We start from the raw sequence: 225,765 nt of genomic DNA, 5'->3' as shown, positions 1-225,765 counted from the left end.
CACGCGGGGCGGCAGCACCGCCAGGTTCGGGAAGCCCGTCCCCGCGGTCGGCGGGGCGATCACTTCACTGGTCACGAGGTGTCCTCTCATCGGATGGGCTGGGGTTGGTCAGGACGTCGGCCGGGTCAGCACCGCGGCGGACTGGAAGCCGCCGAAGCCGCTGCCGACGCTCAGCACGACGTCCATGGGGTGTTCGCGGGCGTGCACCGGGACGTAGTCGAGGTCGCACTCGGGGTCCGGGGTGCTCAGGTTGGCGGTCGGCGGGACCACCTGGTGCTCCAGCGCCAGCGCGCAGGCGGCGAGCTCGATCGAGCCGATGGCGCCGAGGGAGTGGCCGACCATGGACTTGATGGAGCTCACCGGCACCGTGCGGGCGTGCTCGCCCAGACTCCGTTTGAACGCCGCGGTTTCGTGCCGGTCGTTCTGCTTGGTGCCCGACCCGTGCGCGTTGATGTAGTCCACTTCGGACGGATCGAGCCGGGCCTGCTCGAGCGCCCGGTCGATCGCTTCCCCCATCTCCCGGCCGTCCGGCCGGAGCCCGGTCATGTGGAAGGCGTTGCTGCGCGCCGCGTACCCGGCGAACTCGGCGTAGATGTGCGCGCCGCGGGCCCGCGCGGCGGACAGCTCTTCGAGGAGCAGGATGGCCGCGCCCTCACCGATGACGAACCCGTCCCGCTCGCGGTCGAACGGCCGGGACGCGTGCCGGGGGTCGGCGTTGTTCGCCGACGTCGCCCGGATCGCGTCGAAGCACGCGACGGTGATCGGCGAGATCGGCGCGTCGGTGGCGCCGGCCAGGACCACGTCGGCCGAACCCTCCCGGATCAGCGCCGCGCCGTGGGCGACGGCGTCGATGCCGGACGTGCAGCCGGTGGAGATGACCGCCGCGGGCCCTTCGGCGTTCGCCGCCCAGGCGACCTCGGTGGCCAGCGTGCTGGGCACCATGAAGCTGTACAGGTGCGGCACGACGTAGTCCTCGTCGACCTCCCAGTTCTTGCCGTGGTCGCTGAGCACCACGTACTCCCGCTCCAGCGCGGTCGTCGCGCCGACGGCACTGCCGACGCTGACGCCGATGCGCTCGGGCGGGATCGCCCCGAAGTCGAGGCCGCTGTCGGCGATCGCCTCCCGGGTGCTCGTGACGACGAACTGGGCGGCCCGGTCCATCCGGCGGACCTCGCGTTCACTCAGCCCGTTCGCCACGGGGGAGAAGTCGACCTGCGCCGAGATCTGCGACCGGAAGCCGCTGGGGTCGAACAGGGTGATGCGGTCGGTGGCGGTTCGCCCGTTCGAAAGCAGGTCCCAGAACTCCTTCTTCCGGATCCCGCCCGGGGCGACGACACCGATGCCGGTGACGGCGACCCGGCGGCCCTGTGCTGGCGGTGCCATGAAGCTTCCTCTCCGAGAACGGTGGTCCTAGGACTCGCCGAACTCGTCGGCGCGGTATTCGGACACGACCTGGTAGATCGCGAACGGCTTGGCGCGGGTGCCGTCCTGGTGGTCCCGCAGCGGGGCGGTCGATGCGCGGTGTTCCGGGCCGCGCTCCCAGGTGTCGAACTCCTCGAGGCTGGCCCACTCGCTGAGCACCGCCAGCTCCGCCGGGTCGTGCGGCGAACGCAGCAGCTCGTTTCCGAGCAGGCCCGGTGTCCCGGCCAGGCTCTCACTGATCCGGTGGTACGCCTGCTCGATCGGCACGCTGTCGGCACCGCGCAGGTAGAGCAGCACGCGCACCCGGCTCATCGGGACGCGCCGGCGGCCTGCAGCGCGTGGACCACCGTCGTCGTCTCCATCGAGCCGCCCGTGCGGAACGGGTGCAGCTTCACCCGGTGCTCCAGGTGGTCGGCGCTGCGTTCGAACTCGCGGAACTCCGGCTCGCTCGTCCAGTCGCTGATGACGAAGTACACCGGCGCGCCGTCCTGCGTGCTGCGCAGCAGCCACTGGCCGAGGTTGGCGGGGTGCCCGGTGATCACGTCGGCGATGTCGAGCCAGGTCTTCTCGAACTCCGGCTCGACCCCCTCCTTGATCTCGAACCGGAGGATCACCCGGAAAGTCTCCCGCGCATCCATCACATGCCCCCGTCGACGGTGATGACCGCGCCGTTGACGAACCCGGCCGCGTCGCTCGCCAGGAAGGCGACGACCGCGCCGACGTCGGCCGGGTCGCCGAGCCGGCCCAGCGGGATCCGCTTGCGGTAGCCCTCCAGGCGCTCTTCGACGGCCGCGCGTTCGTGGTCGGTGGCCCGCTCGGCCATTTCGGTCGCGATGATCCCCGGTGCGACCAGGTTGACGCGCACGCCCTGCGCGCCCAGTTCCTTCGCCAGCGACTTCGTGAGGCCGGTGAGCCCGGCCTTCGCGGCCGTGTAGTGGGCGCGAAGCGGAACGCCGATCTCGGCGACCTTCGAGCCGATGTTGATGATGGTGGAGCCCGGCCGCAGGTGCGTCATCGCCCGCTGCGCCAGCAGGTACGCGGCGGTCAGGTTGGTGTCGAGCACCCGGTTCCAGTCCGCGACCTCGAGCTTGACGAACGGGATGTGGCTGATCGCGCCCGCGTTGTGCACGAGGACGTCGAGCCCGCCGAGGCGCTCGCCGCACACCTCGATCAGCCGGTCGATCTCGGTTTCCTGCGCGATGTCGGCCTGCACCACGTGGTGGCGTCCGTCCCGTTCGGACAGTTCGGCTTCGAGGGCCTTCGCCGCGTCGGTGTCGCTGTGGTAGCAGGTGACGACGTCGGCGCCGCCGTCCGCCATGGCGAGTACCACGCCGCGGCCGATGCCGCGGGTCCCGCCGGTGACGAGAACTCGTTTCCTGGCAAGGGAAATTGCCATGGTCTTCCTCCCTGGGTGATTCGGGTGGGTGAGCCGGGTGGGTCAGTCGGTGGCCGCTTCGACCTTGTCCTTGATCAGCTTCAGCTGGCCGGCGGAGTTGGTGTTCAGCCGGTCCGTCATGCCCGCGTCGTCCAGCGGCGCACCCGGCTTCATCTCGAAGTCCTGGACCCATCGCATGCGGACGCTGCCGCCGAGATCTTCGTACTCCCAGAACAGGGACATGTACTTGAAGACACCGGTGTCGACCCGCTGCGCGCGCACGGTCCGGGTGACCGGGTCGGGGGTCCGCTCGGACACCCAGCTCCAGGTCTTGCCGTTCTCGTCCGGGTGCAGTGAAAGCCGGAACCGCACGGTGTCGCCGCGCTGCTCCAGGATGACGGCTTCGGCATACTCGCTGAACAGTTGCGGCCAGCCGGCGACGTCGTTGGTCATCCGCCACACCCGGTCGAACGGTGCGTCGATCACGATCTCGTTGTCGGTGTGCCCGGCCACGCCTAGACCACCTCCACGAGGTTGCTGTTGACGTAGGCGACCAGGTCGTCGGGACGCAGGAGCAGGGTCGCGGAGTCCTCGGGAAAGGAGATCCCCAGTTCCTGCTTGACGCGCGCCTGGATCTCCAGCATCGCCAGCGAGTCGAAGCCGAGGTCGGTGAACTCGGTGGCGCCGATGTCCCCGCCGAGGTCGACCCCGTCGTCGGCGACGCCCGTGGCGTCCATGATCCGTCTCAGACTGTCCAAAGTGAACACTGCCTGTCTCCCTTCTCGGTCAATCGGTTCCGCACTGGCGTACGACCATCGCGGAGTTGAAGCCGCCGTGGCCGCGGGCGAGCACCAGCGCGATCCGCACCCGCGCCTCCCGCGGTTCGTCCAGCACCAGGTCGAGGTGGTAGTCGGCGCCCGGCCGGCGGACGCCGACGGTCGGCGGGACCACGGAGTCCCGGATCGCCAGCAACGCGAACGCGACGTCGAGCGCCGCGCCGCCCGCGAGGAGCCGGCCGGTCATCGTCTTGGGCGCGGTCACCGGAACGCCTTCCGGCCCGAAGACCGCGGCGATCGCGGCGGCCTCGTCGCGGTCGAGCGCCGGAGTCCCCGCGGCGTCCGCGAAGACGACGTCGACCTCGCCGGGGGTCACCCCCGCGTCCTCCAGCGCCGCCAGCGCCGCGCGGCGGAGACCGGGCGGCCGCGGCGAACCCGGTGGGGGGTCGAAGGTCGCGGCGTACCCGGCGATCTCGCCGTAGTGGTGCGGCGCGCCCCGGTCCACCGCGGCCGCGTGGTCCTCGACGACGGCGATGGCCCCGCCTTCGCCGACGACGTGCCCGCACGCGTCGGCGTCGAACGGCAGGTACGCGCGGTCGGGGTCGGCGCGCGTCGACATCCGCCCCGTGGCGGTCTGCGCGACCAGCCCGTAGGGGCACAGCGAGGCGTCGGTGCCGCCGGTGACGATCACCGGCGTGCCCGCCCGGAGCAGGCGCCGGGCCTGGCCGATGGCGTCGAGCCCGCCGGCCTGCTCGGTGGCGACCACCCCGCACGGACCGCGCATACCGTGCCGGATCGAGACCTGGCCGGTGGTGGCGGCGTAGAACCACGCGATGGACTGGTACGCCCCGACGAACTCGGGGCCCTTCTCCCACAGGCGCTGAATCTCCCGCTGGCCGAACTCGTTCCCGCCGGACGAGCTCGCGGTGACCACCGCCATCTCGTACTCGCCGAGCGCCGCGGGGTCGACGGCCGCGTCGGCGAGCGCGTTCTCGGCGCAGACCAGGCCGTGCTGGGTCCACTTGTCGGTCTGCACGATCAGGCCGCGCGGAACGCGGTCGACGGCGTGGAAGCCGGCCAGCTCCCCGGCCACCGTGACCGAGTACCGGGACGCGTCGAACCCGGAGATCGGCCGGATGCCGGTCTTCCCGGCCAGAGTGGCGGCCCAGCACTCCTCGACGCCCATCCCGTTGGGCGCGAGGACGCCGAGGCCGGTCACCACGGCGGTGGTCACCGGCGCTCCGCGGCCGCCGACGCGACCGGCCCGCCGACGTCCATGCCGGCTTCGGCGGGGTTGGCCGGCGCTTCGGTGTCCACGTGCCCGAGTTCGGGCCGCGGGGCGAGCGGGCACAGGTGGAACACCGCGAACGCGGGTTCGGCGCCGCGGTTCTCCAGCCGGTGGCGCACGTCCTTGGGCACCAGGACGGCCTCGTCCGCGCCCAGTTCGACCGGCTCGTCGTCCAGCGTCAGCACGAGCGCGCCGCGGACGACGTAGAGGTACTCCTCGGAGTACGGGTGGTAGTGCTCCGTCACGGACTCACCCGGCAGCAGCGTGACGCCGCCCATGAACCCGGTGGTCGACCGCACCGTCTTCGGGCTGAGCAGGACCCGCAGGTCACCGCCCCGCCGCCGGTTGGCGGGCACGTCGCCGAGAGCGATCTTCTGCGTCACGTGGCACTCCAGCTGTAGAAGGTCTCGGCCATGGCGTCCTTCGGTTCGCGCCAGCCGGGGTCGTACGGGCTGATGAACTCCGCGAGCCGCTCGTTGATGTCCTTGTAGAGCGGGTGGGACCGGGCCTTGTACAGGTCCCCGGTGATGTCCTCGTCGGCTTCGACGAGGTGGAAGTAGAGCCCGTGGAAGCGGAAGAGGGTCCGGCGGCTCACGCCGATCAGGTGCGGCAGCTCGGACGCGTCCGAATCGGCGAAGATCCGGGCGACGTCCGCGCTGTCGTCCGCACCCATGCGGGCCACGATCAGTGTTCTCTGCACGCGCACCTCCGAAGGTGGTCTCGTTGTCGGACAGGGGTTTCAGACGCGCGCGGGCAGGATTTCGCCCACGGGGGAGTCGTGCATCGCCAGCTGGGACAGGCAGCGCATCGCGAGCCGGCCGACGATGTCCGGGTAGGACTCTTCGGTCGGCCGCAGTGTCCCGCCGGACAGCGCGGCCAGCAGCCGGGTTTCGTGCGCGAAGGCCGTCGCGTCCCGGGCCACCACGCGGGCGACGTCCCGCAGTTCGCCGGTGTGCTGCCACAGTCGCACGACGGACTCGCCATTGCGGTACCAGCGTTCGGCGAGCAGCGCCGGACCGTCCGGGTGCCCGGACTCCGCCCAGATCGGCACCCGGCTCTCCGGCGCGAAGTCCGCGTGGGCGGGACCCGGGTGCCGGAACCGCATCACCGTGATGCGCGCGAGCCGGTCCGGCGTCGTCGACCCGCCGCAGTCGGCCATCAGGCTGTTTTCGAAGTACCGGAGGAAACCCTGCTCGGTCTGGGTGTCCCGCGGCTCGGCGAGGAACGGGCCGAGCCGCTGCTCGGCGAACTTCACCGTGGTCTGCCGGGACATGTGCCGGGCGACGTCGTCGAGTTCGCCCTGGTACTGGATGATCCGGACCATGCTGTCGTCCCCGATGAACAACCCGGTGGCGGGGATCAGGCCGACCTCGTTCCCGTCCGCGTCGTAGACGACCGGCGAGCCGGTCCGCTTGAACCCCGTGGCCGAGAATATCTCGGCGATCTCGGCCTCGGTGTCCGGGCGGATGTTGTAACTGATGGCGGCAAACGACACTTTCCTACCTTTCTGCTCGGTGCACCCGGTCAGCTCAGATTCCGCGTGATGCCGGCCCACACGCTCAGCTCGACGTCGGTCAGCGGCGCGGGCTCCGGCGGGAAACCGGGTGCCGGTTCGCCCGGCGGTTCGGCCGGGGCGGGCAGGACGACGTACATGTTGAAGGCGGCGCCCACCGAGCCCAGTGCCGCCAGGGCGTACCGGCCGAGCGCGCGCAGGCGGCGGCGCGACTGTCCACTATGGGCGAAGCGGCGGTCCGGCATCCGGCCCTCACCTTCCTTTCTGTCCGGCTCGTGCGGCACCCTCAGCCAACCTCGGACCGCTGCGCACGACCACGTGCTTGTGCCTGCAGGAATGCCGGAATTTCCCCGGCTCGGGCGAGGACGACGGCCGCGTCCTTCTCTCCGTCGCCCCGTTCGGTCACCGCGGCGAACCGCCGCGCGGCGTGCGTCAGCAGGTCGGCGTCGAGGCCGTGGTCCCGCGCGGTCTGCTCGGCGAGGCGGAGGTCCTTGGCCATCAGGTCGGTCCGGAACGCCGCCGGCACCAGCCGGTCGTCGCGCACCAGCGCGGCTCGGAAGCTCAGCACCGGCGAGCTGAAACCGCTGCCCGCGATCGCCTCGAGGAGCCGATCGCGGTCGACCCCGCCCGCGGCGCCGATGTCGAGCGCCTCGGCCAGGCCGGCCAGCTGCACGCCGAGCAATGCGTTGAACGCCAGCTTCGCGCTCGCGCCCGACCCGGTGCCGCCGATGTGCCAGGTGTGCTTGCCGATCGCGCCGAGCAGGTCCGCAACCTTGGCGACGTCGGATTCGTCGCCAGCGGCGAGCACGCGCACCTCGCCGGATCTCGCCTGGAGCGGGTTGCCGATCAGGCAGGCCTCCACCCGGGACACCCCGGCTTCGGCGAGCCGTGCCGCGCATTCGCGGGAGAAGTCCGGTGAGACGGTGGAGGCGTCGACGACCACCGTGCCCGGCTTGAGGCCGTGCACGGCGCCGTCGTCGCCGAACAGCACCTCGTCCACGGCCTCCGGCCCGCTGAGGCTGACCAGGACCGTGCCGGCGTCGCCGACGGCGGCCGCGGGCGTCGCCGCGAACCGCGCGCCGCGGGCGGTCAGCGGGCTCGCCTTCGCCTCGGTCCGGTTGAACACCGAGACCGGCCGGCCCGCGTCGAGCAGCCGGTGGGCGAGCCCCGACCCCATCGCGCCGAGACCCAGGCACGCGATCGTGGTGTCCGGTCCGGTCATGACGGCTCCTTGTCGAGAGAGGTGATCCAGGTGGCGTTGAGGGTCCCCAGTGCGGCGACGCTGGCCGCGCCGGTGAACACGGTCTTGCCGTGCCCGCGGAGGGTGACCGACAGGGGCCCGGCGTCGGTGTCGACGACCGTCGTGCCCCAGGCACCCTCCGACCGCTGGAGGGCCGCCGCGGCGGCGCACACGGCCGTGCCGCACGAGCGCATCTCGCCCGTGCCCGGTTCGTACACGCGGGTGCGCAGACGGCCGTCGGCCAGCACGTTGGCCCAGGTGATGTCGAGGTCGGCGCCGGCGAAACCGGCGTCGGCCAGCACGGGCTCGGCCGACAGGTCGAGCGTCTCGACCGGCGTCGTCACGAAGCACACGAGGTGCAGGTTGCCGAGCGAGATGACGCTGCCCGGGTACTCACGGCCACCCAGCCGGACCGACGACGAGCCGAGGAACTCCGGCGGCAGCAGCTCGATCGACGTCGTGCCGCTGTCGTCGATGACGGTCCGCTTCGCGCCGACCTTGGTCCCGATCCACACTTCGCCCGGCGCGATCAGGCCGGCGTCGAGCAGGTAGCGCGCGATCAGCCCGAGCCCCGGCCCGCACATGGGCGCGACCGTGCCGTCCGGGTTGCGGCAGTCCATGAACCACTCGGCGTCGCCGGCCAGTCCCGGATCGGCGAACTCGGTGCGCACCAGGCGGAGCACGCCATCGCCGCCGAGGCCGCGGTACCGGTCGCACAGGCCGCGCACGGCGTTCCCGGTCAGCCGGACGTCGTCGTCGGGATCGATCAGCAGCACGAAGTCGTTGCCGCCGCAGAAGCCCTTCGCGTACCGCGGCCCCCGGTCAACCGCCGGCGGGGACACGGCGCTCCTCGGCGGACGCACGGGCCTCGAGGAAGTCCGTGAGGTCGAACAGCCGCAGCGCGTTTCCGGCGAGGATGTCCTGGGCCTCGGCTTCGCCGATCGGGAGGTCGCGCACGGCCTGGACCTTGTCCTCGAACTTGACCGGGATCGGGGGCGCGTCGGTGCCGAAGACGATGTGCCGGGCCCCGAGCAGGCGCAGGTTCGCCTCGTGCAAGCTGGGGTGGTCGAAGGTGGTGTCGACGTACAGGCGGCGCGCCAGCTCGCTGGGGCGCAGCGACGACGCGGTCCGGTGCAGCTCCGGCACCGGCGCGCCCGCGGCGTCGTCCTCGCCGCGGTTCTGGGTCGTCCGGTCGTCCCAGTGCCGCGGCCGGACCGCCCAGTCGATGCGGTCGGCGAACAGGCTGAAGGCGCCGCCGGAGTTCGCCGAGATGAAGTTGAGCGACGGGTGGCGTTCCAGCCGGCCGGACAGCACGAGGGCGGCGAGCCCGAGAGTCGCGTCGCACGGTCGGCCGAAGATCTCCAGCAGCCCGTAGTTCGCGATGTCCCGGCAGCTCGCGGGCATCGGGCCGGCGTGCAGCAGGATCGGCACGCCGGCCTCTTCGGCCATGGCGAAGAAGTCGTCGGCGCGCGAGGAGTCGAGGTACTCGGCGTCCGCGCTGAAGTTCGCGATGAGCCCGACGAAACCGGGTTCACGCAGGGTTTCCGCCGCGGCGGCGACGCTCTTCTCGTCGCCGAACACGTCGCAGTAGACGTAGGCGCGCAGGTTCCGCCACCACTTCTGAACGGTCTCGCCGAGCCAGTCGTGCAGCGCGCGCAGCTGGTCGAACGGCTGCTGGTAGCCGAACGGCTGCCGGTACCCGGCGAACCGGTCCGCGGGCGCCATGGTCCGCGCGCCGCTCGGGCTGCCGACGATGGTCAGCTCGATGCCGGCGGCCGCCTTGGCCTCGACCATGCCTTCCACGTCGACCAGGCTGCGGGGCATCGGGGCGCGCTCGGCCGCTTCCGCCGAGATGATGTGCCCGTGGACGTCGATGATCATCGCGCGATCGCTCCCGTCGGTTCCTGAGCGGGCTTGCGGAAGTACAGGCAGCGCATCGCGGTGTCCGCGAAGAACGTCCGGAACCCCTCGGGGGTGCTGAGGTCGGCGGGCTTCTCGAGGTACTGCTGCAGCGCGCGGTCGATCTCCGCGTGCGTCGACTCCATGGACTTCTGGCGCAGCAGTTCGGGCAGCGGGCCTTCGAACTCCATCACGCGCACGACGAGGTTGTCGCGCACGAAAACGGCGGTCGCCAGCATGCGGCCGACCACGTTTCCGGTTTCGTCGGCTATTTCGAGCGAGTCCGGCGGGGGATAGCGGAGGAGCAAGTTCTCGACTTCGCTCCTGCATTCCCGGCGAAACGTCCAGGCTATCGCCGCAACCTGCGTCATCTGATCACCTCTTGGAGTTCCCGCGAGTTCTCGCAGCGGATCGGATCCGTGCCCCACTCAGGCAAGGATGGGCACGGCGCATCCGGCTGGCCAGGCAATCAGGGCAACTGCCGCCGAAACTGCCGATCGGCGCCACTACTTCCGCCAGAACCACATGGCCGGGCTCTCCACCTGGTGTTTAGCTTTGGCGCGTGACGGCATCGAAAGACGAGGCGAGCACTGCCGACGACTTTCGTCGAGCGGCAGTCGGGCAAATGGCGAACGACGGCGTGCATCGCACCTTGCACGAATTGTGGGAGCACGCGGTGCGGCGGCACCGGCACCGCACCGCGCTGATCGCCGGCGGCGAAGTCCTTTCCTACGACGAGGTGAACACCCGGGCGAACCGGCTGGCGCGGCTTCTGGCCGACCACGGTGCGGGACCCGAACGCGTGGTGGCGCTGGCGATGCCGCGGTCGGCGGCGATGGTGACGAGTGTGCTGGCCGTGGCGAAGGCCGGGGCGGCCTTCCTGCCCGCTGACGTCGCGTACCCGGCCGAGCGGGTCGCGCACATGCTGGCCGACGCCGCGCCGGTGGTGGTGTGCACGACGCGCGCCGGAGCCGGGGTACTGCCCGAGACCGGTGTGCCGGTGGTGGTCCTCGACAACGAGGGCCCGGCCGAAGCGCTGGAGAAGCGCGCCGGCACGGACCTGACCGACGGCGAGCGCACCGGCGGGGTCTCCGCGGCGAATCTGGCCTACGTCATCTACACCTCCGGCTCGACGGGCCGGCCCAAGGGGGTCGCGGTGACCCACGCCGGGTTGGCCGGGCTGGCGAGCGCGAAGGTCGCGGCGATGCGGGTCACCGAGGACAGCCGGGTCCTGCAGTTCGCGTCCCCGAGCTTCGACGCGTTCCTGACCGAGCTGCTGGCGGCGCTCACGGCCGGGGCCGCGCTGGTCGTGCCGTCGGCGCCGACGCTGGCCGGCGAGGTGCTCAAGGCGGTGCTGCTGGACGGGCGCGTCACGCACGCGGTCCTGCCGCCGACCGCGGTCGCGACGCTGGCGCCGGAGGACTTCCCCGAGCTGCGGACGCTCGTCGTCGCCGGGGAGGCGTGCCCTCCGGACCTCGTCGTGCGGTGGGCGCCGCACCTGCGGCTGCTCAACGCCTACGGGCCGACCGAGGGCACGGTATGCGCGACCATGACCGGGCCGCTCTCGCCGGGCGAGCCGGTGACCATCGGCACCCCGATCGCCGGGGTCTCGGTGTACGTCCTCGACGGCGAGCTGCGGCCGGTGCCGGCCGGCGAGATCGGCGAGCTATACCTCAGCGGCGCGGGGCTGGCGCGGGGCTACCTCGGCCGGCCGGCGCTGACCGCCGAGCGGTTCGTCGCCGACCCGTTCTCGACGGCGGGCGCTCGCATGTACCGCACCGGCGACCTCGGCTCGCGCCGCGCGGACGGTGCCATCGTGTTCCACGGCCGCGTCGACGACCAGGTCAAGCTCCGCGGGTTCCGCATCGAGCTCGGCGAGGTCGAAGCGGTGCTCACCCGGCACCCCGCGGTGGCCCAGGCCGCCGCGGTGGTCCGGGACGACGAGGCCGGCGGCCGGCAGCTGGTCGTGCACGTGGTCCCGGCGAACGGGAGCGCGCCCGCACCGGACGAGCTGCGCGCGCACGCGATGAAGTACCTGCCCGACCACATGATCCCGGCCGCCTACCCGGCGCTGGCGGCGATGCCGCTGTCGCCGAACGGGAAGGTCGACCGGACCGCGCTCCTCGAGCGGGAAGTCCGGCCGCGCTCGAGCGGCCGGCCGCCGGAGACCTCCGCCGAGAAGGCGATCTACTCGATCTTCCGCGAGCTGTTCGAGGGCGCGCCGATCGACGTCGGCAGCAACTTCTTCGAACTCGGCGGGACAAGCATCCTCGCCATCGACGTGATCCTGCGCGCGCAGGAGGCCGGCCTGGAGCTCTCGCCGCGCAGCGTCATCGACAACCCGACCATCGAAGCGCTGGCCGCCGCCGCCCGGAGGGAAGCATGACGATTCGACCGATCGCCGACCCCGGCGCCCTCGAAGACCTCGACCTGGCCTCGCCGACGCTGCACGCCGAGTACGAACTGGGCGAGGTGTGGCGGCACCTGCGCGCCCACCGCCCGGTCCACTGGCAGCCGCCGCGCGGGGCGCAACGCGGGTTCTGGGTGATCACCCGGTACGCCGACGTCAACCAGGTGTACCAGGACAAGGCGCACTTCGGGACCGAGAACGGCAACGCGCTGGCCACGCTGCTGCACGGCGGGGACTCGGCGTCGGGGTCGATGCTGGCGGTGACCGACGGCGAGCGCCACGACAAGGTCCGCGGCGTGCTGAAGAAGGGCTTTTCCAAGCGGATGCTCGACCTCATCGGGCATTCGCTGCAGGAGACCGTGGACGGCCTGCTGCGAAGCGCCCTCGAAAAGGGGGAGTGCGACGCGGCCCGGGACGTGTCGTCCAACGTCCCGCTCGGGGCGATCTGCGACCTGCTGGAGATCCCCGACGACGACCGCAAGTACCTGCTCGACCTGACCGCGCACGCGTGGAGCTCGGACTACGCCGACGAGCCGCCCGAGGAGAGCTGGGTCGCCAAGAACGAGATCCTGCTGTACTTCAGCCGGCTGGCCAAGGCCCGCCGTGGCGCGACCGGCGACGACATGGTCACGCTGCTCGCCAACTGCCACATCGACGGGATGCCGCTCAACCAGGCCGAACTCATGGCGAACTGCTACGGCCTGATGATCGGCGGCGACGAGACCGGCCGGCACGCGATCACCGGCACGATCCTGGCCCTGATCGAAAACCCCGGCCAGTGGCGGGCGCTCAAGAACGGCGACGTCGACCTGGCCACCGCGACCGAGGAAGCCCTGCGCTGGACGGTGCCGTCCCTGCACGGCGGCCGGACGGCGACCGCGGACGTCGTGGTCGGCGGCCGGGAGATCAAGGCCGGGGACGTGGTCAGCGTGTGGATCTCGTCGGCCAACCGCGACGGAACCGTGTTCGCCGACCCGGACCGGTTCGACCTCGCCCGGACCCCGAACCACCACTTCACCTTCGCGTACGGGTCGCACTACTGCCTCGGGCACTACCTGGGGCGGATGGAGGTCCGCGCGGTGCTCGACGGGCTACGCCGGCTGGTGTCCGAAGTGGAGCAGACCGGCGAAGAGAAGTGGATCTACTCCAGCATCCTGCACGGGATGAGCTCCCTGCCGGTCAAGTTCACCGCATGAGCGAGCTTGCGAGCGAATCATTCAACACTGCGCCGGCCGCTCAGGCCGCGCCGAGCGTCAGCGAGGTGTGCGCATGAGCGCTCCGGAGTGCGCCGGGGCCGCCGCGGCGGTGGCCGTCGTCACCGGCGCGGCGCGCGGCATCGGCGCTGTCACCGCGGAACTGCTCGCGGCCCGCGGTGTTTCGGTCGTCGCCGTCGACCGCGACGAGGGCGAGCTCGCCGCCACGGTGGCCGCGCTCGGCGGCACCGGCACGGGCATCGGCTGCGACGTCACCTCGGCCGATCAGGTGACGAGCATGGTGCGCCGGGTGGTGGGGGAGTTCGGGCACGTCGACGTCCTGGTGAACTGCGCCGGCGTCACCCGCGACCGGCTGCTGCTCACGATGACCGACGACGAGTGGGACGCCGCGGTCGACGTCAACCTCGGCGGCACGATCCGCTGCTCGCGCGTCGTCGGCGAGCACATGAAGCGGCGGCGCTCCGGGCACATCGTCAACTTCAGCTCCGTCGCCGCCGACGGCAACGCGGGCCAGGCGAACTACGCGACCGCGAAGGCCGCCATCACCGGCTTCACCCGGGCGCTCGCCGCGGAGTTCGGCCCGTTCGGCGTCACCGTCAACGCCGTCGCGCCGGGCTTCGTCGCGACGGCGATGGTGGACGACCTGGCCGACCGCCTCGACGTCGACCGGCAGGCGTTTCTCGACCGGGTGGGGGCGGCGACCGCGCTGGGCCGCGTCGCCTCGGCCACGGACATCGCCGGCGTCGTGGCGTTCCTCGCCGGCCCGCGGTCGGGCTACGTCACCGGGCAGACCGTCTACGCGACGGGCGGTGACCGGTGATCGCCGGGCTCGGGTAGCCGGCCGGCGACGTGGTCGCGCAGCCGGTCGAGCAGGTCGACCAGCGTGGCGCGTTCGGCGTCGCTGAGGATGCCGAACGTCAGCTCCGCGTGGGCGTCGTGCAACGCCTTGATCTCGCCCAGGTGCTCGTGGCCCTTGGCGGTGATCTCGAGCCGGGTCGAGCGGCGGTCGCCCGGATCGTCACACCGCTTGAGCAGGCCTTCGTCCTCCAGACCGTCCACAAGGGACGTGATCGACCTGCCGGTGACGCCGAGCCGGTCCTTGAGCTCCCCCATCCGCGGGGCACCGGCCTCGTCGACGGCGAGCATCAGCAACACCCGCGATGTGGACCAGCCCCGCTGCTGGTAGGGCTGCCCGGCGAACCGCCGCAGCGCGTGCGTGGTGCGCATGAGCGCGTCACCCAGCTGTGCCCCGGTCGGCGGGGCCGCCGGTGGTTTGTCGCTTGACACCCTCCGAGCATACCGGTAATCCTGACAAGCGCAAATAACTCAGTCCGGATTGAAACTAATTTCAGGAGTGCGTGCATGGAAGCAACGGGGACGAGCACGGGCCCGCCGGGGACCGTCCCTCCGGTGAAGAAGAAGATGTGGTTCAGCCGCAACTACAAGTTGCAGATGGCCGGCGCGATCATCTCGGCACTGGGCACGTCCGCCGCGCCGGTCGCGATGGCGTTCGCGATCCTCGACACGGGCGGCTCGGGCACCGCGGTCGGCCTGGTGTCCGCGGCGGGCACGGTGCCCGCGGTGCTGTTCTTCGTGATCGGCGGGGTGGTGGCCGACCGGCTGCCGCGCCACCTGGTCATCGTCGCCACGAACGTGCTCAGCACGGTCGCGCAGGGGCTGTTCGCGCTGGTGGTGTTCCTGGACTCGATCAAGCTCTGGGAGCTGATCGCCTTCTCGGCCGCGAACGGGCTCGCGATGGCCTTCCGCATGCCGGCCACCGAAGGCCTGCTGATGCGCAGCGTCGACCGGGAGAACGCCAGCAAGGCGTTCGCCATCTTCCGGACCGGCCTCAACGGCGCCCAGGTCGCCGGGGCCGCGCTCGGCGGTGTGCTGGTGGCCGCCGTCGGTCCCGGCTGGGTGCTCGCGATCGACGCGGCCACGTTCGCCTTGACGTCGTTGCTCGCCTTCGCGATGCAGGCCGAGGGGAAGCTGCGCAAGCGGGAAGGCATGATCACCGAGCTGCGCGAAGGCTGGACGGAGTTCTCCAACCGGAAGTGGCTGTGGAGCGTGACCGTGCAGTTCGGCGTGGTCAACGCTCTCGGTGTCGGGGCGTTCACCGTGCTCGGCGCGGTGGCCTCCGATCGTCAGCTCAACGGCGCGAGCGACTGGGGTTTCATCCTTTCGTGCGACGCGGTCGGCATGATCCTCGGCGGGTTGCTGATGGTGCGGCTGCGGCCGCAGCGGCTGCTCGTCTCCGGCGTCAGCGGCGCCGTGCTGCTCGCGTTGCCGCTGGCGGCGTTCGCGGCCGGCGCGCCGCTGCTGGTGATCTGCGCGGCCTCGCTGCTCGGCGGTGTCGGTGTGGAGATCTTCACCGTCAACTGGATGACCACGCTGCGGCAGGAGATCCCGCACGAGAAGTTCTCGCGCATCGCCGCGTACGAGGCGCTCTGCTCGTTCGGGCTCACCCCGCTGGGTGCGGCCGCCGCGGGCCCGGCCGCGGACCGGCTCGGTCTCGGCCGGACGCTGTGGTTCGCGAGCGGGGCCATCGTCGTCACCACCGCCATGGTCCTCGCCTCGGCCGAGGTGCGGAAGATCAAGCGCGCCCCGGACGACGGAACCCGTGGGCCCGGCGGGCCGTTCGGTGGTCCCGGTGGTCCGGGCGGGCCTGGCGGTCCGGGTGGACCCGGCGGTCCTGGTGGGCCGCCCGGGCCCCGCTGACCGCCGCGCCGCCCGGTGCCGATCCCCGCGGCACCGGGCAGCGCGCGGTTCCGGCTCGAGAGCATTCCGGTGCACCAGTCGCAACCCGGATAGCTTTACTTTCGTCTATCCGGATTGCGTGTAGCCTGGGCGCGTGTCGAGCGAAAAGACGCCGGGGTCTTCCCGGCCGGAGGGGCCGCCGACCGGGGCGCAGCTGGCCGATGCGTTGATGCGCACCACGCACGCGCTGCGGCGGTTCGCCGGGCAGCCCTACCAGCAGCGGGGCTGGTCCACATCGCGGGTGTTGCTGATGCTCGCCGTCGACGAGGCCGGCGCCCCGCGGATGGGGGAGCTCAAGGACCGGCTCGGCGTCACCGGCAGGTCGATCACGTCCCTTGTGGACGGTCTGGAGGACGAAGGCCTGCTCAAGCGGTGTGACGATCCGGGCGACCGCCGCTCGACCCGGCTCGAGATCACCGCCAAGGGCCACGAGCACCTGGGCGAGATCAAGGCGTTGCACGACGCCCACGCGGAGCTGACGTTCGGCATCCTCAGCGACGCCGAACGCGCCACGCTGGTCGACCTGCTCGACCGGCTGCGCGACCACGTCGCCGGCCGGCTACCCGAACCCGACCGGTGAAAACCGACAATTCCCGACCGGCAGAAAACCCGCGTTAATCACCATTCCTGTTGCTCGCGAGAATGATTTGTGCTCATGATGTCGACATGGTTGATTCGATCGCGATCACGGCCGATCTTTCCGATCCGGAATTCCTGCAAAACCCTTATCCCGTCCTGGCCCGGCTCCGGCGCGAAGCCCCGGTCGCGCGCGTCCGGACCGCGTTCGGGTTCGACGCCTGGCTGCTGACGGAGTACGAACTCGTCCGCGAGTCGCTCGCCGACCCGCGGCTGGTCCGCAACGTGCCGGGCGAGGTGGACCCGATCAGGCAGGGGACCCCGGGCGGCGGGGCCGCGGTGGCCGGCCGCGACTTCGTCCCGCCCAGCGTCCTCGACACCGTCGACCCGCCGGAGCACACGCGGTTGCGCGCGCTCGTCCAGCCGGCCTTCACCGGCCATCGGATCGACGGGCTCGTCGGCCGGATCGAGACCGTGGTCGCGTCCCTGATCGACGAGCTCGCCGAGACGCCGGAGTGGGACGTCATCCCGCGGATCGCTTACCGCCTGCCCTTGGCGGTGATCGGGGACCTGCTCGGCGCGCCGCGGGGCGCCGACCTCGAACTGATGCGGATCACCGGGGGCTTGCTCGCGGAGGACACCGACGAGGACAGCTTCATGGCCCACCGCGTCGCATTGCACTCGCTGCGCGACTACCTGGTCGCGCTCATCGACGAGAAGCGCCGGCAGCCCGGTCCGGACCTGACCAGCACCCTCGCCGAAGCCGTGCCGTCGTCGGACGAGGTGGCCGGGTACGAACTGGTTTCGCTGCTGGTCAACATCGTCGTCGCCGGCTACGTGACCACGGGCAACATGATCGGCAGCGGGGTGGCCGCCCTGCTGACGCACCCCGACCAGCTCGCCCTGCTCCGCGAAGACCGCGGGCACATTCCTTCGACGGTCGAGGAGTTCGGGCGCATCGAGGCGCCGTTCACCTCCGTGCTGGCCTTCGCCGCGGAGGACCTGACCTACGGCGAGGTCGCGATCAATCGCGGTGACGCGGTGATCGCCTCGCTGACCGCGGCGAACCGCGATCCCGCGCGGTTCGCCGACCCCGACCGGTTCGACATCACGCGCACCGACCACGGGCAGCTCGCCTACAGCCGCGGCATCCACCGCTGCCTCGGCAGCCACCTCGCGCGCGTCGAACTCGCGGTCTTCCTCAAGCTGCTCCTCGACCGCTTCCCGGTGCTGGAGCTGGCCTGCGCCCCGGAAGACCTGCGGTGGCGGGCCATCGGCGAGATCCGCGGGCTGCGAGCCGTGCCCGTCCGCACGGCCTGAGCGGGCTACGCCTCCCGGGCGTGGATCGGCGGCCGGGCTCGCAGGCCGGTCCAGTTCCGCTCGACGTAGCCGAGTGCGGACTGCCGGTCGGCCGGCCCGGCCGCGATCCGCCAGCCGGCCGGCACTTCGGCGAAGGCCGGCCACAACGAGTGCTGGTTCGCCTCGTCGACCAGGACCAGGTAGCGACCGTCCTGGTCTTCGAACGGGTTGGTTCCCACGAAGTTCCCTCCACACCAGAGATGTTCCCGGCCGGACCGGCCGGGCGCGGCTACGCGTCGACCAGGCCCTCGTCCGCCACCGCGAGGGCGTTGGCCCGGCGCACCGCGACGCGGTCGACCTTTCCCGCGGTGCTGACCGGGAACCGGCGCCAGCGCACGAACCTGACCGGCGCGTGCGTCGGCGTCATGTGCCGGGACACGTGGTCCCGCAACGCGTCGAAGCCCGGTGGGCTGTCCGCGGCCAGCACCACCCCGGCGTGCAGTTCCTCCACGAGGTCCGCGCGGCGGTGGCCGTACACGCACGCGTCGACGACCCCGGGGTGGCCCACGAGCACCTTCTCGACCTCCGTCGGCGCGATCTTGGTGTCGTGCACCTTGACCACGTCGTTCATCCGGCCGAACAACCGCAGATAGCCGGCGTCGTCGAAACTGCCGTAGTCCCCGGTGCGCACCCAGCCGTCGCGCAGCACCGCCTCCGTCAGCTCCGGATCGGCGGCGTAGCCCCGCATGCCGTACGGGCTGCGCACGGTCACCTCGCCGACCTCGCCCACCGGTGTCTCCCGGCCGGTTTCCGGATCGCGGATGACGACGTCGATGTCGGGCCGCGGCCGGCCGACGGTCGTCCGCAGCGCGGGATCGCCGTGGCCGTCGGCGGGCAGCATGGCGATCGGGCCGGCCTCCGTCGTCCCGTACGCGTAGTGCAGCACGCCCGGGAAGACGGCGAGCGCCTGCTCGACGCGGTCCGGCGACGCCGGGCAGCCGCCGTAGAGCAGTCCACGCAGGGATGACAGGTCGGCCGAGCGCACGGCGGGGTGGGCCGCCAGCTCGTAGAGGAGCGGCACGCCGATGAACGTGTCGGTGATCCGGTGCTTTTCGATGTCCCGCAGGAACTGTTCCGGCTCGAACCGTTCGCGCAACAGCACGCTGCCGCCGGAGGCCATCGCCACGTCGGCCAGGACGCCGCCGGTGTGGCTGGCCGCGCTCACCACGAGGAAGTGCTTCGGTTCGTCCGCGCCGGCGAGCACGAGGTCGTTCCACGCGGCGAAGGGCTTGTACACGCCTTTGGGGCGGCCCGTGCTGCCGCTGGTGTAGATCACCGTCGAGCACTCGGGAGCCCGGGGCTCGAACTCCGTCCGGTAGCGGCCGAGCGGCCGGCCGTCCACCGTCACCGTGTCGCGGATCGGCCGGCCCACCCCGCACAGGTGCGGCTGGTCCGGCAGCAGCGCGGCGATCTTCCCGACCCGCTCGGCGTTCGCGTCGTCGAAGACCACGAACGACGCGCCGGTCTCCCGGATCATCCGGGCCCGGGCCGCGACCGAGAGCTCGTGCGTTACCGTCCCGTGGTTGGCGCCGCTGATGTGCACGACGACGGCGCCGAGCAGGTGCGTGGCGTAGCGCGCCACCAGCATCCACGGGCTGTTCACCGCGGTCAGGATCGCGACCGTGTCCCCGGGACCGGCACCCGCTTCGCGCAGCGCCGACGCGACCCGCAGGACCGCGTAGCGCACTTCGGCGGCGGTGAACGTCTCGTCGCGCCAGCGGAGGACCGGCCGGTAGCTGTCCGCGGCCAGTTCGCCCAGGACGCGTTCGACGTAGTGCCCGGGGATCGCCGGCTCAGTGCCTGACATGGCTGTCCCACTTCCCGTTGGAGGTCTGGAGCTGTGGCCGGTCGAGGCCCCGGGGCGAGAGCGACCGGCCCGCGACGTAGGTGCCCTGGCCGGTGATCGCGCTCGCCCGGTCGTCGACCAGGAATTCCGCCACGTGCGCGACGCCCGCCGAGTAGGGCTCGGCGCCGTCGCCGGCCGGGCTCAGGCGCGGGCGGGGGTTCGTGGCGCAGGCCAGCGGCGCGATGTAGTTCGCGGTGATGCCGAACGCCGCCAGCTCGACCGCGAGGGTCCGGGTGAACCCGATCAGGCCGGACAGCACGGTCTGCGCGTCGCGCCACTCGTCGTCCCCGGTGCCGGTGGCCACGCCGACGTTGATGACCCGGCCCCACTTCCGGCGGGCCATGTGCGCTGTGGTGGCCCGGCAGCAGACGAACAGCGAGCGCAGCCGGCGCCGGACCGTGCCGATGTGGTGCTCGAGTGACGGCGACCGATCGGCTCGGACGCCGAGCGGGACGCCGGTGACGAGGACGGCCGGCCTGCCGAGTCCGGACCCGACCGCGCGTACCGCGGTCTCGAACGAAGTGCTGTCGGCGCAGTCGGCTTCGAGGGCGACGCACCGCCGGCCGGCCCGCGCGATCTGCCGGGCGGTCTCGTCGAACCCGGTGTGGTCGGTGTCGATCAGCGCGACGTCGAACCCGCCGCGGGCGAGCCGGACCGCGACCGCCGGGCCGACGTCGGCGTGCGCGCCCGCGATGACGGCGACCCGGGTCACCGGGCACCCGGCTGCTGCAAGTTGCGTCGCATGGCGATTCTTCCCGATCGTTCGAATGCCGAACCGTGCTTTCCGGCCAAGGCTAAGCAACGCGCGACGAATCGGACCATGTGATTCCGGTGGAAAGAAAGAGCCCCGCCACCGGCAGTTTCCCGGCAGATGCCCCGATCCACTGGCCGGGAAAGTCCGGCGGTCCGCATCCTGGTGAAAGTGGTGTTCGAAAAAACCGGCCGCGCCGAACAGAGGAGTCCACCGTTGCGAATACTGTTCACCACCCTGTCCGGCGTCGGCCACCTGTTCCCGATGGTGCCGCTGGCGCGGGCGTTGCGGGAGGCGGGGCACACCGTGCTCGTCGCCAGTGACGACGAGTTCGCCCCGGCGGTGCGGGGAGCGGGTCTGCCGGCCACCGCCGTGCTGCCCCCGAGTGACCTGTCCACGCTGCTGAAACCGCCGACGGGCGTCACCTTCGGCCGGTTCGACCCGCGACGGGCGGCCGAGGGCAGCGGACGGCGGTGCGGCGAGGCGGCCGTCCGGGCGCTGCCGGCCGTCCGGCGGCTGGTGACGGAGTGGCGCCCGGATCTGGTGATCTCCGAGCCCATGGAGCTGGCCGGCCCGGCCGCCGCCACCGAATCCGGCGTGCCCTGGATGCGGCACCACTGGGGGCTGTTCCCGCCGGAAGGCATCCTGGCCGCCGCGACCGCGTCGATGACGGCCGCCGGGCTGCCACCGCTGGCCGAGCCCGTGCGGACGCTCGACATCTGCCCGGCCGGCCTGCAGTTCCCGGCGGAGGTGCCGGTGACCCCGATGCGGTACGTCCCGTACCACCGGCCGGCCGACGTACCCGCCTGGTTGACCGGTGGCGCGCCCGCCCGGCCCCGGGTGTGCCTGACCATGGGTACTCTGCTGCCCCAGCGGGATCCCGAGGCCGCACCGCTGTGGCGGCGGCTGCTGGACGAGTTCCTCGGGCTCGGCCACGAGGTGGTCATCGCCATCGACCCGAAGCACCGGTCGGTGCTGGGCGAGTTGCCCGACGGCGTGCGGGCGGACTGGGTGCCGCTGGCCGTCCTGCTGCCGACGTGCACGGCGATCGTGCACCACGGGGGGATGGGGAGCTCGTTGACGGCCGCGACGTGCGGCGTGCCCCAGCTGATCATCCCGCACTTCGGCGACCAGTTCCGCAACGCCGGCCGGCTCACCGAAGCCGGCGCGGGCATCAGCCTGCCCCGGACCACGGAGGACCCGGCGGAGATCGCCGCGGCCGCCGCCGGGGTCGTCGGCGCAGACGACCTCAGGGAGGTTTCGCGGCGGTTGGCGGCGGAGAACGCGCTCCGGCCCAGCCCGGCCGAGGTGGCCGCACAGCTGGCCGAGCCCGCGACGACGCCGACGGCGTGAACCGAGCTGCCGGGCGGCGGGTGCGGGAATCCTTCACCCGCCGCCCGGCAGCGCCGTTCACCGGGGGAGTGCGGGATCGCCGGCCGGAACGTACCGATCGAGCAATGTGGACAGATACCCCGGCCCGAAGCCGAACGTGTCCACTTCGGGCACCAGCCGCCGCAAGCGGTCCAGGCTGACTACCGGGGCGCTCGCCGGCCGGTGCACCACCCGCTTGACGGCCGTCGTGCCGAGCCGGGTCTCGATGCCGGCGATGACGCGCTCGACCGGGACCGGCACCCCGGACGCCACGTTCACCACGGTGTCGCGCACCCGGGCACCCAGCAGACCGTCCAGCGCGGCGAGGACGTGGCGGACGTCCACCAGGTCCCGGGAGACACCGCGGCGCACGAGCACCGAACCGGACCGGACCTGGGCGATCAACGCCGGCAGCAACTGGTGCTCGCGTTGACCCGAGCCGACGAGGTTGCTCAGCCGCAAGGTCAGCCAGCCGGCTCCGCTGGCCGCCAGCACCGTTTCCAGCGCCAGCTTGTGGCGGCCGTACGCCGAAGTGGGGAACACCGGCCCGGTCTCGGTGCCCGGTGACGGCGTCCCGTACAGCACCGGCGACGCCGTCGAAAAGAACACCACCAGCCGGCCGCGGTCCCGGCACTCGAGCGCGACGCGGTACAGCAGCTCGGCTTCGCGGTCGAATTCGGCCGCCGAGTCCACGATCGTGCTCGACACGCCGGCCGCGATCGCCGTCACGCCGGGGTGCCGGTCGCCGAAGTGCGCGCGCAGGTGCGCGGCCAGGAAACCGCCGCCGATCACCTGCATCGCGGCCGGGCGCTCATATCAGCGCCCGCAGCGCCGCGACCAGCGTCCGGGCCTGGACGTTGAGGTAGTGGCGGTGCTGCAGCAACACGGTCAGCTGGCTCAGCGTCAGCCACTGGAACTGGCCGTCCGGCCGGACCGAGAACCCGTCGTCGACCTCGAGGATCACGTACCGGCTCCGGGCGTCGTGGAACCGGCCGCCCTCTTCGGAAAGCTCGACGTCGAACCAGGTCCGCTCCGGGCGCCGGGCACGCACCAGGTCCACGTAAGGCGGCCGGCTGCCGGGCGGCAGGTGCCGGTAGTTCTCCGGGACGCACTGCACCGTGGGCGCCAGCTCGACGACGTCCAGGTACCCGGGCTCGACCCGGGCGTTGATCAGGGCGTGCATCACCCCGTCGAACCGCTTGACCAGCAGCGCGACGATGCCGACGCCGTGCGGCTCGAGCAGCGGCTGCTGCCACGAGTCGACCTCCCGGCAGCCGGCCCGCACGTCCACGGCCACGACGCTGAAGAACCGGCCCGACTCGTGGGCGATGGCGGAGTCCGTCCGGTGCCAGCGCTCGATCTCGCGCAGCGGCACCGGTTCGGTGACCAGCTCGTGCTCGGTGTGCATCCGGGTGATCCAGCTGAGCACCTCCGCCGTGGTGTGCAGGCTGCCCGAGCCGCCGTCCGCCGAGCGGGCGATCGCCGGGCGCGTCGCCCCGCCCCGGTCGGCCGCCGCCGGCAGGCAGGACAGGACCGTCCGGGCGTCCATGTTGACCACGTTGTCCAGGTGCAGCAGCCGGTGCAGCTGCCCCAAGGTGAGCCAGCGGAAGTCGTCACCGGCTTCGACCTCGGGTCCGACCTCCACGACCATGTTCCGGTTGCGCTTGCGGTAGAACCAGGCGCCCTGCTCGGACTGCAGGACGTCGGCGATGACCTGCCGCGGGTCGGCCGGGGCGAAGTGTTCCAGGTGGGGCACCACCCGGCCGCCGTGCACCCGGGTGTAGTTGCTGCGGGTCGCCTGGACCGTCGGCGCGAGCTGCAGCCCGTTCGGGTTGCCCGGCTCCGCCTTGGCCTGCATCAGGCAGTGGAGCACGCCGTCGATCTCGCGGACGGCGATGCCCAGGATGCCGATCTCGGGCTGGTGGATGATCGGCTGGGACCATTCGCGCACCGGCCCGAAGTCGCTGCGCACCCGCAGGCCCTCGACCGAGAAGAACCGGCCGCTGGCGTGCGCGAGGTTGCCGGTGTCCGGGTCGAAACCCCAGCTGCCCAGCTCGGCGAAGGGGATCCGCCGCACCTCTTGGACGTGGTGCGGCCGGCGGCTTTCCAGCCACGCCAGCACTTCCCGGTGGGTCAGCACGCCGTCGACCGTCGCGGCGGACTCGGCGATGCGCTCGGGCAGCGAAGCGTCGGTGTGGCGCAGCAGCCCGGTGGACGTGGCCGTCGGCATTCGGATCCTCCGTTACGTCAGCAGGACCGGCAGTGCGGCGAGCCCGCGGAACGCGGGGATCTCGACCCCGAGCCACGGCACCTGCGCGGCGGGCACGGCGAGCCGGGTCCCCGGGAAGCGCGTGAACAGCGTCGACAGCGCGATCTGCGCTTCCATCCGGGCCAGTGGCGCGCCGAGACAGTAGTGCGCCCCATGGCCGAAGCCGAGGTGACCGCTGTTGGCGCGGCCGAAGTCGACCGTGTCGGGATCGGGGAAGCGGGCCGGGTCCCGGTTGGCCGCGGCGATCGCGATCTGCACGAGCGCGCCCTGGGGGATGACCTCGTCACCGATGCGGATCTCTTCGGTGGCGTACCGGAAGGTCGCGTTCTCGGCCGGCCCGTCGAAGCGCAGCAGCTCTTCGACCGCGTGCGCCATCAGCGCCGGCCGCGCCCGCAGCTCGGCCAGCCGGTCCGGGCGCTGCAGCAGGTGGAAGATCGAGTTGCCGATCAGGTTGCCGGTGGTTTCGTGGCCGGCGAACAGCAGCAGCCACGCCGACGACACGAGCTCGCGCTCGTCGAGCCGGTCGTCGTCGCGGGCGCTCACCAGCGAGCCGATCAGGTCGTCGCCCCGCTCGACGCGCTTGCGGGCGATGAGGTCCACCAGGAACTCGTGCAGCCGGCCTTCGGCCTCCTGCTGGGCAGTGGTGGACTCCTCGTCGAACCCCGTGTGCGCCACCGTCGCCGACCACCGCTGCACGTCCGCCCGGTCCGCTTCCGGCACCCCCAGCAGCTCGCAGATCACCGTGATCGGCAGGGGGAAGCTGAACGCGTCCATGAGGTCGACCGGTTCCCCCAGGGGGATGCCGTCGAGCAGCTCGTCGGTGATCGCCTGCACCCGCGGCCGGAGCGCTTCGACCCGGCGCGGGGTGAAAGCCAGGTTGACCAGCCGGCGCAGCCGGGTGTGCTTGGCCCCGTCGGAGTTGATCATGTTGTCGTCGAGGTGCACCGAGCTGTCGCCGAAGATGGCGACGTAGGCGTCCCACGCGCCGTACATGTCCTTGCTGAGCCGGGGATCGGCGAGCGCGGCCCGGGCGTCTTCGTAGCGGGTGATCACGTAGGTCGGGAACCCGTGGGGCGCCGTCACCGGGCACGCCGCGGCCGACTGGCGCAACCGGGCGTAGGTCGGGTACGGGTCCCGGCGGAAGTCCGCCGTGAACATCTCCGAAACGGGGCTGCTGCCCGCGATCTCCGTCATCCGAGGGCTCCCTTCGCGTCGAACCTGACCGGCAGCTCGTAGACCGAGCGCAGCAGCAATCCCGGACGCCAGCGCAGCTCGGCGGGCTCGACGGCCAGCCGCAGGCCGGGCAGCCGCCGCACTACGGCCGAAAGCCCCGCGGTGCTCACCATCTGGCCCACCTTCTGGCCGAGGCAGTTGTGCGTGCCGATGCCGAACGCGATGTTGAGCTCGCCCTGCCGAGTCACGTCGAGCCGTTCGGGCTCGTCGTAGTGCCGGGGATCCCGGTGCGCGGCGGTGATCACCGGGCACACGACCGCGCCCTTCGGGATCACGGCGTCGCCGTAGTGCAGGTCCTTGGCGGCGAACCGGAACGTCGCCGTCTGGGTCCCGCTGTCGTAGCGCAGCAGCTCGTTGACGGCGTTGTCCATCAGCTCCGGCCGGGTCCGCAGCAGCTCCAGCTGGTCCGGGTGGGTGAGCAGCGAGTGCAGCGCGGTCCCCAGGAAGGCGGTGACCGAGTCGACGCCGGACAGCACCATCGTGACCACCATGGCCAGCAGTTCCTGCTCGGTCATCTCCTCGCGGTCGTGGGCCCGGACGAGATCGCTGATCACGTCGTCGTCCAGCCGCGCGCGGCGCAACCGGATCACTTCGAGCACGAGGTCGCGGATCTCGTGCTTGATGCGGTCGAAGTCCTCCGAGTGGTGCTGGTAGCTGGGGCTGGTCAGGTTGCGGCCGAGCTCCCGCAGCCGGGCCCAGTCGGCCGGCGGCAGCACGTGCACCCCGACCAGCTCGCCGATGATCCCGTCGGCCAGCGGCGAGGCGTACCCCTCGATCAGTTCCGCTTCGCCGTCGGCGGCGAACTTGTCGATCAGCTCGTCGGCGAGCCGTTCCGCGGGCTCCTGCAGCGAGCGCGCCTGCCGCGGGGTCATGTTCTTCGCGATCACGCGGCGCAGCCGGGTGTGCTCGGGCGGGTCGAGCATGGACAGGTTGCGGTGGAACGGTTTCAGCTCCGGGTCCATCAGCTGGTGCGCCGCGAGCGAGCCCTCGGTGACCGAGCTGCGGTCCTTGACCAGGTCGGGATCGATCAGCGCCGCGCGCACGTCGTCGTAGCGCGTGAGGAACCAGAGCCGGTTCAGGCCACCCGGGTAGAACCGCTGGGAAACCCCGTCCTCCTCCCGCATGTGCTCGTAGGTGGCGTGCGGGCAGGCCACGAACTCGGGACTGAAGAGCTCGGGCACCGCGTCCTGCTGGGTCATCGGCGTTCCTCGTCGGTGAAGGTGACGGGCAGTTCGCGGACGGCGCGCAGCAGGATGCCGGGCCGCCAGTCGAGGGTGTCGGCAGGCGCGGCGAGCGCCAGGCCGGGGAGCCGGCGCAGGACGGTCTCGAGCGTGATCCGCGTCAGCATCCGGCCGAGTTCCGCGCCGAGGCAGTTGTGGATGCCGTGCCCGAGCGCGACGTGGTGCTTGGCGTCCCGCGTGATGTCCAGCCGATCGGGGTCGGGGAACCGCTCGGGGTCGCGGTTGGCCGCGGCCAGGGTCAGCGCGACGACCGCGCCGCGGGGGATCACCGTGCCGCCGAGCTCGACGTCTTCGCTGGTGAACCGGAACGACGCGGTCTGCATGGCGCCGTCGAACCGCAGCAGCTCCTCGACCGCGTTGTCCATCAGCTCGGGGCGGGACCGCAGCAGCTCCAGCTGACCGGGGTCGAGCAGCAGCGCGAGCAGAGCGTTGCCGAGGAAGGCGGCTGTCGTGTCCATGCCGCCGAGCACGAGGGTGACCACCAGGCCGAAGAGCTGGTCGGCGGACAGCTCGCCGCGATCGGCGGCCGCGATCAACGCGCTGAACACGTCGGGCCCCGGGTTCTCGCGGCGCCGCGCGATCAAGACCTCGACCATCGCCTTGATCTCGAACTTGATTTCGTCGTAGTCGACGGTCGTCGCGCTGTTGTCCGGGGTGGTCAGCCGGTTGCCGAGCACCCGCAGCCGGTTCCAGTCGAAACCGGGCCAGTCGTCCTCGGGCCGGGAGCCGAGCATGCCGCCGATGATGTGGTAGCACAGCGGAACGGCGAGGTCGCCGACGAGCTCCGCTTTCCCGTCCGGCCGGAACCCGGCGACGAGCTGGTCGGCGTAGGCCGCCGCCTTGTCGGCCATCGCCCGGATGCGGCGCGGGGTGAACTCCTTGGCCACCAGCCGGCGCAACGTGGTGTGCTCCGGCGGGTCCAGCATGATCAGCGTCCGGTGGAACGCGGCCAGGTCGGGATTTCCCCGCCCTTTCGCCAGCCCGCCCGTCGACACCGATTCGCGGCTCTTGCGGAAGCGTGGGTCGCGGAACGCCGCGCGGACGTCTTCGTAGCGGGAGACGAACCACACCTGCATACGCTCGCCGGCGTACCGCTTGCACACCACCGGTTCTTTTTCACGGAGTGCCTGGTATGTAGGGTACGGATTTGCGGTGAACTCTTCGCTGAACAATGCGGGAGCGTCTGTTTTCGGCATGGTCACCTCGAGTGGCCTGACTGGGAAAGAAACTCGAACTCGACGTCACCGACGACCTTATTGGCTCACCACGGGCCGGACACCTGAGAGAACGGCAGCAGTGTTCCGGCGGTTTCGGTGCACGTTCCGTCGGCGCTCCTCCGGCCCGCCCAACGGTGCCGCGGGCCGCTCGGGCGAACTTGGATAAAACGGACTTAGGCGACATCAGTGCCTTGACAACATGTAAGACGCGTTGATAGACAAACTCATATCTTCCGAACGAGACCCTCCGAGGGTGCGCCATATGGAGATCGACAGTCGGCCGCGGTCATCCGCCGCCGCCCAGCTGTGTTCGCGCCACCCGGAGCCGCTCGGTGAGTGGGACGGGTCTCCGGATTCCCCTTCCTGTGCCGCCGGGTTCCGGCTCGCGGTCGACCGCGAGCTGCGCGGCCGTTCGCCGACGTCCGCTTGATCCTTGCTCTCGGGCCCGTCCGGGCACCCTCGACGCCGAGGTGCGGTGACCAGAATTCCACGACTTGATCTCCGGGCAGGGAGATCGAGGGTACTGTGGTACAAGTCAAAACTGGGGGTTGGTAGCTGGGGTGAAGTTCAGCGCGAACTGAATTGATCGGATAGTGCACTCCGTCGGGTGGCGGGGTGTGTGCAATCGGTGATCGCGGGCCGGGGGAGTTGTCGGGCGACGACTGGGGGCGCGTGGTTGCCGATCAAGGGTACTCGCTGTTCGGTCGGCTATTTCGCGATGGGACCGGCGGGAAATTCTATGGGGGTCTTGTGTTCGAATCAAACGAATCATTCAGAGTTGAATTGCGGAGATTGCGCATCAAATCCGGCGTGACGCAGGAAGAATTGGCGGAAGCGTCGGGTATCAGCGTGCGGGCGATCAGCGACCTCGAGCGGGGCCGGACCCGCCGTCCGCAACGCAAGACGGTGGAGCTGCTGGCCAGCGGGATGTGCCTGGACGAGCACGACACGGCTCGGCTCGTCCAGGTCGCCCGGAAGTCCACGTTGCAGGTGTCGCTGCCGCACGCCGTGGCCGGCGCGGTCCGATGCGGCCACGACAAGACCCGTTTCGAGCCGGCGGAACCGGGCCGGATCTGCGAGCTGCCGCCGCGGCTGCCGGGACCGCACACCACACTGCCGGACTACCCGGTGCTCGACGACTTCCTGCAGTCCGTGGCCGCGGCCGAGACGTTGGCCCCCGCCAACGGCAACACCGCGTTCATCGTCGGGTCGCCGGGGGTGGGCAAGACGACGGCCGCGGTGCACGCGGCCTACAAGTGGCGGCACCTGTTCCCGGACGGTCAGCTCTTCATCGACCTCTGTCCCGATGGCCAGTCGGCGATGCGGCCGCTCGACGTCGTGCGGCGGTTGTCCCGCTCGGTCGGCGCGCCAGTGGTGGAGGGCGCCGACCTCGAATCAGCCGCCGCCGCGCTGCGCAGCTTCCTGGCCAGCCGCCGGCTGCTCATCGTTCTCGACGACGTGGTCAGCGAAGCCCAAGTTCGTGCGGTGCTGCCGGGCGTCAGCGCAAGCGCGGTGCTCGCGGTGTGCCGGCGCAGGTTCCCGGCGCAGGCGGGCATGCCAACGGTCTCGGTCGAGCCGCTGTCGGTCGGCCTGTCCGTGGCCCTGCTGGCGGCGGCGCTCGGCGAGCAGCGGATAAGGGACGAGTACGACGCGGCGATCGGGCTGGCCACCCTGTGCGGCGGGCTCCCGCTCGCGCTGCAGTGGGTGAGCGGCCGGCTGCTGCGGAATCCACATTGGACACTGCACCGGATGTTCACGGCGCTGATCAACCCGCAGACGAGGAAGGAGCTGATCGGTTCCTGCCGGATGGACCACAGCGGCCGGTTCTACACCCTGTACGAAGAGCTGTCCCCGGACACGCAGCGCGCGTTGTCCGCGCTGTCGCACATCCACGCCGACGAGTTCACCTTGGACATGGCGGCCACGGTGCTCGGCACCTCGGTCGACGACGCCGAGCGGATGATCGAGCACCTCATGGAGTGGCAGATCATCTCGGTCTACTACGACTCGGCACGTGCGGCCGCGTTCCGGATAAACCCGTTCGTCCGCACGTTCGCGGTGAGCGTGTCGGAGGCGAGCGACCCGCTGGCCGACCTCGAGAACGTCCGTCAGCGGGCGACGACAGTCCTGGGCATCCAGGTGTGACCGCCGGCCGATGACGTCGGACCGCACGGCGGGGGACCACCGTGCGGTCCGGCGTGTCCGGGCCGGGGCTGCTCCGGACTGGTGGCCGCCGTGTTCGATGGTCATGCGGTGATCCTTTCCGGGATGCGAAGCTGCTATTATCCTCTCCGGCTGCCCTGACACCGGGCAGCCAGGCGAAGGCGATCCAGCGCACCGGGCCGGGCCGGCTGCGGCTGGAGAAGAACGGGCTCGTCCAGGTGACGAAACGACCGTCCGGGGTGGGCCCGCCGCGCAAGCTCTACGCGCTCGACGACGCGCTCTTCAAGGTCGGGCCGATCGACGGCCGTCTTCCTCAACCGGGGTGGCAGTACCGCGCCGCTGGCCCCACATCGGGGTCTGGCTATTCGGGGTGGTTCAGTACCTTGTCGGCGAATGTCTCGATGATGTCGGCGAGGAGTTTCGGGGCTTTCAGGTCCGCGCCGTGGTCGCGTTTGTGCATCACGACCTTGTCGGCCTGAGGCATCACGTGCTCGATGGCGTCGAGCCGTTCGGTGAGTCGCGCTGGGCTGCGGTCGCCGCCGAGCAGCAGGGTGGGAACGGTGACCTGAGCGTAGGTGTCGAGGCGGACACCGAGCCGGTCCAGTGCTTCGAGGTCGTCGATCTGGGCGGGCACGAGTTCGCGGTAGTGCGGAACGAGTGAGCTGAGGGTGCCGGCCAGCCGGGCTTGCCACGGTGGCAGGCCGACGGTGTCCCGCATGAAGATCGTCAGGGCGGTGCCGGGTTTGCCGGCGGCGATCGCGGCGCGCGCTCTGGTGGTGACCTCGCCGTTCTCGCCGGCCAGCGGCCGGCTGGTCACCGCGGCGGGTTCGAAGATCACCGCGCCGGCGAACGAGCGCGCGGATGCCGCGAGGGCTTCGAGGGCGACTACGCCGCCGGAGGAGTGGCCGTAGACGATCAGCGGCTCGCCGACCGACGCGGCGACCGCGAGAACGTCGTCGACCTCGTCGGCGATCGAGCACGGCCCGCTGGTCTTGAGGTCCATCCGGTACTGCCGGCGGTGTAGGCGTACGACTCGGAACCGGGTGGCGAGGAGGCCGGCGAGGTTCTTGGTTCTGGTCCCGTCGTCCAGCCCGGGACCGATGATCAGCACGGCCGGTCCTCGTCCTTCGTCATACACGCGGACATCGGTTCCGTCGGCCGAGGTGATGGTGTCCATGTCGTCTCCCCTTCACGCTGCCTTAGCAGTGCTAAGGATGGCTTTAGCGCTGCTAAGGTGTCAACCGATGTGCGCGACCAAACGGCCCGGCGTGACCCGGCACACGATGATCGAGACGGCGTTGCGGCTGCTGGACGAGGTCGGGCTGGACGGGTTGACGGTGCGCCGGCTCGCCGCCGAACTCGGTGTCCAGTCACCCGCGCTGTACTGGCACATCCGCAGCAAGCAGCAGCTGCTCGACGGCATGGCCGAGGCGATCATCGTGGCCGCCGGGATGGGCCCACCCCGTGACGGCGAATCGTGGCAGGACTGGCTCGCCCGCCGGGCCCGCGCCTACCGCCGGTCCCTGCTCACCCACCGCGACGGCGCGCGCATCGTCGCCGGTGCCGCCTGGCTCAGCCCGGCGACCATCCAGATGTTCAACGACGAGCTGTCCGCCCTGGTCGACCGCGGCTTCACCCCGGTCCTCGCGTTGCGCGCCATCGCCACCATCTCCCAGTACGTCAACGGATTCGTCCTCCTGGAACAGGCCAAGCCCCGCGAACCCACCGAAAACCCGGCGGACCAGCTCGCCATGCTGGCCGGTCTGCTCGACGGGGGCGCGTCGGCCCCGTTGCTGGTAGCGATCCGCGAAGGCGGCACCACCACTGGCGATGACGCGTTCGAACACGGCCTTCGCACGCTGATCGAGGGCACAGACGCGACGCTCACCGGTGTCCGGAGTAGCTGAGACCTTGTCACGGGGTGGGTGCGCCGGCCGGGCGCAAATCGGACGGTCTTGGCGACTGCGAGTGCAGCAGGCCGTCAATCGGGGAGTCGTGTCTTGAGCACCACACCTGAGTTCGCGGTTCCGGACGTCGTCGACAGCCCCGTGACGTCGAAGCCACCGTCCGGGCGGGCGGTGCGGTGGCTGCTGGAACACCGGGTCGCGCCGCGGCGGCACCGCCCCGGTCGTCCACGTCGGCGGCTGACCGGCGAAACCTCCGTGAATCCGCGGTGAATCCCACTGCGCGCATCCTCCTCCTGAACGTGGCCGTCGGGGTCACGGTGAGGAAGGGAGGCGCATGGACAGCGCTGCATCCGCGATCGCGGTGACCGGGCTGCGCAAGTCGTTCGGTGACCAGGTCGTGCTCGACGGCATCGACCTCGAGGTCGCGGCGGGGACGACGTTCGCGCTGCTGGGGCCCAACGGGGCAGGCAAGACCACCGCGGTGCGGATCCTCTCCACGCTGATCCGCCCGGACGGCGGGCAGATCCGGATCGCCGGGCACGACCTGGCCACGGAACCCGACGCGGTGCGGTCCGCGATCGGGGTCACCGGCCAGTTCTCCGCCGTGGACGACCTGCTGACCGGCGAGGAGAACCTGGTCCTGATGGCGGATCTGCTCCACCTGGACCGGGCCGGAGGACGGCGGCGGGTCGCCGAGCTGCTCGACCGCTTCGAACTCACCGACGCGGCCGCGAAGCTCGCGTCGACCTACTCCGGCGGCATGCGCCGCCGGCTGGATCTGGCGATGACGCTGGTGGGGGAACCGCGCGTGATCTTCCTCGACGAGCCGACGACCGGGCTCGACCCGCGCAGCCGGCACGTGATGTGGCAGACCGTCCGGGACCTGGTGGCCGGTGGCGTCACGATCTTCCTCACCACGCAGTACCTGGAGGAGGCCGACGAGCTGGCCGACCGGATCGCGGTCCTCGACCGCGGCGAGATCGTGGCGGAAGGGACCGCGAAGGACCTGAAGCGCAGTGTGCCCGGCGGTCACGTGCGCCTGCAGTTCCGCGACCTCGCCGAGCTCGACGCGGCCGCGCGTGCGTTCGGCGAAGGACGGCGAGACGACGAAGCCTTCACTCTCCAAGTCCCGGGCGACGGCGGTGTCCGTGCGCTGCGGGTCGTGCTGGACCGCCTGGAAGGCGCCGGGATCGACGCCGGCGAGCTGTCAGTGCATACGCCTGATCTCGACGACGTGTTCTTCGCCCTCACCGGCCACTCGACCACCGCGAAGGAGACGGCGCGATGAGCGACGCGACGACCATGGTGCGGCGTAACTTCCGGCACACGCTGCGCAATCCGAGTGCGGTGATCATGACGATCGCGCTGCCGGTGGTGCTCCTCCTGCTGTTCGTCGGGGTGTTCGGCGGCGCGCTGACTATGGGCCTCGGTCCGGCGTCGCGGGGACGCGACTACATCGACTACCTCGTCGCCGGGATCCTGCTGATGACCGTCGGCTACGGGGCCTCGACCACGGCGATGGCGGTCAACCGGGACATGACCGCCGGCATCATCGCCCGGTTCCGCACGATGGCGATCTCACGCGCGTCGGTGTTGACCGGGCACGTCGTCGGCTCGACCGTCCGAACCCTGGTGAGTGCCGTGCTGGTGGTCGGGGTCGCCCTGCTGCTGGGATTCCGGCCGGCCGGTGACCCGCTCCGGTGGCTCGGCGCCTTCGGGCTCCTCGCCCTGCTCACGCTCGCCCTCACCTGGCTCGGCGTCGCGGTCGGGCTGGCTGCCAAGACGGCCGAGGGCACCGCGCCGTTCACCTTCGTGACGCAGTTGCTGCCGTTCCTCAGCAGCGCGTTCGTGTCGCCGGAAGCCATGTCCGGCGCTGTCCGCTGGTTCGCGGCGCACGAGCCGTTCACCCCGATCATCGACGCGCTGCGCGGGCTGTTGCTGGGTACTCCGGTCGCCGGGCACGGGGTGGTCGCCGTGGGCTGGTGCGTCGGCCTCGCGGTGGCCGGTTACCTCTGGGCTCGGGCGCTGTTCAGGCGGGATCCGAGCTGATCCCGGGCCCGCAGTGCGGCGGACGCCGCGGTGCGGAGTTCGTCGTGGCTCAAGCCGGCGTACGCCGAGACTGCTTCGGCGTACGCCGAGGGGTCGGCTTGGGCCGCGACGTCTCGCAGCCGCGTGACCGACATGGCCGGCTGGAACGACCGCTGCACCCCGAACCGCTCCGCCAGCGCGATCAGGCGCACCCCCGTCGCCGTGGCGCCACGGTCCAGGTCGGTCACGGCCAGGGCCACCAGGAGTGACCCACAGGCGGGAAACTCCACAACAGGCGCGGAAGTGACCATTGTGGACAGTAGGCCCGGCAGGGCCGCGACGAGACCGGTGACGAGGTCCAACCGGCCGTGCCGGGCGTGGGTGACCACGGCGACGGACTGGACCTCCCACTGCCACAGCCCGGTGGCGGAGGTGGTCCGCAGGTGGTCGGCGGCCTCCCGCCACAGGCGCAGCCCGTCGTCGACGTCGCCGCGGCTGAGCAGGATCTCGGCGCGGGAGCAGACGTCGAACATCGGCACCGCGAGCGTGTCGTCGTCCTCGCCGGCTCCCGGCTGCAGGCCCCGCTCGGCCTCGTCGAACGCGCCGCGTTGCAGGTTCGCCAGCACCTTCGCCCAGCGGCCCCGGGTGGAGGTGGCGCGTGCGCCGAGGTCTTCGAGGAGCGACAGCGCCACGTCGATGTGCCGCAGAGCTTCGTCGCCCGGCTCGACCTGCAGGCACAACTCGTCGACGCGAGAATGGGCGAGAGCCACGGGGAGCGGCATGCCGTCGATCTCGAGCCGGGCGAGCATCCGGCGGGCTTCCCGCAACGCGCCTTCGAGGTCGTTGACGCTTTCCCTGGCATAGCTGGCGATGTAGCTCGCCATGCCCGCGAGCAGCGGCTGCTCGCTGTCGCACAGTCGTCGCAACGCTTGACCGTCCGGGGCACCCAGGGCCGTCTGGATGGCGCGGACGGGATCGTCCGGCGGCGCCGGCGGCAATCGGCGCACGGTGACCAGCGTGCGCCGCGCCGCCGGCGTGCGCAGGAGGAGGCTGATGAGCGCGCCCAGCACCGTCGCGGTCCGGGTGGCTTCGACGAAAGCGGGAGCCGGACGGTAGTGCGACAGCACCCAGGCGGTGTCCTCGGCCAGCTCGGCGAGGCGGGTGAAGTTGGACTCGGTGACCCACAGGCTGCCCAGGACGGCCGCGGTCGCGGCGACGACCGCGCCGTCGCCGCGGTCGAGCCCGTGGTGCAGGGCCAGCACGAGGTTGTCCTCTTCGACCCGGATCCGCTCGACCGCCCGGACGAGATCGGGGCTGACGACCGCATCGTGGTGCACCGCGCCGAACTCCCGCGCCCAGGCGAGGAAATCACCGATGACGCGGCCGGTCTCGCCGTCGGCCTCTTCACGGCGCGCCGTGCTGAACTCGCGCACCGTCTCCAGCATCCGGAACCGCGTGCCCACCGGGCCGTCCACGGCCTTCACCAGCGACTGGTCGACCAGCTGCTCGAGCACGGTTTCGTCCCCGAGCACGTGGCGGGCGGCGGCGGCAGTGAAGCCGCCGGGGAACACCGACAGGGCGCGCATCGCGGCCTGGCCCGTGTCGTCGAGCAGATGCCAGCTCCCGTCGATGACGCGGTGCAGCGTCTGGTGGCGGTCGGGGGCGTCCCGCGCGGCGCCGCGCAGCAAGGCGAACCGGTCTTCGAGCCGGGCGGCGATTTCGCCGACGGACATGACCCGGACGCGGGCCGCGGCCAGTTCCACGGCGAGTGGCAGGCCGTCCAGCCGTGCGCAGAGCTCGCGGACGGCGTCCGGGGACAGTTCGGCGGCGGGCCGGGCCGCGCGGGCACGCTGGGTGAACAGCTCGGCGGCTGTGGGGAGATCCAGCTCGGGCAAGGCATAGACCGTTTCGGACGACAGGCCGAGCGGGGCCCGGCTCGTGGTCAGCACCCGCAGTTCGCCGTTCCCCGACACCAGGCCGTGGACCAGCTCCGCCGCGCCGCGGACGACGTGCTCGCAGTTGTCGAGCACCAGCAGGACGGGGCCGGCTTCGAGGGCTTCGACCGCCCCGGCGCGCACTGCGGCGGCACTCGCGCCGAACTCGGCCGCGACGGCCCCGGCGACGTCACCGTCCGCGAGGAGCCCGGCCAGCTCGACGAAGTGCACGACCCGTTGCTCGGCCTGCCGGCTCACGGCGTGCGCGAGCCGGGTCTTCCCCAAGCCGCCGGGGCCGACGATCGACACGACCCGCGACGTGCGCAGCAAAGCGCCCACAGCGGCGATGTCCCGGGTCCGGCCCAGCAGAGCGTTCGGTTCGTGGCGGACGCCGTGCCGCTGTACCGGGGTGTCGCGGAGGAGAAGTTCGCGATGCAGCTGCCGCAGGGCGGGCCCCGGGTCGCTGCCCAGTTCGTCGCGCAGCGACCGCCGGTAGTCCTCGTACCGGGCCAGTGCCGCGGGCGGGCCCGCGGTCGCGGCTTCGCAGCGCAGCAGTTCCAGCAGGACTTCCTCGTCCCGGGGCCGGTCCAGCGCCAGCTCGCCGAGCGAGACGGTGGCCTCCGCGTGCCGGCCCAGTCTGGCCAGGGCGAGCGCGCGGGAGCGGGTCAGGGCGTGGTACGTCGTGGCCCGGGTGGCCCGCAGGGCGGACAGCGGATCGTCGAGGAGGCTGTCCGCGGCGCCGCCGTACAGCGCCAGTCCGGCTTCGGCGTGTTCGAGGGCCGCCGCGTGGTCACCCGCACGCGCGTACCGCTCGCTTGACGCCGCTCGGAGCAGCACGGCGGAGCTGTCGACCTGCTCTTCGCCGAGGGTGAGCCGGTAGCCGGTGGGGGTGGTGGCGATGACGTCCCGGCCCAGCCGCGTGCGGGTCCGGGACACCAGGGTCTGCAGGGCCTTGGCCGGATGCTCGGGCAGCTCGTCCCGCCACAGATCGGCCACCAGCCGGTCCGCGCTGCGCCCCGCGCGCAGGTCCCCGGCGAGCAGGGCCAGCAGCGAGCCCGGCCGGGAACCGGTGATCTCCCGGCCGCGGAAGGCGACCCGGGACAGCAGGGTCAGCTCGACGGTCACGACCCTCAGGTTAACCGCGCCCTGTGGGCCGGCCCATGAGGCCGGACGGCTGTGATCCGGATCATCGTTGAGGTTGACCTCGGGTCAGGGTGCACGCTCGGCGCAGCGGCACGACGCCGCCCGGATTCCAGCTTCGAAGGAGCGAACCACCATGTCCGTCACCCTTTCCGATCAGGACAAAAGCACCACCACCGCCGAAGATAGGCCGGAGCTGCGGAAGGCGCTCGAGGAGATCGTCGATTCCGGGTTCGTCGGGGTGTCGGTGCGCGTGCACGACGAGCGGGGCGAGTGGGCCGGGAGTGCCGGGGCGGCCGAGCTGGGCGGGGCCGCGAAGCCGCCGGTGAACGGGCACGTCCGGATCGGCAGCAACACCAAGACCTTCACCGCGGCCCTGGTGCTGCAGCTGGTGGCCGAGGGCAAGGTCGGGCTGGACACCGCGGTGGCCGGCTACCTGCCCGGGTTCGGGCTCGACGAGCGGATCACCGTGCGGATGTTGTTGCGGCACACCAGCGGGGTGTTCAACTTCAGCGGCGAGGTCCTCGACGACGGGACGATCGCGCTCGGGATCCCCGTGCCTTACAGCACCACGGGCCGGGAGTGGCTGGACAACCGGTTCAAGGCCTACCGGCCGCAGGAGCTGGTGAAGCTGGCGCTGTCCCGGCCGGGGCGGTTCGAGCCGGGGACGGGCTGGAGCTATTCCAACACCAACTACGTCCTGGCGCGGCTGCTGGTCGAGGAGGTCACCGGCCGCTCGCTGGCCGAGGAGATGCGGCGGCGGATCCTGGGGCCGCTCGGGCTGTCGGGCACCGTGGTGCCGGACGCCTCGCCGGAGATCCCCGAGCCGCACGCCCACGCCTACTACCGGTACACCGACGCCGGCGAGCCGAAGACGGTCGACGTCACCCGGCAGAACCCGTCGTGGATCTCGACCGGCGGCGACATGATCTCCACGACCCGAGATCTCCACACCTTCATCTCGTCGCTGCTGGGCGGCAAGCTCCTGCCTGCCTCGCTGCTGGCCGAGATGTGCGCCCCGCACCCGACGGGCATCCCGGACATGGACTACGGACTGGGAGTGTTCGTGGTGAAAACGGACACCGGTGTCACCGTCATCTCCCACAACGGCGCCGCCGTGGGCCATGCGGCGCTGATGTACAGCACGCCCGACGGCAGCAAGACCCTGACCGCCGCGCTGAACTGCGTCGACGACGCCGACCTGTCCATCGCGACAGCCTTCCGGAACGCCCAGCGACGGCTCGTCAACGAGGTGTTCTGAGCACCAGGCAAGCTGAGCGGATGGGGAACGGAGTCACGATCGGGCAGGCGGCGGTCTTCGTCGGTGTCACGGTGAAGACGGTGCGGCACTACCACAAGCTCGGCCTGGTCGAGGAGCCGGAACGCGACAGTTCCGGCTACCGGCGGTACGGATCGGCCGAGTTGCTGCGGCTGGTGCAGGTCCGGACGCTGGCCGCCGCCGGGGTTCCGCTGGCCGAGGTCAGGCCGCTGCTCGACGCCGACGCCGCGGGGTTCGCCGCCGCGCTCGCCGACGTGGAGCGGCAGCTCACCGGACGGATCGAGGAGTTGGTCGCCCGGCGGGACACGCTGCACCGGCTCGCCGACGGCGACCGGGCGTTGCTGCCCGACCGGGCGGTGGCGCTGCTGGAGCGGATGCCCGGCCTCGGGTTTCCCGCGGCGGAGGTGGCGGCCACCAGAGAGGGCTGGGTCCTGGCCAGAGCGCTGGTTCCCGAAGGTTTCGACGACTACCTCACCCATTTCGAGCGGGCCCTCGAAGATCCCCGGCTCGTCGCCTTGGGCAGGCGCGTGGCCGAAGCCGCCGCCTGGGAACCGGATGACCCCCGCATCGCGGAGCTCGCCAGCGCCGCGGCCGAGCACTACCTCGCTAACCCCGCGTTGCTGAAGACGGTGACCGGCCTGCAAGCCCGCACCGAGGCCGCGACCCGGTACACGTTGATCGCTCGCCACGGCGAAGAGCGGACACCGGCCGCGGCGCGGCTGGCCGTGCTTTTCGAGGCGAACCTCCGCGCCGCCGGCGTCCCCGTCCCCAGACCGGACGCCGGCCGGTGAGATCAACGCTCGCGCCGCCGCGAGCCGGCGGCCGGCACACGGCGGCACCCAGTGAGTTGCCCACGCTCAGGAGCGGCGTTGCGGGGTGATGCCGCGGCGGGTGTCGCCGGGCAGCGGCCGGACGCGCTGGAGGTCGCGGCGGCTGGTGGAGTGCAGCTGCCAGGGCACGCTGGTAACCATGACGCCGGGTTCGAACAGCAACCGCCCCTTGAGCCGCAGGGAGCTTTGGTTGTGCAGGATGTTCTCCCACCAGCGGCCGACGACGTACTCGGGGATGTAGACGCAGACGACGTCGCGCGGGCTGGCGCGGCTCAGGTTCTTGACGTACGCGACGACCGGGCGCGGGATCTCGCGGTAGGGGGACTCGAGCACCTTGAGCGGGATCTTCATGTCCCGTTGCTCCCACTGCCGCTGGAGGTCCCGGGTGTCGGCGTCGTCGACGTTCACGGTGATCGCGGTGAGCGTGTCGGGCCGGGCGGCGCGGGCGAAGGCGATCGCGCGTTGGCTGGGTTTGTGCAAAGTGGACACCAGCACGATGGCGTGGACGCGGCTGGGCAGCAGCTCGCTCTCGTCGTCGGGCTGGAGCTCTCCGCGGACCTGGCTGTAGTGGCGGTGGATCGCGCGCATCATCACCCACAGCACGGGAATCGCGATGACGACCAGGTAGGCGCCATGCGTGAACTTCGTGATCATGACGACGACGAGGACGATCGCGGTGAGCGTCGCGCCGAGGGCGTTGATCACCCGGGAGCGCTGGATCGCGAAGCGCTCCTTGGCGTCGGTGGTGCCGGCGAGTGCGCGGTTCCAGTGCCTCACCATGCCCGCCTGGCAGAGGGTGAAGGAGGTGAAGACACCGAGGATGTAGAGCTGGATGAGCCGGGTCGTCGAGCCGTCGAAGGCGAAGATCAGGACCGCGGCGACCAGCGCGAGGGCGATGATGCCATTGGAGAACGCGAGCCGGTCGCCGCGGGTGTGCAGCTGGCGGGGCAGGAAGCGGTCCTGGGCGAGGATCGAGGCCAGCAGCGGGAACCCGTTGAACGCGGTGTTGGCGGCGAGGATCAGGATCAGCGCGGTGGTGGCCTGCAGGAAGTAGAACATGATCGTGTGGTCGCCGCCGAAGATGGCGGCGGCGATCTGGCTGATCACGGTTCGCTGGGGGTCGCTGTCGCAGTTTCCCTGGAAGCCGATGAGGTCGCAGGTGTTCTCGGCGATCCGGACCTTGGTGATCATCGCGAGTGCGGTGATGCCGCCGAACATGACGACGGCGATGATGCCCATGGCGGTCATCGTGCGTGCGGCGTTGGCGCTCTTGGGTTTGCGGAACGCGGGGACGCCGTTGGAGATGGCCTCGACACCGGTGAGCGCGGTGCAGCCGGAGGAGAACGAACGCAACAGCAGGAAGACCAATGCCAGGCCGGTCAGCCCGACCTGTTCGGGCCGGACCTCGTAGCCCGCGCTCTCGGCGACCGGGGCGTGGCCGGCGATCAGCTGCCCGAACCCGATCACGATCATCAGCATGACTCCGCCGATGAACAGGTACGTCGGGATGGCGAACGTCCGGCCGGATTCGCGGATGCCGCGCAGGTTCATCGCCGTCAGCAGCACGATGAAGCCGATGTCCATGGCGATGCGGTGGTCGTTGAGCGAGGGGACGGCGGAGATGATGTTGTCGACGCCGGAGGCGACCGAGACCGCGACGGTCATGATGTAGTCGACCATCAGCGCCCCGGCCACCACGAGTCCGGCGGAGCTGCCCAGGTTCTTCGACGCCACCTCGTAGGACCCGCCGCCGCTGGGGTAGGCCTTCACGACCTGCCGGTAGGACACCACCACGACGGTCAGCAGCACGGCCACCGCGAGCCCGATCCACGGCGCCAGCGTCAGGTAGGCGAGGCCGCCGATGCTGAGGATGAGCAGGATCTCCTGGGTCGCGTAGGCCACTGAGGACAGTGGGTCGCTGGCGAAGATCGGCAGGGCGAGCCACTTGGGCAGCAGGGTCTCGCCGAGGGTGTCGCTCCGGAACGGCCGTCCGAGTACCAGCCGTTTGAGCCTTGACGTGGGTGCTGGCACGTACCGCAGCGTGCCTTGCCGTCTTGACGGGTGGCGTAGGGAAAACGTCAAGATCCGGCAGGTGACGTAGGGATTTCGTCAAGGACGCACGCGGCCAGGAATTCGTGACGGTATGTCCGATTTGGATGTTCGGATCGCGATCTACGAGTCCTGTCTGGACGATCGTAGGGGTCGTTCCGACGCTGTCGGTCGAGGAAGTTCCCCGGGACGGCGCTGTCCCGGGCTCCCGCTACGTGCCGGGCGTGGGGAACAGGCCCTGTGCCGCGTGGATGCAGTCGAGGATGTCGTGGGCGAGCTGATCGGCCGGCCGCTGTGTCGCGGCCGGCGTCAGCCGGAGATCGAGGACGTGCCCGTCAAGGCTCACCACGACGGCGATCGCGCCGTCGTGGCTGCTGTGGCTGACGCGGACGTTTCCGGCGGTTTGGCGCGGAACGCTGTCGTTGGTACGGATGTCGGGGTCGGCGGCCAAGGGGATCTCCCGGGTGTGGCGTCCGGCTCGGGTGCCGGATCCGTGCTCGGTCAAGGGTGGCCCTGGCGCGGCGGTCGATGCCAGTTGTTCACGACGGCGATTCCTACTTGTGACCATGTCCGCTGTGGATGCCGTCGCCGTGCGCTCGCCTCAAGGCCTTGTCAGGCGACCGCCGTCAGGGACCTACGGCAGGCACTCTTCCTCGAGCCGGGTCGCCATTCGGGCGTGACACCGTGTCAGCGCCGTGACCGTCCGGTGTCAGGGTGGCAGACGATCGTGGTCGGCGTGATCAGTTCAGCGACCGCGGAGGTTTCGCAAATGACCAGGGGTACCAAGAACGCCAACGCCCGGATGCCGCGGGTCTCCCGGCGAGCGGCGGTCACAGCACTGGCCGCTTCCCTGCTGGCCGGGATGGCCGTGCCCGGAGTGGCCGCTGCCGGGCAGGGGCGTCCGGAGTTGCAGGAGGCCATCCAGGAGATCGTCGATTCCGGTTTCACCGGGGTGCAGCTGCGCGTGCACGATCAGCGGGGTGACTGGGCCGGCAGCGCCGGGGTGCGCAAGCTGGGCGAGGCCGCGAAGCCGCCGGCGAACGGGCAGTTCCGGGCGGGCAGCTCCACCAAGACCTTCACCGCGACCGTGGTGTTGCAGCTGGTGGCCGAGGGCAAGGTCGAGCTGGACGCCCCGGCGGCCCGCTACCTGCCCCAGCTCGGGCTGGACCGGCGGATCACGGTGCGGATGCTGCTGCAGCACACCAGCGGGGTGTTCAACTACACCGGCGAGTACTACCCCGACGGGACGGTCAAGCCGGGAATCCCGTGGTCGGGCAAGGAATGGGTGGACAACCGGTTCCACACCTACCGGCCGGAAGAGCTGGTGGCGTTCGCGCTGGCCCAGCAGCCGCGGTTCGAGCCGGGAACGGACTGGAGCTATGCCAACACCAACTACGTGCTGGCCAGGCTGCTGATCGAGAAGGTCACCGGCCGTTCATACGGCGACGAGGTCCAGCGGCGGATCGTGCGGCCGCTCGGGCTGCGGGGCACCGTGATGCCGGGCACCTCGACGGAGATCCCCGGGCCGCATGCCCACGGCTACTACCGGTTCGAGGACGCCGGGCAGCCGAAGACGGTCGACGTCACCCGGCAGAACCCGTCCTGGATCTCCAGTGCCGGCGAGATGATCTCGACGACCAGAGATCTCGACACGTTCATTTCCGCGCTGCTCGGCGGGAAGCTCCTGCCGGCCCCGCTGCTGGCCGAGATGCTCAAGCCGCACCCGACCCCCGACCCGGCGAGCGACTACGGCCTCGGGCTGTTCGAGCTGCACGCGGACGCGAACTGCGGCGGCACCATGCTGATCAACCACAACGGCCACGTCCAGGGCTACGCGACCCTGATGTACAGCACGCCCGACGGCAGCAAGACCCTGACGGCCTCGCTGACCTTCGTGGAAGACGGCGCACCAGCGCAGGCTGCGGCATACCAGAAGGCGGTGCAGAAGCTCACCAGGCTGCAGTTCTGCGACGGCCAAGCCGGCGTGGCCGACCGGTAAAGCCAGGCCGTCTGGCACCGACGACGAGCTTGGAGCTGATGTGCACCCGAACTGCCGCATTACCGCTGATTTCGTCAGCGACCGTTCGTCACGTCGCGGATGAGCCGCCGGGTGTCGCCCCTCAATGGACCAGTCCAAATCGGAACTTTCGGGGCAAGCCGGTTCCGTATACTGACTTTGTGATCCGCGTGCCTATGAACAACGCTGGGAGACACCGACATGGTTGACCGCCAAGGGCGCTCAGAGTTGCATTACACTGCGCTTGAAGGTGCCGCTGACCAGGCTCGTGCGCTCCTGGCGACAGGGCGGGACCCGAACCTCCGGGACCGTGACGGCTTCGTTCCGCTACATCTGGCAGCGCAGCAGGGGAACCTGGCGGTCGCCGAGGTGTTGCTCGAGGCCGGAGCAATCGTCGATGCGGTCAACAAATACGGGAACACGCCGCTGTTTGTGGCGGTCTACAATTCAGTGGGGCAAGGTGATGTCATTCAACTACTTCGTCGACACGGAGCTGATCCGTGCAAGATCAATCGCTCGGGGCAGACGCCTGTCGGACTCGCTCGACTCATTGCGAATTATGACGTCAAGCAGTTCTTCGATGACGTGGAATAGGTTCTGATTCGCAGACTTGGGCTCAAGCCTCCGGTTTCGGTGGTTTCGAGCACACCAACCTGGCGAACCGCCAGGACCGCGCTCCCGCGGTCCTGGCGGTTCGCCTGGGGCGGGTCAGGACGCTTCGCTGGTGAGCCGGCGTGGGTTGTCGCCGGCGGCGAGGAGCAGGGCTGCGGCGGTGCCGGGACCGCCGCCGTAGCGCTGCCGACCTCGGCTCAGGCGTTGACGTACGCGAGCACGGCCAGCACCCGCCGGTGACCGCTGTCGGTGGTGGGCAGGCCGAGCTTGCGGAAGATGTTGCCGATGTGCTTGGTCACCGCCCGTTCGGTGACCACCAGGTCCTTGGCGATCGAAAGGTTGTCGTAACCCTGCGCCATGAGGTGCAGCACCTCCTGCTCCCGGGCGGTGAGGCTGTCCAGCGGGTCGCGCTTGTTCATCAACTGGGCCACCACTTCGGGGTCGAGCGCGGTGCCCCCGGCCGCGACGCGCTCGAGCGCGTCCAGGAACTCCTCGACCCGGCCGACCCGGTCCTTGAGCAGGTACCCCGTCCCGGCCGCGCCGGTCGCCAGCAATTCCTTCGCGTAGGCCTGCTCCACGTACTGGGACAGCACCAGCACCGGCAGCCCGGGAAGGTGATCGCGCGCCGCGATCGCCGCGCGCAGGCCTTCGTCGCGGAAGGTCGGGGGCATCCGGACGTCGAGGACCGCGATGTCCGGGCGGTGCGCCAGCAGCGTCGGCAGGATCTCCGGGCCGCTGGCCGCGATCCCCACGATCTCGTGCCCCGCGCTCTTGACCAGCAGCGAGATCCCCTCCCGCAGGAGTGCGTTGTCCTCGGCGAGAACTATGCGCATGGCAGCATTACCTCGATCGTCGTTCCCACGTTCACCGGACTGTCGATCCGGGCGGTTCCGTCCAGCGCCGCGACCCGGCGCCGGATGCCGGACAACCCGCTCCCGCCCTCGGCATCGGCGCCGCCCTGGCCGTCGTCGCGGACCGTGACGCGCAGGCTGTGCCCGTCGCCGTCGAGGATCACTTCGGCGTGTGCGGCCGTGCTGTGCTTCGTGACGTTGGTCAGCGACTCGGCGACGACGAAGTATGCCGCCGCCTCGATCGCCGCCGGTGGCCGGGGCAGGTCGTCGGGCACGCGGACGGTCACCGGGATGCGCTGCCCGCCGGCCAGTGCGTGGACGGCGCCGCTCAGCCCCCGGTCGGCGAGGATCGGCGGGTAGATGCCGCGGATGATTTCGCGAAGGGTGCCCAGTGAGTCCTCGATCCCGGTCCTGGCGTCCCTGAGCAACGCCGTCGCCGGGCGTTCCGGTTCGGCGCCCAGGGTGCGTTCGGCGAGACCGATCCGCACCGCGACGGCGACCAGTTGCGCCTGGATCCCGTCGTGCAGGTCACGCTCGATGCGGCGCAGCTCGGCGCCGTGCGATTCCAGCGCCTCGGCCCTGGTCCGGGTGAGGGTCTCGACCTGCTGGGCCAGCAGCTCGGCGTCGCCGGGCCCGAGAAGCGACCGCGCGAGCCGGAGCTGGCCGCGCGCGATCAGCGGCACCAGCCAGTACACCGCGGCGGCGTAGGTGGCCGCCTGCACCAGCGGCAGCGTGAGCGCCTCCGGCCACGTTCCGATCTGGATGAGCATGCCGGTGAAGCTGTCCGGCGGGAACCACCACCAGTACACGGGAAGCAGCGCGCTGGACACGATCGCGGGCCACAACGCGATCCCGGTCAGGCCGAGGAACGTGCCCGCGAGACCGTGGACGACCAGCCAGAGCAGGTCGCGCCAGGTGGCCGGGTCCCGGACCGCCCGCGATCGGCCGCCGACCTCGGCATGGGCGGCCTCCGGCAGCCGGCACCCGAGGTGACGGCCGGCCCGCCGGCGTTCGAGCCCGGCCAGCGCGCGTACCGGCTTGGCCGCCGCCGGGACGAACGGCAGCAGCAACACCAGCAGCGGCACGACGACCACGCCTACCAGCGCGGGCAGCGCGGTCTGCAGTCCGGACGCCAGCACCGCGGTCGCACCGGCGCTGCGCCTGATCGCTGTCCTCATCGCCGCTCCCCGGGGCCTGCGGTGCAGTGGCCGCACTCTACTGAACCCCCGATGAGGGTGTAGCTGGCTACACCCCCGATCCGGGATCCCAGCCCCGTGTGCCGCGCCCCGCCCGCTCATAGCGTCTGGAGCACCGGATCCCACGGGAAGGAACAGACCATGACAGCGGTCGCGAACGGGCTCGAGTACGCGGTGCGGATGGAGTCGGTGGCGAAGACCTACGGCAAGGGCGAGGCCGCGGTGCCCGCGCTCAAGGACGTGACCCTCGGCCTGCGGCGGGGGAGCTTCACGGCGATCATGGGCCCGTCCGGGTCGGGCAAGAGCACTTTCCTGCACTGCGCCGCCGGTCTGGACCGGCCCACGTCGGGCCGCATCATGCTGGGCGACACCGAGCTGACCGGGCGCCGCGAGTCCGAGCTGACCGCGTTGCGGCGGGAGCGGATCGGCTTCGTCTTCCAGTCCTACAACCTCCTGGACGCGCTCACGGTCGAGCAGAACATCGTGCTCCCGCTGCGCCTGGGCAACCAGCGGTTCGACCCGGCGTTCCTCGCCGAGGTCGTCCGGTCGGTCGAGCTGGACGTCCCCCTCGACCGCCGTCCGAGCAAGCTTTCCGGTGGTCAGCAGCAGCGCGTCGCGATCGCCCGTGCCCTGGTCACCCGGCCCGAGGTGGTGTTCCTCGACGAGCCGACGGGCGCGCTGGACACCCGCACCGCGCGGCAGGTGCTCGGCACCCTGCGCCAGACGGTGGACCGGTGGGGCCAGACGGCGCTGATGGTGACGCACGACCCGGTCGCGGCCTCGTACGCGGACACCGTGGTGTTCCTCGCCGACGGCCGGATCGTCGGGGAGCTGACCGCCGCGACCCCGGAGCGGATCGCCCAGCGCATGACGCACCTGGGGGAGTGGTGATGAGCATGTTCGCCTTGGCCTGGCAGACGATCCGCGCGCGCCGGACGGCGTTCGCCGCCGCGTTCGTCGCGGTGTTCGCCGGGTCCGCCCTGATCACCGCGAGCGGCGTCCTGCTCGAATCCGGGCTGCGCTCCGGAATCCCGCCGCAGCGCTACGCCGCCGCCGCGGTGGTCGTCACCGCGGAGCAGACACTGTCCACAGGGGACGAACCCGACCAGCGGTTCGCCGAGCGCGTTCCGCTGCCCGTCGCCCGCGCCGCCGACATCGCCCGGGTGCCCGGAGTCGCCGCGGTCGTGCCCGATGTGAGCGTGCGGGCCGGTCTGCGTGGTGCCGCGGGCTCGGTCCCGCTCGTCGCCCACGGGTGGTCGTCGACCCGGCTCGGCGCGGGCACGCTCACCGGCGGCCGGGCCCCGCGGGGACCCGACGAAGTGGTGCTCGACGCGGGCCGCGTCGGTGCCGTGGTCGACGTGACGGTCGGCGGGGTCGCGTCGTCGTACCGGGTGGTCGGCACCGTCGCGGCCGGGCAGCCGTCGGCGTTCTTCACCGACGAGCAGGCCCGCGTCGTCGCCGGCCGGCCGGACCTGGTCGACGCCGTCGCGGTGCTGGCCGAGCCCGGTGCCGACGCCGCGGACCTCGCCCGGCGGATCGGCGCGGCCGTGCCGGGGGTGGCCACGGCCACCGGCGACGACCGGGCCGCGGCCGAGTTCCTCGACGTCGGCGCGGCGCGTTCGTTCCTGACGGTCGTCGCGGCCTCGTTCGGCGGGACGATGTTCATGGTCGTCCTGCTGGTGGTCGCCAGCACTCTCGGCCTGGCCATCCAGCAGCGCCGTCGCGAGTTCGCGCTCCTGCGGGCGATCGCGGCGGCCCCGGGGCACCTCTACCGGTTGATCGGCATCGAATCCGCGCTGGTGTCCGCGGTGGCGGCTGTGCTCGGCGTGGGACCCGGGGTCGCCCTGAGCCTGTGGCTGCACGGCGTGTTCGTCCGCTTCGGCTCGATCCCCGAGGGCTTCGGGTTCGTGATCGGCCCGCTTCCGATCGTCGCCGCGGTCGTGGGGTCCGTGTTGTCCGCGGTCGCGGCCGGCCTGATCGCCGCCCGCCGCGCGGCGCGGATCAGCCCGGTCGACGCGCTGGGCGAAGCCGCCGTCGAACCGCCCGAGCTCGGCCGCGGCCGGGTGCTCACGGGCTGGGTGCTCGCGATCGCCGGCACCGTGGCGGGCATCGCGCTCCCGCTGGTGATCAGCGGAACGGCGGGGGCGGCCGGCGCCGCGTCGTCGGCGCTGCTGCTGGTCGTCGCCATCGCGTTGCTCGGCCCGCGGCTGCTCACCGCGACCGCGTCGGTGCTCGGCGCGCTCGGGCTGCGCCACGGGTCCGCCGGGTTCCTCGCCGGGGCCAACACCCGGGCCCGCTCCCGGCGGCTCGGTGCCGCCACCACCCCGCTGATCATGGGGGTGACGCTGGCGGCGGTCCAGATCTTCACCGTGACGACGACCGCCGCGGCGGCGCGGCACCAGACCGAGACCGGGCTGCTCGCCGACCACGTGCTCGTGGCCGACGGCGGCATCGCCCCCGCCGTGGCCGGCGCCGTCCGGCGCGCGCCGGGGGTGGACGCGGCGGTTCCCGTGGTGCGGACGCAGGTTCTGGTCACTTCGCCGACGTTCGGTGAGCCGATGACCGAGGCGTACTCCGCGCAGGGCGTCACACCGGACGGTCTCCCTCGTGTCCTGAACCTCGACGTGCGCCGGGGGAGCCTGGACGGTCTCACAGGAGACGCTGTCGCCGTGAGCGAGAACGCGGCCGGCGTGTTCGGGGTGGACCTCGGCGAGACGGTCACGATGCGGCTCGGCGACGGCACTCCCCACCACGCCCGCGTCGTCGCGATCTACGGCAGCGGCCTCGGGTTCGGCGACCTGACGTTGCCGCACGACGCCGTCGCCGGGCACACCACGAGCGGGCTCGACGACGAGATCCTGGTCGCGGGTGCGCCAGGAGCCGATTTCCTGCGGGCGTACCCGGAACTCCGCGTCACCGACCGGAAATCGTTCGCGACGGCGCGGAACGACGCCGCGGGCGCGCAGTCCACGGTCAACCTGCTGCTCAACCTCGTGCTGATCGCCTTCATCGCGATCGCGGTGGTGAACATCCTGGTCCTGGCCACCGCGGCCCGGATCCGCGAGTTCGCGCTGCTGCGGCTGGTCGGGGCGAAACCCCGCCAGGTCCGCGCCATGACGCGGCGCGAAGCGGCCGTCGTCGTCGTGGCCGCGGTCGTGCTCGGCTCGCTGGCCGCGCTGCCCCCACTGGTCGGGATCAGCCTCAGCCTGACCGGAGCCGCCATTCCCGCTGTGCCGCCGTTGATCTACCTCGGCATCGTCGCGGCCGCCGCCCTCCTCGGCTGGGGCGCCATCGCCATTCCCACCCGGTTCGCCCTGCGCCCGGCCGCCGTCGCGGCCATGCGCGTCGGCGAATGACCGTCCACACCAGACAATCGAGAAAGGATCGTCGTGGCAGTTCCGCAGAAAACCACGCCGCACAGCGGTATCCGAGGCCTGATCGCCCGGTCTCCGCTCGTCAGCTTCTTCACCCTCGCGTTCGCGCTCAGCTGGATCGCGTGGACCCCGTACGTGCTGGGCAAGACCGGCCTCGGCGTGGAGCCGGACTTCGACTTCCCGAAGATCCTGGGCACGACCCAGCTGCTCGGCGTGCTGCCCGGCGCCTACCTCGGTCCGATCCTGGCGGCGTTCATCGTCACAGCGGCCGCCCAGGGCCGGCCGGGCCTGCGGCGCTGGGCCGGCCGGTTGCTGAAGTGGAACGTGAACTGGCGCTGGTACGCCGGCTCGATCCTCGGCGTGCCGGCGGCGCTCGTCGTGACCGGGCTGGCCCTCAACGGCGGCGACATCCACCTCCCGGGCGCGATGCTGTTCGTGGCTCTGGTCCCCGGGCTGGTGCTCCAGATGGTGACCACGGGCCTCGCGGAAGAGCCCGGCTGGCGCGACTTCGCCCTGCCCCACCTGCAGCCCAGGTTCGGACCGCTGCGCGGCACGCTGATCCTGGGGCCGCTGTGGGGCCTGTGGCACGTGCCGCTGTTCTTCTCGGAGTGGGGCCACTGGCCGGACGTAACGGTCTGGACCATCGTCGAGTTCATCGCCACGACGACCCTCTTCAGCATCCTGATGACGTGGGTGTTCAACCGCAGCGGCGAAAGCCTGCCGATCGCGATGCTGGTGCACACCAGCGTCAACAACTTCATGTCGATCGCGTGGGCGGAACTCTTCCCCGGCACGGACGTCGACGACATCGCGGCGACGTTCCTCGTCGCGTCGGGCTTGGCCGCCGCGGTGGTCGTCATCGCCACCCGCGGCCGGCTCGGGTACCGGAGTCCCGAAGTACCGGCGTCCGCCCAGGCATCGCCGGTCCGGTAGCCCTTGGCCGTGTGAAGAAGCCCTGGCCGGGTCCGGCCGGGGCTTCTCACTTTCGTGAGTCGCCGATCAGCTCGAGGAGCAGCGCGTTCTGGGCGAGGTAGTGCTGATCGGCGAAGTGCTCGGCGAACGCCGAGTAGACCACGAAGCAGGGGTCGGAAACGGTGTTCCGGCCGTGTCCGCCGCCGGACGTCGGCTGGACGACGACACCGACTTTCAGCTGCTGAGCGGTAACTCTCTCACCCGTTGTCGGTCTAGTGCTCGTGATGTCCGTGAGGAGGCTGAGAGGTCGGGAGAGTCGAGCGCAGCGGCCGCGCGAGTGCCTCAACGATGGAGGCGGCCAGCCGCAGTGTCGGCAGCTGCCGCAGTTCCGCCTCGAAGTCGGGATCGACCTGGACGCAGCCGCAGTCCAGGTACTCTTCGACGCTGAAGCATCGGCTGGCCAGGTCCGATGTGAAGTCCGGCGGCGCGAGCCGGGCCAAGAGGCGGATCATCGGCGCGGTGACCGCGGCCGGCCGGGCCCGGAGGTCGTCCGCCATCAACCGTGCCACGAGATCGGTCGACTCGTCCGGATCGGCAGCCGAGACCTCGTGGCGCTCGCACGCGGCGGCTACCAGCGGTTCTGTGTCCCACCCGGTCGCCTGGCGGCTCAAACCTGCCAGCTCGGCGATCTCCGGATCCTCATTGCCTTCCAGCAGCATGCTGACCGCGACGTCCGGCCAGTCGCTCGGCTCGAGGCAACCGCAGTGTTCGGCCGCCCTCGCTACCGAAAGCGCGATTCGCCACGAGGCATCGTCCATGGATCGACTCTAGCGCGAAGACGCTCCGCCCCGTCAGCCGGCGGCCGAAAACAGATCAAGACGACCGAGAACACGCTGAGCGCGGCATAGACAGATACCAGCCATCGATAATTCTGCCCGGGACCCTCACCGTGATCGTCAACCGGCTCTCCTAGTTCTGTCGTTTGTGGACTTCGTCATCCAAGAATATTTCCGAACGCGCTGCTGTCCTCGGGGTCATCAGCCGTCATCTGAGCTCCGGTCTGCGCGTAGTCGAACAAGTCCTCCAGTGTAACCAAGCCCTTCCGATGTCGCCGGGAAAGTCAGCAGCTTCGCGTACCCGTGCTGTCCGTCTCGGCACCTGCGCGTACTGGTCGAGCACCTGCCCCCGACCTCGGCGTTCCACCGCACGGTTCACGGGCACGCGTGGACCGACGTCGAATACCTCCTCGCGATCGTCGCCGACCGCCTCGGCGAGAACACCTTCGTCACCGGGCGCGGATCAGGGTTAAAAGGTCTTCGCCGTCCGAGCCCGCTGACCCGCACGGGTGAACAGGACAAGGGCCGCATCGGCGACCGCGGAGAAGCCGACGTCGAAGACGTGATCGCCTGCCTCGACAAGTACAAGCCGTGCGTGACCCACTAGGAAGATTCCGAATCCTGGGCGCCCCGGACTTGAAACGGGAAGTATTCCATTTACGCTACCGATCAATCAGTGCCGATTTATTTGCACGCCCTAGTCTGCCGAGCGCCATAAGTGGCTTGAGATTTCGTAAACTCACCTCCGTAAGGCGAGGACAATTGTTGGGTCAGCCCAGAACACGAAAAAGATGTGTAATCCAGATACGATTGAGCGGATCGCACGGCCTGCGCGTTCCAGTCGACCGACAGGCTATCGACCGCTTGTGTAGCAATGTTCTTCGGGAACCCCGCGCCGTACTGTGATGACAGTTGCCCGATCAGGCCGGCACGGGAGAACCCCGCGAAATCCAGATACGACTGGGCGGAACTTCGGGCTTGCTCAACTTGCGGCGGGTACTGCGATGTCGCCACTGGTGTTGTCTCCAGTGACGGTACCACCGGTGTCGTTGTTAACGGTGTCGTTGTTGGCGGTGCGCTCGCAACGGTAGTGGACAACAGTGGGATGGATTGACTTGTGGTTGTCATAGCGCCTGTCGAAGAAGAGCCGAACGTCTCCTCGAAACTTTCGGCCCAGGCCGCCTGAAAAGCGATAGTAGCGGTAATGCCGCCCACGGCCAGCACAAAGCTAATCAATGCCATGGCCTTGTGAGTACCGAACAGCGCCACAAAAGCGAACACGGATCCGATAGCTCCGGCGAAAAAACCTGCGTTATTCAGGAATGGCACAGGACTAAGGCACAAAGCCACAAGACCGAGAACCAAGGCCGTGACGGCGACACCCTTGAGCTTAGATTTCTTGACTGGCGGTCCGACAGGCGCGGACGGGTAGTGCTGGGACGGAGGATGATAATTCATTCTAATTTCCCTTCATTTGCGAACGCCTACCGCGTTCGCTTAGTGCACGCTCTGGACTCGAACCGGATAGTATGCCATTCGCACTACCGCACTAAGGCTTGACTCCCATCGAGACCAGCACGTCGCTGCCGGGCCGTTTCCACGGAAGTCGGTGCCATGGTTCTCGCCGCCTCACTCGTAGCTACAGCCACTGGGGTCACCCTTGGCGTTGGCGCAACGCGCGTCGCACTTGTGCGCCAATTTCGGCTCATTATCCATCAATTTACGTGGTTCAATGACAACAATACCACCTTGGCGGAGGTCTAGTGCGGTGCAGTGCGACCTCAATAATTGAGTACGGTCAACCGCATCCAAGTAGGCATCTGAGTGGGTTCAAGCGCCCGCAGTCAAATTTGGGTTTGTTCAAAAGTGGCCCTGACCAGGCGAAACTCCTAGAGTTTCAGTTGGGAGACCGGGTACCTAAGTGGGGGTTGAACGCGCCTGCGGCCATCTCAGAGGCCATTACGGTATGGTCGAGAGTTTCGGGCTTGGAGGTTTAGTGTCCAAATACCCGAACCGCGTTCGCCTTTGGGGAACACGAGTTGGCGATGGCCATGGCCTGATCCAGGTCGCAGTGCAACCGGTCATCGGGTGCGTTGTCGTCGAACGACCTGAAGAAGAACCCTTTCTGCATGCGGTGCCAGACATCGAGGATCAGCCGCAGCGGGAAGTCCCGGCCGGGCGGGACGTTTTCGGCATCGGGGTTGATGATGTGCACGCGCCCGCGCACTGTCATCGCGCGGTTGCGCGGCAGCGATCCTCGTATGAGCGCCGAGGTTTGCGGCGGCTACCCCGCGCGACGGTGACCCGCCGGCCGGTCAGGTGGGTGACGCCGTCCCCGGCCTCGACTCTCGCCAGCCCGGCCCTTGGGCTTCGACGCCACAGGGGGACAGGAACTGGCGTGGCAAACCCTGCTTGCGCACTGCTCCGACTACGTCGAAGGCCATGGAAACCTGACGGTACCGCAAAAAATACCGCAACCCGCGCATCGGATACCGCGTCGGCCACCAGCTGAGCAACCACCGAGCGCTCCTCGCCGATGGTTCATGCCCCGACCGGGTCGTCGACCCTGACGCGCTGGGCATGGTGTGCGCGAGCACCGATGGTGGAAGGTCTACTCGCCGGCGCTCGCCCGACTCCCGTCGACCCACGGCCCGAAGACGACGCCGCCCGCCGCTGGGTATCTTCCCCAGCCTCCCACCACCGACGAACGGAGTGATCTTCCGCAACTCCAGCTCGTCGGCAGGACAGGACGTAGCGCGTGATCAGCGGCAAGAGAGTGCGTTTCCACGACCTGCGGCGGGCCACGCGTGGCTGGCGGGCGTGGCGGCCCCTCAATCCGTTACGGGATGTCCGGTCAGGACGCGGCCAGTTGCTGGTTCAGCACGTCGAATCCGGCGTCGAGGCGGATCACCTGGCCGCTCACCGAGCCGAAGCCGGCGTCGGCAAGCAGCGAGACCGCGGCGCCGATGTCCGCCGGCTCGAGGATTCGGCCGTGCACCGACCGTTGCGCGAAGGATGCGCGCCTGTCGGCGTCGAACACGTCGGCTGTGGCATCGGTGTTCACCGCGCCGAGCGCGATGGTGTTGACGGTGACACCGTACTGCCCGGCCTCCGCGGCGACGTGCCGGCTGAACGTGTTCAGCGCGGCCTTGGCGGTCGAGTGCGCGGCGATGATGCCGACCATGTCGGCGACGGTGCTGGAGATGTAGATGATCCGTCCGGCACGCTGCTCGCGCATGATGGGAAGGACCCGCTGGGTCAGGTGGTAGGAACCGGCGAGTTCGCCGACCACCTTGCCGGCAAACGCGTCCCACGGCAGCGACGCGAGCGGCTCGAACGGCGGTTGGACCGTATTCGCGTTGCACACCAGGACATCCACGCGCCCGTGCTCGGCGCGTACCCGGTCGACCAGTGCGGCTACCTGCGTGTCGTCGCAGACGTCGGCCTGTTCGGCCGCGGCGCTGCCGCCCGCCGCCTCGATGTCGGCGACCACCTGCTTGGCCGCGTCGGCACTGCGATGGTAGTTCACGATCACGTGGTGCCCGCGCTGTGCCAGGCTCCGCGCGATCGCCGCCCCGATACCGCGACTTGCTCCGCTGACCAGTGCCACTGTGCTCGTCATCAGTTCCTCCTCGTGCGCCTTGGAGGCCTGACGCTAACCGGGGGGCTTACCTGAGGTAAGGGCTTACTTTTGCGTAAGCTCCAAACATGGGCGAAAATGTCGAGGCCAAACTGCTTCCCCGTAACAGGCACAGTGATCTGTTCCACAGCGAATGCCCGGGCCGGGCCGTCTTCGACCGCATCACCGGCCGCTGGGCGCCGCTGGTACTGGTCAAACTGGCCGAAGGTCCGTTGCGGTTCTACGAGCTGCGTGACCAGATCGGGGGGATCAGCGAGAAGGTGCTGTCGGAGAAGCTGCGCTTGCTCACCCGTGATGGACTGATCGAGCGCACGGTCGAGCCGGCCACCCCGCCGCGGGTCAGTTACGCGCTCACGGACATGGGCCACAGCGTCGCCAAACCGCTGCGCCAGCTCATGCGCTGGGTAGCCGACCACGGCAACGCCATCCTGACCGCCCGCGACGACCAGAACTGACGTCAGACTCGCGACCAGCACCTCCGCACAACGACTCGTCACCTCCGTGGCCGGCCGCTCGCCGGTCTCCCGCGGTGCTCCCGCAGCAGCGTCGCCGCGTGCCAGAGCCTGGCCACCGCCTCCTCGGGCACGTCGAGCGCCCGCAGCCCGTGCGAGCATAATGTCGTGGTGAGCTGGGTGAGCTTTGCGGAAGCGTGCACGAGGGCGCGGGAGCTGTGCGTCGAGCATCTGGGCGAGCATGTCGGGACGCAGGTCGCGGCACTGGCGAAACCCGGGTTCGGGCTGCGTCCGGTGAAGCCGGGCATCACCGCGGCCGGCCTCGGCAGGTGGGGCGGTCCGGCGTTGCTGAATCCCGGCACGCCGTGGCCCGAGTACGACGGCGTTCCGCTCAGCCTGTTCGCCGTCCTGGACGTCGATGCGCTCGGCTCCTGGCTCGGTGACGAACGCCCACCCGACGGGCTGCTGAACATCTTCTCCTTCGACCCGGACATCCAGCGCGGATACGTGCTCGAGGGCGCGCCTCTCCGGGACATCGATGACCCGCGATTCTGCCGGATCATCCCGGCGGACCCGGCACTGGCGATCGAGGAGTCAGCACCCGCACCGGCATCGATCCACGCCCCGGAACCGTTCTACGCGGTACCCGTCGTGACATTGCCTTCGATGCGCGGAGTCTCCTATGACCCGGTCCTCGACACGGTGGACTACGGCGGAGAGACCGAAGACTCCATCTACTATCGGTCGATGCCGGGCTGGCTGGCTTCGGACCGCCTCGGCGATCCCTGGCTCGAGTTCTGTGAGCGGGAGCAGGGCCTGTACAAGTACGAGGACGTCTTCTTCTCGCCCGACCAGGCGTTCGGCTGGCCGAACCTGGAGAACAGCTTCCCGCAGCTGAAGGAGCCGTACCGCCACATCATCACCATCGGGCACCACGACCTCGGTGATGGCGGCTACGTGCACTTCATCCTGCCGCCGAAGGCGTTCCGCGACGGGGACTACGAGCAGGCAGTCGCCTTGTTCGAAGGTTTCTAGCCACTTGCGGTTGTTCCCGACCTCTTGAATTCTGTGCGAGAGCGGGAACAACCGGTGTCAGCGGAGCCGGTAAGCGTGAATGATGCTCTGGGTCGTGGTGTTCCCGTCGGCATCGGCGGCTTTTGCACGCAGGGAGACAGATCCGGTCGCCGGGTGGCTGAGCTCGGCGTTGTACCGGCCGTCCTGCCCGCTCACCTTCGCGGGCCGCCAGTTGACGCCACCGTCGTAGGACGCTTCGACCTGCAGGCCGGTGATCGCGGCGGGACCGTCCTGCCGGGACACGGTGACCGGGATGGTGAAGGTGCCGCCGCCCGGCGCGCTGTTGGCCAGATCCACCGCCGGGGTGTACCGCACCTCCAGCAGCGGCAGCGCTCGGCTCGGTCCCTGGGCGTATCCGCTGCGGAAGGTCCATTCGGCGGAGACCTTGGTGGACAACGGCGCCCAGGGTTCGTCGCGTTCCGCCTCAGTGGTCAGCCGGTAACCGGCGTCCTCGGTAGGCACCACGAACACCGCGCGCCCGGGAGTCGCCTGACCACCGAAAAGCCGGCCTTCGCGGTAGAGCGTGGTGCTGCCGCGGTCACCCGGCGCGTCCAAGTCCGCGGTTGCGGTGTGCCCGGCACCGTCAGAGAACAACGGGATGCTGATGTCGATCTCCTGCGTGGTGCGTGCGGCCCAGGGAGTGTCGGCCGGATAGGCGCGCTTGCCGCGGAAGCCGGGGCCGGTGACCGCACCGTTCCACGCCAGCCGGTAGCTTTTGCCCGCCGCGAAGATCTCCTCGCCGCGCAGGTCACCGCCGACGCTCGAAGTTTGGCTCACCAGTGTGTTGAGGAAGGCCCAGGTGCCCGGCGTGTAGTACTCCTGGCGTTCCGCTCGCACGAGCCCCGGTGTTCCATAGCCCAGCCGGGACGTTCCCAGGCTTACCCCTGCCACCCGGTGGATCGCGTGCATCTGGGGCGGGGACTCCGCCGAATAGCCGTGGAAAGCCATGGTCACCGCCGCGAGCTCGGACTTGCGCACCGAGTGCTCGAGTTGTGCCGGGACCCGCCCGGTGGCCGGAAAGGACAGTTCATAGGCGTCCCGGATTTCCGGGTGGGCGATCACGGCCGCGGTGCCGGCACCGGTCCGGGCCAACGCGGCGAACCGCTCGGCGTTCGCGCCGGTGATCTGGACGGTCGGCAGTACCAGTGCCTGGGCGGCCTTGGAGCCGGTCAGTTCGCTGGAGGGTTTCGCCGCGGCCGCGATTCGGCTGCCCGGCTGCCGCGCAAGCTCCGTGCCTTGGCGCACCGCGTCGGCAGGGGGCAGCCAGGCGGCCACCATCGCGCCACCGTGTTCGCGCACGGTGGCGACCCGTTCGGCCAGCGTCTCCGGGGTGGTGTCCCAGGGCAGTTCGAGTACCACCAGCCGGTCGCGCACCTCGACTCCGGCCAAGTCTTCCTGGCGACCCGCGCCGCCGAACGCCAGCGCGGGCGTCCGTGACCCCACCGGCAGGGGCGCCCCGATCGCCGCGGTGGGGACCGGGAAGCGATTCGGCTGTTCGCCGAACAGTTCCAGCCGCGGTTGTTCCAGGCGGTGGCTGGCGCCGAAATAGAAGGCGGCCGACGAGGTGCCCGGCACGGTGCCGGCGAACATCTCGTGGAAGCGCTGGTCGAACGGGAACAACATGGACTGCGTCTGGTCGGCGCCCAGGCGCACTCCCATCTCGACCAGCGAACTGCCTCCGGTCACCTCGGGCTGGTCGACGTTCGCGGTGACCTTCGCGGTCTGGCGGGTGTCCAGGGTGACGGTGGTGTCGCGCGTCAGGTTGAGCTCCGGGTGGGCCATCGCGGCCATCGAGGGGTCCAGCCCAGGGCGCGGTGTGATCAGGCTGCCCACGAGCGCGTAACGGTCAGCGGGAAGCCGCAGGGTGCTCCCCGCGGGTACGTCGCGTGCACGGCCGCCACCGCTGAGGCTGATCACGTCGAACGTCGCGCGAGAGTTCGCGGTCGCCACGGCGCCGTTGCGGTCGATCATGCGCAGCGTCAGCTGGTAGACCGGTGCCGCCACCGCCTGTACGCCCGATACCGCCAGCAGCCCCGATACCAGCGCCGTACTCAGTAGAGCAGTTCGCCGGAAATACGTGCTTGCCCGGTTCATCAATCAACTGCCTCTCGCTCGATGGACCATGTATCTCGTATTCGCTCGCGGGCTGATACGAGTTCACGCAGTCTCGGCTACCGGCGGACCGTCGAGAGCCAGATGACGTCCGCTATTCGGCACGACCGGACGTTGGCGTCAGTCGTCGCCCATGACGTCCAGGAGCAGGTCGCCCGGTAACGCGAGCAGCCGGCGAAGAAGCAGTCGGTCGAGTTCGATGGCGTGTTCGGTCGCTTGAGATGCCGCCAGGCAGAACCAGTCGGCCACATACCCCTGGTCGGTCAGTCGCCATAAGGCGTCAGCCTTCGGCTCGAGCCGGTCGAGAAGCCAGTGAAGATGATCGGCGACCTCGCCGTTGGGCGGCAGCTCGGACGACAGCAGCCACAGTGATCCCCGGCGGATGGCACTCGAACGGCGTGCGACCCGTTCTCCGGCTTCGAATGTCTGCGATGGCTGTAGATCGAGGAGCCGAGTCACAGTCGCGGCGCTTCCGCCGTGATCGCCGGCGAGCCGAAACGTCGCACCTGTCCGCACCCCGGCATCATGGCGCGACAGGCCACTCCACCGCGAGGCAAATACGCATGAGCCGATCACGCCGTCTTCGGCGCGAGCGTCCTGACGAACGACCGATCAGCGGCAGAAGCGGATATGCAGTTGCCGAACGCCACCGCCGCTTGGATCCTCTGCGGATGAGTTGCTCTTCGGTCCACATCCGGTACGGCACGACAGCCGACGCGGAAGCTGTGTGCGATCTCGCGGGTCAGCTGGCGCAGTCGTTCACGTTCTCGAAAGCCCGGTTCCACGACAGCTACGCAGCAGTGCTGTCGACCGATGACGCCTGTCTCCTGGTCGCTGCCGACAGCGATGGCGTACTCGGCTATCTGCTGGGATTCAATCACCGTACGTTCTACGCGAATGGTCCGGTGGCCTGGGTTGAGGAGATCCTGGTACGCGCACAGGCGCGGGGCCGCGGCATCGGCCGAGCTCTGATGCAGGCGTCGGAACGTTGGGCGGCACAGCGGAACTGCGCCCTTTCCGCCCTGGCTACCCGACGCGCGGCGCCGTTCTACCTGGCTTTGGGGTATGAGGAATCGGCGACCTACCTTCGCAAGGTGCTACCGACGCGAGAACTGCCCTGACCGTTCGGCTTCGACCAACGGCATCGCGTCGGCTGCCACGCGTTCGAACCGGAGTGGGACCGATGCCGACCAGGCTCGCCGCCCCTCCTGCGCAGCAACCAACCCATCCCGGAAACGCGACTCGATCGCTTCTGCCGATGCGCGCTCGTCGGCAATAGCGGACGTTCGATCGCCGATGCCGAGATGCCGGGCAAGAGCCTTCAGCCAGGACGGAGAAGTGTGTGTTGCGTGTCGAGTCCTTCCGGGGTGAAGCTGATGCCGGTGATGGCCTCACCCAGCGCGAGCAGCCACGGAGCGGCGTCGCCCGCTGGTGCTGGGAGCGACGTGGTGTAGGGAACCAGTGGCGCGGGGACGTCGCCGTGGCCCGGCCGGACCACGGCGACGTCGTGGCCAGTTTGGGCAAAGTAGGCCAGCTTGTTGCCGCGCGTCTCCCAGCCGACGTTGACCACCGTCGTGAGCGGCCGAAGGGCGTCGACGATCTCGTGCGCGAACGGGCTCCGGTTGAACCCGATCGCGATCGTCCAGTCGCCCTCGCGCCGCAGCGCGACCTGTGGTGTGTCGGTGAGAGACACCGGTCCTGCACCGAACGCGATGCCGCCGAACGCCGCCGCGACGGTGTCGAGCGGGACACTTCGCGCGTAGGTGATGGAGGCCGCGAGGCCCAGCCAGTGATCGGTGATCCACGCGTGGCGTTCCAGCGGGCCGCCGGCACCGGCACTCGCGCCATCCGCGCCGGACGGTGGCGGTGGACTTCCCAGTAGGGCTAGAAAACCGGCGAGCATCGGCGCTGGATCCAGTCGGTCCAGTTGCTTGGCGAGTTTCGCCGCGTCGATCGTCTTGAATGCCGCGGTAAGCGGGTTCGGCGCGGTCCGCAGCGCGCGCACGGCGTCCAGGGCGAGGAGCCGGAGGCGGTCGGCACCTGGTGCGTAGCCGCCGTAGCCGCTCGCGCCCGCCTCGTAGCGGGCCATCCGGGTCAGCTCGTCGAACTCGATTCCGCCGTCGGGTACCCCGGTCAGCCCGGCCGAGGCGACCACTTCGTCGACGGCGGCATGGGCGACTGTCAGCAGCGCCTCGTCCTCGGCGCGAAGCAGGGCGGCGGCGAGCACCGGGTGCTGGTACTCCAGCGACTCATACCCCGGCGTCACCGGGTGCATGTCCTCGAGGTGTTCCGCGATCGGCGCGACGAGGACCTCGCCGGACAGCCAGTCTTCGGTGAACGGCTGCCCGGTCAGCCGGGAGGCAAGGAGGAGCAGGCCAGTCCGCCAATGACCCGCCTCCCAGTCGATCTCCGCGACCAGCGGCGCGAGGCAATCGGGCTCTTCGCCTTCCTTCGATGAGTCGGCGCTGGCTTCGAACGCCGTCTTGATGCGGCCGTCGACGGCGTAGCTGAACCTGGTCAGTGCCTCGATGTTCCAGAAGGCGCTCACCGTCTCGCCCAGCCGCGACACCCGGCGCAGGACCTCGGGCCGCGAGCCCTGGAAGCCGTTGGCTTCGATCGCGACGACGTACTCGCCCTGGCGGCACACGGCGACCGCGTACGCCTCGTCGAGGTCGTCCCCTGCCTCCGCGAACGAGATGGTCCGGGCCTTACCCGCCATGCCGCCGAAGCCGCGGACCACGGCGTCCACATCCGTCGTCTTCACCATGGTCACACAGGCGGCTTCACCCAGTGGGCTCGTCGACAGCCAGTCGAAATCATCCTCGGTCACCACTCCTTTGTAGCGGCCTGGATGCGGAGTTGCGAGGCGGCAAGCTTCCGCGCGGCACGTCCCGTGCCGCGCGGATGTCCTCCACTCGGCACGGCCGCCCGCTCCGCGGCATGACAGTGCGTTCGTCGGTGCTCGAAGATCGGCGGAAAGAGGGGTGGATGGCATATTCGGTCTCCGGACGCGCTCAGGACGGTTAGCATCTGCCTAATGTTCTGGAAACGAGGCCGTCGGGGTGACGTCGGATCAGGCACGGAGCGCCTGCCGGATCTGGAGTTCCTCGCCCTGGTGCGGGCGAGCCTCGAGGCGTGCGCACCCGGCGTGACACGTGGCGCCGAGCTCAAAGGCAGTTCGCTGATCAGCCCCCACGGCTGGGCGGTGGGCGTGACACCCCCGCAGCATGGCGGCAAGCACCACTACGACCTCGTCGCGCTACCCGACATCACCATCCAACCCGACGTGCCGTGCTTCTTCGACTGCGCCATGGCCTTGTCCGGCGATCCCAGGCACGCGGCCGACGCGTGGACGCAGACGGCGGGCGCGTGCCTGCTGGAGCTACTCGATCGACGCGGGCGTTTCGCCGAACACGTCGGACCCGGCCAAGGCCGTGGAGTTCCGGGCTGGCACACGATCACCTCCGGCGCGGTTGCTTTCGGTCTCGACGCCGACGAGAACCAGCGCCTGCAGATCACGCTGCTGGAGGCGAACGTGCTGTCCAGTGTCGCCGCCACGTTCACCGCCGACCTGGAATCACCGTTCTTCAACGGCGTGAAGGTCTTCTACGGCGGGCAGTCCGGGGCGATGCAGGCCGAGATCCGGATCAACGGAGAACGACACGCCGCCGCGTCAGCCGCCATGGCGGCGCTGAACCTGCCTGAGCCGGCCACGTTCACCGCTGCCCGCTACTACGCGGTGCTGCTTCCGGTGCCGGCCGGCGGCGGGGGACCGGACTACCCGGCCACGTCCCTCGAACTCTAGGCGTGGCGGATCACGACCACGTCACCTCGTCTCGCTGGGATCGAGGCCTTGGTCGATGAGTTCGCTGATTACGCGTTGATGGATCTTCAGCCGGTGAATGGTACGTACGTACTTCGTCCACCTCGGCGGGAACCCGAATCGCCGGGGGCAGCACGGTGGAGCGATGATCGGCTTGTTCGCCGAAATCGGGCGGCTTGCCCCTGGCCTGGGCGACGGTTGTGGTCGAGGCCGTGATGTGCAGCGGTGCCCGCAACCCCGCTCGTGTCGCCTCCGCGCTCGGCCGGCCGGTCCTGGCCACTCCCGGCCCGGTCAAGTCCGCGCAGTCGCCAGGCTGTCATCAGCTGATCCAGGGCGGCACAGCACCTTGACATCCTGCGTATCGTTAGTCGTTAGTATCGAGTAACGATACGCGCCATGACTGGGGGAAGCATGACAGAAAAGCCTTGGTGGACCTGGAGCAGCTTGGACAACCGCGTCCTCGAAGCGGCCCTGGGCCTGGCCCTGCTGCTGGTGGGTCTGTTCGGCGTCGTTTTGCCGATCCTGGGCGTGACAGGGCCGCTGTCGCCGATCCGCAGCCGTGAAGTCGAACTGGACGACCTCCCGCAGGGGCCCGACATCGCGTCGGCGGGCAGCGTGACGCTTCGCGGCACCCGCACCGCGGAGCTCGCCTTCGCCCATCCCGACCTCACCGAGCGTCTGCTGCTAGTGCTGCCGGACGTCGTCCGAGCTTCGCTGGCGCTGCTGATCCTCGAGCTCCTGCGCCGGATGGCGCGCACCCTCCGCGACGGCGAGATTTTCGCCGCTCGGAACACCCGGCGGCTGACCATCGTCGCGCTGGCCGTCCTGGTCATGGGCGCCGTGGTTCCCGTGCTGGACGCCATCACCACCCGCCTCCTGGTCAGCGGGGCGGACCTGGGTCGCAGCATTCCGTTCAGCTACACGATCTCCGGTCCCTGGCTGCTGCTGGCCCTCCTGGTCGCCGCCGCGGCGGAGGCCTTCCGGCAGGGTGCACGCCTGCGCGCGGACACCGAAGGGCTCGTCTGATGCCACCCGAGGAGCCGCATCAGATCCGTGCGCACCTGGATCGACTCCTGGCCGAACGGGGCATGACCCTGGCCGAGCTCGCACAACGCGTCGGCGTCACGGTCGTGAACCTGTCCATCCTCAAGAACGACCGGGCCAAGGCGATCCGCTTCGGCACGCTGAGCGCCATCTGCCGCGAGCTGGATTGTCAGCCCGGCGACATCCTCACCTTCGACGGTCCCTAATGAGACCGGCGGCTCCCACGAGCCGAACCGGTGAAAATCGAGGCAGCAGGGAAAGGGACGCTGTAGAGCTGTGCGTCAACTCGGCCCGGCGTGGGGGGCGTGGGTGATCAAGGACGGGGTTTCCGTGACCTGGACGAGTTCGCCCGGATGCACTGCCGTGGTTGTACCGTTGATCCGCGAGTGGGACTCGGCGCCCGGGCCCGTTGTCGTGAACGCGGTTCCCGAGTGGGTCCAGCGGATCACCCTCAGCCGGTCGGACTCGTCGAGGAAGGCGCACTGCCAGACGGTGGCGGGCAGTCCCGCGGCGAGCCCCTGCCCACAGCCTCGCAAGCGGGAACCGGCCAGCCAGCGTTGAAGTGTCTCGACAGCGAGGGCGGCGCCGGTCGGCGGGCTTCCTTCGGCCTGCAGCACCAGGGGAAGCTTGCTGGAACCCCGTTGTAGAAGTACATCCGCCGCAGGTTGAACTCCCTGCCGTAGAGGCCGGCGAGATAGAACCGGATCGCGTAGTCGGTGGAGCGCGCCGGGGTCAACGGCTACCGCAGCGGGATGTCGTAGACGGTGCCCGTGTTCCACAGCGGCGGGTGAACGCCGGCCGCGGGCATCGTCGCGTCGATCTCGCGCAGCAGCGGCACCAGCGTTTCCGGCGGGTCGGCCGCGTTCCGCTGGTACAGCTTCACGCCCGCGGCGTCACAGTGCTGGTAACCGCCGAGTTCGGCGAACCGCCGCAGGATTTCCCGTGCTTGCGGTTGCCAGAGCTGTCCCATCGAGGGACAGACGAGCGTGGCGTCCGGATCGCTCGAGCGCACGATCTTCGCCGCCCGCCCGGTCATCTCCACCAGCTTCTCGACCGACCCCGAGTAGTACATGTGATGCGTGGCCTGCACCCACAGCTCGTAGGCGTGGAGCCTGCCCCGGTACCGGGACGCGAGGGCCTGGACGAAGCGATCCCAGTCGGCGAGGTCCTCGGGCGCACCGGTTCGCGAACCGTCGGTGTAGGCGCCCTTCGGCGAGCCCGGTGCCGCCCACCAGGGTGTGCCACCCAGGACGAACAGCGTGGGCAATCCGGCTTTCTCCGCGCCGTCCACCAACCGGTCCAACGTGGTCCAGTCGAACCGGTCGCGAGCCGGCTGCAGGTTCGCCCAGCGGGTCTGGCTGTCCCAAAAGCGCACACTGCCCACCCGGAACGCCGGCATGGTGCCGGTGGCGCTGTTCATGGTCACGCCGAACAGCTCCGGTGACACCGGAACCGGCTGCGCCTGCCAGGCCGGCGCGGTGATCTCCGGGACATCCGTTCCGGCACCCGTTCCGGCCGGGGTGGCGGATGCCGCGACGAAAACCATGAGCAGCACGACCGCGACCGCCACCAGCCGCGTTCGTGGGTGACCGGGTTCCCGCGCGCGGACCGCGGGGGCCGCCGGTTGTCACCCCGCGCGACGCGCTGATCGACAGCCGGCGGGCTGGGCCGCCCGGCAGTTCGGCGAAGCGGTGCGGCGTGCCGGGCAGAGGAAGACCGACAAAGAGCACCGCCCCATGTGGCGCCCGTTCGCCGGATGCGCGACCGGGCCGAACCCTCGCGGCCAGTGGCATGAGGTGACGATGTCTGGTCGTCCACCACGTCCGCCGGCGGCGTCAGGCGTCCAGGGCCTTCAGTAAGTCCCGTAACGCTTCCTGCTGGTCAGCCCGCAGTGAACCCAGGGGGGAGTGATCCCCCAGTAGCTTCAACGCCCGTTCCCGGCGTTGGCGCCCTTCGGCGGTGAGGACGATCTCCTTGGCCCGGCGGTCCGTCGGGTGCGGATGGCGGTTGAGCAGGCCGCGCTCCTCAAGGCGGTCCAGCACGAACGTCGCGTTCGACGCTTCGCACGCCATCCGCGCGGCCAGCTCGCGCGCGGTGATCGGCTCCGACAACTCGCGCAGCGCCACCACCTGGCTCGGGGTGAGGCCCAATTCGTCCGCCACCCGGCGGACATGGCCGTCGAGCGTGCGCGCGAGCCCGTGGACCAGCTTGCACACGTCCCGATCGATGTCCTCGCTCGCCATGTCCCCGACTCTAGCGCGCACGGTTCGAACTGTGATAGTTCTAGTTAGAATAATGCTAACTCGAACTATCTGGGGGTTCGCGTGCTCATCTTTTCCCTGCTGCTCGTCGTGTTCAGCCTCACGACCGGCGAGTTCGTGGTGTCGGGGATCCTTCCCGACGTCGCCACCGGGCTGTCGGTGCCGCTCTCGGCCGCCGGGCTGCTCACGACCGCTTACGCCGTCGGCATGATCGTCGGCGGTCCGGTGGTCACGCTGCTGACCGCGCGGCTTCCTCGCAAGCCGCTGATCACCGGGCTGGTCGCCACGGCCGTGCTGGCGAACGCGGCGTCGGCGGTCGCCCCCGGCTTCGTCGTCCTGCTGGTGACGCGGGCGCTCGCCGGGCTCGTGGTCGCGACGTTCTTCGCGCTCGCGCTCGCCACCGCGGTGTCGGAGGCACGGCCGGGCAAGCAGGGCTCCGCTGTGGCCACGGTGGCGCTGGGACTGAACCTCGGCATCGTCCTGGGCGCCCCGCTCGGCACGTTCGTCGGGCAGCACCTCGGCTGGCGGGCCACGTTCTGGTCGGTCGCGGCCGCCGCCGCGGTGGCGCTGCTGATGGTGCTCCGGTTCGTCCCCGACCGTCCGTCGGCGACGACCGGTCCGGTGACCGGCGAACTGCGGGTCTTCACCGATCGGCGGGTGCAGCTGGCGATCGCGCTCACCGCCGTCGGCAACGTCGGCGTCCTCACGGTCTTCACCTACCTCGCCCCGCTGCTGACCGAGGTCGGCGGCTTCCCGTCGGACGCCGTCCCGGTGCTCCTGCTCGGCTACGGCGCCGGGGCGGTCCTCGGGAACGCCGTGGGCGGGCGGCTGGCGGACCGGGCACTGCTGCCGTCGCTGGCCGGACTGCTCGCCGCGCTGGCCGTCGTGCTGGGCGTGGCCTGGCTGGGCGGCGGTAACCCGGTCGCGACGGTGGTGACGACGGTCCTGCTGGGCGCGCTGGCCTTCGCGATCGTCCCCGGCATGCAAACCCGGGTGATCACCGCCGCGGGGTCCGCGCCGACGCTGGCCGTGGCGGTCAACGCATCCGGCTACCAGCTGGCCGCCGCGTTCGCCGGCTGGCTGGGTGGCCGGCTCGTCGACGGCGGAGCCGGGCTCCGCTCGATCTACCTCGTCGCCGCGGTCCTCACCGTCGCCGGGCTGGGGATCGCCCTGTACTCGCTGCGCCAGGACCGCCGGGTGCCGGCGTGACGATCGCCGTTCGCAGCGTCGCCGCCGCCATCAGGTGCTCGCCCAAAGCTGTGAATGGCCCATTGAGGGACATAGAGTCCCTCAATGTGCCATTCACGGCCTTCCGTTGACCGCCGGAACCGGGGCGAGGCAGGTGTCGGTGCTCAGCTGGTCCGGGAACCGGGGACCGTTCAGGCCAGGCCTGTCAGCCGCTGGTAGGCCTGGCCCAGCGGCCCGGCCGCGAAGATCGCCACGAGCGCCCCGGCGATCATGAACGGCCCGAACGGCAGCGCCGTCTTGCGGCCGCCTTTCCCGGAAGCGAGCATCACGACCCCGGCCACCGAGCCGAGCAGGAAGCCGCCGAACGCGCCGAGCGGCACCGCCGACCAGGACAGGTACCCGAGCACCCCGCCCAGGATGCCCGCGAGCCGGACGTCGCCGAAGCCCATGCCAGCCGGGTACGTCAGCGCCAGGACCAGGTAGAACGTGAACAGCGCGGCCCCGCCGATGCCGGCGCGGGCCAGCGACCACCAGTCGTCGCGCCACCAGGCCGACGCCGTCAGCAGGAGCGCGAGCACCGGGTACGACGGCAGCACGATCGCGTTCGGCAGGCGCCGGACGTCGAGGTCGATCAGGGCCAGCGCGATCCCGATCGCGCCGAAGTACAGGTAGGCGGGCAGGTCGGGCGGGCCGAGCCGCAGGGCCAGCAGCGCGAAGAGCGCGGCGGTGCCCAGCTCGACCAGCGGGTAGCGGACGCTGATCCGGCGGCCGCAGCCCGCGCATCGGCCCCGCAGGACCAGCCAGCCGAAGACGGGAACGTTGTGCCGGGCGCGGATCCCCCGGCCGCAGTCCGGGCAGCGCGACGGCGGGCGGACCACCGACTCACCCCGCGGCACCCGGTGGATCACGACGTTGAGGAAGGACCCGACCAGCAGGCCGAGCATCGCCGACGCCACGACCAGCATCGGGCTCCACCTCCGGGCGCTTGGGGACGCCGCAGATCTTGCCCGAGGGGCGCCCCGGCCGCGACCGCACAAGCACGGACGACACGCGTACGCGGCCGTCCATCGCGCTACGCGGTCCCGGCCGGGACCGCGCGGGCTTAGAGTCTGAGGACGACAGATGTGTCAGGGAGCCGCCGATGACCGCCGCAACGGGGCCGCCGATCGTCACTGGGGTGGACGGGTCGGCCGAGTCGCTCGACGCTGTCCGGTGGGCCGCGCGGACCGCGCGTCTGCGGGACGCGCCTTTGGAGATCGTGCACGCTCTCGACGTCCCGGCGCTGCTCGCGGGCGGGGTCGTGCCGCCGCCGGACGAGCTGGTCGAGGCGCTGCGCGCCCGGGGGCTCCGGGCGCTGCGGACCGCGCGTGAGCTGGCCGCCGCGCAGGGCGTGCCCGGCGCGGTCACCCGGCTCGACTCCGACCGCGCCGCCCAGACGCTGATCGAGGCGTCGAGAACCGCCGCGCTGCTCGTCGTCGGATCGACCGGGCACGGCAGGCTGACCAGCCTGCTCGCCGGGTCGGTCGCCTCGGCCGTCGGCACCCACGCCCGCTGCGACACCGTCGTCGTCCGCGGGGACAGCTGGGACGAACCCGAAGCGGCCGGCCGCCCGATCGTCGCCGGGGTCGACGGCAGCGAAGCCGGCACGCGGGTCCTGGCGACCGCCCTCGCCGAAGCCGGCGCCCGCCGCGCGCCCCTGGTCGTGCTGCACGCCTGGTCCGACAGCCCGCCACCGCACCGGGACCCGCGGTGCGTCACCGAGGCCGGCCGCCGGCTGCTCGAGGAGCAGGTCCTCGCCCACGACACCGGCGACGTCGTCGTCGAGCAGGTCGTGGTCCAGGCCCACCCCCGGCGCGAACTCGTCGAGCGCAGCGCCGCGGCGCAGCTGGTCGTGCTCGGCGACCGCGGCCGCGGCGGTTTCCCCGGCCTGCTGCTCGGCTCCACCGGTCAGGCACTCCTGCACCACGCCGCCTGCCCGGTCCACCTCGTGCGCACCACCTCCTGAAGACGGGAAAGCCGGACCCGCACGACGCCGGTGCGGCGGAACCGGTTCCAGTCCTCGGACCACGCCTCAAGGGAACCAGAACCTGACACCCCAAGATCATTTCAAAGCCGCCAACCTGTTCCGTTGAGTGGCTAAACCAGGCTCGCACCATCTTCATTCCTGGCACCGCCAGAGCGGTAGGCAGGTTTCCCCCTGGCTGATCCCAGAGCAGCATTAAGGCCCTGAATTTGATGCCGCCCGGCTTGGCGATGCATCGTCCATAGTTCGCCTTCCAGGCTCATGCCTGCCGCCTCTTGCGACGGCTTTTCCGTAGGCGTTCATCAGCATGGCTCATTCGCCACGGCAGCTCGTAATGGTTTGACACCAGTGCATGCATGCCGATGTCGATGAGCCTATCTGCATCTCCGTAACAGCAAAGAAAATTGTCAGCGTCTGTTTTCCGCATCAGAACCTCTCGATCATGGTCAAGGCACAACAACGCGTTGGCCGAGTCTGTCAATGTGCAACGGAGTTTACATTTGCTATCGCGAAATGGGATTTCTGGTATAGTAGCGCGAGATTGCACTCGTGGTGCGGGCACCGCCCGCCGCTGGAGTTATGGCAGGACTCCTGGCGCGACATGCCCGAGTGGCCTCAGGCAGCGTGAGACGCAGGGCCAGGTCTCCACGAAAGCCGGGGCGGCCCAGGAGTCGAGGCGCGCGGCATGCAGGTGGTGCGGGACACCGGACCGAATGTCGAACGCGCGCTTACTTCCGGTGCGCTGTGCTGCCCGAAGTGTCGCGGTGCGCTTCGGCCGTGGGGGATGGCAAGGGAGCGCGTCATTCGCGTCGGCGACGGCTGTCACGTGCGGGTGCGTCCTCGTCGTGCTCGCTGCGCGGCCTGCCGTACCACCCATGTGCTGCTGCCCGACTGGCTGCTGTTCCGCCGGGCCTACGCGGCGCGGGTGATCTGGCGGGCACTGGTGGCACACGCCACCGGCGTGGGATACCGCCGGATAGCCCAGCGGTTGCGGATGCCGGAGACGACCGTGCGTGACTGGCTGCGTGCCTGCGCACGCATGGAACCGCAGCGCGTCGTGCGGCTCGCCGGTGCCGGACACACCGCTTCATCGGCGGTGCTCGCCCTGGAACGATCAACTCGCCCGCCCGCCCCGTGGCAGGTCGCCGTTCGCCGCACCCAGGGCCGGCTGCTCGTCAACACGAGTCCGCCCCACGACGCCCACGGAAACGCTCCGGATCGGCCGCCCTGATCCCGTACTGGCCTCTAGGGCCGAGTTTCGGCCTCAGTCCGCCCGGCCACTCGCCGGCGGACGACAACCGGAAGGACGGCAAGCGCAAAATGAACGTGGAAAAGGTCGGCATCACCGGCATCGGCGCGGTCACGGCCTACGGATGGGGTCGCGAGTCGCTGTGGGACGGACTCGTCTCGGGCAAACCGGCCGCCGCACTCACCGACGGCTACGGGCTGACCGTGGACGAGCCCGGTTGGGTGGCCCTGGTGCCCGACGGCGGCGACGAGGCGGACGGCCCCAGCCGGTTCACCCGCGCGGTGCGGGCGACCGCGCGGGAGGCCATCGCCGACGCCGTAGATCGTGGCTGGCAGCAAGGCAGGCGGGTGGGCCTGCTGCACGCGATGGTGCTTGGCGACGTGAACCTGTGGCGAGACTTCTATCGCACGGCCCACGACCACACGTCGAGGCGGGAGTACCTCGCGCTCATGCCGTCGACCGTAATGGCGGCTTTGATGCGGGAGAACGGTTTTCACGGTCCGGCCATGACAGTGTCGGCGATGTGCGCATCGGGGAACGCCGGGTTGATCACCGCGAAGTCCTGGCTCGACGCCGGCATCGTGGATGATGTGCTCCTCGTGGTCACCGACTTGTCCGTGACAAGGGAGAACATCCGGAACTTCGTGCACCTCGGCGTCGTGATCACCGACGCCGAGCCGTTGGACGCCTGCCGCCCGTTCCAGGAGGGCAGTCGCGGCTTCATCATGGGTGAGGCGTCGGTGGCCTTCGTCCTGTCCCGCTCGGCGCCGGAGCCCTATGCGCTGGTGCTCGGCGGTGCGATGACCCATGACGCCTACCACGCCATCTCCATCGATCCGAAGGCGACCGAGGTGCACCGCTGTTTCCGGGAGGCGCTGACCGACGCGCAAGTGTCGGCGTCGGACGTTCGGTATCTCAACGCACATGGGCCGGGAACCCGGCAGTGCGACACGACAGAGGCGCGGATGCTGGAAACACACCTGCCCGCCACCGCGCAGGTCTACTCCGTCAAGCCGCTCACCGGCCACTGCCAGGCCGCCGCGGCGGCGGTCGAGGTGGCGGTCGCCGCCCTGGGCTACGACCGGGGTCTCGTCCCCGCGCCGCCGACCGTGGCGCCGGGTCATCCGCAGCTGCTGAACGGTCACACTCCGATCAGCGGTGGGCTGACGCTCAAGTCGTCATTGGGTATGGGTGGCCACAACGCCGTCGTGATTCTCGCGCCGGGACAGAGCGGCCCACCGGCGTGACGCCTGCCCGCCCGGACGTCAAGGCATAGTGGCGTCAGCCGGCGGGGGAGCGACGATGCGATTCCGCCCCATGTCCTTCGCCTCGTACAGCCGGGCGTCCGCCTGACGGATCAGTTCGTCCATGGAATCACCCGGCCCAAGCGCACAACCTCCGCTGACCGTGATGGCAAGGTGGTGGCCGGCGACGATCATCGGTGGGGCGGAAATGGCCCTGCGGATTCTTTCGGCGACCGGCCTTGCGTGGTCGATGTCGGTGCCCGGCAGAATCACGAGAAATTCCTCGCCGCCCCACCTGCACACGGTGTCTTCACGGCGAACCTGCGCGCTGAGGCGGTGAGCGAATTCGCGGAGGACCAGATCGCCGACGACGTGTCCATAAGTGTCATTGACGCGTTTGAAGTGGTCGATGTCGAACAGGATCACCGTGAGCGGTTCTTTGTGACGCCGCGCGGCGCTGCGGAGTTTTTCCAGTTGTTCTTCCAGATGCCGGCGATTGGGTAGTCCGGTGAGCGTGTCGGTGCTGCTCACCTGCTCCAACTCCGTGTTGCGTTTCTGTAGCTGATCCTGGAGGTTCTTGACGTGCGTCGCGGAGGCGACGCGGGCGAGGAGTTCGGCGGTCTCGAACGGCTTCTTGAGGTAGTCGTGAGCGCCGCCGCGCAGTCCGGCGACGACATCGGCCAGACTGGTGCGTCCGGTGAGGAAAACTACTGGTATTTCCTTCAGCCGCTGGTCGCTCTTGAGCACGGCCAGGACTTCGTGTCCGTTGAGCCCGCCCATCTCGATATCGAGCAGCACGACATCGGGCGGGTTCTGCTGGCACTGTTCGACGGCCGCGGTCCCGTCGCAGGCCTCTGTCACGCGATAGCCCTCCTCTTCGAGAGCGGCGCGGACCACGGCACGAATGACCAACGAGTCATCCGCGACCAGCACCGTGGCACCCGGCCCGGTCACAGTTGTGCCGCCAGCGTGTCCGGATCAGTCACCATCATGATTTGACCACCCGTGTCGATGGTTCCGGAAATCAATTGTTGCTCCTGACCGTGCGGGGCGAGGCGGATGTCGGCGTCGTCGATCCAGTGCAGGCCGGTCACCGCGTCGACGAGCAGCCCGAATTTCTTTCCCCCGGCTTCCACGACGAGGATTTTGGTGCCACTGGAGCCGAGCGGCGAGATGACGGTCAGCGGCGGGTCGCCGGCGACGATCCCGGCGACATTCGTTCGCGTCGAGGGCAGGTCGACCATGCCGGAGACATCCCGCACCGCGCGAGTGGCTTCGACCGGAATGCAGTACGCGGCGCCGGCATTTCGGAAACACACCACGGTTGTCATAGCGTGCGCACCTCACTTCTTGGCATCGAGAAAGCGTAGTAGCTCGTGGGGCGCGTACCCGTCCATCGCGTGTTCGAGATCGGTGGGATCGGCGTGGACCATGGCGCGCCTGGCCGCACCGTAGGCGCGTCGGGCTGACGGCTGATCACCGGCCGCGTCGAGGGCGAGTCCGAGATTCAGGTGGGCCATGGCGTCGTCCGGGGCCAGATAGGTCCATCTGCGGAAGGCGACGACGGCCGAGTCACCGTCGCCCGCGGCCACCGCCGCCTGGCCGGTCTTGGCCGCGAGCGTCGCCTGGGCCGCGTCGTCGCGGTCAGGCGTCAACTTGGCGTCTGAGCGGACCGGCGGCTGCTCCCGGTCGGCGGCGGGCCGTTGCGGGCGCTTTTGGCCGGCGCCACGCGAGACGGGGCTGTCGCCGGCCCCGCGTACCGGGCGCCTGCTCGACCCCGATGTGAGGCGAACTGGTCGGGGGACAGCGGTTATCGCGGGACGGACTCTGTGCACGAAGCTCTCGCCGACCTTGACGGCATCGAAACGGTCGGTGACCTGCCAGATGGTCTCGGCCGAACTGACGAACAGCGCCGCGCCCGGTGGCAACGCGTCAGCCAGCCGGTCGAGGAACTCACGGGAGTGTTGCGGCGAGAAGTAGATGAGTACGTTACGACAGAAGACCACCTGACAGCCACGGGCCGCCGCGGGGATGGCATGAACGAGATTGTGCCGGAACACGGTGACCCGGTCCTGGATCGGCTTGTTGATCTCCCATTGGTCGCCGGTTCTGGTCAGATGACGCTTGAGCCGATCGGCGGACAGCCCGGTCAGCTCCCGAGCGGTGTACTGCGCGGCCGTGGTGCGCCGCAGGGCGGCAGTCGACAGGTCGGTGGCGATCACCGCCCCATCGACATGGTGTTCGTCCAGGAGCATGGCCAAGCTGAAGGCTTCCTGGCCGTTGGAGCAGGCCGCGCTCCAGATCCGCACCGGAGGCCGCAGCGTGGGCAGGATTTCCCTGGCGAGGATCTCGAAGTGCTCCGGGTGCCTGAAGAAGGACGTCTCCTGGACCGTGACCCGGTCGACCATGCTCTGCAACGCGTTGTCGTCCACTCTCAGGATGTCGAGGAAGGCGGCGCCATCGATCCCACGGGCGGCCATCTCCTCGTGGACGCCTCGCGACAGGCGATCAGAGACGCTGGACTCGGGCCGCAGGCCGATCCGCAGGCCGAGTAGTTCGGCAACGCGGTCGACGTCGGGTTCGATCGCGCGGTTTCCCGTCATGGCGCCACCTTGCGTACGGCACGCTGGACCGCCGCGGCCACCAGGTCCAGCGACAGCAGTTCGATCACCGCGCCGAGGCGCTGGGCGGCTTGCGGCATCCCGAAGACCGCGCTGGAGGCTTCGTCCTGAGCGATGGTGCGCCCGCCGCGGCGGCGGATGGCCAGCAGCCCCCGGGCGCCGTCCTCTCCCATGCCCGTGAGCAGGACTCCCACACCGACCGGTCCGGCGTTCGCGGCGACCGAGAACAGCAGTTCGTCGGCGGAGGGCCGGTGAGTGCTCGGCGGTTGCTCGGTGAGTTCGAGACGCCGATCCGCGCCGAGGCGCAGATGCAGGCCGCCGGGGGAGAAGTAGACATGACCGGGACGCGCGAGCTGACCGTGCGCGGCCGTCTCCACCGGCAGCGCCGAGATTCGGGACATCCACTCCACGAGCCTGCCGGTGAACTCGGGGTGCAGATGCTGGACGACGAGGACCGGGGCGGGCAGCCCGTCGAGATCGGGTAGGAGGGTGGCCAGCGCCCCGGGGCCGCCGGCGGAAGCGGCGATGGCGACCACCGGTTGCCGATTCGCGTGTGGCGCGCGACCGCTGTCGGCCACGGGAAGCGGTTTTCTCTGCGGATGCCGAATCACTCGCACCCGGCCGATCTGGCGAACGACCCGCCGCAACTCGGCCCCCGACTCGGGCGTCCACGGGGCCGAGGCGGGCAGGACGTCCAACGCGCCGGCGACGAGCGCGGCCACCACGTCGGGGGAGTGGCGGTGGTCGGTTCCCCGGACCAGGACCAGGATCGGGGTCGGCGTGTTGGCCATGATCTGCTCGATCACGTGGTGTCCGTTGTCGTCGTCGACGTGCAGGTCGAGGACCACGACATCTGGGCGGGCATCGGCGACCTGCCTGATCGCCACGGTCGCCGTGGCGGCTCGGCCCACGATGGCGATATCGCCGTCATGCCGGAGCACCGAGGCGAGTTGCGGGCCTTCCGGGACGGCGTTCTCGACGAGGAAGGCGCGGATCACCGCGCCGTTCTCGGTCACGGCCCCACCCCGAGCAGGCGGTTCACCGCGGTCACCAGGTTGCTCTGGTCGAAGCCGCTCTTGAGGAGGTAACCGTCGGCGCCGACGTCAAGCCCGCGCTGACGGTCGGCGTCGCTGGAGCGGGAGCTGAGGATCAGCACCGGAATGTTGGCCAGGGACGGTTTCGCCCTGATCGCCTCGGTCAGGGCGAAACCGTCCATGTTGGGCATTTCGATGTCGGTGAGCACCAGGTCACTCGAATGTTCGGCCAGGCTCGACAGGGCCTGGACGCCATCGGTCGCCACCCGGACGTCGAACCCCGCTCGTTCCAGGATGCTGCGCTGGAGTTCGCGGACGGTGAGGGCGTCGTCGACGACGAGGATCCGCTGGCGCAGCGTGTCGGCATGATTGGTGGGCGCGGGCCGTGCGTCGACGCGGCCGGCGGCACGGGCGCGTTGAATCAGCCCGGGTGGGTCCAGCACGATCAGCACCGATCCGTCCGGCTCCACGCTGGCGCCCGCGACGGCGGGAACGTGCGGCACCAGCCTGCCGAGTCCTTTGAGGACGACATCACGCTGACCCACCAGCCGGTCCACCTGGAAGCCGTGCCGGCGGCTCGCGTCCGCGAGCACGACGATGGGGCCCGCGGCCGGTTCCCCGGGCGAGTTGGCCAAAATGTCGGCCAGGGCCGACACCGGAACGGACCTGCGGTCGACCCACACCGCGGGCCGGCCCTCCGCGTGGAGTTCACCCGACGCGCCACGATTCTGCGACGAGACCACACGATGGAACGGGAGCGCGAAGCGCTGACCGCTCACCTCGACCAGCAGGCACCGCAACACGGCCAGCGTGATCGGCACGATGATCCTGATCTCGGTGCCACCACCGGGTTCCGACCGGACCTCGACCCGGCCACGGGCCGCCTCGACGTTGGCGCGCACGACATCGAGGCCGACCCCCCGGCCGGAAACATCGGTGACGAAGGACGCGGTGGACAGGCCTGACCGGAAAATCAGTTGATACAGGTCGTCGGGTTCCATCCCCTCGGTGTCGATGCCGTGGCGGGCGGCAGTCCGTCGCACACGGTCCAGGTCGATGCCGAGGCCGTCGTCGGTGACGGCGATGATCACCTCGGAGCCGAGCTGCATGGCGTGCAGCCGAATGGTGCCCTGGGCCGGCTTGCCGGCCGCCGCGCGTTCGGCGGGAGGTTCGATCCCGTGGTCGACGGCGTTTCGCACCACATGCAGCAGGGCATCGGAGAGCTCATGCAGGACTCCGCGATCCAGTTCCGTGTCGACGCCGCGCACCTCCCAGCGAACGTCTTTGCTCTCGGCGCGGGCCAAGTCCCTGACCGCCCGGTGCAACTGGTCGGTGATCGTGGCCACGGGCACCATCCGGGTCCGCATCGCCCGGTCCTGGAGATCGTTCAGGGACCGGGAAAGCTTGTCGAACTCGGCAACCGAGGCCGGATCCACGTTGAACCGGTTCTGGAGCATGCGCCCGACCCGCAGGTGCGCCGACGCCGATTCGCCGACCAGGCGGATCAGCTCGTCCAGTCGCTCCATCGACACCATGACCACGTCGCCGGTCCGCTGGACGCGGTCCTGCCCACTGTCCGCGGAATGTTGCCGGACCGGCCGAACGTCTCTAACGGGGGCGTGCGCGGACGCCCCGGCCCCGCCGTCGGCCCCGGCCGCGGTGGCGGCCGCGGACGGCCCGGCCCCCGCCCCGGCCCCGGCCTCGGCCCCGCCGTCGCCGTCGCCAGGAATCAGCGCGCGCAACCGGTCGGTCCCGGTGAGCAGGGCGTCGATCACATCGGGTGTCGTGGCCCGCTGCCCGGCCCGCGCGTCGCCCAGCAGATCTTCCAGGTCATGGGCGAGCCGGCTTACCTCGTCGAGCCCGGCCACCGCCGAGGAACCCTTGATGGTGTGCAGCTCCCGAAAGACGGAGTCGATCAACTCCTGGTCGCCGTTCGCCTGTTCGAGTTCGAGCAGCAACTTGTCCAAGTGAGCCAGGCGGCCCTCGGCTTCCTGCACGAACAACGTCCGCACCTGGTGGATGCTCAGCGCGGCCATCAGGGCGTCGCCACCGGCCGGCGGACAACCCGGACATCCGGCTCGCCGATTCGTTCCACCGCGAGCAGGACAGTCGGGTCGAGCAGCACGACCACCCGTTGATCGACCCGGTACATACCGACGGTGCCGTACAGATCCGATGGTCCGATCGGCGAGTCGAGCTCGGCGCGTTGCGGGAAGTCGGTGGCGGCCAGCCCGGCGGGACCCAGTGGGCAGCGTAGGACGGCGGTGAACGCGGCCGCGCCGACGCGGCCGACACCCAGCAGCGCGGCCGTGTCGAGCAGTGGGACGATCTCACCTCGCAGGTTGAACAGGCCAAGGACCAGCGCCGGCGCGGTCACCAGCGGGGTCACCGATGGCGTGACCATCACCTCGCCCACCCAGCCGACCGGCAACGCGTACAGGTCGTCGCCGACCGGAAGAAGGACGGTCTGCACGCCGATCACCGGCTTCCGCGTCCGGTGGCGGCCGCGGCGGCTTCCAGCGTTCCGGCCAGTTCGACCAGGTCAACCGCGGCCGAGGCGACCTGCGAGGCGGTGGCGGAAACCTGGCGGCTGGCGTCGGTCAGCTGTCCCATCGTCTCGACCACCTGAGCGGTGGCGCCGCGCTGCTGCTGGGCGGTCATCCGCACCTGACCGTGCGCGTCGGTGATCGCTTCCAGCAAGGAGACACCCTGCTGCATCTGCTTCGCCCCCTTCTCCATCGCCATCACCGTGGCGTTGGTCTCCCCTTGCACCGCGGTGACGATCGAGGCGATGTCACTGGCGGACGACTTGGAACGCTCGGCGAGTCGCCGGACCTCCTCGGCGACCACCGCGAAGCCGAGGCCGTGCTCGCCCGCCCGGGCGGCTTCGATCGCCGCGTTGAGGGCGAGCATGTTGGTCTGATCGGCGATGTCGTTGATCAGCACCAGCAAGCTGTCGATGTCGTTGACCCGTTCCGCCAACGTGATCGTGTGTTCACTGGACCGCATGATGTCGGCCTCGGCGCGCTCCATGTTGTCCCGGGTGTCGGCCGTCTGGCGAGCGACCTGGTCGACGGTGTCGGCGATCGTGGCCGATGCCTTGGCCAGCTCCTGGGAGGTCACGGTGGCCTGCGTGATCGCCGAGCTCTGCTCGATGGTGGTGCTCGCCAGTTCCTCCGAGGACGCCGACAACTCCGCGGCGGCCGAGTTCACCTCGACACCCGCGGTCGAGACCCGGTCAACGAGCTGTCGGCAGGTGCTGACGGTGGCGTTGAAGGACTCACCGAGGGTCACCAGTTCGCTGGAACCTCCCGGCTCGACCTGAGCCGTCAAGTCGCCGGCGGCCGCCCTGCGCGCTACGGCGGTCAGTCGCTGGATCGGCCGGGTGGTCCGCCAGGCCAGCCCGATGGCGACAGCCACGGCGAGAATGCCGCCGATGATGCCGATCAGGATCGCCAGGGTTCGTTGAACGGCGATGGGAGCCAGCACTTCGCTGGTGTCGATATGGTTGAAGATCGTCCAGTTCAGCCTATCGACGATGGCATAGCCTCCGAGCACCGGACGCCCCTGGAACTCGGTGAACTCGGTGGTGCCTGCCGTGCCGGTGCCGCTCGCCGGAAGAGCCGCGTTGTCCACCGTGGTTTGCAGAGCGCCGGCGGCGAGCAGACCCGCGTCGTCGGCGACTCGGCGCATCGATGTGGTGTCGAAGATCAGCCGTCGCTGCGCGTCGACGACGGTGATTCCCTCGGAGCCCGCCTCATCGGGGTCGACCAGCACGGTCGCCAGCGACTCGACTTGGAGGTCGCCGACCACCACTCCCTGGACACGTCCGTCCGCACCGATGATCGGTTGGGCGACTATCCACTGGAGTTGATCACCCTGCCGTAGCGGCGAGGTCACCACGGGCTGCCCGGATGCGGCGGAACGCAGCCAGTCCTGGCCGGTGCCGTCGATGCTGGCCCCGGCCTTGTTGGAGGCCAGTACCTTGCCGGTCAGATCGGTGGCCTCAAGCAGCGAGTAGCTGGTGTCGGCCTTGCCGAGCCGGGTCAGCAACCCAGCCAAGGCAGGGCTGTCGAGCTGATCAGCGAGCGCGTTGGCGGCGGTCGCGACGTTCGTCTCGCGGTCGGACACCCATAGGGTCAACCGCTGCGTTGCCGCCCGCGCCACATGTTCGACATGATCTTCGCTTGCCGCGGTGAGGCTCGATGACGCCTGCGCGGTCAACACCACGGCCAGGGTGATCATCAACGGCAGCGAGGTCACCAGGATCGCCGCCACGAGGCGGACGGCGAACCGGCGCGGTAGCGAGGCCAAGCGAGCCCTCAATTTACTCGCCATTCGAGTACCGGCCCTTCATATCCGATGGATCACCCTTATACAGAGCGGGTGTGATCGACACCATCTGATAGTTTCGCCGAACGATCACCCGATCAGGCTGCCCAACCCGTCGCACCTGTCCACCGAATTCCCGGCGTGGGACCACTAGAGTGGTGCGGGCAACAGGTCCTCGGCGGCGACCGCGTGGCCGAAGTAATAGCCCTGGACCTGGTCGCATCCCAGGTCACGAAGGATATCGAACTGCGTCGCGGTCTCCACGCCCTCGGCGATCACGGTGAGGTCGACGCCGTGCGCCATGGCGATGATGCTGGCCACGATCGCCCGCGCCTCACTGGATTCCTCGAGTTCGCTGACAAAGGACTGGTCGATCTTCAACGCGTCGACGGGCAGCTTGCGGATCTGGGCGAGGGACGAATAGCCGGTGCCGAAGTCGTCGATGGCCAGGTGCACACCGAGCACGCGCAGGTCGTTCAGTATCAGGTGCGCGCTCGCCGGGTCTCGCATCAGCGCGGTTTCGGTGATCTCCAGTCGCAGTCGTTCGGCCGGCAGTCCGGTGGCGTGCAACGCCTCGTCCACCAAGGCGACCAGTTGGGGGTCCTCCAGTTGACGTACCGAGAGGTTCACCGCGAGATCGATGTCCAGGTTGTGCCGCGCGCACCACGCGGTGATCTCCTCGGTCGACCTTCGCAGGGTGAACTCGCCGATCAGATTGATCAGATCGCTCTCCTCGGCCAGCGGGATGAAATCCGACGGCGGAATGTTCCCGCGCTGCGAATCGGACCATCGCAACAACGCCTCCACTCCGACCAGCCGCCGTTTCCGGATGTCGACGACGGGTTGGTAGGCCATCCGGAGATGACCATTGCTCACGGCGTCACGCAGGTCCTGTTCCATGCGGACTTGTTGCTGGATCCGCTTCCGCAACTCGACATCGAAGAACTCGTACCGGCCGCGTCCCTGTGTCTTCGCCCGGTACATCGCGATATCCGCGTCCCGCAACAGGTCGTCCGCGCTCCGTTCGTCATGCGGGCCGGCCACGACGATTCCGATGCTCGCGTCGATGTGCAGCTGACGACCTTCGAAGGTGATGGGGTTGGCCAGCGAGCCACGCAGGTGACCGGCAATCGCTCGCAACGCGGTCATATCGGCGACGCCGGCCACCACCACCGCGAACTCGTCGCCGCCGATCCGGCCGACGAGATCGCCCTCGCGCACCTCGCCGCACAGTCGCTTCCCGACGATCCGCAGTACCGCGTCGCCGAAACGGTGCCCGAGCGAATCATTGATCACCTTGAACTTGTCCAGGTCGATGAACAGGACCGCGGTGCCCCCCGTACGTTCAGACGTCCGAATGGTGGTCGCGAGTCGTTCCAGGACCAGCGCCCTGTTGGCCAGCCCGGTCAGCGCGTCGTGGGTCGCGTCGTAACGGAGGCGATCATCGACGGCCCGTTGCTCGGAGATGTCGCTGAACGAGACGACCACCGCGTGCGGCGGGACCGTGTCGCTGTTGAGTGGCCGCGTGCTCAGCGAGATCCACATGTTTTCGCCATCGGGCCGGGGCACGCGGAACACATGTCCGTTCAGCCGGGCGCCGGTGTTCCGGCTGATCGCGGCCGGGTGGTCCGACACCGGTACGACGACGCCCGCCTCGTCATACAGCGGATACGCCGGCGTCGACAAAGCCATAAGTCGTTCCGCATTGACCCCCACGATGCGGCAGGCGGCCGGGTTCACGGATTCGACCACCCCGGTGGGCCCGAGAACAATGACGCCCTCCTCCAATGAGGCGACCACATTGCTGAAGCGCTGTTGAGCGAGGCGTCGTTCGGTTTCATCCGCGCACACGAGCACATACCCGTCGCCCATCTCGGCCACGGAGGCTCGGACGTTCACCGTCACCCCGTCGGGCCGGCGATGGGTGCTGTCGATCAGACCACCCGCTCGGATCACCGCGCGCGGGTCGAGCTCGGTGCCCAGTATCTCACCGGCCGGCCGGCCGATGGCATCGGCGGCCAGGCGGGCATAGACGGCCTCGGCAGCCGGATTCCAACTGGTCACGAGGCCGGAACGGTCGATCGCGATGATCGCGTCGCTGACGTGTGTGACCAGCGCGGCCTGATAGCGCAGGCTCGCCTCGGCCGCCTTCTGCACGGTCAGGTCACGGAGGATCACCTGGAACGCGGGCCGCCCCTCCCACATCGTCCGCACCGAGACCGTCTCGACGACGATTTTCGTGCCGTCGGCCCGCACCAGACTCGCCTCCGCCGGTTCGGATGTCGCGCCCTGCGTCGTGAGCCCCGCGATGCGCCGCAGCATTTCCGGAACAGAGTCCGCATCCACGAATTCGCTGATCGAGCGCTTGAGCATCTCCGCGCTGGAATTCAGGCCGAGGAGGCGCCCGCTCGCCGCATTGGCATACACGACCATGCCGGCTTCGTGAACCGCGATGCCGTCCGGGCTGAGTTCGCTGAGCAGCCGGTAACGATCGGCGAGATCGGCCAGTGCCATGGTGGCCTCGTGCTGCTCGGTCACGTCGGTGGCGATACCGAGCACACCACCTGCGCCGCGGTCGGCGAATCTGCGCGCGCGGAACTGAATCCATCGGATCGCGCCGTCCGCTGATTCGATTTGCTGTTCGAGTTCGAAGTTCTGCCACAAGGGCGCGGTCCGCGCGGAATGACTCAGTGGTTCGACCAGCTCGGCCAGTTGGGCGCGGATCTCGGTGTCAGCCGCGCCGGGCATGCCGAGGACGTCGTCAAGGCCACGCCGCCAGGTCAGCGCGTCGTCGGAGAAGTCGACGCGCCACAATGCCGCGGACTCGGCGGACAACGCCAGCTCGACGACAAGCTCGAGTTCGAGCTTTCCGCCCGTGGTGGATGTGTCCGGATCCTGGAGGTCGGTACGCAATATCGTGTCCGATCGGGTGCGTTCCATGCCGCGTCCTAAGTGATGAACGGCAGCAGTCGAGCACGGTTGAGGAAAACGGGTCGTTGATTCGAGTAACAGTTCTCGCGCCCGCGGTATGACCGGACCGGTTGACGCGGATCATGCCCGGTGATCGCCAGTCTGCTGCGGAGATCACCACTGGCCGCGATGCGCGCGAAGTAGGCCGCGCGCCGACGCGCCACGACAGGACTGTTCTGGTCGCCGCCCGGGGACACGAGGTCGGGATCGAGCTGGGCGTTGATGCCGTCTCGGAGCAGGGCCATCGCCTGCGCGAGCAGCTGGGACACCCGGGATTCGGTCACCCCCAGCTCGGCGGCGACCTCCACCATCGGACGCTCCTGGAGGACGTGCCGAACCACCACCATCCTCGGTCGTGGCGACAGCGCTTCGACCGCGTCACGGAGATAGCCGATCCGCTCCCGGTACAACATGACGCCTTCGGGCCCGAGTCGTCGATCGGCGAGCACGTCGATCAGGGCGTGTGATGCGGGGCCCTGCAGGCTCAGCACCTGCGCCGCGTCCGTCTCCTGGAGCGCGGTGTCGAGGTCCTTGACCGTCATCACCAGTGCTTCGGCGAGTTCGGCCGAGGTAGGCGTGCGGGCGAGCGCCGTGGTCAGGTCCCGGCGGACGGCAGCCATCTTGCGGGCCCGGCTTCGCGTCGAACGGGGTGCCCAGTCGAGGCCGCGCAACTCGTCGAGCAGCGCCCACCGGATCCGGGCGCCGGCGAATCCGGCGAAGGAATTGATCCGTTCCGGGTGATAGGCCTGAGCGGAGATCACCAGCGCGGTCAGCCCGGCAGCGGTCAGGTCGTCCCGATCGACGTGTGGGGGCAGTTTGCCGGACAGTTGGCGCACGTGGACGGCGACAAGAGAGAGGTGCGTACGGACCAATTCGTCCACATCGGTGTCGACCACGGCTACCACCTTTCACATGACCCTGGACCATGGTCCGGACTCTTTTTGCCATGATCTCAACATTGTTGATCTCACGTAACCCCAAGAGGGTCTGACCTGGTCCACGCGGCCAATGCAGGTGACTTACATACTAGCCGATCCCGGGCCCGCCGGGTTGTACGCAGCGTTCCAATTACCCAGGTCGAACATACTCTGGGTAGAAAGATCTCGGCATCGCGACTTGTGAGCAGCATTCGTGTGGTGATAAATCAACCCATCCGCCCCCGGTAAGCAACGCACAGGCGAAAACCGTGGGCGTGGATCAACGGAGCGAATTGTGAGGTGACGTCGCGGGCCGTTCATGATCGCCGCGGCGCTCGTGGCGATCTTGGCGGCCGGGTCGCTCGGCCAGGCCTACTGGTGACCGCTCAGGCCTGGCCTGAACGGTCACCGGTTCCCGGACCAGCTGAGCACCGACACCTGTCTCGCCCCGGCGACCGGGTTCGTCGGGTCACCGTCCACATAGGCCACCCGGGCCCGGGCGGCCGCGGCTCCGCCGGGCTCGCACGTCGTCGCGCCAGGGCAGACGTAGGCGGCCAGGTACACCCCGAAAACGAACCCCGGCGCGTAGTCGGGAACCTCGATCACCGCGCCGGTGAACGTCACGCTGCCGGTTTCCTTGATCCACAACGACCGGGCGACCACGCCGAAGCGGAAGATCGGCTCGGTGGCGTTGTTCAGCGTGATGTCCACGACGGCCTTGGGCGCGTACGTCGTGCCCTGCACGTAGAACCGGTTGCCCGAGTTGTTCACCGCCGTCAGCAGCGCGCACGCGGCACTGGCCGTATACAGCAGCTGGGTGCAGCCGCTCTCGGCACGCAGGGCGGGCGGGGTGTAGATGAGTTCGAGCTGCAACGCGTCGATCATTTCCGTGCCCTTGTGTTTCACCGCCGCCGTGTAACTCAGCTGCGCGCCGGTGAAGGTGCCGTCGTACACCTGCTGCCTGAGCGCGGGAGTGACGACGACGTCGACCAGGTCGGTGTGCGGGAGCGTGTCCGGGTACGACGGCACAGTGACCGCGCCGGCCGGCGCGAGCTGCACCGAGAGGTTGTCCTGGATGGTTCCGGCGGTGTTGCCGTGCACCACGCGGACCCGGGCGGACTGGAGGATCGAGCCCACCGGGATCGCCGCGGGCGAGGCGTAGCCGGTCGTGGTCACGGTGGCGCTCTGGGTGCCGCCGAGGCTGTTGATCCAGGTGGCGAGGTTTCCGTCCACAGCGGACAGGCTGCCCGCCGGGGCGGTGGTGAAGGTGCCGGACGGCGTGCCGGACGGCGTGAGCGTGGCGGTCACCGGCGATTCGGCCCCCGACGTCAGGCCGTAGACCGCGACCGGCGGGCGGGTGGCGCTGTAGGTGCCGCAGATCTCCGCCTGCCCGGCCTTGACCGCGAGCCGGCTGTCGCCGCCGAAGACGAACTGGACCCCGACCGCATTCGCGTCTTCGATGGGGTTGTCGCACGCACCCGGGATCTTCGCCGGCACCGACGGCGTGGCCACGATCCGCCCGGTGTCGTCCACCGGCGTGCCCGCGACCAGATAGCCGTTGTCGATGGTCCAGACATCCTCGCCACCGAGCAGTGACAGCGGCCGGACCGCCGCGGCGTTGTGGAAGTCGAAGTAGTACGCGCCGGGCTTGAACCAGAACGTGCTGTCCTTGCACTTGCTGCTGCTCGACATCATCGCCGACAGCCCGACCGCGTCGTCGTAGTACCCGGGCTGGAAGGTCACCAGCGAGCCGGCCTTGGTGCACGGGGGCAGCTTTTGGAGCGGCGGCACGGACGTCAGTGCCGGCGCGTACCCGGGGTCGGCGCCGAGGCTCGACCCGGCGTAGCTGCACGAAGGCGGCGGTGTGCTCCGGATCGTGCCGGAGCAACCGCTGCGCGCATAGACCGCCGTGTTGGTGTCGAGCGACCCGTTGACCACGTTGATGTTCGAGTTCGAGTAGACGGTGCCGTGGATCTTGAACGACGAACCGGTCGGCTGCTGGATGTTGAGCCCGTCCTCGCCGCCGGTGCCGAGGGTGAGGATCGCGTTGCCCGGCCGGTTGCACTGGCTCAGCGACGGGCACTGGATCAGCACCTTCGCCGGATCGGCGATGCACGACACGGCCGCCGCGCCGCCTCCGGAGTCCGGTAGGTGCAGCGTGTCGGACGTGCCGAAGCAGGGCTCGCCGGCCGTGCCCTTGAACGTGCTCGTACGGATCTGGTTGACCGCGGCCTGCAACGCGCCGTCGGCGGCGTAGGCCGACGCCGCCTGGCCGCGCAGGTTCACCGTGGTGCGGACGCTGGTGTCGGCGAACGACAGCAGCGCGCTGAGGCCCACCGCGACCACGGTGACCAGGAGGAGCACCAGCGTCAGCGCGGCCCCGGTGTCGTCGCCCTTCGGCCGGCGGATCATGTCTGCCTCCGTTGCCCGAACAGGGTGATGAGATAGGGGTCGGCGTGGACCGTGACCGCCGTGAAGATGAGCTTCACCCACAGCGGCAAGGCCGCGTCGGCGCAGGTGCTGGCGCAGGTGACCGCTGGAGTCCCCGGCTTGACGTTGTGGGCGACGATCGTGTCGGACACCGGCGTCGCGGAACCCAGGCAGCGTAGGCGATGCAGCTCGGTCCCGGCCGGGTTGGGGTAGTAGGCGATGATCGCCGTGCGCCGGGTCGCGTCCGGGGTGGTGGTGGTGTCCCAGTCGTCGGACAGCAGCCGCACCACCGCATCCGGCGTCGCGGCCGTCCCGCAGACCTGGCCACCCGCGTTGTACGCCGCGCCGACCTGGATCGACGGCGAGTACGGGACGGTGCCGTTCGCGATCTGGCCGGAGTAGTCTCGCAGGCCGGTCATGGCGACGTCCTGGGCGAAGTACGCGGCGCTGATCTGCGCGTCATGCGACACCTCGAACCGGTCGGAGGTCGTCGTGGTGGTCTGGGTCGCGCCGATGATCACATCGGACAGCGGCACCGTGATCACACCAAGGATCACGATCGCCAGCAGCAGTTCGATCAGCGTGAAGCCGTCGTCGGACCGGCGGCTCAGCACAACGCCTCCCCGAGCCCGCAGCGCTTGCGCACCACGACGACGAGCTTCTCGCTCGCGCGCCCGTCACGGCTGGCGACCTGGACGGTGAGCTGCTGCAACCCGCTGTCGGCGCCGCAGGTCGCCGACCACGCGGTGCCGGTCCAGTACTTCACCGAGGTCACCGAGGGGACGAACGGCTTCGGGTCCGGCTCCGGCACGGTGAACCCGGCCGGAGCGGCGTACTTCGCGGGCGCGGCGCACGGGAAGTAGCCGCCCGCCATGACCTGGTTCTCGATCGCCTCGGCGTAGTCGTGGAGGTAGGCGCCGGCCGTGGCCTGTTTGCGGTGGATGTCGGAGACCAGGATGGTGGTGACCAGTTCGCCCATGACAGCCGGGATCAGGATCCCCATGATCGTTATCGTGATCAGCAGTTCGATCAACGTCTCGCCGCGCTCGTTCGCCGATCCGGGATTCCGGCCGATCATCAGATGTCCACCTGGTTGAAGATTCCGTACATCGCCGACACCAGTGCCACCGCGACGAAGCCGACCACGATGCCCATGATGATGATCACCACCGGCTCGAACAACGCCGTCAACTTCTTGATCTTGTAGTCCAGCTCGCCCTCGTAGTAGGCGGCGGTGACCTCCAGCTGGGTGTCCAGGGTTCCGGTTTCCTCGCCGACGCGCATCATCTGCACCGCGGTGTTGGGGAACAGCCCGGTCGCCCCCAGCGGTCCGGCCAGGCCCTGGCCTTCCAGCATCGCCTCGCGTGTCCGCCACAGGGCGTACATGAACACCCGGTTGCGCAACGAATCGGTGGCCACCCGCAATGCTTCCGGCAGCGGCACGCCGGCCCCCACCATCGACGACAGGATCCGGCAGAAGCGCTCGACCATGGCGAATCGCACGGTGGAGCCGAGCACGGGGGTGCGGAGCACGAGCCGGTCGCGGAGGTGACGGCCGAGTTCGAAGCGCAGACCGGCCGCGACGACAACCACGATGGTGGCCAGCCCGATGCCCAGTGCCCACCACCACTGGGTGAGGAAATCGGTGGCGGCGAGGAGCATGCGCGTCGGCAGCGGCAGTTCGGCGTTGAGGCTGGCGAAGAAGACCTTGAACTTGGGCAGGACATACGCCGCGAGCACGGTGATGGTGACCAGCGACATCAACGCGATCACCATGGGGTAGATCAACGCGCTCTTGATCTTCCGGCGGGCCTCCAGATCGCGTTCGAGGTATTTCGCCAGCTGGGTGAGCACGATGTCCAGCTCACCGGTGAGTTCGGCGGATCGAAGGATTCCGCGGTAGAACTCGGGGAAGATCTTCGGGTGCCGGTTGAAACAGTCGGACAGTTTCTCGCCTCCCCGGAGCCCGTCTTCGACCTGCTCCATCATCCGCCGCACCGAGGAGTTGGTTGCCTCCGCGCCGAGGCTGTGCACCGCGTCGAGCAGGGGCAGGCCGGCCCGGATGAACGCGCCGAGCTGGCGAGACAGGTGCATGACCGCCACTCGTTTGACCCGCGGTGCGAACAGCTCCGATTTCAGAAAGCTCTTTTTCTCGGTGACTCGGATGTCACGCAGCTGGCGCTCGAACAACGCCATTTCGGCCGCGTTGCGGTCGGTCGCCTTCGCCACCCCACGCGTCAGTTCGCCGTCCAGGTCGGTCGCGGTGTAGGCATACCGGGTCATCGATTTCCTCCAGCAAGGTAGATGGCTCGCAGCACCTCGGCCGGATTGGTCACCCCGGTGGCGACGAGTCGGGCGGCCTCCTCCTGCAGAGTCTGCATGCCCTCGTTCCGCGCGACCTTGCGGATTTCGTCGTGCGAGGCGCGATTGAGGACCATCTCGCGGATCCCGTCGGTCACCGGCATCATCTCGTAGACCCCGATCCGGTCGAGGTATCCGGTGTGCGCGCAGAAGTTGCACCCCGCGCCGCGGGTGAAACCCTCCTCCGGCACCTGTCCGCCGATCGCGTCCAGCAGAGCCCTTTCCTCCAGCGCGGGCTCATACGGTTCACGGCAGTTCTCGCACACCCGGCGCACCAGCCGTTGGGACAGCACCGCGGTCACCGACGAAGCGATCAGGAACGGCTCGATGCCCATGTCCAGCAGGCGGTGCAGCGCCGAGGGAGCGTCCGTGGCGTGCAGGGACGAGAGCACGAAATGTCCGGTGAGCGCCGACTGCACCGCGATCCGCGCGGTCTCCACGTCCCGCACCTCACCGACCAGAATGATGTCCGGGTCCTGCCGCAGGATGGATTTCAGGCCGCCGGCGAAAGTGATACCGGCCTGCTCGTTGATCTGGATCTGGTTGATGAACGGGAAGATGTACTCGACCGGGTCCTCGATGGTCATGATGTTGCGGTCGGGGCTGTTGATCTCGGTGAGTGACCCGTACAGCGTCGTTGTCTTACCGCTGCCGGTCGGCCCGGCGCAGATGACCATGCCGTACGGCGAGCGCAAGATGGCGGCGTACCGCTCGCTCATGTCCCCCTGCATGCCGAGCTGCGCCAGGTCGAACAGCGGACGGCTCTTGTCGAGCAACCGCAGCACGACCTTTTCGCCACCGACGACCGCGACGGTGGAGACCCGGATGTCCACCGCGCGGGCTTCGATTTCCATACTGATCTGACCGTCCTGCGGCCGGCGCCGCTCGACGATGTTCATCCCGGCGAGGATCTTGACTCGGCTGACCACCGCCGACGCCATGGAGCCAGGCAGGTCCAGGACGGTGTGCAGGGCGCCGTCGATGCGGTAGCGCACCCGCACGCGGTCCTTCTGGGGTTCGATGTGCACGTCGGAGGCGCGATCCCGCAGGGCCTGAGTGATGATGAGCTGCACGACCCGCACGACCGGCGCGTCCTCGTTCGCCACCACGGTTTCGAACTCGGCCGCCGCCTTGCGCAGCACATCGCGCGCTTCGAACGCCTCGACCTGCGAACTGACCGCGGTGAGGGCTCGATAGCTGTTGCCGATCGCGGCCGCGATGTCCGTCTGCGACGCGATCTTGATCGTCAGGGGCCGGCCGATGAACCCCTCCAGCAGCCTCAGCGTCGCCTCGGACGGGGAGGCGACGGCGACCGCCACCCGCTCGCCTTCCAGTCCCAGTGGGACCGCGATCAACGCCCGCGCGGTCTCCTCGCTGAGCAGTTCGGTGACCACCGGGTCCGGCGTGACGTCACGGAGATCGACGAATTCCAGTGAATGCTGCTTGGCCACCATCCGGGCGAGGTCGCGTTCGCTCAGCGTACCCAACTCGACCAGCAGTGAGCCCACCCGTTTGCCAACGCGCTCCGACTGTTCCAGAGCCGTGACGACCTGGTCCTTGGTGGCCAGCCCGGCGTCGATGAGCATTTCGCCGAGCCGGCTGCCGCCGGGCGCGAACGTCATGTCCGTCGGCTTGGCCACCCGTTCGACGTCCGCGGCGGGCACTGCCGGCGGCGGCGTCGAATCCGCCGAGCGGCCACGCTTCCGTCCCTTCACGACGTCACACCTGCGCGCCGCAGTTGTCGCGCCTCGATGTCCTTGGGAAACAGGCTGCGCGCAACGGCGTCCTCATAGGTGATCTGACCAGCTTGCACGAGTGCGGACAGCGACTGTTCCAGGACGATCATGCCCTCTCGTTGACCGGTGACCACGCAGTTGCGCAACTGGTTGGTCTTGCCTTCCTTGATCAGGTTGCGAATCGCGGTGTTGGCCACCAGCACCTCGTAGGCGGCGACCAGGCCGCCGCCGATCCGCGGTATCAGCCGCTGGTACACGATGCCGGTGAGCGCTGCCGCGAGCTGCACCCGGACCTGTGCCTGTTGCTCGGCGGGAAACACGTCGATCATCCTGGCCAGGGACTGCGCGGTGTCGTTGGTGTGGAGGGTGGCGAAGACCAGGTGACCGGTCTCGGCGATGGTCAGTGCGAACCGGATGGAATCCAGGTCGCGCATTTCACCGACCAGCAGCACATCCGGGTCCTCGCGCAGCGCGGCGCGCAGGGCGTCGGCGAAGGATGCCGTGTCCGAGCCGACCTCACGCTGGTTGACCGCGGAGCGCTTGTGGTCGTGGACGTACTCGATGGGGTCCTCGATGGTGATGACGTGACAGGCCCGATCGATGTTGATCTGGTTGATCACGGCGGCCAGCGTGGTCGATTTGCCGGATCCGGTCGGCCCGGTCACCAGAACGAGTCCCTGATGCTGGCGGGCGAACACGTGCAGTGCCGGTGGGAGACCGAGTTCCTCCATTGTGGGCACCTCGCGGGGAATCATCCGCAGTGCCACGGCGGTCTCGCCGCGCTGGCTGAACGCATTGCCACGGATCCTGGCGTGCTCGCGCCAGGCGAAGGAGAAGTCGTACTCGTGGACGGCCTTCCACGTGGCTGCCTGCTCGCCGGTGAGCAGTTCGGCCAGCAGTCCGGCGATGGCCTCGCCGGTGAGAACCGGGCGGCCGGGCACCGGGTTGAGCTGGCCGTGCACCCTGATCTGGGGGAACATTCCGGCGGTCAGCAGGAGATCCGTGCCACGGGCCTGCCACAACAGATCGAGCAGTCCGTCGATGTCGCTCCCGACAGCTGGACCGTGCATGGAAGAACCTCCGGAAACTTCCTGTGCGGATGGCTCACGGGCTGGATGGCTCGGACTCGCGCCCGGCCACCCTCCCCGGACTGCCTGATCAGCAAGTACCCGTCACAACACCTGTAGTCGCGTTAATGGCGATGCCGTCCGTAGCCGGCGGCGCCGACTTCAGGTAGTTGTCAGTAACCAGCGTCGCAACAGTCGGCCAGGTGCTGTACTTGGCATAGTAGGCCGAGGCCGCGATATCGACACCTTTCACGTCCGCGTTGCATGCGGCTGTCTTGGCGTCGCTGCTGAATTTGGCGACTCCGAACACGACGATTCCGGCCAGGACGCCGAGGACGACGATGACGATCAAGAGCTCGATCAGGGTGAAGCCGTGTTCCCTGCGCCGAGCCGCACGGAGTTGCTGATACATGGAATTCCCTTCAGAAGGGCGTTCGAACATCTTGTCTAGATATCCGCAGCCACTCGAAGGCTGCTGCTACACGCAGGGGCACGTCGAGGCGAAATCGCCACACCAAGCACGACTTCGAGCGTCCTGTTCCCGATTTTCGGGAGAGGTGAACTCGCTGTATTCAACAGTGTAGGGCGGATGTCCGCCCCCGGCGCTTTTCGTACTCGATGGTGGCCGCCCCGGGATCGGTCACGAAGTCGTCGCGTCGGGCGGATCGCGCCTGGTCGCGCACCTGAACCGATTGGAATGGTAATCAAGGAAAAATCGCGACGACCGTGTTTCGTGTCAGTTCGCGAATGAAACCGAGCACGACCTGGCCACTTTCTCGATCGTGACGATCATCGTCGAAGGGGTAAGTTCACCCCATCGGGTGACATAGCCGTCGCCGAGCAGGCACCGGCCTCGATGATCGAGGGTCAGGACACGCACTCCGGAGGAGGTCGCGTTCCTCGCCCTCGGCGAGGGTGCTCGCCGGTGGCTGGTCGAAGCCGCTGCGACCGGGGTGACCTCGATCCTGGACCACTTGACCTCCTCCGGGCCGCCGAGTGACGCGGTGATGGCGGATAAGGCCCACTCCGCGCAACCGGGCACCAGCGGCCGTGCACCACCAGCAACGTGAGCTGTGCCGGGTCTGAGGTCTTACCTGGGAAGCAGCGCGCCGGCTCGCTTCACGGTGCGGATGACCGGGGCTGTCTCGAGTGAGTGGATGGCGTCCAGCGAGGCGATCCGCTCGCTCAGGTAGCGCGCGAGGTCTACGGCGTCGCGGCAGTTGATGGCCGCGAGCAGGTTCGTCGGTCCGGTGGTCTGGGCCACGAGGGACACCTCGGGGTGGCCCGCCATAGCGGAGGCCACGGCAGTGAGCTCGGAGGGCCGTACGGAGATCCACAGGCGTGCCTCGGCGGCGAAGCCGAGCGCGGCGGGCGGGATGTCGACGAGGAACGTGAGCACCCCGGCTCGGCGTAGCGCGGTGAGCCGCCGCCGTACCGTCGATTCGGACCATCCGGTCGCGGCGGCGAGTTCCGCGTGGCTTGCCCGTCCGTCGCGCGACAGCAGGTCGAACAGCGGACGGTCTTCAGGTCCCAGCGACGCCTCGGCGTCTTCGATGGGTGGCGCGGTGAGCAGGGCCGCCTGGTCGGGCGTGAGCTGGGCGGGGCCGGCCCAGTTGTTGGGCAGTGCGTAGTGCCCGAGCAGCAGATGGGCGGAGACGGCGGTGACGCGGCTGGTTCTCGGGAGCTTGTGCAGCAGCAGGGCTTCGCTGTCCTCTGTGGTGGGTGTCTGTGTGCTGCACGAGATTTCGGTGCCGCCGGAAAGCAGGTAGACGTAGGAGGTGTCCGGGCGGGCGGCAAGGGCTTTGGCGATGCCGGTTGCCGAGTCCGGTGTGCACTGCAGCCGGATGGTCCAGGCGCGGTAGCCGAGGCGGGTCCCGTTGAGGCTGCCGATCACGCGGAGGATGCCGGCAGTACGCAGCCTGCGGTAGCGGCGAGCGATGGTGTTCTCGGAGACGCCGAGGGCTTCGCCGATGAGGCGGAACGGGGCTCGTCCGTCGATCTGCAGGGCGTGCACCAGACCGCGATCGACGTCATCCAGGATGACAGTATCCGTCTTCATGATGAATAGTGTGCCAGTATCCGCCGTGAAAGGCTGGCTTGCTGGCGGTCTCGCGGGTTGGATCACGAGGGTGAGGGGCGTCCGACAAGCTTTGCGAAGGAAGCCTCATGCGTAAATGGTGGCCGCTGGTGGCGGTCTGTCTCGGTACCTTCATGTTCCTGCTTGACACCACGGTGTTGTCCGTGGCCTTGCCCGACATCGGCGAGGGGCTGCCGGCGTCGCTGCCGGAGCTGCAGTGGGTGGTCAACATCTACACGCTGGTCCTGGCGGTGCTGATGCTGACGATGGGGTCGTTGGTGGACCGGTTCGGGGCGTGCGCGGTGTACGTGGCCGGCCTGGTGGTTTTCGGCGTCGCCTCGCTGGCCTGTGGCCTGGCTCCTGGCGTGGGTGTGTTGATCGCCGCCCGTGGGGTGCAGGGGATCGGTGGCGCGGCGATCGCCGTGACCACGTTCGCTTTGATCGGCTCGGTGTATCGCGGTCCCGACATGGGCCGGGCGATGGGTGTCTTCGGTGCGGTGACCGGTTTGGCCGCCGCCGCGGGACCGATGCTCGGTGGGGTGCTCACCCAGTATCTGAGCTGGCGAGCGGTCTTCTTCGTCAACATCCCGTTCGTCGTCGTCACCATCGCCCTGTCTCTTCACGTCCTGACGGCAGGTCGGCGGCCCGCTGTGGCGCGTATCGATCTTCCGGGTGTCATCGCGTTCGCCTTGTGCGGCGGCTCGCTGACCTATGCGCTGACACGGGCCGGGGACGAGGGTTGGACCGCGCCCGGGGTGTTGGCTCCGCTGGTGGTGGCCGCGCTCGCCCTTGTCGTGTTCGTCCGCGTCGAACTGCGCACCGCGGCACCGCTGCTGGATGTGCGGCTGTTCTCCCGGGGGGCCTTCGCGGCGGTGATGTCGTGCGTGATCGCCTCGACGGCGGCCTTCGCGGCGCTGGTCTATACCTCGGTGTGGCTGCAGTCGGGGCTGGGTCTGGGGCCGGCCCGTGCCGGGCTGGCACTCATGCCGCTCGCTCTGGCATCCTTCGCCACTTCGCTCATCACCGGGCGGACGCTGCACGGAAAGTCTCCTCGCGCGATTCTGACCACTGGGTTGCTGCTGAGCGGGATCGGCTGCGCGTTGCAGGCGGGACTGGACGCGGGTTCCTCTGCCGGGTCTGTTGCGGTGGGGCTGGCCATCACCGGTGTCGGGGTGGGGCTGATGGGCCCGACGATGGGAGCCGCGGTCTTCGCGGCCCTTCCGCCGGAGCGCGGAGGCATGGCCGCTGGGGCCATGACTACCTTTCGGCAGCTCGGACAGACGCTCGGGGTCGCCATCTTCGGGGTGTTGTTCCAGCACGGCGGCGCTTCTCCGGTGGACGGGCTGAACCGGGTCCTGATCGCCGCTACGGCGGTCGGGATCGTCGGTGCCGTGCTCGCCTACGCCTTCGTGCCGAAACCGGCTGCGAGGCAAACCTCCTCACCTGCCCGTCGGAGCGTCACTGGCTCCCGCTGACGCTCCGACCGGCACGACCAGGCCGGGTCGCTGACGAGCCGGTGCGGGCGGAGAGCCGCCGATGAGCAGAGGCGGTGCTCGGCGCCTCTGCCCGCGCTGCCCTGTTCAAGAGCCGGCACCGTGCTGCGGCCCGGTGAGCCGGCTCAGCCGGACCGTGACGTCCAGGCCGCCGGCCGCGCGGGTCACGACGGTCACCTCGTCGTGATGGGCGGCGGCGATCGCGCGCACGATGGACAGACCGAGGCCGGCGCCACTGTCGGTGTGGGTGCGGACGCCGTTGCCGCGGACGAAGGGTTCCAGCAGCTCTTCCGCCTCCTCCGCGCGGATCGGTGGGCCCGAGTTGGTGACGCGGAGGAACGCCCGGCCGGCGTCGGTGCCCGTGGTCACCGTGATGTGGCCGCCGGCGTGGTTGTACGTGGTGGCGTTGTCCACCAAGTTGCCGGCCATCCGTTCCAGGAGGACCGGTTCGCCGCTGACCGGCGCCGGCCGCAGGTCGGTGTGCAGTGTGACGTCCTCGCGGGTGACGGCGGCGAGGCTCTCCCCGGCGACCTCGGCGAGGTTCGTCGGACGCTGCTCGCGGGGGTGGCTGCGGGCCAGCGCCAGCAGCCCGTCCAGCGTCCGCCTGCTGTGTTCGACCGCGGTTCTGACGTCGCGGGCCATGGTCAGCAGCTCGGCCCGGCTCGGTTCGCCGTCGAGGGTCATGTCGATCGCGGTGCGCATGGTGGTCAGCGGGGTCCGCAGCTCGTGCGCGGCGTTGGCGGTGAACATTCGCTGGCTGTCCAGTACGCGGTCGCGTTCGGTGACGCCGCGCTGGATGCGGTCCAGCATCCCGTTGATGGTGCCGGCCAGCGCGGCCAGCTCGTCCGCCGGGGTGGTCACCGGTACCCGTTCGGTCAGGTTCTCCGCCGAAAGCCGTTGCGCGGTGGCGGAAATCGCGCGGATCGGCATCAGGAGACCGGCCGGTGAACACGTGCCCGGCGGCGCTTGGGCCGGCGCGCTGACGAACCGGCCGCCGCGAGCACGGACAGCAGGACGAGCGCGCCGGCCGGGCCGAGGGTCGTCCACGGCGCCAGCTCCAGGTAGGGCTGGTTCTCCGCGAGGAGGCGGCCCCATTCCGGGGTGGGCGGTTGCTCGCCCAGCCCGAGGAACCCGAGGGAGGCGAGCACCAGGATCGTGGTGGGCAGCCGCAGGGCGGCGTTGCGGGCGACGGCGGGCAGCACCGCGGGCAGCAGGTGGTGGCGCAACAGGTGGACTGGGCCGGCGCCGAACGAGATCGACGCTTGCAGGTAGCCGGTCGCCCGTTCCTGTTCGAGCAGCGCCGCGGTTTGGGCGGCGTAGGGAGTCCAGCCGACCAGGCACACCGCGAACGCGGCGCCCCACACCGACGGTCCGGTCACCGCGGTCGTCAGCAGTCCGGCCAGCACGGCGGGCACGGCTGACAGCACTTCGGTCAGCCCGGCGCCGGCCGCGCCGGCCATGCCGAGCAGCATCCCGATGACGACGCAGGCCACCGTCACGGCGAGCGCCACGCCCGTCGTGCGCAGTGCCCCGTGTCCGAGGCGGGCCAGCATGTCCCGGCCGAGTGCGTCCGTACCGAGCGGGTGCGCTGCCGAGGGGGAGAGCAGGCGGGCCGCGGTGTCCACGTGCGACGGATCGCGCAGCAGCCCGGCGACGCAGACGGCGAGCAGAAGGGCCGCGCAGCCACCGAGCGCCCAGCCGGTCGCGCGACGGCGGCCGAGCGCCGGTGGGGGCGGGGCGGCCAGACCGCCGTCGCGCAGGGCGGGGCCGAGCAGCAGGTGGCGAAGCGCCTTGACGAGCAGGCCGGCGGCGACGCCGAGCAGGGCCAGCAGCAGGGTCGCGGTCTGCAGCGGCGGGAGGTCCTGGGCCAGGGCGGAATCCAGGGCGAGCCGGCCGAGCCCCGGGATGTCGAAGACCTTTTCCACCGCGACCGCTCCGCCGACCAGGCCGACCACACTGGGCATCAGCTGGGGGAGCACCCCGGCCAGCGTGCGGCGCAGCACGGGCCGGACGAGGCGGCCCGGCGGAAACCCGCCGGCGTGCCAGGTCCTGACCCACGGCTCGCCGAAGGTGGCGGGCAGGGCGTGGTCGAGCAGGCCGCCGATCACCGCTCCGGTCGGGACGCCGAGGGCGAGCGCGGGCAGCACCATGGACATCGGGCCGGTCCAGCCGCCGGGCGGGAACCAGCCCAGCCACACGCCGAAGACGGTGGCGAGCAGCGAGGCGAGCAGGAACTTGGGCAGCGCGGCGAGCGACGCGGCCACCGCGCCGGTGCCGCGGTCGCGCAGCCGCCGCCGGGAGCCGAGGGACAGCGTGCGGGCACTGATCAGCGCGGCCACCGCGATCGTGACCACGAGCGTGGCGAACATCAGCGTGACCGAGACGCCCAGGGCGCTCGTGACCTGGGGCAGGACCGGCGCGCCCGACACCCAGGACGTGCCCGCGTCCCCGCGCGGCAGCCCGCCGAGCCAGCGCCCGAGCTGGATGAACGGCCCCTGGTCCAGACCCAGTTGCTCCCGCACCGCGGCCAGCTGGTCGGCGGTCGGGGCCTGGTCGGCGGATCGGGCTCGCAAGACCGTCAGCGCGGGATCGGTACCGGACAGCCACGGCAGGAAGGCGACGGCTGCCAGCATCGCGCTGCCGGCGGCGACGCGGCCCGCGCCCGCGCGCCACGGAGAGGCGTCCGCCACTACCCGAGATGGGTGTCGAGGGTGATCAGCGAGCGCTCACGCGGATCGAGGACCACTCCTTCGACGTTGGTGCCGATGCCCTGCACGACCTTCTCGTGGACCAGCGGAACCACGGCGTCGGTGCGCAGGATCTCCGCTTCGGCCTGCATGATCTTCTGCTGCCGGAGCCCGGTGTCGCCTTCCTCGGCGGCCGCCGCGACGGCCCGGTCGACCCCGGCGTCCTTCAGGCCGGCGATGTTGTAGGCGCCGTTGGTCGTGTAGTCGCTGGCGAGGTACGCGACCGCGTCACCGGTGTCGAGCAGCGTCACCCGCGACAGGATCAGGGCGTCGTACCTGCCCGCGAGGAGGTCGGCCTCCATCTGCGTGTACTCGCGAACGTCCTGCTGCACGGTGAAGCCGGCCCGCTCCAGCTGCTGCTGCACGACGGTCGCGGCCTCGGGGAGCTCGGCGCGGTTGGTGTAGGCGGCCAGGCGCAGCGTCCGGCCCTGCGTCTTCGACCGGGTTTCCGCGACCGTCGCGGCCTGCGCCCGCCCGCTCACCTCGACCCGCCGACTGGCGGCCCAGGGGATGGCCGGCCCGAACAGGCCGTGGGCGGCGTCGGCGTAGCCGCCGAAGACCGAGCCGGCGAGGGCCGAGCTGTCGACGGCACCGCGGGCGGCGGCCCGCAACGCCGGGTCGGTGAAGATTCCGGCGGAGGTGTTGAGGATCAGGCTGTCCGCCCGGACTGAGGACACCTCGTGCCGGGTGGCCGGGTCGAGCAGGGGCGCCTGGGCGGTCGGGATCCATTCGGCGATGTCGGCCTCGTGGGCGCGCAGGGCGTTGGTGCGGGCGGTGCCGTCGGCGATCCACGTCACGTCGATACCGGTGGCCTTCGCCTTGCCGCCCCAGTAGCCGTCGAAGCGGTCCAGGGTCGCCTGCGTCTTGCCGGTGAGCTTGGTGATCTTGAAGGGGCCGGTTCCGGTACCGAGGGGGCTGACGGTCCCGGCGGCGGTGTACGCCTTCGCGGAGAAGATCCCCAGTGCGGGGCTGGCGAGCCGGAGCGGGAGCACCGGGTCGGCGGTCTTCGTCCGGATCGTCACGGTGCCGGCGTCGTCCGCCTTCGCGGTCAGCGTCACGTCGCTGAGCACGCGGGGCTTGGGCTTGGCCGCACCGGCGTGGTCGAGCGCGTTGACCACCGACGCGGCGGTGAAGTCGGTGCCGTCGTGGAACTTCGCCTGGCGCAGCCGGAAGACCCAGGTGGTGGCGTCCTGGCGAGTCCAGGACGTGGCCAGCGCGGGCGCGGCGGCTCCGTCGCGGTCCAGCGCGGTGAGTCCCTCGGCCACGCACAGCTTGCCCAGCGCGGTGGCGTCGTTGCTGTACGGGGACAGGGCCTGCGCCGGCGGCACCGCCAGCGCGACGCGCAGCCGGCCGCCCGCGGTGTCCGAGGCGCCGGCGCCGGCGCCGGCGCCGGAGAAACAGCCTCCCAGCAAGGGGACAAGGGCAAGCGCCACGAGAAGTCGAGGGGTCGAACGCACGGTCAGTCCTGTCCTGCGGAAAGTGTCGTCCCCGGTCGGCTCAGGCGCGTGCGGGGCAGGGCCAGGTCAGCATATGAGGCAAGGCTAGCCATACTCACCCAAGGTGATTGAGGTCGCAACGATGGGTGGTCCAGGAACCCGCGCTACTCCGAGCGCGCCGCCGTGTCTTCGGCGACCGCGTAGTCGCCGAGCGCCGGTTCGAGCAGGTCGAAGGCTCGGGCCGCGTCTTTCGCGGCGGTCTCGGCGATCTCGCCGTTGGCGTGTCCGGCCAGGGTCAGGTCCTGGATGCGTTGGAACAGGACGCGGTGCACGGCGCCGAGCAGCCCGGCGACGGTGCGGACGGTGATGTCGTCCGGCCGCGCGCCGACAGCGTCGGCGAGGGCTTCGGCCAGTGCCTGTTCGCGCCGGTCGTGCAAGCCGCGCAGGCAGGTCGACAGGGTGGGGCTGTCGGTGATCATGCGGGAGAACTCCGGGCCGGAGAAGCCCGCGACCGGGTCCTCCGCCGCGACAGCGGCCTCGAAGACACGGCGAAGCGCGGCGAGCGCGGACTCGCCGGCCTGGCGGGAGGTCACGGCGCGAGCCAGGGTGGCGGCGAACTCGTCCTGGTGATCGAGGGCCATGTCCTCCTTGCGTGCGAAGTAGTTGGTCACCGTCTTCTTCGCGACGCGGGCGGCCGCGGCGATCTCGGCGATGGTGGTGTTCTCGAAGCCTTGCTCGATGAACAGCCGGGTCGCGTGGTCGGAGATCAACTGCCGCGTCTCTTGCTTCTTGCTCTCCCGCAGACCCAGCGGGGCACCCGTCCTGGCATCCATGAGACGAATATTACCACCGTAGTAAAAGTATGTTGACAGTACCCGGTGCTCCGGCTAATCTTACGTCCGTCGTAAAGTTACCCCGAAGGGAACCACTGGATGCGCAACCGCCACCTCGGCAAGTCCCAGCCGGCTTCGGACCCGGTGCGGCGCCGCCGCGACGAATGGCGCCAGGCACAGCACCGTGTCGTGCGGTCCCCGGCGCCGAACCCCCGCCGCGCCATCCCACGGCGCGGCGCCCGCTGACGATCATCCCCACCCCCTGGAAGGAACCCCCTTGCGAATCACGGCCTCCACCATCTCGCTCACCGTCGACGACGTCGCCGCCTCCCACGCCTTCTTCACCGAGCACCTCGGCTACCAGGAACAGGCCGCCGGCGACGGATTCGCCTCCCTCACCCGAGGCGTCGACAACGCTGCCGTCGACATCGTCCTGCTCCGGCGAGGCATCGAGGTCCTGCCGCCCAACCAACGCGACCAGCGTGCGGCCGGCCTGATCCTCGCCTTCACCGTCACCGGCCTGGAAGCCGAGGAGACGCGACTGCGCGCCGAGGGCGTCGAGATCACGATGCCGCTGCGCGAAGAGCCATGGGGCGAACGCCTTTTCCAGGTCACCGACCCCAGCGGCGTCGTCGTCCAGTTCGTCGAGTGGGCCACACCGGACGGCATGAATAGACCGTGAATGTCGCATTGAGGGACTTCAAGTCCCTCAATGCGACATTCACGGACGATTGCCGGGACTGCCCGCGTGGCTCCGGACTTGCGGCTCACCACGCGACGGCGAGCCTGAGCGGCGGCCCCACCGGCTCAGCCTGTTCAAGCGATACGGAGACTGGCCCGAAGCACGGTCAACTCCGGGTCCACAGGGACCGCATCTGCCGGATGAACTGGTCGCGATCGCCTGCGGTGACCGCGGCGATCCGGCTCGGATAGGTGTCGAGCACCGCCCGCATCCCCGTCATGTCCAGCATGCGCTCGAAGGAAGAGTTCCGGCAAAGTCGCTTTCCGCCGCATCCGGGCGGCGACACCAAGAAACCCCTCGCAGCCACCCCTCCCCAAGAGACTTTGCCGGGCCCCGGGCGGCCGACGAGGGGCGTGCCGGACCGATCACCTCGGCGTCAACCAAGAGGACCGGCCGCGACCGGAATGACGCCCGAGGTCGGAGATCACCGAAATGGGTGACGCGCCGGTGTCCGGAGTCCAGCAGGGCGCGGTCCTCGAACCTGCCGAGCAGCCCGGACCCGACCGAGTCCTCGATGCGCACCAGGTCACCCGGCCACCGGCGACCGGCCACGCCGACCAAGTTTGGGTCCATGGCGGACACCACCCCGAACGCAAGCGTTTCCTTCCACCCGAGTTACACGGTTCGTTTCGTTTGACAGAACCCCTCGATTTGTGGCTTACCCGTTGACCTGATCGAGGTCGAATTCACCCGGTTGTCGGGGGTGACGGTTACTGCGTCTGCGTGCCAGGGTGGTATCTCCTGTCCACAGGAGTGAACGGGACGGAAAACCGAGCGCGAGATATCGGCTTGGCCCGGGGGAGGGCAGAGACAGTGCCGCACAGAACGCAGCCCGCTCGTGCGTTGGTTGCCGACTTACCGGAAACGCTGGCCAGGATCGCCGAGGACCGCGACTGGACCGCGCTCGAAGCCCTGTGCGACCAGCATTACATCCTCGCCGTGGACGGCGACCTCGCCGGCCGTCTGCTATTCGTGCTCAGCCAGGTTCCGGACGAGGAACTGCGCGCCCGCCCACGCCTGATGATCTCGTGGATCAGCGCTTACCACGCGATGAGCCAACCCGTTGCGAGTGAACTCAGACCATATCTGCGCCATTACACCGAATTCGGCACCCGCCTGGCGGCGACGATGGACATCGCGGGCGAGACGTCGGTGGCGACCCTCGTCACGGTCGGCACCGCGGCGATGATCGGGTTGCGGATGCGAGGCGCGAGCGCCGAGGCCGAGGAACTGGGCGAGCGCCTCACGCTCCGCGCGGCGCAGCTCAGCTCGCTGCCCGGCGCCGACGAGGAACCGCGCCCCGGGTGGCTCGCCATGCAGCGAGGTCTGACGCGTTCGCTGATGGACGACTTCCCGGCGGCGGTGGGGTGGTACCGCCAGGCGTACGAGCGTGCGACGGTCGAGCCGGAAACGGTGGCCACCGCCCTCAATGCCGCCGCGAATCTCGCCATGATCTTCGCGCATCTCGGTCACGGCGTCCTCGCCCACCAGTGGCTTGAACGGATGCGTGGCTTCGAGTCACCGTCCGAGCGGGTCCGGTTCCTGCTCACCGTGGGCGGAACGATCGCGCAGGGCTGGGACGCGCTGGACCGCTACGACGAGGCGAGCCTCGCCGACCGGCTGGAGGTCACCGGGGACGGCACCAGGCAACTGGAGGTCTGGCCCTTCGTGGCGGCGTTGACGTTCGCACACGGGTTGTACCTCGGCGACCCGGCGGCGTCGCTGGCCCACCTGGGCACGCTCCCGCTCGGTCACGCCCCCGAACTCGTCGGGCAGGGCACCGCCTTCCGGGTGATCCGACGTGCCCACGTCGAGCTGCTGATCGCCACCGGCCAGGCCACCCGCGCCTTGAGGTTGATCAAGGAGACGGACCCGCAGGGGTCGTGGCTGGCGCTGCCGGCCGCCCGGATCCGCCTGCTCAACGGCGAGTACGAGGCCGTCCGCGCGATGGCCTCGCGCACGTCCTGGCACGAAACCACATCGCGTCGGGACGCCCGGCAGATGCTGCTGCTCAAGGCGATCGCCGCACTGCGCATGGGTGACGAGGACGAGGCACGCCGGTCGCTCGTGCCGGTCCACCGCGTGCGCACGCCGGGTGAAGTGCTCTCGCTCGCCTCGTTGTCACCGGCCGATCGCGACGAGGTGATCCGGCTGGGCGGCCTTTCCCTGACCGACGAGGCGGCCCAGCGTCTGGCCCGGGCACGGCCGGTGTTCCCGGAACGCGTCGAACTGGTGGAGCTGACCAACCGCGAGCAAGTGGTCCTGACCGAACTGGACGCCGGCCTGACCATCGGGGAGGTCGCGCGCAAGCTCGTCGTGTCCGTCAACACCGTGCGCACACAGGTGAAAAGCGCTTACCGCAAGCTCGGCGCGTCCAGCCGCGAGGGCGCGCTGATGCGGGCTCACGAGCTCGGCCTCCTCTAGCGGAAGAGTGTCGCGCCGAGCGGGTGTCGTTCGTCGAACCCGGGGAGTACCAGGAAGCTCGCGCCGGCGGTGGTGGTGGTGAAGGACAGCAGTGCGTCGCCGTTGTCCATGCGGGTGAGGGTGTTGGTGAACGTCCGGATGTCGTTCTGGAAGCTGATGAACAGCAAGCCGGGTGCGGGTTCGTCGATGGTGTAGGAACGGCGCAGCATGAGGCCGACGCCGACCGCGGTGGAGTGCGCCCGGCGAAGGTGGGCGTCGGCCGGGACGAGGTAGCGCCCGTCCGGCGTTTTGGCGCCGAGGTCCGGGTCGGAGGCGATGGTGCCGCCGGAGAGCGGTGTGCCGGTGTCCCGGCGTCGCCCGAAGACCGCTTCCTGTGCGGCTACGGGCAGTGCGGCGAACCGCGGCAGGTCGAGTTCCATGCGCCGGAGCACGGCGATGGTGCCGCCGGCGACCGGCGCCGGCCCGGTCAGCCACAGGTCCCGTTGCTGTTGGGCGGTCGTGTGCGGGCCGACGATGCCGTCGATGAAGCCGAACACGTTCCGCGGCGCGGTCAGGCCCTCGTTCACCGGATTGGTCGAACCACGGCGTCCGGACTGCCGCCAGCGCTCACGCAGCCGGTCGCCTGCCTGACCCAGCAGCGCCGCGGCGACGATCGGCGGGACGACCGCGTCGCCCGCGCAGATCTGCACCATCAGGTCCCCGCCACGTGCTCGCGGGTCGATCCGCTCGCGGGAGAACTGCGGGAGATCCGCCGTGCCGGGCAACGAAGGGTCAGCCCTGCGCACGAGTCGCGGGCCGACCCCGATCGTCACGGTGAGATCGCCCGGTGGCAGGCCCAGCAGCCGGGCGTCGGTGCCTGCGGCGAGCGTGCGGACGGCCTCGCCGAGTTCGGCCAGCAGGGGGCCGACGGCCGCGCCGTCATCGACGTCGGCCACCACGACCAGCAGATTGGGCTGGGCTTCGCGGGGGAGCGTGATGCCGGCCTGATGCGGACCCGTCGGCGACACCGCCGCGGAGGCCGCGGGGGCATCGCGCCCCGGCTGGGCGGAACCCGGTTCGCACCCGGCGGTGAGGCCGGCGACCAGCATGGTGGCGCCGGCACCGAGAAAAGCGCGGCGTGACGGTTTGTCTTCGATTCGGCCCACGGTGTGAAGAGTGCCAGATTCCCCCTACCGACGGCGAATCCCGTGGTCGTGCCAGAATGGGATTCATGCTTCGTTTCAGTTTTGCCGTGATCGTGGCGGTGCCGGTGTTCGCACTGGCCGGTTGCGGCGCTGACGACGACGGATCAGGCAAGGGCAGTCGACCGGCCGGCGAACACGTGACGATCCGGGTGCCGGCCGACGCCCCGACGATCTCCGATGCGGTGTCCCTCGCCCGATCCGGTGATCTCGTGTTGGTCGCGCCGGGCGTCTACCACGAGTCGGTCAAGGTCGGAACGGCTCAGGTCACCCTTCGCGGCGAGTCACGGGACGCGGTCGTCATCGACGGTCAGTTGCAGCGCCCGAACGGCGTTGTCGTCACCGCGCCCGGGGTGGCCGTGGAGAACCTGACCGTGCGGAACAACACGCAGAACGGGGTCCTGGTCACCGGTTCGGCGGCGGCGGCAGGCGGAACTCCGGGGCAGGGCGGCTACGACACCGGCGACGAGCCGGTCACCTTCCTGAAGTCGTTCCTGGTCTCCCACGTGACCGCCACCCGCAACGGGCTGTACGGCATCTACGCGTTCTCCGCCCAGGACGGCGCCATCGAACACTCGTACGCGTCCGGTTCGGCCGACTCCGGGATCTACGTCGGACAATGCAAGCCCTGTCGCATCGTGGTGCGGGACAACATCGCCGAACTCAACGCGGTCGGCTATGAAGGCACCAACGCCAGCGGGGACGTGTACGTGGTCGGCAACCGCTTCGCCGGCAACCGGGTCGGGCTCACCACCAACTCCGACCACCAGGAGAAGCTGCTACCGCAGCAGGGTTCCCACGTCGTCGGCAACCTGATCGCGGCCAACCAGCAGGCCTCGACGCCGGAACAGGCGGACGGCGGGTGGGGCGTCGGCATCGGCATCGACGGCGGCAGTGACAACCAGGTCGTCCGCAACCGGGTCGACGGCAACGTCAACGCCGGGCTGGTGATCACCGCGACCGCCGACGTGCCGCCGAACGGCAACCAGATCGTGGACAACACCTTCACCGCCAACGGCGTCGACGTCGGCTGGACGTTCCCGACCGCCACCCGAGGACGCGGAAACTGCTTGCGGGGCAACGAACTCGCGACGACGGCACCCGCCCAGCTCGCGACGACCGCGTCCTGCCGGGTCGCCGGCCAGCCGTCCGGGCCGTCCGGCGCCTGGCCGAACCCGAAGCCACCTCGCGGTATCCCGTTCACCGAGGTGGCCCCGGCCGCCCCGCAGCCGCAGTTCCCGGACGCCACCGCCGGCCCCACCGCTGTTCCGGCCGTTCCCGCGCTGCCGGACATCGAGAAGGTCCCGCTGCCGCCGGCGTCACTGCTGGCCGATGGCGCGCTGGTGCGGACATCTTGAGCGATGGCTACCCCGTCGGGGTGACTCCGGGTGCCGGCTGGACCGGAACGTACGTCCGGGTGGCGTCGAAATCGACGACCACCGGCTGGGGCTCGGAAGCCACGTCGGCCTGGACCCGGTGCATGGTGCCGTCCGAGCCGACCCAGTAGCGGGTGTTTCCCGCGGTGCCGGGCTTGCCGCGGGCGGCCGGTCCGGACAGGACGTCCACTGGATGGCCGTCCACCTGGTCCTGACCGACCCAGGCGGCGCCGTTCTGCGGCAGCAGTTCGGCGTTGTCCGGCCGGTCGCTGCCGAGGCTGAGCGCGATGAGCAACGAACTGTCCAGCGAACTGCCGGACGTTCGCAGCGGACGGCGCTGCCAATCGGATCCGGGCGGCGACGCGGGTGGCTCCGTGGGGGTATTCGCCATCGGGTGGACGAACACGGTGGCGGTGTTCCACTGGATCAGCCCGTCGCTCGACGTGTCGCGCCCGGTGCCGCGCACCACGCCGTAACCGAGCTTGGCTCGGTAATCGATGGATCCGGTGATGACCAGCCCGCCGGCGGTGGTCGGCACGGTGATCGTCACCGCGCGGCCTCCCGCCTCGTAGTTGCGGAACCGCGCGATCGCCAGCCGGTTCGCCTCTTCCGAGGTCAACGCACGCGGCCCAGCGGGCTCCGCACGGGTGTCGACGATCAGGAACGTGGCCGGCCCGGCCACCGCGGCAACCGCGATGCCGATGACGACCGCCACCCAGCGCGGCGGTAAGCGTCGGCGCCGCGGAAGGCGTTGCTGGGTTCGCATACTCGGCACGAGGCAGGACGTTAACAGCCTTGCCGATTCACCCCCTGATTCACCCGATCATTCGGCACATGGGGGACGCCGTTCTGGTTGTCTGTGACGGTTCACGACGACTTTCGCAGGGGGATGACGATGAGCCGGAGAACCCGGACGCACAGGGGTCGACTGGCTCGGGTGGGGCTGGCCGGTCTGTTGCTGGCGAGCAGCGGCATCACCGGGGCGGTCGCCGGCACGGCCGCCGCGTCGACGACGGACGGCACGCTGACGGTCCAGGTGTTACGGGACTTCTTCGGCACCGGCGTGATCAACACGGTGATGGACGTGCCGCAGCAGGGCATGCACGTCGACGTCTCCGACCCGGAAGGCCGCCACGTCACCGGCACCACGGATGCCACCGGGAAGGTCGTGGTGCCACCGTCCCCCGCGCTGACCGGCGGCCACTACCGCGTCGACGTCACTGTCCCGGCGCCGTACGGCGCTTATCTGCGGGCGGCGCCGGCCTCGACGGCGACCAATCATTTCGACAGTTTCACCACGTTCGTGGACGTGTCGGGCGGCAAGGACGACTCGGTGATCACCGGGGTCTGGAACCCCGCCCACTACACGCTGCCGGATTCGCGGTATTTCGTGCCGGTCCACAATGGTGCTCGTGGGGAGGACACCCGGGCGTTGGTGGCATTCGGGGTGGACACCCGCGGTACGTGTCCCGACGGGGTCGCGTGCCCGACCACGCTCGCCACCCAGGCCCAGGTGGGCACGACGTTCGGGCTGGCCTACGACAAGAACCGGAGCCGGCTGTTCCAAAGTGCCTTCGCCCGGCGGCACACCCTGTACGGGCCGGCGGGTGGGAACGCGATCTACACCGTCCCGGTCGACGGCGGCGGCGCGCCCACCCTGTTCGCGAAGGTGCCGGACGCCGCGGTGACGCCGCACGACACCGGCAACATGCTCAAGGATGGCGGTTTCACCGACGCGCCCGGCAAGGAGAGCATCGGCGGCCTCGCGCTGTCGGAGGACGGCTCCACGCTGTACGCGATGGACCTGTCGACCCGGTCCCTGGTCAGTTTCGACGCCACCGGGACCACCGCCTCGGCGCCCGCGGACACGGTGCCGGTCCCGGACCCGGGCTGCGCGGCATCCACCGACTGGCGGCCGTTCGCCGTCACGGCACACGACAGCACCCTGTACGTCGGTGGTGTGTGCAGCGCGGAGAGCACCCAGAACCGCGCGGACCTGAAGGCTGTCGTCTACGCCTACGACGGCACGCTGTTCACCACGGTGCTGACCCAGCCGCTGACCGCCGAGCGCGGTGAAGTCCTCACCAGCGCGTCCAAACCTCCCCAGACCAACCACTGGAACCCGTGGGACACCGCACTGTCGAGCTGGGACAAGCACGCCGTGAACGGCAGCGGTGCGTTGATCGATCCGCAGCCGCACCTGGCCAGCCTGGCCTTCGCGCGTGACGGGTCGATGATCCTCGGCTTCCGCGACCGGTTCATGGACGCGGTGGGCTGGGGTTCGCTGGACCCGCGGCCCGGCAACGACACCACCCAGAACGGCTTCTCCGGTGGAGACATCTCCATGGCCTGCGTCAACCCGGCCGGTGGGTACTCGTGGGAAGGCACCGGGGACTGCCCCGGCCACGCGGGCGTCAACGACGGCGAGCAGAGCGGTGGCGTGGTTGAGTACTTCCCGGGCGACTACTTCGCCCCGGGCGGCCCCGCGGCGCTTGGGCCGCACCAGGAAGCCGCGCAAGGGGCGGTCGCCTACATCCCGCAGCAGCAATGGGTCGTGAGCACGCAGATGGACCCGACCATCCACGTCGCCACCGGCGGGACCGGTTATTACGACATCACGACCGGGGTGGGACCTGGTAACAATGCATCGGCCAACGCGTACGAGTTCGTCGGCCGAAACCCGAACAACGGGTTCGGCAAGTCCGGCGGGCTCGGGGCCATCGCGTACCAGGCGGCGAACGCGCCGATCCAGATCGGCAACCTGGTGTGGTTCGACGGCGACCACAACGGCGTCCAGAACCCGGCGGACGTGCGGCTGCCCGGTGCGACGATCAACCTGGTGGACTCCACCGGCAAGCAGGTCGCCACGACCAAGACCGATGCGGCAGGCGAGTACTACTTCGGCGGTGTCGGCGCCGCCTACGAGCTGACGCCGGGCGCGGAATACACGGTGCAGTTCAACGTCTGCACCGCGAACACCAGCAAGGTGACGAGCCGGCCACCGGCCACCGAGCTGCGGTTCACGCTCCCACTGACCGGCGACGACCGGGTGCACGACTCCAACGTGGTCCCGCCGACCACCGGGCAGCTGTGCAACGGATACGCGCCCGTGACGGCCCCGGCCAACCCCGGAGAAGTCGATCACACGATCGACGCGGGCGTGTACATCCCCAAGGCGCCGCCGACCACGACACCGCCGACGACCGAACCGCCGGCGAGCACGGCACCGACCACGACGGTCCCAACCGGCAAACCCGGAGGTTCACTGGCCTTCACCGGTGTGTCCGGCCTGCCGTGGTTGTTGCTCCTCGGCCTCCTGGCCCTCGGCGCGGGTGTGACACTCACGTTCGTGGGCCGGAAGCGCCGCGCCAAGCGGAACTGAAACAGGTCTGCCCGCCCGCGATGCCGAGATTGCGCGGGCGGGCAGACCGCGTGCCCCGCCAGCCGACAAGGGACTATTCACGCCAGCCCGATCGCCTCGTTCAGCTTGGCTCGGGAGAGCGTGCTGCCGCTGCTGAGCATGCGGCCTCGCTCCCTGGCGGGAGCGGGGCCGCCGGTCACGCGGCTAGTGTCGCGCGTCCGAGGTGCGTTGACAGGGGCCCTGGCTTGCGCCCCAATGTGGCGTTGGTTGCGTCTGACGCACCGAACGCCACATTGGGGCGCTCGGCCCGAACGTCAAACAACTTGCGACGCGCGCCACTAGTTGACGTACACCGAGTAGCCGATGCCACCCGACCTGGTGCCGTCGGCCGTGTTGCCCCGCACCGCCGCCGTCCAGCCGGTAGTCATACGCCACGACGTTCGGCATGCCCGGCGTGAACCCCGGTCCAGCCGGGGCGCGTAGAACGCAAACGTGGCGCCGACGGGCCCGAGGCCCACGATCAGCACGTCGGCATCAAAGGGTGTCGGTCACCGGAACGCCGCCTGGCCGGTCAGCGCCTGCCCGATCACGAGGGTGTGCATCTCCACCGTGCCCTCGTAGGTGAGGATCGACTCGAGGTTGTTGGCGTGCCGGATGACCGGGTACTCCAGCGAGATGCCGTTCGCGCCCAGGACGGTGCGGGCGGTGCGGCAGATCTCCAGCGCGGCACGGGTGTTGTTGAGCTTGCCGTAACTGACCTGCTCTGGGCGCAGACCCCGGTCGTCCTTGGTGCGGCCCAGGTGGAAGGCGAGCAGCGTGCCCTTGGCCAGCTCCAAGGCCATGTCGGTGAGTTTGGCCTGGGTCAGCTGGAAGGAGCTGATCGGCCGGCCGAACTGGACCCGGTCGCCCGCGTAGGCCAGGGCGGCCCGGAAGGACGACCGTGCGGCACCCATGGCGCCCCACGCGATGCCGTAGCGCGCCTCGTTGAGGCAGGACAGCGGCCCGCGCAGGCCACGTACCTCCGGCAGCACGGCGGATCCGGGCAGCCGTACGGAGTCCAGGACCAGCTCGCTGGTGACGGACGCCCGCAGCGACATCTTGTGCTTGATGGCGGGAGCGGAGAAGCCGGGGGTGTCGGTGGGGACGACGAAGCCGCGGACGCCGTCGTCCGTACGGGCCCAGACCACGGCCACGTCGGCGACCGACCCGTTGGTGATCCACATCTTGCGGCCGTCGAGGACCCAGTCGTCGCCGTCGCGGCGGGCGGCGGTGCGCATGCTGCCCGGGTCGGAGCCGGAGTCGGGCTCGGTGAGGCCGAAGCAGCCGATGGCGGTGCCGGCCGCGAGGCGGGGCAGCCACTCCTGCTTCTGTTCCTCGGAGCCGAAGGCGTGGATCGCGTACATGGCCAGAGAGCCCTGCACCGAGACCAGGGAGCGCAGTCCGGAGTCGGTCGCCTCCAGCTCCAGGCAGGCCAGGCCGTAGTCGACCGCGCTCATGCCCGCGCAGCCGTAGCCTTCCAGGTGCATACCCAGCAGGCCGAGTTCGCCGAGTTCCTTGGTGAGGCCGCGGATGTCCTCGATCTCCCCCTGCTCGAACCACTCGGCGATGTGCGGTTCGACGCGGCGGTCGCAGAAGGTGCGGACGGCGTCGCGCACGGCCCGCTCGTCGGGGGTCAGCAGGCTGTCGATTTCGACGAGGTCGAGCGGGGCGGCCGGGCGCGGGGCGTGCAGGGCGTGCATCTGTGCTCCAAACAGAGGTTGAGGGGAAAGGGGGCCGTCGGCCGGGGAGTTGCCGACGGCCCCGGCTCACGAGGTGGCCGTGGGGCTGATGATGAAGTTGCTGAAGCCGCCGTTGCGCACGGCGATCCCGCTGATGGCCTCGTTGACCTGCTCCAGGGGGTACACGTGGTGCTCCAGCGGGCTCAGGTCCAGTAGGCCGGCGCCCGCCATGTCGGCCATGGTCTGGCCCTCGGCGGAGGTGAACCACGCCGAGCCCATCAGCCGCAGCTGCTGGTCCATCATCCGGTGGATGTCGATCGGCAGATCACCGGCGACGGCGCCGATGTTGACGGCGATGCCGCCGCGTGCCATCGCCCGCATGCCCGCGCGAAACGTCTCGTGCGGGGCGCCGGGGCCGAGGGCGTCGATGTAGATGTCGGCGCCGTAGCCGCCGGTCTCCTCGCGGACCCAGTCGTCGAGCGGGCCGTCGTCCAGGGAGTGCAGGTTCAGCCGGCCGCCCGCCAGCTTGCCGACCTGGTCGAGCAGGGCCTTGTCCCGGCCGGTGCCGTACACGTGGGTGAGTCCCATGGCGGGGGCGAGGAGCGCGGCGGCGATGCCCAGGGTGCCGCTGATGCCGTTGATCAGGATGGTCTTGCCCGGACCGGCTCCGGCCTTGCGCAGCGCCGAGTACATGGTGCCGATGTAGCCGAAGCGGGCGGCGGCCTCGAAGGACAGGTTGCCGGGCAGTTTCACCAGGCTGTAGGCCGGGGCGACCATGTACTCGGCGAGCCCGCCCTGGTAGCGGTCGAGCAGGTCGATCGCGGTCGGGGAGAAGCCGAAGTATCCGGCGAACGCGTAGCTGGCGCAGTTGATCGAGTCGCCGCCCCGGCAGGAGCGGCAAGATCCGCAGGAGCGGCCCGGGTTGACGTAGACCCGGTCGCCCGGCTTGAAGGCCTGGACGCCGTCGCCGACCGCCTCGACGACGCCCGCCGGGTCGAGACCGAAGATCGCCGGCAGGGTCGGCAGGGGGCTGTGCGGGAACCAGGTGGTCCACATGTTCAGGATGTTGGCGAGGTTCGGGACGATGTTGACGGCGTGGACGGCCACGCGGACGTCACCGGGGCCGGGCTCGGGAACGGGCAGTTCCTCGAGCTTCATCGGCTCGCCGACGGCGTGCATCCGCGCGGCTCGCATGGTCGCACTCATGGGCTCTCCTGGGGTGTGGGTGAGGGAGCGGTCGCCGGTGACACCGGCGGGGCGTGGGAGGGGGAGTGGGGAGGGGCAGCGGAGTCAGGCGTCGAGCAGCGTGGTGAGCCGCTGCCGCTGGAGCTTGCCGGTCGCTCCACGGGGCAGCGCCGGGACCAGGCACAGGCGCCGTGGCCACTTGTGCTTGGACAGCCGGCCGTCGAGATGGGCGCGGATGTCGGCCAGGGTCGGCTCGCCGGCGTCCGAGACGACGAAGGCCGTCACGAGCTCGCCCCAGACCGGATCGGGGGTCCCGGACACGGCGACCTCGACGACGCCCGGGAAGTCGGCCAGCGCGTTCTCGACCTCGGCGGGATCGATGTTCTCGCCACCGGTGATGATGGTGTCCTTGACGCGGCCCACGACCTCGAGTCGTCCGCCGTCGTCGAGGCGTCCGCGGTCTCCGGTGCGGAACCAGCCCTCGGGATCGGTCGTGGGCCGTGCCCCGGCGGCCGTCCAGTAGGACGAGGCGACCGACGGGCCGCGCACCCAGATCTCGCCCACCGTGCCGGCCCGGGCGGGCGATCCGGACCGGTCCACGACCAGCAGCTCGACATGCGGCACGGGATCTCCGGCCGCGGCGGCCGAGTCGAGCGCGGAGTACGTCACCCCGGCGCAGGTCTCGGTCAGGCCGTAGGAGTCGACGACCGCGATGCCCCGCTCGGTCAGGCGTGCCCTGGTTGCGGTCGGGGCTGGTGCTCCGCCGGAGAGGATCCACCGCAGTCCGTCCAGGTCGCCGCTCGGGAAGCGGGGATGGCGGGCCAGCAGGGCCGCCATCGCGGGTACGGCGAAGGCGCACGTCACCCGGTGGTCGCGGACCAGGTCGATGAACAGGTCCGGGTCGAACCTCGGCGCCAGGACCACCGTCCCGCGACGGGCCCAGGTGTACTGCGGCAGCCCGCCCAGCACGGCGACGTGGGCCAGCGGCGTGGAGACGAGAGCGACGTCGTCCGGGCCGACGGGCAGCCGGCTCAGCCCGTTGACCATGCTCCATCGCAGGTTGTCATGGGTGAGCGCGACACCCTTGGGGCGCCCGGAGGTCCCCGAGGTGAAGGCGATGATCGCCACGTCGGATCCGGCCGGAGGGGGCGGTCCCTCGGCGATCGGAGCGGCGGGCTCGTCGACGGGGTGCAGGGCGTCCCAGGTGAGCTCGTCCGCCGCGAACCCCGCCTCGGCGACCACCGCACGCGGCGCTGTCTCCTCGCGGATGACGGCGAGTTCCGCGCCGGTCAGCTGGGGATGGACGGGGACGAGGACCGCCCCCATCCGCGTCACCGCGAACATGGTGATGAGGGCCTCGGGCCGGGTCGCTCCCTGCATCACCACACGATCGCCCCTGCGTATCCCGAACGCGTCGAGGCGGGCGACCGTACGCCGGATGGCCAGATTCAGCTCGGCATAGGTCCAGGAACGGTCCGTGAAGACCAGGGCGGGCCGGGAGCCGGCCTCGGCCGCGCTCGCCACGAGATGGGCACCGAACCAGGAGTTCATCCGCGCACCCCCGCGGCGCGTCGGGCACGGGTCAGCGCGCCCAGCGTCGATCCCGTGAGGTCGGCGGCGCACACCGGCGCGTCCTGCTCCAGCAGCCGCCGGGCGGCCAGGTGTTCCGCAGGCCAGTTCAGCGTCTCCACGGCCACCAGCCGGTCGTCGCGGAAGGCGTACGCCGCCAGCCGTTCCGGGGAGCCGCCGGTCGCCAGGTACACGTCGTCGCTGCTCACTCGCAGTCCGGCGATCTGGAGTTTGATGTCTCCCTGGTCGCTCCAGAACCAGGGCAGGCTCGCGTAGGGCACTCCGGGAGAACCGGCTATCCGGCGGCCGACCAGCGTCCCCTGATCAGTGGCGTTCGGCACGGACTCCAGCCGGACCAGCCCGTCCGCGTACGGGTTGGGGTGGCGGGCGCAGTCGCCCACAGCGAAGACCCGGGGGTCGGTGATCGAGCGGAGCTGTTCGTCCACGATCACACCGTCGTCCACGGCCAGACCGGCGTCCCGCGCCAGCTCGTCCCTGGGGGCGGCGCCGATGCCGTAGACGACGAGGTCGGCGGGCAGTACGCCCCGGTCCGTGACGACCCGCCGCACGCGTTCCGTGCCCTCGATCGCCCGCACAGCCGTGCCCGTGAGGATCCGGACGCCGACGCGTTCGTGTCGCTCCCGCAGGTGCTCCTCCACCTGCGAGGAGACGGCCCGGCTCAGCAGCCGGCCGGCCAGCTCGACCACCGTCACCCGCCCCCCGCGCGCCCTGGCGACCTGGGCCAGTTCCAGCCCGATGAACCCGCCGCCGATGACGACCACCTCGCGGGCGGTCGCCAGCGCCCCGCCGATCGCGAGGGCGTCGTCGAGGGAGCGGAGCGCGTGGACGCCGTCCAGCTCGGCGCCGGGGACGGGCAGCGGCCGGTTGTGTGCGCCGGTCGCCAGCACGAGGTGCTCGTAGGGGACACGTGCGCCCGAGGCGGTGGTCACCGTGCGAGCGGCGGTGTCCACGGCGATGACGTCGTCACCGAGCCGCACGTCGATGTTTCGCTCGCGGTAGAAGGACTCCGGCACCAGCTCGACCCGGACCGGATCCGTGTGCGCCTTCTTCGACAACGGCGGCCGCTGGTACGGCAGATGGGGCTCCGCCGCGAACACGGTGACCGGGCCGTCGTAGCCGGAGGCGCGCAGGGTCGACACGACGCTGAATCCGGCCTGTCCGCCCCCGACGACGACCACGCCCGCGGTGCTGGGGCTGCTCATACCTGCCCCTCGGGCACGTGGACGACCAGTCCGTCGAGTGCGTCGGAGAGCTGGATCTGGCAGCTGAGCCGGCTGGTGGGCCGGCGTTCGGCGGCGGTGAAGTCGAGCATCTCGTCCTCGACATCGTTCGGCGGTCCCACCAGGTCGGTGTGCCGGGGGTCGACGTAGACGTGGCAGGTGGCGCAGGAGGCGTTGCCGCCGCACTCGGCGACGATGCCCGCGACGCCGTTGGCGACGGCGGCCTGCATGAGGACCGTCCCCGACTCGGCGGTGACCTTGCGTTCGGTCCCGTCGGGCGACTGGAAGATGACGGTGGGCATGGAGTCCTCCTGGTGGGGACGGGTCAGGCGGCTTGCCAGGTGACGTGCAGCGAGGTGAGTCCCCGGAACACCCAGCCGTCCAGGTGGTCCGCCGGGTCATCGGTGAGGCGGAGTGCCTTGAGACGGTTGAAGACGAGGGGCCATGCGAGCGCGCTGACCTCGTGGCGCGCGACCCACGCGCCCATGCAGAAGTGCGGGCCGCCGCCGAAGGCGAGGTGCGGGCGGTGCGGGCGGTCGATGTCGAACTCCGCGGCCCGCTCGAAGACCGACTCGTCCCGGTTCCCCGAGGCGATCACCAGGGCCACGCGGCTCCCCGCGGGCAGCTTGACGCCGGCGATCTCGTAGTCCCGGGTGAGCTGGCGCGGATACATGCCGATCGGCGAGACCCAGCGGGCGGTCTCCTCGAACACGCGCTTCCACAGCGTCGGTTCGTCGATGACCCGGTTCAGTACGCCGGGGTGGCGCAGCAGCGCCCAGGCGCCCACGCCGAACACGTCACGCGGCTCGTTGACGCCTCCGCCGATGATGACCTTGACGTTGTTCTGGATCTCGCTGAGGGCCACCGGCTCGGGCGCGTGGACCATGGACGAGATCACCGAGCCGTCGGGCTCGCGCCGGACCGTCTCGGCGATCTCGGCCACGGCTTCCTCGATGGCCCGGGTGGCGCGCGCGGCGCGCAGCCAGATGTCGGGGTCGTCGGCGTAGTTGCTGTTGCCGGCCATCATGGCCCGCGACCAGCCGGCGATGTCGTCGGCCGTGGCGTTGCGCAGGCCGAGGACGCAGGCCAGGTTGGCCGCCGCGAGCGGCTCCGCGAAGTCGGCGATCAGGTCGGCCTCGCCGCGGGCGGCGATCCGGTCGAGCAGCCGGTGCGCGGTGCTCTCGAAGGTCCCGGCCCACAGGTCGCGGACCTGGCGGGGCCGGGTGGGCGGCTCGGCTCCGCCGCGCAGCCTCCGGTGGTCCGGGTCGTCCTCGCGGAGCATGTTCTTCCCGACCGTGCGCAGCAGCAGCGAGCCCTCCTCGCGCGAGCTGAACACCTCGGCCAGCTTCTCGGCGTGGACGATGTCGTCGTACCGGGTGAGCAGGTGCCGCCCCACCGACGGCACCCAGGCCAGGGGAGCGGTCCGGCGCAGCCGGGCGTAAGCGGGGTACGGGTCCCGGCGCAGCTCGTCGAGGTCGAGGTCGACGACGGGCGCGCCGGGGGCGGCGGTGGTGAGGGCACTCATGACGTGGTGTCCGCGCCGATCAGGACGAAGAACACGGTGGCGGGCTCGGTCCCGGGGTTGCGCCAGGCATGGCGGGTGCCGTTCTGGACGCAGAGGTCACCGGGCCTGAGGACCGTCGTCTCCCCGCCGTCGAGGTCGAGGACGATCTCTCCGCTGAGGACGACGCCGTAGTCCACCGTCGGAGTGGTGTGCATCCCCGGGCTGTCCGGCTCGAAGAGCTCGGTGAGACCCGGAGTGCCCTCCAGCTGCTCGGCCGCCGCGGCGGCGGGGTCCCAGGACGGATCGGCGAAGACACTGTCCGGCGGGAAGGTGACGGTCAGGGCGATCGTCTCGCCGGGGGCCGGCACATAGGACTTCAGGTTCTCCGTCGGGTCGGCCGACGGGGCGGCGGGAGCCGTCGTGTTCCACACCAGGGAGCGGGCGAAGCCGGGGGTGTGGGTGTACTGACGCGAGACGGGCGGCTCTCCGTCGCTGACGATCAGGGGCTTGCCACTGGCATCGACACCGGTGACGACACGACGGACCATGATTCTCTCCTTCGAGAAACATACCGGGAAGCACTAAAGACGTTAGAGGGGTGACAGTAAGAGCCCTGACGAATTTTCGGGGGTCGTGACCCGGCGGCCTGAGTCCGCGCGGGTCGGTGTGTGGGGATTCGTGAGTGAGTGGCCGGTGTGTGCCGGTCAGTCTGCGGCCGGAGTGTCCTGGTTGACCAGGGTTCGCAGCAGGTGAACCAGCTCGCTCAGCTGGTCGTCGCGCAGGATCGCCGTCCAGGCCCGCTCGCGCAGGGTCTGCGCCTCGATGGCTTTGCGCAGCGTCTCGCGGCCCTCCTCGGTCAGCTCCACGAACAGCTGACGCCGGTCGGACTCGACCCGCTCCCGGGAGACCAGGCCCCGGCTCTCCAGGGTCGTCAGAGCGCTGGAGATGCTGGCCCGGGTGGACCCCGAGAACCGGCCGATGTCCTGCTGGCCGAGCGGGCCGTACACCCACAGGGCGTTCAGGATCCGAAAGCCCGCCCAGGTCAGGCCGAGCGGCCGGTGGACGTGCTTCTCGAAGTCCTTGGTCAGCCGGGCCTCGAGGCGGGTGAGGTCGGTGACCATCTCGATCGCGTCGAGGTCACGGGGCTCGGTCGTGCCCAGCTCACGATGGTGGTGGCGCAGCAGCTCCGAGAACTCCCGGGTCCGGCTGGACCGGGCGGCCCCCGTCTCGCGCACGGTGTCGGTCACGATCTCCCGCCCTTCCCTCTGCCTAGCCCGCCACGACCGGATTGACCATAGTGCCCACGCCCGTGACCTCGGTGCGCAGAACCTTGCCCTCGGTCAGGTACAGCCGCGGGGTGCGGCGCACGCCGCAGCCGGCCGGGGTGCCGGTGAAGATCAGGTCACCGGGCTCGAACGTCACGCGCTTCGACAGCCACGCGATCAGCTCGGGCACCGGGAAGATCAGGTCCGAGGTGCGGCCCCGCTGCACCTCCAGGTCGTCGACCCAGCCCGTGACCTCGATGTCGTCCGGGTCCGCGAACTCGTCGAGGGTGACCAGGTAGGGGCCGATCGGGCTGAAGGTGTCGTACGACTTCGGCAGCGTGAACTGGTTGATCGGCTTGCGCCACTGCTCCTTGCGGTCGCTGATGTCCTGACCTGCGGTGACACCCGCCACGTACGACCAGGCGCCGGCCTCCGGGATGTTCTTGCCGGTACGGCCCATCACGACGACCAGCTCGGCCTCGAAGTCCACCTTGTCGTACTGCGGCTCCACCACGATGGAGTCGTACGGGCCGACCACCGACGAGGCGAACTTGGCGAACACCGACGGCTCGTCCGGGACCGGGAGATTGGACTCCTCGGCGTGCGCGCGGTAGTTCAGGGCCACGCCGATCGCCTTGTAGGGCTTGGCGACCCGGCCCAGGTCACGGGCCTCGAACGGCTTCCAGTCCTCCTCCGCGGCCCGCTCGGCGATGGCGCGCAGCTCGTCGTGGAGCGAGAGGTCGGAGAGCACCTCCAGGCGGGCCTCGATCGCTCCCTTGCCGGCGGTGGCGAGGTCGAGGGCGCGGTCCTCGCGGACGACGACGGGACGGCCGGCGAGGTTGGCGAGCTTCATGCGGCTGCTTCCTTCTGGTCGACGGGCTGAGGGAGGGGCAGAGCGGCCTCGCCGTCCACCTGGACGCCGAGGGTGTTGATGACGGTGGCGATGGTCAGGTACTGGCCGACGGTGTAGAGGACGTCGATGATCTGCTCGACGCGAAGGTGTGCCTCCAGGCGGCACCACAGCTCGTCGTCGACGCTCTGCCGGTCAAGCAGCGAGTCGGTGGCGCCGAGCAACACCTGGTCGAATTCGCCCAGCCCGTCCCAAGTGCCGGTCGCGGCGGCCAGGATCGTCTCGTCGGCAAGCCCCGCACTGCGGGCGATGCGGACGTGCTGGTCCCACTCGTATCCCGCCTGTGCCCGGGCGGCGATCCGCAGGATCATCAGCTCGCGGGACTTCAGTGGCAGGGTGTTCTTGCCCAGCACGTGGTTGCCGAAGACGAGGAAACGGCGCAGCGCGTCCTCGTGGTGGGCCAGCGTCGCCCAGATCGTGTAGATGCGACCGTCCTGGTCGCGGTACGGCGCCAGCGACGCCAGGGTCTTCTCCTGCAGATCGGCCTCGTCCACGGGCCGGATGCGGGCTTTCTCGGGCACTGGGTCCTCCTCGGCTCGATGACCGCAACGTATTCGTCAGAGCCTTGACCGTCAAGGGTATAACAAATATTGTCCCCGCCATGACGATCCAGAGCCTTGGCTACGTGGGCATCGGCGCGCCCGACCCGGCAGCATGGGCGGAGTACGCCCGCACAGTGATAGGTCTCGTGGTCGAGCCCGAGGCCTCCGCGGGGCCGGTGCGCTACCGGCTGCGCATGGATCAGCACCCCTTCCGCATGTGGCTGACCGAGGCTCCGCAGGGCGGGGTGACGGTCATCGGCTGGGAGGTCCGTGACCCGGCGTCGATCGACGAGATGACGGTTCGCCTGAAGGAGGCCGGCGTCGACGTGTCCGTCGGCACCGACGAGGAGTGCCAGGACCGCCAGGTGGCCCGCATGGTGCACTTCTCCGGCCCACTCGGCATCCGCACCGAGCTGTTCAGCGGCCGCCGCCTCGCTCCCAGCCAGTTCGTCTCACCGCTGGGCGTGGAGTTCGTGACCGGGGAGCAGGGCCTTGGGCACGTGGTGATGAAGACGCCGCGCGTGCAGGAGGCGGTGGACTTCTACTGCGAGGTCCTGGGATTCCGGCTCACGGACACCGCCGACTACCCCTGGGGCACCTTCTACTTCCTGGGCTGCAACCCCCGCCACCACAGCATCGCCTTCATCCGCTCGTACAAGAACGAGGGCACCCACCACATCCTGTGTGAGGTGACCAGCCCCGATGAGGTCGGCCGCGCCCTGGACCGGACACGCGAGCACGACGTGGAGCTCATGGCCACGCTCGGCAAGCACGCCAACGACGGGATGTTCTCCTTCTACATGACCTCGCCGGCCGGTTTCGGCATCGAGATCGGCGCGGGCGGCGTGCAGGTCGACGAGGGCACCTGGGTCAGCCGGGTCTACACCGCCGACATCTGGGGCCATCACCCGGCTTCGTGACCCCGGCGTCGCCGCTCGCCCCTGCTCGACGAATCCCTCCGACGAAAGCGGTCTGTCCGCCATGCTCCAGAGCTATCTGCAGAACACCTGGATCAGTCCCACGGCCACGGCGGCGTCGGCGGCCGAGGTGCGCGACGCGGTCACCGGTGACCTGGTCTGCCACGTCTCCTCCGAAGGTCTCGACCTGGCCGGGGCGTTCACCCACGCTCGGCGCGTCGGCGGCCCGGCCCTGCGCGCCCTCACTTTCCACCAGCGAGCCGATCTCCTGGACGCGATGGCCGCGGTCGTCCGCGCCCGCCGCGAGGAGCTGTATGTCCTGTCGGCCCGCGCCGGAGCCACTCTCAACGACGCCCGGTACGACGTCGACGGCGGCATCCGCGTCCTGCGCGACTACGCTGCCCGGGCCCGCGCCGAGCTGCCCGACACCCCCTTCCTCGTCGAGGGACCGGCCGAACGCCTCGCGCGCGGCGAGGACTTCCTGGGCGTCCACCTGTGCACCCCCTCGCCGGGCCTGATGCTCCAGGTGAACGCCTTCAACTTCGCCGTCTGGGCCCCGCTGGAGAAGCTGGCGCAGGCCGTGGTGGCCGGTATGCCGAGTGTGGTGAAACCGGCCACCCCCACTGCCTACCTCACTGCCCGGCTGGTGCGGATCGCCGCCGAAGCCGGAGTCCTTCCGCCCGGAGCGCTGCAGATGGTCGTGGGTTCGGTCCGCCCGGCCCTCGACCTGCTCGAAGAGCAGGACGTACTCTCCTTCACCGGCTCGGCCGCCACCGCCGCGACGCTGCGCACGCACCCCAACGTCGTGGCCCGGTCGGTCCGCTTCAACGCGGAGGCCGACTCCGTCAACGCCATCGTCCTCGCACCGGACGTCCGGCCCGGATCACCGCTGTTCGACGCGTTCGTCCGCGAAGTCGTGACCGAGATGACGGTCAAGGCGGGCCAGAAGTGCACGGCCATCCGCCGCGTCCTCGTCCCACGGGAGCACGAATCCGCCGCCCATGAGGCGATCTCGGCCGAACTGGCGGGCGTGACCATCGGCAACCCCACGGCGGAGGGCGTCCGGATGGGCGCCGTCGTCAGCCTCGCGCAGCGGGACGACGTACGGCGGGCGGTGCGCCGGATCGCCGAGTCCGGCCGCTTCGTCCACGGCGACCCCGACGAGGTACGGGTGATCGACGCGGACGCCGAGCGGGGTGCCTTCCTGGACGCCCTGCTCATCTCGGCGGACCCGGACGCCGCCGCGCCCCACGAGGTCGAGCCGTTCGGCCCGGCGGCGACCGTGCTGGCGTACCGCGACACCGGCCACGCCACGGATCTGCTGGCCCGCGGCCGGGGCAGCCTCGTGGCTTCCGTGGTCGGCGACGATCTCGCCTGGACGACCGCGTTCGTGCGGAAGGCGGCACCCTGGCACGGGCGACTGCACCTGCTGGACTCGACGAACGTGACCCAGACGACCGGCCACGGATCACCGCTGGCCGCCCTGCGGCACGGCGGCCCCGGGCGGGCGGGCGGGGGCTCGGAGATGGCCGGAACCCGCGGCGTCGTAGACCTCATGCAGCGCACCGCGATCCAAGCCTCACCACGGTGGCTCGCCTCACTGCCCCGGGAACCGCCGCCCGCGGCGTCCGACTCCGCCTGACGCCATGGCGACTTCGGTGGGGGTGCGGCGCAAGCTACTGTCCAAAAAGGACGAGAGCTGGCCGCGCTCGCGCCGCTCGGGCGACGCTGTCGTGGGAGCGGCGGGGCATGCCGGTCAACAAGGGACCTTACACCGTCTACAACGCCGGAAAGACCCTCCTGCCGTACTCGGCGAGCTTCTGCCAGACGCCCGACTACAAGCTCGGCATGCTGACCTGGACCGGTGGCGACCCGATGCTGACCAGCTCATGGACGAAGAAGTCCACGCCCATCTTCCAGCGCAGTGACGCCAACGGCGTTTACGGACCGGGCCACGCCTCCTTCGTCAGGTCACCCGGCAACACCGAAACCTGGGTCGTCTACCGCGCGAACTCCTCGGCCGGCCAGGGCTGTGGCACCACCCGCACGACGCGGGCCCAGAAGATCGGCTGGAACTCCGACGGCTCGCCCAACCTCGGCGTCCCGGTCCGGACCGGGACCTCGATCGCGGGTCCCTCCGGCGACTCGTAACGCCTCTTCGAGAGCGCAACTTCGTCCGTTCGAAGGTGCACGGCCGGGTGGTCCGCGCGTTAGGATCCGCCTCCATGATCGAGGACGACGTACCAGCCGATCCGGTCGCCTCGCGCCGCCCGGCCTACCTGAAGGACCTGGCCGAGGGCGTGGACCGGTTCTTCGAGCCTCGCCGCGCCAACTGTCCGTGGTGTGACTCCGGCGCACTTCGTGGCCGGTTGCGCACGACCGATTTGCTGCAGCACAAGCCGGGCCGGTTCCTGCTCGACGAATGCCGGGACTGCGGGCACGTCTTCCAGAACCCGCGGCTGAACCCGGCCGGGCTCGAGTTCTACTACCGGGACTGCTACGACGGGCTCGGCGAAAAGAACATGACCGGGATGTTCGAAAGCAACCGGGCGGGCTATCGCTCCCGGGCCGAGCTGGTCCGGGACATCGGCGCATCGGGTGAGTGGCTCGACGTCGGCATGGGACACGGGCACTTCTGCAAGGAAGCCGCCGAGGTGTTGCCCGATGTCAAGTTCGACGGTCTCGATCTCGGCGACGCGGTGGAGCTGGCGCGTCGGGAGGGCCGGATCCGCGCCGGCTATCGCGGCTTGTTCGTGGACTTGGCCGAGGAGCTCGCCGGGCGCTACGACGTGGTCAGCATGTACCACTACCTGGAACACACCGCGGAACCCCAGCGAGAGCTGGCGGCCGCGATGACGGTGCTGCGGCCCGGCGGGCTGCTGGCGATCGAGCTGCCCGATCCGGAATGTCGCTGGGCGAAGCTGCTCGGCCGGTGGTGGATGCCCTGGCTGCAGCCCCAGCATCTGAACCTGATGCCGATCGGCAACCTCCGTGCGGAGCTGGCGGGCCGCGGGTTCACGGTGGTCGCCGAGCAACGTGCCGAGCCGCATTCCGCGATCGACGTGCTGGCCGCGTCGATCATGGCGGTCAACGCCCTGACCATCGCCGGGGAGGATCTTCCGTGGCGGGACGCCCCGCCGACGCGGTGGCGGCGGGTCCTGCGCAAGGTGACATTCATCGTGTGCGTGCCGTTGTTCGTCCTGGCGTCGGTGGTGGACCGGATCAGCGCACCGTTCGGCCGGCGGCGCGGGTGGTCCAACGCGTATCGGGTGGTGGCCCGCCGGGATGCCGAACAGCCCGCCGAAGCGTGAAGCCACGAACCCGGCCACTTTTTGCTGGGAGAGCTCTCGCCTGGCGAGGAAACTCCTCGCCAGGCGAGCCGGCTCAGGCCGGGTTGTCCAGTGTCAATGCCGTGCAGCGGACACCGCCGCCGCCTTTGCGGAGCTCTCTGGTTTCCAGTTCCACCACCGTCAAGCCCGTGGCTCTCAGGTCCGCGGCCAGCCGGGGTGCGCCGCTGGTCATCGTGACTGTGCGGCCGTCGCTGATCAGGTTCAAGGCGAATGCCGCCGCCTCGGCCGGGGTCACCTCGATCAGGTCCATGCCGAGTCCGCGCAGCCTGCGCAGGCTCGCGGTGTCGAGCGCCTCCGGGTTGTAGGCCAGCATTCGGCCCGGGTGGATCACCGCCACCGCCAGGTCGAGGTCGTACCAGCGGGGGCTCGTCGTGCGCAGGCTGACGATCTCGCAGTTCAGGTGCCGCGCGAGGGTCCGGAACGCCCGCGCGTCGGTGCGCTGCCCGTGCGCCGCGAGCAGCAGGTCACCGCAGGCCAGGGCATCACCCTGGCCGCTGAACGCGTAGCGCGTCTCCGCGACCTCGAACCCGTGGGATTCCAGCCAGGTCCGGTGGTGGGGCGTTTCCGCGGCTCGTTCCGGTGGGAGCGTGGCGAGCACGGCACGATCGCCGCGGACGACAGCCGCGTTGGCCGTGTACGTCATGTCGGGGCACGCGGGATCCGCGTCGAGGAACTCCACCTTGCGGCCGGCCGCGAGGTGCGCCGCGATGATGTCTTCGTGTTCCGCGACCGCGGCTTCGACGTCGGGCTGGACGCCGACGTGCATATAGGGGTTGATTTCGTAGTCGATCCGGAAGTACCTCGCGGAACACATCAGCAGCCGGCGGTGGGAAACGGCTGATTCGCCGGCGGTGAACGGGGCCGCGATGGAGACGGTGCTGGTCATGGTCGCTCGTTTCGTCGGGTGGGCGGTACGGGTGGCGGGGGCGCCCGAAGGTGGAGGCGCCCGGCCGGGTTTCGGCTGTACCGCCGATCCGCCGCGCCCGGACGTTCGGCAGTGGACGTCCGGGGGGCCGGCGAAACGAGCGAGCGCGGTCAGCCCAGGCCGCGCAGGCGGAACAGCTCGATCGTCATGAGGTAGCCCGGCTGCGAGCGGGCCTCGTCGATCCGCTGGGCAACGGTCGTGGCCGACGGGACCGGACGCATCGCCGTGACCACGGCGCGCATCAATTTGGTGATCATTCCTACTCCGTTTCATCATTTCCCCGGCCGGTGTCCGGGTATCGGGCCGGGAGTCATCAGGGTGCCCGGGAGCGTGGCCACGCGTCTGGCCAGATCCGGACAGCTTCGCTGTCCTGGCAGGAACGACGGGAAGGGACACGGATCGTTCCCCTTTCAGCGGTTGGCGTTCAGGAACCCGATGACGACGGCGCCCCACCAGCAGAACTGCGAGATCGCGGTCGCGAGGCCGCCGCGGACGAGCAGCCGGGCGGGAACGGGTTCTTCGACGAAAGCCATCTGCTTGCCCAGCAGCACGACGTGCACGCCGTTGACGGTGAGAACGAGCACGAGGCCGAGTTTCACCACCGTGGCGGGCGAACCGAGGTCCGGTTCGAGCAGCGCGCCGCTGCCGACCAGCCCGGTCAACCCGGCCCAGACCGGCAGGTGCAGCCGCGACGTGCTGCGGACGGCCTCGGCGAACGTCGTCCGTCGCAGTACCCACAGTGCGAAGAAGTAGTCGGCGACCAGGACCGCGCCGAGACCGAGAACCAGGGACGCGAGGTGCGCGAACAGCGCGACGGCGTGCCACGCCGGGCTCGGGTGCAGCCGCGCCGACAACCAGATCGCGGCGATGAGGAGCATGATCGAAGCAGCCATGGCGAGATAGCCGGAGTAGCGTGGGAAACCGTTCGGCTTGGTCACCACGAGCGACGGGACGCCCGGCCGCGGGCGGTCCGGGAGCCGTACGGGGATGCCGTTGTCGAGCATGTCCTGTCCTTCCAGAGAAAGGCCGCGAAGCGGGTTCGCCGGCAAACGGCTCGGGCGAAGGTCCGGTCGAGGTGTGTGAGAAACCCATCCGGGTGCTCTGCTGATTACAGGTCATGGCGGACTTGGCTGGGAGTATTGCCCGGAAAGGACAATCAATCGCCGTCCGGGACAGCGCGCCAGGAGACGCGGATCCAGCGGAGAACGACCGCGGGGATGGCGGACACCCGGAAGGCGGACGCGGGGAGATTGCGGCCGCGCCAAAAGGGGCGACGCCGGAACTGCGGCCAAGGGGAACGCGGCGGGACGGAACAGCTGCGACAGAGCCGACGTCGTCCGGCCGTGAGATCCCGGCAGGGGCCGGGTGTGCGCCCCGTGGCGGGGCGCGAAGGTGCGTCCCGGGACGGCGGCACCGTTGCCGGCCCATCCCGGTATGGCGTCAGGCGGACACGGGCCCGGCCATCGCGGAGAAGTCGTGTCCGTGGGGCTCGATGGCGCTGAGCACGAAGTCGCGCACGGGTGGCGGGAGCCCATGGCCGTCGAGGTACGGGTCGGCGTGGGTGAGCAGGCCGGCGTCGGCGATCTCTTCGGCCAGTTCGTCCTGGCCGGCCGGCAGGAAACCCGGAGTGCCCGCCGGTGTCCGGGCGATCTCCCGCAGCAGTTCCCTGGCCGGCAGGCTGAGCGTGTTGTAGGCGGACTCCAGGGACTGCCGCAGGGACAGGTCGCCGAGGCACAGCCAGTCCACGGTGTTGCCGTTGAGCCGCCACTCTTCGACGACTCGCCGCAGGGTCAGGCGGGGCCGCGAGACGATCTTGCGGAGCGCGAGGTCGAGGGCGAGGGGCAGGTCACCGCACATCTCGGCGAGTCGGGCACTGTCCCGGTCGGCGGAGCCGGCGAGGTGGGGGAGTGCCGCGGTGATCATCGCGATCGAGTCGCCGCGCGAAAGCGGCGCCAGCCGCAGCCGGCTGACGTCCCGCAGGCCCAGCAGCCGCTTGCGGCTGACCAGCAGGGTCGTGCTCGTGGTGGTCTCGGCGAGCAAGGGGCGCACCTGCTGTTCGTCCTGGACGTTGTCCAGCAGGACCAGGAGCCGTCGTTCGGCCAGCAGTGTGCGGTACAGGCCGGCGCGGTGGCCGAAGGTGCCGGACAGCTGGTCGTCGTCGACGCCGAGCGCGCGCAGGAAGCCGTCGAGGATGGCGCCGGCTTCGGGCGTGGGCGGTGCTCCGCCGCCGTGGCGGAGACCGCCGAGGTCGGCGTAGAGCTGCCCGTCCGTCGTCTCGGCCGCGATCGAATGGGCGTAGTGCAACGCGAGGTCGCTCTTGCCGACCCCGGCCGGGCCGCTGATCACCCGGGGCGTGTCGCCGGGCGACCGCAGCCACGCCAGCTCGGCCGTCCGCCCCGTGAACCCCCTCGGCCGCTGCGGCAGCTGCGCCGGATACGGCGGCGCGCCCCCGCGCCGCTGGAACAACGACGGCCTTCTTCTGCGTTCCCCCGAAGGAGGCTGCGGATAGCCGCTCGTGGCGGCGTGCCACTGTTGCCGCCAGGCTTCGTGGTCGCCGCCGCACGCGGCGACGAACGCGAGGGTCACCTGCAGCGACGGCATCCGGTTGCCGCTCGCGGCGCTGGAGAGCACCGACGACGAGAACATGGCCGACCGGGCCATTTCCCGGTAGGTGGGGTTTCCGGCCCGCGCGCGCAGCTCGCGCAATTCGCGAGCGAACTGGGTGGCGGTGCCGCCGGACGCGTTGACTGGTTTTTCCGGTCTTCCCATCTGAATCACTCCCCTCAATCACTCACCTCACCTACTCAGCGTCGCGGATGGGGGCCGCATTCTCTTCCGCTGCATGGCGGTGCTGCTAGCCCGTTCGTGCACTTTCCTCACGCTTTGTCGATCAATGGCTGGTGGTTTCTTACGTCGTCCCGGTGAATTGAGGGAATGCTCGACGGCCGCCCGCGCGAGGCGGGCGGCCGCTGTTGGTATGGGGATCAGACGGTGGCGGCGCGGGGCCGGGGAGCCGTCATGCCGAGCAGGGCACACAGCGCCGCCACCAGGCCCAATCCGCCGCACAGCCACCAAACCCCGTTGCCCAGCGCGATCCACGTGGCGACGCCGAACAGCGGGCCGAGTGCCATCCCCAGGCCGAAAGTCGCCTGGTGGGCACTGATGTAGCGCGCCTTGACGGCCGAGGGGAAGGTCGAGGGGTAGGCGAACATCGTCGGCCCGTTGATCATGATCCCGAAGACGAACACCACCGTGCACGCGACCAGCGCGACGGCCGAGCCGCCGCTGATGCCGAAGCCGGCGACCCCGAGGCCCATCAGGACGGTCCCGGCCGTGGCGGCGACGTGGCCCGGCCAGCGGGTGACGTAGGAGGTGATCTTCAGCTCGCACAGGATGAGCACGGCCGACGCGGTCACGAGCACGACGCTGTAGAGGCCGGTCGAATGGCCTTCGGCACTGATCTTGAGCGGCAGCGCGACGGTGTACTGGACGTAGACGATCGACCCGATCAGCACCGAGGCCAGGAAGAACCAGAACCGCCCGTCGCGCAGCAGCGTCGAGTACGCGGCGCGGGTGCCGCTCCGGGACGGCGCCGCCGTGGTCGTCTCGCGCTCGACCCGCAGGTCGGGCAGCAACCGGATCGCCAAGCCCGCGTAGAGCAGGGCGGTGGCCGCGTCGAACCACAGCAGGAGGTTCCAGTCGACGAGGATCAGCCCCGCGGCGATCAGCGGGCTGAGTGCCGCGCCGAGGTTCAGGGCGATCCGCATCATCGAAAAGCCCATGACACGGTCGTCGTCGGACATCAGCTCGCTCAACAGGACGGCCGCCGCGGGCCGGTAGCTCTGGGTCGCGAGGCCGGCCAGCAGCAGCGCGACGCTCAGCGGGACGAGCAGCCCGGGGCGGCCGAACAGCGGGACGACGGCCAGGATCGCGGCCGATCCGACCATCGCGGTGACGATGGTGGCCCGCGGGCCGATGCGGTGGACCAGTTCCCCGCCGGCCAGGCCGCCGAGGATCGATCCGATGCTGTAGGCGGCGAGGACCACGCCCGCCTGTCCGGCGGAGAAGCCGCGGAAGACCAGATACAGCACCATGAACGTCTGGACGAACGCGCCGAGCTGGTTGACCAGCACACCACCGAGCAGGTAGCGGACGGGTGTCGGGGTCCGGCGCAGGACGGCCAGCACGCCGGCGGGTTTTACGGTGATCGGGGTCACGGCCGAGCCTCCAGGTGGCTTGCGAATGGGGAACGCCGCACTGTGATTCGAGTGCCGGCTTCTTCATTGCAGCGGTCTGGCCGGTTGACCGGCAGAGTTGTCCCCGCCGGAAAACCAATTCGCGTGATTCGGACCGCGTCACCATTCGGAGAGTGACGAGGTTGTCGCGGAATTCGCCTTGCCCGCGCCCGGCCGGACGCAGCGGTTGCTGCATCCGGCCGGTTTCCGCGAATCAGAGACCGACGACCAGCTCGTGGTCGATTTCGACGAACTCGGTGATCAGATCGGCGAACTGACCGGCGATCAGCTTCTGGTAGGCGGCCGAGCCGGTGTGGGCGTCGTAGGCGGCCTGGTCGGCGAAGTGCTCGACGAACAGCAGGTAGTCCGGCTTGGCGGGGTCGCGGTACACGCGGAAGGACACAGTGCCGTCCTCCTGCCCGGGACCGAGCGGCGCGAACTCGTGCACGAGCTGCTCGGCCTCGGCCTGCTTGCCCGGCTTGAGGGGGATCGGGAACACCTTCGCCAGCATGGGAACGCCTCTCTGTAGTGCGGTGCGCGTGCGGCGCGCCGCCGGTCGGGGACCACTCTGCCGGGGGACGGCGACGGAGTCCGGTCAGATCCGGACACGATCGAGCTACCCGCTTACGGTGGCGTGCGACATGTCCGGATGTGGCTGGCGCCGGCCGCGCCTGATCGCCTACACCTGGACCATGACGACTTTTTCGGCCGTGATCACGACGGGCATCTACTGCCGTCCCGGGTGCGGGGCGAAGCCGCTCGCCGAGAACGTGCGGACCTTCGAGCTGGCCGCCGAGGCGGAAGCGGCCGGGTTCCGGGCGTGTCTGCGCTGCCGCCCGTACCGGATCGCCGGCCCGGTCGGCGCCGACGCGCCGGAGCTCGTCTGCCGGGCGGTGCAGCTGATCATCGCCGGGGCGCTGGACACCGGGACCGAAGCGGCACTCGGCGCGCGGCTGGCGGTGTCCCCGCGGCACCTGCGCCGGCTCTTCCACGACCACCTCGGTGTGACGCCGGACCAGCTCGCCCGCTCCCGGCGTGCGCACTTCGCACGCCGCTTGCTCGACGACTCCGACCTGACCGTCGCCGACGTGGCGTTCGCCTCCGGGTTCGGCAGCCTCCGCCAGTTCAACCGGGACATGAAGCTGGTCTTCCGCGCGTCGCCGGTCGAGCTGCGCAGTCGCCGCCGCCGGGCCGACCGGCTCGCCGCGGACGGCGGGCTGATGATGCGGCTGCCGTTCGCGCCGCCCCTGCACTGGGACGCGCTGAGCTCGTACCTGGCCGAGCGCGCGGTGCCGGGCGTGGAATCGGTGCTCGACGGCGTCTACCGGCGCACGGTCAGCCTCGACGGCGAGGCCGGCGTCCTGGAGGTGCGACTCGGGGGCGGCGACCACCTCCTGCTGACCGCGCACATGCCGTTCTGGGAGGGCCTCATCCACGTCGTCGACCGGGTCGGCAGGATGTTCGGCGTCGACGCCGACACCGCGCCGGCCGAGGCCGCGCTCGCCGGTGACCGGGTGCTGGGACCGCTGCTGCGCGCGCGGCCGGGGGTGCGGGTGCCCGGCGCCTGGGGCGCCTTCGAGATCGCGGTCGAAGCCGTGCTGAGCCAGCACAGCGTCCGGGCGCGGGTCCGGCGGCAGCTGGCCGCGCTGGTCGTGGCGGCGGGCCGGCCGGTCCCCGGCCTCGAGCACGGGCTGACTCACCTCTTCCCCTCGGCCGACACCCTGGCGCGGACGGACCTGGTGGCCGCCGGGCTGCCGGCGTCCACCGCTGCGACGCTGCGCGGGTTCGCCGCCGCGGTGGCCGAGGACGAGACTCTGCTCGATGCCGGCTCGAACCTGGCCGACTTCACGGCCGCGCTGACCGCGATACCCGGCATCGGAGGGAGCGCCGCCCAGCAGATCGCGCTGCGGCTGGGCCACGCGGACGCCTTCCCCGGCGCCGACCGGACGATCTGCACGACGCTGCTCGCGAACGACGTGCTCGAGGACAGCGTCCAGCTGGCGGACGCATGGCACCCGTGGCGCGCCTTCGCCGCGTCCCACCTGATCGCCGCCGGCGTACCCGCGCTGGTGGCCTGACCGATACCCGAAGTAACGAAGAAACAAGGAGAATGTCCATGGACAGCGCCCAGCGAGGGCTCGCCGAAAACCTGCGTGCCCTGCACGACGACCGCACGCTGGTGCTGCCGAACGCCTGGGACGCCGCCAGCGCCGCCCTCATCGCGCAGGCCGGCGCCCCGGCGATCGCCACCACCAGCGGCGGGGTCGCCTGGTCCGCGGGACGGCCCGACGGGCACGGCCTGACGCGCGAGGAGATGGCCGGGCTCGTCGCCCGGATCGTGCGGGTGGTCGACGTCCCCGTGACCGCCGACATCGAGGGCGGCTACGGGCCGGCTCCCGAGGACGTCGCGGCGACCGTCCGCGCGATCGTCGAGGCCGGTGCCGTCGGGATCAACCTGGAGGACTCGACGGCCCCCGGCGGGCCCCTGTTCGACATCCCGGCGCAGGCCGAGCGGGTCCGCGCGGCCCGCGAAGCGGCGACGGCGACCGGGCTGCCCGAGCTGTGGATCAACATCCGCACCGACGTCTACCTGTTCGGCATCGGCGAAGCCGCGGGCCGGTTCGACGAGGTCCTGTCCCGGGCCGGCGCCTACGCGGAGGCGGGCGCGGACAGCGTCTTCGTGCCGGGCCTGGTCGACCTGGAGACGCTCGCCACCTTGGTCAAGGAGAGCCCGCTGCCGGTCAACGTGATGGTGTGGCCGGGCGCCCCGACCGTCGCCGAACTGGAAGCGATCGGCGTCCGCCGCGTCAGCGTCGGCACGGCGATCGCCCAGTCCGCCTACGCCGTCGCCCGGCGCGCCGCGACGGAGCTGCTCGAACACGGCACCTACGGCGCGCTGGAGGGCGGGCTCGACTTCGGTGCCGTCAACAGCGCCGTGACCGGCTGAGCCGCACGCAGTACCCGAAAACGAACAGGCCGCGACGAGACCTCTGGTCCGTCGCGGCCTGTTCGCTTTCCGGGTGCTGTCTACTTCATTTTCCGCGCTGTTGATTTTCCTTGATGGTCAACGGTTTCCATCAATTAAAACGCGGGCTTGAATCACTTCCACGCGGTCGGACCGACTCCGCGATCCACGAGTAGACCCCGAGGAAGTGATGTGATGACCGTTGTCGAGCCGTTGCCCGTGCACTCGCCCGGCACCGCCGCGGACATTCTCGCACGAGCCCAGGCGCTCGCTCCAGTGCTCCGCGACCGCGCCGAAGAGATCGAGCGGACCCGGCGGCTGCCCGCGGACGTGGTCGAGTTGCTGCGGGGAACCGGTGTCTTCCGGATGGGCTTCGCCCGTGACCGCGGCGGGCCCGAACTCACCTCGGCCGAACAGACCGAGGTGATCGAAGCCCTCTCCTACGGCGACGCCGGCGCCGGGTGGTGCGCCATGATCGGTTCGGACACCGGGCTCTACGCGTCGTTCCTGGATCCCGCCGTCGCCGACGAGATGTTCCCCAGCCTGGACATGGCGACCGCCGGGCTGCTGTTCCCCAACGGCCGGGCGGAGATCGTTCCCGGCGGCTACCGGCTCACCGGTCGCTGGCAGTTCGGCAGCGGAGTCACGCACGCCGACTGGGTGGTCTCCGGCGCCTTCCTCTACCGCGACGGCGAACCCGAGCCCGGCGCCGACGGGTCACCACACGACTCGATCCTGCTCATGGTGCCGAAGGCCGACGTCGACGTCATCGACACCTGGCACACCACCGGCCTGGCGGGCAGCGGCAGCTGCGACTACACGATCACCGACGTGTTCGTGCCCGCCGAACACACGCTGACCTTCGGCCGCGTCCGGGGCGGGGCGGGCCCGCTGGCCCAGCCCGAGGTGCACATGCGGAACATGCCGGGCGTCGCGCTCGGCGTCGCCCGCGCCGCGCTCGACCACGCCACGGACACCGCCGTCGCCGCCGGGCGGGAGAACGACTACCGCACGCAGACCACCCTGGCCGACTGCGAAGGCGACTTCGCCGCCGCCCGGGAGGGCGTCTACGGAGCACTGCGCCGCCAGCACGAAGTCCTCGCCGCGGGCGGCACGCTCGACGACCTCACCCCGCGCGAGCGGGCCGCGCTGCCGCTGTCCCGGCGGCACGCGTTCCGGACCGCCCGCTCGATCGTCACCCGCCTCTACGACCTGGTGCAGACCACCGCGATCTACCGGCCCTCGCCGCTGGACCGCTGGCTGCGCGACACCACCACGATGTGCCAGCACATCGTGGCGCAGGACCGGATCCTGCAGACCGCCGGTGCCCACCTGCTCGGCGGCCGGCCCGCGTTCCCGCTCGCACTGGGGATCACCTCCAGCCGGCGCTGATCCACCTCGGACCCATCTCCCACCGAAGGAAGACACCCATGAGAAAGCTCCGGGCCGCCGTGTGCGCGGCCGCCGTGCTGGCCGTGACGCTCAGCGCGTGCAGCACCCCCGGCGGCACCACCGCCCAGCCGTCCCCCGACGGCGCCGCCGCGCCCGCCGCGGCGAACATCGACCGTGACGCGGTGGTCAGCTACAGCGAAACCGAACCGTCGAACCCGCTCGTGCCGGGCAACACCACCGAGGTCGGCGGGATCAGCGTGCTGGGCACGCTGTTCCGCGGGCTGATCGAGTACGACGCCAAGACGGCCGCCCCGCGCAACGCCGTCGCCGAATCGGTCACCACCGCCGATTCGAAGGTCTGGACCGTCAAGCTCAAGCCGGGCTGGACGTTCCACGACGGCACGCCGGTCACCGCGAAGAGCTTCGTCGACGCGTGGAACTACACGGCGTATTCCCCCAACCTGATGGCCGGCGCCAGCTACTTCTCGCACGTCGAGGGCTTCGCCCAGGTCAACAACGCGACCGCGGACGGCAAGCAGCCGGCGAGCCTGCCCGCGGCGAAGGAGCTGCCGGGCCTCAAGCTGGTCGACGACAAGACGTTCACCGTGACTCTCGACGCGCCGTTCTCCGAGTTCGGCGTCCAGCTCGGCTACGCGGCCTTCTTCCCGCTGCCGGCGAGCTTCTTCGCCGACCGCAAGGCTTTCGAGGCGCACCCCGTCGGCAACGGGCCGTTCCGGTTCGCGTCCTACACCGCCGGCAAGGACCTGCTCGTCAAGCGTTTCGACGGCTTCGCCGGCGAGCAGAAGCCGAACATCGGCGGCGTCGACTTCCGCTTCTACACCGACCTCGACCAGGCCTACGCCGACGTCCTCGCGAACAAGCTCGACTTCCTGTCGTTCACGCCGTGGACCTCGACCCAGGGCGGCAAGATCAAGAAGGACCTGCCCGAGGACCGGCGCAAGGCCTACACCTACCTCGGCTACCAGGCGATCGCGTTCCCACTGTTCGACAAGCGCTACGCCAGTCCCCAGTTCCGCCAGGCGATCTCCATGGCGATCGACCGGAAGGCGCTGATCCAGCGGGTCTTCAACGGTGGCCGCACGCCGGCCGACGGCCTGGTCGCCCCGAACGTCCAGGGCCACCTCGACAACCAGTGCGGCGAGCTGTGCACCTACCAGCCGCAGAAGGCCAAGCAGCTGTTCGACGCGTCCGGGTTCCAGGGCGACATCGAGCTGACGTCCAACATCGACTCCGGGAACCAGGAGTGGATGGAGGTCATCTGCAAGCAGATCCAGGCCTCGGTGGGCCGCACCTGCAAGTTCACCCCGCAGACCACGCTCGGCGACTTCCGCAAGCAGCTCAACAACCGGACCGTCACGGGCATCTACCGCTCGGCGTGGGTCGCGGACTACCCGTCGATCGAGAACTTCCTCAACCCGCTGTTCCGCACCGGTGCGGCCTCGAACGTCGGGCAGTACTCGAACCCGAAGGTCGACGAACTGCTCAAGCAGGCCGACGCCGCACCTTCGCAGAAGCAGGGCCAGTCGCTCTACCAGCAGGCGGAAAAGCTCGTCCTGCAGGACATGCCGACCATCCCGATCTGGTGGCAGTCCGGCACCGCGGCCTGGGCGACCCGGCTGCACAACGTCCAGCCCACCCAGTTCCGCGAGCTCGACCTGTTCAGCGTGACCGTCAGCAAGTAGCTCCCCGTGCGGCGCGCCGCGATCCGGCGCGCCGCACCCCGAGAAGAGAAAGCGGAGAACGACATGACCGTCCACGAGGTGGATGTCCTGATGATCGGGGCCGGCCCGGCGAACCTCGCGCTGGCCGTGGCCCTCGAGGAGTGCGGCCGGTCCGGGTTGGCCCGCAGCGCCATGATCCTGGAGCAGCACGAGGACGTGAAGTGGCAGCGCAACCTGATGCTGCCGTGGGCGCGCAGCCAGGTGTCCTACGTCAAGGACCTGGTGACCCTGCGCAACCCGCGCAGCCGGTTCTCGTTCCTCAACTTCATGCACGAGCGTGGTGAGCTCGACGAGTTCGTCAACCTCGGGACCTTCAACCCGTACCGCTGGCAGGTTTCGGCGTATCTGCAGTGGGTGGCCGACTCGCTGGAGGACGTCCGGGTGCGCTACAACGCCCGCGCCGAGCGGGTGCTGCCGATCCACTCCGAGTCGGGCGAGGTGCTCGGCTTCACCGTCCCCCTGTCCGACGGCGACACGATCCTGTGCCGCGACCTGGTCGTCGGTGGCGGCCGGGACGCCCACGTGCCGGAAGTGTTCCGCGGGCTGCCGGCCGAGCGGGTGGTGCACAGCACCGAGTACAGCACCCGCGTCGACGGTGCCGCCGCGCTGGCTCGCCCGGACAAGCCCCTGCGGCCGGTCGTGGTCGGCGGCGCGCAGAGCGCGGCGGAGATGTTCATGGCCCTGCACCAGCACGCGCCGGGCTCGTCCCCGACGATGCTGATCCGCGCGATCGCGCTCAAGGACTACCAGACCAGCAAGTTCGTCAACGAGCTGTTCTACCCGTCGTTCGTGGACGAGTTCTACACCATGGCCGACGACGTCCGCGAGAAGGTCCTGGCGGAGATGCACCTGACCAACTACGCCGGGCTCGCCGCGCCGTTCCTCGAAGAGCTCTACACGATGATCTACCGGCAGAAGATGCTCGGCGAGCCGGTCTCCACGATCCGCGGCCTCACCGAGGTCGTCGGCGCCCGGACGGAGGCTCTGCGCGACGGCGGCGAGGAGGTCGTCCTCGACGTCCGTGACCTCAAGCGCGGCGGGGTCGAGCAGCTGCGCTGCGACGCGGTCTTCCTGGGCACCGGGTTCGACTCGCGGATGCCGTCGATGGTCCGTGGCCTGGCCGACGCGATCGGCCTGGACGGGATCACCGTCAACCGGCAGTACCGCGTCGACCTCGGTGAGGGCGCCTCCGGCGCGCTGTACCTGCAGGGTGTCAACGAGGCCACGCACGGCATCTCCGATTCGCTGATCAGCGTGCTCGCCCAGCGGTCGGCCGAAATCGCCGGCGACATCGTCGACCGCCGCGGGACGGCCGCCGGCCGGGACGACCAGCGGACCTCCGGCAAGTCCGTGGTGGTGGCGGCATGATCGACGTCCACCGGCTCGACCGCGATCACCTGGAGCGCGCGTACGGGCTCGACTCGCAGCGCCTGCTGCCCTGGCCGGAGCTCAACGCGCCGTTCGAAGGCGCCTGGTGCGTCCTCCGTCCCCACACCACGTCCACCCCGCACGCCCACCACGAATACGAGATCTTCATCGCCGTGGCCGGCGCCGCCACCGTGATCGTCGACGGCGAGCCGCGCCCGTTCGCCGCCGGCGACGTCGTCCGGCTGCCGCCCGGCTCGACGCACTGCGTCACCAACGACGGCGACGAGGACTTCGAGTACTACGGCGTCTGGTGGGACCCCGAGATGTCGGCCCAGTTCACGGCCCGGCACGAAGCGAGTCTGTCATGAGCAACCGCACCGTGATCATCGCCCCGGCCCCCACGGCGAACGGGGACCTGCACCTCGGGCACATCGCCGGCCCGTTCCTGGCCGCCGACGTGCACACCCGCTTCGCCCGGGCGCAAGGCCGGGAAGTGCTGCTGGGGACCGGGTTCCAGGACACCTCGACGTTCGTGGTCACGACCGCGCACCGCCGCGGCGTCACCCCGGAGCACCTGGTCGCCACGTCGGCCGCGCAGATCGAAGCCAGCCTCGCCGCGATGGGCATCGGCATCGACGGCTACACCGGCGACGACGACCGGTTCACCAAGTGGGTCGTCGACTTCGTCGGCAGGCTGTACTCGGCGGGCAAGCTGGAACTGCGCACGATGAAGTTCCCGTACTCCGAGCGGACGGGACAGTTCCTCTTGGACGGCTTCGCCTCCGGCGGCTGCCCCGAATGCCTCGCCGAAGGCTGCGCGGGACTCTGCGAGAGCTGCGGGCAGCTGGTGGCGGCGGGGGAGCTGCTCGGCGTCCGGTCCACTTTGGACCCCGAGGACCCGGTGGTGCTGCGCGAAGCCGACGTGCTGGTGCTGCCGGTCGAGCGCTACCGTTCGCAACTGCGTGCGCACTTCGAGAGGCACGCGAGTGGCCTGCGGCCGCACATGGCGCAGGCGATGGCGCAGATGCTGGCGCGGCCGCTGCCGGACTTCCCGGTGACCTACCCGATCTCGTGGGGCATCAAGGTGCCCTTCCCGGAGGTCGCGGGGCAGACCGTCAACCCCAACGCCGAGCCGATGGCGTGGAGCATGCACTGCTCGGCGTTGTCCGCCGAGACGCGGCGGCGCGCGGAAGGGACCGAGGACGCCCTCTGGCTCGCCGGGGCCGGTTCGGAGATCGTGTACTTCCTCGGGTTCGACAACATCTACCCGTTCGCGATCGCCGGCCCGGCGATGCTGCTGGCGTTCGACGGCCACTACGAGCTGCCGACGCGGTACCTCACCAACGAGTTCTACGAGCTGGACAACCGGAAGTTCTCCACCAGCCGCGGGCACGTGGTGTGGAGCCGGGAGCTGGCCGCGGAAGTCCCGCGCGACCTGATCCGGTTCCACCTGGCCGCGACCAGCCCCGAGCACCAGCGGACCAGTTTCAGCCGGGACGCGCTGGCACGGGTCACATCCGCGCGGCTCGTCGAGCCGTGGAACCGGGTCGCCGACCAGGTGAACCGGTGGGTCGGGCTGGGTCCGCTGCCGGTGTCGGAACGTTCACGGCGCGGCGCGGCCCGGATGGCCGAGCGGTTCGCCGCGTCGTACGAGCTGCCCGGGTTCAGCCTGAACCGGGCGGCGGAGACGATCACCGACCAGCTGGCCCGGCTCGAGCGCCGAGAGGTGACCGGGGCCGACGCCGGGGACTTCTGCTTCGAGGTCGACCGGCTGCTGCGCGGTGCCGCGCCGATCCTGATCGACCTGGCGGCGCAGGTCCTCGGCGACGACGCCGGAGCCGACGCGACGTCGTTCACGCCGGCCACGCTGCCCCGCCTGCACTCGGCGGAGGCCGGGCAATGAGCGCCGGGACCCGGCAGGGCGGCCTGCGTGTCGTGGTGGTCGGTGGCGGCATCACCGGACTGCTCGCCGCGATCCGGTGTGTGCAGGCCGGGCACCACGTGGTGCTGCTCGAACGCGGTCCGGTGCCGCACCCGGGCGCCACGTCGTTCGACCAGCACCGGGCACTGCGGGCCCTCGTCGTCGGTGACCAGGCGGCCACGCGCCGGGCGGCCGAGCTGGACCGCCGGTGGCGCGAACTGGACGCGCTGCTGTGCGACCACCTGCCGGGTGCCGGCCTCTACCGGCGGAGCGGGGTTCTGCAGGCCCTGCCAACCGGGCGGGTACCCGAGGCCGTGGCCACGGCCTCGGCCGCCGGCGTGCCGCTGCGGATCGTGCACCCGTCCGCCTATCCGCTCGTCGGGTTCCCCCGGGGCAGCGGCGCGGTGCTCGAACCGCACGCCGGGACGCTGCTCGCCGACCGGGTGCTGAACGCGGCGGCCCGCTGGCTGCGGCACCACCCCGGCGCCGAGCTGCGGCCCGGCCGGGAGGCCGTCGGCGTGGACCCGGACCGCGGCCGGGTCCGGCTGGCCGACGGCACGGCCGAGACCGGCGACGTCGTGCTCGTCGCCGCCGGGCCGTGGACGGGCGCGCTGGTCGACCGGCCGGTGGTGCTGCACCGCCAGACGATGGTGTACCTGCGGCCGCCCGCCGCGCTCGCCCACGCGTGGGCAGCGACGCCCACGGCGGGCGGGCTCGGCGCCGACGGGCGAGCGTGGCTGCTGCCTTCCGTGGCGGGCACCCTGCTCAAGATCAGCACGGACGCCGTGCGGCGCGAAGTGACCACCTTGTCCGGCCCCGACGACGACGCCGGCTGGGCCGCACGCGTGCTCGCGGCCGGCGTCGTGTCCGATGTGGACGGATACGACGTCGTGCGGGTGAAGCACTGCCACTACGCCACCGCGGACGGCGACGGCACCGGCTTCGTCCGCGTCGGACCCACCGTGTGGGCCCGGCCGGCCGGCGGCGGCGACGGCTTCCGCACGGCGCCGCCGGCCGCGGACGCGGTCGTCGCCGAGCTCTCCGGCCAGGCCGTCGCCGTCGCCTGACCTCCCTGACCCCACCATCCGACCGGAGGACTTTCCCGAAATGACCTCGACCGAACCGGGTGCCCTGCTCGTCATCGGCAGCGGCCTCAAGCTCTACCGCGAATACCTCGTCCGCGCCGTGGCCGACCGGGCCCGCGAAGCGGGACTGCGGCTCGTGCTGATCAACAACCTCAAGCCGACCTGGCAGCACGAGTACTTCGACGACATCACCGTGGTCAACGTCTTCGACCACGCCCTGCTCGCCGAAACCGCTCGTGAGCTGGCGAGTCAGTACACCGTCACCGGGGTGCTGTGCTGGGACGAGCCGCTGGTCATGCCGGCGGCCGAGCTGGCGGCCGAGTTCGGCGTGCCGGGCCTGAGCATTCCCGGCGTGCACGGCTGCCGCGACAAGCACAGCTGCCGGGTCCGGCTCACCGAAGCCGGTCTGCCGCAGCCCGGCTTCCACCTGGCCGCGGACCTCGCCGACGCACGCACGGCCGCGGCCCGCATCGGCTACCCGGTGATCGTCAAACCCCGCGCCCTCGGCGCCAGCATGGGCGTTTCCCTGGCACGGGACGAGAAGGAGCTCGAAGCCGCCTACCGCGTCGCCCACGAGGCCAGCCTCGTCGGCGACGAGCCCTACCGCGGCGGCGCGATCATCGAAGGCTTCGCCGACGGTCCCGAGATCAGCATCGACGGCGCCGTCCACAAGGGCGAGTACCTGCCGATGTTCGTCGCCCGCAAGAGCACCGGCCTGCCGCCGTTCTTCGAGGAGACCGGTCATCTCGTCGACGCCGCCGACCCGCTGCTGGCCGACGAAGAGCTGCTGAGCGTGTTGACCAGGGCCCACCGGGTGCTCGGCATCGAGAACGGGATCACCCACACCGAGGTCCGGCTGACCGCACACGGCCCGGTGATCATCGAAGTCAACGGCAGGCTCGGCGGGGACCTCATCCCCTTCCTCGGCAAGACCGCGACCGGGATCGACCCCGGCAGCGTGCTGTTCGACGTCGCCACCGGGCACCGCCCGGACGTCGCCCCGACCCGGTCCGGTGTCGCCGGCATCCGGTTCGGCTACCCGGACCACGACTGTGTCGTGCACTCGGTCGACGTGCCGTGGGACGCCCCGGGACTGATCACCGCGTCTCCCATGGTCACGCCGGGGACCACGCTGCGGCTGCCGCCCGGCGGGTACATCGCCCGCCACTCCTTCGTCGTGTGCAAGGCGCCGGACGCCGAGACCTGCCTGAGCCGGCTGGCGCACGCGGCCTCGCTGGTCGAGGTGGCCGCCGAAGAGGTCGAGCCGCCGCCCGCCGGCACCACCCTGGCCATGCCGGCCGGACTCCTGGACGTGGACGAATGAGCATCCACTACGACGGCCGCCGGTTCCGCGCGCTGGGCGGCGGCGACGACACGTACGCGGAGTACCACCAGCGGGGAAACCTCGTGTGGGCCGAGTTCGAGGGCGGGCACGTCCGGCGCGGCACCGTGACCGGCACCTGCGACGCCGCGGGCGTCCTGCGGCTGGCCTACACGATGGTGCTCGGCAGTGGCGAGGTGATCGCCGGGCACAGCACCAACACCCCGCAGTGGCACGGCGGCACCCTCGTGCTGCGCGAGGTCTGGGAACGCTACGGGGACCACGCCGCCACCGGCGTCTCCTACCTCGAAGAGATCCCCGCCGTCGAACTCACGGGAGTGGCGCGATGACCGCGTGGGGAGGGCTGCGCGGCCTGGTGGACGGCGACCTCCGGCTCAACGGCGACCCCGGCTTCACCGAAGCCACGGCGCCGGTGAACCGGCGGTTCGCCGGCACCCGCCCCGCGGCGGTGCTCTCGGCCGCCCACGCGGGTGACGTCGCCCGCGCCGTCGAGTGGGCCAGGGCGGAGTCGGTGCCCCTGGTGGCCCGCGGCGGCGGGCACAGCTACGCCGGTCATTCGGCGGGCACGGGCCTGGTGCTCGACCTGCGGCGGCTGTCCGGGATCCGCGTCGACCGTGACAGCGGGCGGGTCACCGTCGGCGGCGGGACGCCGATGAAGGCGCTCTATACGGCGTTGCGGCCGTGGGACCTGACCTTCCCGCTCGGCAACTCCGACACCGTCGGCATCGGCGGCCTGACCCTCGGCGGCGGCGTCACGACGATCTCCCGCGCGCACGGCCTGACGTGCGACGCGCTCGTCTCGACCGACGTCGTGCTTGCCGACGGGCGGGTCGTCACGGCCTCGGCGACGGAGCACCCCGACCTGTTCTGGGCCTGCCGGGGTGGCGGGGGCGGCAACTTCGGCGTCAACACCAGCTTCACCTTCCAGGCGCGGCCGGCCCCGGCCGGGTCGACGTGCCTCGTGCTCTGGTCGTGGCCGCACGCGGTCGAGGTGCTGGCCACGATGCAGGAGATCATGCTGACGGCGCCGGAGGAGTTCTCCGCCCGGATCGGCATCGCCCGCTCGGCCGGTGCGGACGGCGTGGTCTCCGTGGTGGGGCGCCACCTCGGCCCGGCCGAGGAGCTGCGCGAGCTGCTGGCCCCGGTCTTCGCCGTCGCGGCACCCGACCGCGCCGACATCGAGGACCGGGACTTCTGGGCGGCCGCCCGGTATCTGCACCACTCCAGCGAGGGCGGGGCGTTCGCGGTCCGCACCCGGTGCGCGCCGCACGCGATCGACGGCACCGGACTGGCGGCGCTCGTCCGGGCCGTCGACAAGTGGCCGGGCAGCGGCAATCCCGACGGCGCCGGGGCCGCGCTGTTCGCCTGGGGCGGGGCGATCGGCCGCGTTCCGGTGGCGGACACCGCGTTCCCGCACCGGGACACCCGGTTCCTGCTCAGCCTCGACACGGCGTGGGCCGAGGACGATCCGCCCGCGGTCGTCCGGGCGAACCTCGACTGGCTGCACGCCCTGCACGCCGAAACGGGGGAGTTCGCACCGGACGCGTCCTACGTCAACTTCACCGATCCCGATCTCGACGACTGGCGTGGCGCCTACTACGGTCCGAACGCCACCCGGCTCGCCGAAGTCAAGCGCCGGTACGACGCTGACCGGTTCTTCCGTTTCGCCCAATCCGTGTGATCACCCGGGAGCACCCTCATGTCACCCGACCTGCGCGGCGCGATGCGCACCTTCGCCACCGGGGTGTGCGTCGCCACCACGTATCGCGACACCCCTGACGGCCGCCGGCACGACGCGGTGACCGTCAACTCGCTGGGTTCGATCTCCCTCGACCCACCGCTCGTTTCGCTGGCGTTCCGGAAGGAGTCGGCGTTCCTCGCGGACCTCCTGGCGACCGGCCGCTGGGTGGTGTCGATCCTGCCGGCGGGCGCGCGCGAGCTCGCCCGCCGGCTCGCCGGACCGCGCGCCGCGCGCGTCTCCGAAATTGCTCTCCTGGAAGCGAAACCCGGAGAGCGGACCGGGGCGCTCGTGCTCGACGGCGCGAGCTGGCTGGAGTGCGCCCTTGCTGACCGGTTCGACCTCGGCGACCACACGCTGGTCGTCGGAGAAGTCCTGGCCACCGGGCACGACCGGCACGCCCCGGCGCTGGTCTTCGTGCACGGCGGCTACCACACGGTCACCGATCCGCGGCACGTTTCCGGGCCGGGGCAGTGGGGAGAAGCGCTCTAGCCCGCTGTTCGCGGGTCGGGCATGCTCGGCCGGTGAACGAAGACGCAATGCGCTGGAGCGGCCAGCGCACGGATCGGGTCGACGCCGGGACACTGCCGGGCCTGGCTCGCCTGACCGGATTCGTGAGAAGTGTCCGGACACCGGAATTCCGGGACGTGACCTTCCATGAGGTCCTCGCGAAGAGCGCCTTGAACCACGTGCCGGCGGACGCCCGCATGCTGCCCGGCGAGTACACGATCAACCCGTACCGCGGCTGCACGCATGCGTGTCAGTACTGCTTCGCCCGCAACACCCACACCCGGCTCGGCCTGAACATCGCCGGCGACTTCGACAACGAGATCATCGTCAAGACGAACATCGTCGAGGTGCTGCGCGCCGAACTCGCGCGCAAGCGGAAACTGCCGCCGCGCGTGGCATTCGGCACGAACACCGACGTCTACCAGCGCGCGGAGGGCCGGTACGCGCTGATGCCCGGGATCATCGACGCGCTGGCGGGCCACCGCGTCCCGTTCTCGATCCTGACGAAGGGCACGATGATCCGCCGCGATCTGGCGAGCCTGGTGAAGGCGAGCCGGGCGACGACGGTGCACCTGGGACTGTCGATCTCGATCCTGGACGAGGAGCTCCAGCAGTCGGTGGAATTCGGCACGGCGACCACGACCGCGCGCCTCGCCACGGTCCGGGCGATCCGCGACGCGGGGCTCGACTGCACGGTGTTCCTGTCCCCGATCCTCCCGCGGCTGACGGATTCGCCTGCACAGCTGGAAAAACTGGTCGCGGCGGTGGCCACGGCCGGGGCGACGAGCGTGCTGTACCACCCGCTGTATCTGTCGAGCGGGGTGAAGGACGTCTTCTTCGCCTGGCTGCGCCGGGCGCACCCGGAGCTGGTCGCGGACTACACGACGCTGTATTCGTCGGGCTCGGAGACGTTGCGTCCCTACCGCCACGAGGTCGGGGCCCGGATCCGCCCCCTGATCGCGAAGTACGGCTTCCCGGATCCGGACGAGACGATCGAGGACAAGTTCGCCCTCAACGGCCGGCGGGGGCAGCCGCCGGAGGAACCCGCCCAGCCGATGCTCTTCTGAGTTGCCGGCTCAGTGCGAGCCGAGGCGATGGGGGCTCACGGCCAGGTCGTCGAGCCGGACGTCGTAGGAGGACGGGGCCGGGTTGGGCTGGTAGAGCTGCCAGCCCAGCTTGAGGGTCGTGAAGTCGGGGAAGAGAAAGTCGCCCGGGGCTCCGCCGTGTTGCTTCGTCGAGACGGTGAGGGCGGTCTGTTCGACGCCGTCCAGGTACACCGTGACCCGGTTGTCGGTCGCGTCGAGGTGGAACTCGACGCAGCGCCACTTCCCGGCGACGGCGGGGGCGGAGGTCTGCCAGGCGGTCCAGTCGCCGGTGGGGCCCAGGTCCGATCCCACGCCGAAGAAGTTCGCGCCGGAGCTGGGCACGTACTGGCCGCCGAGCGGGCGGACCAGGGTCGGGGAGCCGGAACCGGAGGCTTCGGCGATGGTCCAGTGGGCCCAGTCCGGGGCGGTGGGGAATTCCGCCACCCGGAGGCGCGCGCGAACCCAGAAACTGTTGCCGGAAGCGGCCGGCGCCGGGATCACGAGGAAGGCGCGGCCGTTGCCGGCGGTGCGGATGTGCAGTTCCCGGCCGTGTCCGGTCCTGCTCGGTTCGATGGCCAGGGTGCCGCCGGCGGCGTCGGTGGTCCAGCCGTGGCCTTGGGTGACCGGGCCGACGGGCAGGCGATCGAAGTTCTCCCGGAACACGGTGTTGTCGTGCCCGGCTGCCGTGGCAGGTGACGCCGCAAGGGCAATCGCGGCGGCGAACGCGGTCACTGCGGATCTTCTCAAGCGAATCACGCCTCTCGTGGTGGGGCGACTCCCCGGCCCCCGTCCGGTGTTCATCGCCGGGGACGAGTGACGACGATCTTGCCGAACCGTTGCCGGCGACGCAAGGACGGTCGGTGGAAAGCGCTACCCGATAACGCGTGGGCGCACTTTCCTTTCGATTTATGAAGAGGTTCGCGGTAGCGCTCCCTTCTCCGGGAATTGATCTGGATGTCGTCGGTGGTGTCCGACCTTCCGACGATCGGACCCTTGACACCGCGTGGCGTGGTTCCCCTACACTATCGACGGCGTGTTAGCGCTAACAATTTCTCCGTGCCCGGCACTCGACGATGAGGTGGGTGGACGATGATCAGTCGACGCGGACTGATGGCGGGCACGGCGGCCGCCGCGGTCGCCGGCGTGCTCGGCAGCGCAGCCTCGGCGCGCGCCCAGGCTGCCGCCGGTGGCTACGTGATGGCGTACTTCACCGAGTCGCCGTCCATGACGGGCGCCGACTACGGGCTGCACCTGGCGGTCAGCGCGGACGGCCTCGACTGGATGCCGCTCAACCAGAACAACCCGGTGGTGACGCCGACGGCCGGCACCGGCGGGCTGCGTGACCCCTTCGTGCTGCGCAAGCAGGACGGCCGATTCGTCGTGCTCGCGACCGATCTCAAGGGCACCGACTGGTCGCTGCAGAACCAGTACGTCCACGTCTGGGATTCGGCGGACCTGCGCGGGTTCACCGGCTACCGCCGGGTCAAGCTGCACTCGATGGCCACGCACAGCTGGGCGCCCGAGGCGTTCTGGGACCCTTCGCGCAACCAGTACGCGATCATCTACTCGGCGGCGTACGGCGGCCACGACGTCATCATGGTCAACTACACGACCGACTTCGCGACGGTCAGCGCGCCGCAGGTGTTCTTCGACCCCGGCCACGCGACGATCGACGGGACGATGGCCGTCATCGGCGGCGTCAACTACCTGTACGTCAAGAACAACACGAACAGCACCCTGGTCGGCCAGCGCTCCGGCTCCCTCGCCCCCGGCGGTTTCACCACCTACAAGACCGGGATCTCACCGGGACGGGGCGTCGAGGCGCCGCAGATCGTCCCGGCGCCGTCGGGGAGCCGCTGGTACCTGTGGGGCGACACCTGGAGCCCCAACGGCCGGTTCTTCTGCTGGCAAACCACCGACGTGGCCGCCGGGAACTGGACGCTGCTGAGCGACCGCGCCTACACCCAGCCGTTGAACTCCAAGCACCCCGGCATCACGCCGATCACGGCCGCGGAGCGGTCCGCCCTGGTCGACCGGTGGGGTGCCCCGGCGTGGCGGCGGCTGAAGTCCTACAACTTCCCGGACCGCTACGTCCGGCACGCGGACTCCGTGGGCCGCATCGACGCCTATCCGTTCGACCCGTACCAGGACCAGCTCTGGAAACTGGTGCCCGGCTTGGCCGACTCGGCCGGCGTGTCGTTCGAGTCCGTCAACTACCCCGGCCGGTACCTGCGGCACAGCAACTACGAAATGCGCCTCGCGGCCGACGACGGCTCGGCGACGTTCAAGGCGAACGCCACCTTCCACCAGACGCCGGGTCTCGCCGACTCGAGCTGGTCTTCGTTCCGCTCGCACAACTTCCCGGACCGCTACCTCCGGCACTACGCCTATGTGCTGCGGATCGATCCCCTGGGCAGCACATCCTCCACTGTGGACAAGCAGGACGCGACTTTCCGAGTCGGCTACTGACACCGGTTGAGAAGGAGCCGTCATGCTACGACGACGTGGCACGGTTTTGTCCCTGCTCGTGCTTGTCACTCTGCTGCTCGGCGCGCCCGGTGCGCACGCCGCGCCGGTGACGGTGACCAACGGGAGCCAGTTCGCCGACCCGGCCGGCGCCCTCGTGCACGCCCACGGCGGGGGAATGCTCAAGGTGGGGGCGTACTACTACTGGTTCGGCGAGAACCGCAACGCCGACGACACCTTCCGGGCCGTCTCGGTCTACCGCTCGACCGACCTGAAGACGTGGGAGTTCCGCAACGACGTGCTGACGCAGTCGTCGGCGGCGGAGCTGGGCCGGGCGAAGATCGAGCGGCCGAAGGTGATCTACAGCAGCTCGACCGGGCAGTACGTGATGTGGATGCACAAGGAAAACGGTGACGACTACGCCGAAGCGCGCGCGGCCGTGGCCACCTCGTCCACGGTCGACGGCGGCTACACCTACCGCGGCAGCTTCCGTCCGCTCGGCGCACACATGTCGCGTGACATCACGCTGTTCAAGGACGACGACGGAACCGCGTACATGGCCTCTGCGGCCCGCGAGAACGCCGATCTGAACGTGTACCGGCTCACCGCCGACTACACCGGCGTCGCCGCGCTGGTGCGGACGCTGTGGCCCGGCTCGTACCGCGAGGCGCCGGCGATGTTCAAGCGGAACGGCGTCTACTTCCTGCTCACCTCGGGTGCCACGGGCTGGCAGCCGAACCAGCAGAAGTACGCGACGGCGTCCAGCGTCACGGGCACGTGGAGCGGGTTGACGAATGTCGGGGACGCCACCGGCTACGGCAGCCAGACCGCGTACGTGCTCCCGGTGCAGGGCTCGCAGGCGACCTCGTACCTGTACCTGGGTGATCGATGGGCCGGGGCCTGGCAGCGGCCCGTCAACGAGTCGCGGTACGTCTGGCTGCCGCTGAGTTTCCCGAGCGCCACCACGATGTCGATGAGCTGGTCCCCGCAGGTGAACATCGACACGGCCACCGGCGTGGTCACGGGTGCGGGCACCGGGAGCGCGTACGAGTCCTTGGTGGCGCGCCACAGCGGCAAGTGTGCCGACATCCCGGGTTCGTCCCGGGGCGACGGCGTGCAGCTGACCCAGTACACGTGCAACGGCGGCTGGAACCAGCAGTGGAGCGTGCTCGACCTCGGCAACGGCTACGCCAACCTGATCGCGCGGCACAGCGGGAAGTGCCTCGGCATCGCGGGCGGCTCGACGGCGGACGGCGCGGCGGCGGCGCAGGAGACGTGCGCTTCGGGCACCAACCAGCAGTGGCAGGCCCAGGCCGTCAGCGGCGGGTACGTCCGGTGGGTGGCCCGCCACAGCGGTAAGTGCCTGGACGTCGTCTCCGCGTCGACGGCCGACGGCGCGGCGGTCAAACAGTACCCGTGCACGAGCGTGACGAATCAGCAATGGCAGCGGCGGGCGGCCTGATCAGGGCTCCTTTCGGCAGTGCGCGCGCCTGGGAGTAACCGGACATTGGGGGTAATCTGGCCGACGAGGATGATCGAACCGGGGGGACTTCCGATGCGTTCTTGGCAGGTGGGCACGTCGGCTGTCCGGCCGATTAGGGGCTGACATCGCCGTCCGGGCGCGGGAGGCTGGACCGATGAGGGGTATGCGGGTCTTCGTCACGCTGCTGTCGGTTCTGCTCCTGATCGCGCCTCCGGCGGTGGCCGGTGAGCGCGGTGTCGTCGTTCGTTCGGATCGGCCGGAGTTCTGGCGCGGCCAGGTGCTGCTGAAGGATCCGCGGACCCGGGACGTCCCGGAATGCCGGCAGAACGGCTGCGACCGGGCCGAGGTCGAGGTCCGCCTGCCCGCCCGGCTGCGGAACACCCCGGGCGGGGTCGAGCTGGCGATCCGGACGGTCGGGGCAACCCCGGACGACAGTCTGGGATTCGCCGTCTACCGCGGAAACCGCCGGGTCGCGCTCGCCGACGCGCAGCTGGGCGCGGCCCGTTCGGTGTGGCTGCCGAAGACGGACGCGCGCTACACCGTCTACGTCTTCGCCAATCCGTACGTGCCCGAGACCGCCTCGCCGTCCGTCCGCTATGAAGGGCTTGCCGAGAACGAGACCGTCGAGCGGCGCGGTTCCCAGGAACTCGTGCCGGATCTCGAGGCCCTACCGCAGCGCTTGGTCACTTTCGACACTCCGCCGCCGTTCGGCGGCGACATCGCCGCGCCGGGGGCGTCGTGCTTCCGCAGCGAGGTCGAGGACCAGGGCGCGAAGCGCTGCCTGCGGTTCGGACAGGCCATGGCCAACGTCGGTGACGGCCCGGTCGAGGTCCGGTTCTCGATGCCCACGGGCCAGCGACCGCCCGAGGTGGTCGGTTCGCAGCGCATCCACCGCGCCGACGGGACCTTCACCGACATTCCCTCGGTGGGTGTCATGCACTACCACCCGATCCACCAGCATTACCACTTCGAGGACTTCTCGGTGTCCCAGCTGTGGGCGGCGGACGCCACCGGGGCGCCGACCGGGAGCGGCCCGGCCGCGTCCGGAAAGAAGAACGGATTCTGCATGGCCGACTCCGAGATCGAGTGGTGGGGCAGGAAGGGCGACGCCCCGCAGAGTTTCCCCGCACCGCGCTGCCTCTACCCCGAACCGGCTTCCCCGCCGGGGATCGACGCGTTCAAGAGTGGCATTTCGCGCGGCTGGTCGGACGAGTACTGGTGGGCGCTGCCCGACCAGATGATCGACGTCAGCTCCCTGACCGACGGCACCTACGTGCTGGTGACGAGGGTCGATCCGGCGAACAAGCTCCGCGAGCTCGACGAGAGCAACAACTGCGTCCGGATCCCGGTCACCCTGACCGGGCTCGCGACCGCGACGCCGAAGGCGGAACTCGGCGCCCAGGCGTCGCGCTGCTGACCGGTTGGTCCACTGTGGACCGGGCTGCTCCTGTCACGCTCCGAGTCGCTCGGCGCTCTCGCCGATCTCCTGGCTGGCCGCCCACGACGCCAACAGGGCCAGACCGTCCGCGGTCGCCGTGCCGGCGGGTGCGGTGTAGACGGTCAGGTGCAGGCCGGGTTCGGCGGGCAGCTCCATCGACTCGACGTCCAGGTCGAGCCGGCCCACTACCGGATGGTGCATCCGCTTGCGTCCGGACCGGTGGAGCCGGACGTCCTGAGACGCCCACCGCTGCCGGAACAGTTCACTGCGTGTCGACAACTCACCGACCAGGGCGATCAGCTCCTCGTCGTGCGGATTGCGGCCCGCCTCCATGCGTAGCTTCGCGGCCGCGTCGCAGGCGATTCGGTCGTAGTCGACGAAGAACGTCCTTGCCGATTCGGGATCCAGATATACGAAGCGCGCGGTGTTCGCCGGTCGTCGCGTCTCGGCCAGCACCGGTGAAAACAGTGCGCGGGCGAGTTGATTCGTGGCCAGCACGTCATAACGGCCGTTGCAAACCCACGCCGGCGCATCGGTGATGGCGTCGAGCACCTGCTGAAGCGCCGGACGCACCGTCACGGCGGGTCGCCGGCGGCGTGGCGCCCTGGACTGCCGCGCAAGGTGGAACAGGTGATCGCGCTCGGCCTCGTCAAGGTGCAAGGCGGAGGCCAACGCGTCGAGCACCCCGTCGGAGGTGCCGGCGAGGCTGCCGCGCTCCATCCGCACGTAGTAGTCGACCGATACCCCTGCCAGCAGAGCTACCTCTTCGCGACGCAGACCCTTGACCCGGCGGTTGCCGCCGTAGGCGGGCAGTCCGGCCCGCTCGGGCGCGATCCGCGCGCGACGCGAGCTCAGGAATTCCTTGATCTCGGTGCGCAGATCGATCATGGCCACTCCTTCACTGTAGGCCCTGTCCGCAGGCGGAGGGAGGTTCTGCGGGTACCCCCCGACGCCTAGGTACCTGTTGCGGTCGTGGCGATGCCGCCGTCGATCGGGATGATGGTGCCCGTGAGGTAGGACCCGGCCCGGCCGGCGAGGAACACGGCGATACCTGCCATGTCGTCGTCGCGGCCGAGCCGGCGCAGAGGGGCCTTCGCCGCGATCGTGTCGCCGATGGCATCGAGCGTGGCCGCCATCATCTGCGACGGGAACGGTCCTGGGGCCACCGCGTTCACCGTGACGTGCTGTGGGCCCAGTTCCCTGGCGAGAACTCTGGTGAGTTGATGGAGTGCCGCTTTGCTGCCGGCGTACGAGTAGTTGGGCGCCTCGGCGACGTGGATGGCGGCGATACTGCCGATGTTGATGATCCGCGCGGGATCATCGGCGGTGCCCGCCCCGCGAAGTGCGGGGAGCAGCGCCTGCACCAGCCAGAACGGCGACTTGAGGTTGAGGTCGATCACTGCGTCCCAGGCCTCGTCCGGGAACGTCTCCAGCGGCTCGCGCCACATCGCTCCCGCGTTGTTGACGAGGATGTCCAGGCGTTCCGAGTCGGCTTTGACAAGATCAGCGAGGCGCTGACATTCGTCATGCCTGGACAGGTCGGCGGGGATTGCTCGAACGTCGCCGAATTCGGACAGTAGACGCTGTGCCTCCGCGCACGTGTCCGCGTTGCGTGAGCTGATGACGACGCGGGCGCCCGCCTGCAGAAGGCCGCGCGCTATCATCATCCCAATGCCCCTGGTGCCGCCAGTGACAAGTGCGTACTTCCCCCTCAGATCGAAAAGGTCTGCGTGCGTGGTGAACTGGTTGTCCGCCATGGGTCTTCGTTCCTTATGTCGTGGAAGCATGTGTGGCCGGGAGCCGACTCGAAAATAGGTTGGCAGGCGCCTTGGACATCTGGGAGACCCTGGTGATCCGGGTACTGTGAGAGCCCCTTTCGACCCGGCATCGTCGTCGTGAATCGACGTGTGAGAAGGCCGCCGACGTACTGGTCGATCTCCGGCGCCACCTGGCGTGGCTTGGCCCGTGAGCCGGGTAGGTTCCCTCGAGAAGCTGGTCACGCGGGCGTAGCTTCTGAGCATGAGGATCGGCGAGTTGTCCCGGCGCACCGGCGTGAGTCCGCGCTCCCTGCGGTACTACGAGGCGCAGGGCCTGTTGACCAGCACCCGCTCCAACGCCGGGCAGCGGCACTACTCCGACGCCGAGGTCGAGCGTGTGTCGCTCATCCGGCAGCTGTTCGAGGCGGGGCTGTCCAGCCGGGTGATCGCGATGGTGTTGCCGTGCGTCGAGACTCCCGGCGACCAGGGCGTCGTCGAGTTCGCGTTCGCGACGATGAAGCGCGAGCGCGACCGGATCGACGCGGAGATCGCGCACCTGACCGAGACCCGCGACGCGCTCGACGTGCTGCTCGACGCCAACAGCCGGCACCGGGCGCAGCTGGCCTGAGGGTGTGACCCGCGCCTCAGCCGGTTGCCCCTGACACCGGTGTCAGCGGTCAGCATGACCGCAGGGCCCGGAACGACCGGGCCGGTCACCGGAAGGCGCGGAAAATGGGACAGGCATGGGGTTTCGGCAGGCACGGCGGGCCCGAAGTGCAGGAGTTCTTCGACCGCCTCGATCCCGTTCCCGGTCGCGGTGAGGTGCTGATCCGGGTCGACGTCGCCGGGGTGAATCCCCTGGATCACCTTCTGCGCTCGGGTCTGGTCCCCGGGCTCGACGGCGGCCGGCCGTTCCCGCGAGTGCTGGGCATGGAAGCGGCTGGAACCGTTCTCGCGCGGGGGGAGGACGTCGACGGGATCGAGGTGGGGGATGCGGTCTTCGGCTTCGCGCTCACCGGCGGCGGCACCTACGCCGAGACGACGGTGCTGTCCGCGCCGAACACCGCGCGCATCCCGGCGGGACTGTCCGCGACCGTGGCGGCGACGCTGCCGGTGGCCGGGACGACCGCGGTGGACGCGCTCGACCAGCTGGGCCTGCGGGCCGGTGCCACGATCCTGGTGAACGGCGTCGGGGGAGGGGTCGGCCTCGCGGTCGCCCGGCTGGCCGCGGCGCGCGAGCTGCGCGTGGTCGGCACCGGCAGCGCCGCCAAACGTGAGCCGGCCGAGACCGTGGGGGTCCGATTCGTCGACTACACCGCCGGGGACGTCGTCAGCGCGGCTCGTGAGCTGGTTCCCGGCGGCTTCGACGGGATCGTCGACCTGGTCGGCGGCCCCTCGCTGCGGACGGTCGCCCCGCTGGCGCGGGACCCCCGCGACGTCATCGCCGTGGGCGATCAGTCCGTCTCCGACATCGGCGGCCGTTTCGTCGAGCGCCGCATCGACCGCGAGAATCTGGAGCGCGCCGCCCAGCTGGCGCTCGACGGAGTCCTCGCACCGTCGATCACGGCGGTCCACCCGTTGTCCGACGCCCCGGCCGCTCTCGCCACCGTCGAGAGCGGTCACACCTCGGGCAAGGTCGTCATCAAGGTGACCTGAGCTGCTCGAGGGGTGAGTGGCCGACGAGAACCGCGGCGGGGGGCAAAACGGCGGTAGGACGGGTCTGCTGCGGCCTGCGGCCGGCCCCAGCTCACGGTCACCGTGCTCACCACGCTGGGGCCGATGCTCGGGGGCATCTCATCCATCGCCGGGGTCTACGCTGGTCAGCGGATCTCCGGGGTGCTCGGGCTCGTTCGACTCTTGACCTGGGTGCCCGGATTGTTACAGGCTGTGTGATGTTGACGCGAAAAATGTTAAGAGGCGCATGACCGAGGACCACGGCACCCGTCGCGGGCCGGACTGGCGGCGGAAGGCAGTCGCCGACCACGTGCTGTCCGCCGGCTCGGTGAGCGCCGCCGAACTGGCGGAGCAGTTCCGCGTCAGCCTCATGACCATCCACCGCGATCTCGACGAGCTCGAACGCCAGGGGATCGTGCGCAAGTACCGCGGCGGGGTCACCGCGCAGCCGTCCGGGGTCTTCGAGAGCAACGTCGCCTACCGCATGAAGTCCATGCAGCACGCCAAGGACGCCATCGCCGAGCGGGCCGCCGCGCTGGTCGAGCCCGGGATGGCGGTCATGCTCGACGACTCCACGACCGCGCTGGCGCTCGCGCGCCGCCTGGTCGGGATCACGCCGCTCACCGTCGTCACCAACTTCCTCGAGGCCATGAACCTGCTGGCCCGCGAGCGCGACATCCGCCTCATGGCCCTCGGCGGCGACTACGACCCCCTCCACGACTCCTTCCTCGGCGTGTCCTGCGTCGACGCGATCGAGTCGTTCCGGGTGGACCTCTGCTTCGTCTCCACCTCCGCCGTCTCCGCCGGGTTCGCCTACCACCAGGAGCAGCACATCGTCTCGGTCAAGCGGGCCATGCTCGCCGCGGCCAGCCGAAACATCCTGCTCATCGACCACACCAAGCTCGGCCGGGTCGCGCTGCACCGGGTCGCGCCGCTGGAGGCGTTCGAGCGGGTCGTCGTCGACGACGGCGCGGACGCGGAGGCGCTTCGTGAGCTGGACGAGCACAAGGTCGCCTACGAGGTCGCCACCACTTCTTGACACGTTTCAATCCCGCTCTCTACGCTCCACGTAACACTCATTGGTGTTAACTTCACATCTCATCGTTGACATGTGATCGGAGCGGCATGACCGACGACCTCACCGCGACGCGGGCCCCGTACGGCCTGTCCTGGCGCGGGGTTCCTCGGCAGCTCGCTCACCGCGCCCGTGCTCGACCAGCACGGCCACCCTGAACTCGCGCACGCCCGGCCGCGCAGGACCGCCGCCGTCGTGGCTGTACCCGTTGCGGCGCAACGCGACCACGATCTGGGAGCGTCGAGACGGCGACACGGAGGAAGACGGCCTCCGGGTAGCGGCCATGAACTCGTTCACCCACCACGTGCCCGGCTCGGCCGGCGAGTGGTCGTACCGGGGTGCCCGCCGGCGTCCGGGTCATTCACGTCGAGCCCGGCACGCTCGTCTGCCGGCTCACTTCGGGACTTCCCTTTCACCGCGGCAGCGTCACCACCCCAGGAGAAAACCATGACAATCGACAACCTGAGCCGGCGCGGATTCCTCGTGCTCACCGGCGGCGTGGCCGCCATGGCGGCGCTCACCGCGTGCGGCGGGTCGGGCAGTGGTGACGACCCCCTGCGGCTCGTCGGCGTCGCCGACCAGCAGAAGGCGCTCGACGAGCTCACCAAGGCCTACGGCAAGGTGAAGTTCAGCACCTCCTACGCGCCCACCGACCAGGTGCAGACGTCGGTGCGCACGCAGCTCGGCGCCGGCAACGCGCCCGACATCCACGTCGTGTTCCCGGGCAACGGCAGCGCGATGAGCATGGCGCAGATCGCCAAGGCCAACCTGCTCGCCGACCTGTCGGACCAGGAGTGGACGAAGAAGATCCCGGACAACTTCAAGCCCGCGTTCCAAAGCGACGGCAAGACCTACTTCTACTCCGCCGGCGCGAGCGTGATCGGCGCGATCTACAACAAGAAGGTCTTCACCGACGCGGGTGTCACCGCGATGCCCACCACCTGGCCGGAGTTCCTCACGGTCTGCGAAAAGATCAAGCAGTCGGGCAAGATCCCGATCGCGCTCGGCGCGCAGACCCCGTGGATCACGCAGCTGATCACCTACGCGCTCGTGCCGTCCACCGTGTATGCCAAGGACCCGGACTTCGACAAGAAGATGGCCGGCGGCCAGGCCAGCTTCGCCGGCTCCGGATGGGCCGACGCCTTCGAGATGTACCTGGACCTGCAGAAGCGCGGTTACTTCAACGCCAACCCGAACGGCACGACGTTCGAGCAGCAGACGTCCATGGTCGCGACCGGTGAAGCCGGCATGGCGATCCAGGTGTCGGCCGTGCTGCCGGACTTCCGCAAGGCCGCCAAGAACGCCGACGACCTGTCGATGTTCCCGGTACCCGGCGGGGACACCGCCGACGGCGGGTGGATCCCGGCCGGCATCGTCGTGGGACTCGGTGTCAGCGCGCGCGGCAAGAAACAGGACCAGGCCAAGGCGTTCATCGAGTTCCTCGGCGAGCAGAAGAACATCAACGCGTGGGCCGAGGCGGTCGCCTGCGTGCCGCTGGTGCAGGACTCGAGCTCCAAGATCGATCCGGCGCTCGACTCGTTCCTGCCCTTCCTGAAGAACGACAAGGCGGTGCCGTTCATGGACCAGGCGTGGCCGAACGCCGAGGTGCAGCCCGCGCACTTCGCGGCCGTGCAGGAGCTCCTCGGGGGCAAGACCACGGTTCCCGAGGCGCTCAAGAAGCTCGACGACACCTACCGGAAGGGCTGACCGGGTGAGCGGGAGGACACGCCGGTTCATGATGCCACCCTGGTGGTTCGCGGTACCCGCGCTGCTCGTCTACGCGGTGGTCGTGCTCTACCCGACCGGCACCGGCGTCGTCTACGCGTTCACCGACTGGACCGGGATCGGCGACTGGTCGTTCGTCGGGTTCGACAACTTCACCAAGCTGTGGGACGACGACGCGGCGAGAGGCTCGGTCGTCAACACGCTGCTGCTGACGATCGCGATCGTGGTGGTGCAGAACGGGATCGGGCTGTTGCTCGCGCTCGGGGTGCACACTCACATCAAGTCGCGGGCACTGCTGCGCGTGATCTTCTTCGCGCCCGCGGTCGTCAGCCCGGTAATGGTCGCGTTCCTGTGGAAGTACGTGTACAACCCGAAACCCGGCGAGGGGCTGAACGGGTTGCTCGGCGCGATCGGCCTCGGGAGCTGGCGGCAGGACTGGCTCGGCGACCCGGATCTCGCGCTGTGGTCGGTGGCGTTCATGGTCGTGTGGCAGTTCGCCGGCTATTCGATGGTGATCTTCCTGGCCGGTCTGGCGTCCGTGCCGGACAACCTGCACGAGGCCGCGATGATCGACGGCGCGGGGCGCTGGCAGCGGTTCCGCCACGTGACGTGGCCGCTGCTCGCCCCGGCCGTGACCGTCAACGTGATGCTCTCGACCATCGGCGGGTTGAAGCTGTTCGACCAGGTGTACGCGGCGACGAACGGCGGGCCGGGCTACGCGAGCGAGACGCTGTCGACCGTGCTGTACAAGCAGGCGTTCGTGTTCGGCAACTACGGGTACTCCACGGCGATCGCGCTCGTGCTGGCGCTGTTCGTGTCGGCGATCTCACTGGTGCAAGTGCAGATGCTGCGGGGAAGGGAGGTGACGGCCGGATGAGTTTCCGTTATGGACTCCGGACGTTCGCGCTGGAGTTGTTGATGATCGCCGTCGCGCTTGCTTTCCTGTTCCCCGTGTACGCGTTGGTGACGTTGTCCCTCAAGGACCCGCGGCAGATCGCGGCGTCACCGCTGTCGCCGCCGACGTCACCGACGTTCGGCAACTTCGGCGACGCCTGGGACCGCGCGTCGTTCGGTTCCGCCCTGCTGAACAGCACGGTGATCACCGTCACCAGCGTGGTGCTCCTGATCGCCGTGGGATCGTTCGCGGCGTACTTCATCGCCCGCCGCCGGACCGGACTCGGCTACGGCATGTACGTGCTGTTCCTGCTCGGCATCGTGCTGCCGTTCCAGCTCGGCATGATCCCGCTGTTCAAACTGGTCGACGAGGCCGGTTTGCTGGGCACGTACCAGGGGATGGTCATCTTCTACACCGGCATCCAGCTGCCGTTCACGATCTTCCTCTACACCGGGTTCATCCGGGCCCTGCCGAGCGACTACGCGGACGCCGCGCTGATCGACGGCGCCGGCCATCTGAGAGCGTTCACGCAGGTCGTTTTCCCTTTGCTGCGGCCGATCACCGGCACGGTGCTGATCCTCAACGCGGTGTTCATCTGGAACGACTTCTTCACCCCGCTGCTGTACCTGGGCGGGTCGGCGAAGGAGACGATCCCGGTGCGCATCTTCTCGTTCGTCGGCCAGTACGTCTCCGAGTACGGCCTCGTGTTCGCCGGTCTGGTGCTGGCGGCGCTGCCGATCCTGGCGATCTTCCTGGTGCTGCAGAAGTACGTGATCAAAGGTTTCTCCAGTGGCCTGAAGGGGTGACGATCGATGGCAGTCGGACGGCGCGAGGTGCTGTTGTCCGGCGCCGCGGTGGGAATCGCCGCCGCGGCGACCGGGTTCTCGGCGAGCAGCGGCTGGGCGGACCCGCGGTTCTAGTTCGTCGGCACGTCCATCTCGACCAAAAAGGACGGTGAGGACCTCGACCAGGGCGGCAAGGACCTCCTCGACGCCAACCCGCACATCAAGTTCACCAGCTACCAGCGCGGCTACGTCCGGTGCACGGTCGACGAACAGGTGTGCCGCGCGGACTTCCGCGTCCTGCCGTACGTGACCCGGCCCGGCGCGCCGGTCTCGACCCGGGACAGTTTCGTGACGGAGAACGGAAACCCCGGACTGCAACCCGCCTAGCCCGTGCACAGCGAGGCACGAATCCCACCACTGGAGGTTGTCTTGACCACACCTATGTCCCGTCGCCGGGCGTTGGGGCTCGGCGGCGCCGGGGCGGCGGCGGTGCTGCTGGGCACCGGCGCCTGGAACGCCGCCGGCGCGTTCGCCGCGCCCAAGGCCGGCGGCCTGTTCACGCTCGGCGTCGCGTCCGGTGACCCGGCGCCGGACGGGGTCGTCCTGTGGACGCGGCTCGCCGCCGACCCGTTCGCAGTGGACGGCAAGGGCGGCATGCCGGCCACCCCGGTGCGGGTGGAGTACGAGCTCGCCCTGGACGAGCGGTTCCGGCAGGTGGTGCGGCGCGGTTCGGTGGTCGCCACCCCGGAACTGGGCCACTCGGTGCACCCGGAGATCCACGGCCTGGCGCCGAACCATGAGTACTTCTACCGGTTCCGTACCGGCGGGGAGATCTCGCCGGTCGGCCGCACGCGGACCATGCCCCCGGCGTTGTCCGACCCCCGTGAGCTGAACTTCGCCTTCGCGTCGTGCCAGGCGTGGCAGGACGGCTACTTCACGGCGTACGACCACATCGCGGCCGAGGACGTGGCCTTCGTCGTCCACCTGGGCGACTACCTGTACGAGTCCGGGGTGGGCACCAACCGGCGCGGCGTGGTGACCGATCCCCGCTTCCACACCGAGGCGATGGACCTCGCGCGCTACCGGCTGCAGTACTCGCTGTACAAGACGGAAGCGCCGCTGCAGAACGCCCACGCGGCCCACCCGTTCATCACCACCTTCGACGACCACGAGGTGGAGGACAACTGGGCCGGCGACATCTCGAAGATCGACACCGAACCGGACCAGGACCGGGCGGTCTTCCGGCAGCGCCGGGCGGCGGCGTTCCAGGCCATGTACGAGAACCTGCCGCTCCGGCGCGCGCAGCTGCCGCACGGCCCGGACATCCACATCTACCGCAGGCTGAACTACGGACGCTTGGCCGACCTCACGATGGTCGACACCCGCCAGTACCGCGACGACCAGCCCTGCGGCGACGGTAACGGCACCACGTGCACCGAGCGGTTCGACGAGAACCGGACGATCCTCGGCGACCGGCAGCGGAACTGGCTGTTCGACGGCTTCTCCCGCTCGAAGGCGCGGTGGCAGATCCTGGGCAACCAGGCCCCGATCGGCCAGACCGACCGGGACCCGGGCCCGGCACTCGACGTCTGGTACGACCCGTGGGACGGCTACGTCGCCGACCGGAACCGGCTCCTGGCGGCGGTCCAGGACCGGGGCGTGCGCAACATGGTGGTCATCACGGGTGACCGGCACCAGAACTACGCGTGGGACCTGAAGCGCGACTACGCCGACCCGACGTCCCCCACGGTGGCGTCGGAGTTCGTGGGCACGTCGATCACCAGCGGCGGCGACGGCGCGGACAGCACCGACGAGGCGCAGCGGTTCCTCGCCGCCAACCCGCACATGAAGTTCATCAACACCCAGCGCGGCTACGTGCGGGTGAACGTGAACAGGCAGCGCTGGCAGAGCGACTTCCGCGTGTTGCCGTACGTGCAGAAGCCGGGCGCGCCGGTCGCCACCCGGGCGAGCTTCGTGGTGGAGGACCGGGTCCCGGGCGTGCAGAACGCCTGACCGTCGCCGCGGGGCGAGCTCAAGTTGTTCGACGTTCGGGCCGAGCGCCCCCATTGTGGCGTTGGTAACCCGGATCTCGCGTGATTGAGCACGTAACTCGCGTGATTGGGGCCGGATCTCGCGAGTTACGGCTCTGATCACGCGGGTTACGGCTTCGATCACGCGGGTTACGGCTTTGGGGCGCAACCCCGGGCCCTGCCGACGAACTCGGACGCGCGAGCCAGCCTGCCTGTTATACGTTTCAAGATGACCCGCGTCAACGAGGACGAGGAGCCCACATGACATCGAGTGAAGCCCTCGGCACGTGCTCCGCCGAGGACGGCGGCGAGACGGAGCGCGCGGCCGCATGAGTTCCGACGAGCTGCTGACCCGGTTCACCGATCCCGGCCCCGAGTTCTCCCCGCTGCCGATCTGGTGGTGGAGCGGCGGCCGGGTCACCGCGGATCGGATCCGGTGGCAGCTGGAACAGCTGGTGTCGCAGGGCGTCCGGCAGGCCGTGGTGATGTGCCTGGCGCCCACCGGGCCGATGTTCGGTTCGATGGCCGACGATCCGCCGTTCCTGAGTCCGGAGTGGATCGAGCTGCTGGACGGCGCCTGCGCGGACGCCGCCGAGCTGGGCTTCCAGCTGTGGATGTACGACCAGATCGGGTTCTCCGGGGCGAACTTCCAGGGCCGCCTCACCGCGGGCCGCCCGGAGTTCGCCGGGCTGGCCCTGCACCGCGAGCCCGACGGCACGATCGGCCACCGCGTCAGCGGTTTCGACTACTTCGGCGAAGCGGCCTGCGCGGCCCTGCTCGACCAGGTGCACGGTGAGCTGGAACGGACCGTCGGCCGCTGGTTCGGGACCGTGATCCCCGGGTTCTTCCAGGACGAGCTGCCGCCGCTGCCGACTTGGGGGCACGACTTCGCGGAAACCTTCGCCGCGCACTACGGCTACGACCTGACACCGCGGCTGTCCACGCTGTACGAAGGCGCGGACGCCGAGTCCGCCCGCATCCGGAGGGACTACCAGGACCACCGTGCCCGGCTCGCCCGTCGCGCGTTCTTCGGCCCACTGGCCGAGTGGTTCGGCGACCGTGGCCTGATCTGCGGTTTCGACCAGGCCAGCCCGGCGCGCGAGGGCGATCCGGTCGGCGGGGTGCGGATCTACGGCGACTACCTGGGCACGCACTCGGGCTACGGAGCGCCGGGCAGCGACCACTGGGGCGACGCGAAGGTGCACAGCTCGCTCGCCCACGCGCACGGGCGCCCGCGCACCTGGATCGAGGCGTTCCACTCCTCCGGCTGGGGCGGCACGCTCGAAGAGACCTACGACTGGCTGGCGCCGTTCCTGCGCCGTGGCGCGACGCTCTACGACCCCCACGCGGTGTACTACTCGACCGCGGGCGGCTGGTGGGAGTGGGCGCCGCCGTCGACCTGCTGGCGCCAGCCGTACTGGCCGTCCTACCACCAGTTCTCCGGCGCCGTGAGCCGGCTGTGCTCGGTGCTGACCACCGGCACCCACGAATGCGACGTCGTGCTGCTGTCGCCGACCAGCACCGCGCAGGCCTACTCCACATTGGACGGTCCGCTGCCGCCCGCCGAGCGGGCCGGCGCCACCTTTCACGCGCTGAACGGCGTGGGCACGTGGTTCGCCGAGGAACGCGGTGTGCTGGAGCGGGCCGGGATCGACCACGACACGCTCGACGAGGCCACCATCGCGTCGGGAACGGTGACCGCCGGGGGATTGCGAATCGGCGCGGAGACCTACCGCGCGGTGATCCTGCCCGCGGTCGAGCTGCTGCTCCCGGCCGCGGCGGCCCGGCTCGCCGAGTTCGCCGCGGCCGGCGGGACGGTGGTCTGCGTCGGTGGCGCGGCGGTCGAAGGCGCGCTCGCGGTCGCGGAGCCGGACGACGTGCCCGCGCTGCTTCCGGAACCCCGGATCACCGCCGACGTCCCGTTCCTGCTGCGCCGCCACGGCGACCGGCACGTCCTGCTGCTCACCGCGCACGACGAGCACACCGGCACCCGCGCGCCGATCGTCGACCTCGACCGGGAGGACTGGACGGACAAGGGCTTCCCCTGGGACGAGTACTGGCGGCAGCTGCACGACATCGGGTACGAGTTCGTGCCGCCCGGCGACCGGGTCGCCCGCGTCGGCGGGGTCACCGGGCAGGCCCAGCAGTGGAACCCGCGCACCGGGGACCGCACGAACGTGCCCGTGGTGAACGGCGAGGTGGCGGTCGTCTTCACCGACGGTCCGATCACGCTGCTCGTGTTCGGCGACGACCTGCCCGAGCCGACCCGCACCCCGCCCGGGCCCGTGGTCGGCGAGGTGGCCGTCGACGGCTGGCACGCGGTCGCCGAGTCCACACTGGACAACCGGCACGGCGACCTCGCCGACCCGGCCCGCACCGGGGTCCTGCCGGTCGAGGTCTGGCGGTTCGGTGCCGCCCTGGCCGGGTACGGCGTGTTCGCGGAGGTCCGGGACGCGGCCGGGTGGCGGCCGGCCACCTGGTCGTTGTCCCGCGGCATCCGTGATGACCCGGGGCACGGGGAAACACTGGGCCCCAAGGGTTACGTGCCTGAGGAGTTTCTCGACTGGCGGCACGTCCGCGCCGGGGAGACGGTCGCGGTCCGCACGTATCTTCCCCTGCCCGACCGCGACGGGCTGTTCCTCGCGGTCGGGGCGAGCGCGGCACGGCGGGTGTTCGCGGACGGCTCGGAACTGCCTGCCGACGGCCCCGGGTACCAGTCGTTCAGCCCGCTTCCGGCCGGCCGGACGGTGCGCGTGGAGATCGAGTTCACCGCCGACCAGGACGGCCCGCTGCGAGCGTCGTTCGCGGTCGTCACCGATCCGGCGGCCTACCGCAGGCCGGAATGGCTCGCCGGCGGCGAGATCGGCCGCACCTTCGACCTCGGCGAGCTGTCCGGCGAGGCGATCGTGCAGGTCGCCAGTGAGGAAGCCTGCCGCGTGCTGGTGAACGGCACCGAGCTCGGGCGCCAGGGCGACTTCAATCCCTACCCGGGCTTCCGCGAGATCCGCGTCCACCCCTACGACCTGCGCGAACACCTCCGGCCCGGCGAGAACACCCTCACGCTCCTCACGGCCGGACCGGTGGCCGTCGACTCGGCCGACCCGCGTCTGGTCAGCGGCCCGGACTGGGGCGAGGTGCGCCGTTCGCACAAGCGCGACCCGCGTTTCCTGTGCCTGCACCCGCGGCCGCACCCCCTGCCCGGCGCGCACTGGCTCGAACCGGCGGCCGTTCCGGGCGACGTCGTCGTCGCCGTGGTCCCCGACGTGGAAGACGCTGCACCGCTCGGCGAGCGCACCGAAACGCTGACCTTCCCGGCCCCGCTCGGCGCGGTGGCGCTGCGGATCCCGACCGGCCTCGAGGTACTCGTGCGCGTCGGCGAGACCGAGTTCAAGCCGGTCGGCCAGCGCGTCCGCTTCCCCGAGCCGCTGCCCGGGGGCACCCCGGTCCAGCTGCGGTTCCGCGCGGTCGACGGACGCCGCGGCGGCGCCCTGCTCGACGCCGGGCTCGAGGTGGAGACGGCCGAGGCGCCGGTCGAGCTGCGCAGCTGGGAGGACCTCGGGCTGCGCGCGCTCGGCGGCCTGGTCCGGTACCGCACGACGATCGAGGCCCCGCCCGGCCGCGTCGTGCTCGACCTCGGCGAGGTCCGCGGCACCGCGGACGTCGTGGTGAACGGGCACCTGGTAGATCGGCTGGTCTGGGGACCCTGGCGGGCCGAAATCTCGGACGCGCTCCGGCCGGGAGCCAACGAACTGGAGGTCGTCGTCCGCGGGACCCTCGCCGGGTACCTCGACGACGCGTCACCCACGTCGGCCGTGGCCGCCGGACAGGTCCGCACCGGCCTGTTCGGTCCGGTGCGGCTGGTACAGCACGAAAAGGAGAGTGACCGTTGACCGTCACCGCCGTCCGGTTCGAGCATCTGGACACCGCACTGGGAATCGGCACCGGCACGCCACGGCTGTCGTGGCAGGTGCGCACCGACGATCCCGGCTGGGCGCAGACCGCCTACGAGATCGAGCTGGACGGTTCGCGCACGGTCCGGGTCGCCTCGGCCGAGCAGGTGCTGGTGCCGTGGCCGTTCGCACCGCTGCCGTCGCGGACCCGCGCGACCGTCCGGGTCCGCGTCGAACCCGGCGGTGAGTGGTCGGAGCCCGCGACGGTGGAAACCGGGCTGCTGCGGGCCGGGGACTGGTCGGCGAAGTTCGTCAGCCCTCGCACGATCGGCGGCGTCGGGCAGCGCGCACCGATCCTCACCCGGTCCGTCACGCTGCGGCCCGGCATCGTCTCCGCCCGGCTGTACGCGACGGCGCACGGCGTCTACACCGCGACGATCAACGGCACGCGCGTCGGCGACGAGGTCCTGGCTCCCGGGTGGACGAGTTACCGGCACCGGCTGCGGTACCAGACCCACGACGTCACCTCGCTGCTGCGCGAGGGGACCAACGACCTGGAAGTCCTGCTCGGCAACGGCTGGTACCGCGGCCGGCTCGGCTGGTCCGGCCGGCGCGCGATCTACGGCGACCGGCTCGCGCTGCTGGCGCAGCTGGAGGTCACCTACGCCGACGGCTCGACCGAAGTCGTCGGCACCGACGAGCGGTGGTCGGCCCGGGAGAGCCGGATCGTCGCCGACGACCTCTACGACGGGCAGCACACCGATCTGACGGCCGAGCCGTCCACTGTGGACGAGGTCGAGGTGGTGGCCGCCGACTTCGGCCGCCTGGTCGCGCCGGAGGGCCCGCCGGTGCGGGTGACCGAGGTGGTGCCGGCGGTGCAAGTGTGGTCCGCACCGTCCGGGAAGACGCTGGTCGACTTCGGGCAGAACGTCGTCGGCTGGGTGCGGCTGCGCGTGCGCGGCGCGCGGGAGGTCACCGTGCGGCACGCCGAGGTGCTGGAAGACGGTGAGCTGGGCGTGCGCCCGCTGCGGTCGGCGAAGGCGACCGACACCTACGTCCTGTCCGGCGCCGCGGAGACCGTGCTGGAGCCCAGCCTGACGTTCCACGGTTTCCGGTACGCCGAGGTGTCCGGAGTGGACGATCTGCGGGCCGGCGACCTCGAGGCCGTCGTGGTGCACAGCGATCTGCGGCGCACGGGCTGGTTCGGCTGCTCGGACCCGGACCTGGAGAAGTTCCACGAGAACGTCGTGTGGGGCATGCGCGGCAACTTCCTCGACGTGCCGACCGACTGCCCGCAGCGCGACGAGCGGCTCGGCTGGACCGGTGACATCCAGGTCTTCTCGCCGACGGCGAGCTTCCTCTACGACAGCGCCGGGTTCCTGCGCTCGTGGCTGGCCGACCTCGCGGCCGACCAGCGGCCGGACGGCGCGGTGCCGTTCGTGATCCCGGACGTGCTGCCCGGCGACGACCCGGCGGCGACCGCCTGGGGCGACGCGGCGGTCGTCGTGCCGTGGGTGCTCTACCAGCGGTTCGGTGACGCGGAGGTCCTCGAGCGGCAGTTCGGCAGCATGCGCGGGTGGGTCGACAAGATCGCTTCGCTGACCACGGACGGCGTCTGGTCCGGCGGGTTCCAGTTCGGCGACTGGCTCGACCCGGCCGCGCCACCGGACGACCCGTTCGCCGCGAAAGCCGACTCCGACGTGGTCGCGACGGCGTACCTCGTGCGGTCCGCGGAGATCGTGGCGGCCGCCGCCGAGGTGCTGGGCCGGGACGGTTCGGCGTACCGGAAACTGGCCGAACGGACGCGGGAGGCGTTCGCGCGGGAGTACGTCACCGGCTCGGGCCGGGTGCTCTCGGACGCGCCGACCATCTACGCGCAGGCCATCGAATGGGCACTGCTGCCGACGCCCCAGCAGCGGTCCGTGGCCGGCCGGCGGCTGGCCGACCTGGTGCGCGCCAACGGTTTCCGCATCGCCACCGGATTCGTCGGCACCCCGCTGATCACGGATGCGCTGACGAGCGCCGGGTATCCGGAGCTGGCGTACCGGCTGCTGCTGGAGCGCGGGTGCCCGTCGTGGCTGTACCCGGTGACGATGGGGGCGACGACGATCTGGGAGCGCTGGGACAGCATGCTGCCGGACGGGACGATCAACCCGGGCGAGATGACGTCGTTCAACCACTACGCGCTGGGTGCGGTGGCCGACTGGATGCACCGCACGGTGGCAGGGCTGGCGCCGTCCGCTCCGGGGTACCGCGAGCTGACCGTCCGCCCGATCCCGGACGCCGCTCTCACGCACGCTTCGGCCCGGCACGAGACGCCCTACGGTGAGGCTTCGGTGGCTTGGCAGCGGCGCGACGGGCAGTTCACGCTGGACGTCGTGGTCCCGCCGGGGGTGACGGCGAAGGTGCACGTCCCGGGTGAGGCGCTCGTCGAGGTCCGGCACGGCCGGCACAGCTGGACGGTCCCCGACCCGTGTCTCTCGCCGCCGCGCGTGCGGACCGTTCGCGACCTCATCGGCTCCCCGAAGTGGGCGGACGCGGTGTCGCTGCTGGTCTCGCACGGGATCGCCGACGACGCGGTCGACGCCGCCCGGCGGGCCGGGTGCCACCTCGACCGGCCGGCGTCCGAACTGGCCGGTTTCCTGGCCATGAAGACGCTCGCGGACTTCTCGGCCGCCGAACGGGCGCTGGAAAAGCTCCTGGAGTGAGCGTGACCTACCCGGTCGGCGGGCCGTGCCTGGCGCGGGCGACCCGTCCCCTGGTGCATGCTGAGCGGCGTGAACATCCCTGATGGCGCACGGCGCAACCCCGAGCTTCGGCGTGGCGCGATGCGGCGGCAGGTCGCCGAGGCCGGGTTCGTGCGGGTCGACACGCTGGCCCAGAACTACGGCGTGAGCATCATGACCGTCCACCGTGACCTCGACGAGCTGGAGCGGCTCGGCTTCCTGCACAAGGTGCGTGGTGGTGCGACCAGCGCGCCGACCACCACGTTCCACGGCGACCTCGAACACCGCATGCAGGCGCAGGTCGACGCGAAACTGGCCATCGCCCGCGAGGTCGTGCGCACCGAGGTCCAGCCCGGCCAGGTCATCGCCCTGGACGACAGCACGACTTCGCTCGTGCTCGCCCGGCTGCTGCCCGCGAAGGCGCCGCTCACGGTCGTCACGCACTTCCAGCCGGTGATCCGGGCGCTCGCCGCCCAGCCGGGCATCGAGCTGATCGGGCTCGGTGGCCGGTACGACGCCGCCTACGATTCGTTTCTCGGCCAGGCCACCGCCGACGCCGCCGCCCGCCTGCGCTACGACCTGCTGTTCCTCTCGACGACCGCGGTGGCCGAAGGCGTCTGTTACATCCAGTCGCTCGACACGGTCGTCACTCGCCGCGCCCTGATCGCGTCCGCGGCCCGCAGCGTGGCGCTCATCGACCACACCAAGTTCGACCGGCGCGCCCTGCACCGGCTCGTCCGGCTGGCCGACCTCGACCGGGTGGTCGTGGACGACGCGACGCCGGATCAGGTCGTCCGGCGGGAGCGGGCGCGCGGCGCCACGATCGACCTCGCTTGAGAACTTATGTGAAATTCGGGAGCCCTTGGATCGTTCTGGGCCAGGAAACGGGCCACCTCGATCAAGATCAATGTTAAGAGTTGCGAAGTTGTCGGCGATCAGCTTGTAATGTCGCCGTGGCAGACAACGAAGTCGCGATCTGCGTCGACGCCGGCACGACCGTCATCAAGACCGTGGTGTTCGACATGGAGGGCCGTGAGCTCGCCGTCACGCGGCGGGAAACCACCGTGCGCCACCCGAGCCGGGAACGGTGCGAGCAGGACATGCTCGAGGTGTGGGACGCGGTCGTCGCGACCGTCGGCGAGGCGGTCGCGCGGGTCGCGCGGCCGGTGCGGCTGCTCGCGGTCACCGCGCAGGGCGACGGCGCCTGGCTCGTCGGCCCCGACGGCCGGCCGGCGGGACCCGCGGTCCTGTGGAACGACGGCCGCGCCACCGACGTCGTCCGGGACTGGCGCGCCGACGGGACCCTCGAGCGCGCGTACCGGATCAACGGCTCGCTCACCAACGCCGGCCTGCCCAATGCGATCCTCCGGTCCCTGCGTCGCGACGCACCCGGCACCGTCCTGACCTGCGGCGGCTGGCTGTTCCTCAAACTGACCGGCGTCCTCGGCATCGAGAAGTCCGAGGCGTCCGCGCCCTGGCTCGACATCCACCAGGGCACCTACTCCACCGAGCTCACGGAGCTGTACGGCATCGACCCGGCCGTGTTGCCACCCCTGCTCACCGACCAGGTCCAGCCGCTCACCGCGACCGAACTGGGCCTGCCGGCCGGCACGCCAGTCGTGCTCGCCCCGTACGACATCGTGACCACCGCGTTCGGCGCCGGCGCCACGGACGTCGGCCAGGCGGCCTGCATTCTCGGCACGACACTGTGCACGGAGATGCTGGTGGCGGCCCCGGACACGACGGGGGAGCCGTCCGGGCTGACGCTCGACTTCGGCACGCCCGGCCTGATCATGCGATCGTTCCCCACGCTCGCCGGCACCGGCGTCGTCGACTGGCTCGTCGGCCTGCTGGGTCTCGCCGACCACGACGAGGTGACCACGCTGGCGGCGCAGGCCCCGCCGGGGGCGGACGGGTTGCGCGTCTGGCCGTACCTGTCGCCGGCGGGGGAGCGGGCGCCGTTCCTCGACCCGGCGGCGAGCGGGTTCGTCACCGGCATGCTGTTCTCCCACGGCCGCACGCACCTCGCCCGCGCGGTCCTGGAGGGCCTCGCGCACGTCATCCGCGACTGCCTCGACGCGGCGCCGGGCCGGCCGGTCGAGCTGGGACTGTGCGGTGGCGGCGCGGCGAGCCCGTTGTGGTGCCGGCTGATCGCCGACATCACCGGCGTGCCCGCGGTGTCCACCGAGGACTCGCAAGTCGGCGCGAAGGGAGCGCAGGTCTTCGCGCTGACGGCACTCGGCGACTACCCGGACCTGGCGGCCGCGGCGAGCGCACTGGTCCGCCCCGCGGCTCGCTACGAGCCGGAGGCCGCCACGAGCGACCTGTACGAGCAGGCGCACGCGGAGTTCCTGGAGACTCGCGCGCTGGCGGCGACCCGATGGGATCGCTGGCGATGAGCGAACCTCTGTGGGTCGGCGTCGACCTCGGGACGCAGAGCGTCCGCGCGCTCGCGGTCGACGGTGCGGGAAAGACCGTCGCGTCGGCTCGCCGGCCGCTGCGGGGCACCCGGTCCGGGAACCGGCACGAGCAGGACCCCGGCACGTGGTGGACCCTGACCGCCGAAGCGCTGGCCGCGCTGGACCTGGGTGGTCGCGAGGTCGGCGCGGTCGCCGTCTGCGCCACCTCGGGGACCGTGCTGCTCACCGGAACCGACGGCTCACCGCGCACGCCCGGCCTCATGTACGACGACACCCGCGCCGGTGCGTTCGCCGTGGTCGCCCAAGAGGCCGGCGAAGCGTTGTGGAGCCGGCTCGGCTACCGGATGCAGCCGGCGTGGGCGCTGCCGAAGCTGTTGTGGTGGCGGCAAGAGGGGCTGCTCGGCCCTCAGGTGCGGCTCGCGCACCAGCCGGACGTGGTGGCCGCCGCGCTCGTCGGGCACCCGGTCGCGAGCGATGCCAGCCACGCGCTCAAGACCGGGTACAACCTGATCGAGGACCGCTGGCCGTCGGACATCCTGTCCGCGTTGGACATTTCGGAAGACGTGGTGCCCGAGGTGGTGCGGCCGGGGACCGTGCTCGGCGAGATGTGCGCGGACGCCGCTTCCTCGACCGGGCTTCCGGTGGGCACCCCGGTGGTCGCCGGCATGACCGACGGGTGCGCGGCGCAGCTCGCGGCCGGCGCGCTCGACGTCGGCGAGTGGAACTCGGTGCTCGGCACCACGCTGGCGCTCAAGGGAGTCAGCACGGCGCTCCCGCACGACCCGACCGGCGCCGTGTACTCCCACCGGGCGCCGCACGGGGACCTGTGGCTGCCAGGGGGCGCGTCCAGCACGGGCGCGGGGGCGGTACGGGCGCTGTTCCCGTCCGCCGACCTGCCCGCGCTGACGGCGGCCGCCGCCGGGATCGACGACGTGCCGCTGTGCTACCCCCTGGTGGGGCACGGTGAGCGCTTCCCTTTCGTGGCGCCGGAAGCTCGCGGCTTCCTCGACGGCGGGCCCCTGGAAGTGTCGGGCGACCCCGCCCGGGTGTTCGCCGCCGTGTGCACGGGCGTCGCGCACCTGGAGCGGTTGTCGTTCGAGCTCCTCGCGTCGGCCGGTGCGGACGTCGGAGGGCCGGTGACGTTCACGGGCGGCGGGGCCGGCAACGAGTGGTGGAACCAGCTGCGGTGCGACGTGCTCGGCGTGCCCGTGCGGCTGCCGGTGAACCCGGAACCCGCGCTGGGCATGGCCGTGCTGGCGGCGGGCGCGCTGTCCGGCGACATCCCCGCCGCGGCGAAGCGGCTCGTGCGGGTGCGCCGCACGCTGGAACCGGACATGAAGCGGCACGACGAGCTGACGCCCGCGTACCACGCGTTCGTCGCGGCGCTCGTCGACCGCGGCTGGTGGAAGGAGTGACCGTGGCGGAACCAATTCTCCTCGCCGGCGACCAGTTCGTGCTGAACCGGTTGCTGGCGGCCGAACTGGCGCCGGGGGCGTGGGACGTGCGAACCCTGGAACTGCCGTGGCCGCACGTGCCGTTCGGCAAGGTCGCGGAGGTCGACGAGGCGTCCGATGTCGAGGCCGAGCTGATCGAGGCACTGCAAGGGGTCCGGGTGTGCCTGACGCAGATGGCACCGCTGACCCGCCGCGTGCTCGAGGCGTGTCCCGGCCTGGAGCTGTTCGCGGTCTCCCGCGGCGGGCCGGTGAACGCGAATCTGGCCGAGGCCACCGCGCACGGGGTGGCGGTGACGTTCGCGCCGGGCCGCAACGCGGAGTCCACCGCCGAGCACACGATCGCCGTGATGCTGGCCGCGATGCGCAGGATTCCCTTGGCGCACAACAGTGTCGTCGCGGGCCGGTGGGAGAGCGGCATGTACGCCTACGCGGAAACCGGCCTCGAGGTCGCGGGCAGCACCGTCGGCCTGGTCGGCGCGGGCGCGATCGGCAGCCGGGTGGCGTTGGTGCTCCGGGCGATGGGCGCGACCGTCCTGGTCTCGGATCCCTACGCGGACGTCGAGTCGGTACCGCTCGACGAACTGCTGTCCCGGTCCACCGTCGTCTCGCTCCACGCGCGGCTGACCGAGGACACCCGCGGGATGATCGGCGAGCGCGAGCTGGCGCTGATGCCGCCGGGGTCGGTGCTGGTGAACTGCGCGAGGGGCGGGCTGCTGGACTACGAAGCCCTGGCGAAGGCACTGACGGACGGCCACCTCTTCGCCGCCGCGCTGGACGTCTACGACCAGGAGCCGTTGCCGGCCCACCACCCGCTGCGGAGCGCGCCGAACGTGGTGATGACGCCCCATCTGGCGGGCGCGAGCCGGGCGGTCGCCGGGCGCGCGGCCCGGATGGTGGGCGTCGAGGCGGCCCGGTGGCTGGCGGGCGAACCGCCACTGCACTGCGCGAACCCGGAGGTGGTGCGGAAATGACCAGGCTTCTCCTCGCCCGGCACGGCGAGACGGTTTGGCACGCGGAAAACCGGTACGCCGGTGGGCGAAGCGATCCGGCGCTGACCGAGCTCGGGATGCGGCAGGCCGAGCTGCTCGCCAAGACGAGTGTGTCGATGGGGGTCGACACGGTCGTCAGTTCGCCGCAGCTGCGGGCCGTCGCCACGGCGACGCCCACCGCCGAGGCGTTGGGCGTCCCTCTGCACCTACGGACGGGGCTGCAGGAGGTCGATTTCGGTGAGCTGGAGACCCACACGCTCGCCGAGATGGAACCCGAGGCGGTCCGGCGGTTCCGGGAGGACCCCGAGGCCAACGCCTTCCCCGGTGCCGAACCGCTCGCCGACGCCGCTGCCCGGGGCGCCGCCGCGCTCCGCGAACTCGACGGACAGCACAGCGGCACCGTGCTCGTCGTCGCCCACAGCACGCTCCTGCGGGTCACGCTCTGCGTGCTCCTCGGCCTGCCGGTGAAGCACTACCGGCGGATCTTCCCCGCGCTGGACAACGTCGCGCTCACCGAAATCCGGTTGCCCGCCGATCCGTCCGACCCGGTCGCCCTCATCTCGCTCAACCGCGCGCCGTAACACGTACTCGAAAGGAATCGCCATGCGTCGACTCGCTCTGCTCGTCGCGACTCTCGCGCTGGTCGTGTCCGCTTGCTCGTCCGGTACGGGCGGTGGTGGCGGCGCGAGCAACGCCAAGATCGCGTTCCTCATGCCGGACATCGCCTCGACGCGGTACGAGCTGTACGACAGCCCGCTGTTCAAGGCGAAGATCAAGCAGCTGTGCGCGGACTGCGAGGTGCTCTACCAGAACGCGAACGCCGACGCGTCCCGCCAGCAGCAGCAGGCGAACTCGGCCCTCGCGCAGGGCGTGAAGGCGATCGTGATCGACCCGGTCGACTCGACGGCCGCGGCGAGCATCGTCAACACCGCGCGCTCCCAGGGCGTGCCCGTCATCGCCTACGACCGGCCCATCCCGGCGACCCCGGCCGACTACTACATCTCGTTCGACAACGAGAAGATCGGCAAGTCCATCGGCGACGACCTGGTCAAGCACCTCAAGGAAACCGGCGCGCAGGGCGGGCTCCTCGAAGTCAACGGATCGCCGACGGACGCGGCCGCGGGGCTGATCAAGAAGGGCATCCATTCGGCGGTCGACACCAGCGGCTTCGCCCTGCTCGCCGAGTACGACACGCCGGACTGGCAGCCGGCCAAGGCCCAGGACTGGGTGTCCGGCCAGATCACCCGGTTCGGCGGCCGCATCGCGGGCGTGGTGGCCGCCAACGACGGCACCGGCGGTGGCGCGATCGCGGCGTTCAAGGCCGCCGGGGTCAATCCCGTGCCGCCGGTGACCGGCAACGACTTCGAGGTCGCGGCCGCCCAGCGGGTCGTGGCCGGCCTGCAGTACAACACGATCTCCAAGCCGATCAAGATCGTCGCGGAGGCCGCGGCCGAGGTCGCGTACCAGTTCGTGAAAGGGGAGAAGCCGGCCGGCAAGACGACGCTCTTCAACACCCCGTCGCAGCTGTTCGATCCGACGGTGGTGACGCTGGCCAACCTTGCCGACGTGCTGGCGAAGTCGGATCAGATCAAGCCGTCCGAGGTGTGCACCGGCGAGTACGCGGCGGCGTGCAAGCAGCACGGGATCGTGTGATGCGGACCGACACCGCGGTCCTGTCGCTGCGCGGGATCAGCAAGAACTTCGGCGCGGTCGCCGCGCTGACGGACGTCGACCTGGACGTGTCCGCCGGTCAGGTGGTCGCGATCGTGGGCGACAACGGTGCCGGGAAGTCCACTTTGGTCAAGGTGCTGGCCGGCGTGCACCGCCCGGACACGGGCACGATCACCTTCGCCGGCCAGGCGGCGACGATCGACAGCCCCGCGGCCGCGCACTCGCTCGGCATCGCCACGGTGTTCCAGGACCTCGCGCTGTGCGAGAACCTCAACGTGGTCGAGAACCTGTTCCTCGGCCGGGAGATCCGCCGGAGCCGGCTGGACGAGGTCGCGATGGAGACCCGGTCGTGGGAGCTGCTGCGGCAGCTGTCGGCGAAGATCCCGACGGTGCGGATCCCGGTCGCGTCCCTGTCCGGTGGGCAGCGCCAGACGGTCGCGATCGCCCGTTCCCTGCTGGGTGACCCGAAGATCATCATCCTGGACGAGCCGACGGCCGCGCTCGGCGTCGAGCAGACGGCCGAGGTGCTGAACCTGATCGAGCGGCTGCGTGAGCGCGGCCTCGGCGTGATCATGATCAGCCACAACATGGAGGACGTCCGCGCCGTCGCCGATCGCATCGTGGTCCTGCGCCTCGGCCGCAACAACGGCGACTTCGACGCGGGTGACGTGTCCACAGAGGACCTGGTCGCCGCGATCACCGGCGCGAGGGACAACGTCGCGACGCGACGGGTGCGTGAGAGGGAGAACCGATGACGCAGACGAAGACCGCTCCCGCGCTGGACCTCCTCGACGAGCGGCTGCGCCGCGGTGACGGCCTCAAGCCCGCGCTCGGCGCTATCGCCGACCGGATCCGGTCCGGAGACCTCGGCGCGCTGCCGATCGTCGTCGGGCTGGTGGTGATCTGGACCGTCTTCCAGATCCTCAACCCGGTCTTCCTGTCGAGTGCCAACCTCGTGAACCTGCTGATGGAGAGCGTGTCGGTCGGCATCATCGCGCTCGGCATCGTGTGCGTGCTGCTCGTCGGGCAGATCGATCTCTCGGTCGGCTCGGTCAGCGGGCTGTCCGCCGCGCTCACCGCGGTCACGTTCGTGAGCAGCGGGTGGCCCGTCTGGCTGTCGATTCTCGCCGCGATCGTGGCCGGCGCGCTGATCGGCTGGGTCTACGCGCAGATGGTCACCCGGCTCGGGGTACCCAGCTTCGTCGCGACCCTTGCCGGGCTGCTCGGGTTCCTCGGGCTGCAGCTGTGGCTCCTCGGCAGCAAGGGCGCCATCAACCTGCCGTTCGACTCCGGGCTGGTGCGCTTCGCCCAGCTCGACTTCGTGCCGGCGTGGCTGTCGTACGTGCTGGTCGCCGCGGCCGCGGCGGGAATGTTCCTCACCGGGTACTCGCTGGCCCGTGTCCGCCGGGCCGCCGGGCTTTCCGGGCGGTCGACCCCGCTGCTGCTGGCCCGGAGCGTGGCCGTCCTCCTGGGACTCGGCTTCGCGGTGTGGTACCTGAACCAGGCTCGCGGCGTGGGCTGGCTGTTCGTCGGCTTCGTGGGGCTGGTGCTGGTCCTGCACTACGTCCTGACCCGCACGGCGTGGGGCCGGGCCGTGTTCGCGATCGGCGGCAGCGTCGAGGCCGCTCGCCGGGCCGGTATCAACGTGAAACGCATGTACATCAGCGTTTTCATGCTGTGCAGCTCGCTCGCGGCGCTCGGCGGGCTGATCGCCGCGGCGCGGCTCGCGGCGGCCAACCAGGCCAGTGGCGCCGGCGACGTCAACCTCAACGCGATCGCGGCCGCGGTCATCGGCGGCACCAGCCTGTTCGGCGGGCGCGGCAGTGCTTTCTCCGCCCTGCTGGGCGTTCTGGTGATCCAGTCGATCTCGAGCGGGCTGACGCTGCTCGACCTCGACTCGTCGTTCCGGTTCATGGTGACGGGGCTGGTCCTCGCGCTGGCGGTCGCGCTCGACTCGGTGGCCCGCCGATCACGAGCGGCACACGGTCGCGCCTGAGGGACCGTCGGCAGATCCCAGCGAGCCGCCACGTCAGGCTGAGACTCCGTCGAGCTGGAACGTCTGCACCTGGCCCGCTGCGAAGGCGGCTCGCAGCGTCTTGCCGTCGAGGCCGACGTCGGCGCGCTGGACGTACCGATCGCTGCCGCTGCTTGTCGAGGTGGACCAGCGGGTGATCGGGCCGGTGGGCAGGGTGGTGAACCGGGACAGGTCGAAGGTGATCGTCTGGGCCGACGCGGCGGTGTTGACCGCGACGAGGACGAGGCGGCGGGCCGCTGGGTCGTGGGCGACCGCCGTGCTTCCGGCCGACGTGCCGAGGATCTGCATGCCCGGCCGGATGTGGCGGGTGAACTGGGCCAGCACGTACAGCTTGTTGTGGCTGCCGCCGACGAAGGTGAGGAACGCCTTGGGCCACTTGATTTCGTTGTAGGCCTGGCGGGCTGAGGAGTAGGCGCAGGTGGTGTCCCTGTCGCCGTGGACGAACAGGGATGATCGCGTGAAGCTGCCCGGCGAGGACCGCGGCCTGAGCCCGCACACCGGGTACACGCGGGAGCACTGGGTCGCCGTGGCGGACGGCCTGCTCGCGGCGGCGTGGCGCTGGGCGACGCCGACTTCAGCGGTTGCCACGTGCGTGCCATGCGGCTGACCGGCGTGACGTTCCTCGGCGACGCCTGCTTCACCGGGGCGGCCTTCACCGAGGATGCCCGATTCGGCAGGGCCACCTTCGCGGGTCGCGCGCTGTTTCGCGGCATGACCTTCACCGGAAACGTCGACTTCGCCGAGGCGAAGTTCGTGCTGGGTGCGCGGTTCGAGGGCGCGTCCTTCACGGCCGACGCCGGGTTCGGCGGGGCCAGGTTCGTCCGCACCGCCTGGTTCACGAAGACCGTCTTCGCCCGCGACGCCGAGTTCGGCTCGGTTCGTTTCGCCCGGCAACTCCGAGTTCCGGGGCGCGGTCTTCGCCGGCAACACGAGGTTCGTCGGCGCCGCCTTCGCCGGTAACGCCGGCTTCCACGGCGTCGCGTTCCACCGCGACGTCAGCTTCCGCGAGGCCACCTTCACCCGCCGGGCGAACTTCCGCGGGGCCGCGTTCGACGGCAACGCCGGGATGCGCGGCGCGATGTTCCGCAAGGACGTGGAGTTCCGCGGGGCGAGCTTCGCGCAGGCGCCCCGGTTCACCGCCGACCAGTTCCCGGATGGCGTGCCGCCGGAACTGTCCCGGTTCACCGAGCCTCGGTGAACGTGCGTGGACGAGCTCCGGCGTCGGGGCCTTCGCGGGCCGCCGTTTTCGTGTTTGCGCACCGGAAGGCACAGCGGAATCGGCAGGCGCGACGGAGGTCGTGGCCGAGGACGGCGCCGAGGAGCTGGAACCGACCATCGTCCTGGACCGCGAATGAATGGGCACGGTCAGTGCCAAAAGGGTTTGAACCCGGCGAAATCGGCAACCAGGAAGGGCCCATACCTCGAAGCGGTGAGGAGTCCCGATGCGCCCGACTTCCCGATCGAACCACCACTTCGGCGGTCCGGAGCTGAGACCGGAGGTCCGGCGGTGGCTCGCGGCCCGGACCTCCGCTGCCGGCGACTGGCCGGTGCGGGACCTGGTGGCGGCCAAGGGGAACACCACGGTGAGTGTGGTGCTGCCGGCGCACAACGAGGCCGAGACGGTCGGGCTCATCGTGGAGATGGTGCGGGAGCTGATGATGCGGCGGCACCGGCTGGTGGACGAGCTGGTGGTGGTCGACTCCTGTTCGACCGACGCGACCGCGGAGGTCGCCGAGGCCGCCGGTGCGACCGTGGTGCGCCAGGACGAGGTGCTGAGCCACCTGCCGCCGCTGACCGGCAAGGGGGAAGCGCTGTGGAAGGGCCTCTACGCCACGAGTGGTGACGTGGTGGCGTTCATCGACGCGGACCTGATCGGGTGCCCGCCGGAATTCGTCACCGGGCTGCTCGGGCCGCTGCTGGCCGACCGCGGTGTCGCCTACGTCAAGGGGCTCTACCGGCGGCCGCTGATCCGGGCGGGACACGTCGAACCGGACGGCGGCGGCCAGGTCACCGAACTGGTCGCCCGGCCCCTGCTCAACCTGTACTGGCCGCGGCTGGCGGGTTTCGTGCAGCCGCTGGCCGGTGAGTACGCCGGACGCCGGGAAGTGCTCGAGGCGGTGCCGTTCGTCAGCCACTACGGCATCGAGATCGCCTTGCTGATCGACCTGCTGGAGCTGGTGGGCCTGGACGCGCTGGCGCAGGTGGATCTGGGGGAGCGGCGGCACCGGAACCAGGGCACCGAGGCACTCGGCCGGATGTCGGCGCAGGTCATGCTCACCGCGTTCGACCGGCTGGAACGGCAGGGCCGGGGCCGCGCGCCCGACGCGCCGGCCCGGCTGGCGCAGTTCCGGCACGTGGCCGCGGCCGGCGGTGGCCGGCGGGAGGCGCTCGTCACCGATGTCACCGTTCCCGAACGGCCGCCGCTGGCCACGGTGCGCGAGATGGCCGCCGCCGCGGCGCCGGGGAGGCAGTCATGAGCCTCCGGGTACTGATCAACGCCGGCCCGTGGCTGCCGGTTCCGCCCGACGGGTACGGCGGCATCGAGAACATCGTCGCCGCTCTGGTGCCCGAGCTGCGCCGGCGAGGAGTCCACGTCGTCCTCGCCACCATCGGCCAGAGCACGCTGGAAGCCGACGAGGTGCTGTCGGTGTACGACGAGCCGCAGTTCGCGCAGCTCCTGCGGCCGTACAACCGCGTGATGGGCATCGCCGCCGCCCACGTGCAGCGCGTGCTCGCGGAACTCCGCGCGCGGAACGACATCGACCTCGTGCACGACCACCTCGAGGTCGTCGGCCCGGCCATGCTGGGCGCCGCCGGCGAGCAGGTGCCGCCGGTGCTGCACACCCTGCACTGGGACCTGGCGAAACATCCGGAGTTCTACGGCGCGTTCGACGGCCGTGGCCGGGTGCGCGTCAACGGCGTTTCGGCCCGCCAGCTGCTTCACGCGCCCGACGCGCTGCGTGCGCACAGCGTCGGCCACGTGCACCTCGCGACGCCGCTGGCCGAGCACGCCGACCAGCGGACCGGGCCTGGCAAGGCCGAGTACGCCGTGGTGCTGGGCCGGGTCACGCCGGCGAAGGGACAGCACGTGGCCGCGTGCCAGGCGCGCCGGCGGGGGATCGACCTCGTGCTGGCGGGGCCGATCGGGCCGTACCGCACCCCCGAGGCGCTCGAGCGAGGGCTCGCCACCGATCCGGAGGCGACGCGGCACCCGGACGTGCGGTACTGGTGTGATCAGGTGCGCCCCCACGTGGACGGGCGCCGCGTGCGCTGGGTGGGCTCACTGGGCGCCGCCGCTCGCGACGAGCTGGTCGCCCGGGCGATGGCGACCGTGTTCCCGTTGCACTGGGAGGAACCCGGCGGGACGGCGGTCGTGGAGTCGCTCGCGCTCGGCACGCCGGTGGTGGGCTACCGCCGTGGCTGCCTGCCCGAGCTGATCGACGAGGGGCGCACCGGGCTGCTGGTCGACCCCGGCGACGAGGACGCGCTCGTCGCCTGCCTGACCCGGGCGTCGGAGCTCAGCTCCGCCGCCTGCCGGGCAGCCGCGGCGGAGAGGTTCACCCCGGCGGTGATGGCCCGGCGGTACCTGCGGCTCTACGAAACCGTGCTGGACGGCACCCGGCCCGCACACCCGCGTCGCGTCGGGGGCAGCCGCGTCGCCGCCGCCGCGCTTTGAAGGGGTCGAACGCCGTTCACCGGCCGGGTCCGTCGTCGAAGGTGAAGACCGCCTGGAGGACGTGGCGGCGGCGCTCGGAGAGCGCGCTGATCAGCTCCGGTGCCCGGCCGATCGGGACGATGTCGGTGATGAGGTGGTCCAGTATCGGCTTGCCCTCCGCCCGGAGCAGGGCGATCGTTTCGGCCGACAGCCGCTCGCGGTCCCAGAGGTGGGCGAGACCGCGTGGCATCCGGCCGATCTGGGCGCAGCGCAGGGACAGGCCGTTGTGGTGGAACTCCTCCCCGAGCCGGAGTTCCCCCGCCCCGGCCTGATAGAACGCGAGGTCGATGACGGTGCCCTGCGGCCTCAGCAGCCGCAGGGCGAGCCCGAGGCTGGCGGCCTGACCGCGGCACTGGAACACCAGGTCCGCGCCGCGGTCGCCGGGGCGGTGCCGCCAGCGCGTCTTGAGGAGCACGGCGACGTCATCGGTGTCCGGGTCGGCGGTCGCGAAGCCGAGTGCCTCCGCCACGCGGCGGCGTTCCGGTGTCGGGTCGATGAGCACGACGTCGTCCGCGCCGTGCTGTCGCGCGAACAACGCGGTCAGCAACCCGACCACGCCGGCGCCGGTCACCGCGATCCGCAGTCCGGCGACTCCGTCGGCCAGGGAACGGACATCGGTGCCGTGCAGCTCGGCCGCCGCGTGCAGCAGCCCGTTCGCGCAGATCGGGCCCATGTGGGCGACGTAGATGCCGAGCAGCGGGTCCAGGTTGTCCGGCAGCGGGACGACCCGGTCGGCCAGCGGGTCACCGCGGTACCCGCCGCGGTGCCCGTAGGCCATCGCGACCAGCGTCCCCGGCGCCAGCGCGCGGCTGCGGCTCGCGACGACCCGGCCGACCTGCATGTACCCCCAGCGCAGGACCGGGTAGCCGTCGTGCTGCCCGTCCCCGGTGAACAAGCCCAGCTCGTTGTCCCAGCCCGTCTTCAGCCGCGGGTGCGTGCCTTTCACGAACGCCAGCTCGGTCCCCGCGGAAAGCCCGCTGTAGAGGGTCTGGACGTCGAACTTCCCCTCCGGCGGCGGCCCGTCGAGCGGTTCGGCGCGGAAGCCGACCTCGCCGGGACGTTCGACGACGAGCAGCTGGTCAGCATGGGACATCGAGTGCCTCCTCGATCCGGACCGGGACACCTCGGCCGGCCGACTCGGCCACCGCGCAGGCCAGCCGGTGGGTGCGCAGGGCTTCCGCGTACGGCGTCCGGACGTCGTCGGCGCGGCCGAGGACGGCGTCCACGAAGGCCCGGTCCGCCGCCCGTTTCGCGGTGTCGGGTTCGACATGACGGACTTCGGGCCCATCGGCGCCGTCGCGGATTTCGAGGGTGTCCTCGGTGACGGTCAAGGCCAGCCCGTCGGCGTAGACCTCCAAGCCGGCGCGGTGCTTCCACCCGAGCAGGCAGGTGGCGGCGAGGGTGCCGACGGCACCGCCGGTGAACCGCAGGTTCGCCACCGTCGCGCCGTCGACGTCGGCGTCCGGCGCGTCCGGCGGGTGCCCGTCCCCGAGTGCGTGCACTTCGCTCACCTCGCCCGCGAGCAGCCGGGCCAGGTCGAGCACGTGGATGGCCTGTTCGATCACCTGCCCGCCGGACTTCCCGCGCTGCGTCCACCAGCTGACCGGCGGGACCTTGTCGAGCCAGGCACCCATCGCGAGCCGCACCGGCCGGTCGCGCAACGCGTCGCGGGCCCAGCCGACGGCGTCGGAGTAGCGCCAGTGGTGCCCGACCGCGGTGACGATCCCCGCGTCCGCCACCGCCCGCGCGATCCGCGCCGCGGTTTCGCAGTCCAGCCCGATCGGCTTCTCGACGAACAACCCCAGCCCGGCCGCGGCCACGGCCTCCTCGGCGGATCCGTGCGCCAGCGGCGGGACGCACACGTACACGGCGTCGAGGCCCGTGTCGAGGAGCCGGTCGACGTCCGGGACCGCCCGCATCCGGTGTGCCGCCGCGAACTCCGTGGCCCGCTCGGCGTCGATGTCGGTGACGGAGACGAGCTCGACGTCGTCGAACTCGGCGAGCATGCGGGCGTGGCGGGCGGCGACCCCGCCGGCTCCGACGAACCCGATCCGGCATACGGCCACGACGGTTCCTTCCCTCCAGGATGTCTCCGGTAGGACGGGGATTGCCGCTCGTCCGAGTTCGAAACCCCGGGATTGGTCCCCCGCCCACGGCCTTCCGTTGACCGCTTGCGCGGCAGAGGAATCCTTGACTACGCGACCAAGAAACCCCTGCCTGCCGGAGGTGCTCACCGGGCCGACGCGGTGAGCAGGAACAGCGGCGCCGCGGCGGCCCACGCCTGCGGGGAGCAGGAATGCGGGTACGGCACCGGATCGGCGACCTCGCCGGAGCCGAAGCCGGTGAGCACCTCGGGCAGCCGGAAACCACATCGGGCGGCGGCGTCGAGCAGGCCGTCCGCCAGCCGGCGGGCCGGCGAACCGAGCCCGTAGCGGGCGAACCCGGCGACCGCGATGGCCGTGTCGTGCGGCCAGACCCCGCCGTTGTGGTAGGAGAGCGGATGGTATGGACCCTGTCCTGCAGCGACCGTGCGCAGGCCCCAGCCGGAGAAGAAGTCGTGCGCCAGCAACCGGTCCGCCACCGCGTTCGCCTGGCGCGCGTCCAGCAGGCCGCTCCACAGCAGGTGCCCGGCGTTGGACGCCAGCAGGTCGACGCGCCGGCCCCGGGCGTCGAGCGCCAAGGCGGGGAAGTCCTGCTCGCGCGACCAGAACGCGGTGGTGAAGCGGTCGCGGAGGGCGTCGGCCCGCGCGGTGAGGCGATCGGCGTAGCGGGGGTCGTGCCACACGTGGCGCGCCAGCCGCGCCGTGCGCGTCAACGCGTCGAAGGCGTACCCCTGGACTTCGCACGCCGCGATCGGGCCCGGCGCGGGCTCGCCGTCCGGGAAGACGATCGACCGGGCGGAATCCTTCCAGCACTGGTGGACCAGGCCGGGGGAGTCCGTCCGGTAGACCAGGAATCCGCGGCCGGTCAGGCCGCTGTGGTCTTCCAGCCAGCTCACCGCCGCGCGGGCGGCCGGTTCGAGTTCGAGGGCGAGCGCGTCGTCGCCGGTCCGTTCGTGGTGCGCGCCGAGCGTGACCAGGAACAGCGGGGTGGCGTCGACCGAACCGTAGTACCGGGCGTACGGCACCTGGCCGAACCGGCTCAGCTCACCGGACCGCAGCTCGTGCGGGATCTTCCCCGGTTCCTCGCAGCGGTCGGGACGCACCTCGCGCCCCTGGTGTGCCGCGAGGGCACGCAGCGTCGAAGCCGCGATGCCGGGGGCGTACGGCAGGGCCGCCATCGACGTGATCAGGCTGTCGCGGCCGAACAACGTCAGGAACCACGGGGCGCCGGCGCCCGGAACCCGTGCACCGGGCGACCCCGGCACCGGAATCATCAACGAAGCCAGCGCGTCCAGTCCGTTGTGGACCGCGGCGCGCAGCGTCGGGTCGTCGATCTCCGGCAGGGTGAACGCCGACCGGAACTCGTCCCGTTCGGCCCGGCGGTCCGCCACGGCCAGGTCGACGTCGGCCGGTCCACGCCCGGCCGCGGAGACTCGCACGGTCAGGGTCGCTTCGGCGTGGGCGCCGAGCCGCGGCCGCCACACGAGGCCGCGGTCGTCGGCGACGGCTTGCCCGGGTGACACGGTGGTCGTCTTGACGTAGCCGTCGCGGCGATAGCGCAGGACGAGCCCGTCCGGGCCGGCATCGGTGGCGCGGGTGGCGCCGGGCTTGGCGTAGCCGCGGTCGGTGCGCAGCTCGAACTGGTCGGCGAAGTCGGCCGCGGCGAGCCAGCGGACCTCCACCGTGCGGGGAGAATCCTCCAGGTTGCGCACGCGCAGCCGCTCGACCAGCCCGGTTCCGTCCAGGACCTGCGTGCGGAACACCGCGTACGGCGGATCGCTGCCCCGGGCCACCACGGGCGCCAGTACGACTTCGGCGCACACGTCGTCCCGGCGGGCGGCCAGCGGGCGCGGCCGGTCTCCGTCCACAAGCAGCTGCCAGGCCGACAGGTGCCGGGTGTCGTCGACGAACAGGCCGCCGTCCCCGCCCGGGACGTCACCCGCTTCGTCGGTGACGAGGAACGTCGACCCCGCGAGGAGGAGGTGGCCGTCCACGGGTGGTCAGGCCGGTGCTTGGGAGCGCAGGAACGCCGGGACCGCGGCGACGGCTTCGGCGGGGTCGCCTCGCGGACGGCATTCCAGGGTCAGGTACCCGTCGTACCCGATGTCGGCGAGCGCGGCGAGCACGCCGGCCCAGTCGACGTGCCCGGTGCCGGGCTGGTGCCGGTTGGATTCGCTGACGTGCACGTGCGCGACGTACCCGCCGGCCTCGCGCAGCGCCTCCGCGGGATCGTCCTCCTCGATGTTCATGTGGTAGGTGTCGGCGGCGACGCGGAGCGAGTCCAGCCCGGTTTCCTCGATGAGCCCGGCGGCGTCCGCGAGGCGGTTCACCATGTGGTCCTCGTAGCGGTTGAGCGGCTCCAGGTAGAGCTCGACGCCCTCTCTCGCGGCGTGCTCGCCCAGCTCGATCAGCCCGTTCAGCAGCACCTCGCGGTCACCCGCCTCACCACGCGGCGGCTCGAACGGCGGCAGGCGGCGGGAAAACATCCCGTACGACGCCGGAGTCATCACGCCGCGCCCGCCGAGTTCGGCGACCAGGGACAGCTGCGATTTCAGCTGGGCGATCGCGTCGGCGCGCAGCTCCGCGTCGAACGCGCCGAAGAAGTGGGACATCTCCACGCACACCGTCGGCATCACCACCCCGGCCGCCGCCGCGCGCTTGAGCTCCGGCAGCCGCTCGCGGAACGTGTAGCCGCCGCGGCCACGCAGCTCGATCGCCGCGTAGCCGGCGGCCGTGGCGAACTCCCACTTCCGTTCGAGGGTGTCGCCGGGGATCAGCTGTTCCTGGCAGGCGAAGGCGGACATGCCTGATCCTCCTCGAAATCGAGCACTATCTGCAGCGCTCCGGCCGGGTTGGTGTCGAGCACCTCGTAGGCCTCGGCGGCCCGGGACGGCGGCAGCACGTGGGTGACCAGCGAGACCGGATCGAGCACCCGGCGGGCGCACAGACACAGGAAGGTCTCGTTCAGCCGCGCCTGGTCCCAGCGCCCGGACAGGGTGGCCGGCACCCCGCCGATCTGCGAGCTGACCAGTTCCGCGCGGTTGTGGTGGAACTCCTCGCCGAGCCGCAGCCCGCGGCCCTCTTCCTGGTAGAAGCCGGCGGCGACGACCCGGCCGCCGGTGGTCACCGTGCGGATCGCCTCGTGCAACGCCAGGTAGGAGCCGCTGATCTCGATCGCCACGTCCGCGCCGGTGCCGCCGGTGTACTCGCGGACCCGTTCGGCGACCTCGCCGGCCATCGGGTCCAGCACCAGCTCCGCGCCGAACTCCGTCGCCTTGTCCCGCCGGCGTTCCAGCGTGTCCACGGCGATGACCTGGACCCCGCTGCGCAGCGCCATCTGCGTCACCAGCAGGCCGATCACGCCCTGGCCGAACACCGTGACCAGCTCGCCGAGGTGCGGACTCGCGGCGAGGACCGCGTTCAGCGCCACCGCGCCGACTCTGGCGAACGACGCCGCGAGCGGGTCGACACCCTCGGGCACCGGCCGCACGGTGCCCGCCGGGACGGTGGCTTCGCCCCGGTGGCCCCAGATGCCCCACACCAGGTCGCCGGGCGCCGGGCCGCCGTCGACGTCCGGCGCGACCTCGGTGATCTCGCCGACCTCGGAGTAGCCCCCACCGGGGATCGGGTAGGACTGGCTCGGGGCGGTGCCGGCGCCGCCGAACAACCGGGTGGCGGGATTCCACGTTTTGGTGAGGTACGGGTTCGTCCCGCGGTACGCGGTCAGCTCGGTGCCCGCCGAGATCCCGGAGTACCTGGTCCGCACCCGCACCTCGCCCGGGCCGAGCGCGCGGCTCGGCAGCTCGGCGACTTCGACCTGTCGCGGGCCGGTGAACTGGACGACGCGGTACACCCGAACGCACCTCCCGGATTCGTCCTGTTCAGCTATACCTCTCGGCGGGGTGCGGGGAAAGCCGGGATCCTGATAGCACCACCGATTCATCCGGTCAGGGAGTGTGATGCCCGGTGCGTACCCGAACCGCCGCGTGCGGAGCCGCCGTCCTGCTCGCCGCGAGCCTGCTCACCGGCTGTTCCGGCGGGCCGGCGGAAGACGACGAGCTGGTGGTGTGGAGCCTGGAGAACCAGACCGACCGGGTACAGGCCACCGAACGGATAGCCGCCCGGTTCACCGCCGCGACCGGGATCCGGGTGAAGCTGGTCGCGGTCGACGAGAACCAGTTCAGCCAGCTCGTGATGTCGGCGGCCGCGGCGGACCGGATGCCCGACGTCATCGGCGCGCTGCCGCTGACCGCGACCTGGCAGCTGGCCGGCAACGACCTGCTCGACACCGCCGCCGCCCGGGAGGTCGTCGACGCGCTCGGTCCGCCGACCTTCTCCGAACACGCGTTGCGCCTGACCCGCGACGGCGACCGCCAGCTCGCCGTGCCTTCCGACGGGTGGGCGCAGATTCTGGTGTACCGCAAGGACCTCTTCGCCGCCGCCGGGCTCGGCCCGCCGGACAGCTACGACGCGATCCTGGCCGCCGCGAAGGCGTTGAACCGCGGGGCCCAGGCGGGGATCACGATGTCGACCTCGGCGGCGGACGGCGCGACCGGGCAGGCGTTCGAGGCTTTGGCGCTCGCCAATGGCTGTGCCCTGGTCGGCCAGGACGCCCAGGTGTCGCTGGACAGCCCCGCCTGCCGCGAGACGTTCCGCTTCGTCCGGCAGCTGGCGGACTACGCGCCACCCGGCTCACAGGACATCGACAGCAGCCGCGCGACCTACTTCGCCGGCCGGGCGGCCATGGTCGTTTGGTCCTCCTACCTGCTCGATGAGCTCGGCGGACTGCGTGACGACGCGGTGCCGTCGTGCCCGGAGTGCCGTGCGGACCCCGGTTTCCTCGCCCGCGTCAGCGGGGTCGTCGGGGCGATCAAGGGCCCGGCCGCGGCGGAACCCGCGCAGTTCGGGGAGCTCACGTCCTGGACGATGCCGGTCGGCGCGAAACGGGAGCAGGCCAAGAGGTTCGTCGAGTTCATGATGGGGGAGCAGGCCTACCCCGACTGGATCGGCCTGGCCCCGGAGGGCAAGATCCCGGTGCGCACCGGCGTTCCCGGCGATCCGCGCCGCTTCAGCACGGCCTGGCAACGACTGCCCGCCGGGGTGGACACCCGGCGTCCGCTCAGCGAAATCTATCCGGAGGACACGATGCGCGCACTGCGGGAAAGCCCGGAAAAGTTCCGCCGCTGGGGATTCGAACAGGGACAAGGTGTGCTGGTGGGCGCGACCCTCGGCGAGGCACCGGTGCCGAAGGCGGTCGCGGCGGTGCTCAGCGGCACCGAGCCGGACGACGCCGCCGAAGAGGCGGCGGCCGACGTCCGGGCGATCCAGACTTCGCTGCGGTGAGCGGCATGCCTTCCCGCGCCGCCACGATCACCCGGCCGACGCTGCGGCAGCGGGAGAACCGGGCGGGCCTGACACTGGTCTCTCCCACGCTGCTGGTGGTGCTCGCCGTCGTCGTCCTGCCGCTGCTGTGGACGCTCGTCCTGGCGTTCCAACGGGTCCGGCTGATCAACGTCCGCGGCACCGGGCTGTTCGAGAACCTCACCTTGCGCAACTTCGCCACCGTGTTCGGGTCGCCGGGCTTCTGGAGCTCCGTGGGCACGACGCTGACGTACTCGATCGGCGGGACGGTGTTTTCGATCGTGCTCGGGCTGGCCGCCGCGCTGGCGCTGCGGCGCTCGTTTCGCGGCCGGAGTGTGCTGCGCGGCGCGATGCTGCTGCCCTACGTCGCCCCGGTGGTGGCCGTCGCGTTCGTGTGGGAGGTGATGCTGAGCCCGCAGTACGGCATCGTCAACGAGTGGGGGACACGGCTGCTCGGCTGGGACCGGCCGGTCGGGTTCCTGACCCAGCGGGAGACGACGGTTTCGCTGTTCGGGCTCGAGATCGGGATCCCGGTCGCGCTGCTGACGGTGATCGCGTTCGAGGCGTGGCGCTACTTCCCGTTCGCTTTCCTGTTCCTGCTCGCGCGGTTGCAGGCCGTGCCGGCCGAGCTGGAGGAGGCCGCGCTGGTCGACGGCGCGACGCCGACCCAGCGGTTCCGGCACGTGATCCTGCCGCAGCTCGCGCCGGTGATCGCCCTGCTGGCGATGCTGCGCTTCGTCATGAACTTCACCAAGTTCGACGACGTCTACCTGCTCACCGGGGGCGCGTCGGGCACCGACGTCGCCGGAGTGCGGGTGTACCAGTTCCTGACCGCCCGGTTCGACGTCGGCGCCGCGGCCGCGCAGGCGCTGGTGCTGGCCGCGGTGCTGATGGTGTTCCTGGCCGTCTACCTGAAGTTCTTCGCACCGCAGGAGGGCGGCCGATGATGGACCGCGACACCTTCGAAACCCGGCTCTTCGGCGTGCTGCGGTGGGTCGTGCTCGGGCTGCTCGCCGTGGCGACCCTGTTTCCGTTCGCCTACATGGTGCTGCTGTCCGTCCGGCCCGTGGAGGACCTCCTGCGCGACCCCGGCGCGCTGTGGACCGGGTTCAGCGAATGGACCGTGTCGACCTACGCCGACGTCCTGCGCCCGGCGGAAGACGGCGGGCAGGGCATGCTCGCCCTGCTCGGCAACTCGGCGCTGGTGTCGTTCGGCACGGTCGCGGCGACGCTGCTGGTGTCGATCCCGGGCGCCTACGCGCTCACGCGGCTCCGGTTCTTCGGGCGCCGCCAGATCCACGCGCTGTTCCTGGCCGTGTACCTGTTCCCCTCGGTGCTGCTGGCCGTGCCGTTGTTCGTGCTCTTCACCAAGCTCGGTCTGCGGGATTCCTTGGCCGGACTGGCGATCGTCTACATCGCGCAGACCGTGCCGGTGTCGATCTACCTGCTCCGGAACTACCTGGCGACGATCCCGGAAAGCGTCGAGGAGGCCGCCGCGATCGACGGCTGCACGCGCCGCCAGATCCTGTGGCGGGTGACCCTGCCGCTCGCCGGCCCGGCGATCATGGCGACCGGGCTGTACGTGTTCATGATCGCCTGGAACGAGTTCCTGTTCGCTCTGTTGTTCCTGGTGGAGGACCGGACCAGGTGGACGGTCTCGCTCGGCCTGGCCCAGCTGTCCAACGGCGTCGAGGTCCCCAAGACCGTGCTGATGGCCGGGTCGGTGGTGCTGACCGTCCCGATCGTGATCCTTTTCTACGCGGCACAGCGAATGCTGACCGAGGGTCTCACCAGTGGTGCGGAGAAGACCTGATCCGAGAAGGCGCCGGAGACGATCCGGGTGGGCTGTTCACCCGGTGAAAGTTCACGCTAACACGGCCTGAGGCCGCGCGGCCTGAAAGACGCACAGCCCTCTTGTCGCCTTTCGGCGGGGCGCGTCGAGGCGCTGCGGCCCGATGAACTGGGTGTTTGCCTTCGGAGCCGTCAGGGACCGCGTCTGGGACGCCTCCTGGGCGAGCTTTGAGCGCGGCCCGGTGATGAGTTTGTCGAGGGCGATCGGCAGGTCCCGGATCCGGATGCCGGTGGCGTTGAAGACGGCGTTGCCGACCGCGGCCGCGCTGCCCAACGTGGCCGGCTCGCCGAGGCCGCGGGCTCCCGTGGAGCTGAAATGCCGGCCGCCGTGGGAACTCAGACCCTGCGGTGAAGACTGCGGCGACGCTCTGCGCCGGGGGAGAACCCGGCCAAGTGCGCAGGTGAACTGTAGAGGTTGTCGCTGTTCGTCCCAGCGGCAGGCGGCCACGCTGGCAGCACGCGCCAGGGGGCTTTGGCGCGGGTTCAGTCACCTAGGGAAACGAGGGGAACGTGAACGTACGCACGGGATTCACCCGGGCCGCCATCGGTTTGATCACCGCCGGGCTGCTGCTGACGGCGGCCGTCCCGGCCGAAGCCGCGACCTACGCCTACGACGGCAAGGACTCGATCGCGACCGGATGCGCGAACGACGCCACGACGAAGGCGACCTCACACCTCCATGCCGGGAACGACTGGAGCCGCGCGTACGTGGAGTTGCGGTACAGCGTCAAATGCCACACCGCGTGGGCTCGGCTGAGCAACGCCTACGGTCCTGTCCCGTTCGAGTTCACCGGCGGCTCCGCCCTGATCCACCGGAATTCGGACGGCAAGGAGTACAAGTGCGGTCTCGTCGACGAGGCTGACACGACGTGCTACACCGCGATGGTCTACGACAAGGACCCGATCACGTCCAGCGCCTACGGAGAAGATCACGACTGGAGCCTTCGCCACTGGGTCTCGGCCTGGACCTCCCCGTACTGATCCGGCCCCGAGGCAGGCCCGATCCGGGAGAACGGACCGGGAGCCGCCGGGACCGAAGACGGGGGACGCGGGGGGGGGGGGGGCGGGCCCCCCCCCCCCCCGGGGGGCGGCCCCCCCCCCCCCCCCCCCGCCCCCCCCCCCCCGGGCGGCCCCGTCCCGGCCCACCGCCCCGCCCCCCCCCCGCCCGGGGGGGGGGGCCGGGGGGGGGCCCCCCCCCCCCCCCCCCACCGCTTGGTCACTCCGCCTGAAAGCTCCTCCCGCTTCCGCCACCCTGCCGGCCCCAGCGGCCCTAACCGCGGGGTCCCCGGAGGGCCCGAATGAGTTCGAAGGTGGCGTCGTGTCGGACGGGTGACCCGTGTCGGTGACCCCGCGCCGTACCGACCGGGTGGTATGTTGACCGGGTGATCGAAGCGGCGCGCCGGACCTGGCGATTCCTCGAGCCTTACCACGGAATGATCTACTTCGCCCCGGAAGCAGCCGCCGCATACGCGGAGCTCGGTCTCACCGGCCGCGCCGGCTATTTCGCGTCGAGGTCGGCGGCGCTCGGCGCGGTCCCGGCGCCGGTCGTGGTCGCGACCTTCTACAACTTCAACCCGGCCCTCGTCCAGGAGTCGATCACCGCCGCCTGGTCCGCCACCGACCCGGGTGCCGTCCTCGCCGCGCGCTACGCCGCGGCCGACCAGGCGTTGCGCGGCACCCTGGGCGACGCGGTCACCTCGCCCGAGATGCGCCGAGCCGCCGCTCTCCTGCGCGAGGCCGCCGAGACGATCGCCGGCGACGTCACCGGCCGCCCTCTCTTCGCCGCCCACGCGGCCCTGCCGTGGCCCACCCAGCCTCATCTGGTCCTGTGGCACGCGCAGACCCTGCTTCGGGAGTACCGCGGCGACGCACACATCGCCGCCCTGCTGACGGCAGGTCTGCGTGGCATCGAAGCCCTCGTCACCCACGCCGCCTCCGGCGCCGTCCCCGCCGAGACCCTGCGCACCTCCCGGTCGTGGTCCGAGGAGGACTGGAACCAGGCCATCGCCGGCCTCCGCGAGCGAGACTGGCTCACCGACGACGCCGACCTGACGTTCACGCCCGCGGGCGCCGCCCGCCGAGCGGAAATCGAGAAGACGACCGACGAGAACAGCGTGATTCCCTACGCTCACATCGGCGAGTCCGCCTGCGCCGAACTGCAGGCACTGGTACGCCCGTTCAGCCGGGCGCTCGCCGAGAAACTCATGCCATGGGCGCTCGCGAGGCAGTAGCAGGGGCGGCCTTACTCGGCTTGGTGTCCAAGAAATCTTCAAGCAGTCGTGAGTTCGGCGGCGCCGAAGGACACATTGAAGCGGTCGCACCAGATGCTCACGCTCCGATAGACGGTCAAGTCGACGTCAGCGGGCAGTGCGTAGTTCTGGTTTCCCTTGTTGCCCTTGAGCTTCCCGGCGTCGAGATACTTGCCGTCGTCGAACACGTCCCAGCCGTCCTTTCCGGATTTCACCGGCGCGTCGCTGAGCCAGACGTGCACGTCCGGGCCGCTGCTCGTGGCGAGGTTCTCCACGCGGAGCACGAGCGACCCGTCGGCCGCGCGCACGATCCGGACCGTGCCGCTGGTCTCGTGTTCGTGGCTGATCAGCTTCCCGGTCGCCACGTCGCGAGCCACGGGCGGCGGGGACGGAGAGGGCGACGGAGACTGCGGCGCGGGCTGTGGCTGGGACTGTGTCTGGGACGTCGGTGCGGCCGCGGCCGGGGGCAGGCCCTCCTGCACCGTCTCGTCCACCCAGAGCTGCCACGGCTGGAACCAGTACAGCCCCGCGGCGACCGCGACCAGACCCGCCACCAGGACACCAAGCACCCACGGCCGAGTCAGCCTGCTTCGCGCGCGATACATCCCGGTCTCCCTTGTCCGTTGCGCCTCATTCAACGGGACGAATCGCCAAGCCGTGGCCCGGTGGGTGGTTACCGATCCCTTACGGCCGTGTTTGCCCGGCGCCGCCGCGTCACGCGTTCCTGATCGCGGCGGCCTCGCCGAGGTCGAGGATCCGGACGGATTTCTCCCGCAACTCGACCTTGCGGACCTTTCCCGTGACGGTCATCGGGAACTCGTCGACCACCAGGACGAGCTTCCCGGTGGCGAAGGCCCGCAGGCTCTCCGCCGTCGCGACCTGGTCCGCTCAGCCGCAGGGGACCGTGAGTTCCTTGCCCACGGCGGTGTACGTGTTGATCGCCGTGCCGTTGCACTGGTAGCTCACGGAGCCCCTGCCGCTGGCCACCACCTGCGGGGAACCGTCGACCAGCCGGGAAATCGAGACCGGTAACGGGAAGCTGGGGCCCGGGAAGTTCCATATCTGATTCACCGCGAACAGTGAGGTCGCGGAGGCGACAAAATATTGGTTCAGGCCGTCCGCGGCCTGAGCGGGGCTCGCGGTGGCGACCGCGCCGCCGGTCAGGAAGGCGACCGCCACGGTGATCACGGAATATCGATGCGGCATGTCTTCGGTTCTAGCATTGCCGCCGGAAACTGTCTGCCACCATTCGTACCAGCACGGCGTCCGGCACCGGCATGCGACCCGGGATCACCAGCCCAGTGTGAACTTCACCGGCAGCGCCGCCAGGCCGCGGAACAACGGCGACGGCCGCCACGCCAGCGCGTCGGCCGGCACCGCCAGTACCACGTCCGGGAGCCGGTCGAGCAGGACTTCGATCGCGGCTTCGGCGATGACCTTGGCGATCTCCTGGGCCGCGTACGGGCACCGGTGTTCGCCGTGGCTGAACGACATGTACGCCTGGTTGCCGGTCGAGGTCCGCGGGTCCGGCCGGACGAGCGGGTCCTGGTTGGCCGCGGCGAGCCCGAGGATGATCAGGTCGCCCTTGCGGATCTGCCGCCCGCCCAGCCGGACGTCGTGGACGGCGAACCGGCCGGGGAAGTTCTGGGTGGGCGTGTCCTCCCAGAGCACCTCGTTCAGCGCCTGGCCGACGCTCCGGCGTCCGCCGGACAGCGTCATCGCGAACCGGTCGTCGGTGAGCATCAGCCGCAGGGTGTTGCCGATCCAGTACGCGGTGGGCAGCTGTCCCGCGTTCATCAGGTGGAGCAGGTCCTCGGTGATCTCCTCGTCGGCGAGCGCGGCCGGGTGGGCCAGCAGCCGCGAGGTGACGTCCGGGCCGGGGTCGGTTCGTTTGGACTCGACCATGCGCCGCACCTTTTCCCGGACTCGCGCGTAGGCCTCGTTCGCGCCCTCGCCGGCGGCGTGCGTCTGGTAGACGTCGCGGACCAGGTCGTCGGTTTCCGCGTCCGGCACGCCGATCATCCGGGCGACGACGGGCAGCGGGATGCCGTCGGCGTACTGGGTGATCAGGTCCGCCTCGCCGCTCCCGGCGAAGGCATCGATGAGCCGGTCGGCCACCTGCTGGGCCCGCGCGCCCAGGTCGAACTGGTCGACGGCGCCGAGTGCGTCGTCGAGCGCCTGGGCCCGCCGCCGGTGCTCGGCGCCCTCGGCGAACATCAGCGTCGGCTGGTACCCGATGAGCGGGAGCAACGGCCAGTCGGGCGGGACGCGATCCCAGGCGTTCCAGCGCCTCGAGTCGCGCCCGAAGACCTCCGGATTGCTCACGACGTACTGCACCTCGCGGTAGCCCAGCACCAGCCAGGCCGGCACGTCCCCGTCGAGCAGGACCGGGGCCACCGGCCCCTGCGCCCGCCGCAACTCCGCGTAAAGATCAGCGGAGTTCTGCTGGAACTGCGGCCCGTACAACGGCGTGGCGAGTGCGGGCTGGGACGTGGTCATGGCGTGGTCTCCCGGACGGAGGACAGGGCGAAGAGATGGTTGACGAGAGTGAGCAGGACGGTCTTGCCGGAGTCGCGCCGGCGGGCGTCGCAGTCGATCAGCGGAACGTCGTCGGACAGGTCGAGTGCCTGCCGTACCTGGTCCAGGGTGTGTTCCGGCCGGCCGAAGTTGTTGCGCGCGACGATGAAGGGCGTCCCGTGGTGTTCGAGGCGGTCGATGGAGTACCAGGAGTCGGCCAGCCGGCGGGTGTCCACCAGCACGACGGCGCCCAGTGTCCCGGCGAACAGGCGATCCCAAAGGAACCAGAACCGCTCTTGACCCGGTGCGCCGAACAGGTACAGCACCATGTGCTCGTTCAGGCTGATCCGCCCGAAGTCGAACGCGACCGTGGTGGTGGTCTTGCCGTGCGAGGCGCCCTCGTCGATCCCGACGCCCGCCTGCGTCATGGTTTCCTCCGTGCTCAGCGGGCGGATTTCGCTGACGGAACCGACCATGGTCGTCTTGCCCACCCCGAACCCGCCGACGATCACGATCTTCAGCCCGTCCCTGGCGGTGCTCGGCAGCGGAGTACGGGTGTCTTGCTCAGAGCTTGTGCAGTCCAACGAGTACCTGCTTCAGGGTTTCGAGATCGGGCAGACTGGTGTCGGCGGGAGCCGAGGACGGATGGCGGGCGGTGATCCGGCCGGTGTCGAGCAGGTCGCACAAGAGGATCTTCACGACGCTCACCGGAAGGCCCAGCTCCGAGGAGACCTCCACCATCGCCGTCGGGTGACGGCACATCCGCAGGATCTTGACGTGCTCGGACTGCATGCCCGGGACCGGATCGCTTTCGCTCACGATCAGCGTCACCAGGTCCAGCGCGGTCTCGTTCGCTCGGCTACGCCCGCCGGTGACGGTGTACAACCGGTCCGGGGCCTCGCGGTGAAGGTCTTCCCAGGTCATGTCATCCGGCCGCGGTGCGCTGCTGGGGGCGGGCCGGGGCGGTCAGGTACTCGCCGAGCTGCTCGACGAGCTCGTTCATGTTGTGGCCGATGAGGCCCACGTCCGCGTCGTCGGCGGCGATCACGGCGAGATGGGCTCCTGCGCCGGCCTCCACGATGAACAGCATCCCGCCGTGGAACTCCGTCATCGACTGGCGCACGCCGCCGGTGCCGTCGCCGAACTCGATGGACGTGCCGTACGCCAGGCTCTGGATGCCCGAGGCGATGGCGGCCAGCTGGTCGGCCTGGTCGATCGTGAGCCCGCGGGTGTGGCAGAGCTTGAGGCCGTCCTTGGACAGCACCAGGGCGTGCCGGGTGCCCGGCGTCTTGTTCAGGAGGTTTTCCAGCAACCAGTCGAGGTCGTGATCCGTGGGGGTCATCGGCTGTCCTCCGAGGGAGCAGAAGGGCGGGTTCTCCGGCCGGCCGCGTGGAACGCGCTGAACTTCGCTCCGGCGTCGGCCCGGGCCGGTGCGGGACTCGGCGGCGGCGCCGGCTTGGGCGCGGCCGCCAGCGTCTGCCCGCGACGTCGCTGCGGCAGCCCGGACGACGCACTCTCCACTTTGGACACGGGCGCGGCGGCCGCGGGCTTGCCGGCGGGCGGAGTGCCTGCTGCGGGTGTCGCGCTCGGCGGGACCGGCGGAGCGTCCGGTCCGGGTTGGGTGATCAACTGCCGGGGGATCATGACCACCACTCCGGTGCCGCCCCGCGCGGACGGCCTGAAGTGCACGCTCAGGCCGTGTTTGCGCGCCAGGCAACCCACCACTGCCAAGCCCAGCCGGGTGCCGGACAGCGTGGTCAGGTCCAGCGGCTCGGCGGAGACCGCCCGCACGGCACGCTCCAGCGCCGCGGGGCTCATGACGAGGCCACTGTCCTCGATCGTGACCACGACCCCCGCGTGCACCTCCTCCACGTACACGTGCACGTCCTCCGACGGAGGGGAGAAGCTGGTGGCGTTGTCCATCAGTTCGGCCAGGGCGTGCATGATCCCTTCGGCGGCGTACCCGGCGACCGCGACGGTGCTGGTCGAGTGCGTCCGCACCCGCTGGTAGGCGCTGATGCGCCCCATCGCTCCGCGCAGGACGCTTTCCATCACGATCGGCTTGGTCCAGCGCCGGCCGGAACGTGCTCCGGTCAGGACCGCGATGCTGTCCGCCAGCCGGCCCGCCTGCGCGGTGCTGTGGTCCAGTTTGAGCAGGTCGCCGAGGACGTTTTCGTCGTATCGGCCTTCCATCTCCCGCAGGTCGGCCAGCATGCTGGTGGCCAGTGCCTGAACGCGGCCGGCGGCGTTGGCGCAGGCCGCCATCGTGGCCGCGCGCATGCGCTCTCCCCGGCTGATCTCCTGCGCGACCGTCCCCAGCAGACGTCGGCGAGCGCCGTCGACCGAACTCGGCAGCTCGGCGAGCACGGTGTCCACCGACGCGCCGTCACGCACACGCTGGACCACCGTGGGCAGCGTGTCGTCGGCGAGCCGCGCGGCTTCCGCGTCCAGCACCGCGATTCGGCCACGGGAGTGGCGCGCGGCCTGCGCGCAGTACGCGGCGACGGTGACCGCCGCACAGACCACGGCGGCGGCCACCCCGCCGTACCAGGCCACGAACGTCCGTTCCGCCGCGGGCACGCCGGCCGTCATCCACCACCACACTCCGCCGGTGACGACGATCGCGGCCGGCAGGACGAACAGGGCTCGGCCCACCGGCAGGCGCTCGGCCTGACGGTGAGCGGGTAAGTGCACTGACATCGATCAGGTCCTCGTGGGCGGTCGGAGACAGGGACTTCAGGCGTGCGAAGCCGGATCGCACCACGCGGCGAGACCCTAGCGCCCATCTTTCCCGTCCGTAAGGGTCAATCTTCGAATTCAGCCGGGTTTCTGCGCCGGCTCGGCGGAACTGATCACGATGGCATGACTTCGCCGGTTCTCGATGTTTCCGGGCAAACAATCACCAACGAGTTTTAGCCTGTTCGTGGAACTGACTCAGCGGTCGTGCCGGCTGCCCGCGCGGGCGGACAGCTCAGTGGTGAGACGCCGGGGAAGGATCTTGGCGAGTCCGATGAGAACTTTGTACCGGAGGCCGGGCACGCTGACCGCGACGTCCCGCTGGAGATCACGCAGCGCCGCTGTCACGAGCCGGTTCGAGTCCATCCACATGAAGGCGGGGATCTCGGCGGTGTCCATGCCCGAGCGTTCGTGGAACTCGGTGCGGACCCAGCCGGGGCACAGCGCCATCACGTGGACTCCGCTGGCCCTGGTCTGCTGCCGGACGCTGTCGCTGAAGGTGACGACCCACGCCTTGGACGCGCTGTAGGTGTCACGGGAGAAGAACGCGGCCACCGAGGCGACGTTGATGACGCCTCCGGCGCGGCGTTCGAGCATGGGCGGCAACGCGGCCCGGGTGATGCGCAGCCGTATAACGAACTATGCGGCGGCGATATGGCGAACCGCAGTACGATCACGCTCCGGCGACGCCGTTGACAGAGGGGGATCCGAGATGGTTCGGCTGGACCGCGATCGCACACCGGCGTTGTTCGCGGTGACCACCTCCGTCTTGAGCGGCGTCATCCTGGCCGTTCTCGCCAAAGCGCTGCAGGCCGGGATTTCGGCCGGTGCCACGGTGGTCTGGTCGGCCGTGGTCTCCGCCGTCGTCGCGGTCGTTTTCCGGGTGGCGACCCGGCGCTCCCGGAAAAGACCGGCCGCGGCTTTCCTGATGACCTCGGCTTTCAAGCAGAAGTACTACCTGGCCGACCTGGTCCAACGCGTGCACAGCGCGCTCGACCGCGATGACGTCGACCTCGTGCTCCGAGTGCCGGACCGGGACTACGACGCCGGTGCGCAGGCGCATCACCTGCGCCGCATTCTCCGCAGGAAGGACGCCTACATCGGGGGCGTGATCATCGCCGGCGAAGTCGTCCGGTTGCGCGAGGATCTGACGACGTTCTGCCGGGAATCCCGCCTGCCGGTCGTTTTCGCCGATCTCGAACCCTTTCCCACCGAGCCCGAATACCCGGACAAGACCGCGTTCATCGGCTACGACACGGGTGAGCTCGGCGAAATGGCCGGGAACTGGCTGGTCGCGCGCCTGCGCGGGAAGACCTGCCCGCGGGTGCTCGTCATCGCCAGCCGCGAACATGACAGCCGGCAGCAGCGTTGCGAGAAAGCGCTGCGCTCCGCCCTGCCCGACGTCGAGGTCACCACCGACGACCGGTGCGAGTTCGTCCGGTCACGCGCCTACCACGCGGTCCGGGCCCACCTCCGGCAGTTGCCGGAGGGCCGCTGTCTCGACGCGATCTTCTGCACCAACGACGAGATGGCGCTGGGCGCGGTCGACGCCCTCCTGTCCGCTCCGTCGGCGGCCACCGCCGGCACCGTCGTGGTCGGCATCGACGGTGTGCTCGAAGCCAGGACGTTGATCGACACCGGCAGCAGCCCGCTCCGCGCCACCGTCGTCCAGGACACCCACCGCCTCGCGGTGGGCGCCGTCGACCTTCTCGTCAAGATGCACCGCGGCCACGTGGTGCCCAAACGGACGATCCTGGACGCCGAACTGTACGAAACCGGCTGATCCGGTGAGCCGACGTTGCTCTGACGGGGTAGGACCAGGGGGTCCCCACGGTCGCGACCGCCAAAAGCCGTGAATGTCGCATTGAGGGACTTCAAGTCCCTCAATGCGACATTCACGGCTTTGAGCTCAGGCGGAGGCGTCCGGGCGGCCTCACCGCACGGTCAGCACCAGCTTTCCCGCGGTGCGGCCCGTGTCGCCGAGTTCGTGCGCCTTCGCCGCGTCCGCGAGCTCGAAACTGCCGGCGATCACGGCCCGCAGCCGGCCGTCGGCGGCGAGACGGGCGATCGCGGTCATTCCCGCGTGGTCGGCTTCCACCAGCATGACCTCCGCGCGCACCCCGAGCCGGGCCGCCTCCGCGGCGAGCGCCGGGATCCCGTCGTCGAGCCGGAGCGAGACCAGGAGGCCGCCGGGGCGCAGGCTGCGCAGCGACTGGATGGCGTGGTCGCTGCCTTGGGCGTCCAGGACGACGTCGGCGTCGCGGACGGCCTCGGCGATGTCCGTCGTGCGGTAGTCGAGGACCTCGTCGGCGCCCAGGGCACGCACGAAATCGTGCTTGGGGGCGCTGGCGGTGCCGGTCACGTGCGCTCCGCGAGCCTTGGCGATCTGCACGGCGAGGTGGCCGACGCCACCGGCCGCCGCGTGGATCAGCACCCGCTGGCCGGCTTCGAGGTGGGCGGTGTCGACGAGGGCCTGCCACGCGGTGAGGGCGGCGAGGGGCAGCGCGCCGGCCTGGTCGTGGTCGATGGCGGCCGGCTTGGGCGCGAAGGCGCGGGCCGGGCCGGTGACGTATTCGGCGTGCGAGCCCGCTCCGTACGGGTACGGCAGCATGCCGAAGACCTCGTCGCCCGGCTTGAAGAGGGCGACGCCGGCGCCGGTCGTCTCGATCACGCCGGAGACGTCCCAGCCGAGGACGAACGGCGGTTCGCCGAGGAAGAGCCCGGGGATGGCGCGGTGCTTCCAGTCAGTGGGGTTGACGCCGGCGGCGCGCACCCGGACGAGGACCTCGCCGGGGCCCGGCGCCGGCCGCGGCAGCCGGACCTCCTTGAGCACCTCGGGACCGCCGAAGACGTCCTGGCTGATCGCCCGCATGGTGGTGGTGTCGTTCATGCGCTCAGCTTGGGACGCCCGGGCGTCCGACGACAGTGGCATGAATGCCTTTCATCGATAAGATCCTGCCATGCACCGTGTCGTCGTCCTCGCCCTCGACGAGGTCTATCCGTTCGAGCTCGGCATCCCGCAGCGCGTCTTCGGCACCGCGGACGGCCGCTACGAGGTGGTCACCTGCACGGTCGACGGCGGCCCGGTGCGCACCGCCGCGGATTTCGCGATCGTCGCCGACAGCGGGCCGGAGGCGCTGGCCGCGGCGGACACGGTCGTCATCCCGCCGTACAGGTCGGCGCCGACCTCGGCGCGGCTTCCGGTTCCGGTGGCGGACGCACTCGCGCTGATCCCCGCCACTGCCCGCATCGTGTCCATCTGCACCGGCGCCTTCACGATCGCCGCGGCCGGTCTGCTCGACGGGCGTCCGGCCACGACGCACTGGAACCTGGCCGCCCGCTTCCGGGAACTGTTCCCCCAGGTGGCTGTGGACGCGAACGTGCTGTTCGTCGACGACGGCGACATCCTCACCTCGGCCGGCGCCGCGTCCGGCGTCGACGTGTGCCTGCACCTCGTGCGCAAGGACCACGGCAGCGAGGTGGCGAACCGCGTCGCGCGCCGGTGCGTGGTGCCGCCGTGGCGGGAGGGCGGGCAGGCGCAGTACATCGAGCACCCGGTTCCCGGGCTTTCCGCGGCCGGGACGTCGGCGACGCAGGAGTGGGCGCTCGGGCGGCTGGGCGAACCGCTGACGCTGACCGACCTCGCCGGGCACGCCCGGATGAGCCTGCGGACGTTCGCCCGCCGGTTCCGGGACGAGGTGGGGCTGAGCCCCGGGCGGTGGTTGATCCAGCAGCGAGTCGCCCGGGCGCGGGAGCTGCTGGAGTCCAGCGACCTGCCCATCGAGCACATCGCCGGTCAGGTGGGCTTCGCGACGGCCGCCTCGCTGCGGCAGCACCTGCACGCCGTGATCGGCGTGTCACCTCAGGCCTACCGCCGCACCTTCCAGGCCGCGAGCGACCGCTGATTCCGGTGATCTACGGACTACCGCCCGAGGTTGCTCGGTTATGGCGAATCCCACTCTGACGCAGCCGAACGGCGACGCAAAGCGTGTGATGATCATGAAACTGAGAACCAGGGTTTTCGCTCTCGTCACCTTCACGCTGTCCGCGGTCCTGGCCGGTGCCACTCCGGCGCCGGCCGCCACAGCCCAGACCGCCATGGCCCAGACCATAGAACTCGCCGCGCCGGCAGGCAGCGGCCTCCCGGCCTACGTCGCCGTCATCAAGCCGGTCACCGCCGAGCGGCTCGGTTCCAGCTGGCACGAGGGCTGCCCCGTCGGTCCCGACCGGCTGCGGCTGGTGAGCCTGAACTTCCTCGGCTTCGACGGTGCGGTACACCGGGGCGAACTGGTCGTCAACGCCGATCGCGCCACCGAGGTCGCCAACGCCTTCGCCGACCTGTACTTCGGCCGCTTCCGCATCGAGCGGATGGAGACCGTGGAGAAGTACGACTCCGACGACGACGCGTCGATGGCGGCGAACAACACTTCGGCGTTCAACTGCCGGGCGATCACCGGCGGCACCGCGTGGTCCAATCACTCCTACGGGCGCGCCATCGACGTCAACACCGTGCAGAACCCGTACATCTCCGGCAGCGGCGCGGTTTACCCGCCCAACGGCGCGCCCTACGTCGATCGCACGCTCAGCGCGCCCGGCATGATCCATGCGGGCGACGTGGCCGAGCAGGCGTTCACTTCCCGTGGCTGGACCTGGGGCGGCTCCTGGGACACCCCGATCGACTACCAGCACTTCGAGAAGCCCTGACACCGGCCGGAGAAACCGCCGGCGCGGTGCGGATCAGTAACACGCCCAGGGTCGTCGCTGATCGGTCGGCGGCGGCCCTGGGCCGGCCGTTCTCAACGCCCGCCTCGAAATCCGCGCCATCCGGCGATGTCCGGCCCCGCGTGCTCCCAGATCACGTCGGCGCAGTTCAGGCCCTCGGCGGAAAGCCGCCGCTTGAGGACCTTGAACGTCGATGTCCGCGGCAGTTCCCGGACGGTGCGGACGTACTTGGGCACCTGCTTGGGGCCGAGATCGGCCTGGCCGGCGAGGAAGCGGCCGAAATCGGCGGGGTCCAGGGGGGTGCCGTCGGTGACGATGGCGGCCATCACCTGGTCTCCGGTCACCGGGTCGGGCACCGCGTAGACGGCGGTGTCGGTGATCGCGGGGTGCCGCAGCAGGATTCGCTCGATCGGCGCGGTGCCGAGGTTCTCGCCGTCGACGCGGAGCCAGTCGCCGAGCCGCCCGGCGAAGTAGCAGAATCCGTCGGCGTCGGCGTAGGCGAGATCGCCGGTGTGGAACTGGCCGCCGCGGAGCCGCTCCGCGTCGGCTTCGGGGTCGCGGTAGTATCCGGCGAACCAGCCGGCGCCGGTCGTGTTGACCAGTTCGCCGACGGCTTCCTCGGCGTTGACCAGCTGGCCGTCGGGATCGAACGCGGCCGGTGGGCACTGACGGCCGGTGTGAGGGTGCAGGATGGCCACGTCGCCGGCCGGTCGGCCGAGTGAGCCGGGCGGCGTGTCGTCGGTGCGGGCGAACCCCACTCCGCCCTCGGTGGAGCCGAACGCGTCGATGACCTTGCAGCCGAAGCGTTTCTCGAACGCCGCCAGATCGGCGCTCGCCCCTTCGTTTCCGTAGACGAGGCGCAGGGAGTTGTCCGCGTCGTCCGGACGTGGGGGAGTGGCGACCACATAGGACAGTGGTTTGCCCACGTAGTTGGCGTAGGTCACGCCGAACTTCCGCACGTCGGGGAGGAAGCCGGAGGCGGAGAACCGGCGGCGGAGGGCAATGCCCGCGCCCGCCGCGAGCCCGACCGCCCAGCCGGCCATGACGGCGTTGGAATGGAACATCGGCATCGAAACGTAGACCGTGTCCGATGTGGATAGTCCGAAGCGCTGGGCGAGCATCGTGCCGGGAAACGCGATCTTGCCATGGGTGCAGCGCACGGCCTTCGGGTCGCCGCTGGTGCCGGAGGTGAAGATCAGCATGAGCAGGTCGTCCGCCGACGCGGCGACGGGATCGATCGGCGCGTCCGCCGGCGGCCAGGATTCCAGATCCCGCACGCCGGTCCCGCCGAGGTCCAGTCCCTTCAGCAGGGGCTGGTACTTCCGTTCGGCGAGCACGAACTGGCAGTCGGCGAGCCGGATGTCCCGTGCGAGGGCGGCGCCGCGCCGGGTGGGGTTGAGCCCGACCAGCACCGCCCCGGCGAACGCGCAGGCGCCCAGGAGGATCGAGAACGCCGGTACGTTGTCGGCGAGAATGCCGACATGCGGCGGTCTGTCCCAGTGCAGCGTCTCCCGGAGGGCGGCCGCGTGGCGTGTCGAAGCCCGGACGTGCTCGGCCCACGACCACGTCTCGTCCTCGAACCGCAGCCCAGGACGCTCGTCCTCGGCGCGGGCCAGCAGCAGCTCGGTCACCGTCGGGACGCTCATCCGCGCACCTCCCAGCGCCGGTGGTGGTCAGAATTGAAACACGTTCTAGTTCTACCACGGCGACGGCGGCAGGGTCCACAGCGCGCACGCGTGGGCGCCACTTGCCACCGGCACGGCGCCGGCGGTCGGCCTTGCTCGAACCGGTTCGATTAAGCAGTCGGTGGCAGTGTAATTTTCAGCGGACCGCACGACGTCGTCGCGGCGAACACCATGACGTTGTTGACCTGTCGCCGACAGAGTTCCTACTATTCCGGCGACCCCAGCAGCGAACCGGTTCGACGACCGCGAGCCGCGCGGCTGCCGACGAAATCTGAGGAGCCCGGATGTCCGGCTCACCACAATCGAGTAAACCGGCGAACACGCCGTTCGCTCTGCTTGTCGTCCTGATCACCGTCCTGGCCGGCCTCCTGGTGCCCGCGGCACAGGCGCACGCGGCGACGAGCACCTTCACCCTCGGCGTCACGCGTACCGACACCGCCGGCCGAGCGCTGCAGCTGCACGGCTTGGGCATCGTCCAGGTCGGCACCACCTGGTACGGCTTCGGCGAGGACAAGACCGGCCAGACCACGGCGAACACGGCGTTCCAGGACATTCCCTGCTACACGTCGACCGATCTGGCCAACTGGACCCACCAGGGGATCGCCCTGGCGAAACAGGGGAGTGGTGACCTCGGCCCGAACCGCATCGTCGAGCGGCCCAAGGTCATCTACAACGCCACCACCCGGATGTACGTGATGTACCTGCACATCGACAACACGAGCTACTCCGACCAGCGGGTCGGGGTGGCGACCAGCCCCACGCCCTGCGGCCCGTACAGCTACCGGGGGAGCTTCCAGCCGCTGGGCAACCAGAGCCGCGACATCGGCCTGTTCCAGGACACCGACGGAACCGCCTACCTGATGAGCGAGAACGCCGGCCGCAGCCTCCGTATCTACCGGCTGTCCGCGGACTACCTGACGGTGGCGAGTGCGGTGGCGACGTTGCCGAACCTCGAGTCCCCGGCCGTGATCAAGGTCGGCGGACTGTACTACCTGCTGGCTTCCCACCTGACCGGGTGGGCCACCAACGACAACGTGTACGCGACCGCGACGTCGCTCGCCGGACCGTGGTCGGCGTTCCGCAACTTCGCGGCGCCGGGCACGAACACCTACAACAGCCAGACCGCGAACATCATCACGGTCCAGGGCAGCTCGGCGACCACCTACATCTACGCCGGTGACCGCTGGACGGGCAACGCCATGGGCAATTCGCCGCTGATCTGGCTCCCGCTCACGATTCGCGGCACGACGGTCAACCTGGGCCAATACCCGAGCTGGAGCCTCGACACCGAGGCGGGGACGTGGTCGGCGAATTCGGGGTTGCCCAGCGCCACGACACACGTGCTGAAGAACGCGGGCAGCTCGATGGTGATGGACGCCTCGGGCGCCTCCACCGCGACCGGCGGCAAGATCATCCAATGGCCCGCGCACGGCGGCGCCAACCAGCAATGGCGGTTGACGAGGCTCGCCGACAACGTCTTCACGGTGGTCAACGTCAACAGCGGGCTGTGTCTCGACGTGCCGGACGGGTCCACGGCGAACGGAATCCAGCTGCAGCAGTGGACCTGCACCGGTGCCGCCGGCCAGCAGTGGGCCGCGGATCTGGTGGGCAGCCTCACCGGCAGCCAGTACTTCCTGGAAAACATCAACAGCGGCCTCGCGATCGGGGTGTCCGGGTCCTCGACCGCGAGTGGTGCGTCAGTGGCCCAGCTCGGTGGGACGGGTGCCTCGAACCAGGTGTGGACGATCTCCTGACCCGACTCGCGACGAAGGCCGCCTACCGGCTTTTCCGGCCGGTAGGCGGCCTTCGGCGTGTTCGGTCCGCGGTCGTCGACGCCCACGGTCGCGGTGAACTGCTCGCACTTGCCGCCGTGGTGACCGGCGGAAGTGCGCTAGCCGAAGTTCACGTCACTGCACCACATGTAGGTCTGGTCCAGGTGTGACGCCTGCCAGATGGTGAACACGACGTGGCGTCCCGTGTAGGCGCCCGAGGTCTGGACCGTGAACGTGATGTCCTTGGCCGGGGCGTACCGGCCGGTCTGGGTGAGGAGGTCGAGGTTGCCCCAGCCGAGGCGCTGCGTGGCCGGGTCGAACCCGTTCTTGCTGACGTAGACCCGGAAGTAGTCGGCACCGTGGCTGGCCTGGTCGTACAGGTGCATCGTGAAGCTGCTGCCGAGGCTGGTGCTCTTCCACGGGCCGGGGGTGTTCAAGGAGTTGTTGCGCGCCAGGCCGTTGCTGCAGAGCTGGCCATCGGGGGTCTTCTCCTGGAACTTGCCGCCGAGCCCGTCCCGCAGCGCGCTCATCCAGTTCCACATGGTGTCGGCGTTGGCTTGGTAAGCCTGCCAGCACATGGGGTCCTGCTGCTGCATGGCCGGGTTCGTGTGCTGGCTGCCCCAGTCCTTCCAGCACTGGTAGGCGCGGGTGGCGGGGCTGACGATGGTGCCGTGCGCCGAGGCGGCCGGCACCCAGAAGAACATCCCGGCCAGGGCGGCGACGAGCACTACGAGAACGCTCCGTCGCCGGGCAGTCCCGGAGGAAGTGGTCCGTGTACGCATGAATGGGCCTCCATTCGTGATGAGCGGTGGTGACCATTTGGGAGCGCTCCCAGCGTGCGTAACAGAGTAACCGTGATCCGGCCAAACTTCAACGAAACCGTGGGTGGTGGCGGTGGCCAATTTTCCACGCGGGGTCGGAACCGGGTCGCCGTCCCGGTGGCCGGTGCGTGGGCCTGATCGCGCGTCGTGTCAACCGGCGACCGCGGCGGAACGCGGATTTGCGAGATGTGACAACGTATTTCCCGAGTGCGCTCGCCTGCATTGCCGCCCACGGGAAGGGAGTAATAGCCGATGCCGAGACTTCGATATGCCGGGTGAAGCCGGTCAGCGGCGGCCGGTGGCCAGGATGACGAGGAACTGGCCGCCGCCCGGTTCGACGTTCGCGGTGACCGGCAGCCCCGGCAGCAGCCGGGAGAACCGGTCCACCAGCCAGTCCGCCGCCTCTTGGGCGTCCTGCTCGGTCGGACAGCGGGCCACCATCTCGCGGCCTCCCTTGCGCTCCAGCCTCCCGGCCACGGTGATCAGCGGCGCTGGTTCGGCCACGTGCAGGCGGTCCGGCCAGGCGATGACCACCTTGACCGCGCCCTTGCGGGTGTTGCACCCGCGGTGCGCGAGCCGCTCGGCGACCTTGGCCTTCCGGTCGGCGGTCCGGCTGTCGACGCTGGGCCCTCGCGGGTCGTTCACCGACATGCCGGGGTCGACCGGTTCGTCGCACACCCAGCACCGCCAGCCGTCGCGCTCGGCCACATCATCGAGGAGACTCATCCGGGCAAACTAGCCTGCCCCGCCGCCGCCCCGCGCACCGCACCCCGGACGAGCGTCACCGGCCACCGTGGTGACCAGGCGCCACGACATCAGCGGAACATCCGCGGCCATCCGGCAGTTGAGCGGGGCATGAGTCAACTCGTGGACCGCACGATCACCGCCCTCCGCTCCGAGCACGACGTGCTCGCCGACCTGGTCGGCACGCTCACCGATGAACAGCTGGCCGCTACCAGCGGTGCCGCGGAATGGACCGTCGCCCAAGCCCTTTCCCACCTCGGCAGTGGCGCGGAGATCGGCCGCGCGCCGATCGCCCGGGCCACCGGAGAGACCGTGGCGGCCGAAGACAACCAGACGATCTGGGCCCGCTGGGACGCGTCCGCGCCGCGAGCGCAGGCCGAGGGCTTCCTGGAGCACAACGGCCGCTGGCTCGAAACGGTCGAGGCGCTCACACCCGAGCAGCGCTCGTCGCTGACCGTCGACCTCGGCTTCCTGCCGGAACCGGTCCCGCTCGTGACCGCACTGGGGATGCGGCTCAACGAGGTGGCCAACCACTCCTGGGACGTGCGCGTGGCCTTCGACCCGGCCGCCGGGGTGGACGCCGGTTCGGCCGCGACGCTGGTCGATCTCCTGGCCGGGCCGGTGGGGTTCATGATGAGCTTCGTCGCGAAGCCGGCCGAGCTCGCGAAGCCGGTGTCCATCGCGGTTCCTGGCGCCGGGTTGGTGATCGACGACGCGGTCACCGTGGTGGACCACCTCGAGTCGCCTTCCGCGACGTTCGACGGGCCGGTGGAAGCGTTCATCCGGTTGCTCAGCGGCCGTCTGAAGGCGCCGTACGACAACGGCGTCACCGTCGACGGCGGCGTCACACTCGACGAATTACGCCGGGTGTTCCCCGGCTTCTGACGGAATCGGCGGGCCGGCAGCGCTTTCCCGCAGCTTTACCGAGCCGGCCCGGAATGCCCGGACACCGGCCGGTCGGCCACCTGTGGGGTGGCCGCCGGCGCCAGCGCGACAAGCAGGCACACGGCCACCACCGACCCTCGGCGCTTCCACGGCAGCGCCGGGCGGCCGGTGGCTGCCCGTGGCGCCTCGACGAGAACCGTCGCTGCCGCGGGCACGTCCTGCTCGCTCGCGATCGCGCTCGCCCACAGGTCGTGCAGCCGCAGCAGTTCCGCATGGCTCGCCCCACACGCCCGGCCGATGCGTTCGATGACCCCGAACTCCCGCGGCACCAGCACGCCCGTGCAATACCGGTGGGCGGAGGACTTGCTCGCATGGATTTTGCGGCCGATCCCCTCGTAGCTCACCCCGCTGCGGGCTTTGAGATCCTCCAACAGATCGCTGAGCTTGCTTGATCGTGCTGCGACAGCCATGAGCTCCCCTACTCATCAATGTCACCACGTGTGAACGCGCCGGCATCCTCTCTATCGCCTCGATCACCGGTTATGTGACCGCCGCGCGCCCATCCGCCTGGTCCGGCGGACGGGAAGCCGCGTCCCACCTCCCCACCCTGCCCGCAGGTCAGCGGCCTGATCGCGTCCCACCGTCCCATCTTCGGGGCAGACCCTTCTCTTGGGCCGGTGAGGCTGCCACCATCCCCATCGCGGGCCTTGGCCGGCCCGCCTGCCAGGGATGTCCGGAGGGGAGTCCCATGAAGAGATCCAGGCTGCGTGGCCGGCTCCGGCATTTCCTGCGTCGCCGGGGCCGCCCGCTGACCGGGCTCGAGGCGTTCAACCTCATCGAACTCAAGCGAGGCGCGGACCCGATGCGCTGGCAGGGCAAGCACGGCGTCTGGCCGGAGGACCCTCCGCGGTGACCCCGAACTGTCCACAGAGGACGGCATACCCGGCTACGACGCGTCCCGGACCTTGACGACGACCTTGCCTTTGGCGTGCCCGTTGTCGACGTAGGTCATGGCCTCGTTGGTCGAGGCGAAGGGGAAGACGCGGTCGACGACCGGCACGATGACGCCGGCGTCGACGAGTGAGGTGATCTCGCGGAGCTGGGATCCGCTGGCTCGCATGAAGAGGAACGAGTAGCCGACCTGACGGCGCTTGGCCGCCGTCCGGATCCCGTGGCTCAGCACGCGTGTCGCCGGGCGCAGAATCCACGGCTTTCCCATCTCCCGGGCGAAGTCCGGGTCGGGCGGGCCGGAGATGGAGATGAGCTTGCCGCCGGGCTTCAGCACGCGCAGGGACTTCTTGAGCGCCTCGTCGTCCAGGCTGTGCAGGACCACGTCGTAGTCGCGCAGGACGTCTTCGAAGTCGTCCTTCCGGTAGTCGATCACGACGTCCGCGCCGAGGCGCTCGACCAGGGCGGTGTTCGCCGCGCTCGTGGTCGTGGCGACCTCCGGTGGGCGAGTTCGATCAGCGCCTGCCAGGCGGTCAGGCCGACGAGCGGTACGGAGGCGGCTTCCTCCATCGTGAGCCGTTCCGGCTTCGGGGCCAGGTCGTCTTCGTGGACGGAGATGAACTCCGCGAAGGTGCCGATCCGGTCCTTGTCCGGGCGCGCGTAGACCTCGTCGCCGGGCTTGAACGCGCGGACACGGGCGCCGACGCGGATCACGACGCCGGCGACGTCGTTGCCCAGGACGAACGGTGTGCGGTGGGGAGGAAGAGCTTGAACTCCCCGTTCCTGATCTTCGAATCCAGGGCGTTGACGCCGGCGGCGTGCACCTCGATCAGGACGTCGTGCTCGCCGACGGCGGGCTCCGGCACGTCGGCGGCCCGCAGTTCGTTGCCGTTCTTTCCGTAGCGATCGAGGACAACCGCCTTCATGTCGGCCAGCCGTTCGGTTGAGTTTCTTGGTAGTATGGTCGTACTACAATACGAGTTGAGCGGGGCTCGATGCAAGGGTCCGGCCGAACTGAGATTATGATCGTACTAACATGGGCGTCGGTTCGATGAGTGGAGGCACGCGTGGTGCGGTACGCGAAAGAGCACAAGCAGGCTACGCGGCAGCGGATCATCGAGACGGCCGGTCGCCGGCTCAAGCGTGACGGGATCGACGGCTCCGGGGTCGCCACGCTCATGGCGGACGCCGGGTTGACCAACGGCGCCTTCTACGCCCACTTCGCCTCCAAGGAGGACCTGGTGGCCACCGCGGTCTCCGAGCAGCTGCGCGGCCAGCGGGAGTGGCTCACCTCGTTTCCGCCCGGCCGCGACGGCGTCGAGCGGATGGTGCGCACGTACCTCTCGCCGGAGCATCGCGACAACCCCGAGGAGGGCTGCCCGTCCGCCGCGCTGCTGGACGAGATCAGCCGCTGCGCGGATCCGACGAAGGAGAGCTACACCGGCAGCATGCTGGCCCTCGTCGACGACATCGCCGCCCGCCTGGCGCCGCACGATCCGCGGTCTGCGCGGACCAAGACGCTCGGTATCTATGCCTTGCTGGTCGGCACCCTGCAGCTCGCCCGCGCCTTGGCCGACCGGCAGCTGTCCGACGCCATCCTGGAGCAGGGCATTCGCAACGCGCTGACGCTGATGGACGCCGCGCCCGAGGACTGAGGTCGCGCGTCGCGATGGCCGGCCTGACGACGTGAACGCGTCGTTCGCTCAAGGCTGGGCAGTTAGCTGCGGCAGCGAGCTGTCAAGCTGCCCGATTGGCCCGATTGGCCCGGTTTCAGGGGCTCGCCCACAGCCGTGAATGTCGCATTGAGGGACATAGAGTCCCTCAATGGGCCATTCACGGCCTTCCGTTGACCGCTTGCGCGGCAGAGGAATCCTTAACTACCCGGCCTTGGGCGTTCGCTCCATCGCCGCGGCCCTCCGCTGCTCCGTTGGCCTGATCCGCCTCGAAGCCGAGCCGCTTGCGCTGCACATAGAAGTATGGTCATAATATAAAGTACGTACACCGCTGGCACGCTCGAGGACCACACCGCCGGGCCTGTTCCAGCACATCGACGAGTTCGCCGCCCAGGTCACCCTTTTCCTCGAAGACTGAACGAAGGACTACAGCCATGAACAGCAACCTGCTCGCCTCCTACGAGGACGCGCCCACCCGTACCGTCTCCGCCGGCGGCGTGGACTTCGCCTACCGCGAACTCGGCCCGAAGACCGGTGTCCCGGTGGTCTTCCTGACCCACCTGGGCGCGGTCCTCGACAACTGGGACCCGCGCGTCGTCGACGGCATCGCCGCGCACCACCGGGTCATCACCTTCGACAACCGCGGCGTGGGCGCGTCCACCGGTTCCACCCCGAAGACGATCGAGGCGATGGCGGCCGACGCCGTGACCTTCATCCGGGCGCTCGGCCTGACGAAGGTCGACCTCCTCGGGTTCTCGATGGGCGGCATGATCGCGCAGGTGATCGCCCAGACCGAACCGCGGCTGATCCGCAAACTGGTCATCGCCGGCACCGGGCCCGCCGGCGGCGAAGGCATCAAGAACGTGACCCGGATCGCCCACCTCGACACGCTCCGCGCGCTGCTCACCCTCCAGGACCCCAAGCAGTTCCTCTTCTTCTCCCGGACGTCGAACGGCAAGCGGGCGGGCAAGGAGTTTCTGGCCCGCCTGAAGGAGCGGAAAACCCACCGGGACAAGGCGATCTCGCTGCGGACCTACGGTGCCCAGCTCACCGCCATCCACCGCTGGGGACTGGCCGAACCGGCCGACCTGTCCGCCATCCACCAGCCCGTGCTCGTCGCGAACGGCGACCACGACCGGATGGTGCCGACGGAGAACACGCGCGACCTCGCCCGCCGCCTGCCCGACAGCGAACTGGTGATCTACCCCGACGCCGGCCACGGCGGCATCTTCCAGTTCCACGGCCAGTTCGTCGAAACGGCCCTCAAGTTCCTCGCCCGGTAATCCCTTTCCCTTTTCGTCTGGAGTTTCGATGGATCTCTCCGCCGGCACCGTCCTCGTCACCGGCGCCAACCGGGGGGTCGCGGCGAGCTACCCCCAGCTGCCCTGAGGACCGCTGCCGAGCCCGGAGATCGCGGTGAACCGAACCACCGGCGCCGAATCGTCGATACGGCGCCGGCCGCCCGAACACGGCGTCATCGCGAGCGCGGCACCGTGCGGCTGAAGAAGTCGGTGACCGCCTTCTCGTACCGGGCAGGGGCGGAGTTCCACGACTCGACGTGTTCCGCGCCAGGGAACTCCTCGTACTCCACCGGCCAGTTCGTCTTCGCGGCTGCCTCGGCGAAATCGCGGTCCATCTGCACGGGAGCCTGCGAGTCTTCCGCGCCGGCGATCAGCAGCGTCGGCGGCTTCGTGGCCGGCGGGTGGTTGATCAGGTCCAGTCGCTCCAGGTCGACGCCGGTGAGCCAGGGGAGGACCTTGCCGGTCAGCCAGATCGCCGGGCCGGGCGCTCCGTACTGCCGACCGTTGAACTCGGACACCATCGGCATGCTGATCAGCGGCGAGTCCAGCATCGTCGCGCTGACGACGTTCGCCAGCGACGAGCGGACGAGGAACTGGCCGACGATCAGGCCGCCCATCGAACTGCCGTACAGCACCACCCGCTTCGCACCTTTGCTCTGCGCGTAGCGCACCGCCGACTCCACATCTCGATACTCGGACTCGCCGTAGTGCATGAAACCATCCGGGGAAGCCGGCGCCCCCTCGTCGTTCCGGTAGGTGATCGCGAGCACCGGCAGGCCGAGCCGATGGAAGACCGGGGCCGCCGACATGGAATTGCGCCGCCCGTTCTGGCCGTGCACCGCGATCACCCAGGTCGAGTCGTCCGGTCCGGACGCCGGGATGTGCCAGGCCGGGGCCGGGCCGAGTTCGGTGGTCACCGAGACCTCCGAGTAGTCCAGCCCGAGCGAGGTCTTCGGGTCGGTGATCATCACACCGGTCACGTCCACCGTCGTGCCGATCGACGGCGCCGGCCCGGCGAGGATCGGGCGTTCCACGGAGTCCGGCGACTCGGCGACAATCTCGCCGACGGTCGCTTCGGCGCCGTCCCACACCATCCGGTACGTGCCGTGCCGGCGGGTGTGCTTGCCGGGAGCGCCGATGACCACGTTCTTCCCAGGGCCGGCCGACTTTATTTCGCGCACGACGTCGGAGTGGTCGGGGTGCGTGTAGTACTGGTGGTCCGGCTTGAACTGGGCCTCGCTCACCCACCAGGCCAGCCCGAAGACCCCGGCGACCACGAGCACCAGCAGCCCGGCCACCGTCACGATGACGATCCGTCGCAAGCTCCGCTTGCGCTTGGGCTTCTTCCGGTCCTCGGAGCCGGCCGCGCCGGCGATCTCGATCGTTCCTGATTCCATTCGGATGTCTCCCCGTCGATCACGAACTGTGGTGCCGCTATCCCCGAAACCGTGCCTGCGTCCAGGCGGACGGTCATGGCCCCCAAGCCCCCTGTCGGATTTCTCCCGCCTGACGCTAAGGACGCCCCAGGGCGGGAACAATGGAGTGAGCCACCGGCGCGCTGGTGGGGCTCACCCCACCGGCTCGGTGACGTCGCGACCGGCCCGCCGGCCATCGGCTGCGGCAGGCGGACGCAGCGGTTACTCCACGTGCCAGCGGCTGCGGCGAACGGGTAGTTTTGCTGCCCGTTCGAATGACTTTCCCCTTTTCGCGACCGGCGACCGTTTTGGCGGCGGCTCTTGAACGATAAGGTTCCAGGCTTCGCCGGCTTCGGGCGGTGATTCTGGATTGGTTCGGGGGGAACACTCATGTTCGTGGGCAGGACGCTTCTGCTCGGTCTCATCGACGACCTGACGAAATCGCACGGGGCCGGCGGCAGGCCGCGGCCCGTTCTCGTCCTCGAGGGCTGCGGTGGGTCGGGGCGGACCGCCGTTCTCGCCGAAGCGCTGCGGAACTGGCGCGACCGCACCCCTTCCGTGCTCGTGCAGCCCCTCATTCTCGGCGAAGAAGACCGCGCCTCGATCGGGCCCGTGCTGGCTTCCCTCATGCTGGGCTTGAGCGTCGGCGTGCCCGGGTACGCCGTGGCTTTTCGCCGGAGCCTGATCGCGCAGATCGTCCTCACCGAGGATTTCGAAGGAATCTCACCCGACGAGGCGCGGGCCCGTCTCCGCACCGTGCTCAACGGCTACCAGAAGCGCCCGGCCCTTCGCGACTTCCTCAACGCGCTGGCCACCAGCGCGCTCGATTCCGCGCACGTCCAGGTGCCGGGGCTGCCCAGCCTCGCCCCGCGGCTGGCCCTGCACCTGGTCGACGGTTTCCTGAGCCGCCTCCAGCGCTGGCGCGGCCTGCTCAAGTTCACCTGGGGCGACGCGCCCCAGTGGTTCGGCCACCAGGACCAGGATTTCACCGGTGACCACGAAGAGACGCTCATCCAGCTCAGCACCCGGGCGCGCAGCACGAACCCGGCCACCCGGCGCGGGGTCGACGACCTCCTGGTCGGAGCCTTGCTGGCGGACCTGCGGCGCAGCCACTCCCGGGTGCGGGGCCGGCCGCCGAACGTGCTCGTCCTGCTCGACGACGGTGACGTCCCCGCCGCCGCGACGTTCGTCCGCTCGCTCCTGCGTGTGCGGCCGGCGATCGCCGCCAGCAGGGCGACCCCGCACAACCGGCTGCCCGATCCGCTGACCGTGGTCACCACCAGCACCGGTTCCCTCGCCGAGGCCCTCCGGCGCCAGGCCCCTCCCGCGACGTGGACCGGCGCCGCGCCGGGGAACGGCCCGTGGCTGCGTGTCCCGGTCGGCGACCTGAGTCACGACGAGGTCCGCCAGCTGGCCCGGAGCCACGACTGGGGTTCCCCGGAACAGACCGGCGCCGCGGCCTACCGGCTCACCCGGGGACATCCGGCCGCGACGATGTTCGTGCTCCGGCGGCTCGGGGCGAGCGAGGAGTACCTCGAAGACCTCGACGCACTGCTGGACAGCCGCGAGCCGGACGAGGGCATCCCGGTCGAGGAGTTCCTGCTGCGGATCTTCGTCCGCGGCCTCGACCCCCACCAGCCGGCGGACGCCACTCTGGTGGACGCCCTGATCACCCTGTCGGCGGCGCGGAGCCGGCAGGAGGCGGGAGACCTCGCCGGGTTGCTGCCGCCCCCGCTGGAACTGGGTTCGGCGCTGTACACCTCACCGACCCTGTGGTCGGCCGACGGCGGAGGTGCCGAACGCCTGCACCCGCTGGCGCGCTACCTGGGGTTGCGCGCGCTCGCCGCGCGGCCTGCCGCGCAGACCGGCTGGGACGGCGTCTTCGGCACTCTCCGGGCGAAGGTCGAGCCGGACGACCGCGCCAGGCGCCTGCACCACGACCGGATGCTCGGCGGACGGACGAAGGTCGCGGCCGAACTGGCCGGGTTGCTGCCCGAGCTGACGGCGACGAGCTGGCTCGAGCTGTTCGACGCCGTGGTGGCCACGCCCGATCCGCGCGAGCGGGACATGGCCGTGATCAAGGGGCTGGGCCACCCGCCGACGCCGCCCGGGCACACGCACGTCCTGCTGGGTGTCGTGCCGGCGCTTGAACAGGACCCGTGCGTGTCGCGCTCGGCGGACATCGACGCCCTGCGCAAGCTCGCCTGGTACGGCTTCCTGAAGCTCGCCGAGATGGACGGGGTCCGGGACCGCCAGCCGTTCATCGACCGTGCCATGCGCTACTCCCAGGACGGGAGCTGGTTCTGGTGACTCCCTCCGGAAGGACCCGACCTTGACCTCGCGTTACCGCTGGTGGTTCCTCCCGCGCTCGGACCGGGAGTTCCCGCGCCGCTGGACGGATTGGCTGCGCTTCGCCGTCGCCGTCCTGGTCGTCCTGATCGCCGCCACCGGCGTCGCGCTCCGCGAACCGCTGCACCGGGCGTTCAGCTGCGGCTCCGTGTTCGACACCGCCGCCTGGTCCGCCGGCGGCGAGTGCGTCGGGCTCAGCGACGGGTCCTACGACTTCGGTCTCGGCGCCTTCACGCCGGTGCTGCGGACCATCGAACGGCAGAACGCCGCGGCCGCGGACAAGTGCGACCCGAACGGCACACCCATGACCGTCGGGGTGCTGGTGACGCTGACCGACCGCTACACCGGCGGCCGCGCGCTGCACGAACTCGAAGGAATGGCCGCGGGACAACGGCACGCCAACGACACCGGCTGCCTGCACCCGATGCGCCTGGTGGTCGCGCACATCGGGGCGTACGGCCCGGACAACGAAGCCGTCGAGGTGGCTCGCGAACTCGCCGGAGCCCCGGACGTCGTGGCGGTCGCCGGGCTCGGGCTGAGCCAGCAACGCTCGGCCGTCGTGGCGGATCTGCTCGCCGAGGCGAAGATCCCGATGGTCGCCGACCTGATCACCGCGGAGGGCTTCGACCAGACCGGCTCGCGTGACGACCAGCCCGACTTCCGTTCCTGCGACGTGGACATCACCTATCCGCACGGCGTCGGGAAGGACTACTACTACCGCGTCGCCTACCGGAACGCCGCGCAGATCGACCAGCTCGCGAGCGTCCTGCCGGGCCGGGCGGACTTCATCATGGTGCCCACCGGCGGCTCCGACCCCTACACCTGCACCGCGCTGCCGATGATGCAACGGCGCTTCGGCGGGAAGATCACCGAAGTCAAGTTCGACGCCGACGAGGCCAGCACCGTGCCCCTCACCGCGCAGCGCATCTGCGGCCTCGCGAAGGACGTGACGGTGCTCTACATCGCGCGAGGCAGCGACCTCGCCCGGCTGCTGTTCAGCGTGGACGAAGCGTTCACCGGCGGGCGGTGCGCGGCGACGTCGATCACCGTGGCGAGCACCTCCGACGGGCAGCGGGTGCGGGCACCCGAGGACAACGCGATGCTCGAAGACCTGCGGCTGCGCGCCCTGCGCTCACCCAGCTTCGCCGACGGCCGCATCCGCCTGATCTCGACACTCGTCGCGGGTGCCGACCGGAGCCGGGGCACCAACCCGGGCTTCGCCGACCTCGAGCGGGCCTTCACCGAAGCGGGGTTCGACCTGGCCCACCTCGACGACGGCTGGGCCGTCAACGCCTACGACTCCATCACCACCATCTCCGCCGCGGCGCGCACCCTGCCGACCCCGAAACCGGTCCAGCGCAGCCAGATCAACACCGCCATCAGCGGATTTTCCACGGCCGGCCAGGCAGTGGCGGGCGCGGGCGGCCCGATCACGTTCGACAACAGCGGCAACCGCGCCAACGCCGGCCCGCCGGTGGTGCGGGTGTGCCCGCTGCGGCCCGCCACGGGCGACCGGCCGGCCCGCACCACCAGCGTCGTCCTCCAACCCGGTGGAGCGGCCACCTGCTGACCCGGCGCCGCCCAGGTGATCAGCCGGGGCCGGTGCCGAATCCCGCCAGTCCGCCGTCGATGAGCCGGGCAGCGCTGCGCACGTCGGCGGTGACGGCGTGGCGGACCTGTTCGGGCGTGCGTTTGCCGTCGAGGCTCCGGCGCAGCGCGCTGAACTGGACACGCCAGAGCCCGAGCAGTGCGGTGGCCGCGATCTGGCACAGCGGATCGTCGTCGGCGCGCCCGGTTCGGGCGGCAAGCGCCTCGGACGCGACCGTGACAAGGTGCTCGGTCATGTCCCGGTGGTGCGCGCGCAGCGAAGGCGTGGACAGGATCATCGCGGTGAAGTCCCGGACCCTCGCACTGGCCTCGGCCAGGTCGGGTTGTGCGGCCAGCCAGGACAGGAGGGCGTCCAGCTCGCCGGCCAGGGTGTCCAGCACCGCCTCGGCCGGGGTGCGGTCGGCGCGTGCCAGCCGGGTGCGCAGCGCGGCCATGGTCGCTTCGGGGAGGTCGAGGACCAAGGCCTCTTTGCTGGGGAAGTAGTTGAAGACGGTCTTCTCGGACACCCCGCACGCCGCGGCGATCTCGGCGACGCGCACCGCGTCGAATCCGCGTTCGAGGAACATGGCGGTGGCGGTGTCGGTCAGCCGCTGGCGCGTCAGCCGCTTCTTGCGCTCCCGCAACCCCTCCGTGCCGGACTCGTCGGACGTCCACCAGTCCACCGTTGGCGAGCTCATGGCCCCACCGTAGTTACCGTGGCTGCACTATTCCAGTAGCTGAAAGTAGTGTCGGTCGCAGCCTTGCGGCGATAAGTTCAGTGACAGTAATCTTTCAGTGCCGGTAGATAGTGCGGTCGTGAGTGCCGCCGAGACCTTCGGAGCTGTCGTGGGTGAAGTGGTGCAGTACGTGGGCCTGTTCCTGCTCGGAGTGCTCGCGGGTGAGGAGCTGATCGTCCGGTACGGCATTCATCCGGCACTGTCCACTCTGGACGATCGGGCGCACCTGCCGGCGCGGCAGGCCCTCGTTCGCCGCCTGCGGGTGGTGGTGCCGATCGTGATGCTGCCCGCGGCGGCGCTCGCCGTGACGGTCCTCGTCGTCGTCACCGGTCCCGGCCTGGCCATGAGGTGGGCGACCCTGATCGCGATGGTGGTGTTCCTGCTGTTGTCCTTCCTCGGGACGGTGCCGATCAACGTCAAGGTCAACGACTGGCGCGCGGACGCTCCGCCGGGTGACTGGAAGGCCGTGATTCGCCGCTGGGCACGGATCGACGTGTTCCGGTCGACGGCGGCGACCATCGCGTTCCTGTTCGCGGTACTCGCCGTCGCGTACCAAACCGGCTGAAACTTTCACTTTCCCGCGATGCGGCGGGCGGGCCGATCATCGAAGCGCTCGACGGCGATCGCGCGACAGCAGCCGATGCCGGCCACCGCCAAAAGCCATGGACAAGCCTGATCGACGATCCCGCCGCGGTGGTTCCGCGACGCACTCCATGGCCGCGGGCCGGTGACGCACCAGGCCGGACGCTCATCCGGCTGCTTGCCGCACAGTTGGCCGACTGCTATCGATAGAGGGCGAGCCGGACGAAAAAGAATTCTTCCCGGCAGAGTCGCCGGAACCGCCGACCGGTCAATCCGGGCGGTCTCGACCGACATTTGCGGTGAAAGGTGCGTGCATGGTGAAACGCAGCGCCGTTTTCGGGCCTGTTGCGCTCGTGACAGCTCTCTTGACCGTGCTGGGCGGTCTGGTGGTGGGCGGCGGCCTCGGTGTCACCTCAGCGGCCTCGGCCGCCGCCGCGGCGAGTGCCGGTTGCGGCAAGGCGCCGACGTTGGCCAACGGCAGCCACACGATCTCCAGCGGCGGCCAGAACCGCAGCTACATCCTGCGGGTGCCGGCCAACTACGACAACAACCACCAGTACCGCCTGTTCGTCGGGCTCCACTGGCGGGGTGGCACGGCCAACGACGTCGATTCGGGTGGGTCCGACGGCTACAACTGGTCCTACTACGGGTTGCGGCGGTTGGCGGACAATGCGGGCAACAGCACGATTTTTGTTGCTCCGCAGGGCAACGGCAATGGCTGGGCCAACCCCAATGGTCAGGACGTCACGTTCATCGACGACCTGTTGCGGCAGCTCGAGGCGGGTTTGTGCGTTGACACGTCGCAGGTTTTCGCCGGCGGGTTCAGCTACGGCGGCGGGATGAGTTATGCGCTCGCTTGTGCGCGACCGACGGTCTTCCGCGCGGTCGCGGTCTACTCGGGGGCGAACCTCAGTGGCTGCGCCGGAGGCACCCAGCCCATCGCGTACATCGGCATGCATGGCATCCGGGACGACGTCCTGAACATTTCGCTGGGCCGGGGGTTGCGGGACACGTTCGTCCGGAACAACGGCTGTACGGCGCAGAACCCGCGGGAGCCTGCGCAGGGCAGCCTGACCCATGTCGTGACCGCGTATTCCGGGTGCCGGGCGGGTTATCCGGTGGTCTGGGCGGCGTTCGACGGGGGCCACGACCCCGGTCCGCGGGACGGGTGCACCTGCAGCGGCTGGCAGACCTGGACGTCGGGTGAGGTGTGGAAGTTCATCACCCAGTTCGACTCCACGATCCCGCCGACCACGACCACGCCCACCACTCCGACCACGCCGACCACACCCACCACCCCGACCACGCCGAACGGCGCCTGCAGCGCGACCTACCGGACGGTCAGGGCGTGGCAGGACGGCTACCAGGGCGAGGTCACGGTGACGGCGGGCGGCGCGGCGATCGACGGATGGACGGTCGGCTGGACGTCCGGCGCCCCGACGATCACCCAGGTGTGGAACGGAACACTGACCACAAGCGGCACGTCAGTGTCGATCAAGAACGTCTCTTACAACGGTTCGCTCCAGGCGTCCGCGTCGACCACCTTCGGCTTCCTCGGCAACGGCACACCGCCGGCCGCTCCGCCGGGCTGCGCCAGCCCGTAACACCGGAGACCCAGAAGCCCGACCGAGGCCGTGCCCGGCTGCAGACCAGCGGGGCACGGCACACCCATGACGGAGATCCCCAGAATGTCTGCAATCTTCCCCGGTAGACGGCGGGCACGCTTGGCCGCCACCTCCCTGCTCGTCGCGACGATGACGACGGCCGCGCTCGTCTCGGCCACGTCGGTGGCCTCGGCGCAGCCGGCCGAGACCGTGCTGCCGGTCTATCGCGACACGCACTACAGCTTCGCCGAACGGGCCGCCGACCTCGTCTCGCGGATGACGCTGGCCGAGAAGGTGCTGCAACTGCGCACCAGCAGCGCGCCGGCCATTCCGCGGCTCGGTGTGCAGCAGTACACGTACTGGAGCGAGGGCCAGCACGGGCTCAACACCCTCGGCGCGAACACCAACCCCGGCACGGTCACCGGCGGGGTGCACGCCACGAGCTTCCCGACCAACCTGGCGAGCACCATGTCCTGGGATCCGGACCTGATCTACCAGGAGACCACGGCGATCTCCGACGAGGCCCGCGGCATGCTGGACAAGTCGCTGTGGGGCGTCGCGCAGAACAACATCGGCCCGGACAAGAACAACTACGGCTCCCTGACGTACTGGGCGCCGACGGTGAACCTCGACCGCGACCCGCGGTGGGGCCGCACCGACGAGGGGTTCGGCGAGGACCCGTACCTGATCGCGAAGATGGCAGGCGCGTTCGTCAACGGCTACCAGGGCCAGACACCGTCCGGTCAGCCGACGACGCCGTACCTCAAGGTCGCGGCCACCGCCAAGCACTACGCGCTCAACGACGTGGAGAACGACCGGCACGCGGACTCCTCGGACACGACCGAGGCCAACATCCGCGACTACTACACCAGGCAGTTCCGGCACCTGATCCAGGACGCGCACGTGTCGGGACTGATGACGTCGTACAACGCGATCAACGGGACCCCCGCACCGGCCGACACCTACACGACGAACGCCATCGCCCAGCGCACCTACGGCTTCGACGGCTACACCACGTCCGACTGCGGCGCGGTCGGCGACGTCTACGCGCCGGGCAGCCACAACTGGGCGCCGCCGGGCTGGACCACGGCCACCGCCGGCGCGGCGACGCAGTGGACGAACACCACGACCGGCCAACGGGTTTCCGGGGCGGCCGGTGGCCAGGCGTACGCGCTGCGCGCGGGCACCCAGCTCAACTGCACCGGCTCGGAAGCCACCGTGGCCAACATCCAGGAGGCCCTCAAGGCCGGGGTGCTGTCCGAGGGTGTGCTCGACAACGCGCTGGTGCACGTGTTCACCACGCGCATGCAGACGGGCGAGTTCGATCCGCCGGACCGGGTGGCCTACACGAAGATCACCAAGGACACGATCCAAAGCGCCGCGCACCAGGCGCTGGCCGCGAAGGTCGCCGCCAACTCGTTGGTGCTGCTGAAGAACGCCCCGGTAGCCGGCACCAGTGCGCCGCTGCTGCCCGCCGATCCGGCGAAGCTCGGCACCGTGGTCGTCGTCGGCGATCTCGCGGGCAAGGTCACCCTCGGCGGCTACTCCGGCGAACCCGCGCACCAGGTGAACGCGGTGCAGGGCATCACGGCCGCGGTGAAGGCGGCCAACCCGGACGCCACCGTCACGTTCGACGCGTGCGGCACGTCCACCGGCGCGACCACGGCGGCGAGCTGCTCGGCGCAGACGCTGGCCGCGATCAAGACCGCCGACCTGGTCGTGGTGTTCGCCGGTACCGACACGAACGTGGCCACCGAGGGCCGGGACCGCACCAGCATCGCCATGCCGGGCAACTACGACTCGCTGATCGACCAGGTCAAGGCGGTCGGCAACCCCCGGACCGCGCTGGCCGTCCAGGCGGCGGGCGCCGTTTCCCTCGGCCACGCCAAGGACGGGTTCCCGGGCATCGTGTTCAGCGCGTACAACGGGGAAAGCCAGGGCACCGCGCTGGCCGACGTGCTGTTCGGCAAGCAGAACCCCAGCGGGCACCTGAACTTCACCTGGTACGCCGACGACACGCAGTTGCCCGACATGAAGAACTACGGCCTGACGCCGTCCCAGACCGGGGGCATCGGCCGCACCTACCAGTACTTCACCGGCACGCCGGCGTATCCGTTCGGCTACGGCCTCTCCTACACCAAGTTCGCCTACTCGCACGTGCGCGCCGACACCCGAGCCGTCAACGCGGACGGGCAGGTCACCGTGCACGTCGACGTGACCAACACCGGCAGCACGCCCGGCGCCACCGTCGCCCAGCTGTACGCCGCCACGGCGTTCGGCGTGCCCGGCGTGGAACTGCCGCGCCAGCGTCTGGCCGGGTTCAAGAAGACCGACGTGCTCGCACCCGGCCGGACCCAGCACCTGGCCATCCCGGTCCGGATCAGCGAGCTGGCGCTCTGGGACCAGGGGAAGCACCGGGAAGTGGTGTACGACGGTCCCTACCGGTTCGCGGTGGGCGCCGACGCCGGCCACCTCGCCGGCGCCGCCACGGTGGCCGTCACCGGAGCCATCACGCCGAAGACCCGGTACGTGACCGTGCAGCCCGATCAGGTCGTGTTCACGCCGGGCCAGAGCCTCGACCTGACCGCCAAGAACCCGTGGATCGCCGACGACACCGCCCAAGCCGCCCAGCACGTTCCGGCCGACCACATCGTGGAAGCGGTGAACGACGACCAGTCGTTCGTCGACCTCGCGCACGCCCGGGTCGGCTACCGCAGCAGTGATCCACGCGTGGCCCAGGTGAGCAGGACCGGCAAGGTGACCATGGTGGCGCCCGGCGTCGCGACCATCAGCGTCACGGTCGACGGCGTCACCGGCTCGACGCCGGTGGTGGTCGAGCAGCCGTTCACGCTCAACGCACCGGCCCAGGTGAAGGCGGGCACGACCTACCCCGTCACGACGACGCTGCCGAACCCGGCGGGCGCCCGGCCGCTGCGCGATGTGGCCATGACGCTCACCGTGCCCGCCGGCTGGACCGCGACGGCGAGCTCGCCGTCCACCTTCCCGACCGTAGCCGCCGGGCAGACCGTCAGCACCACCTGGCACGTCGCCGTGCCGGCCTCGGCCCAACCCGGCAAGTTCGCCGTGTCGGCGCAGGCCACGTTCACCTCCGCCAACGGGCGGGGCAGCTCGGTGGACGCGGCCACGGTGCTGCTGCCGCGTCCGCCGTACCCGTCCTTCGCGGCGGCGTACAACAACGTGGGCACCAGTGACGACGCCACCCCGGGTGCCGGCAACTTCGATGGCGGCAACGCCAGCTTCTCCGCGCAGGCGCTGGCCAACGCGACACCGAGCCTCACGCCGGGGGCCAAGTTCACCCACAACGGGTTGACGTTCACCTGGCCGGACGCCCAGCCGGGCAGCCCGGACAACGTGGTCGCCGGCGGCGTGGCCGGCGGGCAGACCATCGCGCTCTCCGGCTCCGGCACCACCCTCGGCCTGATCGGCGCCGGCGACTACGGCAGCCCGAGCGGCACCGCGACGGTGACCTACACCGACGGCACCACGGAGTCCCACTCCGTCAGCTTCGCGGACTGGTGGTCCAACGCGGCGAACGGCGGCGACATCCTCACCACACTCCCGTACCTCAACAACAGCAACGGACGGCTGGACCAGCGGGTGAGCCTGTACTACGCCCCGATCCCGCTCCAGGCGGGCAAGACGGTGCAGTACGTGACGCTGCCGGACATCAGCGACGGCGCGGTGGCCGGCACGGCGGCGATGCACATCTTCGCCATGGCCATCGGCTGACCGCGAAGTCACGAATCGCGGATCCGCGACGAGGAAAGTCGCGGATCCGCGATTCGGGGGTGGTCAACCGGTGGCGCTGGCGGCGTAGTTCACGGTGACGTTCTTGAAGCCGAGTGACTGTAGGAGGCCGACCAGCATCGTCCGGGTGTTTCGCTCCGCGTCGGCCACCAGCGAGCTCTTCGCGGCCGCAGCCTGGATCTGCTTCTGGGCGAGCTCGTACAGCGCCTGCTGCGAGTTCGGGTTGCCGGTGAGAAACTCGTTGATCCGGGTGAACAGGCCCTGCTGCTGCGCGTACACGTGAGACTCGTGCACGTCCAGGGTCGCCGGCTCCAGTTGCGCGTGCCCCAAGGTGATCGTGGCGGACAGGCGGTCGTCGGAGACCTGGACGGCGTCGCTCTTCAGCCGCGAGAAGTCCACAAAGGCGTTGTCCGTGCCGACTCCGATGAACAGCGTGTCGCTGCCCGCGAGGAAACGGGGCAGGACCGAACTGGTCGTGATGTCGACGACCACCTGGAACGAACCGCTGGCGGCCTCGTAGCGCGAGAGTTCGACGATCGACTGCAGGAGCACTGGGCCGGAGTGCTCCTCGGTGCGTTCGGCGAACGGATTGCGCAGTTGGGGGAGCAGGTGCACCGCCGATGCGACGAGCACCGCGGCGGCCAGCACGACCACCGCCACCGCCATGACGACGAGCCGCTTTCCCCATGCACCCATACCGGGAGGGTTACCCACGTCGCCGCCCGGCTAAGCGACCGGCGGCGGTACGGTGTTCTCGCTCACGTGTCAGATCTCCGACGATGGGAAACGTCGTGCGCAAGTCCCTGTGGCTGTGGGTGCTGCTGATCGTCCTCGCCATCCTGCTGCTCGGACTGATCTTCGGCGGCTACCGCAAGGGCACCAAGCTCGGCGCGCCCGCCGAACCGGAACGCGTGGTGGTCCTGCTTCAGGCACGGGCCCTCGCCCCGGGGTTCACAGGCTGATGTTGCCGTGGACGTCGCCCGCTTGGACGACCTCGCGGGTGACGTTTCCGGTGACCTGGTTGTGGACGCCGCCGTGGGTGATCCGGGCGAGCGCCTTGACCGGCTGCGGGTCGTCCGGGGCGGGCGCACCGTCACCGCCGTCGTCACCTCGGCCGTCACCCAGGACATCACGCTCATGGCTGGTGAACCAGGCCGGCGGCAAGGTGATGGACGTCAAGGGCGCCGCCCGCGACGACGGTGCGGCCGCCATCCTGTGGCCGTGGAGCGGGGCTACCAACCAGCAGTGGCGATTGCTGCCGGCGTCCGGGAGCGCGTACTGGATCGTCAGCGTCAACAGCGGGAAGCTGCTCGACAGCCCCGGCGGGTCGGGCCGCGGTGCCGGCCTGGACCAGTGGAGCGACACTTCCAGCGACAACCAGTGGTGGCAGGTCGTTCCGATTTCCGGTGACGTCTGCCGGCTGGTGAACGTCCGGACCGGCTGGTGCGCGGAAGCCGAGAACGGTTCGGCCGCCGACGGCGCGCGAGTCGTCCAGAACCCTTACACCGGTGGTGTCCCACCAGCAGTGGCGCCTCGTCGCCGTCTGACACGTGACCAGGGCGGGCAGCCCGAAACTTGATCGAAACTCTTTGCCTGGCGACGGCGCGCCGTGCTCTGCTCCTCTCGATAGGTGAACTTCATCGATTCGTCCAGGTCGCCGAGGACCTGGTCCCGGCGCCGGGCATTGCCGGCGGGGACTTGCCCGAGGTGAGCACTCCCTGGGCGGGCGCCTGGAAGGAGACCACGAATGGCAGGAAATTCGTCGGGCCCACACGGCAGGCGGTGGTGGCGGTCACCGGCCGGCCGGGTTTTGGCGGGAGTGGCCACCGTGGCCGCGACGGCGGCGGTGCTGGTGACGGCACCCGGTGCCAATGCCGCGGCCGGTACGCTCGGGGCGGCGGCCGCGCAGTCCGGCCGGTATTTCGGCACGGCGATCGCCGGCGGCAGGCTCGGCAATTCGGCCTACACCACGATCGCGGCGCGCGAGTTCAACATGGTGACGGCCGAGAACGAGATGAAGCCCGACGCGACCGAGCCCAACCAGAACCAGTTCAACTTCTCGGCAGGCGACCAGATCTACAACTGGGCGATCAGCCACGGTTCGCGGGTCCGTGGGCACACCCTCGCCTGGCACGGGCAGCAGCCGGGGTGGATGCAGCGCATGAACGGGAGCGCGCTCCGCAGCGCGATGATCAACCACATCCAGAAGGTAATGGCCCACTACCAGGGCAAACTCGCGTACTGGGACGTGGTCAACGAGGCGTTCAACGAAGACGGCAGCCGTCGTTCGTCGAACCTGCAGGGCACCGGCAACGACTGGATCGAGGTCGCGTTCCGGACGGCGCGCGCGGCCGCCCCGTCGGTCAAGCTCTGCTACAACGACTACAACATCGACAACTGGAACTACGGCAAGACCCAAGGCGTGTACCGCATGATCCAGGACTTCAAGTCCCGCGGCGTGCCGATCGACTGTGTCGGCCTGCAGGCCCACTTCACCGGCGGTAGCTCGGTTCCGAGCAATTTCCAGACCACGATTTCCAGCTTCGCGGCGCTCGGTGTCGACGTGGCCCTCACCGAGGTCGACGTCACGAACTCGTCCACCTCGCAGTACACGGCGCTGACCCAGGCGTGCATGAACGTCGCGCGCTGCGCCGGCATCACGGTCTGGGGCGTGCGTGACAGCGACTCCTGGCGGTCAAACGAGAACCCCCTTCTGTTCGACGGCAACGGGAACAAGAAGGCCGCCTACAACTCCGTGCTGAACGCCCTCAACGTCGGCGGCCCGACCACGACACCAACCACACCCACCGGGCCGACGACTTCCACGACGCCGACAACCCCGACAACTACCACGACGCCGGGCGGGGGCAGTTGCACCGCGACGCTTTCGGCAGGACAGTCCTGGAGCGACCGGTACAACCTCAACGTCTCGGTCAGCGGCTCTTCCACGTGGACGGTCACCATGAACGTTCCGAGTCCCGCGAGGATCAGTGCCACCTGGAACGTCAACGCCACGTGGCCCAGCAGCCAGGTCCTCGTCGCGAAGCCCAACGGGAGCGGCGACAACTGGGGTGTCACCATCCAGCACAACGGAAACCGGAGCTGGCCCAGCGTCAGCTGCAGCGCCTCCTGAGGCGCGAGACGAGGGGTTGTGAGTGACTCGTTCGCGGAGTGGGCGCTTCGCGAACGAGTCACTCACGTCCGGGCCGGCGCGGGGCGAGGTGCGGCACCGGCGGCAGAGCCGTAATCTCTTGCTGGAGCATGGTCCTGTCCTCTTCGCCGGCAGGCCGGTCGAGCAAGGGGCCCGCAAGCGCTGTGCGGCCACATCGGGTGCTGCGATTCGTCGCCGGGGCGGCACGCCAGCGCCCACGCGGCGGCCACGGGGCACCGGTTCGTGCGCAGTTTCGAGCCGATCCCAGCGGCGTACCTGCCCGCACATGAATGTAACTTTCAAGGCTCGGCTGTCCTTTGTGGACCCTGGACCGGGCCTTGAGGTGGTAAGGCCGCCCAGCCCGGCGTCCGGGCGCTCGGTATTCGGGCGCATGGATTGACAATTCTTCACATGGAAGTCCAGGCTGGCGCGACGCGTGTTAACGGTAACAGTCGTCTCACTCACGGGAATGCCGATCTGGCCGTGCTACGGCGGGCGCGACCAGAAGCGGACCTGCAGCTGACTGGGAGAAGGTCGTCATGAACAGAGGAAGTATCAGCCGCAGAAGGCGATCCCTGATCGCCACGCTCGCCGCGGTGACGGTGACGGCGGCGTTGGGGGTGACTCTGGGGGCCAACGAGGCCCTGGCCGACGCCACCGGCGCGCTGCGCGGTGTCGGTTCGAGCCGGTGCCTGGATGTCCAGAACGCCAGCCAGAACGACGGTGCCCTCCTGCAGATCTACGACTGCTCGGGCGGTACGAGCCAGCAGTGGACGTCGACGGACGCCGGCCTGTTGACGGTGTTTGGCGGCAAGTGCCTGGACGTGCCCGGCAGCGCGACCACCGCCGGCACCCGGGTGCAGATCTGGACCTGTCACGGTGGGGCCAACCAGCAGTGGCGGGTGAACGCCGACGGCACGGTGGTCGGGGTACAGTCCGGGCTCTGCCTGGATGTCACCGGCGCCGGCACGGCCAACGGCACCGCGGTGGCGCTCTGGACGTGCAACGGCGGCAGCAACCAGAAGTGGACGGGCCTGTCGACCACGCCGACCACGACGACGCCGACGACGACCACGACCGGCAACGGCTGCTCCCTTCCGTCGACGTACCGCTGGTCGTCGTCGGGTGCGCTGGCGCAGCCGAAGAACGGGTGGGTCTCGCTCAAGGACTTCACCAACGTCGTCCACAACGGCAAGCACCTCGTCTACGCGTCGAACGTCGCGGGATCGTCGTACGGCTCGATGGCCTTCACCCCCTTCACGAACTGGTCCGACATGGCCTCGGCCGGCCAGAACGGGATGAACCAGGGCACGGTGGCGCCCACGCTGTTCTACTTCGCGCCGAAGAACATCTGGGTGCTGGCGTACCAGTGGGGTCAGTGGCCCTTCATCTACCGCACGTCGAGTGACCCCACCAACCCCAACGGGTGGTCCTCGCCGCAGCCGCTGTTCACGGGCAGCATCTCCGGCTCCGGCACCGGCCCGATCGACCAGACCCTGATCGCCGACGGCTCGAACATGTACCTGTTCTTCGCCGGTGACAACGGGAAGATCTACCGGGCGAGCATGCCGATCGGGAACTTCCCGGGCAGCTTCGGCTCGAACTACACGACGATCATGAGCGACACGCAGGCCAACCTGTTCGAAGCGGTCGAGGTCTACAAGGTCCAGGGCCAGAACCAGTACCTGATGATCGTCGAGGCGATGGGCGGGGGCGGGCGCTACTTCCGGTCGTTCACCTCGAACAGCCTGAGCGGTTCGTGGACCCCGCAGGCCGCCACCGAAGCCAAACCCTTCGCGGGCAAGGCCAACAGCGGCGCCGGCTGGACCAACGACATCAGCCACGGTGACCTGGTCCGCAACAACCCCGACCAGACCAAGACCATCGATCCGTGCAACCTGCAGTTCCTCTACCAGGGCAAGAACCCCAGTGCCGGTGGTCCCTACGACCAGCTGCCGTGGCGGCCGGGTCTCCTGACGCTGCAGCGTTAGCCGACTCCACCCGACCGACACCTGTTCTCGGAAGGAGCCCCAGCCGCCCGTCGGCTGGGGCTCCTTCCTGGTCACCCGGCCGGTCGGCGCGAAACCTGCCGCCACACCCCATCCGCCACCTGGCCTCGCACCTCCCGCGGCCTTGACCAGGACCCAAGGCCCGAATTTGGTGCGCTCAACGCACCAAAACAGCCATTGAACCTCTGCCGGCGACTCCACACCGCACCGCCACGCCACACCTCAACGACCACTACTGAAGCGCCCCAATGTGGCGTTGGGGGGTCGACCCGTCCGCGTGGCCGGAGTGAACACGATGCGAGTGCGCGTTTTGCGGTTGGTTCTCG

The 225,765-nt window shown here is 70.3% G+C and carries 211 protein-coding genes and 3 pseudogenes (1 of these 214 only partly in view); 102 read left to right on the top strand and 112 right to left on the bottom strand.

What is annotated here, in order from left to right; translation table 11 throughout:
* The 16 genes in view from AB0M82_RS08620 to AB0M82_RS08545 are tightly spaced (at most 49 nt apart) and all read right to left on the bottom strand, a layout consistent with a single transcriptional unit that may run on beyond the window.
* A protein-coding gene (locus AB0M82_RS08620) for a methyltransferase (RefSeq protein ID WP_364718817.1) crosses the window boundary here: on the bottom strand, positions 1 to 75 show its beginning. Its footprint begins 990 nt before the window's first position; the window shows 75 of its 1,065 coding nt (coding positions 1-75); it begins with the start codon at positions 73 to 75; its stop codon lies off the left edge, out of view.
* 33 nt (positions 76 to 108) lie between these two features.
* Positions 109 to 1,383: a beta-ketoacyl-[acyl-carrier-protein] synthase family protein gene (locus AB0M82_RS08615; RefSeq protein WP_364718816.1), complete on the bottom strand. Its 1,275-nt coding sequence runs from the start codon at positions 1,381 to 1,383 to the stop codon at positions 109 to 111.
* Positions 1,384 to 1,410: 27 nt separating this feature from the next.
* Complete coding sequence (locus AB0M82_RS08610) at positions 1,411 to 1,734, bottom strand: antibiotic biosynthesis monooxygenase (RefSeq protein WP_364718814.1); 324 nt, start codon at positions 1,732 to 1,734, stop codon at positions 1,411 to 1,413.
* Complete coding sequence (locus tag AB0M82_RS08605) at positions 1,731 to 2,036, bottom strand: antibiotic biosynthesis monooxygenase (protein ID WP_364718813.1); 306 nt, start codon at positions 2,034 to 2,036, stop codon at positions 1,731 to 1,733. Before AB0M82_RS08605 ends, AB0M82_RS08610 begins: the two co-directional genes overlap by 4 nt.
* A 23-nt stretch (positions 2,037 to 2,059) precedes the next feature.
* The gene (gene fabG, locus AB0M82_RS08600; protein ID WP_364718812.1) at positions 2,060 to 2,818 is read right to left on the bottom strand and encodes a 3-oxoacyl-ACP reductase FabG; all 759 of its coding nucleotides are present in this window, start codon (positions 2,816 to 2,818) and stop codon (positions 2,060 to 2,062) included.
* A gap of 42 nt (positions 2,819 to 2,860) precedes the next feature.
* A complete protein-coding gene (locus tag AB0M82_RS08595) occupies positions 2,861 to 3,310 on the bottom strand; it encodes an SRPBCC family protein (RefSeq protein ID WP_364718811.1) in 450 nt (149 codons plus the stop codon).
* A 2-nt stretch (positions 3,311 to 3,312) separates the two neighbouring features.
* On the bottom strand, positions 3,313 to 3,534 hold the full coding sequence (locus AB0M82_RS08590) for an acyl carrier protein (protein WP_364718809.1): 222 nt from the start codon (positions 3,532 to 3,534) through the stop codon (positions 3,313 to 3,315).
* A 49-nt stretch (positions 3,535 to 3,583) separates the two neighbouring features.
* On the bottom strand, positions 3,584 to 4,807 hold the full coding sequence (locus AB0M82_RS08585) for a ketosynthase chain-length factor (RefSeq protein WP_364718808.1): 1,224 nt from the start codon (positions 4,805 to 4,807) through the stop codon (positions 3,584 to 3,586).
* Positions 4,804 to 5,244, bottom strand: coding sequence for a cupin domain-containing protein (locus tag AB0M82_RS08580; RefSeq protein ID WP_364718807.1), 441 nt, complete (start codon positions 5,242 to 5,244; stop codon positions 4,804 to 4,806). The genes AB0M82_RS08585 and AB0M82_RS08580 overlap by 4 nt, the downstream gene beginning before the upstream one ends.
* Positions 5,241 to 5,561, bottom strand: coding sequence for a TcmI family type II polyketide cyclase (locus AB0M82_RS08575; RefSeq protein ID WP_364718806.1), 321 nt, complete (start codon positions 5,559 to 5,561; stop codon positions 5,241 to 5,243). Before AB0M82_RS08575 ends, AB0M82_RS08580 begins: the two co-directional genes overlap by 4 nt.
* A gap of 39 nt (positions 5,562 to 5,600) precedes the next feature.
* The gene (locus AB0M82_RS08570) at positions 5,601 to 6,356 is read right to left on the bottom strand and encodes a SchA/CurD-like domain-containing protein (RefSeq protein WP_364718805.1); all 756 of its coding nucleotides are present in this window, start codon (positions 6,354 to 6,356) and stop codon (positions 5,601 to 5,603) included.
* A gap of 29 nt (positions 6,357 to 6,385) precedes the next feature.
* On the bottom strand, positions 6,386 to 6,619 hold the full coding sequence (locus AB0M82_RS08565; protein ID WP_364718804.1) for a hypothetical protein: 234 nt from the start codon (positions 6,617 to 6,619) through the stop codon (positions 6,386 to 6,388).
* Positions 6,620 to 6,660: 41 nt separating this feature from the next.
* Positions 6,661 to 7,596, bottom strand: coding sequence for an NAD(P)-dependent oxidoreductase (locus AB0M82_RS08560; RefSeq protein WP_364718802.1), 936 nt, complete (start codon positions 7,594 to 7,596; stop codon positions 6,661 to 6,663).
* Entirely contained in the window at positions 7,593 to 8,456 is an 864-nt protein-coding gene (locus AB0M82_RS08555) for a diaminopimelate epimerase (RefSeq protein WP_364718801.1), read from the bottom strand. Before AB0M82_RS08555 ends, AB0M82_RS08560 begins: the two co-directional genes overlap by 4 nt.
* Positions 8,437 to 9,495 carry an amidohydrolase family protein gene (locus AB0M82_RS08550; protein ID WP_364718800.1) on the bottom strand — a complete coding sequence of 353 codons (1,059 nt, stop codon included), beginning with the start codon at positions 9,493 to 9,495 and terminating at the stop codon, positions 8,437 to 8,439. Before AB0M82_RS08550 ends, AB0M82_RS08555 begins: the two co-directional genes overlap by 20 nt.
* The gene (locus tag AB0M82_RS08545) at positions 9,492 to 9,884 is read right to left on the bottom strand and encodes a SchA/CurD-like domain-containing protein (RefSeq protein WP_364718799.1); all 393 of its coding nucleotides are present in this window, start codon (positions 9,882 to 9,884) and stop codon (positions 9,492 to 9,494) included. The genes AB0M82_RS08550 and AB0M82_RS08545 overlap by 4 nt, the downstream gene beginning before the upstream one ends.
* Before the next feature lie 254 nt (positions 9,885 to 10,138).
* Between AB0M82_RS08545 and AB0M82_RS08540 the strand changes: the two genes are divergently transcribed.
* The 3 genes from AB0M82_RS08540 to AB0M82_RS08530 all read left to right on the top strand — a co-directional run bounded on the left by AB0M82_RS08540 (position 10,139) and on the right by AB0M82_RS08530 (position 13,957).
* On the top strand, positions 10,139 to 11,899 hold the full coding sequence (locus AB0M82_RS08540; RefSeq protein ID WP_364718798.1) for a non-ribosomal peptide synthetase: 1,761 nt from the start codon (positions 10,139 to 10,141) through the stop codon (positions 11,897 to 11,899).
* A complete protein-coding gene (locus AB0M82_RS08535; RefSeq protein WP_364718797.1) occupies positions 11,896 to 13,119 on the top strand; it encodes a cytochrome P450 in 1,224 nt (407 codons plus the stop codon). Before AB0M82_RS08540 ends, AB0M82_RS08535 begins: the two co-directional genes overlap by 4 nt.
* 73 nt (positions 13,120 to 13,192) lie before the next feature.
* Positions 13,193 to 13,957, top strand: coding sequence for an SDR family oxidoreductase (locus AB0M82_RS08530; RefSeq protein WP_364718795.1), 765 nt, complete (start codon positions 13,193 to 13,195; stop codon positions 13,955 to 13,957).
* Here AB0M82_RS08530 and AB0M82_RS08525 read toward each other — a convergent pair.
* Positions 13,933 to 14,424, bottom strand: coding sequence for a MarR family winged helix-turn-helix transcriptional regulator (locus tag AB0M82_RS08525; RefSeq protein ID WP_364718793.1), 492 nt, complete (start codon positions 14,422 to 14,424; stop codon positions 13,933 to 13,935). The two genes, AB0M82_RS08530 and AB0M82_RS08525, sit on opposite strands and share 25 nt — an antisense overlap.
* A gap of 123 nt (positions 14,425 to 14,547) precedes the next feature.
* Between AB0M82_RS08525 and AB0M82_RS08520 the strand changes: the two genes are divergently transcribed.
* The 3 genes from AB0M82_RS08520 to AB0M82_RS08510 all read left to right on the top strand — a co-directional run bounded on the left by AB0M82_RS08520 (position 14,548) and on the right by AB0M82_RS08510 (position 17,790).
* The gene (locus AB0M82_RS08520) at positions 14,548 to 15,855 is read left to right on the top strand and encodes an MFS transporter (protein WP_364718792.1); all 1,308 of its coding nucleotides are present in this window, start codon (positions 14,548 to 14,550) and stop codon (positions 15,853 to 15,855) included.
* A 133-nt stretch (positions 15,856 to 15,988) separates the two neighbouring features.
* A complete protein-coding gene (locus tag AB0M82_RS08515; protein WP_364718791.1) occupies positions 15,989 to 16,474 on the top strand; it encodes a MarR family transcriptional regulator in 486 nt (161 codons plus the stop codon).
* An 86-nt stretch (positions 16,475 to 16,560) separates the two neighbouring features.
* A complete protein-coding gene (locus AB0M82_RS08510; RefSeq protein ID WP_364718790.1) occupies positions 16,561 to 17,790 on the top strand; it encodes a cytochrome P450 in 1,230 nt (409 codons plus the stop codon).
* Positions 17,791 to 17,795: 5 nt separating this feature from the next.
* Here AB0M82_RS08510 and AB0M82_RS08505 read toward each other — a convergent pair whose 3' ends face one another.
* The 3 genes from AB0M82_RS08505 to AB0M82_RS08495 are packed head-to-tail and all read right to left on the bottom strand — an operon-like array spanning position 17,796 to position 20,387.
* On the bottom strand, positions 17,796 to 18,008 hold the full coding sequence (locus AB0M82_RS08505; protein WP_364718788.1) for an MbtH family protein: 213 nt from the start codon (positions 18,006 to 18,008) through the stop codon (positions 17,796 to 17,798).
* 50 nt (positions 18,009 to 18,058) lie between these two features.
* On the bottom strand, positions 18,059 to 19,636 hold the full coding sequence (locus tag AB0M82_RS08500; RefSeq protein WP_364718786.1) for a long-chain fatty acid--CoA ligase: 1,578 nt from the start codon (positions 19,634 to 19,636) through the stop codon (positions 18,059 to 18,061).
* A complete protein-coding gene (locus AB0M82_RS08495) occupies positions 19,623 to 20,387 on the bottom strand; it encodes an SDR family NAD(P)-dependent oxidoreductase (RefSeq protein ID WP_364718784.1) in 765 nt (254 codons plus the stop codon). The genes AB0M82_RS08500 and AB0M82_RS08495 overlap by 14 nt, the downstream gene beginning before the upstream one ends.
* Before the next feature lie 255 nt (positions 20,388 to 20,642).
* Between AB0M82_RS08495 and AB0M82_RS08490 the strand changes: the two genes are divergently transcribed.
* Positions 20,643 to 21,779 carry a nucleotide disphospho-sugar-binding domain-containing protein gene (locus AB0M82_RS08490; protein WP_364718783.1) on the top strand — a complete coding sequence of 379 codons (1,137 nt, stop codon included), beginning with the start codon at positions 20,643 to 20,645 and terminating at the stop codon, positions 21,777 to 21,779.
* 57 nt (positions 21,780 to 21,836) lie between these two features.
* Here the strand turns inward: AB0M82_RS08490 and AB0M82_RS08485 are convergent, their stop codons facing one another.
* From AB0M82_RS08485 to AB0M82_RS08465, 5 genes are read right to left on the bottom strand one after another with little or no spacing between them, the layout of a single operon-like run.
* A complete protein-coding gene (locus AB0M82_RS08485; RefSeq protein ID WP_364718781.1) occupies positions 21,837 to 22,595 on the bottom strand; it encodes an NAD-dependent epimerase/dehydratase family protein in 759 nt (252 codons plus the stop codon).
* Between the two features lie 13 nt (positions 22,596 to 22,608).
* Positions 22,609 to 24,027, bottom strand: coding sequence for an NDP-hexose 2,3-dehydratase family protein (locus tag AB0M82_RS08480; RefSeq protein ID WP_364718780.1), 1,419 nt, complete (start codon positions 24,025 to 24,027; stop codon positions 22,609 to 22,611).
* A gap of 12 nt (positions 24,028 to 24,039) precedes the next feature.
* A complete protein-coding gene (locus AB0M82_RS08475; RefSeq protein WP_364718779.1) occupies positions 24,040 to 25,260 on the bottom strand; it encodes a cytochrome P450 in 1,221 nt (406 codons plus the stop codon).
* Positions 25,257 to 26,498: a cytochrome P450 gene (locus AB0M82_RS08470; RefSeq protein ID WP_364718778.1), complete on the bottom strand. Its 1,242-nt coding sequence runs from the start codon at positions 26,496 to 26,498 to the stop codon at positions 25,257 to 25,259. The genes AB0M82_RS08475 and AB0M82_RS08470 overlap by 4 nt, the downstream gene beginning before the upstream one ends.
* Positions 26,495 to 27,643, bottom strand: coding sequence for a cytochrome P450 (locus tag AB0M82_RS08465; protein WP_364718777.1), 1,149 nt, complete (start codon positions 27,641 to 27,643; stop codon positions 26,495 to 26,497). Before AB0M82_RS08465 ends, AB0M82_RS08470 begins: the two co-directional genes overlap by 4 nt.
* 729 nt (positions 27,644 to 28,372) lie before the next feature.
* Here AB0M82_RS08465 and AB0M82_RS08460 point away from each other — a divergent pair.
* Together AB0M82_RS08460 and AB0M82_RS08455 are read left to right on the top strand one after the other, a co-directional pair.
* The gene (locus AB0M82_RS08460; RefSeq protein WP_364718775.1) at positions 28,373 to 29,902 is read left to right on the top strand and encodes a helix-turn-helix domain-containing protein; all 1,530 of its coding nucleotides are present in this window, start codon (positions 28,373 to 28,375) and stop codon (positions 29,900 to 29,902) included.
* Between the two features lie 206 nt (positions 29,903 to 30,108).
* Positions 30,109 to 30,198 (top strand): annotated as a pseudogene (locus tag AB0M82_RS08455) (PadR family transcriptional regulator); the annotation flags it as partial.
* A gap of 83 nt (positions 30,199 to 30,281) precedes the next feature.
* Here the strand turns inward: AB0M82_RS08455 and AB0M82_RS08450 are convergent.
* A complete protein-coding gene (locus AB0M82_RS08450; protein ID WP_364718774.1) occupies positions 30,282 to 31,097 on the bottom strand; it encodes an alpha/beta hydrolase in 816 nt (271 codons plus the stop codon).
* A 67-nt stretch (positions 31,098 to 31,164) separates the two neighbouring features.
* Between AB0M82_RS08450 and AB0M82_RS08445 the strand changes: the two genes are divergently transcribed.
* The 4 genes from AB0M82_RS08445 to AB0M82_RS08430 all read left to right on the top strand — a co-directional run bounded on the left by AB0M82_RS08445 (position 31,165) and on the right by AB0M82_RS08430 (position 33,876).
* A complete protein-coding gene (locus AB0M82_RS08445; RefSeq protein ID WP_364718773.1) occupies positions 31,165 to 31,827 on the top strand; it encodes a TetR/AcrR family transcriptional regulator C-terminal domain-containing protein in 663 nt (220 codons plus the stop codon).
* Between the two features lie 93 nt (positions 31,828 to 31,920).
* Positions 31,921 to 32,097: a hypothetical protein gene (locus AB0M82_RS08440; RefSeq protein ID WP_364718772.1), complete on the top strand. Its 177-nt coding sequence runs from the start codon at positions 31,921 to 31,923 to the stop codon at positions 32,095 to 32,097.
* 64 nt (positions 32,098 to 32,161) lie between these two features.
* The gene (locus AB0M82_RS08435) at positions 32,162 to 33,115 is read left to right on the top strand and encodes an ATP-binding cassette domain-containing protein (RefSeq protein ID WP_364718771.1); all 954 of its coding nucleotides are present in this window, start codon (positions 32,162 to 32,164) and stop codon (positions 33,113 to 33,115) included.
* Positions 33,112 to 33,876 carry an ABC transporter permease gene (locus AB0M82_RS08430; protein ID WP_364718770.1) on the top strand — a complete coding sequence of 255 codons (765 nt, stop codon included), beginning with the start codon at positions 33,112 to 33,114 and terminating at the stop codon, positions 33,874 to 33,876. Before AB0M82_RS08435 ends, AB0M82_RS08430 begins: the two co-directional genes overlap by 4 nt.
* Here AB0M82_RS08430 and AB0M82_RS08425 read toward each other — a convergent pair.
* Positions 33,834 to 36,914 carry a BTAD domain-containing putative transcriptional regulator gene (locus tag AB0M82_RS08425; protein WP_364718768.1) on the bottom strand — a complete coding sequence of 1,027 codons (3,081 nt, stop codon included), beginning with the start codon at positions 36,912 to 36,914 and terminating at the stop codon, positions 33,834 to 33,836. The two genes, AB0M82_RS08430 and AB0M82_RS08425, sit on opposite strands and share 43 nt — an antisense overlap.
* 151 nt (positions 36,915 to 37,065) lie before the next feature.
* Between AB0M82_RS08425 and AB0M82_RS08420 the strand changes: the two genes are divergently transcribed.
* Positions 37,066 to 38,190 (top strand): serine hydrolase domain-containing protein, encoded by a 1,125-nt coding sequence (locus AB0M82_RS08420; RefSeq protein ID WP_364718766.1) that lies wholly within the window; start codon positions 37,066 to 37,068, stop codon positions 38,188 to 38,190.
* 20 nt (positions 38,191 to 38,210) lie between these two features.
* Positions 38,211 to 38,999 carry a MerR family transcriptional regulator gene (locus AB0M82_RS08415; RefSeq protein ID WP_364718764.1) on the top strand — a complete coding sequence of 263 codons (789 nt, stop codon included), beginning with the start codon at positions 38,211 to 38,213 and terminating at the stop codon, positions 38,997 to 38,999.
* 66 nt (positions 39,000 to 39,065) lie between these two features.
* On the opposite strand, the gene AB0M82_RS08410 is transcribed toward AB0M82_RS08415, so the two are convergent.
* Together AB0M82_RS08410 and AB0M82_RS08405 are read right to left on the bottom strand one after the other, a co-directional pair.
* Positions 39,066 to 41,069, bottom strand: coding sequence for an APC family permease (locus AB0M82_RS08410; protein ID WP_364718763.1), 2,004 nt, complete (start codon positions 41,067 to 41,069; stop codon positions 39,066 to 39,068).
* A 229-nt stretch (positions 41,070 to 41,298) separates the two neighbouring features.
* Positions 41,299 to 41,592: a hypothetical protein gene (locus AB0M82_RS08405; protein WP_364718762.1), complete on the bottom strand. Its 294-nt coding sequence runs from the start codon at positions 41,590 to 41,592 to the stop codon at positions 41,299 to 41,301.
* A 264-nt stretch (positions 41,593 to 41,856) separates the two neighbouring features.
* Here AB0M82_RS08405 and AB0M82_RS08400 point away from each other — a divergent pair, with 264 nt between their 5' ends.
* Both AB0M82_RS08400 and AB0M82_RS08395 read left to right on the top strand, forming a co-directional pair.
* Positions 41,857 to 43,086 (top strand): serine hydrolase domain-containing protein, encoded by a 1,230-nt coding sequence (locus AB0M82_RS08400; RefSeq protein WP_364718761.1) that lies wholly within the window; start codon positions 41,857 to 41,859, stop codon positions 43,084 to 43,086.
* A 219-nt stretch (positions 43,087 to 43,305) separates the two neighbouring features.
* Complete coding sequence (locus AB0M82_RS08395) at positions 43,306 to 43,698, top strand: ankyrin repeat domain-containing protein (protein WP_364718759.1); 393 nt, start codon at positions 43,306 to 43,308, stop codon at positions 43,696 to 43,698.
* A 215-nt stretch (positions 43,699 to 43,913) separates the two neighbouring features.
* Here AB0M82_RS08395 and AB0M82_RS08390 read toward each other — a convergent pair whose 3' ends face one another.
* Together AB0M82_RS08390 and AB0M82_RS08385 are read right to left on the bottom strand one after the other, a co-directional pair.
* Positions 43,914 to 44,549: a response regulator transcription factor gene (locus AB0M82_RS08390; RefSeq protein ID WP_364718758.1), complete on the bottom strand. Its 636-nt coding sequence runs from the start codon at positions 44,547 to 44,549 to the stop codon at positions 43,914 to 43,916.
* On the bottom strand, positions 44,540 to 45,745 hold the full coding sequence (locus AB0M82_RS08385) for a sensor domain-containing protein (RefSeq protein ID WP_364718757.1): 1,206 nt from the start codon (positions 45,743 to 45,745) through the stop codon (positions 44,540 to 44,542). The genes AB0M82_RS08390 and AB0M82_RS08385 overlap by 10 nt, the downstream gene beginning before the upstream one ends.
* Positions 45,746 to 45,904: 159 nt before the next feature.
* Here AB0M82_RS08385 and AB0M82_RS08380 point away from each other — a divergent pair, with 159 nt between their 5' ends.
* From AB0M82_RS08380 to AB0M82_RS08370, 3 genes are read left to right on the top strand one after another with little or no spacing between them, the layout of a single operon-like run.
* Positions 45,905 to 46,654 carry an ABC transporter ATP-binding protein gene (locus AB0M82_RS08380; protein ID WP_364718756.1) on the top strand — a complete coding sequence of 250 codons (750 nt, stop codon included), beginning with the start codon at positions 45,905 to 45,907 and terminating at the stop codon, positions 46,652 to 46,654.
* Entirely contained in the window at positions 46,654 to 49,119 is a 2,466-nt protein-coding gene (locus AB0M82_RS08375) for an FtsX-like permease family protein (protein ID WP_364718754.1), read from the top strand. The genes AB0M82_RS08380 and AB0M82_RS08375 overlap by 1 nt, the downstream gene beginning before the upstream one ends.
* 33 nt (positions 49,120 to 49,152) lie before the next feature.
* Positions 49,153 to 50,070, top strand: a complete 918-nt coding sequence (locus AB0M82_RS08370; protein ID WP_364718753.1) for a type II CAAX endopeptidase family protein — start codon at positions 49,153 to 49,155, stop codon at positions 50,068 to 50,070.
* Positions 50,071 to 50,321: 251 nt separating this feature from the next.
* On the opposite strand, the gene AB0M82_RS08365 is transcribed toward AB0M82_RS08370, so the two are convergent.
* The 4 genes from AB0M82_RS08365 to AB0M82_RS08350 all read right to left on the bottom strand — a co-directional run bounded on the left by AB0M82_RS08365 (position 50,322) and on the right by AB0M82_RS08350 (position 54,495).
* Complete coding sequence (locus AB0M82_RS08365; protein WP_364718751.1) at positions 50,322 to 50,867, bottom strand: hypothetical protein; 546 nt, start codon at positions 50,865 to 50,867, stop codon at positions 50,322 to 50,324.
* A 702-nt stretch (positions 50,868 to 51,569) separates the two neighbouring features.
* Positions 51,570 to 52,343: an Ltp family lipoprotein gene (locus tag AB0M82_RS08360; protein ID WP_364718750.1), complete on the bottom strand. Its 774-nt coding sequence runs from the start codon at positions 52,341 to 52,343 to the stop codon at positions 51,570 to 51,572.
* Positions 52,344 to 52,878: 535 nt separating this feature from the next.
* Complete coding sequence (locus tag AB0M82_RS08355) at positions 52,879 to 53,100, bottom strand: hypothetical protein (protein WP_364718749.1); 222 nt, start codon at positions 53,098 to 53,100, stop codon at positions 52,879 to 52,881.
* A 639-nt stretch (positions 53,101 to 53,739) separates the two neighbouring features.
* A complete protein-coding gene (locus AB0M82_RS08350; RefSeq protein ID WP_364718747.1) occupies positions 53,740 to 54,495 on the bottom strand; it encodes an SDR family oxidoreductase in 756 nt (251 codons plus the stop codon).
* A gap of 98 nt (positions 54,496 to 54,593) precedes the next feature.
* On the opposite strand from AB0M82_RS08350, the gene AB0M82_RS08345 reads away from it, so the two are divergent.
* Together AB0M82_RS08345 and AB0M82_RS08340 are read left to right on the top strand one after the other, a co-directional pair.
* On the top strand, positions 54,594 to 54,980 hold the full coding sequence (locus AB0M82_RS08345) for a helix-turn-helix domain-containing protein (RefSeq protein WP_364718746.1): 387 nt from the start codon (positions 54,594 to 54,596) through the stop codon (positions 54,978 to 54,980).
* A 177-nt stretch (positions 54,981 to 55,157) separates the two neighbouring features.
* A complete protein-coding gene (locus AB0M82_RS08340) occupies positions 55,158 to 56,012 on the top strand; it encodes a DUF1963 domain-containing protein (RefSeq protein ID WP_364718745.1) in 855 nt (284 codons plus the stop codon).
* 57 nt (positions 56,013 to 56,069) lie between these two features.
* Here the strand turns inward: AB0M82_RS08340 and AB0M82_RS08335 are convergent, their stop codons facing one another.
* Both AB0M82_RS08335 and AB0M82_RS08330 read right to left on the bottom strand, forming a co-directional pair.
* The gene (locus AB0M82_RS08335; protein ID WP_364718744.1) at positions 56,070 to 58,055 is read right to left on the bottom strand and encodes a hypothetical protein; all 1,986 of its coding nucleotides are present in this window, start codon (positions 58,053 to 58,055) and stop codon (positions 56,070 to 56,072) included.
* A 228-nt stretch (positions 58,056 to 58,283) separates the two neighbouring features.
* Positions 58,284 to 58,679: a DUF4279 domain-containing protein gene (locus AB0M82_RS08330; RefSeq protein WP_364718743.1), complete on the bottom strand. Its 396-nt coding sequence runs from the start codon at positions 58,677 to 58,679 to the stop codon at positions 58,284 to 58,286.
* Between the two features lie 155 nt (positions 58,680 to 58,834).
* Here AB0M82_RS08330 and AB0M82_RS08325 point away from each other — a divergent pair, with 155 nt between their 5' ends.
* A complete protein-coding gene (locus tag AB0M82_RS08325; RefSeq protein ID WP_364718741.1) occupies positions 58,835 to 59,284 on the top strand; it encodes a GNAT family N-acetyltransferase in 450 nt (149 codons plus the stop codon).
* 200 nt (positions 59,285 to 59,484) lie between these two features.
* Here the strand turns inward: AB0M82_RS08325 and AB0M82_RS08320 are convergent, their stop codons facing one another.
* Positions 59,485 to 60,993, bottom strand: a complete 1,509-nt coding sequence (locus tag AB0M82_RS08320) for a DUF6461 domain-containing protein (protein WP_364718740.1) — start codon at positions 60,991 to 60,993, stop codon at positions 59,485 to 59,487.
* Between the two features lie 207 nt (positions 60,994 to 61,200).
* Here AB0M82_RS08320 and AB0M82_RS08315 point away from each other — a divergent pair, with 207 nt between their 5' ends.
* The 4 genes from AB0M82_RS08315 (at position 61,201) to AB0M82_RS08300 (ending at position 63,236) form a co-directional block, all read left to right on the top strand.
* Entirely contained in the window at positions 61,201 to 61,968 is a 768-nt protein-coding gene (locus tag AB0M82_RS08315) for a DUF6348 family protein (protein ID WP_364718738.1), read from the top strand.
* Between the two features lie 233 nt (positions 61,969 to 62,201).
* On the top strand, positions 62,202 to 62,336 hold the full coding sequence (locus AB0M82_RS08310; RefSeq protein WP_364718929.1) for a hypothetical protein: 135 nt from the start codon (positions 62,202 to 62,204) through the stop codon (positions 62,334 to 62,336).
* Positions 62,337 to 62,397: 61 nt separating this feature from the next.
* Entirely contained in the window at positions 62,398 to 63,012 is a 615-nt protein-coding gene (locus tag AB0M82_RS08305) for a DUF2975 domain-containing protein (RefSeq protein WP_364718737.1), read from the top strand.
* Positions 63,012 to 63,236 (top strand): helix-turn-helix transcriptional regulator, encoded by a 225-nt coding sequence (locus AB0M82_RS08300; protein ID WP_364718735.1) that lies wholly within the window; start codon positions 63,012 to 63,014, stop codon positions 63,234 to 63,236. Before AB0M82_RS08305 ends, AB0M82_RS08300 begins: the two co-directional genes overlap by 1 nt.
* A gap of 75 nt (positions 63,237 to 63,311) precedes the next feature.
* On the opposite strand, the gene AB0M82_RS08295 is transcribed toward AB0M82_RS08300, so the two are convergent.
* The 3 genes from AB0M82_RS08295 to AB0M82_RS08285 all read right to left on the bottom strand — a co-directional run bounded on the left by AB0M82_RS08295 (position 63,312) and on the right by AB0M82_RS08285 (position 65,273).
* A complete protein-coding gene (locus AB0M82_RS08295; RefSeq protein ID WP_364718733.1) occupies positions 63,312 to 63,647 on the bottom strand; it encodes a hypothetical protein in 336 nt (111 codons plus the stop codon).
* A 122-nt stretch (positions 63,648 to 63,769) separates the two neighbouring features.
* Positions 63,770 to 64,600, bottom strand: coding sequence for a hypothetical protein (locus tag AB0M82_RS08290; protein ID WP_364718732.1), 831 nt, complete (start codon positions 64,598 to 64,600; stop codon positions 63,770 to 63,772).
* 265 nt (positions 64,601 to 64,865) lie between these two features.
* The gene (locus AB0M82_RS08285) at positions 64,866 to 65,273 is read right to left on the bottom strand and encodes a MarR family transcriptional regulator (protein ID WP_364718730.1); all 408 of its coding nucleotides are present in this window, start codon (positions 65,271 to 65,273) and stop codon (positions 64,866 to 64,868) included.
* Between the two features lie 81 nt (positions 65,274 to 65,354).
* Between AB0M82_RS08285 and AB0M82_RS08280 the strand changes: the two genes are divergently transcribed.
* Positions 65,355 to 66,500 carry an MFS transporter gene (locus AB0M82_RS08280; protein ID WP_364718728.1) on the top strand — a complete coding sequence of 382 codons (1,146 nt, stop codon included), beginning with the start codon at positions 65,355 to 65,357 and terminating at the stop codon, positions 66,498 to 66,500.
* Between the two features lie 170 nt (positions 66,501 to 66,670).
* Here the strand turns inward: AB0M82_RS08280 and AB0M82_RS08275 are convergent, their stop codons facing one another.
* Positions 66,671 to 67,444, bottom strand: a complete 774-nt coding sequence (locus AB0M82_RS08275) for a prepilin peptidase (protein ID WP_364718727.1) — start codon at positions 67,442 to 67,444, stop codon at positions 66,671 to 66,673.
* Positions 67,445 to 67,620: 176 nt separating this feature from the next.
* On the opposite strand from AB0M82_RS08275, the gene AB0M82_RS08270 reads away from it, so the two are divergent.
* The 3 genes from AB0M82_RS08270 to AB0M82_RS08260 all read left to right on the top strand — a co-directional run bounded on the left by AB0M82_RS08270 (position 67,621) and on the right by AB0M82_RS08260 (position 70,998).
* Entirely contained in the window at positions 67,621 to 68,484 is an 864-nt protein-coding gene (locus AB0M82_RS08270) for a universal stress protein (RefSeq protein ID WP_364718726.1), read from the top strand.
* Positions 68,485 to 69,187: 703 nt separating this feature from the next.
* Positions 69,188 to 69,733 carry a DUF6431 domain-containing protein gene (locus AB0M82_RS08265; RefSeq protein ID WP_364718725.1) on the top strand — a complete coding sequence of 182 codons (546 nt, stop codon included), beginning with the start codon at positions 69,188 to 69,190 and terminating at the stop codon, positions 69,731 to 69,733.
* A gap of 89 nt (positions 69,734 to 69,822) precedes the next feature.
* Entirely contained in the window at positions 69,823 to 70,998 is a 1,176-nt protein-coding gene (locus AB0M82_RS08260) for a beta-ketoacyl synthase N-terminal-like domain-containing protein (RefSeq protein WP_364718723.1), read from the top strand.
* A gap of 18 nt (positions 70,999 to 71,016) precedes the next feature.
* Here the strand turns inward: AB0M82_RS08260 and AB0M82_RS08255 are convergent, their stop codons facing one another.
* The 17 genes from AB0M82_RS08255 to AB0M82_RS08175 all read right to left on the bottom strand — a co-directional run bounded on the left by AB0M82_RS08255 (position 71,017) and on the right by AB0M82_RS08175 (position 92,522).
* The gene (locus AB0M82_RS08255) at positions 71,017 to 71,928 is read right to left on the bottom strand and encodes a diguanylate cyclase (RefSeq protein ID WP_364718721.1); all 912 of its coding nucleotides are present in this window, start codon (positions 71,926 to 71,928) and stop codon (positions 71,017 to 71,019) included.
* Positions 71,929 to 71,945: 17 nt separating this feature from the next.
* The gene (locus AB0M82_RS08250; protein WP_364718720.1) at positions 71,946 to 72,326 is read right to left on the bottom strand and encodes a chemotaxis protein CheW; all 381 of its coding nucleotides are present in this window, start codon (positions 72,324 to 72,326) and stop codon (positions 71,946 to 71,948) included.
* Between the two features lie 12 nt (positions 72,327 to 72,338).
* Positions 72,339 to 73,598, bottom strand: a complete 1,260-nt coding sequence (locus tag AB0M82_RS08245; RefSeq protein WP_364718718.1) for a protein-glutamate O-methyltransferase CheR — start codon at positions 73,596 to 73,598, stop codon at positions 72,339 to 72,341.
* A complete protein-coding gene (locus AB0M82_RS08240) occupies positions 73,595 to 74,632 on the bottom strand; it encodes a chemotaxis protein CheB (RefSeq protein WP_364718716.1) in 1,038 nt (345 codons plus the stop codon). The genes AB0M82_RS08245 and AB0M82_RS08240 overlap by 4 nt, the downstream gene beginning before the upstream one ends.
* The gene (locus AB0M82_RS08235) at positions 74,629 to 76,686 is read right to left on the bottom strand and encodes a response regulator (RefSeq protein ID WP_364718714.1); all 2,058 of its coding nucleotides are present in this window, start codon (positions 76,684 to 76,686) and stop codon (positions 74,629 to 74,631) included. The genes AB0M82_RS08240 and AB0M82_RS08235 overlap by 4 nt, the downstream gene beginning before the upstream one ends.
* Positions 76,686 to 77,123 carry a chemotaxis protein CheW gene (locus AB0M82_RS08230; RefSeq protein WP_364718712.1) on the bottom strand — a complete coding sequence of 146 codons (438 nt, stop codon included), beginning with the start codon at positions 77,121 to 77,123 and terminating at the stop codon, positions 76,686 to 76,688. The genes AB0M82_RS08235 and AB0M82_RS08230 overlap by 1 nt, the downstream gene beginning before the upstream one ends.
* A gap of 5 nt (positions 77,124 to 77,128) precedes the next feature.
* Entirely contained in the window at positions 77,129 to 78,928 is a 1,800-nt protein-coding gene (locus tag AB0M82_RS08225) for a methyl-accepting chemotaxis protein (RefSeq protein WP_364718711.1), read from the bottom strand.
* 204 nt (positions 78,929 to 79,132) lie between these two features.
* Positions 79,133 to 81,922 carry an EAL domain-containing protein gene (locus tag AB0M82_RS08220; RefSeq protein WP_364718709.1) on the bottom strand — a complete coding sequence of 930 codons (2,790 nt, stop codon included), beginning with the start codon at positions 81,920 to 81,922 and terminating at the stop codon, positions 79,133 to 79,135.
* Between the two features lie 8 nt (positions 81,923 to 81,930).
* On the bottom strand, positions 81,931 to 82,848 hold the full coding sequence (locus AB0M82_RS08215) for a sigma-70 family RNA polymerase sigma factor (RefSeq protein WP_364718708.1): 918 nt from the start codon (positions 82,846 to 82,848) through the stop codon (positions 81,931 to 81,933).
* A 426-nt stretch (positions 82,849 to 83,274) separates the two neighbouring features.
* The gene (locus AB0M82_RS08210; protein ID WP_364718707.1) at positions 83,275 to 85,281 is read right to left on the bottom strand and encodes a hypothetical protein; all 2,007 of its coding nucleotides are present in this window, start codon (positions 85,279 to 85,281) and stop codon (positions 83,275 to 83,277) included.
* Positions 85,278 to 85,913 carry a prepilin-type N-terminal cleavage/methylation domain-containing protein gene (locus AB0M82_RS08205; RefSeq protein WP_364718706.1) on the bottom strand — a complete coding sequence of 212 codons (636 nt, stop codon included), beginning with the start codon at positions 85,911 to 85,913 and terminating at the stop codon, positions 85,278 to 85,280. Before AB0M82_RS08205 ends, AB0M82_RS08210 begins: the two co-directional genes overlap by 4 nt.
* A complete protein-coding gene (locus AB0M82_RS08200; protein ID WP_364718705.1) occupies positions 85,907 to 86,377 on the bottom strand; it encodes a type II secretion system protein in 471 nt (156 codons plus the stop codon). Before AB0M82_RS08200 ends, AB0M82_RS08205 begins: the two co-directional genes overlap by 7 nt.
* Positions 86,377 to 87,582, bottom strand: a complete 1,206-nt coding sequence (locus AB0M82_RS08195; protein ID WP_364718704.1) for a type II secretion system F family protein — start codon at positions 87,580 to 87,582, stop codon at positions 86,377 to 86,379. The genes AB0M82_RS08200 and AB0M82_RS08195 overlap by 1 nt, the downstream gene beginning before the upstream one ends.
* Positions 87,579 to 89,375: an ATPase, T2SS/T4P/T4SS family gene (locus tag AB0M82_RS08190; RefSeq protein ID WP_364718703.1), complete on the bottom strand. Its 1,797-nt coding sequence runs from the start codon at positions 89,373 to 89,375 to the stop codon at positions 87,579 to 87,581. Before AB0M82_RS08190 ends, AB0M82_RS08195 begins: the two co-directional genes overlap by 4 nt.
* Positions 89,372 to 90,466, bottom strand: a complete 1,095-nt coding sequence (locus AB0M82_RS08185) for a PilT/PilU family type 4a pilus ATPase (RefSeq protein WP_364718702.1) — start codon at positions 90,464 to 90,466, stop codon at positions 89,372 to 89,374. Before AB0M82_RS08185 ends, AB0M82_RS08190 begins: the two co-directional genes overlap by 4 nt.
* A gap of 88 nt (positions 90,467 to 90,554) precedes the next feature.
* On the bottom strand, positions 90,555 to 90,875 hold the full coding sequence (locus tag AB0M82_RS08180) for a prepilin-type N-terminal cleavage/methylation domain-containing protein (RefSeq protein WP_364718701.1): 321 nt from the start codon (positions 90,873 to 90,875) through the stop codon (positions 90,555 to 90,557).
* A 678-nt stretch (positions 90,876 to 91,553) separates the two neighbouring features.
* Positions 91,554 to 92,522 (bottom strand): Lrp/AsnC family transcriptional regulator, encoded by a 969-nt coding sequence (locus AB0M82_RS08175; protein ID WP_364718700.1) that lies wholly within the window; start codon positions 92,520 to 92,522, stop codon positions 91,554 to 91,556.
* Between the two features lie 107 nt (positions 92,523 to 92,629).
* Here AB0M82_RS08175 and AB0M82_RS08170 point away from each other — a divergent pair, with 107 nt between their 5' ends.
* On the top strand, positions 92,630 to 94,015 hold the full coding sequence (locus AB0M82_RS08170) for an MFS transporter (protein WP_364718698.1): 1,386 nt from the start codon (positions 92,630 to 92,632) through the stop codon (positions 94,013 to 94,015).
* A 105-nt stretch (positions 94,016 to 94,120) separates the two neighbouring features.
* On the opposite strand, the gene AB0M82_RS08165 is transcribed toward AB0M82_RS08170, so the two are convergent.
* The 4 genes from AB0M82_RS08165 to AB0M82_RS08150 all read right to left on the bottom strand — a co-directional run bounded on the left by AB0M82_RS08165 (position 94,121) and on the right by AB0M82_RS08150 (position 99,049).
* Positions 94,121 to 94,963, bottom strand: coding sequence for a HAMP domain-containing sensor histidine kinase (locus tag AB0M82_RS08165; protein WP_364718697.1), 843 nt, complete (start codon positions 94,961 to 94,963; stop codon positions 94,121 to 94,123).
* A complete protein-coding gene (locus AB0M82_RS08160; protein ID WP_364718696.1) occupies positions 94,963 to 96,723 on the bottom strand; it encodes an ABC transporter permease subunit in 1,761 nt (586 codons plus the stop codon). Before AB0M82_RS08160 ends, AB0M82_RS08165 begins: the two co-directional genes overlap by 1 nt.
* Positions 96,723 to 98,192, bottom strand: coding sequence for an ABC transporter substrate-binding protein (locus tag AB0M82_RS08155; protein WP_364718694.1), 1,470 nt, complete (start codon positions 98,190 to 98,192; stop codon positions 96,723 to 96,725). Before AB0M82_RS08155 ends, AB0M82_RS08160 begins: the two co-directional genes overlap by 1 nt.
* A gap of 188 nt (positions 98,193 to 98,380) precedes the next feature.
* Positions 98,381 to 99,049 carry a TetR family transcriptional regulator gene (locus AB0M82_RS08150; RefSeq protein ID WP_364718693.1) on the bottom strand — a complete coding sequence of 223 codons (669 nt, stop codon included), beginning with the start codon at positions 99,047 to 99,049 and terminating at the stop codon, positions 98,381 to 98,383.
* A 99-nt stretch (positions 99,050 to 99,148) separates the two neighbouring features.
* Here AB0M82_RS08150 and AB0M82_RS08145 point away from each other — a divergent pair, with 99 nt between their 5' ends.
* Together AB0M82_RS08145 and AB0M82_RS08140 are read left to right on the top strand one after the other, a co-directional pair.
* A complete protein-coding gene (locus AB0M82_RS08145; protein WP_364718692.1) occupies positions 99,149 to 99,295 on the top strand; it encodes a hypothetical protein in 147 nt (48 codons plus the stop codon).
* Between the two features lie 31 nt (positions 99,296 to 99,326).
* Entirely contained in the window at positions 99,327 to 99,731 is a 405-nt protein-coding gene (locus AB0M82_RS08140; RefSeq protein WP_364718691.1) for a VOC family protein, read from the top strand.
* A 166-nt stretch (positions 99,732 to 99,897) separates the two neighbouring features.
* Here AB0M82_RS08140 and AB0M82_RS08135 read toward each other — a convergent pair whose 3' ends face one another.
* Complete coding sequence (locus AB0M82_RS08135; RefSeq protein WP_364718690.1) at positions 99,898 to 100,020, bottom strand: hypothetical protein; 123 nt, start codon at positions 100,018 to 100,020, stop codon at positions 99,898 to 99,900.
* A gap of 614 nt (positions 100,021 to 100,634) precedes the next feature.
* Between AB0M82_RS08135 and AB0M82_RS08130 the strand changes: the two genes are divergently transcribed.
* Complete coding sequence (locus AB0M82_RS08130) at positions 100,635 to 102,215, top strand: LuxR C-terminal-related transcriptional regulator (RefSeq protein WP_364718688.1); 1,581 nt, start codon at positions 100,635 to 100,637, stop codon at positions 102,213 to 102,215.
* On the opposite strand, the gene AB0M82_RS08125 is transcribed toward AB0M82_RS08130, so the two are convergent.
* Positions 102,212 to 103,360 carry a Dyp-type peroxidase gene (locus tag AB0M82_RS08125; RefSeq protein WP_364718686.1) on the bottom strand — a complete coding sequence of 383 codons (1,149 nt, stop codon included), beginning with the start codon at positions 103,358 to 103,360 and terminating at the stop codon, positions 102,212 to 102,214. The genes AB0M82_RS08130 and AB0M82_RS08125 overlap by 4 nt on opposite strands.
* A gap of 65 nt (positions 103,361 to 103,425) precedes the next feature.
* Here AB0M82_RS08125 and AB0M82_RS08120 point away from each other — a divergent pair, with 65 nt between their 5' ends.
* Positions 103,426 to 104,754: a right-handed parallel beta-helix repeat-containing protein gene (locus AB0M82_RS08120; protein WP_364718685.1), complete on the top strand. Its 1,329-nt coding sequence runs from the start codon at positions 103,426 to 103,428 to the stop codon at positions 104,752 to 104,754.
* Positions 104,755 to 104,761: 7 nt separating this feature from the next.
* Here AB0M82_RS08120 and AB0M82_RS08115 read toward each other — a convergent pair whose 3' ends face one another.
* Entirely contained in the window at positions 104,762 to 105,487 is a 726-nt protein-coding gene (locus tag AB0M82_RS08115) for a hypothetical protein (RefSeq protein WP_364718684.1), read from the bottom strand.
* A gap of 222 nt (positions 105,488 to 105,709) precedes the next feature.
* Here AB0M82_RS08115 and AB0M82_RS08110 point away from each other — a divergent pair, with 222 nt between their 5' ends.
* Positions 105,710 to 108,154 (top strand): SdrD B-like domain-containing protein, encoded by a 2,445-nt coding sequence (locus AB0M82_RS08110; RefSeq protein WP_364718682.1) that lies wholly within the window; start codon positions 105,710 to 105,712, stop codon positions 108,152 to 108,154.
* 527 nt (positions 108,155 to 108,681) lie between these two features.
* Here AB0M82_RS08110 and AB0M82_RS08105 read toward each other — a convergent pair.
* The 10 genes from AB0M82_RS08105 to AB0M82_RS08060 form a co-directional block, all read right to left on the bottom strand.
* A complete protein-coding gene (locus tag AB0M82_RS08105) occupies positions 108,682 to 109,872 on the bottom strand; it encodes an acyl-CoA dehydrogenase family protein (RefSeq protein ID WP_364718681.1) in 1,191 nt (396 codons plus the stop codon).
* Between the two features lie 66 nt (positions 109,873 to 109,938).
* On the bottom strand, positions 109,939 to 111,057 hold the full coding sequence (locus tag AB0M82_RS08100; protein WP_364718679.1) for an alcohol dehydrogenase catalytic domain-containing protein: 1,119 nt from the start codon (positions 111,055 to 111,057) through the stop codon (positions 109,939 to 109,941).
* 84 nt (positions 111,058 to 111,141) lie between these two features.
* Positions 111,142 to 112,587, bottom strand: coding sequence for an AMP-binding protein (locus AB0M82_RS08095; protein WP_364718677.1), 1,446 nt, complete (start codon positions 112,585 to 112,587; stop codon positions 111,142 to 111,144).
* Complete coding sequence (locus AB0M82_RS08090; RefSeq protein ID WP_364718676.1) at positions 112,584 to 113,828, bottom strand: FAD-dependent oxidoreductase; 1,245 nt, start codon at positions 113,826 to 113,828, stop codon at positions 112,584 to 112,586. The genes AB0M82_RS08095 and AB0M82_RS08090 overlap by 4 nt, the downstream gene beginning before the upstream one ends.
* Positions 113,825 to 114,148 carry a 2Fe-2S iron-sulfur cluster-binding protein gene (locus AB0M82_RS08085; protein WP_364718674.1) on the bottom strand — a complete coding sequence of 108 codons (324 nt, stop codon included), beginning with the start codon at positions 114,146 to 114,148 and terminating at the stop codon, positions 113,825 to 113,827. The genes AB0M82_RS08090 and AB0M82_RS08085 overlap by 4 nt, the downstream gene beginning before the upstream one ends.
* A 23-nt stretch (positions 114,149 to 114,171) precedes the next feature.
* Positions 114,172 to 115,371, bottom strand: coding sequence for a cytochrome P450 (locus AB0M82_RS08080; RefSeq protein ID WP_364718673.1), 1,200 nt, complete (start codon positions 115,369 to 115,371; stop codon positions 114,172 to 114,174).
* Positions 115,368 to 115,898: a cupin domain-containing protein gene (locus tag AB0M82_RS08075; RefSeq protein WP_364718671.1), complete on the bottom strand. Its 531-nt coding sequence runs from the start codon at positions 115,896 to 115,898 to the stop codon at positions 115,368 to 115,370. The genes AB0M82_RS08080 and AB0M82_RS08075 overlap by 4 nt, the downstream gene beginning before the upstream one ends.
* A 156-nt stretch (positions 115,899 to 116,054) precedes the next feature.
* Positions 116,055 to 116,597, bottom strand: a complete 543-nt coding sequence (locus AB0M82_RS08070) for a MarR family transcriptional regulator (protein WP_364718669.1) — start codon at positions 116,595 to 116,597, stop codon at positions 116,055 to 116,057.
* A 22-nt stretch (positions 116,598 to 116,619) separates the two neighbouring features.
* Positions 116,620 to 117,468: a fumarylacetoacetate hydrolase family protein gene (locus AB0M82_RS08065; RefSeq protein WP_364718667.1), complete on the bottom strand. Its 849-nt coding sequence runs from the start codon at positions 117,466 to 117,468 to the stop codon at positions 116,620 to 116,622.
* Positions 117,465 to 118,046 (bottom strand): carboxymuconolactone decarboxylase family protein, encoded by a 582-nt coding sequence (locus AB0M82_RS08060; RefSeq protein WP_364718666.1) that lies wholly within the window; start codon positions 118,044 to 118,046, stop codon positions 117,465 to 117,467. The genes AB0M82_RS08065 and AB0M82_RS08060 overlap by 4 nt, the downstream gene beginning before the upstream one ends.
* Positions 118,047 to 118,126: 80 nt before the next feature.
* Here AB0M82_RS08060 and AB0M82_RS08055 point away from each other — a divergent pair, with 80 nt between their 5' ends.
* The 4 genes from AB0M82_RS08055 (at position 118,127) to AB0M82_RS08040 (ending at position 122,295) form a co-directional block, all read left to right on the top strand.
* Positions 118,127 to 118,987 carry a VOC family protein gene (locus tag AB0M82_RS08055; protein ID WP_364718664.1) on the top strand — a complete coding sequence of 287 codons (861 nt, stop codon included), beginning with the start codon at positions 118,127 to 118,129 and terminating at the stop codon, positions 118,985 to 118,987.
* Between the two features lie 61 nt (positions 118,988 to 119,048).
* Positions 119,049 to 120,626 carry a phenylacetic acid degradation bifunctional protein PaaZ gene (gene paaZ / locus AB0M82_RS08050; RefSeq protein WP_364718663.1) on the top strand — a complete coding sequence of 526 codons (1,578 nt, stop codon included), beginning with the start codon at positions 119,049 to 119,051 and terminating at the stop codon, positions 120,624 to 120,626.
* Positions 120,572 to 121,135, top strand: a complete 564-nt coding sequence (locus AB0M82_RS08045) for a family 43 glycosylhydrolase (protein ID WP_364718661.1) — start codon at positions 120,572 to 120,574, stop codon at positions 121,133 to 121,135. The genes paaZ and AB0M82_RS08045 overlap by 55 nt, the downstream gene beginning before the upstream one ends.
* 74 nt (positions 121,136 to 121,209) lie before the next feature.
* Entirely contained in the window at positions 121,210 to 122,295 is a 1,086-nt protein-coding gene (locus AB0M82_RS08040; protein WP_364718660.1) for a class I SAM-dependent methyltransferase, read from the top strand.
* A 73-nt stretch (positions 122,296 to 122,368) separates the two neighbouring features.
* On the opposite strand, the gene AB0M82_RS08035 is transcribed toward AB0M82_RS08040, so the two are convergent.
* From AB0M82_RS08035 to AB0M82_RS08010, 6 genes are all read right to left on the bottom strand, one after another.
* Entirely contained in the window at positions 122,369 to 123,220 is an 852-nt protein-coding gene (locus AB0M82_RS08035; RefSeq protein WP_364718658.1) for an arginine deiminase-related protein, read from the bottom strand.
* A gap of 149 nt (positions 123,221 to 123,369) precedes the next feature.
* Positions 123,370 to 123,516: a hypothetical protein gene (locus tag AB0M82_RS08030; protein WP_364718656.1), complete on the bottom strand. Its 147-nt coding sequence runs from the start codon at positions 123,514 to 123,516 to the stop codon at positions 123,370 to 123,372.
* Positions 123,517 to 123,669: 153 nt separating this feature from the next.
* The gene (locus AB0M82_RS08025; protein WP_364718655.1) at positions 123,670 to 124,263 is read right to left on the bottom strand and encodes a hypothetical protein; all 594 of its coding nucleotides are present in this window, start codon (positions 124,261 to 124,263) and stop codon (positions 123,670 to 123,672) included.
* Positions 124,264 to 124,699: 436 nt separating this feature from the next.
* Positions 124,700 to 126,028 carry a helix-turn-helix domain-containing protein gene (locus tag AB0M82_RS08020; protein WP_364718653.1) on the bottom strand — a complete coding sequence of 443 codons (1,329 nt, stop codon included), beginning with the start codon at positions 126,026 to 126,028 and terminating at the stop codon, positions 124,700 to 124,702.
* 215 nt (positions 126,029 to 126,243) lie between these two features.
* Positions 126,244 to 127,476 carry an MFS transporter gene (locus AB0M82_RS08015; RefSeq protein ID WP_364718652.1) on the bottom strand — a complete coding sequence of 411 codons (1,233 nt, stop codon included), beginning with the start codon at positions 127,474 to 127,476 and terminating at the stop codon, positions 126,244 to 126,246.
* 232 nt (positions 127,477 to 127,708) lie between these two features.
* A complete protein-coding gene (locus AB0M82_RS08010) occupies positions 127,709 to 128,005 on the bottom strand; it encodes an antibiotic biosynthesis monooxygenase (RefSeq protein WP_364718650.1) in 297 nt (98 codons plus the stop codon).
* Positions 128,006 to 128,186: 181 nt separating this feature from the next.
* Here AB0M82_RS08010 and AB0M82_RS08005 point away from each other — a divergent pair, with 181 nt between their 5' ends.
* The 13 genes from AB0M82_RS08005 (at position 128,187) to AB0M82_RS07945 (ending at position 142,624) form a co-directional block, all read left to right on the top strand.
* The gene (locus AB0M82_RS08005; protein WP_364718648.1) at positions 128,187 to 129,572 is read left to right on the top strand and encodes an AlkA N-terminal domain-containing protein; all 1,386 of its coding nucleotides are present in this window, start codon (positions 128,187 to 128,189) and stop codon (positions 129,570 to 129,572) included.
* A 38-nt stretch (positions 129,573 to 129,610) separates the two neighbouring features.
* On the top strand, positions 129,611 to 130,441 hold the full coding sequence (locus AB0M82_RS08000) for an isocitrate lyase/phosphoenolpyruvate mutase family protein (protein WP_364718647.1): 831 nt from the start codon (positions 129,611 to 129,613) through the stop codon (positions 130,439 to 130,441).
* 213 nt (positions 130,442 to 130,654) lie between these two features.
* A complete protein-coding gene (locus AB0M82_RS07995) occupies positions 130,655 to 131,851 on the top strand; it encodes an acyl-CoA dehydrogenase family protein (RefSeq protein ID WP_364718645.1) in 1,197 nt (398 codons plus the stop codon).
* 38 nt (positions 131,852 to 131,889) lie between these two features.
* Positions 131,890 to 133,554: an ABC transporter substrate-binding protein gene (locus AB0M82_RS07990; protein WP_364718644.1), complete on the top strand. Its 1,665-nt coding sequence runs from the start codon at positions 131,890 to 131,892 to the stop codon at positions 133,552 to 133,554.
* Positions 133,555 to 133,617: 63 nt separating this feature from the next.
* Positions 133,618 to 134,961 (top strand): SidA/IucD/PvdA family monooxygenase, encoded by a 1,344-nt coding sequence (locus AB0M82_RS07985; protein ID WP_364718643.1) that lies wholly within the window; start codon positions 133,618 to 133,620, stop codon positions 134,959 to 134,961.
* The gene (locus AB0M82_RS07980; protein WP_364718642.1) at positions 134,958 to 135,329 is read left to right on the top strand and encodes a cupin domain-containing protein; all 372 of its coding nucleotides are present in this window, start codon (positions 134,958 to 134,960) and stop codon (positions 135,327 to 135,329) included. Before AB0M82_RS07985 ends, AB0M82_RS07980 begins: the two co-directional genes overlap by 4 nt.
* On the top strand, positions 135,326 to 136,864 hold the full coding sequence (locus AB0M82_RS07975) for a class I tRNA ligase family protein (RefSeq protein ID WP_364718640.1): 1,539 nt from the start codon (positions 135,326 to 135,328) through the stop codon (positions 136,862 to 136,864). The genes AB0M82_RS07980 and AB0M82_RS07975 overlap by 4 nt, the downstream gene beginning before the upstream one ends.
* Positions 136,861 to 137,949 (top strand): FAD-dependent oxidoreductase, encoded by a 1,089-nt coding sequence (locus tag AB0M82_RS07970; protein WP_364718638.1) that lies wholly within the window; start codon positions 136,861 to 136,863, stop codon positions 137,947 to 137,949. Before AB0M82_RS07975 ends, AB0M82_RS07970 begins: the two co-directional genes overlap by 4 nt.
* 40 nt (positions 137,950 to 137,989) lie before the next feature.
* The gene (locus AB0M82_RS07965) at positions 137,990 to 139,291 is read left to right on the top strand and encodes an ATP-grasp domain-containing protein (protein ID WP_364718637.1); all 1,302 of its coding nucleotides are present in this window, start codon (positions 137,990 to 137,992) and stop codon (positions 139,289 to 139,291) included.
* The gene (locus tag AB0M82_RS07960) at positions 139,288 to 139,638 is read left to right on the top strand and encodes a hypothetical protein (protein WP_364718636.1); all 351 of its coding nucleotides are present in this window, start codon (positions 139,288 to 139,290) and stop codon (positions 139,636 to 139,638) included. The genes AB0M82_RS07965 and AB0M82_RS07960 overlap by 4 nt, the downstream gene beginning before the upstream one ends.
* Positions 139,635 to 140,990: an FAD-binding oxidoreductase gene (locus AB0M82_RS07955; protein ID WP_364718634.1), complete on the top strand. Its 1,356-nt coding sequence runs from the start codon at positions 139,635 to 139,637 to the stop codon at positions 140,988 to 140,990. Before AB0M82_RS07960 ends, AB0M82_RS07955 begins: the two co-directional genes overlap by 4 nt.
* Before the next feature lie 18 nt (positions 140,991 to 141,008).
* Positions 141,009 to 141,539 (top strand): flavin reductase family protein, encoded by a 531-nt coding sequence (locus tag AB0M82_RS07950; protein ID WP_364718633.1) that lies wholly within the window; start codon positions 141,009 to 141,011, stop codon positions 141,537 to 141,539.
* A gap of 32 nt (positions 141,540 to 141,571) precedes the next feature.
* On the top strand, positions 141,572 to 142,624 hold the full coding sequence (locus AB0M82_RS07945; RefSeq protein ID WP_364718631.1) for a radical SAM protein: 1,053 nt from the start codon (positions 141,572 to 141,574) through the stop codon (positions 142,622 to 142,624).
* Positions 142,625 to 142,633: 9 nt separating this feature from the next.
* Here AB0M82_RS07945 and AB0M82_RS07940 read toward each other — a convergent pair whose 3' ends face one another.
* A complete protein-coding gene (locus AB0M82_RS07940) occupies positions 142,634 to 143,374 on the bottom strand; it encodes a hypothetical protein (protein ID WP_364718630.1) in 741 nt (246 codons plus the stop codon).
* 357 nt (positions 143,375 to 143,731) lie between these two features.
* Here AB0M82_RS07940 and AB0M82_RS07935 point away from each other — a divergent pair, with 357 nt between their 5' ends.
* From AB0M82_RS07935 to AB0M82_RS07925, 3 genes are all read left to right on the top strand, one after another.
* Positions 143,732 to 145,111 carry a glycoside hydrolase family 43 protein gene (locus AB0M82_RS07935; protein WP_364718629.1) on the top strand — a complete coding sequence of 460 codons (1,380 nt, stop codon included), beginning with the start codon at positions 143,732 to 143,734 and terminating at the stop codon, positions 145,109 to 145,111.
* Between the two features lie 22 nt (positions 145,112 to 145,133).
* Entirely contained in the window at positions 145,134 to 146,570 is a 1,437-nt protein-coding gene (locus AB0M82_RS07930; RefSeq protein ID WP_364718628.1) for an RICIN domain-containing protein, read from the top strand.
* A gap of 175 nt (positions 146,571 to 146,745) precedes the next feature.
* A complete protein-coding gene (locus AB0M82_RS07925) occupies positions 146,746 to 148,008 on the top strand; it encodes a lysyl oxidase family protein (protein WP_364718627.1) in 1,263 nt (420 codons plus the stop codon).
* 33 nt (positions 148,009 to 148,041) lie between these two features.
* Here AB0M82_RS07925 and AB0M82_RS07920 read toward each other — a convergent pair whose 3' ends face one another.
* Positions 148,042 to 148,923, bottom strand: coding sequence for a helix-turn-helix transcriptional regulator (locus tag AB0M82_RS07920; protein WP_364718626.1), 882 nt, complete (start codon positions 148,921 to 148,923; stop codon positions 148,042 to 148,044).
* Between the two features lie 59 nt (positions 148,924 to 148,982).
* A complete protein-coding gene (locus AB0M82_RS07915) occupies positions 148,983 to 149,786 on the bottom strand; it encodes an SDR family oxidoreductase (protein ID WP_364718624.1) in 804 nt (267 codons plus the stop codon).
* Positions 149,787 to 150,048: 262 nt separating this feature from the next.
* Between AB0M82_RS07915 and AB0M82_RS07910 the strand changes: the two genes are divergently transcribed.
* The 18 genes from AB0M82_RS07910 to AB0M82_RS07825 all read left to right on the top strand — a co-directional run bounded on the left by AB0M82_RS07910 (position 150,049) and on the right by AB0M82_RS07825 (position 173,116).
* Positions 150,049 to 150,414 carry a MerR family transcriptional regulator gene (locus AB0M82_RS07910; protein WP_364718623.1) on the top strand — a complete coding sequence of 122 codons (366 nt, stop codon included), beginning with the start codon at positions 150,049 to 150,051 and terminating at the stop codon, positions 150,412 to 150,414.
* 104 nt (positions 150,415 to 150,518) lie between these two features.
* Positions 150,519 to 151,442, top strand: a complete 924-nt coding sequence (locus AB0M82_RS07905; RefSeq protein ID WP_364718622.1) for an NADP-dependent oxidoreductase — start codon at positions 150,519 to 150,521, stop codon at positions 151,440 to 151,442.
* 265 nt (positions 151,443 to 151,707) lie between these two features.
* Entirely contained in the window at positions 151,708 to 152,499 is a 792-nt protein-coding gene (locus AB0M82_RS07900; RefSeq protein ID WP_364718621.1) for a DeoR/GlpR family DNA-binding transcription regulator, read from the top strand.
* Positions 152,500 to 152,629: 130 nt separating this feature from the next.
* Positions 152,630 to 152,986, top strand: coding sequence for a hypothetical protein (locus AB0M82_RS07895; protein WP_364718927.1), 357 nt, complete (start codon positions 152,630 to 152,632; stop codon positions 152,984 to 152,986).
* The gene (locus AB0M82_RS07890; RefSeq protein WP_364718620.1) at positions 152,983 to 154,242 is read left to right on the top strand and encodes a substrate-binding domain-containing protein; all 1,260 of its coding nucleotides are present in this window, start codon (positions 152,983 to 152,985) and stop codon (positions 154,240 to 154,242) included. Before AB0M82_RS07895 ends, AB0M82_RS07890 begins: the two co-directional genes overlap by 4 nt.
* Positions 154,243 to 154,270: 28 nt before the next feature.
* Positions 154,271 to 155,137 (top strand): sugar ABC transporter permease, encoded by an 867-nt coding sequence (locus tag AB0M82_RS07885; RefSeq protein ID WP_364718618.1) that lies wholly within the window; start codon positions 154,271 to 154,273, stop codon positions 155,135 to 155,137.
* Positions 155,134 to 155,961, top strand: a complete 828-nt coding sequence (locus AB0M82_RS07880) for a carbohydrate ABC transporter permease (protein ID WP_364718617.1) — start codon at positions 155,134 to 155,136, stop codon at positions 155,959 to 155,961. The genes AB0M82_RS07885 and AB0M82_RS07880 overlap by 4 nt, the downstream gene beginning before the upstream one ends.
* Before the next feature lie 420 nt (positions 155,962 to 156,381).
* Entirely contained in the window at positions 156,382 to 157,953 is a 1,572-nt protein-coding gene (locus AB0M82_RS07875) for an alkaline phosphatase D family protein (protein WP_364718925.1), read from the top strand.
* 346 nt (positions 157,954 to 158,299) lie between these two features.
* Positions 158,300 to 161,860: a hypothetical protein gene (locus tag AB0M82_RS07870; protein WP_364718615.1), complete on the top strand. Its 3,561-nt coding sequence runs from the start codon at positions 158,300 to 158,302 to the stop codon at positions 161,858 to 161,860.
* Positions 161,857 to 164,568 (top strand): glycoside hydrolase family 78 protein, encoded by a 2,712-nt coding sequence (locus AB0M82_RS07865; RefSeq protein ID WP_364718614.1) that lies wholly within the window; start codon positions 161,857 to 161,859, stop codon positions 164,566 to 164,568. The genes AB0M82_RS07870 and AB0M82_RS07865 overlap by 4 nt, the downstream gene beginning before the upstream one ends.
* Positions 164,569 to 164,637: 69 nt before the next feature.
* Complete coding sequence (locus AB0M82_RS07860; protein WP_364718613.1) at positions 164,638 to 165,423, top strand: DeoR/GlpR family DNA-binding transcription regulator; 786 nt, start codon at positions 164,638 to 164,640, stop codon at positions 165,421 to 165,423.
* A 116-nt stretch (positions 165,424 to 165,539) separates the two neighbouring features.
* Positions 165,540 to 166,985, top strand: a complete 1,446-nt coding sequence (locus AB0M82_RS07855; RefSeq protein WP_364718612.1) for an FGGY family carbohydrate kinase — start codon at positions 165,540 to 165,542, stop codon at positions 166,983 to 166,985.
* Positions 166,982 to 168,421 (top strand): FGGY family carbohydrate kinase, encoded by a 1,440-nt coding sequence (locus tag AB0M82_RS07850; RefSeq protein WP_364718610.1) that lies wholly within the window; start codon positions 166,982 to 166,984, stop codon positions 168,419 to 168,421. Before AB0M82_RS07855 ends, AB0M82_RS07850 begins: the two co-directional genes overlap by 4 nt.
* Before the next feature lie 2 nt (positions 168,422 to 168,423).
* Entirely contained in the window at positions 168,424 to 169,431 is a 1,008-nt protein-coding gene (locus AB0M82_RS07845; RefSeq protein ID WP_364718609.1) for a 2-hydroxyacid dehydrogenase, read from the top strand.
* Entirely contained in the window at positions 169,428 to 170,030 is a 603-nt protein-coding gene (locus AB0M82_RS07840) for a histidine phosphatase family protein (RefSeq protein WP_364718607.1), read from the top strand. Before AB0M82_RS07845 ends, AB0M82_RS07840 begins: the two co-directional genes overlap by 4 nt.
* Before the next feature lie 22 nt (positions 170,031 to 170,052).
* Positions 170,053 to 171,102: a sugar ABC transporter substrate-binding protein gene (locus tag AB0M82_RS07835; RefSeq protein WP_364718605.1), complete on the top strand. Its 1,050-nt coding sequence runs from the start codon at positions 170,053 to 170,055 to the stop codon at positions 171,100 to 171,102.
* Positions 171,102 to 171,875 carry an ATP-binding cassette domain-containing protein gene (locus AB0M82_RS07830; RefSeq protein WP_364718603.1) on the top strand — a complete coding sequence of 258 codons (774 nt, stop codon included), beginning with the start codon at positions 171,102 to 171,104 and terminating at the stop codon, positions 171,873 to 171,875. The genes AB0M82_RS07835 and AB0M82_RS07830 overlap by 1 nt, the downstream gene beginning before the upstream one ends.
* Positions 171,872 to 173,116, top strand: coding sequence for a hypothetical protein (locus AB0M82_RS07825; protein ID WP_364718602.1), 1,245 nt, complete (start codon positions 171,872 to 171,874; stop codon positions 173,114 to 173,116). The genes AB0M82_RS07830 and AB0M82_RS07825 overlap by 4 nt, the downstream gene beginning before the upstream one ends.
* Before the next feature lie 33 nt (positions 173,117 to 173,149).
* Here the strand turns inward: AB0M82_RS07825 and AB0M82_RS07820 are convergent, their stop codons facing one another.
* Positions 173,150 to 173,743, bottom strand: a complete 594-nt coding sequence (locus AB0M82_RS07820) for an alpha/beta hydrolase (protein ID WP_364718600.1) — start codon at positions 173,741 to 173,743, stop codon at positions 173,150 to 173,152.
* 9 nt (positions 173,744 to 173,752) lie between these two features.
* Between AB0M82_RS07820 and AB0M82_RS07815 the strand changes: the two are divergent.
* The 4 genes and pseudogenes from AB0M82_RS07815 to AB0M82_RS07800 all read left to right on the top strand — a co-directional run.
* Positions 173,753 to 173,911: pseudogene (locus AB0M82_RS07815) on the top strand (pentapeptide repeat-containing protein); the annotation flags it as partial.
* 4 nt (positions 173,912 to 173,915) lie between these two features.
* Entirely contained in the window at positions 173,916 to 174,353 is a 438-nt protein-coding gene (locus AB0M82_RS07810; protein ID WP_364718599.1) for a pentapeptide repeat-containing protein, read from the top strand.
* Between the two features lie 244 nt (positions 174,354 to 174,597).
* Positions 174,598 to 175,632, top strand: coding sequence for a glucosyl-3-phosphoglycerate synthase (locus AB0M82_RS07805; RefSeq protein WP_364718597.1), 1,035 nt, complete (start codon positions 174,598 to 174,600; stop codon positions 175,630 to 175,632).
* Positions 175,629 to 176,831 (top strand): glycosyltransferase, encoded by a 1,203-nt coding sequence (locus AB0M82_RS07800; protein WP_364718595.1) that lies wholly within the window; start codon positions 175,629 to 175,631, stop codon positions 176,829 to 176,831. The genes AB0M82_RS07805 and AB0M82_RS07800 overlap by 4 nt, the downstream gene beginning before the upstream one ends.
* A gap of 16 nt (positions 176,832 to 176,847) precedes the next feature.
* Here the strand turns inward: AB0M82_RS07800 and AB0M82_RS07795 are convergent, their stop codons facing one another.
* The 5 genes from AB0M82_RS07795 to AB0M82_RS07775 form a co-directional block, all read right to left on the bottom strand.
* Positions 176,848 to 177,963, bottom strand: coding sequence for a zinc-binding alcohol dehydrogenase (locus tag AB0M82_RS07795; RefSeq protein ID WP_364718594.1), 1,116 nt, complete (start codon positions 177,961 to 177,963; stop codon positions 176,848 to 176,850).
* Positions 177,950 to 178,936, bottom strand: coding sequence for a Gfo/Idh/MocA family oxidoreductase (locus tag AB0M82_RS07790; protein ID WP_364718593.1), 987 nt, complete (start codon positions 178,934 to 178,936; stop codon positions 177,950 to 177,952). The genes AB0M82_RS07795 and AB0M82_RS07790 overlap by 14 nt, the downstream gene beginning before the upstream one ends.
* 164 nt (positions 178,937 to 179,100) lie before the next feature.
* Positions 179,101 to 180,966: a glycogen debranching N-terminal domain-containing protein gene (locus tag AB0M82_RS07785; RefSeq protein WP_364718591.1), complete on the bottom strand. Its 1,866-nt coding sequence runs from the start codon at positions 180,964 to 180,966 to the stop codon at positions 179,101 to 179,103.
* A gap of 6 nt (positions 180,967 to 180,972) precedes the next feature.
* Entirely contained in the window at positions 180,973 to 181,776 is an 804-nt protein-coding gene (locus AB0M82_RS07780) for a sugar phosphate isomerase/epimerase family protein (protein ID WP_364718590.1), read from the bottom strand.
* On the bottom strand, positions 181,746 to 182,825 hold the full coding sequence (locus AB0M82_RS07775; RefSeq protein ID WP_364718589.1) for a zinc-binding alcohol dehydrogenase: 1,080 nt from the start codon (positions 182,823 to 182,825) through the stop codon (positions 181,746 to 181,748). The genes AB0M82_RS07780 and AB0M82_RS07775 overlap by 31 nt, the downstream gene beginning before the upstream one ends.
* Positions 182,826 to 182,938: 113 nt before the next feature.
* Between AB0M82_RS07775 and AB0M82_RS07770 the strand changes: the two genes are divergently transcribed.
* From AB0M82_RS07770 to AB0M82_RS07760, 3 genes are read left to right on the top strand one after another with little or no spacing between them, the layout of a single operon-like run.
* Positions 182,939 to 184,315: an extracellular solute-binding protein gene (locus AB0M82_RS07770; protein ID WP_364718588.1), complete on the top strand. Its 1,377-nt coding sequence runs from the start codon at positions 182,939 to 182,941 to the stop codon at positions 184,313 to 184,315.
* Between the two features lie 5 nt (positions 184,316 to 184,320).
* Positions 184,321 to 185,280 carry a sugar ABC transporter permease gene (locus tag AB0M82_RS07765; RefSeq protein WP_364718586.1) on the top strand — a complete coding sequence of 320 codons (960 nt, stop codon included), beginning with the start codon at positions 184,321 to 184,323 and terminating at the stop codon, positions 185,278 to 185,280.
* The gene (locus AB0M82_RS07760; protein WP_364718585.1) at positions 185,277 to 186,146 is read left to right on the top strand and encodes a carbohydrate ABC transporter permease; all 870 of its coding nucleotides are present in this window, start codon (positions 185,277 to 185,279) and stop codon (positions 186,144 to 186,146) included. The genes AB0M82_RS07765 and AB0M82_RS07760 overlap by 4 nt, the downstream gene beginning before the upstream one ends.
* Before the next feature lie 51 nt (positions 186,147 to 186,197).
* On the opposite strand, the gene AB0M82_RS07755 is transcribed toward AB0M82_RS07760, so the two are convergent.
* Positions 186,198 to 186,458 (bottom strand): hypothetical protein, encoded by a 261-nt coding sequence (locus tag AB0M82_RS07755; RefSeq protein ID WP_364718584.1) that lies wholly within the window; start codon positions 186,456 to 186,458, stop codon positions 186,198 to 186,200.
* 236 nt (positions 186,459 to 186,694) lie between these two features.
* Between AB0M82_RS07755 and AB0M82_RS07750 the strand changes: the two genes are divergently transcribed.
* A complete protein-coding gene (locus AB0M82_RS07750) occupies positions 186,695 to 187,165 on the top strand; it encodes a DUF2690 domain-containing protein (protein WP_364718583.1) in 471 nt (156 codons plus the stop codon).
* Positions 187,166 to 187,566: 401 nt separating this feature from the next.
* A complete protein-coding gene (locus tag AB0M82_RS07745; RefSeq protein WP_364718582.1) occupies positions 187,567 to 188,415 on the top strand; it encodes a hypothetical protein in 849 nt (282 codons plus the stop codon).
* Between the two features lie 38 nt (positions 188,416 to 188,453).
* Here the strand turns inward: AB0M82_RS07745 and AB0M82_RS07740 are convergent, their stop codons facing one another.
* The 8 genes from AB0M82_RS07740 to AB0M82_RS07705 all read right to left on the bottom strand — a co-directional run bounded on the left by AB0M82_RS07740 (position 188,454) and on the right by AB0M82_RS07705 (position 194,307).
* Positions 188,454 to 189,038 (bottom strand): DM13 domain-containing protein, encoded by a 585-nt coding sequence (locus tag AB0M82_RS07740; RefSeq protein WP_364718581.1) that lies wholly within the window; start codon positions 189,036 to 189,038, stop codon positions 188,454 to 188,456.
* Between the two features lie 283 nt (positions 189,039 to 189,321).
* Positions 189,322 to 189,621 (bottom strand): hypothetical protein, encoded by a 300-nt coding sequence (locus AB0M82_RS07735; protein ID WP_364718580.1) that lies wholly within the window; start codon positions 189,619 to 189,621, stop codon positions 189,322 to 189,324.
* Between the two features lie 102 nt (positions 189,622 to 189,723).
* Positions 189,724 to 190,932 carry a cytochrome P450 gene (locus AB0M82_RS07730; protein ID WP_364718579.1) on the bottom strand — a complete coding sequence of 403 codons (1,209 nt, stop codon included), beginning with the start codon at positions 190,930 to 190,932 and terminating at the stop codon, positions 189,724 to 189,726.
* Positions 190,929 to 191,462, bottom strand: coding sequence for an ATP/GTP-binding protein (locus tag AB0M82_RS07725; protein ID WP_364718924.1), 534 nt, complete (start codon positions 191,460 to 191,462; stop codon positions 190,929 to 190,931). The genes AB0M82_RS07730 and AB0M82_RS07725 overlap by 4 nt, the downstream gene beginning before the upstream one ends.
* 52 nt (positions 191,463 to 191,514) lie before the next feature.
* Complete coding sequence (locus AB0M82_RS07720) at positions 191,515 to 191,874, bottom strand: DUF742 domain-containing protein (RefSeq protein ID WP_364718578.1); 360 nt, start codon at positions 191,872 to 191,874, stop codon at positions 191,515 to 191,517.
* A 1-nt stretch (position 191,875) separates the two neighbouring features.
* Positions 191,876 to 192,292 (bottom strand): roadblock/LC7 domain-containing protein, encoded by a 417-nt coding sequence (locus AB0M82_RS07715; protein ID WP_364718577.1) that lies wholly within the window; start codon positions 192,290 to 192,292, stop codon positions 191,876 to 191,878.
* Positions 192,289 to 193,650, bottom strand: a complete 1,362-nt coding sequence (locus AB0M82_RS07710) for an ATP-binding protein (protein ID WP_364718576.1) — start codon at positions 193,648 to 193,650, stop codon at positions 192,289 to 192,291. Before AB0M82_RS07710 ends, AB0M82_RS07715 begins: the two co-directional genes overlap by 4 nt.
* Positions 193,651 to 193,884: 234 nt before the next feature.
* Positions 193,885 to 194,307: an SDR family NAD(P)-dependent oxidoreductase gene (locus tag AB0M82_RS07705; RefSeq protein WP_364718923.1), complete on the bottom strand. Its 423-nt coding sequence runs from the start codon at positions 194,305 to 194,307 to the stop codon at positions 193,885 to 193,887.
* A gap of 91 nt (positions 194,308 to 194,398) precedes the next feature.
* On the opposite strand from AB0M82_RS07705, the gene AB0M82_RS07700 reads away from it, so the two are divergent.
* The gene (locus AB0M82_RS07700; RefSeq protein ID WP_364718575.1) at positions 194,399 to 195,469 is read left to right on the top strand and encodes a sugar ABC transporter substrate-binding protein; all 1,071 of its coding nucleotides are present in this window, start codon (positions 194,399 to 194,401) and stop codon (positions 195,467 to 195,469) included.
* A gap of 150 nt (positions 195,470 to 195,619) precedes the next feature.
* Here AB0M82_RS07700 and AB0M82_RS07695 read toward each other — a convergent pair whose 3' ends face one another.
* The gene (locus AB0M82_RS07695) at positions 195,620 to 196,558 is read right to left on the bottom strand and encodes an NADP-dependent oxidoreductase (RefSeq protein ID WP_364718921.1); all 939 of its coding nucleotides are present in this window, start codon (positions 196,556 to 196,558) and stop codon (positions 195,620 to 195,622) included.
* 88 nt (positions 196,559 to 196,646) lie between these two features.
* Between AB0M82_RS07695 and AB0M82_RS07690 the strand changes: the two genes are divergently transcribed.
* The gene (locus AB0M82_RS07690) at positions 196,647 to 197,591 is read left to right on the top strand and encodes a helix-turn-helix domain-containing protein (RefSeq protein WP_364718573.1); all 945 of its coding nucleotides are present in this window, start codon (positions 196,647 to 196,649) and stop codon (positions 197,589 to 197,591) included.
* A 94-nt stretch (positions 197,592 to 197,685) separates the two neighbouring features.
* Entirely contained in the window at positions 197,686 to 198,390 is a 705-nt protein-coding gene (locus AB0M82_RS07685) for a M15 family metallopeptidase (protein ID WP_364718572.1), read from the top strand.
* Between the two features lie 92 nt (positions 198,391 to 198,482).
* On the opposite strand, the gene AB0M82_RS07680 is transcribed toward AB0M82_RS07685, so the two are convergent.
* A complete protein-coding gene (locus tag AB0M82_RS07680) occupies positions 198,483 to 200,054 on the bottom strand; it encodes a long-chain-fatty-acid--CoA ligase (RefSeq protein ID WP_364718571.1) in 1,572 nt (523 codons plus the stop codon).
* A 323-nt stretch (positions 200,055 to 200,377) separates the two neighbouring features.
* Here AB0M82_RS07680 and AB0M82_RS07675 point away from each other — a divergent pair, with 323 nt between their 5' ends.
* On the top strand, positions 200,378 to 201,847 hold the full coding sequence (locus AB0M82_RS07675) for an RICIN domain-containing protein (RefSeq protein ID WP_364718570.1): 1,470 nt from the start codon (positions 200,378 to 200,380) through the stop codon (positions 201,845 to 201,847).
* Positions 201,848 to 201,984: 137 nt separating this feature from the next.
* On the opposite strand, the gene AB0M82_RS07670 is transcribed toward AB0M82_RS07675, so the two are convergent.
* Both AB0M82_RS07670 and AB0M82_RS07665 read right to left on the bottom strand, forming a co-directional pair.
* A complete protein-coding gene (locus AB0M82_RS07670; protein ID WP_364718569.1) occupies positions 201,985 to 202,647 on the bottom strand; it encodes a lytic polysaccharide monooxygenase in 663 nt (220 codons plus the stop codon).
* Positions 202,648 to 202,971: 324 nt separating this feature from the next.
* Positions 202,972 to 203,412, bottom strand: coding sequence for a hypothetical protein (locus AB0M82_RS07665; protein ID WP_364718568.1), 441 nt, complete (start codon positions 203,410 to 203,412; stop codon positions 202,972 to 202,974).
* A 129-nt stretch (positions 203,413 to 203,541) separates the two neighbouring features.
* Here AB0M82_RS07665 and AB0M82_RS07660 point away from each other — a divergent pair, with 129 nt between their 5' ends.
* Complete coding sequence (locus AB0M82_RS07660) at positions 203,542 to 204,315, top strand: maleylpyruvate isomerase family mycothiol-dependent enzyme (RefSeq protein WP_364718566.1); 774 nt, start codon at positions 203,542 to 203,544, stop codon at positions 204,313 to 204,315.
* A gap of 35 nt (positions 204,316 to 204,350) precedes the next feature.
* On the opposite strand, the gene AB0M82_RS07655 is transcribed toward AB0M82_RS07660, so the two are convergent.
* On the bottom strand, positions 204,351 to 204,785 hold the full coding sequence (locus AB0M82_RS07655) for a helix-turn-helix transcriptional regulator (RefSeq protein WP_364718564.1): 435 nt from the start codon (positions 204,783 to 204,785) through the stop codon (positions 204,351 to 204,353).
* A 278-nt stretch (positions 204,786 to 205,063) separates the two neighbouring features.
* Between AB0M82_RS07655 and AB0M82_RS07650 the strand changes: the two genes are divergently transcribed.
* On the top strand, positions 205,064 to 205,228 hold the full coding sequence (locus AB0M82_RS07650) for a hypothetical protein (protein ID WP_364718563.1): 165 nt from the start codon (positions 205,064 to 205,066) through the stop codon (positions 205,226 to 205,228).
* Between the two features lie 33 nt (positions 205,229 to 205,261).
* Here AB0M82_RS07650 and AB0M82_RS07645 read toward each other — a convergent pair whose 3' ends face one another.
* From AB0M82_RS07645 to AB0M82_RS07635, 3 genes are read right to left on the bottom strand one after another with little or no spacing between them, the layout of a single operon-like run.
* Complete coding sequence (locus AB0M82_RS07645; protein WP_364718561.1) at positions 205,262 to 205,699, bottom strand: zinc-binding dehydrogenase; 438 nt, start codon at positions 205,697 to 205,699, stop codon at positions 205,262 to 205,264.
* On the bottom strand, positions 205,696 to 205,977 hold the full coding sequence (locus AB0M82_RS07640; RefSeq protein WP_364718560.1) for a hypothetical protein: 282 nt from the start codon (positions 205,975 to 205,977) through the stop codon (positions 205,696 to 205,698). The genes AB0M82_RS07645 and AB0M82_RS07640 overlap by 4 nt, the downstream gene beginning before the upstream one ends.
* Positions 205,974 to 206,189, bottom strand: a complete 216-nt coding sequence (locus tag AB0M82_RS07635; protein ID WP_364718559.1) for a hypothetical protein — start codon at positions 206,187 to 206,189, stop codon at positions 205,974 to 205,976. Before AB0M82_RS07635 ends, AB0M82_RS07640 begins: the two co-directional genes overlap by 4 nt.
* Before the next feature lie 144 nt (positions 206,190 to 206,333).
* Between AB0M82_RS07635 and AB0M82_RS07630 the strand changes: the two genes are divergently transcribed.
* Together AB0M82_RS07630 and AB0M82_RS07625 are read left to right on the top strand one after the other, a co-directional pair.
* Positions 206,334 to 206,918, top strand: a complete 585-nt coding sequence (locus tag AB0M82_RS07630) for a TetR/AcrR family transcriptional regulator (RefSeq protein WP_364718557.1) — start codon at positions 206,334 to 206,336, stop codon at positions 206,916 to 206,918.
* Between the two features lie 452 nt (positions 206,919 to 207,370).
* The gene (locus tag AB0M82_RS07625; RefSeq protein WP_364718555.1) at positions 207,371 to 208,219 is read left to right on the top strand and encodes an alpha/beta hydrolase; all 849 of its coding nucleotides are present in this window, start codon (positions 207,371 to 207,373) and stop codon (positions 208,217 to 208,219) included.
* A 191-nt stretch (positions 208,220 to 208,410) separates the two neighbouring features.
* Here AB0M82_RS07625 and AB0M82_RS07620 read toward each other — a convergent pair whose 3' ends face one another.
* Positions 208,411 to 209,634, bottom strand: coding sequence for an alpha/beta fold hydrolase (locus tag AB0M82_RS07620; RefSeq protein ID WP_364718553.1), 1,224 nt, complete (start codon positions 209,632 to 209,634; stop codon positions 208,411 to 208,413).
* 408 nt (positions 209,635 to 210,042) lie between these two features.
* Between AB0M82_RS07620 and AB0M82_RS07615 the strand changes: the two genes are divergently transcribed.
* Together AB0M82_RS07615 and AB0M82_RS07610 are read left to right on the top strand one after the other, a co-directional pair.
* Complete coding sequence (locus tag AB0M82_RS07615) at positions 210,043 to 211,962, top strand: hypothetical protein (RefSeq protein WP_364718551.1); 1,920 nt, start codon at positions 210,043 to 210,045, stop codon at positions 211,960 to 211,962.
* Positions 211,963 to 211,984: 22 nt separating this feature from the next.
* Positions 211,985 to 213,571, top strand: a complete 1,587-nt coding sequence (locus tag AB0M82_RS07610; protein ID WP_364718550.1) for an ABC transporter substrate-binding protein — start codon at positions 211,985 to 211,987, stop codon at positions 213,569 to 213,571.
* A 19-nt stretch (positions 213,572 to 213,590) separates the two neighbouring features.
* Here AB0M82_RS07610 and AB0M82_RS07605 read toward each other — a convergent pair whose 3' ends face one another.
* Positions 213,591 to 214,286 carry a TetR family transcriptional regulator gene (locus AB0M82_RS07605; protein WP_364718549.1) on the bottom strand — a complete coding sequence of 232 codons (696 nt, stop codon included), beginning with the start codon at positions 214,284 to 214,286 and terminating at the stop codon, positions 213,591 to 213,593.
* A gap of 118 nt (positions 214,287 to 214,404) precedes the next feature.
* Here AB0M82_RS07605 and AB0M82_RS07600 point away from each other — a divergent pair, with 118 nt between their 5' ends.
* From AB0M82_RS07600 to AB0M82_RS07590, 3 genes are all read left to right on the top strand, one after another.
* Positions 214,405 to 214,890 (top strand): DUF1772 domain-containing protein, encoded by a 486-nt coding sequence (locus AB0M82_RS07600; protein ID WP_364718548.1) that lies wholly within the window; start codon positions 214,405 to 214,407, stop codon positions 214,888 to 214,890.
* Between the two features lie 370 nt (positions 214,891 to 215,260).
* Positions 215,261 to 216,511: a cellulose binding domain-containing protein gene (locus tag AB0M82_RS07595; RefSeq protein WP_364718547.1), complete on the top strand. Its 1,251-nt coding sequence runs from the start codon at positions 215,261 to 215,263 to the stop codon at positions 216,509 to 216,511.
* 84 nt (positions 216,512 to 216,595) lie between these two features.
* Positions 216,596 to 220,261 (top strand): glycoside hydrolase family 3 C-terminal domain-containing protein, encoded by a 3,666-nt coding sequence (locus tag AB0M82_RS07590; RefSeq protein WP_364718545.1) that lies wholly within the window; start codon positions 216,596 to 216,598, stop codon positions 220,259 to 220,261.
* A 63-nt stretch (positions 220,262 to 220,324) separates the two neighbouring features.
* Here the strand turns inward: AB0M82_RS07590 and AB0M82_RS07585 are convergent, their stop codons facing one another.
* Entirely contained in the window at positions 220,325 to 220,975 is a 651-nt protein-coding gene (locus tag AB0M82_RS07585) for a DUF4230 domain-containing protein (RefSeq protein WP_364718543.1), read from the bottom strand.
* Between the two features lie 83 nt (positions 220,976 to 221,058).
* Between AB0M82_RS07585 and AB0M82_RS07580 the strand changes: the two genes are divergently transcribed.
* Positions 221,059 to 221,241 (top strand): hypothetical protein, encoded by a 183-nt coding sequence (locus AB0M82_RS07580; RefSeq protein ID WP_364718541.1) that lies wholly within the window; start codon positions 221,059 to 221,061, stop codon positions 221,239 to 221,241.
* Here AB0M82_RS07580 and AB0M82_RS07575 read toward each other — a convergent pair.
* Entirely contained in the window at positions 221,231 to 221,458 is a 228-nt protein-coding gene (locus tag AB0M82_RS07575) for a hypothetical protein (RefSeq protein WP_364718539.1), read from the bottom strand. The two genes, AB0M82_RS07580 and AB0M82_RS07575, sit on opposite strands and share 11 nt — an antisense overlap.
* On the opposite strand from AB0M82_RS07575, the gene AB0M82_RS07570 reads away from it, so the two are divergent.
* The 4 genes and pseudogenes from AB0M82_RS07570 to AB0M82_RS07555 all read left to right on the top strand — a co-directional run bounded on the left by AB0M82_RS07570 (position 221,448) and on the right by AB0M82_RS07555 (position 225,421).
* On the top strand, positions 221,448 to 221,858 hold the full coding sequence (locus tag AB0M82_RS07570) for an RICIN domain-containing protein (RefSeq protein ID WP_364718537.1): 411 nt from the start codon (positions 221,448 to 221,450) through the stop codon (positions 221,856 to 221,858). The genes AB0M82_RS07575 and AB0M82_RS07570 overlap by 11 nt on opposite strands.
* A gap of 168 nt (positions 221,859 to 222,026) precedes the next feature.
* Positions 222,027 to 223,412, top strand: a complete 1,386-nt coding sequence (locus tag AB0M82_RS07565; RefSeq protein WP_364718535.1) for an endo-1,4-beta-xylanase — start codon at positions 222,027 to 222,029, stop codon at positions 223,410 to 223,412.
* Between the two features lie 183 nt (positions 223,413 to 223,595).
* Positions 223,596 to 223,772: pseudogene (locus AB0M82_RS07560) on the top strand (UBP-type zinc finger domain-containing protein); the annotation flags it as partial.
* 197 nt (positions 223,773 to 223,969) lie between these two features.
* Positions 223,970 to 225,421: a non-reducing end alpha-L-arabinofuranosidase family hydrolase gene (locus AB0M82_RS07555; RefSeq protein ID WP_364718533.1), complete on the top strand. Its 1,452-nt coding sequence runs from the start codon at positions 223,970 to 223,972 to the stop codon at positions 225,419 to 225,421.
* Positions 225,422 to 225,765: the final 344 nt, after the last annotated feature.

It is taken from the genome of Amycolatopsis sp. NPDC051128, assembly GCF_040682715.1.
Lineage (GTDB): Bacteria > Actinomycetota > Actinomycetes > Mycobacteriales > Pseudonocardiaceae > Amycolatopsis.
This window is presented reverse-complemented; position numbering and strand designations above follow the sequence as displayed.

Excerpts from the sequence above, each read along its gene's own strand:
- AB0M82_RS08615 (WP_364718816.1), bottom strand. The coding sequence starts at position 1,383 with ATGGCACCGCCAGCACAGGGCCGCCGGGTCGCCGTCACCGGCATCGGT.
- AB0M82_RS08300 (WP_364718735.1), top strand. The coding sequence starts at position 63,012 with ATGCCACCCGAGGAGCCGCATCAGATCCGTGCGCACCTGGATCGACTC.
- AB0M82_RS07970 (WP_364718638.1), top strand. The coding sequence starts at position 136,861 with ATGAGCGCCGGGACCCGGCAGGGCGGCCTGCGTGTCGTGGTGGTCGGT.
- AB0M82_RS07615 (WP_364718551.1), top strand. The coding sequence starts at position 210,043 with ATGTTCGTGGGCAGGACGCTTCTGCTCGGTCTCATCGACGACCTGACG.
- AB0M82_RS07700 (WP_364718575.1), top strand. The coding sequence starts at position 194,399 with ATGGTTCGGCTGGACCGCGATCGCACACCGGCGTTGTTCGCGGTGACC.
- AB0M82_RS07650 (WP_364718563.1), top strand. The coding sequence starts at position 205,064 with ATGAAGAGATCCAGGCTGCGTGGCCGGCTCCGGCATTTCCTGCGTCGC.
- AB0M82_RS07900 (WP_364718621.1), top strand. The coding sequence starts at position 151,708 with ATGACCGAGGACCACGGCACCCGTCGCGGGCCGGACTGGCGGCGGAAG.
- AB0M82_RS07835 (WP_364718605.1), top strand. The coding sequence starts at position 170,053 with ATGCGTCGACTCGCTCTGCTCGTCGCGACTCTCGCGCTGGTCGTGTCC.
- AB0M82_RS08535 (WP_364718797.1), top strand. The coding sequence starts at position 11,896 with ATGACGATTCGACCGATCGCCGACCCCGGCGCCCTCGAAGACCTCGAC.
- AB0M82_RS08565 (WP_364718804.1), bottom strand. The coding sequence starts at position 6,619 with ATGCCGGACCGCCGCTTCGCCCATAGTGGACAGTCGCGCCGCCGCCTG.
- AB0M82_RS07720 (WP_364718578.1), bottom strand. The coding sequence starts at position 191,874 with ATGACCTGGGAAGACCTTCACCGCGAGGCCCCGGACCGGTTGTACACC.
- AB0M82_RS07605 (WP_364718549.1), bottom strand. The coding sequence starts at position 214,286 with ATGAGCTCGCCAACGGTGGACTGGTGGACGTCCGACGAGTCCGGCACG.
- AB0M82_RS08480 (WP_364718780.1), bottom strand. The coding sequence starts at position 24,027 with ATGCCGACGGCCACGTCCACCGGGCTGCTGCGCCACACCGACGCTTCG.
- AB0M82_RS08325 (WP_364718741.1), top strand. The coding sequence starts at position 58,835 with ATGAGTTGCTCTTCGGTCCACATCCGGTACGGCACGACAGCCGACGCG.
- AB0M82_RS07780 (WP_364718590.1), bottom strand. The coding sequence starts at position 181,776 with ATGTCCGCCTTCGCCTGCCAGGAACAGCTGATCCCCGGCGACACCCTC.
- AB0M82_RS07555 (WP_364718533.1), top strand. The coding sequence starts at position 223,970 with ATGAACAGAGGAAGTATCAGCCGCAGAAGGCGATCCCTGATCGCCACG.
- AB0M82_RS07800 (WP_364718595.1), top strand. The coding sequence starts at position 175,629 with ATGAGCCTCCGGGTACTGATCAACGCCGGCCCGTGGCTGCCGGTTCCG.
- AB0M82_RS08435 (WP_364718771.1), top strand. The coding sequence starts at position 32,162 with ATGGACAGCGCTGCATCCGCGATCGCGGTGACCGGGCTGCGCAAGTCG.
- AB0M82_RS08220 (WP_364718709.1), bottom strand. The coding sequence starts at position 81,922 with ATGGAACGCACCCGATCGGACACGATATTGCGTACCGACCTCCAGGAT.
- AB0M82_RS07935 (WP_364718629.1), top strand. The coding sequence starts at position 143,732 with ATGATCAGTCGACGCGGACTGATGGCGGGCACGGCGGCCGCCGCGGTC.
- AB0M82_RS08135 (WP_364718690.1), bottom strand. The coding sequence starts at position 100,020 with ATGCTGGACATGACGGGGATGCGGGCGGTGCTCGACACCTATCCGAGC.
- AB0M82_RS07765 (WP_364718586.1), top strand. The coding sequence starts at position 184,321 with ATGCCTTCCCGCGCCGCCACGATCACCCGGCCGACGCTGCGGCAGCGG.
- AB0M82_RS07675 (WP_364718570.1), top strand. The coding sequence starts at position 200,378 with ATGTCCGGCTCACCACAATCGAGTAAACCGGCGAACACGCCGTTCGCT.
- AB0M82_RS08145 (WP_364718692.1), top strand. The coding sequence starts at position 99,149 with ATGCGCAACCGCCACCTCGGCAAGTCCCAGCCGGCTTCGGACCCGGTG.
- AB0M82_RS08010 (WP_364718650.1), bottom strand. The coding sequence starts at position 128,005 with ATGCTGGCGAAGGTGTTCCCGATCCCCCTCAAGCCGGGCAAGCAGGCC.
- AB0M82_RS08235 (WP_364718714.1), bottom strand. The coding sequence starts at position 76,686 with ATGGCCGCGCTGAGCATCCACCAGGTGCGGACGTTGTTCGTGCAGGAA.
- AB0M82_RS08085 (WP_364718674.1), bottom strand. The coding sequence starts at position 114,148 with ATGCCCACCGTCATCTTCCAGTCGCCCGACGGGACCGAACGCAAGGTC.
- AB0M82_RS08270 (WP_364718726.1), top strand. The coding sequence starts at position 67,621 with ATGACCGCCGCAACGGGGCCGCCGATCGTCACTGGGGTGGACGGGTCG.
- AB0M82_RS08610 (WP_364718814.1), bottom strand. The coding sequence starts at position 1,734 with ATGAGCCGGGTGCGCGTGCTGCTCTACCTGCGCGGTGCCGACAGCGTG.
- AB0M82_RS08450 (WP_364718774.1), bottom strand. The coding sequence starts at position 31,097 with ATGGACACCATCACCTCGGCCGACGGAACCGATGTCCGCGTGTATGAC.
- AB0M82_RS08510 (WP_364718790.1), top strand. The coding sequence starts at position 16,561 with ATGGTTGATTCGATCGCGATCACGGCCGATCTTTCCGATCCGGAATTC.
- AB0M82_RS07890 (WP_364718620.1), top strand. The coding sequence starts at position 152,983 with ATGACAATCGACAACCTGAGCCGGCGCGGATTCCTCGTGCTCACCGGC.
- AB0M82_RS07850 (WP_364718610.1), top strand. The coding sequence starts at position 166,982 with ATGAGCGAACCTCTGTGGGTCGGCGTCGACCTCGGGACGCAGAGCGTC.
- AB0M82_RS08035 (WP_364718658.1), bottom strand. The coding sequence starts at position 123,220 with ATGACCAGCACCGTCTCCATCGCGGCCCCGTTCACCGCCGGCGAATCA.
- AB0M82_RS08550 (WP_364718800.1), bottom strand. The coding sequence starts at position 9,495 with ATGATCATCGACGTCCACGGGCACATCATCTCGGCGGAAGCGGCCGAG.
- AB0M82_RS08400 (WP_364718761.1), top strand. The coding sequence starts at position 41,857 with ATGACCAGGGGTACCAAGAACGCCAACGCCCGGATGCCGCGGGTCTCC.
- AB0M82_RS08415 (WP_364718764.1), top strand. The coding sequence starts at position 38,211 with ATGGGGAACGGAGTCACGATCGGGCAGGCGGCGGTCTTCGTCGGTGTC.
- AB0M82_RS08275 (WP_364718727.1), bottom strand. The coding sequence starts at position 67,444 with ATGCTGGTCGTGGCGTCGGCGATGCTCGGCCTGCTGGTCGGGTCCTTC.
- AB0M82_RS07915 (WP_364718624.1), bottom strand. The coding sequence starts at position 149,786 with ATGGCGGACAACCAGTTCACCACGCACGCAGACCTTTTCGATCTGAGG.
- AB0M82_RS07930 (WP_364718628.1), top strand. The coding sequence starts at position 145,134 with ATGCTACGACGACGTGGCACGGTTTTGTCCCTGCTCGTGCTTGTCACT.
- AB0M82_RS08430 (WP_364718770.1), top strand. The coding sequence starts at position 33,112 with ATGAGCGACGCGACGACCATGGTGCGGCGTAACTTCCGGCACACGCTG.
- AB0M82_RS07660 (WP_364718566.1), top strand. The coding sequence starts at position 203,542 with ATGAGTCAACTCGTGGACCGCACGATCACCGCCCTCCGCTCCGAGCAC.
- AB0M82_RS08250 (WP_364718720.1), bottom strand. The coding sequence starts at position 72,326 with ATGACAACCGTGGTGTGTTTCCGAAATGCCGGCGCCGCGTACTGCATT.
- AB0M82_RS08385 (WP_364718757.1), bottom strand. The coding sequence starts at position 45,745 with ATGAGGACAGCGATCAGGCGCAGCGCCGGTGCGACCGCGGTGCTGGCG.
- AB0M82_RS07685 (WP_364718572.1), top strand. The coding sequence starts at position 197,686 with ATGAAACTGAGAACCAGGGTTTTCGCTCTCGTCACCTTCACGCTGTCC.
- AB0M82_RS07955 (WP_364718634.1), top strand. The coding sequence starts at position 139,635 with ATGACCGCGTGGGGAGGGCTGCGCGGCCTGGTGGACGGCGACCTCCGG.
- AB0M82_RS07715 (WP_364718577.1), bottom strand. The coding sequence starts at position 192,292 with ATGACCCCCACGGATCACGACCTCGACTGGTTGCTGGAAAACCTCCTG.
- AB0M82_RS08095 (WP_364718677.1), bottom strand. The coding sequence starts at position 112,587 with ATGAACTCCTGGTTCGGTGCCCATCTCGTGGCGAGCGCGGCCGAGGCC.
- AB0M82_RS08245 (WP_364718718.1), bottom strand. The coding sequence starts at position 73,598 with ATGACGGGAAACCGCGCGATCGAACCCGACGTCGACCGCGTTGCCGAA.
- AB0M82_RS07690 (WP_364718573.1), top strand. The coding sequence starts at position 196,647 with ATGCACCGTGTCGTCGTCCTCGCCCTCGACGAGGTCTATCCGTTCGAG.
- AB0M82_RS08175 (WP_364718700.1), bottom strand. The coding sequence starts at position 92,522 with ATGAAGACGGATACTGTCATCCTGGATGACGTCGATCGCGGTCTGGTG.
- AB0M82_RS07655 (WP_364718564.1), bottom strand. The coding sequence starts at position 204,785 with ATGGCTGTCGCAGCACGATCAAGCAAGCTCAGCGATCTGTTGGAGGAT.
- AB0M82_RS07965 (WP_364718637.1), top strand. The coding sequence starts at position 137,990 with ATGACCTCGACCGAACCGGGTGCCCTGCTCGTCATCGGCAGCGGCCTC.
- AB0M82_RS08165 (WP_364718697.1), bottom strand. The coding sequence starts at position 94,963 with ATGCCGATCCGCGCGATTTCCGCCACCGCGCAACGGCTTTCGGCGGAG.
- AB0M82_RS08530 (WP_364718795.1), top strand. The coding sequence starts at position 13,193 with ATGAGCGCTCCGGAGTGCGCCGGGGCCGCCGCGGCGGTGGCCGTCGTC.
- AB0M82_RS08120 (WP_364718685.1), top strand. The coding sequence starts at position 103,426 with ATGCTTCGTTTCAGTTTTGCCGTGATCGTGGCGGTGCCGGTGTTCGCA.
- AB0M82_RS07825 (WP_364718602.1), top strand. The coding sequence starts at position 171,872 with ATGACGCAGACGAAGACCGCTCCCGCGCTGGACCTCCTCGACGAGCGG.
- AB0M82_RS07695 (WP_364718921.1), bottom strand. The coding sequence starts at position 196,558 with ATGCGGGCGATCAGCCAGGACGTCTTCGGCGGTCCCGAGGTGCTCAAG.
- AB0M82_RS07635 (WP_364718559.1), bottom strand. The coding sequence starts at position 206,189 with ATGAAGGCGGTTGTCCTCGATCGCTACGGAAAGAACGGCAACGAACTG.
- fabG (WP_364718812.1), bottom strand. The coding sequence starts at position 2,818 with ATGGCAATTTCCCTTGCCAGGAAACGAGTTCTCGTCACCGGCGGGACC.
- AB0M82_RS07950 (WP_364718633.1), top strand. The coding sequence starts at position 141,009 with ATGTCACCCGACCTGCGCGGCGCGATGCGCACCTTCGCCACCGGGGTG.
- AB0M82_RS08590 (WP_364718809.1), bottom strand. The coding sequence starts at position 3,534 with ATGGACGCCACGGGCGTCGCCGACGACGGGGTCGACCTCGGCGGGGAC.
- AB0M82_RS08375 (WP_364718754.1), top strand. The coding sequence starts at position 46,654 with ATGAGCATGTTCGCCTTGGCCTGGCAGACGATCCGCGCGCGCCGGACG.
- AB0M82_RS08100 (WP_364718679.1), bottom strand. The coding sequence starts at position 111,057 with ATGAGTGCGACCATGCGAGCCGCGCGGATGCACGCCGTCGGCGAGCCG.
- AB0M82_RS08420 (WP_364718766.1), top strand. The coding sequence starts at position 37,066 with ATGTCCGTCACCCTTTCCGATCAGGACAAAAGCACCACCACCGCCGAA.
- AB0M82_RS08500 (WP_364718786.1), bottom strand. The coding sequence starts at position 19,636 with ATGTCAGGCACTGAGCCGGCGATCCCCGGGCACTACGTCGAACGCGTC.
- AB0M82_RS07925 (WP_364718627.1), top strand. The coding sequence starts at position 146,746 with ATGAGGGGTATGCGGGTCTTCGTCACGCTGCTGTCGGTTCTGCTCCTG.
- paaZ (WP_364718663.1), top strand. The coding sequence starts at position 119,049 with ATGCTCCAGAGCTATCTGCAGAACACCTGGATCAGTCCCACGGCCACG.
- AB0M82_RS08310 (WP_364718929.1), top strand. The coding sequence starts at position 62,202 with ATGTGCAGCGGTGCCCGCAACCCCGCTCGTGTCGCCTCCGCGCTCGGC.
- AB0M82_RS08265 (WP_364718725.1), top strand. The coding sequence starts at position 69,188 with ATGCAGGTGGTGCGGGACACCGGACCGAATGTCGAACGCGCGCTTACT.
- AB0M82_RS07625 (WP_364718555.1), top strand. The coding sequence starts at position 207,371 with ATGAACAGCAACCTGCTCGCCTCCTACGAGGACGCGCCCACCCGTACC.
- AB0M82_RS08305 (WP_364718737.1), top strand. The coding sequence starts at position 62,398 with ATGACAGAAAAGCCTTGGTGGACCTGGAGCAGCTTGGACAACCGCGTC.
- AB0M82_RS08080 (WP_364718673.1), bottom strand. The coding sequence starts at position 115,371 with ATGAGTGCCCTCACCACCGCCGCCCCCGGCGCGCCCGTCGTCGACCTC.
- AB0M82_RS07565 (WP_364718535.1), top strand. The coding sequence starts at position 222,027 with ATGGCAGGAAATTCGTCGGGCCCACACGGCAGGCGGTGGTGGCGGTCA.
- AB0M82_RS08365 (WP_364718751.1), bottom strand. The coding sequence starts at position 50,867 with ATGGACGATGCCTCGTGGCGAATCGCGCTTTCGGTAGCGAGGGCGGCC.
- AB0M82_RS08545 (WP_364718799.1), bottom strand. The coding sequence starts at position 9,884 with ATGACGCAGGTTGCGGCGATAGCCTGGACGTTTCGCCGGGAATGCAGG.
- AB0M82_RS07985 (WP_364718643.1), top strand. The coding sequence starts at position 133,618 with ATGACCGTCCACGAGGTGGATGTCCTGATGATCGGGGCCGGCCCGGCG.
- AB0M82_RS08470 (WP_364718778.1), bottom strand. The coding sequence starts at position 26,498 with ATGACCCAGCAGGACGCGGTGCCCGAGCTCTTCAGTCCCGAGTTCGTG.
- AB0M82_RS08395 (WP_364718759.1), top strand. The coding sequence starts at position 43,306 with ATGGTTGACCGCCAAGGGCGCTCAGAGTTGCATTACACTGCGCTTGAA.
- AB0M82_RS08360 (WP_364718750.1), bottom strand. The coding sequence starts at position 52,343 with ATGAATTATCATCCTCCGTCCCAGCACTACCCGTCCGCGCCTGTCGGA.
- AB0M82_RS08200 (WP_364718705.1), bottom strand. The coding sequence starts at position 86,377 with ATGATCGGCCGGAATCCCGGATCGGCGAACGAGCGCGGCGAGACGTTG.
- AB0M82_RS07570 (WP_364718537.1), top strand. The coding sequence starts at position 221,448 with ATGGACGTCAAGGGCGCCGCCCGCGACGACGGTGCGGCCGCCATCCTG.
- AB0M82_RS08485 (WP_364718781.1), bottom strand. The coding sequence starts at position 22,595 with ATGCAGGTGATCGGCGGCGGTTTCCTGGCCGCGCACCTGCGCGCGCAC.
- AB0M82_RS08000 (WP_364718647.1), top strand. The coding sequence starts at position 129,611 with ATGGACAGCGCCCAGCGAGGGCTCGCCGAAAACCTGCGTGCCCTGCAC.
- AB0M82_RS07960 (WP_364718636.1), top strand. The coding sequence starts at position 139,288 with ATGAGCATCCACTACGACGGCCGCCGGTTCCGCGCGCTGGGCGGCGGC.
- AB0M82_RS08380 (WP_364718756.1), top strand. The coding sequence starts at position 45,905 with ATGACAGCGGTCGCGAACGGGCTCGAGTACGCGGTGCGGATGGAGTCG.
- AB0M82_RS08090 (WP_364718676.1), bottom strand. The coding sequence starts at position 113,828 with ATGAGCAGCCCCAGCACCGCGGGCGTGGTCGTCGTCGGGGGCGGACAG.
- AB0M82_RS08540 (WP_364718798.1), top strand. The coding sequence starts at position 10,139 with ATGGCGAACGACGGCGTGCATCGCACCTTGCACGAATTGTGGGAGCAC.
- AB0M82_RS08180 (WP_364718701.1), bottom strand. The coding sequence starts at position 90,875 with ATGTATCAGCAACTCCGTGCGGCTCGGCGCAGGGAACACGGCTTCACC.
- AB0M82_RS07995 (WP_364718645.1), top strand. The coding sequence starts at position 130,655 with ATGACCGTTGTCGAGCCGTTGCCCGTGCACTCGCCCGGCACCGCCGCG.
- AB0M82_RS07795 (WP_364718594.1), bottom strand. The coding sequence starts at position 177,963 with ATGTCCCATGCTGACCAGCTGCTCGTCGTCGAACGTCCCGGCGAGGTC.
- AB0M82_RS08150 (WP_364718693.1), bottom strand. The coding sequence starts at position 99,049 with ATGGATGCCAGGACGGGTGCCCCGCTGGGTCTGCGGGAGAGCAAGAAG.
- AB0M82_RS08105 (WP_364718681.1), bottom strand. The coding sequence starts at position 109,872 with ATGCACGCCCTGCACGCCCCGCGCCCGGCCGCCCCGCTCGACCTCGTC.
- AB0M82_RS08030 (WP_364718656.1), bottom strand. The coding sequence starts at position 123,516 with ATGATCACCAAATTGATGCGCGCCGTGGTCACGGCGATGCGTCCGGTC.
- AB0M82_RS07620 (WP_364718553.1), bottom strand. The coding sequence starts at position 209,634 with ATGGAATCAGGAACGATCGAGATCGCCGGCGCGGCCGGCTCCGAGGAC.
- AB0M82_RS07910 (WP_364718623.1), top strand. The coding sequence starts at position 150,049 with ATGAGGATCGGCGAGTTGTCCCGGCGCACCGGCGTGAGTCCGCGCTCC.
- AB0M82_RS07805 (WP_364718597.1), top strand. The coding sequence starts at position 174,598 with ATGCGCCCGACTTCCCGATCGAACCACCACTTCGGCGGTCCGGAGCTG.
- AB0M82_RS08185 (WP_364718702.1), bottom strand. The coding sequence starts at position 90,466 with ATGCACGGTCCAGCTGTCGGGAGCGACATCGACGGACTGCTCGATCTG.
- AB0M82_RS07680 (WP_364718571.1), bottom strand. The coding sequence starts at position 200,054 with ATGAGCGTCCCGACGGTGACCGAGCTGCTGCTGGCCCGCGCCGAGGAC.
- AB0M82_RS08040 (WP_364718660.1), top strand. The coding sequence starts at position 121,210 with ATGATCGAGGACGACGTACCAGCCGATCCGGTCGCCTCGCGCCGCCCG.
- AB0M82_RS08315 (WP_364718738.1), top strand. The coding sequence starts at position 61,201 with ATGTTCTGGAAACGAGGCCGTCGGGGTGACGTCGGATCAGGCACGGAG.
- AB0M82_RS08020 (WP_364718653.1), bottom strand. The coding sequence starts at position 126,028 with ATGGGAAGACCGGAAAAACCAGTCAACGCGTCCGGCGGCACCGCCACC.
- AB0M82_RS08210 (WP_364718707.1), bottom strand. The coding sequence starts at position 85,281 with ATGATCCGCCGGCCGAAGGGCGACGACACCGGGGCCGCGCTGACGCTG.
- AB0M82_RS07585 (WP_364718543.1), bottom strand. The coding sequence starts at position 220,975 with ATGGGTGCATGGGGAAAGCGGCTCGTCGTCATGGCGGTGGCGGTGGTC.
- AB0M82_RS07885 (WP_364718618.1), top strand. The coding sequence starts at position 154,271 with ATGATGCCACCCTGGTGGTTCGCGGTACCCGCGCTGCTCGTCTACGCG.
- AB0M82_RS08025 (WP_364718655.1), bottom strand. The coding sequence starts at position 124,263 with ATGCTCGACAACGGCATCCCCGTACGGCTCCCGGACCGCCCGCGGCCG.
- AB0M82_RS07880 (WP_364718617.1), top strand. The coding sequence starts at position 155,134 with ATGAGTTTCCGTTATGGACTCCGGACGTTCGCGCTGGAGTTGTTGATG.
- AB0M82_RS08390 (WP_364718758.1), bottom strand. The coding sequence starts at position 44,549 with ATGCGCATAGTTCTCGCCGAGGACAACGCACTCCTGCGGGAGGGGATC.
- AB0M82_RS07870 (WP_364718615.1), top strand. The coding sequence starts at position 158,300 with ATGAGTTCCGACGAGCTGCTGACCCGGTTCACCGATCCCGGCCCCGAG.
- AB0M82_RS08345 (WP_364718746.1), top strand. The coding sequence starts at position 54,594 with ATGGGCGAAAATGTCGAGGCCAAACTGCTTCCCCGTAACAGGCACAGT.
- AB0M82_RS08065 (WP_364718667.1), bottom strand. The coding sequence starts at position 117,468 with ATGAAGCTCGCCAACCTCGCCGGCCGTCCCGTCGTCGTCCGCGAGGAC.
- AB0M82_RS07975 (WP_364718640.1), top strand. The coding sequence starts at position 135,326 with ATGAGCAACCGCACCGTGATCATCGCCCCGGCCCCCACGGCGAACGGG.
- AB0M82_RS07990 (WP_364718644.1), top strand. The coding sequence starts at position 131,890 with ATGAGAAAGCTCCGGGCCGCCGTGTGCGCGGCCGCCGTGCTGGCCGTG.
- AB0M82_RS08170 (WP_364718698.1), top strand. The coding sequence starts at position 92,630 with ATGCGTAAATGGTGGCCGCTGGTGGCGGTCTGTCTCGGTACCTTCATG.
- AB0M82_RS07840 (WP_364718607.1), top strand. The coding sequence starts at position 169,428 with ATGACCAGGCTTCTCCTCGCCCGGCACGGCGAGACGGTTTGGCACGCG.
- AB0M82_RS08445 (WP_364718773.1), top strand. The coding sequence starts at position 31,165 with ATGTGCGCGACCAAACGGCCCGGCGTGACCCGGCACACGATGATCGAG.
- AB0M82_RS07905 (WP_364718622.1), top strand. The coding sequence starts at position 150,519 with ATGGGACAGGCATGGGGTTTCGGCAGGCACGGCGGGCCCGAAGTGCAG.
- AB0M82_RS08560 (WP_364718802.1), bottom strand. The coding sequence starts at position 7,596 with ATGACCGGACCGGACACCACGATCGCGTGCCTGGGTCTCGGCGCGATG.
- AB0M82_RS07830 (WP_364718603.1), top strand. The coding sequence starts at position 171,102 with ATGCGGACCGACACCGCGGTCCTGTCGCTGCGCGGGATCAGCAAGAAC.
- AB0M82_RS08285 (WP_364718730.1), bottom strand. The coding sequence starts at position 65,273 with ATGGCGAGCGAGGACATCGATCGGGACGTGTGCAAGCTGGTCCACGGG.
- AB0M82_RS08475 (WP_364718779.1), bottom strand. The coding sequence starts at position 25,260 with ATGACGGAGATCGCGGGCAGCAGCCCCGTTTCGGAGATGTTCACGGCG.
- AB0M82_RS07980 (WP_364718642.1), top strand. The coding sequence starts at position 134,958 with ATGATCGACGTCCACCGGCTCGACCGCGATCACCTGGAGCGCGCGTAC.
- AB0M82_RS07740 (WP_364718581.1), bottom strand. The coding sequence starts at position 189,038 with ATGTATCGCGCGCGAAGCAGGCTGACTCGGCCGTGGGTGCTTGGTGTC.
- AB0M82_RS07580 (WP_364718541.1), top strand. The coding sequence starts at position 221,059 with ATGGGAAACGTCGTGCGCAAGTCCCTGTGGCTGTGGGTGCTGCTGATC.
- AB0M82_RS07875 (WP_364718925.1), top strand. The coding sequence starts at position 156,382 with ATGTCCCGTCGCCGGGCGTTGGGGCTCGGCGGCGCCGGGGCGGCGGCG.
- AB0M82_RS07710 (WP_364718576.1), bottom strand. The coding sequence starts at position 193,650 with ATGTCAGTGCACTTACCCGCTCACCGTCAGGCCGAGCGCCTGCCGGTG.
- AB0M82_RS07590 (WP_364718545.1), top strand. The coding sequence starts at position 216,596 with ATGTCTGCAATCTTCCCCGGTAGACGGCGGGCACGCTTGGCCGCCACC.
- AB0M82_RS08075 (WP_364718671.1), bottom strand. The coding sequence starts at position 115,898 with ATGGTCCGTCGTGTCGTCACCGGTGTCGATGCCAGTGGCAAGCCCCTG.
- AB0M82_RS08055 (WP_364718664.1), top strand. The coding sequence starts at position 118,127 with ATGACGATCCAGAGCCTTGGCTACGTGGGCATCGGCGCGCCCGACCCG.
- AB0M82_RS07670 (WP_364718569.1), bottom strand. The coding sequence starts at position 202,647 with ATGCGTACACGGACCACTTCCTCCGGGACTGCCCGGCGACGGAGCGTT.
- AB0M82_RS07760 (WP_364718585.1), top strand. The coding sequence starts at position 185,277 with ATGATGGACCGCGACACCTTCGAAACCCGGCTCTTCGGCGTGCTGCGG.
- AB0M82_RS08195 (WP_364718704.1), bottom strand. The coding sequence starts at position 87,582 with ATGACCCGGTATGCCTACACCGCGACCGACCTGGACGGCGAACTGACG.
- AB0M82_RS08005 (WP_364718648.1), top strand. The coding sequence starts at position 128,187 with ATGACGACTTTTTCGGCCGTGATCACGACGGGCATCTACTGCCGTCCC.
- AB0M82_RS07665 (WP_364718568.1), bottom strand. The coding sequence starts at position 203,412 with ATGAGTCTCCTCGATGATGTGGCCGAGCGCGACGGCTGGCGGTGCTGG.
- AB0M82_RS08260 (WP_364718723.1), top strand. The coding sequence starts at position 69,823 with ATGAACGTGGAAAAGGTCGGCATCACCGGCATCGGCGCGGTCACGGCC.
- AB0M82_RS07730 (WP_364718579.1), bottom strand. The coding sequence starts at position 190,932 with ATGACCACGTCCCAGCCCGCACTCGCCACGCCGTTGTACGGGCCGCAG.